Consider the following 229,664-nt stretch of genomic DNA (forward strand, 5'->3'; position numbering starts at 1 on the left):
CAACTCCTGAAAGATCGGCGACGGCCTTTCGTGCATCTTCGCCGCATTATCCACCCGTCGGGGGCGGCGCGCTTCGTTCATGATGAAATTGCGCGACTGCCTTACCCCCGCACATCGATCCGCGTCTTGAACTTGGCCCGATGCACCGAAAAAAACGTGCGCACATTGCGCACGTTGGCCTGCGCCGTGAAGGCGCGATGCACCAGCGCGTGGTAGGCCGGCATGTCCTTTACCTGCGCGATCACCACGAAATCCGGGCCGGGCGACACCCGGTAGCACTGCAGCACCGCGGGTTCGGTCACCATGCTTTGCTCGAAGGCGTCCAGGCTTTCGGCGGCCTGCACGTCCAGCGTGATCTCCACGATCGCCGTCAGCGTGCTGCCCAGCTTCTCGGCTGACAGGATCGCCACCTGGCGGTCGATCACCCCTTCTTCCACCAATCGCCGCACCCGCCTCAGGCAGGTCGGCGGCGACGCGTGCACCCGCGCAGCCAGATCCTGGTTGGTCAGCGAGCTGTCTTCTTGTAACTGTTCAAGAATGCGCCGGTCCAGATCATCGAGTTCGGGCAGGGAAATTGGGGTGTTTTGCATGATTAATTCAAATCTGTCGATTCGACGAAAGATAGTTTAATCACATTTGTGTAAGGGAATTAACTGCCAAATAAGTGAACATAAAGAAATCAAATTTCTTTATGGGTCGCGCACAATGCGTCGGTACTGAACTTACCCGGAGTCACTCCTATGTGCGGCATTGTTGGCGCCGTCGCCCAGCGCGACATCACCCCGATCCTCGTTGAAGGCCTGAAGCGCCTGGAATACCGCGGCTACGACTCCTGCGGTGTCGCCGTCTACGCCGACGGCCATCTGCGCCGCACGCGCAGCACGCAGCGCGTGGCCGAACTGGCCGATCAGGTTGCGCAGGACAAGGTCCAAGGCTTCACCGGCATCGCCCACACCCGCTGGGCCACGCACGGCGTTCCCGCCACGCACAACGCCCACCCGCACTTCTCGCACCTGGGCAACGACGAGCCGCGCATCGCGCTCGTGCACAACGGCATCATCGAAAACCACGACGAACTGCGCGCCGAGCTGCAAGCCGTCGGCTACGTCTTCGAAAGCCAGACCGACACCGAAGTCATCGCGCACCTGGTGAACCACCTGTACGCGGGCGACCTCTTTGAAGCCGTGCAGAACGCCGTGCGCCGTTTGCATGGCGCGTACGCCATCGCCGTGTTCTGCCGCGACGAACCGCACCGTGTGGTCGGTGCGCGCCAGGGCTCGCCGCTGGTGGTGGGCGTGGGCCAGAACGAGAACTTCCTGGCGTCCGACGCGCTGGCGCTGGCCGGCACGACCGACCAGATCATCTACCTGGAAGACGGCGATGTCGTCGACCTGCAACTGTCGCGCGTCTGGATCGTGGACGCCGCCGGCAAGAACGTCGACCGCGAAGTGCACACCGTGCATGTGCACACGGGCGCCGCCGAACTGGGCCCCTACCGGCACTACATGCAGAAGGAAATCTTCGAGCAGCCGCGCGCGGTCGGCGACACCCTGCAAGATATCGAATCCATCACGCCGGAGCTCTTTGGCGACGACGCCTACAAGATCTTCAAGGAAGTCGATTCCCTGCTGATCCTGGCCTGCGGCACCAGCTACTACGCGGGCCTGACCGCCAAGTACTGGATCGAATCGATCGCCAAGATCCCGGTCGCCGTCGAAATCGCCAGCGAATACCGCTACCGCGACAGCGTGCCGAACCCGCGCTCGCTGGTCGTGACGATCTCGCAGTCCGGCGAGACCGCCGACACGCTGGCCGCGCTGAAGCACGCGCGCTCGCTGGGCATGGAAAACACGCTGACCATCTGCAACGTGTCCACCAGCGCGATGGTGCGCGAGTGCAAGCTGTCGTACATCACGCGCGCCGGCGTCGAAATCGGCGTGGCTTCGACCAAGGCCTTCACTACCCAGCTCACCGCGCTGTTCCTCCTGACCCTGGCGCTGGCGCAAACGCGCGGCAAGCTCACGGAAGAGCAGGAAGCCGAGCACCTGAAGGCGCTGCGCCACCTGCCGTCCGCCATCGGCTCGGTGCTGGCGCTGGAACCGCAGATCATGGCGTGGGCCGACCGCTTCGCCTCGAAGGAAAACGCCCTGTTCCTGGGCCGCGGCATGCACTACCCGATCGCGCTGGAAGGCGCGCTCAAGCTCAAGGAAATCAGCTACATCCACGCCGAAGCCTATCCGGCCGGTGAACTGAAGCACGGCCCGCTGGCGCTGGTCACCGAGCATATGCCGGTCGTCACCATCGCGCCCAAGGACGAGCTGCTGGAAAAGCTGAAGTCCAACATGCAGGAAGTGCGCGCGCGTGGCGGCGAGCTGTATGTGTTTGCCGACGCCGACAGCAAGATCCAAAGCGCCGAAGGCATGCACGTGATCCGCATGCCGGAACACTACGGCAAGCTGTCGCCGATTCTGCACACGGTGCCGCTGCAGTTGCTGTCGTATCACACCGCCTGCGCACGCGGCACGGATGTGGATAAGCCGCGGAATCTGGCAAAGAGCGTGACGGTGGAGTGACGCGGTAGCGGCTGCATCGGTTGAGAAGGATAAATAAAGTCGGTCGCAGCGACGACTCCTATCGTTTCTTTCCATCTGCCCGCAATATCAGCTTTGTTCAAGTGCAAGGGCCGCGTAAGCGGCCCTTTTTCACATTTGCCGCGCGCCGCACGACGTGCCAGGCCTGGATGGGCGACGTGCGGGCAGTTAGGTTGCGGCGGGCGCCCTTTGGAGGCGTTTTGTAATTTCTGCTTCCGGCACGGCTTTGGAGAACAGGAATCCCTGCATTTCGTCGCATCCGGCAGCACGCAGGAAGTCGCGTTGTGCGGCCGTCTCCACCCCTTCGGCATTGACCGTCAGGCCCATCGAGCGCCCCAGCGTCACCACCGCGTTCACGATGGCGGTGGAATCGCTGCCCTCTCCGATGTTTGCGACGAAGCTCCGGTCAATCTTGATCTTGTCGACGGCAAACCGTTGCAGGTAGCTCAAGCTGGAGTAGCCCGTTCCAAAATCGTCCAGCGCGATCCGGAAGCCGGCGGCGCGCAGTTTGCCGATAGCCTTCTGCACCCGGCCGTCGTCTTCGATGAGCACGCCTTCAGTAACCTCCAGCTCGATCTGCGCCGGATCGACATCAGCGCGCCGCACCAGATCGATGACGCGTTCCGCAAAGTCGGCGCCGCGAAACTGCTTGGGGGAGAGGTTTACCGCAATGGACAGGCTTGGCCATTGCCGCGCCGCGCGGCAGGCTTGTTTCAATACCCATTCCCCGAGCGGCACGATGAGGCCGGTGGATTCAGCCACCGGCACAAAGATCTGCGGCGACACGGGGCCCTTGGCCGGGTGGTTCCATCGCACCAGCGCTTCAACGCCCACGAGCTGCTGCGTGCCGCTGTCGATCTGCGGCTGGAAGTGGACCTGAAGCTGGTCGCTGTCCGCCAGCGCGGCGCGCAAATCCTCTTCGATCACGGCCTTCGCCTTGAGCGTTTCGTCCATCTCGGGGGCGAAGAAGCAGTACTGGTTCCTGCCTAGATCCTTGGCGCGGTAGAGCGCGATGTCGGCCTTGCGCAGCAGCTCGCTGCGCGTGGTGCCGTCGCGCGGGGCCATCGATACGCCGATGCTCGCGCCCACGAAGGCGCGGCCGCCCAGCAGGTCGAAAGGCGCGCGCACATCGGCCAGGATGCGGCGGGTCAGATCGGTGGCGCCCGCTTCGGTGGCGTTCTGCATCAGGACGGCGAACTCGTCGCCGCCCAGGCGCGCGACCGAGTCTTCCGGGCCGACGGCAAGCTTGACGCGTCGGGTGAACGCCTGGATGAGCGCATCGCCCGCGGCATGGCCCCATGTGTCGTTGACCTGCTTGAAATGGTCCAGATCCAGCAGCAGCACCGCGCAGCTTGCATCGGGCCGCCGGCGGGCCAAAGCCTGATCGACACAGGTGCCGAAATACGCGCGGTTTGGCAGGCCGGTCAGCACGTCGTGAAAGGCAAGATGGTGGGCGTGCGCTTCGCTCGCCTTCAGTTCCACATGGGCCTTGCGCAGGGCGGAGAGGTGCGCCTGCTGTTGGCGCAGAAGCCGGTAGGTGCGCAGTGCCAGCAACGCCACCAGAATGAGCGTGCCGGCGAGCATGGCGGCAACGGCGGGCAGCATGGCGCGCCAGAGTTCGGAACCGGGCAGATCCGGCCGCCACATCAGGTAGCCGAGCAAGGTGCCGTCTGAGGACCGGAGGCGCTCCTCGCGCTCGTCGGCCTGCACATGGCGGGCGCGCACGGGATGGTAATGGAGCGCGTCGATCAGGTTGTCCCGGGAGAACGCGCGCAAAAAATCGCCATCGATGAACCGGACGCTGACGAGCAGATTCCGTGACGCGATTGTCGGCGTGTCCAGGTTGGGCGGAAACCGTGCGACGCGCATGACGCTCACGACGGCTGGCCGTTGGCCGATCATGGCAAGGTCGGTGGCGTGCACCGCGGCCGCTGTGGTGCGTGTGGAGGCGTCGGGCGCGGGCGGTTGGCCGGGCAGGCGTTCGTGGTCGTTGTTGGGCCGGGTGGCCTCGCCCCGCGTCAATGCGATGAACGGGCGGATGTCGGGCTCGAAGGCCGCGTAGCGTTCCGGTGGAACGCGTTCGCCGTAGACGTTTCCATAGCGCATCTGGTTGTCCGGTCCCAGCACAAACACCAGATCGTGCTTGAACAGCCGGTGCAGCCATGCGCCCACGTTGTCATCCAGCCAGGCCTGGTCGGGCGCGGGCTTGTCCAGCTCGTCAAAGAGCATGTCCCAGACGGCCACCGTTTCCTGGGCCTGCGCCACGTCGTCCAGGACGTTGCTGATCGCCAGCTGCAATTCCTTGCTCTGGCGCATCGCTGACATGTCGTCGCTTTTTTCGACGGACAAATGCAGGGAAAACAGCAACGCCGCCAGGAATACGCCAAAGGCGATCAACAGCAGGACAAGCAGGCCGCCGGCGGAACGGGGAAGCGATCCTTCTGATTGTGTCATGCCGGTACAGCTCCGTTTCGTTGAGGGCGGCAACGCAAATTACGTGCCCGCACGTTCGCGCCGTCCACCTTGCGTGCCGGCAATCCGCGCCGTGCATACCTGGGGCTTTGCGGCATGGTATTTGCTGCATGCAATGCTCCCACAACTACGATCCGCTGCGGATCGAAGATTCCGATGGTTTCCGCGCAAGCGCACAGCTGGGCCGACGATCCGTCGCTGCCCCAATCTCCCCTGGCCGTGATATCGCCTCATTTGGATGACGCCATCCTGAGTTGCGCCGGCTTGCTCGCCGCGCGCCCCGGCAGCACGGTCGTGACGGTGTACACGGCACGGGCGCCCACGCCGAACCTGCTTACGGATTGGGACCGCCGCTGCGGTTTCGCCAATGCCGCCGCCGCGATGGAATGCCGGCTGGCGGAAGACCGGGAAGCGCTGCGCAGGGTGGGCGCGACCGGAATGGGGCTGGATTTTCTGGACAGCCAATACACATCGACGGCGGACGAGGATGCGCCGCTGATCACCGAGCGTCTGTTCCACCTGCTGATGAGGCTTGCGCCCGCGACCGTGGTCATGCCACTGGGCCTGTTCCACAGCGATCACGTGCGGGTCAGCGACGCCGCCCTGATGATCCGCGATGCGTTGCCGGGCGTGGCCTGGTTCGGTTACGAGGATGTGCCATATCGCCAGCAGCAAGGTGTCGTGCAGGCACGGCTGTCGCAGTTGCAGGCGCGTGGCGTGACGGCCACGCCGGCGCACCTGGCGGTCGATGCGGCGGGCAAGGCGCGAGCCATCGGCGTCTACGCGTCGCAACTGATGGGGCTGGACAGCACGGCACTGAAACTGGCCGTGCATGAAACGTACTGGCGGCTTACGGGCAGCGCCAGGGATGCGGTCTGAGATGGCGCGTGGCGAGACGCTCGGCTATAGCGGGTGACGTCATCGAACCGCGTGCCTCAAAAAAGGACAGGCGACCGCAAGCCAACCCCGAGGACTGAGCCGCTTGGCTGCCTGATCGTTCTATATGAAGAACGCTGAGGCCAAAAATCGCCATCTACCGATAGATTGTCCTGAAGAATATAGTTCTGGTCATGGCAGCGACGCGCTGCAAGCAACACCCCAAAACCTACCTCTCCAAGGACACTGACATGACCCACACCAACGCCAAGCTCGAAGTGCTGACCCCCGAAAACAGCCAGATCATCTTCATCGATCACCAGCCGCAAATGGCCTTCGGCGTGCAGTCGATCGACCGCCAGACGCTGAAGAACAACGTCGTGGGGCTGGCCAAGGGGGCCAAGGCGTTCGACATTCCGGCCATCATCACCACCGTCGAGACCGAATCGTTCTCCGGCTACACCTATCCGGAATTGCTCGATGTCTTCCCGGAAAAGAAAGTGCTGGAACGCACCTCGATGAATTCGTGGGATGACCAGAAGGTGCGCGATCAGCTGGCCGCCAATGGCCGCAAGAAGGTGATCGTGGCGGGTCTCTGGACGGAAGTGTGCAATTCCACCTTCGCCCTGAGCGCGATGCTGGAAGGCGAGTACGAGATCTACATGGTGTCCGACGCGTCCGGCGGCACGTCCAAGGAAGCGCATGACATGGCCATGCAACGCATGATCCAGGCCGGCGTGGTGCCGGTCACCTGGCAGCAGGTGCTGCTGGAATGGCAGCGTGACTGGGCCCGCCGCGACTCGTATGATGCCGTGATGGAAATCGTCAAGGAACACTCGGGCGCTTACGGCATGGGTGTGGATTACGCCTACACGATGGTGCACAAGGCCGGTCAGCGCACGCAGACTGCACACGAGGCGATCGCGCCCGTCGCGGCGCCGGTTACCGCTCGCTGAATCCCAGGCCCGCGGCCAATGCCGCGGGCTTTTTTCCATACCGCCTGGCCGCCCGGAGCCTCCCATGACGACCGCCGACACCCGCCCCGCCGACGCCCCGCCGTCCTCGCCTTTCGCCTACTCCGCCTTTTCAGTGATCTGGATTGCCACCGTGCTGTCCAACATCGGCACCTGGATGCATGACGTGGGCGCGGGCTGGCTCATGACGTCGTTGTCGCCGTCGCCGATGTTCGTGGCGCTGGTGCAGACGGCGGGCGCGCTGCCGGTTTTTCTGCTGTCGCTCCTGGCCGGTGCGCTGGCCGACACGATGGACCGCCGCAAGCTGCTGCTGATGGTGCAGATTGCGATGGGCGTCATTGCGCTGGCGCTGGGGCTGGTGGTGTGGTTTGGCCTGACGACGCCGTGGGTACTGCTGGGCTTCACGTTGCTGATGGGCATTGGCACGGCGCTGTCGGCGCCGGCCTGGCAGGCCATCGTGCCCAGCCTGGTGCCGCGCCCGTCGCTGCAGCAGGCCATCGCGACCAACAGCGTTGGCATTAACGTCAGCCGCGCCATTGGTCCAGCGCTGGCCGGCGTGCTGATCACCAGCATCGGCGTGGCGATTCCGTTCTTCGTCAATGCGGTCAGCTTCATCGTGGTCGTGGCCGCGCTGATCTGGTGGAAGCCGCCCGCCGCCGCTGAAAAGCGCCTGCCGCGCGAGCAGCTGTTTCATGCCATGCGTGCCGGCGTGCGCTTTGCGCTGCACAGCAAGCCGCTCAAGTCCACGCTGGTCCGCGCCGTCGCGTTCTTCCTGTTTGCCAGCGCCTACTGGGCCTTGCTGCCGGTGATCGTGCGTCAGGTGCTGCAGGGCGGCGCCTTGCTCTACGGCATCATTCTGGGCTGCGTCGGGGCGGGCGCGGTGATCGGCGCGATGGTGCTGCCGCCGCTGCGCAAGAAGCTGGGGCCTGACCGCAGCGTCATGGCCGGCACGCTGGGAACCGCCTTTACGCTGGTGGTGTTTGCGGTGGTGCCGCATCCCGTGGTGGCCGGTGCGTTCAGCTTCCTGGCGGGCGCTTCGTGGATCATGGTGCTGACCTCGCTCAACGTCTCGGCGCAGGTTGCCCTGCCGGACTGGGTGCGTGCCCGTGGCCTGGCGATCTTCGTGACGGTGTTCTTTGGGTCGATGACCGCGGGCAGCATGATCTGGGGTCAGACGGCGGTGCGTGCCGGCGTGCCCGCCGCGCTGCTGATCGCCGCCGCCGGTTCGGTGGTTGCGATGCTGCTGACCCGCAAGGCCAAGCTGCAGCTGGGCGCGGACCTGGATCTTGCGCCGTCGATGCACTGGCCCGAGCCCCTGATCGATCAAGAGGTGTCGCATGATCGTGGCCCGGTCATGATCACGGTCGAATACCTGATCGACCCGGCGCGCAGCGCCGACTTCGTGCAGGCCATGCAGCACGTCGGCGCGGAGCGCCGCCGCGACGGGGCCTACGCCTGGGGGATCTTCGAGGATGCGGCGCAGCCGGGCCGCTACCAGGAATACTTCCTCGTGACCTCGTGGCTGGAACACCTGCGCCAGCATGAGCGTGTGACCCACGCCGACGCGGACCAGCAGGCCGAAGCGCGGGGTTTCCACATCGGCGACGCGCCGCCGAAGGTGTCCCACTTCGTGGCGCCGCCGCTGTCGTAATCGTGTTGTCATCGGATGCGGCTCACGCGAGCCGCATTCTTTCGTGCTTGGATGCAGCCCTGGGCTTCATCCGTCTTTGAGTGGGACGGACAGGGCCGTCCCGCGCTGATCCGATCAACGTTCCGGCGCCAGCGCCTTGAGACTTTCAAGGCGTTCAAGCTCTTTTTTCTCCCGCTCCTTTCTGGCGCCTTCGCGATGAGACTTGATGGCGAGGAACATGCATACGCCCAAAATGGCGAGCTTGAACGTACCGAAAACGACGGGGATCCAGAAATTCATCATTGCCTCAAAATGCTGCCTTCAGCAGCTTCGTGGACTCCCCGGCGATGCCCAACAAGGCCAGGAGCGCGCAGCGCGAGCGCTATAATCCATACAAGTTCGCAAATTCTACCGCCAAAATCCATACAAGAAGTTGAATCGTCCGGTCACGACTGGATTCCCTCTTGCCGGAAGCAGAAAACCCATACATAAAGAAAAGCCATGGCTCTCTCGCGTCGCCTGAAAAAAGCCAACACGTCGTGGGTGCGGCCGCTGACCGCGGGCTCGGGTTCCCGGTACCAGCAGATCGCCACGCAAATCGAGACAGCGGTGGAGGACGGTGTCCTTCGGCCCGGCGACCGGCTGCCCCCGCAGCGCGAACTGGCCCAGACCTTGGGCGTCGACCTGACGACCGTCACGCGCGCGTACACGGAAGTGCGCCAGAAGGGGATCCTGGAAGCGCAGGGAGCGGGCGGGACGTACGTGTCCTATTCGGGATTGGAGGCGGGCGGGACGATCGATCTGGGCATGAACATCCCGCCATTGCTTGGCAGTGCGGCGTTTGCAGACCTGCTCGCGCAAGGCAGCGTCGCCACCCAGGCGGCCGCAAGCGCAATGGATCTGATGAGTTATCACGTGGGCGCCGGCGCCAACCGGCATCGTGCGGTAGCCGCGACGTGGCTGCAGCCAATGACGGGCGACACGGATAGCGAGCGGATCGTGGTCTGCCCGGGCGCGCAAACCGCGATTGCGGCGCTGCTGCTGTCCAAGAGCCAATCGGGCGACGCCATTGCGTGCGATGCATTGACCTACCCGGGCTTTCTGGCCGCGGCCCGCCTGCTCCAGCGCTCGGCCGTTGGCGTGAAGTCAGATGAATTCGGCATGGACCCCGCCGACCTCGAGCGCGTGTGCGAACGGCATCGCCCCGCCATGCTGTATTTGAATCCGACCATCCAGAACCCGACGGCGATCACGCTGTCCACGGAACGTCGAACGGCATTGCTGCGCGTCGCGGCCAAACATGCGCTGCCGGTCATTGAAGATGATCCGTACTGGCTGTTGGCCGAGCATGCGCCCAGCACGATGTTTTCTCTGGCGGCCAACACGTCTTCGGCGCAGGTGTATTACGTGTCGACGCTGTCCAAATGCATCGCGCCCGGCCTTCGAACCGCTTATCTTGTCGTGCCTGCCGGCGAGCCGTTGAGTCCGGTGCTGGATGCCCTGCGTTCGCTGGCGCTGATGCCCACGCCCTGGATGACGGAGATGGCAACGACGTTGATCGAGTCGGGCGCTGCCGTTCAATGGCTGGCGCAGGTCAGGAGCGAGCTGCAGCATCGCCAAGCCGTCGCGGCGTCGATCCTGCCGGGCAAGATTGATGCCGACCCGAATGGGCTGCACCTCTGGCTTGAGTTGCCGCCTCATATCGACTGCTACCGGCTCAAGCAGACGGCGCTGGCGCAAGGGGTGAGTGTGACTGACTCGGCGTCATTTTCCACGGGGGCGTCCAGCCCCTTGGCGCTGCGTGTGTCGTTGGGGGGAGCAATTGACCGAACGCGGTTGACGCACGGTCTGACCCGGTTGGCGGAGCTGCTCAAGGGCGATGTTGCGGGGCCGGTTTCTCGGGTTTGATTTGCTTGGGTGCCGGGTCTTGCGCGTCGACGTCGAAGTGCCGGGAGACCTGGCGACGCCGAGCGCGTCAGAACGCTTCGCCCTGCCGCACTGCCAGCGCAGCCGCCGCCGCGCGCGTTTCCACGCCCAGTTTGACGTAGATGTGTTCCAGATGTTTATTCACCGTTCTTGGCGACATGCCCAGTATCTCGGCGATGTCCCGATTCGTTTTTCCCTTGGCCAGCCAGCGCAGCACATCGGCCTCTCGCGGCGTCAGGCCGTAGGCTGTGGCCAATGGCGCCGTCTCCTGCAACAGCAGCAACGTTTCGCCGCTGCGCCGTGATGCCGACAGGCTCAAGGTCAGGCGCCCTCTCGCGCTGACCAGCACCAATGGCTCGGCCGCCGGGCCGGCCGCCAGGTTGCGCGCCACCCAGTCCGCCAGGGGCGCGGGCAGCTCTGACGCATCCTCGGCGCAGCCAAAGTACGCCGTCAACCAGATCCGCGCCTTGCCCGTCTTCCAGATTGGCTGCCCGCTCGCATCCAGCGCCACCACGGCGCGTGCGGCCGCATCGATCGCGTCAAAGGCGGCCGACAGGCTGCGCGCATTGCGCAGATGCGTTCGCAGCCGGGCCACCACCACGTCCGGGTCCAGCGGCTTGGTCACATAGTCGACGCCGCCCACACGAAACGCCTTCAACACGTGCTCGGGCTCGGTCAGGCCCGTCATGAACACCACGGGCACGTCTCCCGCCGCGGGGTGCGCTTTCAAGCGTGCGCAGGTCTCGAAGCCGTCCATGCCCGGCATCACCGCATCGAGCAGCACGATATCCGGCACCACGAAATCCACCCGCTCGATCGCCGACTGGCCATCGATTGCCACCAGCACCTGATAGCCCGCCGCATCCAGTGCGGTGGACAGCATTTTCAGATTGTCTGGCGCGTCGTCGACCAGCATGACGAGGTTTTTATCGGGCGTGGGCATGGTGACGCTGCACATGGTGTTTAAGCACCTGATTGAATTCACTCAGTTGAAACTCGCCTGCCAGCGCCCGCAGATGCGCCGTCAATTCGCGCGTTTCGGCGCGGCGGCCCCGTATTTCTTCCAGCTTGGCCTGGATACCCTTGATGTAGCCCATGGCCCCCAGTTCCAGCAGCGCCTCCGCATCCTCGCGTTCCAGCGCCACCCGATGCAGGTCACCCGCCGGCAGCGCCGCTTCGACCGGCGCCACTTGCCAGTCCAGCTTGAGCAAACGGCCCAGATGGTTCAGCAAGTCCTCGACCATCACCGGCTTGGCAATGAAGGCGTTGTGCCCGCGCTGCGCCGGGTCTTTCGGATCCAGCCCCAGGATGTTGGCCGACAGCATCACGATGGGCACGGCCACGCCTTCATCGCGCAGGCGCCGCACAACTTCCCATCCGGTCATGTCTGGCATCGAGACGTCCATCAGTATCAGCGCAGGCCGCAACGTGTGCACGCAGGCAAGGCACGCGGCGCCATGCGGCGCTTCGTGAACCTCAAAGCCCAGCGGCTCGAGCAGGTCGCGAACCAGGTGCCGCTGCGAGGGCTGGTCATCCACCGTCAGGATCCGCAGGCGCTCGCCGCGGTAGCCCACCACCAGCCCGGACGGCCGGGCGTCGCTGCGCGGCGAGCGTACTTCCGGCAGGAACAGTTTCAGCGTGAACACACTGCCGCGGCCGACGACGCTGCGCACTGTCAGCTCGCCGCCCATGATGCCGGTCAGCATGCGGCAGATGGTCAGCCCCAGGCCCGTGCCGGAATCGGCCTGTTCGACCCCCGCCCAGCTGCGCTCGAAGGGCAGAAAGATGCGTTCGAGATCCTCGGCCGGTATGCCTCGGCCGGTGTCCTCCACTTCGAACAACACCATGTCCGCGGCCGACTTGACGCGCATCGACACCTGTCCTGCCGAGGTGAACTTCAGCGCGTTGCTCAACAGGTTGATCAGAATCTGCCGCAGCCGCTTTTCGTCGATATGCACGATGGCGGGAAGTTCGGCCGCCTCGTAGCAGAAGCTCAGCCCCTTGAGGGTGCTTTGCGGTCTGAACATCTGCACGATCTGCTCCAGAAACTCGGGCAGGCGCAGCTCGCTGTTCTCGAGCCTGAGCCGGCCCGCCTCGATGCGCGCGATGTCCAGCAGACCGTCGATAAGACCGATCAAATGCTTGCCGCTGCGATGAATCACGTCGATCGCCTCGCGCCGCGCTGGTGGCAAGCCGGGGTCGCGCTGCAGAATCTGTGCGTAACCCAGAATGCTGTTCAAGGGCGCGCGCAGCTCGTGGCTCATCCCGCCCATGAATCGGCTTTTGGCCAGATTGGCGCTTTCGGCCGCTTCCTTGGCCTGTTGCAACTGCGCGTCGGTCTGCTTGTGCGCCTGGATCTCGCGCAGCAGCAGATGGGTCTGGCGATCCGATTCCTCTTGCGCCACGCGCCGGCTTTCGTGCGCCAGCACCAGCCACCAGGCCGCCACGCCGCCGATCAGCAGCAACGCGGCATACAGCTTCAGGAAGGTTGGCCGCAAACCCGAGGGGTCCAGCCCGCCCCGTATGTGACTGGCGTACTCCTGGTAGTAGATCAGGCCCAGAATGCCTGCCAGCAGTGCGCCCATCCCCATCACAATCAGGAGGTAGTGGCCCAGGCGGCTATGCAAGAGCGGTGTGACCCGCGCCGGCAACACCCGGGCGAGGACCGCCTGCACCTGATCCTTCAAGCGTCCCTGCTGCTTGCATCGATCCTGGCAGCGGGCGTCCAACGTGCAGCACAAGGAACAGATGGACCCGTTGTAGGCCGGGCAATGCGCCATGTCCGGCTGTTCGAAGCGATTGGCGCAGATCACGCAGACATGATCGGAACCCGCGACATCGACCGGCGTGCGCGCCAGGTTGTAGCGGCCCCGCGTGCGCCAGGCGATGACCGGCGCGCAGACAAAGGCCGCCAGCAAGGCGACGAACGGCGACAAGGCCTGCGCCAGCGCGCCCGCCGTGCCCGGGAACACGCCGGCAAAGGCCAGCAAGCCCAGTGTCATGGCGATCAGCATGCTGCCCACACCCACCGGATTGATGTCATACAGATAGGCGCGGCGGAATTCGATCCGGGCCGGCGACAGCCCCAGCGGCTTGTTGATCACCAGATCGGCCACCAGCGCCCCTATCCAGGCCAGCGCAACGTGCGAGAACACTGCCAGCACATGCTCCAGCGCGCCGAACACGCCCATCTCCATCAAAACCACCGAGATCAGCACGTTGAACACCAGCCACACCACGCGCCCTGGATGGCTATGCGTGATGCGGGCAAAGAAGTTGGACCAGGCCAGCGAGCCGGCATACGCATTGGTCACATTGATCTTGACCTGCGAGATCACCACGAAGGCCGTTACCAGGGCCAGCGCCAGGCCCGGATTGCTGACGACATAGGTATAGGCCGCCAGATACATATGCGTGGGGTCGCCCGCCTTGTCGGGCGGCGTGCCCAGGGACAGGGCCAGCCAGGCCAGAAAGGCCCCGCCCAGGATCTTGGCCGCGCCGGGCACGATCCAGCCCGGACCCGCGCAGACAAGGGCGAGCCACCAGCGCGTGCGGTTGGCGGCCGTACGTTCGGGCAGAAAGCGCAGAAAGTCGACTTGCTCGCCGATCTGCGTGACCAGCGAGGCGGCCACCGCAACGGCCGAACCAAACATCAGCAGATTGAAATTGCCGCCCCGGCCGTCGTAGCCCGGAAACCGCAGGAACTCCTGCAATGTCCCGGGATCTCGCCAGGCGATGAACGCATAGGGCAAGAGCAGCAGCACCAGCCAGATCGGCTGCGTCCAGGATTGCAGCCGGCTGATGAAGGTAATGCCATAAGCCACCATGGGCAGGATGACGACGGCGCACAAGAGGTAGCCAATGGACAGCGGCAGGCCGGTGGCCAGCTCGATGGCCAGCGCCATGATGGCCGCCTCCAGTGCGAAAAAGATGAAGGTGAAGGAGGCGTAGATCAGCGAGGTAATGGTCGAGCCGATGTAGCCAAAGCCGGCCCCTCGCGTCAGCAGATCCATGTCCAGGCCATGCCGCGCCGCGTAATAGGCGATCGGCAACCCGGTCAGGAAGGTGACGATCGCCACGGCGATGATGGCCCAGAACGCATTGACGAAGCCGTAGTTCAGCGCCAGCGCGCCGCCGATGGCCTCCAGCGCCAGGAACGACACGGCGCCCAGCGCGGTATTGGCGACCCGTAATTCGGACCACTTGCGAAACGACACGGGCGTGAAACGCAGCGCATAGTCTTCCAGCGTCTCATTGGCGACCCAGGTGTTGTAGTCGCGACGGATCTTGACGATGCGTTGGGGCGCGCTGGCAGACAAATCGGGCTCCGCGGAAGGTGGGGATACGTCATTGAACGTAGATGCCGTTGTAACGCCCTGGGGGCGGCGGTGGCTCTACGTCAATCAACGTATGTTGCAGTGCGTCATGGGCTCCTAGTATGCCCTCACCCTCCGGGCTGCGGCATGTGCCGCGCATGCTCGGTTTCCCTGGTCGTGATCCATTGAGGAGTCATCGATGTCTGGCAAAACCCCTTTTGATAATGCCCCGGAGCTGCCCTCGCGCCGGCGCCTGGCCCTGGCTTTTGCCTCCCTGCCGCTGCTGGGCATACCGGCGCTGTCGCGGGCCGCTGCGCCGGCCACTTCGGCCATCAACACCACCGGCCTGGCCATTACCGACACCGAAGTCACGGTGGGCCAATTGCACTCGGCGACCGGCACCATGGCCATCAGCGAGACGGGGTCGATTCAATCCGAGCGCCTGGCGATCGAGCAAATCAATGCGATGGGCGGCATTCTGGGCCGCAAGATCAAGATCATCCAGGAAGACGGCGCCTCGGACTGGCCGACGTTTGCCGAAAAGGCCCGCAAACTGCTGGTCAGCGACAAGGTCGCCACGGTGTTCGGCTGCTGGACCTCGGCGTCGCGCAAGGCGGTCCTGCCGGTGTTCGAGAAAGAAAACGGCCTGCTCTACTACCCGACGTTTTATGAAGGCCTGGAGCAGTCCAAGAACGTGTTCTATACCGGGCAGGAGGCCACGCAGCAGATCCTGTCCAGCCTGGACTGGCTGGCGCGCGAGAAGAAGGCGCGTTCCTTCTACCTGATCGGCTCTGATTACATCTGGCCGCGCACGTCCAACAAGATCGCCCGCAAGCACATCGAGAACGTGCTCAAGGGCGAAGTGGTCGGCGAGGAATACTACCCGCTGGGCCACACGCAGTTCGGCTCGCTGATCAACAAGATCAAGCTGAAGAAGCCCGACGTGGTGTTCGCCGTGGTGGTGGGCGGCAGCAATGTGTCGTTCTACAAGCAGCTCAAGGCGGCGGGCGTCACGAGCGGCAAGCAAAAGCTCCTGACCATCTCGGTGACCGAGGATGAACTGCTGGGTATTGGCGGTGAAAACGCCGAGGGCTTCTGGTCCTGCATGAAGTATTTCCAGAGCCTGGACAACGCCAACAACAAGAAGTTCGTCGAAGCCTTCAAGGCCAGGTATGGCGCCGACGCCGTGATCGGCGATGTGACCCAGGCGGCCTATCTGGGACCCTGGCTGTGGAAGATGGCGGTGGAGAAGGCGGGCAGCTTCGATGTCGACAAGGTGGTCGCCGCGTCGGCCGGCCTGGAATTCAAGGAAGCGCCCGAAGGCTACGTCAAGATCGACCCCAACCACCACCTGTGGAGCAAGACCCGCATCGGCCAGATTCGCAAGGACGGCCAGTTCGACGTGATCTTCGAGACCCCGGAGCTCATCAAGCCCGATCCCTTCCCCAAGGGTTATCAGTAATCACGTCGATCCGGGCGCCGCGCGCGACGCCCTTTCCACTGCCGGGAGCCATCCATGGAATCCTTCTCCGATCTTGGGGCCATCCTGCTGATGCAGGGCTTTAATGGTTTATCGGTCTTCAGCGTGCTGTTGCTGATGGCCCTGGGCCTGGCGATCATCTTTGGCCAGATGGGCGTCATCAACATGGCCCATGGCGAGTTCCTGGCGGTGGGCGCCTATTGCACCTATCTCTGTTCCGAACTGGTCCAGCAGTACGCGCCAGGCCTGATGCCGGCCTACTTCTTTGTCGCCATTCTGCTGGCCTTTGCGGTGACCTTCAGCCTGGGCTGGCTGACGGAGTGGCTGATGATCCGTCATCTGTACCGCCGGCCGCTGGACACGCTGCTGGCGACCTGGGGCTTGTCGCTGGTGCTGCAGCAGACCTTGCGTTCGCTGTTCGGTCCGCGTGAAGTCAGCCCCACGCTGCCCGATTGGCTGATGGGCTCTTGGCAGCCGCTGGACGGGGTGGACATCCCGATCAATGGCCTGTTCGTCATGTCGATCAGCATCGTGCTGACTGGCGCGCTGCTTCTCGCGTTGTTCCGGTCGACCTGGGGCCTGCACGTGCGCGCCACGGTGCAGAACCGCGCTATGAGCGGCGCGGTGGGCATCGATACGAAGCGCGTGGACCGCGTGACGTTCTCGCTGGGTTGCGGGATTGCCGGCATTGCCGGCGCCGCTTTTACGACCATCGGTTCCACCGGCCCGACCAGCGGCTCGCTCTACATCGTCGATACGTTCCTGACGGTGGTGTTTGGCGGCGCGGCCAGCTTGTTCGGCACCATCGCGTCGGCCTTCGTCATCGCGCAGACGCAATCGATCTCGGAGTTCTTCATGACCGGTTCGATGGCCAAAGTGCTGACGCTGTCGGCCATCGTGATCATTCTGATGCTGCGCCCGCAAGGCCTGTTCAGCATCCAGGTACGCAGGTAGGGGGCGCATCATGCAGAAATTCTTTCACAACGTGATCGGCGGGCGCGAAGGGCTTGCAGGGCTGGCCATTCTGGCGCTGCTGCTGTTCGTGGTGTTTCCGCTGGCGCTGGACGTCTTCCGGCTCAATCTGATCGGCAAGTACCTGACTTATGCCTTTGTCGCACTGGGCCTGGTGCTGTGCTGGGGCTATGGCGGCATCCTGAGCCTGGGCCAGGGGGTGTTCTTCGGGCTGGGCGGATATTGCATGGCGATGTTTCTGAAGCTGGAAGCCTCGACACCGGAGGCCACCAAGATCCAGTCCACGCCCGGTATCCCGGACTTCATGGATTGGAACCAGCTGACGTCGCTGCCCTGGTTCTGGGTGCCCTTCAAGAGCTTCTGGTTCACCGTGATGGCAGTGCCGGTGCTGCCCTGCCTGCTGGCGTTGATTCTGGGCGCCGCCATGTTCAAGCGCCGCGTGGGCGACACCTATTTCGCCATCGTGACGCAGGCCGTGGCGCTGATCCTGTCGGTGCTCATCATCGGCCAGCAAGGCTGGACGGGCGGTGTCAATGGCATCACCGATCTGAAGACGTTGCTGGGCTGGGATATCCGCACGGACAGCGCCCGGCTGGTGCTGTACTTCATCAACGGCGTGCTGCTGTTCGCGTGCATCCTGTTCGGCCGATACCTGCTGTCGTCCAAACTGGGCAAGCTGCTGATGGCCATGCGCGACAAAGAGGAACGCGTGCGCTTCTCGGGCTATGACGTCGCCAGCTTCAAGGTCTTCGTGTTCTGCGTGGCCGCCGTGTTCTCGGCGATCGGCGGGGCCATGTTCACCTTGCAGGTCGGCTTCATGTCGCCTTCCTTCGTGGGGATCGTGCCATCCATTGAAATGGTCATCTTTGCCGCGGTCGGCGGCCGGCTGTCGTTGTTGGGCGCGGTCTACGGCACGCTGCTGGTCAACTTCGGCAAGAGCTATTTCTCCGAGAGTTTCCCGCAGCTCTGGCTGTTCCTGATGGGCGGGCTGTTCATTGCGGTCGTGATGGCGTTTCCCAACGGACTGGCCGGTCTGTATCACCAGTACACCCAGAAGCGCCTGGCGCGTAAAGCATCGCGCCAGCAGGCGGATGGCGCCGCGGAGGCAGCATGAACCCGTCAGAATTCGCGTTGTATATCGAAGGCCTGACCGTGTCGTTCAACGGCTTTGTAGCGGTCAACGACCTGAACCTGTATGTCGATCAAGGAGAGCTGCGCGTGGTCATCGGCCCCAATGGCGCCGGCAAGACCACGCTACTGGACCTGATCTGCGGCCGCACCAAGGCGACCGCGGGCTCGATCCGATTCAAGGATACCGAGCTGACCGGGCTGGCCGAGTACGAAATCGTGCGCGCCGGCGTGGGCCGCAAATTCCAGACGCCCTCCATCTATGAAACCCTGTCCGTCCGGGAAAACCTGGAAGTCTCGTTTCCGGCCGGGCGCAGCGTGCTGGGTGCGCTGACCTTCAGGCGCACCGCGGCCGTGATCGAGCGCGTGGAACAGGTGGCCGAAGAGATATTTCTTGCCGACCAGCTCGACCGCTCGGCGGAGCTGCTGTCGCACGGCCAAAAGCAATGGCTGGAGATCGGCATGCTGCTGATGCAGGAGCCCGAACTGATGATGCTGGACGAACCCGTGGCCGGCATGAGCGTGTCCGAGCGCGAGCGCACGGCCGAACTGCTCAATCGAATCAGCCGCAATCGTTCGCTCATCGTGATCGAGCATGACATGGAGTTCGTCAAGAACATCGCGCACAAGGTCACGGTGCTGCACCAGGGCCGTGTGCTGGCCGAGGGCAGCATGGACAAAGTGCAGTCCGATCCGCGCGTGGTTGAAGTCTATCTCGGCCACTAAGGCCAGGAGGCAATATGTTCAATATCGCTGGCCTGGTGTCGGGCTATGGGCAAAGCAAAGTCATCCACGGCGTCGACCTGGCCGTGGCCCCCGGGGAAATCGTCGCAGTGATGGGGCGAAACGGCGTGGGCAAGACCACGCTATTCAAGACCATGATGGGGATGCTGCCCACCATGCAGGGCTCGATCTCGCTCGACGGCAAGGCGCTCGAACGCCTGGAAAGCCATCAGCGCGTGCGTAGCGGCGTGGCCTATGTGCCGCAAGGCCGCATGATCTTCCCGACGCTCACTGTCGAGGAAAACATCCGTACCGGCATGCGCGGGCGGGCATTGCGCAACACCATCCCTGAGGACATCTACGCGCTGTTTCCGGTGTTGCACGAAATGCGCGGCCGGCGGGGCGGCGATCTGTCAGGCGGGCAGCAGCAGCAGCTTGCCATCGCGCGCGCCCTGGTCACCAACCCCCGCGTGCTGCTGCTGGACGAGCCCACCGAGGGCATACAGCCGTCCATCATCAAGGACATCGCCCGCAGCCTGCTGGAGATCCGCAAATTGCGCAGCCTGGCCATTGTGGTGTCCGAACAAGTCTTGAGTTTCACCATGCAGATCGCCGACCGGCTCATCGTGATCGACAAGGGCCGCTTCGTGCACGAAGACCCGCGCGGGCGCGTGGACGAAAAGACGATCAGCAAATACCTGTCTGTCTGAAGCCGTTGTCCATCCAAAAGGAGCATGACATGCCTGAAACCCTGATCAAGGTCGACCTGGCCCAATCCCCCTACGAAAACGAAGGCGTGCACAATCGCTGGCATCCCGATATCCCCATGGCGACGTGGGTCCGGCCGGGCGATGATTTCGTGCTCGAAACCTACGACTGGACCGGCGGCGCGATCAAGAACGATGACGATGCCTCCGATGTGCGCGACGTGGACCTGTCCACGGTGCACTTTCTGTCGGGCCCGGTCGGCGTCGAAGGCGCCGAGCCCGGTGACTTGCTGGTGGTGGACTTGCTGGATATCGGCGCCAAGCAGGAAAGCCTGTGGGGCTTCAATGGCTTTTTCAGCAAGAACAATGGCGGGGGCTTCCTGACCGAACACTTCCCGTCGGCGCAAAAGTCGATCTGGGATTTTGAAGGCATGTTCACGACCTCGCGCCATATCCCCGGCGTGCGTTTCGCTGGCCTGATCCATCCGGGCCTGATCGGCTGCCTGCCGGATCAGGCGCTGCTGGACAAGTGGAATGAGCGCGAACAGAAGCTGATAGACAGCGATCCCGATCGCGTGCCGCCGCTGGCCAATCCCCCCGCGCCCAAGACGGCGCACATGGGCAAGCTCAAGGGCGCCGAGCGGGATCGTGCCGCCGCCACAGGCGCGCGCACCGTGCCGCCGCGCGAGCACGGCGGCAATTGCGATATCAAGGACCTGTCGCGCGGATCCCGGGTGTTCTTTCCGGTCTACGTCAAAGGTGGCGGCCTGTCGGTGGGCGATCTGCACTTCTCGCAGGGCGATGGCGAGATCACCTTCTGCGGCGCCATCGAAATGGCGGGTTGGGTGCACATGCGGGTGTCGCTCATCAAGGGCGGCATGGCCAAGTACGGCATTCGCAACCCCATCTTCAAACCCAGCCCCATCACGCCCAACTACAAGGACTACCTGATCTTCGAAGGCATTTCGGTCGACGAAGGCGGCAAGCAGCACTATCTGGACGTGCACATCGCCTATCGCCAGGCCTGCCTGAACGCCATTGAATATCTGAAGAAGTTTGGCTACTCGGGCGCGCAGGCGTATTCGATATTGGGCACGGCGCCGGTGCAGGGCCACATCAGCGGCGTGGTGGACATTCCCAATGCGTGCGCGACGTTGTGGCTGCCGACCGAGATCTTCGATATCGACATCCAGCCCAATGCGCTGGGCGACGTGCCGCAGATCAAGCGCGGCATGGACATGCCCATCGCCGAAGACCTTTAAGGAGTTCGCATGCCGCTCTATGACTATCGTTGCCAGGACTGCGGCGAGTTCTCGGTTCTGAGGCCGTTATCGCAATGGCGTGACCTTGCGTCCTGCCCCGATTGCGGCGTCTCCTGCGAGCGCTTCGTCAGCGGCGCACCCGCGGTCTCGGCGCTGTCCTCGGCAATGAACCGCGCCCGCGCCGCCAACGAACGCGCCGCCCATGAACCCCGCAGCACGCGGGGCGGCCACGGCATGGGATGCGGTTGTTGCTCAGGCGCGAAAGCCGCGGGCCGGACGCGTCAGACCGCCGACGGCGGCAAGACCTTCGCTGGCGCCCGGCCTTGGATGATCAGTCACTGAATACGGATGGCAAGGCAAGCCGGGGCTGGCCTTGCCACGCCCCGCCCTCACAGCGTCGACATCTGCCCCGGCAACCACAGCGCCAGTTGCGGCACGGCCAGCAGCAGCACGATCATCATCAGCAGCATGGCAAGAAACGGCAGCACGCCCACCACCACGTCCATGAACTTGCCCTGGCCGCGCACGCTGTGCACCACGAACAGATTCATGCCGAAGGGCGGCGTGAGCTGGCCCATTTCGCACAGCACGATCAGCATCACGCCGAACCACACCGGGTCGTAGCCCAGCGCCATGACGATGGGCACGGTGAGCGGCGCGGTGGTGACCAGCATGGCGAGCGTGTCCATGAAGCAGCCGAGCAGCAGGTAGAAGAGGATGATGGCCAGCATCATGCCCAGCGGCGGCAGGTCCAGGCTGGTCACGGCATTGACCAGCAAGGTCGTCAGGCCGATGGAGGACAGCACGAAGTTCAGGAAGAACGCGGCCAGCGTGATCAGGATGATCATGCCCGTGGTGCGCAGCGTGGCCTCGAAGGCGCGGCCCAGCATCTCCCACGTCAGCACGCGCTTGTAGGCGCACAACAGGGTGGCGGCCACCACGCCGAGCGCGGCTGATTCGCTGGCGGTGGCGATGCCGCCATAGATCACGCCGATGACGAGCGCGAAGATGGCGAGCGGCGGGACCAGATGCGGCAGCGCCGCGATGCGTTCAGCCCAGCTTACCGTCGGGCGCTTGCCGGCCAGGCTTGGCCGCCACAGGCACAGGCCGACGATCAGTGCGATGAAAAGCGTGGTGAGCAGAATGCTGGGCAAGGTGGCGGCCAGGTAGAGCTTGGGCACCGACACGTTGGCGATCAACGCGTACACGATCATGTTGATCGACGGCGGGATCAGGATGCCGAGCGTGCCGCCCGCGGCAATCGAGCCCAGGAACAGCGGCGCGTTGTAGCCCGACTTGCGCTGCTCGGGCAGGGCCAGCGTGGCGATGGTGGCGGCGGTGGCCACGCTTGAGCCGCTGGTGGCCGAGAACATGGCGGAGGCGCCGATGTTGGCGTTCATCAGCCCGCCCGGCAGCCACGACACCCACTTGGACACGGCGCCATACATGCGCCCTGCCACGCCCGAATGCACCAGCAGCTCGCCCATCAGGACGTAGAGCGGAATGGCGACCAGCAGGAATTCGGCGCTGGTGCCCCAGGCCAGTTCGCCGATGGCGTTGGTCAGTTTCAGCGGCGAATAGACGCCGGCCAGGCTCATGCCCAGAAGGCCCACCGTTGCGGCGGCGGTCACGCTCAGCGCCAAGAGGCCGAGCAGCATGGAAATCGTCATTATCAACATGGCTCACTCCTGGGGTTGCGTGCGCGCCGGCACGGGCGCGTCGGCGGTTTCTTCTTCGATGCCCTCTTCCACCGAGTGGATGCCGATCAGCGCATTGACCGCCTGCCAGCGGCCGCGCATCACACGGCCCAGCGCGCAGGCGCCCAGGACCACGATGGTGAAGAGGAAGAAGGCATAGCCGGCAAACCAGAGCGACTGCGGGATCCATTGGGGCACCTGCAGCGGCGTGTTGGACACCGACTGGAAGGCGATGGAGTCGGCCAGCACGAACCACGCGTGCCAGGTCAGCGTGCCCACGAATACGCCCAGGCATGCCAGCGCGAACAGGTCCAGCACGACGCGCGTCTTGGCGGGCAGGTGGGTGTAGAGCACGTCGACCCGGATGTGCGAGCGGCGCAGCAACGTGATGGGAAAGGCCCAGGCGCTTGCCACGGCGAGGGTGTAACCGGCCAGCTCGTCGGCGCCGCCAAGCGAGACGCCGGCGAACTTGCGCGCGGCGAGGTCGGCCACGATGAGCCAGGATACGAGCAGCAGCCCCAGACCGCCTATCCAGGCGCCGATGCGGGCCACGCGATCAAGCAGGCGTAGCGAACCATGCGTTTCTGTCGTCATGAGAGTTCCTTGATGTTCAGCGCAGCGTGACGCCCAGCGCCTGGCCCACGGACGCGCTCCAGTTGGCGGCGCATTCGTCGCCGCAACGGCGCGCCCAGCGGCTTGCCATGTCGGTGGCCACCTCGCGCAGGGTGGCGCGCTCGGCCTCGGTGGGCGTGGTGGCCTGCATGTCGGCCTGGCTGTGGATGCGGCATTCGCCCTGTCCGGTGTTGCAGGCCAGCGCGTAGTCGCCCTCGCGGCCAGTCTCGTCCCACAGGCGTTCTTCGAGCACCTGCGCTGCCTTGAGCATGAACTGCTGCACGGCGGGATCGAGCTTTTGCCAGCGGCGTTCGGCGATGGCGTAAAAGCCGATGGACCAGTCGATCGGCAGCAGATAGAGGTTCTTGGCCACGTCGTACCACTTGGCCGCGTTGCCCGAGCCGATGCCGGTCACCGCGCAATCGACCACGCCGGTTTGCAGGGCCGGAATCACCTCGGCAAATGCAATGGTTACCGGCGAGGCGCCCAGCGCGCGCACGTATTCGGCCATGTTGCTGCCGCGCGTTCGCACCTTGCGGCCCTTCAGGTCGGCCAGGCTCTTGACCGGCGTGCGGCAGAAGAACACCTGGGCCGTGTACGGCACAGTGGCCAGCAGCCGCACGCCGTGGCGCTGGAGCATGCGCTGCTCCAGCACCGGCCGGTAGGCGGCGACCATCTTGCGCGCGGTGGCAAAGTCGGTGGCCATGCCCGGCAGGTCCACGCCTTCGAAGGTCGGGTCGTCGCCGCTCACGAAGGCGAACACGCCCATGCCCACGTCCAGCGCGCCGGCGCGCATCAGGCGCACGATCTCGGGTCCTTTCAGGCCGCTCTCGGACAGGCCGATCAGCTCGGCCGTGACCCGGCCGCCGGAGGCCTCGGGCAGGGTCTTTTCCCAGAACGGCTTTTCGACCGCGCCGAAGGTGTAGTTGTGGCTGCCGCCGCCGACCACCGCGAAGTGGGTTTCTGGCAAGGCGGCGGTCTGCGCGCTTGCGGGTCCGGCAACTGCGAGCGCGGTCACGGCAGACGCCAGTAGCGCCGCCAGGATGCTTCGTTTCATGTTTCCCCCCTGTTGTGTATGGGCACGCGCGTCGCGCGCCCCGCCGCGGCATCGGGTTATGCCGCGGTCGTTGGCGTGCACGGGTTGGCGCGCACGCGATGCCAATCGGAATGACGCTGGAAGACTTCGGCCAGGTACAACGCCAGCCGGTCTTCGCCGCCCGGGCAAAGAATCTGCAGGCCGGTGGGCAGTCCCGCGTCGTCGCGGCCGTTAGGCACCGAGACGCCGCACATCTGCAGCAGGTTGCCGATACGCGTGTATTGCACCGGCGCGTTGCCGTGATCCACCTCGTCAAGCGGCAGCGCGGTCGTGAGCGTGGTGGGCGTGAGCAGTCCGGCCACGCCCTCTAGCCGCGCTTGCATTGCGGCCTGCAGGCGGTCGCGTTCGCGCAGCGCGGCCAGGTAGCGCACCGCAGAAACTTCCAGCCCCACCAGCATGCGCGGACGTACCGAGTCGTCGACGGGCAGGTCCAGGTCGGTCATCTCGCGCTCGAACGAGGCCACGCCTTCCGTCATCATGATGTCGCCGGTCACGGCCTTGAATTCGGCCAGCGTGGCGGGCGGCGTGATCTCGAAGATCTGCGCGCCCAGGCTGTGAAAGAGTGCGATGGACGCTTCATAGGCTTGGCGCACCGCCGGCGTCACGTCGGCCAGGAACGCGTCGGGCAGACGGCCCAGCGTCGCGCCGGCGATGCCGAAGCGGGAGGCGTCGAGCGGCTCGCGCCACTCGCTGGGCGTGGCGGGCGCCAGCACGTCGAACAACAGGCGCGCGTCGGCCGCGCTGTGCGCGAACACGCCGACGCTGTCCAGGGTCTGGCTAAGCGTGACCACGCCCTGCGACGAGATGCGGCCAACGGTCGGCTTCAGGCCGGTGATGCCGCAGTAGCTGGCGGGCACGCGCACCGACCCGCCGGTATCGGTGCCGATGGCCGCCGGCGCCAGACGCCCGGCCACCGCGACCGCCGAGCCGCTGCTCGATCCGCCGGGGATGCGGTGCACGCGGTCATCCCAAGGATTGCGCGGCGTGCCCATGTGCTGGTTCGGGCCCCAGGCGCCCATGGCGAACTGCACCATGTGGGTCTTGCCCAGGATGATGGCGCCGGCGCGCTGCAACTGCTGCACCAGCTCGGCCGTGCTTGAGGCAATGGTGTCGGCGTGGATCGGCGAGCCGATGGTGGTGGGCCGGCCGGCGATGTCGATCAGGTCTTTCAACGCGATCGGCACGCCGTGCAGTGGGCCAAGCCAGATGCCCTGGTCCAGCTGCAGGTCGGCGGCGCGCGCGGCCGCCAGCGCCTCGTCGGCGTACACGGCGACATAGGCATGCAGCCAGCCGTCCAGCGCCGCGATGCGGGCCAGGTAGTCGTTTACCAGCGTTTCGGCGCGAAGCTCGCGGCGGCGCAGGCGCGGCGCGAGGTCGGTGATGGTGAGGTCGATGCTCATGCGTGTGCTCCTTGGCCCGCCGCGATGGCGCGTTCGATCAGCGCACGCGAGCCCACGATGTCGGGGAATTTCTCGCCGGCGCGCAGGCGCGCCAGCGTGGTCTGTTCCTGCGTCTGGAAGTCGATGGCCTGCTGTGCGGCGGCGCGCACGGCGCGGCGGTCCAGCACCAGCACACCGTTCTCGTCGGCCAGCACGGCCGCGCCGGGCTGCACCGCGATGCCGCCACAGTGGATCGTGCCGCAGAACTCGCCCTCGATGCCCAGCAGGCGCGTGGTGATGGGCGACGGCCCCCGCGACCACACCGGCATGCCGTGCTGTCGCAGTTCGCCCAGGTCGGTCACCAGGCCGTCCACGATGATGCCGGCCACGCCGGCCTCTTTGGCGGCGTAGGCCATCGCGCCGCCGAAGGCCGCCGTCACCGCCTCGCCGGCCCGGTCGATCACCAGCACGTCGCCGGGCCGCACGCAGCCCATCGCGTGATGCAGGATGCCGCCGTCGTTGCCGGGCATTCGCACGGTCACGGCAGTACCGGCAATGCGCACATCCGGCTGGTGCGCGCGGATGTCGCCGCGCATGAAACCGGTGGTCTGGAAGTGGCCGATGGTGGCCGGCTCGGCCTTGCGCAACAGCGCCAGATCCTCGGGGGGCAAGGCCTCGGGCAGGGGATGAATCAGATACATCGCGTCGTCTTCACTACAATGAAAAAGGCTCTGAAAGCCGGTGAAAAAAAGGTATCACGCGGGCTTTCCGGGCCAATAATCAAAGTTTCGGCGCAGTTTGAAAAAGAGTTCTTATCATGCGGATAACCCTAAGCCAGCTTGAGGCCTTCTACTGGACCGCCAAGCTGGGCAGTATCCACGCGGCCGCGCGCCATCTGCACGTGACGCAGCCGGCGGTGTCGGCCCGCCTGCGTGAACTTGAAGGCGCGCTGGAGGTGCAGCTCTTTGACCGCTCGCGCCAGCGCGTGACCCTGACCGACGTGGGCCAGTCGGCGCTGCGACATGCCGAAAGCGCGCTGCACAGCACGCGGCAGCTGGAACACTTTGGCAAGGATCGCAGCCTGGGCGGCAAACTGCGCCTGGGTGCGGACGAGTGCTCGGCCAACGTGGGCCTGACTGCCGTGATCGCGCAGCTCAAGGAGCACTATCCCACGCTGGCGTTGGAGATGACGGTGGACGTGGGTTCGGTGCTGAACAGCAAGCTCAACGCGGGCGAGCTGGACATGGCGCTGCTGACCAACCCGGCCACGGGCGACACCATCACCGACGTGTTCATCGGCTGGATGACGTTTCACTGGGTCGCTTCGCCCACGCTGCACATCACGGCCGATCCGTTTCGCGCGGAACACGCGCGCGGCCATCACATCGCCACACACTCGCCGCCCTCGACGCTGTACACCGTGGTCGAGAATTGGCTGGCCTCGGGCGGCGTGGACATGTCGGGCCCCAGCACTACCAACTCGCTGGCGCTGATCTCGCGCCTGATCGCGGCCGGCCACGCCATCGGCATTCTGCCCGTGCCGCTGCTGCAGGACATGCTGACCATGGGCGTGTTGCGCGCCCTGCCCGCCGATCCGCCGATCCCGCCGGCGCGCTTCTACATCTCGTATCTGACGGCCTCGCACGGCGCGCACATCGATTCCATCGTGGACATCACGCGCGACACGCTCACGCGCCTGAACTTCCTGGCGCCCATCGAGGCCGACCCCACGCCTGTCCGCAAGGCATAGGCATGACAAAGGGGCCGCTTGCGCGGCCCCGGACGGTTTCATGCCATCGCGTACGGCGCGGCGTCGGATTCAATCGATCCGCGCGCCCGACACCCGCACGACCTCGCCCCACTTCTGCACTTCGGCATCCACCAGCGTCACGAACTGCTTGGGGTCGGTGAGCTGCGGAATCACCAGGCCGACCGCGCCCAGCTTCTCCTGGATGGCGGACGACTGCATGGCGGTGCGCGTGGCCTCGAACAGTTTCTGGAACACCGGCGCGGGCAGGCCGGCCGGGGCGGACAGGCCAAACCAGTACTCGGAAGAGAAACCCGGGTAACCGCTTTCGGCCACAGTGGGCGTGTCGGGATAAGTGGGATTGCGTTGCGGGCTGCCAATGGCCAGCGCGCGCAGCTTGCCGGCGCGCACGTGCGGCAGCGCGGTGTCCTGATTGACGAACAGCACGTCGACGCGGCCCGCCAGCACATCGTTGATCGCGGCCGAGCCGCCGTTGTACGGCACGTGCATGATGTCCAGCTTGGCGCGTTGCTTGAGCATTTCCATGCCCAGGTGACCGGTGGTCCCGTTGCCCGACGACGCATAGGAGTACTTGCCAGGCGCCTTGTGCACCAGATCGACGAACTCGGCCAGCGTCTTGGCCGGAAAACCCGGCGCGGTCACGAGCACGTCAGAGCCAAAGGCAAGGATCGCAATCTGGTCGAGCTGATCGAGTTGATAAGGCAGCTTGCTGTAGAGCCCCTGGTTGGTGGCGATGCCCACGCCCGACACCAGCAGCGTGTGGCCGTCGGGCCGCGCCTGCGTCACATAGGCGGTCCCGATGTTGCTGTTGGCGCCGCCCTTGTTCTCGACCACGATGGTGCTCTTGAGTGCCTTGCCCATCTCCGCGGCGAGCAGGCGGCCGATGAAGTCGGTGCCACCGCCAGCCGGAAACGGCACGACCAGGCTGATGGGCTTGTCGCCCGGAAAGTCCGCAGCCTGCACCGGCGCGGCGGACACGGCGAGGGCCACGCCGGCGATCAGCGCCGGCGCCATCGACTTCAGAAACGTGCGGCGAATGGACGAAGCCATCCCTGCCTTGCGGCATGCTTTTCCCACGGCTTGCATGGTGTGATTCCCCTTGGGTGTTATGAAACGGTCTCTCGACCGAAGGGAAAATTAGCACGCAGGGTTGGGCCGTCAGTAATCACAAATGCCCGCCGAATTGAGAGATTTTTGTTATTACGGGTAATCCCGGCGTGGCTCGCGGCTTGACAGGTTAGTTGTGGTGAGCAACATTATGGTTGTGCAGTACAACTTAACGGATGCGCCATGCAGATGCCCGCCAAATCAATCGACGAAATCCGGTCCGCATCGCGCACCATCGTGCGCGAACTGGGCTTCATGCGGCCGACGCTGGCGGGCACTGCCTATTCCGCCTCGGCCGTGCACGCGTTGCTGGAAATCGATGCCCAAGGCGGGGTGGCGGCAGCCCATCTGGTCACAGCGCTTGGCCTGGAGAAATCCAGCGTGAGCCGCATGCTGGCCAAACTGATCGCGGCCGGGGACATTGCCGAGTCGGCAAGCGCAGAGGATGCGCGTCTGAAGCAGTTGACGCTGACCGGCCAAGGCAAGGCGTTGGTCAAGAAAATCCATGCATACGGCCGCAATCAGGTCACCTCGGCCATGGCGCACTTGAATCCGTCGCAACAGCAGGCGGTCGCGCAAGGGTTGTCGGAGTACGCCAGGGCGCTCAAGGCCAGCCGCGGGGCGCCATCCGCCGCGGCCCGCGATGCCGTGCAGATCGTGCCCGGCTATCGGCCCGGTCTGGTGGGACGCGTGGCCGAGATGCACGCCGCCTTCTATTCGCGGCACTCGGGCTTTGGCCAGTTCTTCGAAAGCCAGGTGGCCACGGGAATCGCCGAGTTTGCGGGGCGGCTCGGCGAGCCATGCAATGGGGTGTGGACGGCGTTTCAGAACGACCGGATTGTCGGCTCCATCGCCATAGACGGCCAGGACCTGGGCAATCGCCAGGCGCACCTGCGCTGGTTCATCCTGGATGACGGATGCCGAGGCAGCGGAACCGGCCGCAAGCTGATCGAGGCGGCGCTGGACTTCTGTGACCGGTTCGGTTTCTCGGCGTGCCAGTTGTGGACCTTCAAAGGCCTGGATGCGGCGCGCAAGTTGTATGAGTCCGTGGGATTCAAGCTCGTGCATGAGGAAGATGGCCATCAGTGGGGCAGCATCGTCACCGAGCAGCAGTTCACCCGCGTCAAGCCCACGGCCTGATACCCGCGTGGCTTACCTGTCATGCGCACCGGGCGCACCGCAATCGCCGCCGCTGCGACCGTGGGGATGCTCGTGGGCGCGGCGATGGTTTCCACAAGCGTGGTGTCCAACGCCGTCTCGCCCGCAACACTTGCATTCCTGCGCTATCTGATCGGTGCGGCGGTCCTGCTGTTGCCGTTGGGCCCGGCCGTACGCACGACCTTCTCGGTCAAGGACGCAATTGCCATCGCCACGCTGGGCGTTTTCCAGTTCGCCGTGCTGGTGCTGTTGCTCAACCAGGCGCTGTTGACGGTGCCGGCAACCGTGTGCGCGCTGGTGTTTGCCACGATGCCGCTCGTGACGATGTGCCTTGCGGTGATCACCGGCAAGGAGCCATACAGTGGCCGAGGTCTGGTTGGCGTGTGCACGGCGGTGGCGGGCGTTGCGTATCTGCTGCTGTCGCCTTCCGCGTCTGCGGCGGGCGTGGCGCACAACGGCTGGGGGATGGTGTCGCTGGTGTCCGCCACGATCGTCGGGGCCGTGACGAGCATCCTGTACGGCCCCTATCTGCGCCGCTATCCGGCGCTTGCGACCTGCCGGCTCGCGATGGTTTCCGCGGTGGTGTTTCTGCTGGGTTTCTGCGTCTTCACTTCGCAGCCGCTGCTTCCCTCGCTGAATCGGCTTCAGTGGGCCAACGTCGTGTTCATTGGCCTATCGAGCGGGGTGGGCTATTTTTGCTGGTTGTGGGCGTTGGGCAGGCTGGCTGCCAGCAAGGTCACGGCCTTCCAGGCCCTGGGTCCGGTGACCGCCGCGCTCATCGAGTCGCTGCTGTCGCAGCGGCTTGCGCCGATGACGGTGCTCGTTGCGCTGGCGATGGTTTGCGCGGGACTGGTCATGGCGACACGTCGGCCAGAGGCGCACTGAACAACCTGTTCTCTCTGACGGTGACGGCGACCAGGCCGCCGTCACCGGGAGGATTTGCAGGCGGTGCGCGTCAGCGCCGCGCACCGCCTGCAACCGGCTGCATCACGCCGACAGTTCCTGGCGCACAATCTCCGCGCCCGCGCTCAACGCCTTCAACTTGCCGTTGGCCACGGCGCGCGGCAGCGGCGCCATGCCGCAGTTGGTGCACGGGTACAGCTTGTCGGCATCCACGAACTTGAGCGCCTGGCGCAGCGTGGCGGCAACCTGCTCGGGGGTTTCGATGGCGTGGTTGGCCACGTCGATCGCGCCGACCATCACCTTCTTGCCGCGGATGAGTTCGATCAGGTCGATGGGCACATGCGAGTTCTGGCATTCCAGCGACACGATGTCGATGCTGGATTTCTGCAGCTTGGGGAACGACTCCTCGTACTGGCGCCATTCGGATCCCAGCGTCTTCTTCCAGTCGGTGTTGGCCTTGATGCCGTAGCCGTAGCAGATGTGCACGGCGGTTTCGCACTTCAGGCCTTCGATCGCGCGCTCCAGCGTGGCGACGCCCCAGTCGTTCACTTCGTCGAAGAAGACGTTGAAGGCGGGCTCGTCGAACTGGATGATGTCGACGCCGGCGGCTTCCAGTTCGCGCGCTTCCTGGTTGAGGATCTTGGCGAATTCCCAGGCCAGCTTTTCACGGCTCTTGTAGTGGGCGTCGTACAGCGTGTCGATCATGGTCATGGGACCGGGCAGCGCCCATTTGATGGGCTGCTTCGTCTGCTGGCGCAGGAATTTGGCGTCTTCGACGAACACGGGCTTCTGGCGGCTGACGGCGCCGACGACGGTGGGCACGCTGGCGTCGTAGCGGTCGCGGATCCGGACGGTCTCGCGCTTTTCGAAGTCAACGCCGTCCAGATGTTCGATGAACGTGGTGACGAAGTGCTGGCGCGTCTGCTCGCCGTCGCTGACGATATCGATGCCGGCCAGCTCCTGTTCCTTCAGAGCCAGGAGCAGCGCATCCCGTTTGCCTTCGGCCAGTTGCTCGTCTTGCAGGCTCCAGGGCGACCAGAGCTTTTCAGGCTGGGCAAGCCAGGACGGTTTGGGCAGGCTGCCGGCAGTCGAGGTGGGCAAGATTTTTTTCATGGCGAAGTGTCCGTCTGTTTTCGGTTTATTGATGGGAGTAGCTGGCAGCCCATTGATCAAGCACGTGCTTGTACGGCTTGATGAAGTGCGCCTCGGCAAATTTGCCCTGCTTGATGGCGAGCTGGCTGCGTTCGACGCGGTCGTACACGATCTGCGTCAGCGAGTAGTCCTGGTTCTTCAGGCTGGGTTGATAGCGCTTTCCAGCCGCGGAATTGGCGTTGTAGATTTCGGGCCGGTAGATGCGCTGGAACGCTTCCATCGTGCTGATCGTGCCAATGAGTTCAAGATTGGTGTAGGCGCCCAAGAGGTCTTCCTGGAAGTAGAACGCCAGCGGCGCCACGCTGTTGGGCGGCATGAAGTAGCGGACCTGCAGGCCCATCTTCTCGAAGTAATGATCGGTCGAGGAGAATTCGCTTTGTTGATATTCCACGCCCAGGATCGGGTGGTGGTTGTCGGTGCGTTGGTAGGTCTTGCTGCTGGAGACGCTGATGCAGATGACCGGCGGCTTCGCAAAGTGCGCCCGGTAGGCCGGCGATTGCACGAAGTGCTTGAAGAGCTTTCCGTGCAGGTCGCCAAAATCTTCCGGCGTGCTGAACGTGGCTTTGTTGTCGTTGAATTCGGGCAGCAGCACGCTGAAGTCGTAGTCGCGCACGTAGGAAGAAAAATTGTTCCCCACGATGCCGTCGATACGCTTGTCCGTTTGCTTGTCGACGATGTTGGTCTTGAGCATTTCGATCAGCGGAAATGAGCTTCCGTCTTCGCCCAGCGTCATCTCGGCGGTGATGATGTCCAGTTCAACGGCGTAGCGGTCGCCCGTGGAGTTGTCCCAATGCGCCAGGTCATTGAAACGGCTGTCGATCATCTTCAGCGTATTGCGCAGGTTTTCCTGGCGGCTGGCGCCTCGCGCCAGGTTCGCGAAGTTGGTCGTGATGCGCGTGCTGTCCGACGGCTGATAGTTTTCATCGAAGCGGATGCTCTTGATGCTGAAGTTGAAGTCGTGGCTCATGGGTGTCGGGTGCCAAAAATGCTGCGATAAACGTGAATTCGTTGCTGGCGCGACCAGCGTTTGCTGTCACGCTGCCTGTTCGGCGATCGGTAAGGGTGGCCCGGCGTCAGGCCGCCAGGGCGTCTTCGGCCGCGGCGGCGCGGGCATGCCGCGTCAGTTCGACCAGCGGCAGCGCGCGCTGGACGGCCAGACCGGCCCGCTGGATCAACGCGTCGTTCTGAAGCCGGTAGTCGGCAAAATCCTCGTCGGTCGCGTAGATGCCGAGCGGCAAGGTGCGCGCCTGAAAGAAGCTGAACAACGGCCGCAACTGGTGGTCGATCACCAGCGCATGGCGCTGGCTGCCGCCGGTCGCGGCCAAGAGGACGGGTTTGTCGATCAGGGCGTCCTGATGAATGAAATCGAAGAAGTGCTTGAACAGGCCCGTGTAGGAACCCCGGTAGACGGGCGTTGCCACCACCAGGACATCGGCTTGCTCGACCGCAACCAGCTCGCGCTCGACCGTGTCGGGCAACTGCGAGCGCCAGACCGCGCCGGCAAGCTGCGGGGCCAGCCGGCCCATTTCGACCAGGCGGGGTGCGCAGGGGATTTCGTTGGCGATCAGCGCCAGCAGCTGTTCTGCCAGGACGGTGGTCTTGGAGGGACGTTGCATGCCGCCGGAAACGGCGACCAGTCGCAGGGGGTGTGTCATCGTTGCTTCCATGGAGCCAATCGGCACGAAAGGGGTCGACTTGCCATGGAACGTGCGCGTTGATCAGGTCAACTTGCGGAACACAGCGGCAAACAAAGAATGCAATGCTAAAGATCAATATCCATGACGTAAAATGGTTTTATTTCACAAATCCATGAATCTGGATCATATAAATGCTTGAGCGTATCCATCTGAGCATCGTGCAGCAGGTCGAGAAACAGGGCTCCTTGACGGCCGCCGCGGGCGTGCTGAACCTGACCCAGTCGGCGCTGAGCCACAGCATGAAAAAGCTGGAGCAGCAGCTGGGCACCGATATCTGGCTGCGCGAAGGAAGACGGCTTCGCCTGACGCAGGCCGGCCAGTATCTGCTGGCGGTGGCGAACCGGGTGTTGCCGCAGCTGGACCTGGCCGAAGAGCGGCTGGGCCAGTTCGCCCAGGGCGAACGCGGCGCGCTGCGCATCGGCATGGAATGCCACCCGTGCTACCAGTGGCTGCTCAAGGTGGTGGCGCCCTATCTGGCGGCGTGGCCGGACGTGGATGTGGACGTGAAGCAGAAGTTTCAGTTTGGCGGGATCGGGGCGCTTTTCGGCTACGAAATCGATCTGCTGGTCACGCCCGACCCGCTGTTCAAGCCGGGGTTGAAGTTTGAACCGGTGTTCGATTACGAGCAGGTGCTGGTGGTTGCCAAGGGCCACCCCCTGGCATCCGTCGCTTACGTGAAGCCCGAGCAACTGACGCAGGAAGTGCTCATCAGCTATCCCGTCGATATCGAGCGGCTGGATATCTACAACCAGTTCCTCTTGAAGGCGGGTGTCACGCCCAAGCGCCACAAGGCGATCGAGACCACCGACATCATGCTGCAGATGGTGGCCAGCGGCCGCGGCGTGGCGGCGCTGCCGCGCTGGCTGGTCGAGGAGTACGCGGTCAAGATGGATCTGGCGCCGGTTCGCTTGGGCCCGCGGGGCATTGCCAAGCAGATCTTTCTGGGATCGCGCGAGGCCGATGACGCCCTGGATTACCAGCGAGCGTTCATCGAGATGGCGCGTCAATAAGAGGGACGGTTAGAAACCCTTAAAATCGCCGCATTTGCAGTGGGATGGCTGCCCCACGCGGCATGCGAGGCACGACATCATCGGAGCCTGTCCGCCTCGCAAGGAGTCATAGCGTTGAACATACACAAACTGGGCGCGCCCTCGGCGATCGTCTACATCGTCGACGACCACCCCGAGGTCAGCCAGTCGCTGTTCCGCCTGCTGTCGTCGATCGGCATCCATGCCGAGACCTTCGACTCGATCAGCGCCTTTCAGGCGGCGGCGCGTCCCCCGGTGCCTTCCTGCCTGATCCTGGATCTGCAACTGTCCGACGGCGACGGGCTGACGCTGCAGGCTCGCCTGCGCGAGCTGGGCGATCACATTCCGATCGTGGTGGTGACGGGCTTTGGGGATATCCGGCAGACGGTCAAGGCGATGAAAGCCGGTGCGATCGATTTTCTGGAAAAGCCCATCTCCGAGCAGCGGCTGCTGGACTCCGTGCATCGCGCGCTGGAATCGGACGCCGCGCGGCGCGCCAAGGTGCAGGAATTCGAGAAGATCCTGGCGCTGTACCGGTCATTGACGGCGCGCGAACAGCAGGTGATCGAGATGATTGCGTCCGGCTGCCTGAACAAGGAAGTCGCGCAGCAGTTGGGCATCAGCGAAGTGACCGTCAAGGCGCATCGGGCAAGCGCCTACCGCAAGATGCAGGCGCGCAGCTTTGCACAACTGGTGCAGATGATCATCAAGGTCAATCCGAGGGTTGCCGCGCACGCCGTGCCATTGCGCGGCGACGGCGACGGCGACGGCGACGGCGAATAGGGCCGGATGAATCAGGCCTGCGCGGGCAACGAAAAGTAGAACACCGCGCCCACCGGGCTGTTGGGCCGCGCCCACATCTGGCCATGATGCAGCTGGATGATTTCGCGGCAGATGGCCAGGCCCATCCCCAAGCCTTTGGTCTTGGTGGTGAAGAAAGGATCGAACAGTTTTTTCACCGACGCCGCATCGATGCCGCTGCCGGTATCAAACACTTCCACCAGCAGTTCGTCCGTCGAAGACGGCCGGGTGACGACGCGCAACTGCCGCGCGCCTGGCGCCTGCTTCATGGCATCGACCGCGTTGACATACAGGTTGAGCAGGACCTGCTGAAGCTGGACGCGGTCGCCGCTCGTGTGCAGGGGCGCATCGGCCAGATCCAGCATGACGTCGACGTCGCTGAAATCGAGCTCGGATCTCAGCAGCGCCAGGGTTTCCTTCACGAGTCCATTCAGTTCGACGGGGGCGAAGGCTGGCGGCGCCTTCTTGATGAGCGCTCTCACGCCGGAAATGATCGAGCCGGCGCGTTGGCCGCTTTGCACGATGCGCCGCAATGATTCCGCGACCTCTTCGGTGTTGGGCGGGGTGCGCGCGATCCAGTTCAGCGCCGCCTGCGCTTCCGTCAGCACCGCCGAGACCGGCTGGCTGACATCGTGGGCGATGGAGGCGGTCATCGAGCTGACAGTGGTCATGCGGGTGACGTGAGCCAGATCCGACTGGATCTGCTGCATCTTGGTCTCTGCGGCCTTGCGTTCGGACAGGTCGAGCACAAACGAGACGCCCTGGTTGTCGCCGGCGGCAAACCGGGCCGCGCCGAGCAGCACCGGCACGCGCCGGCCATCCTTGCGGATCAGTTCGGTTTCCACCGGTTCGGCGGTCTCGCGCAGCAGCAGCTCGTCCAGCGTCACCGGGCCGCCGCGCGACACAAGCGCGGTCCACTTCAAGCGGCCCGCGCTGACATCGTCGCGGTCGTAACCGGTCATGGACAGGAAGAGGTCGTTGGCTTCCAGCACTTGCCCCTCGATGCTCCAGAACCAGATCCCGATGATGTTGGCTTCGACCAGGCGTTGAATCCGGGCCTCGCGCTGCGCCAGGTCACGGTATAGCCGCGCGCGTTCGATCGCGATGGCGGCCTGCGAGGCCAGCAGACGCAGAACGGCGGTGCGGTGCGGCGCAAAGACGCCGCGCGCCAGGGTGTTTTCCAGGTACAGCACGCCGATGGATTTGGACTGCGTGGTCAGCGCCAGGCACAACACCGACGGCAGCCGCGCGGCGCGCACGTAGGGGTCGCCGGTGAAGGCGCCGGCGCTCCACGCATCGTCCAGCACGATGGTTTCACCCGTGCGCCAGCCGTAGTTCACGATCTGCTGCGGCAGGCCGGCCTCGTCCAGCGACTGCGCGCGCTGGCTGATCGCAACGGAATCGCCGGACGTGGTGGCAATGGCGCGCACATACAGGTCACCATCGGCATGCAGGACGAGCACGCCGCGCGTGGCGCCGGCTTGCTCCAGCGCGATCTTCATCAGCTTGTCGAGCAGCGTCTGCAAGTCCAGCGCACTGGCGAGCGCGCGGGAGATGTCGATGACGGTGGCCAGATCCAGGCTTTCAACCGGCGTTTCGATCGTGGAATCGTGGGCGGCGCTACCGCGATCCACGAACAGCGTGGGGTGCAGCGCATCGATCTGCCTGACCTTGCCGGACGCGCCCCAATGCTGATAGCAGGCGCGCGCGTGTTGCAGGTACGTATGCGCGATGCGTTGCTGGCCACGGCTTTGGAAAAACCGTGCGGCGCATTCATTGGCCAGCCCTTCGATGTGGACAAGGCCGTGATCGCTGGCGCAATGGATGGCATCGTCGTAGCGCTGCATGGCGTCCAGGATGTCGCCCTTTACCCGCGCGACTTCGGCGTCTATCAGCATCCGCTGGCTTTGGAAGTTGGACGGGCAGGACGCCGCCCACGGACGCAGCTTCGCCAGATGGACCTCTATCGCCGCAAGCGTGGCGGCTTGTCCCGCCGGACCTGCGGGCGTGGGGCACCAGGCGTGCGCCAGCGCGGAGTAGAAGTGAAACTCCATTTCCTCGACGAACGCCAGAGACGTCCAGACGAACCTTGAGGCTACCTCGCTTGCCCGCACGGCGTCCGGGAAATCGCCGCCGAACACCCTGGCCTGCAGCTTGCGCAGGTAATGCCAGCACGCCGTGACATTCCAGCCTGCCTCGGCCTGGAGCTTGCGCTCGAAATCGGCCTCGGTGAATCCGGCGTCGTCCAGCGTGCCGAAATGCGGCGTCATGCCTTGCAGCATCTTGGCCAGTTGCAGTTGCGACGTGTACCGGTCCAGGACTTCAAGCCCGGCCTTGCGCGCGAATGCCAGGCCGCGGCTGGCGTCGGCGCGGATGGTGTCCAGCGCGCCGCCGGTGGCCAGCATATGCGTGACCAGGCTGTTCAGCGCGAAGGATGCGTAGGTCCAGTCGCCCTGCTGGCTGGCCAGTTCGAAGGCGGTCTGCAGCAGGTTGCGCGCCTCGCTGATCGGCCGTGACCACGGAACGATCTGGCCACCGAACACCTGATAGACCCGCGCGGCGAAGCGGACCTGCGCGCGCTGCTGGATCAGGTCGACGCCCAGCTTGCCGAAGGCGTAGCCATCTGCGTAGTCACCGGTGCGCGCGGCCAGGATCATGCCCAGCCACGCATATCCCAGGCTGGACGCATCCGTGTTGCCGTGGCGCAGGCTCAGGTTGGCCATGCGCAGGATGACGCGCTCGCGCAGATTCGCAAAGAGCGTCCAGGCCGGCGGCAGCAGTGCGGTCAGCACGCCCATCGTCGCTTCCGTTTCCGGGTTTTCCATCGCGGGCAGGTCCAGCAGCGTCGCCGCGGGCCGGCCGGCCCGCAGCGCATTGAACTGGGCGTACTCGTCCGAGACGGCTTCCTCGGAAGGGTTGTCGGTCCAGTCGATGCCGGCGCGGCGAAGATAATGCAGCGCGGCCTGAATGGCCTCATGCCGCTCGCCCAGCGCCATGAAAACTTCCACGCGCAGCTGGGTCACGCGGGCCAGTTCCGTCAAGGGCGCGTCGCGCTCGCCCAGGCGGGCCAGCCGATGCCTGGCGCTGCCCATCGCGCCGCTGCGCAACTCGCACTCGGCGCGGGTGATCTCGATCGTGAAGGCAAGCGCGGGCTCGCGCTGTCGTCCGTCGTCGGACAGGAATGCGGAGGCCGCTTCCAGATAGCGGATGGCGGCCGAGTAATCGGCGGTGTCCGTGGCCAACGCGCCTGCCAGGGCATTCAGATGGGCAAGCCGGATGCGTTCTTCGGGGCTGTGGACAAGTTGCCATGCACGGTTGAACTGGTCGACCAGTTCAAAGGCGCGCGCCCTCAATTGTTCCGGTTCCAGGTCCTGGGCAAGACGGCGGCCGATCGACAGGTGAGTGGCCGCGCGCTGCCGTTCGGGAATCAGCCCGTAGCTGGCCGCCTGCACCCGGTCGTGCGGAAAGCGGTACACGTCGCCGCTACGAAAGACGAGGCTCTGGCGCTCGCACTCGCGCATTGCCGTGGCAACGTCGAGCCGCGGCCAGCCCAGCGCCGCCGCCAGCTTGTCCAGCGAGGCGTCGTGCCCAAGGCAGGCCATGTGTTGAATCGCTTCGCGGCTGTCGCGCGGCAAGCGCTCGACCTGCTGGAGGATGATGCCGACCACATTGTCGGTATAGGCCTGTTCGCGGATGGCATCCGCATCCCAAAGCCAGCGCTGGCGCCCCACGTCGTAGCGCAGCAACCCCTCGGCCGCAAGCGTGGACAGGAACCGGAGCACGAAGCAGGGGTTGCCGGCCGTCTTGGCCTGCACCAGGGCGACGAGCGGATCGATCCACGGCGACCTGCTTTGCAGCGCATCGGCGATCAGGTGGGCGCAGTCGCGCGCCTGCAGATTGTGGAGCGCGAGTTCGGTGAGGGGGATCGCGCTGGCGCGCAGGCCAGCGATGAACGCCGCCAGCGCGTGGCGCGCCGTCATGTCCTCGGCCCGATACACGCCCACGACCAGGATGTTCTGCAGACCGGTCTGCGCAAGCTGTTCGATCACGCGCAGGGTCGCGGCGTCGGTCGACTGCAGGTCGTCCAGGAACAGGATCAGCGGATGGCCCGGCGACGAGAACGCGCAGAACAGATGCTGAAAGGCCAGGAGCAGCCGTGCCTTGGCGTCCGCCTCGGCCAGCAGGCCCCTGGCGTCCGGCACGATCAGCGCCAGTTCGGGAATCAGCGTGAGCAGGCTGCCGCCGCCGGCCGAGACCACCACGCGCAGTTTCTCCCGCCACTCTTCCAGGTCGCTTTCGTTCTTGGCAAGCACCGCCTGAAGCAGGCCTCTTGCCGCCTCGACCAGCGCGGCGTAGGGGCCGGCGTGGCTGTGAGGATCGCCCTTGCCCTTGGCAAGCAAGGTGTATTCGCTGCCGACAACGCGATGCAGCTCTTCGATCAGGATCGACTTGCCGACGCCCGCCTCGCCTGAGATGAGCACGACCTCGGCGCGCCCGGACCCCGCCACCCGGCCCATGGCGCCCAGTAGGACGTCGAGCTCGGCGCCTCTGCCGTACAGGGTTGCAGGCACGCGCACGCGGCCAGGATGGTCGTAGCGGCCCAATGCGAAGTCCGGCGCGGCGTCGGGGTCCATCATCAGCGCGGCCAGACAGCACTGCAGGTCGGCCGCCAGCCCCTCCGCCGTCTGATACCGGTCGTCCGGCGACTTTTCCAGCAGCTTCATGACGATGGCCGACAGTGTCGCGGGTATTGCGTTGCGTCGTTCGGCAGGCGTGACCGGCACGCGCGCGGAATGGCTGTGCAGCCACGTCAGCGCCGACTCGCCTTGAAAAGGCAGCTCGCCGGTCAGGGCCTCGTAGAACACGACGCCCAGCGAATACAGGTCCGAGCGCGCGTCGGCGCGATGCCCGGCGCGGCCGGATTGTTCGGGCGCCATGTAGGCGAGGGTGCCGACGATGTCTGCTGGCTGCGAGCCCGGCGCCGCCTGATAGGCGCCGAGCGGCGTGGAGAAAGAAAAGCCGGTCAGGTGGGCGGCGTCGTCATGGGCGTTGAACAGGATGTGCGCGGGCTTGAGATTCCGATGGATCAAGCCGGCGTTGTGCATTTGCCCAAGGGCGTTCGCCGCCGCGATGGCCAAGCGCAGAAATGCCTTGGCGGGCATGGGCTGCGGACGATGCGACGCCAGGGGCTGACCGCCGGGATCCTGCAGATACAGGACGGTGGAGCCGCCCACGCGCGCCAGCGCGGTCGGTACGGCGGCCCAGCCGGGATGCAGGTAGTCGCGCAGGCCGTATTCCTGGTCCAGCAGGTGGCGCGCGCATTCCGAGCTGTCGTTCGGCCGCAGCCAGACGGCAAGGGTGGCGTCGCCGCGTCCGAAGACCCGGTCGCCGTCCACCCACAGAACCTCGAAACGGGCCCCGTTGACTGCCTCGAAACGAGGAGTACTTTCCATGTCGCACACCCAGCCGAGGCCTGTCGGCGCGCGGCAATAATCCCTGTCGGCGCAATTCTAATCAGGAATTATGCGTCTCATGTAACGGTGTGTGCAGCAGCGCCGGGTGTTGTGTTGATTCCGCCTATTGCACGATCGGCGCCACGAAGTGCGAGACCCGCGGGGGCGCGTCGCCGATGTGGAAGGCGCGCACTTCGGCTTGCTGGTCCGCGTCGGCGTGGGTGACGCGTTCGTGCTGGCGCAGATGCTCCAGCCAGGAGGTCACGAGGAAGTATTCCAGGTAGCGGCCGGGTTGGGCGGCGTCTTCGAAGATGCCCCAGGCGTATGCGCCATCGCGGCGGCGCTCGGCGCCTGCGTGCTGCATGGCGCGCACGAAGGCCGCGCCTTGCGCCGGGTCGATCAGGTATTCGACCGTGATCATGACCGGGCCACGATCGTGCGACACCTCTTGATCGATCAGCGGCTCGGGCCAGTGCATTGACGGCGCAAGGTCCAGGTCCGCGCCCAGCTGCAGCTTGGCCTTGCGGGTCAGCAGCATCGCAACCACCGATCCGGCGGCGGCGATCAGCAGCGCGGCGGGCACGCCGGCACGCACCGCCGTCTGCCCCCAGATCATGCTGCCCGCGGTCATCGACCCAAAGAATACCGTCACGAAGATCGCCAGGCCCCGGGCACGCACCCAGTCCGGCAGCGCCACCTGCGCCGAGACGTTGAGCGAGGTCAGCACCATGATCCACGAGGCGCCCGCCAGGAAGCTGAACGCACCGGCCACCACGGGATGCGGCACCACCGCAAACACCACCAGCGTGAACGCCGTGCCCAGCGTGCCGGCCATGACGCTGCGGTCAGGGCCCAGCTTCTTGCGCAGCGGCGGCAGCACCATCGCGCCGATCACCGCGCCCGCCCCGACGCAGCCCAGAATGATGCCGTAGAGCAAGGCGCCGCCCTGCAGCACCTGACGCACGATCACCGGCAGCAAGGCCCAGTAGGCGCTGGCAAACAGGAAGAACGCAACGGCGCGAACCAGCGTGGACTTGAGCGGCTTGCTGTGCAGCGCAAAGCGCACGCCGGCACGCATGGCATGAAACAGCTGCTCGCGTGGCAGGCGCTTTTCAGCGGCGGCGGGCGGCTTCCACCAGATCAGCGCGGCCACGACCACGATGAAGCTGACCGCATTGACGAAGAACGGAATCGCCACGCCGATGCTGGTAATCAGCACGCCGGCCAGCGCCGGACCAATGGCGCGGCTGACGTTGATGCCCACGCTGTTGGTGGCGATGGCCTGCTGCAGCGAAGGGCGCGGCACAAGGCTGGGGACGATGGCCTGCCAGGCCGGCGCCGACAGCGCCGTGCCGATACCCATCAGCAACGTGAAGCCCAGCAGCACCCACGGGGTCGTCAGGCCAAACCACACCACCAGCCCCAGTGCCAGCGCAATGACGCCCATCGCAATCTGCACCGTCAGCAGCAGCTTGCGGCGGTCCATGGTGTCGGCCAGCGCACCGGCCAGGAGCGACAGCAGGAAGACGGGCAAGGCGCCCGCCGTCTGCACCAGCGCCACGAACATCGGCGAGGGCGACAGCGAGGTCATGAGCCAGCCCGCGCCCACGTCGTGCATCCACGTGCCGATGTTCGACAGGACGGTGGCAATCCAGATCACCGTGAACGCGGAGTAGGCGAACGGCGAGGAAGGCGGGGCGGGGTTGGCGGGCTGGGCGTCGGCGGTCGTCATGGCGTGGCAGGCTGCGGGAGAAAGCAAAAAGGTCCGCAGCCGCTGCAAGAGCGGCTGCGGACCCCAGGGGCATCAGCGGGCGATGACGGGCGCGGCCACCGGCGCGATGGCGTCGTGGGCGGTCTGCGTGCGCTGACCGGCCTTGTGCACCATCGTGTAGGCGTAGTCCACGCCCATGCCGTAAGCGCCCGAGTGTTCCTTGACGATTTCCATCACGGCATCGTACGAGTCGCGGCGGGCCCAGTCACGCTGCCACTCCAGCAGCACCTGCTGCCAGGTGACCGGCACGACGCCGGCCTGGATCATGCGCTGCATGGCCATGTCGTGCGCTTCCTTGGACGTGCCGCCGGACGCGTCGGAGACCATGTAGATCTCGTATTCGCCTTCCAGCATGGCGCACAGCGCAAACGTGGTGTTGCAAACTTCGGTCCAGAGACCGGCCACGACGACCTTCTTGCGGCCATTGGCGGCCAGCGCGTCGCGCACCTTCTGGTCGTCCCACGAGTTCATCGAGGTGCGTTCCAGGACTTTCTGGTTCGGAAACACGTCGAGCAGTTCGGGGTAGGTGTAACCCGAGAACGACTCGGTCTCGACGGTGGTGATGGTGGTGGGAATGCCAAACACCTTGGCGGCCTTGGCCAGACCCACGGCATTGTTCTTCAGCGTCTGGCGGTCGATCGACTGCACGCCAAAGGCCATTTGCGGCTGGTGATCGATGAAGATGATCTGGCTGTTCTGCGGGGTCAGGACTTCGAGCTTTGCTTGGGACATGAAAATCACCTTGGTTTGAAATGGAGGGGCCTTAACGAGAATGTCAGGATAGGGGAAACGTTCGCGTCTCGACATTGTTCGAAGGTATGGCGCGTCCCCCCCTCAAGTAGGGTCAGCCGGGGCGCGTTTGATGCCCAGGGTGGCCAGCGCGGCGACGATGGGCGGCAGGATGAAACACCACATGAGGGACGCCCAGTACAGCAGCGCGGCAATGGCGCAGCCGGACGCAAACGCCGCCAGAGCGGGCAGCATCTTGCGCAGGCGGGCGACGGCGGCCGTGCGCGCCTCGCCGGAGACGCCCTTGCAGAGGTCGGCAAGGTCGATCATCACCTGCGTGGTGGTGCCGGTCATGAGCGTGGACGGCGGCGCGCTGCCCAGATGCATGCGCTGGATCGCATTCTGGATACCCATGGCCGCGACCAGCAGCATGCCGCCAATCACGGCAACGGGCGCATCGCTGTCGGGAAACGGTCCGTAGGCGATGAGGACGGCAGCGGCGGCGGCCAGCAGCAGCACCTTCGCGCACATGAGCTTGGACATCGCCGTGTCCGCGGCCGCGAAGCCGGACGCAAACAGGCGCGTCAGCACGACGACGGCACAAAAGAGCGGCAAGGCCAGGAGCTTGGCGAAGGCGCCGGTCGTGCCGTGGACGAAGGCGGCGCCCAGCGTGACGAAGTTGCCCGTCACGTGCGCCGTGAACAGGCCGTTCAGCGCCAGGAACCCCGCCGTATCGACGTATCCCGCGTTAAAGCCCAAGAGGCCGGTGAATCGGGGAGATACGGGGGTCTGTTCCATGATGTGCAAGGTAAGTGTTGATGGCGCGGTGCCCGCTGGACCGGCGGTGCGGCCGGCGCGACGGACACTGCGTAGGCCGATACGACGGCCGCTACCGCCGTTCGTTCAGGTCCTGCCAGATCACCAGCAGGAACCCGCCCACCAGCCCAAGGTGCTCGAAGAACGAGTTGGCGGCGAAAAAGCGCGCCTGGCCGGGCGGCATCTCCCAGAACTGCAGGGCGACGAAGGTGGCGAGCAGCGTGAAGATCGCCAGCCCCAGCGCGCCGATCCAGCGATGCCATCCGATCAGGATCATGAGCGAGGCGATGAGCTCAAGCGCGATCACGACCACGGCGAAGAACGGCGCGGGCGTAAGCCCGAAATGGGTCATTTCGGCAATGGCGCCGGGAAAGTCGGTCAGCTTGACCAGCCCGCCCTGAAGATACGCCGCGCACAAGCCCAGGTAGGCGGCAAAGCGGGCAACGCGGCCCCCGAGAATGGGGCGCGCGATGCCGGCCAGCGAGGTTGAAATGCTCGACATGGGTTCGGTTCCTTACACGGCCCAGCACGAGCAACCCAGCGCGCCGAAGAACGACTTCTGGTCCGAGGCCGGCACGCTGGAGGCCCACGCGTTGGCATGGCTGTGCCCATGCAGGCCGCACGCGCTGGCGCAACCGCAGGCCGCGGCAAAGCGTTTGTAGTCGAGCGAATTGCGTCCCGCGCCTTCCGGGTCGCCCCAGGCGGCATAGCCGCCGAACAGGCGCGTGGGCGACCAGTCGGGCATGGCGGGCGGCGGCGCGTTTTCGTCGAGCTTGGCGAAGTCGCCGGCGCCGTAGACCACGCGCCCGCCCACCACGGTCAGGTCTGACGTCAGGAACGAAATCTCTTCATCGGCCACCGCGAAGTAATCCTGGGACGGGACCATCAGATCGGCGAACTGGCCCACCTGGATGCGGCCGCGCTTGCCTTCGTCGTTGGAGAACCACGCGACGTTCTCGGTCCACATGCGCAGGGCCGTTTCGCGGTCCAGCAGGTTTTCATGCGGATACAGCGGCATGCCGCCGACGGTCTTGCCCGTGGTCATCCACGATAGCGAAATCCACGGGTTGTAGGACGCGACGCGCGTGGCGTCGGTGCCGGCGGACGTTTTCACGCCTTTTTCCAGAATGCGCTTGACCGGGGGCGTGGCTTGCGCGGCCTTCGCGCCGTAGCGCTCGACAAAGTATTCGCCCTGGTATGCCATGCGGTGCTGCACGGCAATGCCGCCGCCCAGTGCGGCGATCCGGTCGATGGACTTGTCCGAGATCGTCTCGGCGTGATCGAAGAACCAGTTGATGCCCGTGAGCGGCGTGTCGCGATGCACTTTCTCGAATACGTCCAGCGCGCGCGTGATCGTTTCGTCGTAGGTTGCGTGCAGGCGCCACGGCCACTTGTTCTGGACCAGGACGCGAACGACCTCTTCCAGTTCGCCTTCCATCTCCGGCGGCATGTCCGGGCGTTCGACCCGGAAGTCCTCGAAGTCGGCCGCCGAGAACACCAGCATCTCTCCGGCCCCGTTATGCCGGAAGTAATCGTCGCCCTGCTTGTACTTGACCGAAGACGTCCAGTTCAGGAAGTCCTCTTTCTCGTGCTTGGGCTTTTGCGTGAAGAGGTTGTACGCAAGCCGCACCGTCAGCTGGTTGTCGTCGGCCAGCTTCTGGATGACGGCATAGTCGTCCGGATAGTTCTGATAGCCGCCGCCGGCGTCGATGACGCCCGTGACGCCCAGCCGGTTCAGCTCGCGCATGAAATGGCGCGTGGAGTTCAGCTGGTAGTCGAATGGCAGCTTCGGGCCCTTGGCAAGGGTTGAATACAGGATCGTGGCGTTGGGTTTGGCCAGCAGCAGGCCGGTCGGATTGCCATTCGAGTCCCGGATGATCTGTCCACCTTCGGGGTCCGGCGTGGCGCGGGTGTAGCCCACCACGCGCAGCGCCGCAGCATTCAGCAGCGCGCGATCGTACAGATGCAGCAGGAACACCGGCGTGTCCGGTGCGACCGCGTTGATTTCCTCGATGGTCGGCAGACGCTTTTCAATGAACTGATGCTCGGTGAATCCGCCCACCACGCGCACCCATTGGGGCGCGGGTGTATTGGCAACCTGCCGGCGCAGCATCTCCATGGCATCCGCCAGCGACCGCACGCCGTCCCAGCGCAGCTCCATGTTGTAGTTCAGGCCGCCGCGCACGACGTGCGTGTGGTTGTCGTAAAGCCCGGGCAGGACGCTTTTCTTTTTCAGGTCAACCAGCCGGGTGTTCGATCCCGCCAGGCGCAGGACGTCCCGGTCGCTGCCCACCGCGACGAACTTGCCGCCCTTCACGGCGACGGCGTCCGCTTCCGGATTGGCGCGGTCCAACGTGGTGAAGCGGCCGTTGTAGAAAATCACCTCCGGGGGACCGTCTGCCAGCGGCGTGCCGGTCTGAGACTGCGACCCGGCGTTTGCCCGGCCGGCCCACATGCTGTTGAGCGCAAACGCTGAAGCCAGCGAAGACGCCGCTCCCAGGACTTGTCGACGCGAAGCCATGCCACTCTCCTCGATTAATTTCGCGGAGGGTAGGTTTTCATGGCGTCCGCCGGGGCGCAATCCGACATTAGGTTCGTCACCCTATACCTTCGACGAATGGCGTCGGCACGGCGCGCACGCGTATCGTCTTGCGGTTTGCGTGCTGCGCAAGGCACAGGAGTATGAGATGAAAGTTGGCCGCGACGCGCGCAAACGGGTTCTGGTTGGTGGATGCGCGGTGGCCGCGCTGTGTGGCGCGGTGGGCAGCGCGTCGGCGCAATCGTCCGTCACGCTATACGGCCGGCTCAACACGGCGCTGGAATACGGCTGGATCAGCGGCGCCGACAATGCCGGCTCGGGCTCACGCATGACGAACAACCGGTCGGTGTTCGGCTTTCGCGGCGAAGAGGACCTGGGCGATGGCCTGTCGGCGATCTTTCAGATCGAGAGTGGCATTGCGCCCAACACCGGGCAAGGCGAGATCGCCAGCCGGAACACGCGCCTTGGGCTGGCATCGCCCTACGGCACGTTCTTTCTGGGCAATTGGCACACGGCCTACACCGAGTCGACCATGAAAATGGATCCCTACTATCCGATGACGGCGGGATACATGGCGTTGATGGGCAACGGCTCGGCGTCCAGCTCGGGCAACGTCGAGAACACGAGTTCGTTTGATCGACGCCAGAAAAATTCGCTGCATTTCCGGTCCGCGGACTGGCATGGCTTGAGCGCTGGATTCACGTGGGGCCTGCCGCAGGAACGCATGACGACGCCGCGCAATCCCCAACTGTTCTCCTGGTCCGCCGCCTACAAGGACGGACCGCTGGCGCTGGTGGCGGCCTATGAGCTGCACAAGAACTATCAGATGGCCGACTCGCACGACGATGCCATCAAGCTGGGCGCCACATATTCGTTTCCGTCCACCACGATCAACTTCGTCGTCGAGCAGCTGCGCTACCAGACCGCATCCGGCGATCTGCGCCGCAAGGGTTACTACGTGTCCGTGGTGCAGAAGCTGGGCACCGGCAGCCTGAACGCGTCCGTCGGGTACGCCGCCAACGGCACCGGGCCGTCTACCCAGCGGGTGGGCTACGTCCGTAGCGGCCAGGACACCGGCGCGGTCCAGTACACGCTGGGCTATGAGCAGCCCTTTTCCAAGCGCACTTCTGTGTATGCGTACTACTCGAAGATCAAGAACCGCTCGAATGCGGCGTACGACTTCGCCATCAATGCGCTGGGCGTGACCGCTGGCGCCAGCCCGCAGACCATCGCGTTGGGACTGCGGCACAGCTTTTAGAATTGGTGAGAATTAACGATTCATTAATTCTTCGCCCTCTATAGTCGCGCTCGTCAGCCGGCGCGGGCCCGTTCAGGGTCCAAGCGCTTGTCCAGCGCGAATTGTCATGAGCCGGCTGCCAACAACAACAAAAGGCGAATGATGAATCTGGCAGCCATGAAAGTGAGTTCGCGTCTTGCGATCGGTTTTCTCTTGCTTGTTCTTGCGTTGATGGTGCTTGGGGGCCTGTCCCTGTACGCCGTGAGGACGCTGGACAAGTCGATGTACGACATCGTGAACGTGAACAACCAGCAGTTGAAGCTGGCGCTGCAGATGCGCGAGCTGGTGCAGGGCCGGGCGATCGTGGTGCGCAACATCGTGCTCTACACGGACCCGCAAGCCGTGGCCAATGAGATCGCCCGGGCCGAAGACATGGCGGCGCGCTATCGCCAAGCCAATGAACGTCTTGCGCAGATGTTTGCGAGCGATGCCAATACCCTTGCCGCGGAAAGGGATCTGCTGGCCGCCGCCCGCCGCGCGGAACAGGACGCGACGCCCATCTACCTGCGTGCGCTGGAAGCCGGGCGCCAGAACAACACCCAGGAAGCCGCCCGCATTCTGCGGGAAGAACTGCGCGCCAAGCAGGACGCGTGGCTCGACCAGTTGCTGTCGCTCGCCAACCTTGAATCCCAGCTCAACGATGAATCGGCGCGGCAGGCGGCGGCGACGTCGGCGCGTCTGCAGAGCACGATCATCGTGATCATGTCGATCGCCGTGCTGGTGGGCGTCCTGTCGGCGTGGCTGGTCACGCGCAGCATCCTGCGGCAGCTGGGCGGAGAACCCGCCGACGCGCAGAAGCTGGCCGGCGCCATTGCCAGCGGCGATCTCACGACGGCGCTCAAGCTCGATGAGCGGGATCATTCGAGCCTGATGTATTCGCTGGAAACGATGCGCAGGCAGCTTGCGTCGACGGTCGGCACGATCGTCAGCGCGGCGGAATCCATCTCGACGGCGTCGGCGCAGATTGCCGAAGGCAATGCCGACCTGTCGCAACGCACCGAGGAGCAGGCCGCATCGCTTGAGGAAACGGCCGCGAGCATCGAAGAGATGACCTCGACGGTGCGGATGAACCAGGACAATGCGGCCAGCGGCAGCAGCCTTGCCGTCGATTGCAGCCAGCTCACGGTTGAAGCGGGCCGCGTGGTGGGCCAGGTGGTCGATGCGATCGGGGCGATCTCGGCCGATGCGCAGCGCATGGGCGAGATTGTGTCGGTGATCGATAGCATCGCCTTCCAGACGAACATTCTTGCGCTCAATGCGGCCGTGGAAGCGGCGCGCGCCGGCGAACAGGGCCGCGGCTTCGCCGTGGTGGCGACGGAAGTGCGCGCGCTGGCGCAGCGCAGCGCCACGGCCGCCAAGGAGATCAAGGGCTTGATCGAGAACTCCCAGCGTGCGGTGGAGGGCGGCGAGTCGATGGCGGCCACGGCGGGTGGGCAGATGGAGAAGGTGCTCGACGCCGTGGCAAGGCTCAAGGAGGTGACCGTTGAGATCGCCTCGGCCTCGGCCGAGCAGACTGCCGGCATCGAGCAGGTGAACGTGGCGGTGTCGCAAATGGACACGATGACGCAACAGAATGCGGCGTTGGTCGAAGAGTCCGCTGCGGCGGCCGGCGCAATGGCCACGCAGGCGAAAGAGCTCTTGCAGGCGGTGGCGCGCTTCAAGACGGAACGGCAGCCTGGCGCGGCGCAGCCCGGCCCGCGTTACGAGCGGTTGGCGCTGGCAGCACCTGCGCACGCCTGAGGCCGCAACCTGACCGTATGATGCGGCCTGGGGCGGCGAGCGCGCGGCCCCATGCAGCAGCTGTCAACGCACACGGAAGGGGAATACTGACATGCGAGTTCTGTTGGTTGAGGACGACGCGATGTTCGCGGACGCGTTGACGCTGGCGCTCGAGGAATTGGACTTCGCGGTGACGCTCGTGCAGGACGTCGAAGCCGCCAAGGTGCTGCTGCTGCAGCACGCCTTCGCGCTCGTGCTGCTGGATATCGGGCTACATCGCGGTTCGGGATTGGATGTGCTGCGTTTTGTGCGCCGGCGCGGCGATGACGTGCCGGTGATCCTGATTACCGCGCGGGACGCGTTGAGCGATCGCATCAGGGGGCTTGATATTGGCGCCGATGATTACGTCATCAAGCCGTTCGAGCCCGCGGAGCTGTTTGCCCGCATGCGCGCCCTGCTCAGGCGCAGCGGCGTTCCGGGCGACAAGATCCTGGCCTGGCGTCATGTGAAGCTGGATCCGGGCCGGCGCGAAGCCTTCGTCGACGAGGCGCCGACACGGTTGTCGGAGCACGAGTTCCGCACGCTGGAGATGCTTCTCAGGCACGCGGACCGGCTGGTGTCCACGGAAGAGCTGCGCGTGCACCTGTATGGCGCGGGCCGGCCTGGCGAGAGCAACACGATCGCCGTGTTCGTTCATTCGCTGAGAAAGAAGCTGGGCAAGGACATCATCGAAAATGTTCATGGTCAAGGCTACCGGCTGGCCCGGGATAGCGGCTGATGCGGCGGGTCACGAATTCGTTGCGCGCACAGGTCCTGTTGGGCATCTTCAGCGCGCTGCTCGTGTCGTGGCTGGTGCAGTTTGGCTTGTATTGGAACAGCGTGACCCGGGCCGAATCCGGGTTGCGCGATCATGAATTGAGTGCCGTGGTCGACAGCATGGCCTTCTTTTTGGCGATGGTGCCCGCCACACAAGACATCACCCGCGAACTGCCGGTGCCCGCCTTCCTGGTGCGTCAGGCCGTCGGCAAGACCGAGATCCAGGTCTGGGACCGCGTGACGAATCGCCTGGTGCTGGCGTCCAAGGACGCGCCGCGCAAGCGGATGGGGCAGGGAAACACGGTTGGATTTTCGTGCGTCGTCCAGGATGGGGATACGTGGCGGGTGTACACGGGGCTGGACGAGTCCGCGCGCTTCGAAATCGTCGCGGGCACGCCGACGCGAGCGTTCTATGCCGGCCTTGCCGCCCGGTTCGAGCTGGGCTCGATCATCACGTTGCTGATGTTTGCCGGGATCGGGGGCGTCACGATGCTGGTTGTCTGCCGTTCCGTGCGCAAGCTTGGCTGCGTGGCCAGGGAGATTGCCGAGGCTAGCGTGACCGACGGCGTGACCGTTGATGAGCGGGCCGTCCCCGCCGAGCTGGTGCCGTTGATACGCGCGATCAATGAGCGCCAGCGCCGGGTGGCGGCGTTGATCGAGAACGAGCGCCGGTTCATCGGCGATGCCGCCCACGAGCTTCGCACGCCGCTGGCGGTGCTGGCCGTGTATGCGGACACGGCGTATCGCGTCAACGATCCCGTGAAGGCCAGGATGCTGATGCAGAAGATCGCGCAGACCACGCGCCGCAGTTCCCGCATCGTCGAACAGCTGCTGGACCTGGCGCGCACGGACCGCAACGACATCCGGCTTGAGCCGGTGAACCTTGCGTCCGTGGTGGCCTTCGTGCTGCGGGACATGCAGGCCTCGTTCATCCATCGCGGCCAGCAGGTCACCGTGGATGCCGCGCCGGTCCTGATCATGGGCCAGGTGGATGCGCTGGGCATTCTGGTGCGCAATCTGGTGGACAACGCGGGCCGGTACAGCGGCGAGAACAGTGCGATCAGCGTTGCGCTGCATTGGGAGCCGGAGGGCGTCACGCTGGCGGTCGCGGACAACGGGCCCGGCATCGCGCGGCCATTGCGCGAGCGGATCTTCGATCCGTTCTATCGCGGACCGGGTGCGCCAAGCCATGGGAGCGGGCTGGGGCTGGCCCTGGTCGCCAGAATTGCCCGCTCGCACGAAGCGCGCGTGACCGTTGATGAAGGGCCCCAGGGGCGCGGCGTCTGCTTCAACGTGGTGTTCCCGCTGCCCGGCGCAGCGGCCGCCGGGCTTGCGTGACGAGGCCAAAGCAGAACGGTTTCCCGTGTCATTTTGTGACTGAATGCGGCGTTGCCAAGTGCGCTGTCCGCGCGCACATACGGCCAAAAGATGGTATCCGAAAACGGCTGATAATCGCGGGCGGATGGTATCCAATCTGCGGAAATAAATACTTTGGATAATATCTTCGCGGGTATGCCTAGCATTATCAGACGTATGCCGTAGACCTATTTTGATAATTAACGGGATATAACCCCGATTATTAACGGGGACGCAAAAAAAACCGTTATACAGTGCCTCCTTTTTTCGAGAGCTGACCCTAAATTCACGCCGGCTGCATTATTACTTGCCGATACTTTTTAAACATATCGGCAATAGGTGAAAGGAAGCTCGATTAATCCGGAGGATTGAAGTTTTGGCACACGGCACAAAGAAGTGGCTGACGGCGACGCTCGCCTTGAGCGCGTCCTATGTGGGCAGCGTCACCGCTGCGGACCTGACCATCGGGGCGGGCAATACGCAGGTGTTTGACGGGTCGGCCAACTTTCCCGGCGGAATCGATGTCAATGGCGGGACGGCGGTAATCGGCGGCAATGGGGGCGGCGCGGGCGTGACGATCGGCGGCAACGTCAACGCCATGTCCGGCGGCACCGTGGCGGGGTTTGGCGCGATCAACGGCGACCTGAACGTGACGGGCAATGCCCGCGTCGCGCCGGGATACTGGGTGGACACGCCCACCGGCGTTTCCAACGGCAATCTCGTTGTGAATGGCAACCTGGGCATCAACAACGGCGTCTTCGATTTCGAGACCGGCTATGCCGGACTGCCCATCACGCAACCCGGCACGGGCGACAACATCACGGTGGGCGGCAACGTGGCCCTGAACAACGCGACGTTGAACGTGAAGGTCAGCACGCACGGCGTCAACGCGGGCTTCTACCGCATCATGTCGTACGGCGGCACGTTGAGCGGCAGTGGCCTGACGCTGGGCACGGTCTCCGGCGACTCGGTGCCGGCCGCCACCATCCAGACGCTGACGGGTGACAAGCACATCAACCTGGTTCTGGGTCCCAGCACGACCAACTTGTGGAACGGCAATGGCGTGGCCTCCGCGGCCAACGCCGGCGGCGGCAACGGCACCTGGAGCGCCGCAAGCACGAACTGGAACAGCCCGACCAACGCCACCGGCGCGCTGCCCAGCGGCGGCTATGCGATCTTCACGGGCGCGGCGGGCACGGTCACCGTCGATGGCAGCGCGGGCCCGGTGCGCGTGTCGGGACTGCAATTCGCGACGGACCGGTATCGCCTGCAGGGCGCGCCGATCACGCTGGCCGGCACCGGCGGCAACCCGCCCGTCATCGTCGTCGGCGACGGCACGTATGCGGCGGGCAGGTTCGTGGACGTCATCGACAACCCGCTGCATGGCACCGAAGGCTTTGTGAAAACCGGCGTGGGCTCGATCATCCTGAACGGCGACAGCAGCAACCTGACCGGTCCGATCTTCATCGCCGACGGCGCGCTGGAGATCAACGGCAAGCTGAATGGCCCGATGGACATCGGCCGCGAAGTGGTGCTGGCCGGTGTCGGCCAAGTGGGCAGCACGACGCTGTACCCCACGGCCGTCATCTCGCCGGGCAACGACGGCACGCCGATGGGCACGCTGACGGTCAACGGCAACCTGAATTTCGGCCAGGACACGGTTTACCGCGTGCATGCCGATCCGGCCAGCACCCTGAGCGACCGCATCCACGTGACTGGCGTCGCCACGCTGGACGGCACCGTGGCACATGTGGGCCCGAACGGCAACTACGCGCCGCGCGCGACGTACAACATCCTGACGGCCGACGGCGGCATTCAGGGCCGTTTCACGGGCGTGTCTAGCGCATACGCGTTCCTGACGCCGTCGCTCAGCTATGACGCGAAGAATGCGTTCATGACGCTCGCGCGCAACGACGTGCCGATCGGCAGCGTCGGCGGTTCGGAAAACGAAACCAACGTGGGCGGTGCGCTGGACCAGCAGGCGCCGCCTTCGAGCGGCAATGGTTCGGCGCCGGCAGGCAACGGCGCCGCGCCGTCGGGTAGCGGTTCCAGCCAGGCTGGCAGCGGCTCGGCCCCGGCGGAAAATGGCGCGCCTTCGACCGGCAATGGTTCTGCGCCGACGGGCAATGGTTCCGCGCCGACGGGTACCGGCTCGGCCACCACCGGCACGGGTACGGCCTCGGCCGGCAGCGACGCTGCACCGGTCGTCACCCAACCCGTTGCGCCCGGCGCCGATTCGTCGCTGATTGCCAGCGCCAATGGCGCGGGCAAGGCGACGGGCGCCAGCCAGGTCACGGATGCCGTGCTGGCCATGACGCCGGGGCAGGCGCGCGCGGCGTTGAAGCAGTTGTCCGGCGAAGCGTACGCGAGCACGGGCAGCGTGCTGCAAACCCAGGGCGACGCCGTCACCACCTTGCCGCTGTCGCATCTGCGCGGCAATCTGGACGCGCCGATGCGCGCCGGCCGGCCGACGGCGCAGTTGGGCGCGACGTCCTCCGACGCCCTGCCGCAAAGCGGCGCATCGCCGATCTGGGCGCAGGCGTTCGGCAACTGGAGCACCTTCAACGGCGACGGCAATGCGTCCACCGTGCGTCAGTCCTCGGGCGGCCTGTTCGTGGGCGGCGATGGCGACGTGGGCGGCGGCTGGCGTCTGGGTGGCGCGGTCGGTTATACCGGCAGCCACAACTCGATCTCCGACGTGTCCTCGCGCATGAGCGTGGACAGCTACACGGCGACGGTCTTCGGCGGCAAGAACTTCGAAGCCGGTCCGGGACACGTGCGCTTCATGGCGGGCGCGGCCTACACCTGGCACGAGATCGACGCCAAGCGCAACGTCGCGGCGGGCAGCCTGAACCAGCGTCTGGAATCGTCCTACAACGCGTCGTCGACGCAGCTGTTCACGGAGCTTGGCTACAAGCTGCCGCTTTCGGACGCCTATGCGATCGAGCCCTTCGCCGGCGTGGCCTGGAACCAGATCCGCACGCGCGGCTTCCAGGAGACAGGCGGCTCTGCGGCCCTGCGCGGCCAGAGCAACACGGACGATGTGACGAGCACCACCCTGGGCCTGCGCGGCGCCATGCTGATCGGCACGGACAGCGCGCCTGGCCGCTTGACGGCGACGTTGGGCTGGCGCCACGCGATGGGCGATGTGAAGCCCACGCAGAAACTGGCCTTTGAAGGCGGCAGCACCTTCACGGTGTCGGGTGTGCCCATCGCGAAGAACGCGGCGGTGCTGGGCCTGGGCGCCGAAGTGGCGATCACGCGCAGCACGACCGCGGGCGTGGCCTACGACGCGCAGTTCGGCAGCGGCAACCGCCAGCAGTCGGGCATGTTCAAGCTGATGACGCGCTTCTGAGGCGCATGGGCGTGGCCGCATGACTGCCCGTAACGGCAGGATTGCGCGCCGGCCCCGCACGCCTGCAACGCGCTGAGTGCGGGGTCCACGGGCCCGGCCCTCAGCGCGTTTTATTTTCGGGGTCTGCTTTGGAAATGGGAGGCGGCAGGGGCAGGCCCTCTGCCCGGGCCAGTCTTTCCATCGCGACTTCCAGAATGGCGCGCGCCTGCCCCGCGGCGCGGCCCAGGTCGCTGTGCAACTGCGCGTCGTCATCGTTGCGGGACGCGCATTGCACGCTGTAGCGTTCGAAGCTGCCCACCATCAGTAGCAGGTCGGCCAGGTGCTTCGGGCATTCGCAGGCCAGGCCGCTGCCCGAGGCCATGATGGTGAATAGCGCATGCTCGTCAAAGCGCAGATCCAGCGTGGGCTGGGCAGGCGCGGTCGGCAGCCGTTCGCCGGCTAGCGCCGAGCGGCACAGCAGCAGCAATTCGCCGATGTCCGCCGGAACGCGGGCCGCCAGAAAACCGTGGGCGCGCAAGGCGCGGATGGTCGCGCTGGCGCAGAACCGGTAAAGCACCAGCACGGCGACGTCGCCGCACGCCTTTGCGGCCGCCACGATCAGCGGCAGCGCGCTTTCATGCAGCTCGGATAGTTCGATCACCAGAACCTCGAGGTCCGCCTCTTGCGGCGTGAGGGCGACCTGTTCAAGGTGCGGCCAGCTCTGTTGAACGATCACGTCCAGGCCGTCGCGTCCGCTGCCGGCGATGCGGCGGGCCAGGTTGGCGCCGGCCACGCCCAGGCGCAGCGGCCCCTGCGCCGCGGGTTGGCGCGCGGCGGCGCCAGCCAGTTCCTGCAGCTGTTCGATGGACATGGGCGCAAGCACGCCGATGGCATGCCCCTGATCGACCAGTTGCTTGAGCAGGCTGAGACGGCGCACCTGTTCGGCGGAATACAAGCGCTGGCCGCGCGCCGAGCGTTCGACATCGGACAGGTTGTAGCGGCGCTCCCAGACGCGCAGCGTCTCCGGGGAGAGCCCCGCCAGGCGCGCCGCCACGCCGCTGCGGTACGTGATGCGGCCGTCGTCGGATTGCTTGGATTCCATTGTTTTCCTTGACCCGGTATTGAACCGATATGTTTGCATAATAGCGGTTCAAATCGTGGACGAGAAGACGGTAGACGCGTAAATTCCTTCATCAAGCGGTTCAATTTCCCCCCTATTCGAGGCCGCTTTCGGAACCCGCGCTCGCGGGAGGTCCCTGGACAAGGAGTCAATCATGAAACGTCTTTTGGCAGGTATTTCGCTCACCCTGGCGCTGGGCACCGCGCACGCCGCCGACATCGTGGACACCGCCAAGTCGGCCGGTTCGTTCAATACGCTGGTCACCGCTGTGCAAGCAGCCGGACTGGTCGACACGCTGAAGGGTCCGGGCCCGTACACCGTGTTCGCGCCGACCGATGAAGCCTTCGCCAAGGTGCCGAAGGACAAGCTGGACGCGCTGCTGAAAGACAAGGCCGCGCTGACCAAGGTGCTCACCTATCACGTCGTGCCGGGCAAGGTCATGGCCAAGGACGTCAAGCCGGGCAAGGTGAAGACGGTTGAAGGCAGCTCGTTGACCATCGCGGTCAATGGCGGCAACGTCACCGTGGACAACGCCAAGGTCGTGAAGACCGATGTCGCGGCGGACAACGGCGTCATCCACGTCATCGACACGGTGCTGATGCCGAAGTAGGGGTTTGTGCAGGTAGCAGGCCGTACCGATGTCCGGCCTTGATAGGCCACCTTGACGGTGCGTGGCCTATCTTTTTTCTTCATGACCGGCAAGCCGCCTCACCGGCTTGCCGGTCCCGGCCTCAGTTCAGTCCGGGATGATATTCAAGACCGCCGCGCCGCCGCTGCCCGTTTAGCGGGAAACGTGCCGGCCAGGCGATGCGTCCGCCTCGCGCTTGCGATGCGCGAAATTCAGCGTCACCATCAGCCCCGCCGCCATCGAGAACAGGTGCTTGAGCGTGTGGCCGCTCATGAACGCGAACGTCTGGTATATCTGATAGTCCAGCAGTTCGGCGGCCTTGGCCAGCACGTAGAACCCGATGGCCGCGCCGAAGTACAGCCGTTCGCGCAGCGGGGTGCCGTTTCTCCATTGCAGCAGCGGCACCAGCACCAGCGGCATGAACTGCACGAAGAGGTACGGACGCAGATCGCCCGTGGACGTGTGGTCGGTGTACCACCACCACGCCACGCTGCCCACGGCAAGCGCGGTCCACAGCACATCGACCCAGCGGCCGTCGCCGACGGTTTCGCGCCAGACGGCCGACAGGATGCCGGCGCACAGCAGCGCGATGGGCAGGCGGTCCCAGATCAGACGCGCGTTGTCGGGCAAGAGGTGGTACCACCCGGAGCCGAAGGCGGTCAGCATGAGCGCAAGGAAGAACACCGTGTAGCCGGGCCGGATGGCGTCCAGCGCACGCAGGTGGCGCGAGTGCATGACCAGCGCCAAGCCATACCAGCCGACCACCGCGAAGCCCAGGTTGGAGAGCACATCGCCCGCGTTGGGAATGCCCAGCCACGCGCGCTTGTCGGCAAAGTCGTGATAGTGCTCGAGCTGGGCGATCGGCCCGTGCAGCGCGAGGCCCACGGCGACCAGGATCACCACTGTCCACGGAAGCAAGCGGCGCGTGTTCAGGCCGGGGGGCGTTGCAGCAGGTAGTGTGCTCATGCGGTTCTTCCCCGGCAGGGGGTGTGCCGGCTAATGCTGATAGTAAAGGCGGCGCCTGCCCGTCTCCAGCCCCGGCGCTGCGGGATTCGCAGGATTTTTATGTCGTTGTGTATCGGCGCGCGCGGCGCGTACATACCGACACCCAACGCCCCGCGCCCCGGGCCACAGTGACGTCCAGCAGTCACGTCCCCTTCAACAAGACTTTCTGGAGCATCACCATGCCGGAACCGGTAAACGTCCAGCGGCGCCGCCTGCTGGGTACGACTTCTTCGCTGGCGGGCGCCAGCCTGCTGGGCCTCGGGCTCGGCGGCAACGCGATCGCCAAATCCGTGGCGAAGGCCCCGCAAGGCCCCGTCCCCCCGTTCAACAGCATCCGGCAGATCCGCGCCGGCACGCTGGACGTGGGCTACGTGGACGCCGGCCCGGCCGATGGCCCCGTCGCCATCCTGCTGCACGGCTGGCCCTATGACATCCACAGTTTCATCGACGTCGTGCCGCGCCTGACGGCCGCCGGTTACCGCGTGATCGTGCCCCATTTGCGCGGCTACGGCACCACGCGGATCGTATCGCCGGACACCCCGCGCAATGGCGAACAGGCCGTCGTGGCCGTGGACATGATTGCGCTGATGGACGCGTTGAAGATTCGCAAGGCGGTCGTCGCCGGCTTCGATTGGGGCGCACGCACCGCGTGCATCATGGCGGCGCTGTGGCCGCAGCGCTGCGAGGCGCTGGTGTCGGTCAGCGGCTACCTGATCGGCAGCCTGGAAGGCAACCGCAAGCCGCTGCCGCCGCAGGCCGAGCTGCAATGGTGGTATCAGTTCTACTTCGCCACGGAGCGCGGCGCGGCCGGCTACGCTGCCAACGTGAACAGCTTCAACAAGCTGATCTGGCAACTGGCCTCGCCGCAATGGCGCTTTGACGACGCAACGTTTGCGCGATCGGCGCGCGCCTTCGACAACCCCGACCATGTCGAGATCGTGGTGCACAACTACCGCTGGCGGCTGGGACTGGCGCAGGGCGAGTCGCAGTACGACGCGCTGGAGGCGCGGCTGGCGCAATTGCCCAGGATCGGCATTCCGTCGATCACGATGGAAGGCGACGCCAATGGCGCGCCGCATCCGCCACCCGCGGCCTACGCCGGCCAGTTCACCGGCAAATATCAGCACATCGACGTGGGTGTCGGCATCGGCCACAATCTGCCGCAAGAGGCGCCGAAGGCGTTTGCCGACGCGGTGCTTCGCGTCACCCGCCTGTAGCGCGCAAACGCGTCAGGCCGCGACGCAACGCGCCGTTCAGCCGGCGCGCGGCAGCCAATCCCAGACGGTCGCAAGGACCTGCTCGGGCATCTCGCGGTGCGGCACGTGGCCGCAATTCTCGAAGATGACGGGCTGCGCGCCTGCCAGCTGCGCAATGCGCTCGGCGTGCACCGTGGAGCCGTATTCGTCGTTGTCGCCGTGCAGCGCCAGCGCGGGGCATTTCACTTGCGCCAGCTGCGGGTCCAGCGTCCAGTCCGCGAAGTCCGGCGACAGCCAGGTGTCGATCCAGGCGCTCAGCACCCAGGCCGCCTTGTCGCCGTGGTACTTCTTCAGGCGGTCAAGCTGTCCGGGCTGCGCGAAAGCCTCGCGCGCCTGGCGGATGCCTTCCAGGGTGCGTTCCTCTGCGTAGACCTGCGCGGATTCGGTGATGAGCGCGCGGCACGACTGCGGATACGCCGCGGCGCTGGCAATGGCCATGCCGCCGCCGACGCTGTGGCCAAACGCCGCGAACTGGTCCAGCTCCAGCGCTTCGCGCACGGCGCGAAATCCCTCGATGGCTTCGCGCACCACGAAGTCCACACCGAGCGTGCCCTTGTACGGGTCGGACCGGCCAAATCCCAGGCGGTCGTAGGCGATGACCTCGCGCCCCGTCGCGCCGGCCAGCCGTTCCGGAAAGTCGCGCCACAGCTCCACGCATCCCAGCGAATCGTGCATCAGCACGATGGGCGCGCCGCTGCCGGCAGACGTGGCGGATGCGGCGGGCGTCCAGCGCCGCACGAAAAGCTGGCCGCTGGCGGCGGGGACGAATACATCTTGGAATTCGACGGACGACATCACGGGTTCTCACGGATTAGATGGCACGGGACGCCTCTGGGGCGCGGCAGCACGCCAGCCGCCTCCCGGGGACAGTCCGAAATAGTAGCGTAGGCGCGCGCAGGCGCCTGCTGGCGTTGCGCGCCGGTATCAAAGGCGTGACGTTACGAATGCAATTGCTACTGCACCACGGCGGACCGTGGCCGCACGCACATCATTTGTCGCATTACATGCCCTGCCCGCGCGCCGCTTTTCCCCAGCGCGCCACTACGATGGCCGCAGTTATTTACCGCACCAGGAGCAAGTCATGAAGATCCCTTTCCGCCACCTCGCCGGCGCCGCCGCCCTCATCGCGGCGCAGTGCTACGCAGGCACCGCTACCGCGCAGTGGCTCGATGCTGTAAAGGGACAGATGGAAGGCGCGGGCCAAGGCAGTGCAACCCAAGGCGGCGGCGCCCCAAGCAATGCCGGGCAAGGCGGCATCCTGCAGGGCCTGGGTAATAGCCTGCCGCTGTCTTCGCTTACCCCGGCCTCGGCCGGCAACGCGGCCGGCGTGCTGGAGTTCTGCATGAAGAACAATTACCTTGCCGGCGGCGACGCGCAGGCCTTGAAAGACAAGCTGATGGGCAAGATCGGCGGCGGCTCGACGCAGAAGGCCAAAACGGATTCCGGCTATCTCGCCGGACTGCAGGGCCTGCTCAACGGCAGCGACGGCAAGTCGGTGGACCTGAGCGGCGGCGGGCTGAAAGAGGAACTGACCCGCAAGGCGTGCGATCAGGTGCTCAAGCACGCCAAGTCGTTCCTGTAGCGGCGCCCCATCGCTACTTCGCCGCCCCGAAAATATCCTCCCGCGCCGCGCGGCTTAGCGCCACCACCGCCGGGTGCTCCAGCCGCTGGTCGGTGGTGATGGCGTAGAACTGTTCCTTCACCGCCGGTGCGTGTCCGATGGCGCGCACACGGTACTGCTTGCACAGGTACGCGGCGGTCGCCGTGGGCGCGACGAAGAGGCCTGTCCCGGTCTGCCCAAAGGAGTTCATCAGCGCGCTGTCGTCGAACTCGCCCACGATGCGCGGGCGGATGTCCTGTTCGTCGAACCAGCGCAGCAGCCGCGGCCGGATGGCGGCGTCTTCGCCCGGCAGCAGGAACGGCGCCTGGTCCAGCAGCGCCGGAAACGTGCCCGGCAGGGTGTCCAGCAGTTGCGGCGATCCAAAGAAGGTCAGTCCGCACTCGCCCAGCAGATGGCTGAAGCCGCGCACGTTCAGGTTGCCGGGCATCGGGCGGTCGGCGATCACCATGTCGAATCGATGCACCGCCAGATCAGCTAGAAGGAAGGGAAGACGCCCTTCGCGGCAGATAAGCCGCACGTCCTCGGCCAGCTGCAATGCGGGTTCGATCATCCGGTACACCATCGCCTTGGGCATGCCTTCGGCCACCCCCACCTTGAACTCCAGCGCGCGCCGCGCGGGACGCTCACGCAGGTCATCCAGCAATTCGTCGCCCAAGGTGAAGATGCGGTCCGCGTAAAGCAGCGCATGGCGCCCCACGTCGGTCAGTTCAAGGCCTCGGCCGGCGCGCCGGAAAAGCTCGGTGCCCAGCGCGGATTCCAGATCCTGGATCTGGCCGCTGATGGATTGGGGCGTGCGCTGCAATTGCTGCGCCGCGCGGGCGATGCTGCCCGCCTTGGCCACCGTCCAGAAATAGCGCAGATGCTTGTAGTTGAGCGTGACCATGGCTGATCGCTCCAAAAAATCTGACTATCGGGTCATCTTAATGCGAATTGTTGGAGCAATCGCGCCGCACTAGACTGGCCTCGTGCGAATGCAGTCCCTGTGCGCCCCTTGCGCGGCTCGCGTGGCGCGAGGGAAGGAGGCGCCTTTCATGAACCGGGTCGAAACCTTTGCGACGCTGCCGATGTGGGCGGGATTCGTGGGTTTTGTGCTGCTCGTGTTGGCGCTGGACCTGTATGCGTTCGGCGGGCGCCGCGCGCACCGCGTGTCCTCGCGCGAAGCGCTGTGCTGGGTGCTGGCGTGGATGACGCTTGCCACGCTGTTCGGCGGCCTGATGTGGTGGTATCTGGACGCTGCGCTGGGGCGGGCGGTGGCACATCAGAAGACGCTGGAGTTCTTTACCGGCTACCTCATTGAACTGTCCCTGTCTGTGGACAACATGTTCGTCTTCTCGCTGATCTTCACGTACTTCGCGGTGCCGCTGGAGCTGCAGCGGCGCGTGCTTCTGTACGGGGTGCTGGGCGCCATCGTCATGCGGGTCAGCATGATCCTGGCCGGCGTGTGGCTGCTGTCGCAATTTACGTGGCTGTTTTACGTGCTGGGCGCGTTCCTGGTCTTCACGGGGCTCAAGATGCTGTTTACCGCAGGTCGACAGCCGGATATCTCGCGCAATCCGCTGGTGCGCTTCCTGCGGTCGGCGATGCGGATCACCAAGGACTATCACGGGCAGTCATTCTTTGTGCGCATCGACGGGTTGCGCTATGCGACGCCGATGTTCGTGGTGCTGGTGATGATCGAGGCGACCGACGTCGTGTTTGCCGTGGATAGCATCCCCGCCATCTTTGCCGTGACGACCGATCCGTTCATCGTCTTCACGTCCAACATTTTCGCCATCATGGGGCTGCGGGCGCTGTATTTTCTGCTGGCGGACATGGTGGCGCGGTTTCACTATCTCAAGTATGGCCTGGCAACGGTGCTGGTCGTCATCGGCGGCAAGATGCTTGCCGAACAATGGGTCCACGTGCCGGTGCACTGGTCGCTTGGGGTGGTTGGCGTGATCCTGCTGGCGTCGGTGGGCGCAAGCTGGGTGATGCCGGGAAGGGACGCGCAAAAGCCCGCGCGCTCCGAAACCAGGAAGTCATGACCCGGAGGTCTGCCATGAACACGATCATTCTTGCTACCGATGGGTCGCTGCACAGCGACGCGGCGGCCCGATTTCTGGTGGATAGTCCCTTGCTGAACCGGGATTTCGTCGTGCATGTGGTGCACTGCGAACCCGACGTGGGCGGGGACGTGAAGTCCTTCATCGGCAAGGCGGACATCGAAGCCTGGCACCACGAGGAAAGCGGCAAGGCGATGCAATCGGTGGTTGGCATTCTGACCGCCGCCAATGTCAGCCACGAATGCCACGAGCTCGTGGGTTTCACGCCAGAGAAGATCGTCGAGTATGCGAAGCAGGTCGACGCGGCGGCCATCGTGCTGGGGTCGCACCATCACAGCCCGCTGCTCAACGCCATTCGCGGCTCGGTGTGCGGGCGGATTCTGGCGCATTCGCCCTGTCCGGTGATGCTCGTCTGACGTGGCGGCGGCGCCGTTCGGGCCGCGTGGGCGCGGGCAGTGGTATCTTCTGCGGATCTTTCGCCCCAAACCCGCGCCCATGTCCGACGTTCCCGCTCCCGCCGATTCGCCCGTTACCGATGCGCCGGCAGCGCCGCACCGGCCTTTCATCCAGAATGCCGGCACCCGGCGCACCCTGCATTTCACGCAGCAGGAGATCCAGAGCAGCATGTCGCTGCTCAATCCGGACGCGCTGGAGATCGAATACACGCGGATGATGATGGGCTTCGTGCTGTTCAAGCCGGAACCGGCGGACATCCTGATGGTGGGCTTGGGGGGCGGATCGCTGCCCAAGTTCTGCCATCGCTATCTGACGGGGGCGCGCATCACGGTGGTGGAGATCGATCCGGCCGTCATCGCACTGCGCGACGCGTTCTTGGTGCCGCCGGACGGCGAGCGCTTTCAGGTGATCGAGGCCGACGCGGCCCGGCACCTCGCGGGTCTGACCGAACAGGCCGATGTGATCTTCCTGGATGGATTCGTGGCCGGGGGCATCCCGGACCCGCTGTGCAGCGCCGCCTTCTACGCCGACTGCCATCGCGCCTTGCGCGACGACGGCATCCTGGTGATCAATTTCCACGTCAACCACCCCATGCATCACGAGTACCTGGACCGCGTGCGCGCGTCGTTCGGCTCGTCGATGTTCGAGGTGGTGGACGACGACATGACCAACAGCATCGTGTTCGCCTGCAAGGGCGATCTGCTGAACGACCCCGCCGCGGCGCAGCTCAAGCGGCCGGCCACGATGCCCAAGGACGCGTGGCGCCAGCTCATGCCGACGATGCGCGTGATCGGGGCGACGCTGGAATTGCGGTAGCCGGGGCGGCCGCTACGCCGGATCGCTCAGCATGATCGACAGCAGTTCGCGGGTGGCGCGCGACAGGTCGCGGGACGCCGGCGCCTCGCCCTTTTCTCCCAGCGTTGTCGTCAGCCTGGACACCGTCTGCGCGATGGCTTGGTCGTCCAGCATCGTGGGCGCAGGGCCGGCGTCCGCGGCCGGCACGGGCGGCGGCGTGATGTGTTTTCTGGCCGCTTTTAGCAGGTCCGCCACCGGATCGGTCTTGCCGCGCGCGTTGACGCGGTCGGTCATGGCGGTGGCCAGGCTCTTGCCGCCGCCCCGGGTCCGCAGCCCGGACCGCTCGCTGGCGGCCTCCCAGGCGCCGCGCTGCGCAGCGTAGGCGGTAAGCAGCGCGAAGCGGTCCGCGTCGATGAGCAGCGGCGATTCGGCCACCGCGATCAGCAGGGACTGGTAGGCGGCGCTTGCGGCCGTGGCGTCGTTGCCGATCAGGGCCGTGGAGACGTCTTTCCACAGATGATGGAACGGCAGCGTGGTGGCCGCGGCGAACATGTCGGTGCCCAGCGTCGCGCGCTGCTCGAAGGCCAGGACCAGATAATCGACGTCGTTCACGGGCTCGGGCTTGCCTGCGCCCTGCTGGCGGTGCAGCACGCCGTCCACCAGTTGCAAGCCCGCCAGCTTGTCCTGCGAGTCCGCGCCCGCCAGGACGCGATAGCCGCTGCGCCGCAGCGCATCGCCGTCGTAGACGCCAAAGCGCACGCTGACGCCATCGGTGCCGAACAGCTTGGCAAGCGGGGTGAGCAGGCTTTCGCCCGTCTTGACGATGGCGCCGCCCACAGGGCCGCCCAGCATCGTGACCGCCGTGGAGACGAAATCCAGGATGCCGCGCGAAAGGCTGCTGTCGGCGAAACGGCACAGCGCCGCATACATCTCCAGCCCGTCGCTGGCGTAAGGAACGTTGCGCGCCACATAGACGTCGCGAAACGCCACGCGGCGGGCGCCGGCGTCCGGCGCGGCCGCGCCCAGCGCCTGCTGGATGAGGTCGTAGCCGACGATGTACGGAATCTCGCGCCGGACGCCGTCCGCGCCGTATCGCAGGAAGAACGTGCAGAGCGGCAGGAACTGGCTGAGGTAATTGCCCGCCTCGCACAGGCGCATTTCGACCAGCCGGACGCTGAAGTAACACTGGCCGGGCACGAAGGCGGCGCCGTCCAGTCCCGCGGCCACCGCGGTGTTGCCGGCGGGCGGCTCGATCTGCGCATAGAAGTTGCGTCCCGCGGGGACGGTGGGCAGGAGGGCGCCCGCGCCGTCGCCGCCTGCCGTCTTGCCGCCGATGCCGCGCAGCATGCCGAATAACCCGTCCATGTCAGCTCCTTGTTCTGGGCCGCGCGTAGCGGCGTTGCGCTCAGTCGCGCACGATGGCCACGGCCGACGCCCAGGTCGGCAGGTCGCCCGCGTCGCCCTGCGCGGCCTTGCATGCATAGCGGTAGGCTTCCGCCAGGTCCTTGGGCTGCGCCGCGTCCAGGTACACGTCGTAGAAGCGCTGGATGTAGCGGGCGCAGGATTCCTCTTCGACCTGCCAGCGAAACGCCAGCACGCCGGCCGCGCCAGCGCGCATGACTTCCAGCGCCGTGCGCACCGACGCGCCGCTGCACGAGGACAGCACCAGCAGCTTGCATTTGCCCGCTTCCATCCACTGGCCGATCAGCCGGATCGACAGCTGCCACGCTTCGCCGTCCTCCCCGGGCAGCACCAGCATCGTGCTTTCGCCCTCGGACACGGAGTGGCCGGCGAAATGGAAGATGTCGTAGTTGCCCGTGCGCAGCCGTTCCTCGATGCGGCGTTGCAGGTCCGCGCCCACCAGGCCCGTTTCGTCGGCGGCGCGAACGTGATCGATGATGAGGTGACCGGGTGCGCGCGCCGCCAGCTCGGCCAGGTGCTCGCGTTCCTTCGCCACGGACTGCAGCGGTCCGAACTCCATGGCGGGCAGCGGCGGGCCGCCGTCCTCGCACCGGAAGGTGACGGTGCCGAACACCGAACTGGCGTCCATGAACAGCATCCGCACCGGCTGGCCGGGCGCGCGGGCGTCCGGCTCCCAGCGCGGCGCGGGCGCCGTGCCTTCCAGATGGAGGCGCCGCGCCATCGGCAGCTCCAGGCACAGGTAGCGGCCGCTGTCGGCGCCGAACTCGCGGCCCATCTCGAAGGGCAGGTTGAACAGGCGCGAGACCTCCTGGCTGGCCAGGTTGAATTCAAAGCGCAGGTCCAGCCCCGCAAAGGCGCCCGCCCCTGGCGATACTTCTTCGTCGCGCGCCCGCTGGATCAGCTTGGCGACGGGCGCGCCCAGGCTGTGCGTGACCATGGCGCTGAAGACGTCTTCGCCCACCCCGCTCAGGTCCTTGAGCCATTGCGGCGCCTTGGTTTCGCCCAGATACGGGCTGAAGGTCTCGATGCGGCCCACCAGCGCGGAGATCCGGTCGCGCTCCTTGTAGGGCATGTCCTGCGAGGAATATTCGTGCCGCCCCATCTGGATGCGGTAGGTGATCGAATGCTCGCCCACGCGGATGATGAGCCGCCGCCGGCGCTTGGGCGCCAGCGGCGTCAGGCATGTGAGCACGGTGGCGACCTCCGCGCCGCTGTTGACGGCGGTCTTCGCGTCGTTGGTCCACATGAAGACTTCCGGGCGCTCCAGCACGTAGCGCTGCACGAGCTCGGGCGGGTCCACCGCCAGGACCAGCAAGGGCACCGAAGACCGCCGCGCTATCCATTCCAGCAGTTCCACCGCCGCCGCGCCGGGCTTGCCGCGCTTGCTGGCGGTCGAGCCCAGCCGGGCGTCGATGATGACGAGCCGCGGTTCGATGCGGGGCGTCGACAGATCCCAGGATTCGATCTGCGTCTTGGCGCTTTCCAGCGAGGTGCGGCGGCGCAGTTCCGCGCCCACGAACGGCGCGATCGCCGGGTACTGCTGGACGTGGCGGTGCAGTTGGGCGAGGTTGTTGGCCCAGTCGTCCTCGTGCTCGTCGTTCATGCTGGCCAGCAGGATGAAGTTGGGTCCGGCGGGGTCGTGTTCCATGATGGCTGTCCCAGGTTCCCGATGCCCTAGCCCGCCCGCAGCGGCAGGATCAGCGTGAACGCGCGCCACGGCGGCGTGACCGTCGCGTAGGCTTTGTCCGGGTGCAGCGGCGCAGCCGACAGCGGCGGGTCGGTGACCAGCGCGCCGCCGTGGTCGATCACGGTTTCCTGTATCTGGGTGATGGCGATGCTGGCGCCGTCGTGCGCGGCGCGTTCGGCGCTGAGCAAGGCGTCGTCGGGCACGGCGTGGGCGGGCGGATCGGCCTCCCACCGTTGCTCCTTGCTCAGGCCAAAGCGGATCGTGCAGCCGTCCGGGCCGGCATCCAGGTCGATCGTCACGCGGGCGTCGTCCGCATTGCGGCAGCGCAGGAGGTAATCGGTCATCGACCGGAACGCCGCCGAGAGCGCCTGCGCATCGCCGGACACGGTCGGGCCGTCCCGCGAGGCTGTGTGATTCGTCAGCGCAATCCGGCGCTGGTCGCGCGCGGGCAAGGCGGCCACCACGTCCTGCAGGCGCGCGCCCAGTTCGACATCGCTGTGCATGACGCGGGCGCGCCGCCGCGATTCGCTTGCGCCCGCCAGGCGCTCGAAGGTGATGTCGGCCTTGCCGATCTCGGCCACGATGCGCTGGCTCAGGTCCTGCGCCTGGGCCGCGACCTCCTCGGCGGGCATGCCCTGGCGGGCGTCCTCGTGCAGCAGCACGGTCTGCGATGTCAGGCTGCACGCCAGCGACAACGAGGTGCGCGTCTGCCGCGCCACCTCGGCCACGGTCTCGCGCAGGTAGCGCAGGTCGCGCGCCCACCCCAGGTCCGCGATGTCGGTGAAGAACCAGATCGACATGTCCAGGCTGGGATCCAGGTCGGTGCGCGTGGCCAGGACGGAGCGGGGCTGGCCGGTGCTGTCCAGCAGTTCGATGCGTTCGCGCTTGACGGTGAAGGGAGCGGTCAGGATGCCCAGCGTGGCTTCGTCGCCCGCAATCGCGTAGTCCGTGATCGCCGGGGCCTCGTCCAGGCTGCGCCCGCGCCGGGGCTCAGCGCCCAGCATGTCCGTTGCCACGCGGTTCATCTCGATGACGGCGCCCTCGCGGCCCACGAACACCACCGCCTGTTCGGTTTCCGCCATCAGGCTTTGCTTGGTCTGGTTGAGCAGATGCTGCGCCAGGCCTTCTTCCAGCGACGCGATGATCTGGAGCAGGTCGTCGATGTCCGGCCCCTTGAAGGCGTGCGAGACCGACGATTCCACGTCAAGCAGCCACCGTATCCGGCCGTTCAGGTGAATGGGCACGGTCATGGCCGAGCGCAGCGGACGCTTCGGTCCTCCGTAGCCGTGTTGCGCATAGGCCGGGTTGCCGATGTCGTCCACCGCCAGCAGGCAGCCCTGCGCCAGCGTGGCGCCCAGCATGCCTTGCGAGGTGGGCTGCTGGTATGCGGGCGGCAGCGCGTAGGCCGGCGCCAGGCTGTGCTGGGTGACGACCTCGAAGCGCTTGTCCTGGCGGTTGACGCGATACAGCGCCACGTGGTCCCACGAAAAATGCTGCGCAAGCTGGACGATGATCTCTTCGGCGGCCTGGCGCAACGACGCGGCGGCCATCACCTTGCGCCGCAGCGAATCGGCAAATTCGGCGCGCTCGTCGTCGCGCTCTTTTTCAAAGCGCATCAGCACGGGTTCCAGGTCCAGGGCGCGCAGCATTTCCAGGTGCCGCTCGCCGTAAGCGCCCGGCTGGCGCGAGCACAGGCTGAGCGCCGAGCTGTAGCCGTCCGGGCGTGTGACGGGCAGCGTGACGGAGGCCTCGATGCCCAGGTCCTGATAGCACCGCACGACCTCGTTGCCGGGCTGCGGCATGTTCTTCTGGACGAAGGCGCCGATCTCGTCGACCCAGGTCCGGCCGGAATCCAGGAACGCGCGGATCGTGGGCGGCAGGTCCATCCAGCGCGCGGGCCATAGCTCCACGCCCTCCGGGCGCACGGCGATCGCGCGAAACAGCGACACGTCGTTGCCATAGATGCCGAAGACCGCGTGCTCGAACGGGATGAGGCGCCGTATCTGCTCCAGGATGCGGTCCAGCTTCAGCCGCCAGCCGGCGATCGCGGGATCCAGGGCAATGCGCCGGATTTCATCGCGGGCGGACTCCAGCGTGCGCGACTGGATGACGGCAATAACGCCAAGCAGTTCGCCGTTGGGGGCGGGATCGGGCGTCATGACCAGCTCGAACTGCCGGTCGGCGTCGTCGGGAACCGGGATGGCGATAGTCACCGCGACCATCGCATCGCCTTCCGTGTCTTGCACGCAGCGCAGGATGGCGCGCTGCACGGGGCCGCCGTCGGACGGCCGGAAGCGCGCCGCGAGCCGGGTGCCGCACAGGGCCTCGCGCGGCAGGCCCAGCGTGCGCGCCGCCTCGGGGTTGGCAAAGCGGATCACGCCCTGCATGTCCAGCCGGAACACGGCGTACGGCGTGCGCTCGAAACGATGCGATTCGGCCTCGCGAAACGGCGCGCCGTCGTTGACCAGCACGATGAGTTCGCCGCTGTCCAATGTGCACAGCGGGATGAGCTGCGCGGGCACGCGGGCCCCGCCCGGGCTCCGGTACACGACATCGACGGCGCCATCGCCCATGCGCAGCGGCTTGGCAAGCCCGTAGACCTGGCTCACGTGCCGGTTGACGAGCGCCTCGCGCGCCAGCGGCAGGACGGCGCTGGCCGCGACGATCTCGCCGGATCGGGCCAGCACCAGACAGGGCACGCCGACTTGGGACAGCACGCGCGCCACCTCGGCGGGCTCGCCAAAAAGGGAAAATTCGGGCAGCGCCGCGCCCTGGGCAAGCGCCGGCGCGTCGCGATAGGGTTTCGGCTCCATCTCTGTCATGACAAGCCCTCTTCACCCGCGGTCACCGCTTGATGAATGCGATGACCTGCTGTTGCGTGCCCTTGTCGTTGTCGAATCCGCCGTGCGTGCTGGACGCCACGGGCAGGACACGGGCGTTGGCCGGCGCGCTGCCCTCGGGCGATACGTGGAGCGCGTCACAGGCAATGCCGGCATCCCGGAAATAGCGCTCCATGCCCAGCAGCGGTGTCGTGGTGCCGCCCTCGAACGATTCGCTGACCAGATACAGCAGCGAGCGCCGGTACGGGCCGCAGGTGGGATCGTCCTCTTCGGCGCGGTCCGACAGATGGAACTGCTGGTAGCGCTTCACGCGGCTGCCCAGGTGCGGCACGACCAGGTCCTTGAAGGTCTGCAGCCTGACGGCGGGCGCCATCAGGCTCAGCGACTCCAGCTCTCCGCCGTCGGCGGTCAGGCGCTTGACGAAGTGGCTGGCGACGATCGCGCCGGCCGAATGCCCCACGATGTGCAGGCGCACGCGGCCGCGCGCGACGTGCGCCTTGAAGTGCTTGTACAGCAGGATCATCGCCGCCTCTTCGCCGCCGTCGCGGACCGGTTCGCTCATGGCTTCGGCGTTCTGCTTCATCTCGCCCCAGATCACCGTGCCGGGCCGCGCCAGCCACCGTTCAAGCCGCTGGTTCCACCAGCGCTCCAGCCGCTCGCCGATGCCGCCGGTGGTGCGCGGCACGTCGCTCGCGGCGTCCCGGATGATGTTCCTGACGGTGGTGATGAAATCCGTTTCCCACATCAGGAAGACGGGAAAGATCTGGCTGTCGTAGAGCAGCGGGATCCATTCGGCGGCGGCTTCGGCCGCGTCGTTCTCGCCGACCAGCCCGCCGTGCGCGTACACGCACACGTCCATCGGCTTGTCCTTCAGGTTCCAGCGCTCGCGCGCGGCGCTCATGTGCACGTCCACGATGGCGCGCAGGTCGTCGGGCGTGGTGCGAAACGCGCCGCTGTTGCTGAGCTTGCCGTTGTTGCCCACGTTGACGATGAACGGCGTGAGTTCCCGGTCGCGCAGCACCTTGCCGGCGGCCAGCGTCACCTTCTGCCCTTCGGTGCGCAGGCTGATGCTGTTCGAGATCCGCTCGTGCTCGTGCGTGACCACGCCCAGTTGCACGACCCAGCAGTCCATCGCATTGCGCAGCCAATCGTCGTAGGTCAGCACGGCCATGCCGTGCGTGCCCCATTCCTCGCCCCAGGAGTTCTGGATCAGGAAACCGTCCTGCGTGTAGCCCACGATGACGAAGGCGTGGCCCTGCATCGCTGTTTCCTGGCCGGTGGCCGGAATCACCCAGAACGGCCGCGTGACGGGCGTGGGCTCATCGTCATGCGGCGTGACGCCGTGACCGTCGTCCCAGCCGTCGTGGCAGCCCGCGCTGGCGTACAGGATGCCGACCTCGTTCAGCGCGGCGTGCATCTCGACGATGCTGCGCGTGTCGATGCGGTAGTAGGCCCCGAGCGGGCGTTTGACCGCGTCCAGCCACCAGTCGTCTTCGGGGCGCTTGGCCGCCGGCGGCATGTCGAGCGTGGGGAATAACGCCTGCGCGCAGGCGCCGTGCCGGAACCAGCCTTTCAAGGCGCCGCGCAGGCTGGAACCGCTGTCGTCGACGGACCCGGGGAATTCGTCATAGCGCCGGGCCATGGAATACAGCATGAAGGGCGAGATCGCGGGGCGCGTGTCGCGCTCGGATTTGCGCAGCAGGTATTCGACCACCGTGGACAGCGCAAATCCCGTGCAGGCCGACGTTTCGCCTTGGTGCTTCACGGTCAGCCCCATCACGGGGATCATCTCTGCCTTGGGCGTGACGGAAATGTTGGGCCGGAACAGGATGTCGCGCGCGTCGAAGGCATCGGGCTTGGCGGACCGCTCGAAGCGCCGCGCGGCCGGGGCGTCATCCTGCTTGCGGCGCTTGCGGGCCTTCGGGGCCGGATCTTCCGGCGCCGCGGCGGACGCTTGCGCCACGCGCTTGCCCTTCTTCTTGGCCGCGGGCTTGGCCGCCGTGCGCGCTGCCGCCTTTCGGGTCGCCATGTCGTTCTCCCAATGCCGGCCGCCGGCTAGGACGCCAGCTTCAAGCTGGCGATGTAGCGCGGCGCGTCGGCGGCCAGCTTGGCCTGCACGTCGTCGCGCAGCTGTTCATACAGGGCGGCGTTCAGCGTCAGGCGCTGCGCGCAGGCCCAAAAGTTCACCTGCCTCGCGCCCCACTGCGCAAACAGGAAACGCTTGCGGCTGTCCACGGCGCGAAAGTAGTAGGCGCCCAGCGCCATCGACAGCCCGCCGCCGCGATCGCGCTGCACCGCGCCCAGCTGGAAGTTGCCGCCCGACTGCGACGACGCGTGAAAGTCGAAGAGCTTTACGGTGTCGTCGTCTTCGGCCAGTTGGCCCAGCGCGGACACCGCCTGGTCCAGCACCGCCAGCTGATCGCGCCGCGCGACGGCCAGCAGCAGGTCGACGGCCACCTGGTCCATGCGGAACTCGCGCTCGTCTTCCTCGTGATGGGTAAAGTGCATTTGCCCGCTGGTCCACCCCAGGTTCTCCAGCACTTCCACGTAGGTCTGATACCAGACCTGCGATTGGGTGAATCGGTCGTGGGCGGCGCTGGCTGCGCGCTGCGCCAGCTGCAGCGAATACAGCACGTCGCCGCGTTCCTGTTCCTGCAGGCCCGCTGCAAACGACAGCACGCTGCCGGCGTTGATGCTGGCCTGCGGCGCCTGCCGCGCGGTCTTGCCCGAGGCGCCGGCACGCAGCACGGCGCCCGAACGTTTGGCGGGCGTGCGCCGCCGCGCGACGGGCATGCCGGGCGGCTCCAGCGTCTGCACCGCCAGGTCGTTCAGATAACCGTGGATACCAACCGCGTTGACGCCGTGGTCCGGCATGGTGGACGTGGGCGCGGCGCGCTTGGACGCGCGGCCCGCGGGGCGCGGGGGCGGATCCGGCGACACCAGCGCGCCGTCCTCGGAAAACGTGGCCGCCAGGACGAAGTCGGCTTCCGCGGCGGAGTAGGCCGGGTCCCAATGCGTGTTTTCAGGGACATGGCAATGGCCGTAGTGCCCGCTTTGCGCGTCCCAGATGGCGGCGTCGCGGTTATGTCCGCCGGGGTCCTTGCCGTTCTTGGCCGGCAACGGACGGCCCGAGGGCCACTTGCGGGGAATCCCGTGCTGCGCTTCGATCCAGCGGCACAGGCGCGCCAGATTGGTCAGCGCGCGGCTGTCCTTGGGCAGATGCGCAAAGCCCACCAGTTCGATCTGCACGGCGGAATCGCGGTTGGTCTGGACGCCGCCCGCGTCGTTGCGCAGCGCGCGCGCGCCTTCGTCGGTGTCGACGTGCTGGAAGATCGTGGTGGCGTCGACCGTGAAGTGGGGGTCGGATCGGTTGCGGCGGAACGCGTCCATCGCGCCCTGCGCGGTGCTGCCTTCCGTGGTGTGATGGACGATCTTGAACGGTCCGCCCAGATGAGGCCCGGACGATCCCGATATGGGCCGCCACGTCGCGAATGGACATCGTGCCATCGATGGTCTCCTCGGAACGGGCGCGGGTGTTCTTGGCAAGACGACATGACGACGATGATGCGGCGCCCATTGCAGGGATATATATGCGGACCTCATCCGCCTTGCTAGTAGCCGAAAGTATTAATCCTTGAATTTGCAATGGTGCTTATGCATCATCTGGCCCCGGTTGTGCTCGTCCAGATGGATGAGGCGCGGTATTCACGCCGCCTTGCGGATGCGCACCGGAATCGATTTGTAGCTGGGCGTGCCGCTCGCGGTGTCCTGATAATCCAGCGGGCAGAGGTTGTTCGCCTCCGGGTAGTACGCGCCCACCGAGCCGGCCGCAATGTCGTGCTTGATGGCTGTCAGCCGCAGGCGCCGGTGCGTCTGCCCCGGCAGGCTGGTGACGATTTCAACCTCGTCGCCGTGCGCGATGCCATGGCGCGCCAGATCGGCCGCGTTCATGAACAGCACGTCGCGCCGGCCAAACACACCGCGATAGCGGTCGTCCAGGCCGTAGATGGTGGTGTTGTACTGGTCGTGGCTGCGTAGCGTGGTGAGCCTGAGGATATTGCCTTCGACGATGTCGGGATCTTCGCGCAGGCCGGCGAACGGAATGAATTCGGCCTTGCCCGAGGCCGTTTTCCAGATGCGCTCGGTGGGGGGCAGCGGCAGGCGAAAGCCGCCGGGGATGCGGATGCGCGCGTTGTAATCGCGGAAGTCTGGGTAGATTTTTTCGATCAGGTCGCGGATGCGGTCGTAGTCCTCGATCAGATGCGCCCAGTTGACGCGGCTGCGCGGAAGTGTCGCCTGCGCCATGCCGGCAATGATGGCCGGTTCCGACCGCAGGTGCGTCGATGCCGGCAGCAGCTTGCCGCGCGAGGCATGCACCATCGACATCGAGTCCTCCACCGTGACCGATTGCGCGCCGCCCGCCTGCACGTCGCTTTCCGTGCGGCCCAGCACCGGCAGGATGATCGACTGCTTGCCGATCAACAGGTGCGAGCGGTTCAGCTTGGTGTTCAGATGCACCGCCAGGTCCAGCTGCCGCATGCCGCGCTCGCAGGCGTCGGTGTCGGGCAGCGCGATCGCGAAATTGCCGCCCAGGCAGATCAGCGCCTTGGCGCGGCCCGCGGCCATGGCCTTCATGGCCTCCACGGCATCGTGGCCATGCCGCTCCGGCGGCCGGAAGCCAAAGGTCTGTTCGACGTGGTCGAACATGGTGTGGTCGATTTTTTCGGTGATGCCGACCGTGCGGTTGCCCTGCACGTTCGAGTGCCCGCGCAAGGGGCAGATGCCCGCGCCCGGCTTGCCGAAGTTGCCGCGCATCAAGAGCAGCGCGGCAATCTGCTGCACGTTGCTCGTGCCCTTTTCGTGCTGCGTGATGCCCATGCCATACGTGACGATGGTGGCGTTGGATCGCGCATAGGCGTCGGCCACCTGCTCCAGGTCGCGCTGACGCAGGCCGCTTGCCTGTTCGATGTCGGCCCAGCTCGTGGCGTCCAGGTCCTCGGCGAAGGCTTCGTAGCCGTTGGTGTGCCGGGAAATGAATTCGTGGTCCAGCGTGTTGCGCCCGTCGCGGTCCGCGTTCATCAGCGCCTTCATGATGCCTTTGAGCGCGGCGGCGTCACCGCCGACCTTGACCTGGAAGTACGTGGATGCGATGGGCGTGGAGCCCATCGTGCCCATTTCAATGGGATCCTGCGGATCGGCAAAGCGCTCCAGGGAGCGTTCGCGCAGCGGGTTGAAAACAATGATGGGCACGCCGCGGCGCGCGCATTCGTGCAGCGTTCCCATCATGCGCGGATGGTTCGTGCCGGGGTTGTGTCCCATCGAGATGATGAGGTCGCACACATCGAAGTCGTCCAGCGAGACCGTGCCCTTGCCGATGCCGATGGCCTGGGGCAGCCCGACGCTGGTGGCCTCGTGGCACATGTTGGAGCAGTCGGGAAAATTGTTGGTGCCGAATTCGCGGGCGTACAGGCTGAACAGGAACGCCGCTTCGTTGGAGGCGCGGCCCGAGGTATAGAACTCGGCCATGTCCGGGTCGGGCAGGCTGGCCAGCGTCTGGCCGATGCGCGCGAACGCGTCGTCCCATTCGATGGGCTGGTAGGTGTCGCTGGCCGCATCGTAGGCCAGCGGATGCGTCAGGCGGCCCGCGTTCTCCAGGTCGTGGTCGCTCCAGGTCAGCAGCTCGGCCACCGGATGCGCGGCGAAGAACTCGGGCGTCACGCGCTTGCGGGTGGCTTCCCACGTCACGGCCTTCGCGCCGTTTTCACAGAACTGGAACGTCGACGTATGCGCCTTGTCGGGCCATGCGCAGCCGGGGCAATCGAAGCCGTCCGGCTTGTTGGTGCGCAACAGCAGCGCGGGCGCCTCGGCGATGCGCATCTGGTTGGCCACCGCCTGCGCGGTCGCCTTCAGGGCGCCCCAGCCGCCTGCGGGGGCGTCGTAGGGGCGGATGCCAGCGGGTTTGCCTTGGGTCATGCGAATCTCCGGAACTCAGGGTGCGTTGCGCGCGGCGGCGTCGGGGGCGGGGGCTAGCCGGGCGCCGCGAGCGTCGCAGTAACGGCTTGCCAGCACCGAGCCGGCCACGGCCACGATGACGGGAACGAGAAAGGCTTGGTCGACCCGGGTGAAATCCAGGATCAGCACCACCGCGGTGAGCGGCATGCGCATCGACGAGGCCAGAAAGGCGGCGGCGCCCACGACGGCAAACGCGCCGGGCGGCGAGTCGGGCCAGGCCATGCTCCACAGGCCGCCCAGCACGACCGCCATCGACGCGCCCACGGCAACGGCGGGGGTGAGCAGACCGCCCGCCGCGCCGGCGCGCAGCGTGCAGACGACGACGGCCACTTTCATCAGCGCCAGCGTGGCCGCCAGGGCGAGGGTCAGGTCATTGTCAAAGCTCAGTTGCGCCGGCCCTTTGCCGTTGCCCAGCAGCGCGGGCAGGTAGATCGCAAGCAGCCCGAGCAGGGTGAAATTGATCAGGCACGCCACGGGCAGCCGCCAGCCCCGTGCCGCATTGCGGCGCGCGGCTTCGGTCAGCCGCTGCCAGACGTGGGCCGCGCAGCCGAAGACAGGCCCGGCGACGATGGCCCAGACGACCAGGCTGAAACTGATCTGCATGGGGGGAACGGCGTACTGGATCACGTTGCCCAAGCCCGCCCAGGCCACCACCGCGCCGATGCAGCAGGCCGCCAGCGCCGCGGCCACTGCGGGCCAGGCGAACGACCCTACCAGTACTTCCAGCACAAAGAGCGTCGCGCCGAGCGGCACGTTATACACGGCGGCCAGCCCCGCGCCCGCGCCGCAGGCAATGACGAGACTGTGCTGCGCGGGCGGCAGGCGCAGCAGCGCGGCCAATCGGCCGCCTGCCAACGCGCCGACTTCGCGCGGCGCCACCTCGCGCCCCAGCGGCGAGCCCAGCCCCACCGTCACGATCTGCAGGATGGCATGCGCCATCGTCGTCAGCGCAGGCATCCCGCGCGTGGCGTCGGACACCGCCGCCTTCACGCTGACCAGAGGACGGCCATAGCGTTGGATCAGCCACCATCCGCCACCGGCCGCCACGCCGCACAGCACCAGCGCCATCACGCGGCGCGCGCTGCTGGCGGCTTGCACGCCTTCCAGGAAGGTCTCGTGGCTGACCACCTGGCCCTCGGCATAGCCATATGCCAGATGCTGCACGGCATGGAGCAGCATCCCGAGCAACATGCCACCCAGCCCCGCGAACAGGCCGGTCAGGATCACCGCGAGCAGAAAACGCGGGCGCAGCCAGGACGGATCATCGGGCTTCAGGTCGTTCATACCAGGATGGGCTCCTGTCGTTTGGCGCGCCGACGCATCGAGGCGCGCATTGCGATGAGGCAGTGTAGGGGCCGTTCCTTTCAAAGCGGCCATTACCAGCCGGAAACCCATACCTATTGGTTAGGCATTAATCCCGAATTCTCTTGCTTGCCGTCAAATACCGCCCAAACTTCGGCTTTATTTCAAATAGTATCCAAGTGATTCAGTACTTATACTTCCCGTTCCATTCGATGGACGGGCGCCACGCAGAGCAACGCGGAGCATTTGGTCCCAGTCCGATTTCAACCGATTCGAGGCATTGCTACCGTCGCGTCCTCGATGACCCACGCGTAACGGGAGTGAAGAAGTGGCGCTTTACCAGAGAACGATGTTGAACAAGGCGATGAAGATCGGCGCGCTGGCGCTGTTGTCGGGTGTGATGGCCGGCTGCGCGACCGAGCGTTCGCAAGCCTTGGCCGTGCCGGCCGTCGCCGCCGCCAGCAAGCCCTACGCGGGCGTGCGCAGCCCCATTTCGGTCGGCAAGTTCGACAACCGCACCAACTACCTGCGCGGCGTGTTCTCGGATGGCGTGGACCGGCTGGGCGGCCAAGCCAAGACGATCCTGGTCAGCCACCTGCAGCGCAGCGGCCGATTCCAGGTGATGGACCGCGACAACCTGTCCGAAATCGCCCAGGAAGCCGCGTTCAACAAGAAGGCCGCGCAGATCAAGGGCGCGCGCTACGTCGTCACGGGCGATGTGACGGCCTTCGGCCGCAAGGTCACCGGCGACCAGCAACTGTTCGGCATCCTGGGCCGCGGCAAGGAGCAGGTGGCTTACGCCAAGGTCGACCTGAACGTGGTGGATGCGACGACCTCGGAAGTGGTCTATTCCGCCTCGGGCGCCGGCGAATACAGCCTGTCCAACCGCGAAGTCGTCGGTTTTGGCGGCACGGCCGGCTACGACTCCACCCTGAACGGCAAGGTGCTGGACCTGGCCATCCGTGAAGCCGTGGACCGTCTGGTCGACGGCATCGAGCAGGGCGCCTGGCAGCCCGCACGCAACTGACGGAGGCGCGCATGGCAAAAAATTTCAATCCCCGCGGCGGCGCCACATGCGCGCGCGTCGTCCGCGCACTGGCCATCGTGGGCCTGGCCGGCGTGCTGTCGGCCTGCGTGCAGCAGCCCAAGTCCCTGTATAGCTGGCAGTCCTACGAGGGCTCGGTCTACGCGTACCTGAAGGACGACGGCGGCGATTACGCGACGCAGACGCTCGCCATGGAGAAGAACATCGAGACGGCGCGCGCGGCCAACGCCGAGCTGCCGCCCGGCTTTCGCGCGCATCTGGGCATGCTCTACCTGAAGATGGGCGACGGCGACAAGGGCGTCGAGCAAATGCAGGGCGAGAAGGCCGCCTTCCCGGAAGCCGCGCCGTTCATGGACTTCCTGCTGCGCAACGCGGGCAAGCCGCAGACCGTCGCCGCAACGGGCGAGGGCTTGCCAGCGGGGGCGCCCGCCGCGGGATCGCCCGCCGCCGGGTCGCCCACTACCGCCAGCCCCGCCGCCGCCAATCCCGCCGCGCCCGCCGAAGCTGGCACGTTGAAGAAAGGATCGTGATGATGCACACACTCATGCGCGCCGGCCTCGTGGCCCTCGCGGCGCTGTTGACGGGTTGCGTGGCGCCGCCGCAGAAGCATGTCGACTACACCGCGTTTCGCGAAAGCAAGCCGGCGTCGATCCTGGTGTTGCCGCCGCTGAACACGTCGGTGGACGTGGCGGCCACCTCGGCCGTGCTCTCGCAGGCCACGCGCCCGCTCGCTGAATCCGGCTATTACGTGATTCCGGTCGGCGTCATGGAAGAGACGTTCAAACAGAACGGCCTGACTTCGCCCGACGACATCCATGAACTGCCGGCCGTCAAGCTGCGCGAGATCTTCGGCGCCGATGCGGCGCTGTACATGACCGTCAAGCAGTACGGGTCCAGCTACGCGGTCCTGTCCAGCACGGTCACGGTCTCGATCGACGCGGAACTGCTCGACCTGCGCAACGGCGCCAAGCTGTGGAGCGGCACGAAGCAGGTGGTGCACGCCAACAACAACAGCAACGGCGGCCTGATCGGCATGCTGGTGCAGGCCGTGGTGGATCAGGTGATCAACAATCTGACGGACCGCAGCTACAGCGTGGCCGGCATGACGAACAACCTGCTGCTCAGCGCCGGCACCCCCGGCGGCATCCTGTACGGACCGCGCTCGCCGCGTTACGAAGCACAGTAAACCCGCCGGATGACGGCTTACGCCCGCGCGCCAATTCCGGCGCGCGGGCGATTTTGTTTTGACGCCCGGGAGATCAAGTGCGCTGCACGAGCGGGTGCAGTTTCCGGGCCCAGCCAAGCAGGGCCTGATCCTCGTCGGTTCGCGCCACCCACTGCACGCCCACCGGCAAACCGTTGTCCGCATGCGCGGTGGGCAGGTGCAACGCCGGCCAGCCCAACAGCGACCATACGCGGTTGAACAGCGACGAGCCTGTCGATCGCGTGCCTTCGGGCGCCTCGGACGGGGCGCTGGGGGTAACGATGAAGTCCACGGCGCCAAAGCGCTCGAGCCACTCGCCGCCCAGCCGCGCGCGGCGTCGCTGCAGCGCTGCGTACTCGGCATGGGTAATGGCCAATCCCCGGTCTATCGCCGTGCGCAGTGCCGGCGACAGCAGTTGGCCGTGCGGCCCGCGAACCACCGGCAGCAGGCCGCGCGCCAGTTCAGCGAGCATGGTTTGCGCGTGGATATCCAGGAGCGCCTGCAGGTCCGCGTCCACGTCCGGCGCGTCGATATGGGCGCCGTGCTCGCGCAGCGTGGCCGCGCAGTCGTTGAGCGCTCGCCGCGCGGCGCCGCTCAGGTCGCCGATCGCGCTGCAGGTCAGCAACGCAACTCGGGGCGGGCGGTCCGGGCGATGCGCGGCCAACCCGGGAAGCAGCACGGACGCCACCGCTTGCGACTGTTTCACGTCGCGCGTAAACCAGCCGATGGTGTCCAGCGAATCGCATAGCACGTGCATGCCCTGCCGATGCACCCTCCCGAAGGTCGGCTTGAACCCCACCACGCCGCAGAACGCGGCGGGGCGGATCATGGACCCGCCCGTCTGCGTGCCCAGCGCCAGGTCGACCATGCCCGCCGCGACGGCCGCCGCCGAGCCACTTGAGGATCCGCCCGGTGTATGCGCCAGGTGGCGCGGATTGCGGGTCGGGCCCGGCGTGACGTAGGCGTATTCGGCGGTGACCGTCTTGCCGATGGGCACCCCGCCGGCATCGCGCAACTGCGAGACGCAGCTTGCGTCGCGCCGCGCCGGTTCCGCCGATTCCGCAGCGGAGCCCGAGCGGGTCGGCAGGCCGGCGACGTCGATCACATCCTTGACCCCGAAGGCAGCGCCGGCCAGCGGACCCTGGCAGGCTGGCGCCGCGACCGAGGCCTCGTCGGCCAGGCAGACCCAGGCCTGGACCTGCGCATCCCCCGCCTTGCTGCGCGCAAGGGCTTCGTGCGCTGCCTGCATCATTGAACCTTGATCTGCTTTTGCTGGATCAGCTGCGTCCACCGCGCGTTTTCGCTGGCAATGAAGTCGCGGAACTGCTCCGGCGTGCCGCCGGCAACCTCGCCACCCTGCGACTCCACCACGGCGCGGTACTGCTTGTCCTGCAGGGCGCGGTTGATGTGCTCGTTCAGCGTCTTGATGACGTCCGGCGGCGTGCCGGCGGGCGCGATCACGCCGAACCAGTTCGAGACCACCATGTCCGGTATTCCCAGTTCCTTGAAGGTGGGAACGTCCGGCAGGCCGGGGGCGCGCTTGTCCGCGGCGACGGCCAGCATCCTGATGCGGGCGTCGGCGCCCGCCGCGTGCGGCAGGAACAGGCTGGGCAGTTCGATGTAGAAATCCACGTTACCGGCGATCAGGTCGTTCACGGCCGGCGCGCCGCCGCGGTACGGCACGTGGGTCGCGTTGGCGCCCGCCTGCTCCTTGAACAGTTCCGTGCTCAAGTGCGAGGCGCTGCCCGCGCCGGTGGAGGCGTAGTTGAGCTTTTCCGGATTGGCCTTGGCATCGCGGATGAGCGCGGCGGGGTCGGCATAAGGCGATTTGCTGCTGACGCCCAGCGCCATCGGGCCCCGCTCGATCAGGGCCACGGGCGCGATGTCCTTGGCCGGATCGAAAGGCATCGTGTAGAGCGCTTTGTTCACTGACATGGGCGCGAAGTTGCCCAGGCCGATCGTGTAGCCGTCCGGCTTGGCCGACGCGATCTGCGCGGTGCCGATGTTGCCGCTGGCGCCGGGCTTGTTGTCGACCACGACGGGCACGCCCAGCGAATCGCTGAGCTTCTGCGCCAACTGGCGCGAGCGCGTGTCGGAACTGCCGCCGGCCGCGTACGGCACGATGAACTTGATTGCCTGCGCCGGATAGGCGGCTTGCGCCAGCGCGCCGGGCGAGGCGAGGCAGAGACCGGCCGCGAAGGCGCCGGCCAGAAGCTTGAGGGTGAAGGACGCAGCAGGCATGGCATTTCCCTTGTCATGAGGGCCGCAGTATGGGCCCGTGGATTGTGCCTGCATGGTAGGAAGCTGCCATTAGGATGTCTAATACCTTATTCTCCCGCTATTGATTCGCCAGGAAAATAAATGCTGATCGACAGCCGTCTGCTTCAGGTGTTTGCCGTGGTGGCCGAAGAGCTGCATTTCGGCCGCGCGGCGCAGCGTCTGCATCTGAGCCAGCCTCCGCTGAGCCAAAGCGTGCGCAAGCTTGAAGAGGAATTGGGCGTGCAGCTTCTGGAACGCACCACGCGCACGGTCAAACTAACGGCGGCCGGCGCCGAGCTGCAGCGCCGCGTGCGGCAGATGGCCGCCGAACACGACGCCACGGTGCGGCACGTGCGGCAGGCGGCCAGCGGCGAAGCCGGACAGCTCACGATTGGTCTCACGCCCAGCGCCGCCTATTCGAACGTGCCGCAGGCGCTGTTCGTGTTCCGCCAGCGCTATCCGGGTGTGGTGCTGGATCTGCAGGAAATGAATTCGAGCGAGATGCCCGAGGCGCTGCATCAGCGGCGGCTGGACCTGGCTCTCTTGCGTCCGCCTTTTGCGGATGCGGACCTGTCGCCCGTGCCCCTGTACTCCGAGCCCATGGTGCTGGCGCTGCGCCGCGGCCATCCGCTAGCGGCGAAACGCTGGGTGACCATGGAGCAGGTGCTGGATCTGCCGATCGTGGGGTATGCGCGCGACCGGTCGCGTTACTTCAGCCAGGTGCTGCGGCAGATGATCGAAGCCGCCGGCAAGCCCGCGAACATCGTGCAGGAAAGCATGATTCCGACGATCCTGACGCTGGTGGAAGCGGGATTTGGCGCGGCCGTGGTGCCGGCGTCGCTGGCGCGGATGCGCATGGACATCCTTGCCTACGTCGGCATCCGGGGGCGCGGCGCGTTCCGCGCCGAACTGGCTGCCGCGCGCCACCCGGATCACCGCAATCCCGCGGTGGATGCTTTCGTGGCGATCATGCGGGACACCAAGCAGCAGCCGCGCCAGAAGGCGCTGTCGTGACGCCGGCGCATGGCGCGCGCTGCATGCGCCTTTGCCGGTGCTGATGGTTCAGTCCCAGTCCGCCGCCAGACCGTCCGGGCTGACTTCGCGGCCGTTGCGCTCCAGCGCGGCGATCTGCGCCATGTCTTCGTCCGTCAGGCGCAGGTCCTGGGCGAGCAGGTTGCTGGCCAGGTTTTCGCGCTTGGTGGAGGACGGGATCACGGCATAACCCAGTTGCAAGGCCCAGGCCAGCGCGACCTGCGCGGGCGTGGCCGCGTGGCGCTGCGCGATCTTGCCGATGACCGGATCCTTGAGCACCTTGCCGTAGGCCAGCGTCATGTACGAGGTCACCGGGATGTCCGCTTCCTTCAGGAACGCGGTGAGCTTGCGATTCTGCAGGTAGGGGCTGAGCTCGATCTGGTTGGTGGCGATCTGGTCGCGGCCCACGGCGGCGATGGCGGCCCGCGTCTCGGCGATGGGAAAGTTGGAAATCCCGATCTGGCGCGTCAGGCCCTGCGCCTTGGCCTCGGCCAGCGCCGTCATGAATTCGTCGACGGACACACCGTTGTCCGGCGCGGGCCAATGGATCAGCGTCAGGTCCACATAGTCGGTCCGCAGCTTGGCCAGGCTGTCCTTCAGGCTGGGGACCAGCTTGTCCTTGGCGTAGTTGGGCACCCAGATCTTGGTGGTGATGTAGAGGTCCGCGCGGGCCACGTTCGATTCCGCGATGGCCTGGCCGACGTCGGCCTCGTTCTCGTAGATCTGCGCCGTGTCGATCGCGCGGTAGCCGACGTCCAGCGCGTTGCGCACGGAATCGATGACGGTCTGGCCTTGCAGGCGGAAGGTGCCGACGCCAAAGGCGGGAATGGGCATGGAAAACTCCTGGGGGGATGTACGGGGCCGGACCGGCGAGGTCCGGGGATGGCGGTAGTGTGCCTGCCGGACCCTTGCAAAAAAATACCGGTATCGGCGAAAGACTTTTGATAAAACGTCAACTATGAAAACCACCCTCGACGAAATGCAGGTCTTCATCGCCATCGTGGACAGCGGCTCGATCACCGCTGCCGCCGAGGTGCTGGGCCAGACCGTTTCCGCCACCAGCCGCACGATGAGCCGCCTGGAGGAAAAGCTGCAGACCACGCTGATGCGGCGCACGACCCGGCGTCTGGCGCTGACCGAAGAAGGCAAGGCCTACCTGGAGCAGGCGCGCCGCATCATTGCGTCGGTCGAGGAGGCCGAAGAGCTGATGAACCTGCGGCGCAACCAGCCCGCGGGCCTCTTGCGCGTGGATGCGGCCTCGCCCTTCATGCTGCATGTCATCGCGCCGCTGGCGCCGGCCTATCGCACGCGCTATCCGCAGGTGGAACTGGAACTGACCAGCAACGAAGGCAATATCGACCTCCTGGAGCGGCGCACCGACCTGGCGTTCCGGATCGGGCGATTGAAGGACTCGTCGCTGCACGCGGTGGCCTTGGGCACGAGCCGGGTGCGCGTGCTGGCCAGTCCGGGTTATCTGGCGCGGCACGGCACGCCCCGCCGCGCGGCGGACCTGGCCTCGCACGTGTTGCTGGGCTTTGCGCAACTGGAAGCGTTGAACGAATGGCCGCTGCTCGATGCCGACGGGCAGCCAGTGCACGTCAAACCGCAGGTGCGCGCCTACAGCGGCGAGACGCTGCGCCAGCTGGCGCTGAACGACGGCGGCATCGTGTGCCTGTCCGACTTCATGACGCGCGCGGACCGCAAAAGCGGCGCGCTGCAGCCGCTCTTCGTGAAGCAGCTGCTTGAAGTCCGGCAGCCGATCAACGCGGTGTACTACCGGAACACGGCGATCTCCTCGCGCATCAAGTCCTTCATCGACTTTGTGGTCGAAACGGTGGGTACGCGCGGCTTAGAGGAATAGCGGACCAACGAAGATGTATCCAATGGCGACCCCGGCGGCAGAGGCGTGGGTCGCGTCCTTATACTGTCCCCGTTTTGTGTTGAACCCTGGATACGTATGAGCATCTTCTCCCGCTTCTTCGGCCGCAACGAGGAATCCGCCGATTCCGCCGCCCTGTTGGCCAACCCGGACATTGCGCAGCCGTTGAGCCTGCAGGTCCTGTTCGCCGAACCGCTCGCGATCACCGAGGCGGCGCTGGCCGATGCGCTGCGCGCCTACCATCCGACGATGGCCAAGGGGCGCGCGGAAATCGCGCCCGACATGCCGGAATTCCTGGGCATGGCCGGCTGGGACAAGCACGTCGTGCGGCTGGTGGGCTTCAATGCGCCCTATCCCAAGGATGCGCTCGAGACCTGCGTCGCGCCATCGCACTATCCTGCCGCGATGAAGGACGAGGTCCGCGCCCACGCCAGCCACATCATCTTGTATTACGCGGGATTCGAAACCGATCCCTTGGAGCAGTACGTGGCGCTGGCGGCGGTGGCCGGCGCATTGACCGGTTTCAAGGCGCTGGCGGTCCTGAACGAGCATGCGCACACATCGCTTCCGGCCGGCGTGTTCGCCGCCGAGTCGCTGGGCGAGGAAAGCATGGACCTCTTGCGCACGCTGCCGCTGAACATGCTGTATTGCGGTTTCGTGAAGTATGAAGTCGAAGGCGTGCAGGGCGTATGGATGCGCACGTATGGCGGCGATGCCTTCGGCCTGCCGGACTTCGCCGCGCTGGCGGCAGGGCACGACGAAGGCGAGGTCTACTCGACGACGTTCAACAACATCATGAGCTACATGCTGGAAAGCGGCGCCGAACTGGCCGCGGGCCACACCATGCAGATTGGCGAGGACGCCTACATGAAGCTGCGCGAGCCGGCCAAGGAAGAATATTTCCTGGACGGCCCGGGGCAGGTGCTGGTGGCCGAGATCATCTCGGCCGACCAGATCAATACGCCGGGTTAAGCACCGCGAAGCGGCGCCAGCCCGTGATCCTTACGCCGCGTAGCGGCTGGCCTCGCCGTTGCGGTTATTGGCGGGCCACAGGCGCAGGGCCAGGGCGGCGGCTGCGGCGCCGGCGGCGGTCAGCGTCACGCCGGTCCAGCCCCAGTGGGCCAGCGCCAGGCTGCCCAGTGCGCCGCCGGCGGCCATGCCGATGAAGACGCCCGTCATCAGGATGGCATTCAGGCGGCTGCGGGCGGCCGGGTCGATGCCGTAGACGATGCTCTGATGCGCGATCAGCGAGGTCTGGATGCCCAGGTCGAAGCCGACGGCGGCGCCGCCGATCAGCCACAGCGCGGCGTGCGGGGGCAGGAAGGGCAGGAAGATCATGGCGGCAAACGACACCATCGTCAGGCCGGCGCCCAGGCTGGCCACGGCCAGCGGGCCCCGCGTGTCGGCCACGCGGCCCGCCAGCGGCGCGGCCAGGGCGCCCGCGGCGCCAGCCAGGCCGAACGCGCCGGCGGCGCCCGCGCCCAGGTGGAACGGCGCGTCATGCAGCATCACGGCCAGCGTCGACCAGAAGGCGCTGAACCCCAGCGACAAGAGGCCCTGCGCGGTTGCGGCGCGGCGCAGGCCGGGATGCTGGCGCCACAGCGTCAGCAGCGAGCCCAGCAACGCGCTGTAGGCCAGCCGCGTCGACGGTTCGAAACGCGGCAGGCCGCGCCACAGGGCTGCGCCCAGCGCCACGATGCTGACGGCGGCGGCCGCGAACATCATGCGCCAGCCGAACTGCTCGGCCACGAAACCGCTGACCACCCGCGACAGCAGGATGCCCAGCAAGAGGCCCGTCATGACGGTGCCGACGATCTTGCCGCGCTGCTCGGCCGGCGCCAGGTGGGCGGCGGCCGGCACGATGTCCTGGGCCAGCGTGGCAGACAGGCCGATGGCGAAGCTGGCGGCCAGCAGCAGGCCGATCGTGGGCGACGCGCCGGCCAGAAGCAGCGCCAGGCTCAGCACGGCGGCCTTGACCAGGATGATGCGCTTGCGGTCATACCGGTCGCCCAACGGCGCCAGCATCAGGATGCCGAACGCGTAGCCCAGCTGCGTCAGCGTCGGAATCCAGCCCAGCGTCTCGGCGCTGGCGTGGATGTCCGCGCCCAGCACGCCGAGCATCGGCTGGCTGTAGTAAAGGGAAGCGACGCCCAGGCCGGCGCCCACGGCCAGCAGGAAAACCAGGCCGCGCGATAGGGAGGGGTGGGAAATGGGGGATGACATGGTCGTGTCCGGTGGCATTGGTACGGGGCAAATTCTGGGCTTTCACCCCTGGTTTTGGTAGCCGACCTTCGGGTACATCCGTTATACGATAGGCGTATGACCACCCCCGCTCTCCCCGTTGCCGCCGGCACCGACCGCATGCTGCTCATCGAAACCTTCGTGCGCATCGTCGAGGCCGGCAGCTTGTCGGCGGCCGCCGCCCAGATGGGCGGCACGCAACCCACCGTCAGCCGCCGGCTGCAATTGCTGGAACGCACGATGGGCGTGCGGCTGCTCAAGCGCTCCACCCACGCCATCCGCCTGACCGAAGACGGGCAGCGCTGCTATGAACGCGGCAAGGAGCTGCTCGCCACCTTTCAATCATTCGAAAGCGAGGTGCGCGGCGCGGGCGACGAGCCCGCCGGCATGCTGCGCGTGGTGGCGCCGCACGTGTTCGGCCAGGATCAGTTCATCGAACCGCTGGCCAAGTACCTGAAGCGCTATCCGAACATGCGGGTGGAATGGCTGCTGCACGACCGCATGCCGGACCTGATCGCCGAAAACGTCGATTGCGCGATCCGGGTCGGGGCCGTGACGGATCCGTCGGTGGTCGCCGTGAAGCTGGGCGAGGTGCCGCGCATCGTCGTGGCCTCGCCGGACCTGCTTGCCGGCGGGCCCGTGCCGCAGGATCCGCCGGAACTGGCGCGACTGCCGTGGCTGGCGCTGCGCACCTTCTATCGCACCGAGGTGACCCTGACGCATTGCGGCAGCGGCGACAGGCAAAGCTTCGATATCCAGCCGCGCCTGTCCACCGACGGCCTGCACGCGCTGCGTAATTCGGCCATTCAGGGGCTGGGCGTCGCCTTGGGATCCGCGTGGGCCATGCAGGACGATCTGGCTGCCGGCCGCCTCGTGCACCTGGCGCCGCAATGGCGCGCCGATGCCCTGCCCGTGTTTCTGGTCTATGCACCGTCGCGCTTTCAGCCGGCGCGGCTGCGGCGCTTCATCGAGATCATGCGCGAGCATCTGCCGATGGAGCTGGCCGGACACTGACGCCGGCCCTCGCGCCTGCCGGTCAGGGCGTGATGACGATGGCGCCGGTGACGGCGCGGCGCTCGGCGGCGCGATGCGCGTCCTGGATCTGCGTCAGGTCGTAGCGGGCACCGATGGCCGCGCGGACCGCGCCGCTTCGCATGGCGTCAAAGACGTCCGCCGCATTGGCGCGGAATGTCTGCGTATCCGCGTTGTGCGGAAACACGGACGGACGCGTCAGGAACAGGCACCCTTTCTTGTTCAGCAGTTCGGGGTCGATGGCCGGCGCCGGGCCGGAGGCCGCGCCGAACAGCACGACCATGCCGAACGGCGCCGCGCAGTCCAGCGATCCCATGAACGTGTGGCGGGCCACCGAGTCATAGACGACGCGCGCCTTCCTGCCGCCTGTGGCCGCGATCACCTGCTGGACCCAGTCGTCCTGCGAGTAGTCGACGGCGGCATCGCAGCCGGCCGCGCGGGCCACGTCGCATTTGGCGGCGGAGCCGGCCGTGCCGATGACGGTGGCGCCCAGCGCATGCGCCCAGCCGCTCAGGATCTGACCCACCCCGCCGGCGGCGGCATGCACCAGCACGATGTCGCCGGGCTGGACCGCGCAGGTCTTCTTGACCAGGTATTGCGCCGTCATGGCCTTGAAGAAGACGGCCGCGGCGTCCTCGTCGGAGATGCCCGCCGGGATCTTCACCAGTTTCGCGGCCGGCACGTTGCGCCGGTCGGCGTACGCGCCCACGCCGGCGTTCATGTAGATCACATGGTCGCCCACGCGCAGGTCCGTCACGCCTTCGCCCACCGCCTCGATCACGCCGGCCGCTTCATGGCCCAGCCCCGTGGGCGTGGGCAGCGGATACTTGCCCGCGCGCTGGTAGATGTCGATGTAGTTGAAACCGATGGCCGTCTGGCGCAGCTGCGCTTCGCCGGGCCCAGGGGGCGGCAGCGCGGTGTCGACGAGCCGCATGACTTCCGGGCCGCCAAATTCGGTCAACTGGATGGAACGTGCCTGCGTCATGCGTTGTCTCCTTGGGGGTTTTGGCGGGCCGGCGGGCCCGGCTTTCAGTCCTTCACGGCTTCGTACACCAGCGTCGCCAGCGTCAGGTCTTCCAGCGCGCTGCCCACGGCCTTGAACACCGTGATTTCCTGATCGTTGCTTCGGCCCGGACGTTCGCCGGCGGCCAGCTGGTGCAGATTGCCGGCGATGCCCTCGCGCGTCAGCACGCCGGCCTCGAACGCCGACAGCAGGTCGCCGGACTTGGTGGGCGCTTCGTCGGTGTCCACGTAGACCGTGGTGCCGTCAAAGCAGGCCGGGTCGGTCTCGCGCATCTCGGGCTTGAAGCTGCCGATCAGGTCCAGGTGCGTGCCGGGCCGCAGCCACGCGCCTCGGATGAGCGGTTCGGTGGACAGCGTGGCGCAGCTGACGATGTCGGCCTGGCCGGTGGCGGCCTGAAGGTCTGTCATGGCTTGCGCATCGAAGCCCTCGCCGCGCAGGCGGGCCGCCAGCGCCTCGGCCCCCGCCGCCCGCACGTTCCAGACCAGCACGCGTTCGATCGGGCGTACCGTGCGCATGGCCTGCGCCACCAGTCCCGCAATGCGTCCGGAACCCACGATGAGCAGCGTGCGGGCATTGGCGCGGGCAAGGTAGTCCGCGCCCAGCGCGGCGGCGCCGGCGGTGCGGTACACCGTGACGATGTCGCCGTCCACGTGCGCGACCGGCACGCCCGTCCTGGCGCTGTACAGGTTGTAGGTGGCGTGCAGGCCGGGCAGGCCATGATGCGTGTTGTCAGGGAAGATGTTGATGATCTTCACGCCGAAATATCCGCGTTCGCTCCACGCGGGCATGATGAGCGAGGTGCCGTGCGCATTGCCGGACTGGATGGCGTGGACGTGGCGGGCGGGCACCGTGGCGCCTTCGCGGAAGGCGTCCCGCAGGGCGGGAATGACGGTGTCGAAGGACAGGGCGTTGCGGGTCTGCTCGGTGTCGATTAAGCGCATCGGATCGTTGCCTGCATGGTCGGTCAATCAAGGGGCCACCGGGCAGTCTAGCAGCGCGAAGGCGGCGGCATCCAAAAGAAATTGCCCGCGGTGGCGCGGGCAATCTCGGGTAGGGCAAGCCGCTCTCGGCCTCAGTCGGCGTCGGGCCGCGGCAGCGGGTCGCCCGCGCCGGTGCGCTCGACGATGAGCTTGTAGTGATGCGGGCTGCGATGCTTGGCGAAATTGAAGACGTGGTCGCGGAACGTCTGGCCCAGCGCGAGATCGATGCGGGCGGTGATCACCTCGTCTTCCTCGCCGCTTGCGCGGGCCACGATCTCGCCGGACGGCGCCACGATCATCGAGCTGCCGATCATGTGATGACCGTCTTCGAAGCCGCACTTGGCGGCCGCGCCGATCCACACCGCGTTCTGGTAGGCGCTGGCCTGCAGCACGATCTCGTGCGTGGTGGTGCGCAGGTGCGCGGGCTCGTTCCAGTGAATGTTCAACGACGGCGTGTTGTAGCCCAGCACGATCAGCTCGGCGCTTTGCAGCGACATGACGCGGTAGGTCTCGGGCCAGCGCCGGTCATTGCACAGGCACATGCCGATCTTCACGTCGTTGGTTTCCCAAACGCCAAAGCCCAGGTCGCCGACTTCGAAGAACTTCTTTTCCAGATGCTGGAAGGGGGCGTCGGGTTTGTGGTCCGAGTGGCCCGGCAGGTGGATCTTGCGGTACTTGCCGATGATTTTGGCGCTGCGGTCCACGAGGATCGCGGTGTTGAACTGGCGGCCTTGCGGCGTCAGTTCGGCATAGCCCAGGTAAAAGCCGATGCCCAGCTCGCGCGCCGTGTCGAACAGCGGCTGCACGTCGGCGTTGGGCATGCTCTTCTCGAAGTAGCGCTCCACCGCCTCGGCGTCGTCCATCCAGTAGCGGGGAAAGAACGTCGTCAGCGCCAGCTCGGGAAACACGACGAATTCCGCCTGGCGGGCGGCAGCTTCGCGCATCATCTCGACGAGACGGCGCACGACCGCCGCGCGGGAATCGGCAAGATTGACGGCGCCCATCTGAGCGACGGCCAGGCCCATTTTGCGGGACGGGGAAGAGGGGGTCACAGAAATCTCCAGAAGAAAGGCCGAAGGCGGCAAGCATGCCCGGGTCCGAGCCGATCCGATACCGCGCCCGAGCGCGCGCGGGGCGCGCGCAGCCGGCCGCGGGCGCCGATGCAACCCGTTGATCTGCCTGGAAAATTTCGGCATGGCCGCGGGCAGGTCCGTACCTGTGCATAACGCGGGATCATGGGCGTCGCGCAAATTCTGATATCGGGTTTCCCCGTAGAAGGGGCCGCCAAGCCACGCAGACCGGGATTCTGGCGAGGGCGGCGTGTGGGGCGGGGGCCGTTTCGAAAGCCACAATTGACGGGTCCGCAGGGGTGAATTTCCCGTTTAAGGATGTGAATCTTCGGTTACATTGCCTTACGCGCAGAATGACTCACCACGCGCCGCCCATGTGTCACCGGTCCCCATGTCACGTCCCAGAATTGCGGCTTTCGTGTTGTTGTTGTCGGCGCTTGGATTCCTCGCGGGGGTGCTGGCTGGACGCCAGATCGAGCTGAACCAGGCCGACGACAGGCTTGCCGGGCATAACGCCCGGTTGCTGGCGCACGCGCTGCGCGTGGCGCAGGAAAGCCATCGCCTCATGGCCGCGGCCACGCAGGGCGGCGCCCTGTGTTCGGAGTCGGACGTGGCGACCCTGCGCGTGCTGCTCTTTAATTCCACCTACATCCGCGACATCGGCCGCACGCTGGGCGGCATGCTGCGTTGCTCGGCCGCCTGGGGCAAGCTGCCCGAGCCGCTGGCCCTGCCGCCGCCGGCGTTCACGGTGTCCAGCGGACTGCAGCTCTGGGTGGGCGCGGCCAATATCGTCGACCGCCGCATCATCGGCGACATGGCTTCACTGCGCGACGTCATCGTGTTCACGGCGCCGGGCGCGTTCGACGGTTTTCCCGAACCGGGCTCGGGCATCGACGCCAAAATCGTGACGCGTGACGGCAGCCACGTGTACCGGCGCTTCGGCCGCGCGCACGATCTGGACGTGCCCGCCGATGGGGATGCCGGCGACGGTCTCGGCTTCGCGCCCGAGCGCCGCGCCTGGCTGTGCGCGCCGGATGGCGGCCCGGATATCTGCGTCGTGTCCCGGCTGCGGTCCGACGCCTGGTTCCAGCTTCCCGCGATGGTGATGTCGGTCGTCGGCGCCCTGGCGCTTGCCTTTCTGGCCGGCCTTTGCGTCATGTGGCGCCTGCACGCGGGCAGCGCCCGGACCGAGCTGCGCAAGGCCATCCTGGCCGGCGACATCCAGGTCCACTACCAGCCGCTGCGCCAGCTCGCCACGCGGCAACTGGCCGGCTTCGAGGCGCTTGCCCGTTGGCGCGCCCGCGGCCGCGACGTCTCGCCGATCCTGTTCGTGCCGCTGGCCGAGGCGATGGGACTGGGCCGCGCGCTGTCGCGGCTGGTGACGTCACAGGCGCTGCGCGATCTGCACGAACGCCTGCGGGACAACCCCGCGCTCTACGTCAGCATCAACGTGTCGGCGGCGGACCTGAAGGACGCGGGCTACCGCAACTTCCTGATGGACGCGGTCAGCGAGCGCGGTCTGATGCCCGCCAATGTGGCGCTGGAAATTACCGAGGGCACGCCGTTGTCCGACGGCCATGTGCTGGCGATGGTCAAGGCATTGCGCGGCAAGGGCTTCAAGGTATTCATCGACGATTTCGGCACGGGTCATTCAAACCTGAACTACCTGGCCGAACTGCAGGCCGACGCGATCAAGCTGGACCGCAGCTTCACCAGCGCCATCGGCGAGGAGGAAGCGGGCACCCTGATCGTGGACCACGTGATTGCCATCTCGCGCGAGCTGGGCATCAACCTCATCATTGAGGGCATCGAAACCGAAGCGCAGGCCAGCTATCTGCTTGCGCGCCAGCCCGCGGCGGTGGGCCAAGGCTGGCTGTTCGGCCGGCCGGTGCCCTTGAGCGACATCGTCGCCGAGTGACAGGCTGGCGGCAGGTTGTCGAATGTCTATTTTATTTTGCGCACAGCCGGCATAATCCGAAGCCCGTCCTAGCGCGCCACCGGCATTATCTTTACCGCACAAAATTATTAACGGGCGGTTTTACAGATAGAATGCCTGCGTTGTTTAACGGGTTAATTTGTTGTATCTGCCATGGGACTGGACCATACGCTTGTCGATAACCTGCTGCGCATCCTGCCGTATGTCGAGGATGAAGAGGCCGAAGCGATGGAGAGGGGCATGGGCATGGCGGAAATCCGAAACCGGCTCGCGACGCTGCTGAACCCCGCGCCGGGCGACAAGCAGATCCGCCGCACGCTGCTCAAGCTCGATTGCGTCGGCAGTGCGGGCGCCACCCGCGGCAAGCTCTGGTACCGCACCCTGCGGCGCACCGATTTCCACATCCAGAACATGAACGCCAACATGGCGATGGCCATGTGCGCGCTCAAGCAAGTGGCCGACCGCCACCTGCCGGCCGTCGTGCTGGACGACCTGGAAGGCACCTTCGACAGCGCGTGGCGATATCTGTAAACGCATCGCTCCCAGCCCGCGATCGGACCGGCGCATGATTGGGCGCGCAAGATCCTGCGTATCGACGGCACGCATCCCATCGTGCTGCCCACGGTGTCCGCCGAGGTCTACCGCCAGGTCAGCGGCGCGCTGTACTACAACCGCAAACTGTCATTTCGCAACACCCCCTTTGGCGAGAAGACGCCAGCCGAGCGCCTTTACGTGATGACGCCGCTGGCGATGGTCGACCGCGCGGGCGTGCTGTACATGGTGGCGTGGGGGCCGAGCCAGCCTGGCAGGCGATTCCTGTTCCGCATGGACAGGCTGTCCGAGGTGCGGCTGCTGGACGAGCCGGCCGATCCGGACCCCACGTTCGACCTGCAGGACTTCGTGCGCCGCGAGGAAGCCTTGAACTTCGATCCGGGCGAGGAAACCCGGATCCGCCTGCACGCCGCCGAACCCATGATGGACGACGGCCGCCGGCGCCGCCATTCTCTGCGCGAGTTCTGGCTGTCGGGCGATCAGCAGATCGAAGAGGACGAGCACGGTTTCATGCTGACGGCCACCGTGCGCCCATCCGTCATGCTGTGGCAATTGCTGCACGGCCACGCGTCCTCGATCGAGGTGCTGGAACCCGAAGCCATTCGCAACCGCTTTGCCCACGAGGCGCGCGAACTGGCGCGCCGTTACCTCTAGCCCGCTTCGCATCATCCGGGCCAGGCGCGCGCCAGCAGCAGCGGCAGCACCGTTTCGGCCGGACCCCTGATGCTGTGACTGGCCACGCGATCGAGCATCGTGGGGTTGGGATTGACTTGCACAAGCTGCGCGCCGTATCCCATCGCCTCGTAGCAGAGTTCGGCCGCCGCGGACGTCTGGCATGACGTGCCCGCCGTCAGGACCAGATCGGCGTTGGCTGCCAGTCCCTTGGCCACCCGCCACACCGCGGGCGCGGGGGCCTCGCCGTGCCACAGCCGGCCCGGGCGCACCAGGCCGCCGCAGATGCGGCAGGCGGGCGCGGGGGGATACGGCCCATGCCGCGCGGGCGCATCCGGCGGCGCCGTCAGCGTATGGGGCATGGCGCAGGCCGAACATCGCGGCTGGTCGAACCGGCCTTGCAGGTGCAGGATGCGCGGGCTGCCCGCGCGTTCGTGCAACGTGTCGCCGTTCTGCGTGACCACGAATGTGCCGGGCACGCGCTCGGCCAGCGCGGCAATCGCGCGGTGCGCCGCGTTGGGCGTGGCGGCCAGCGCCCGGCGCCGCCGTTCCTCGTGCCAGGCCCACACCAGCGCCGGATCCCTGCGGAATCCCTCGTCGGTGGCGAGCGCCGCGGCGTCGTAGCGGGCCCACAGCCCGCGCATGCCATCCCGGCTTTGCGGCAGACGGCTGGCGGGGTTCAGGCCCGATCCCGTCAGCACGACGACAAGGCGCGCGTCGCGCAACCGTTGCACGAGCGAATCGGGAATATCGAGTGTGCGAAGTTTCATGCGAGCCGCCCGTCAAATACCGTGCGATCAAGGCTGAAGATAATCGTATCGAACAAACCAGGCATGTCGCTTCCATTCTCTGAAACACAACGGATTATGAGAGCGTATTTGGACAAAAAGGGGTTGAATCACTCGGGACGGTATTTCAGCCGATTACTTGATTATGCGGCCGCATAATGGCCGCAGCTTCATTTGCTATTCTTGGCCTCCGCCATCGCACCGGCTCCTTCCCGCACCATGCAAAAAAACGGCGACCGCCTTTTGTTTTCCGCTTCCGACCTGGTGGCGTTCCTGGAATGCGAGCACCTCACCACGCTGGATCTGATCAATCTGGACGACCCGTTGCCGCAAGCAGAAGAGGACGAACAGCTCGAACTGATCCAGCAAAAAGGGTTGGACCACGAACGCGCGTATCTGGAACGCCTGCGCGCCAGCGGACGGCGGATCGTCGATGTGAGCGAGGCGGGCGACGGACTGGCCGCGCGTCTGGCCCGCACGCGCGAGGCAATGGCCGAGGGCGCCGACGTCATCTACCAGGCGGCGTTTCGTCACGGCCGGTATATCGGCCATGCCGACTTCCTGCAAAAGACCGGGCTCCCGTCGCGGCTGGGCGCCCACAGCTACGAGGCCAGCGACACCAAGCTGGCACGTTCGGCGCGCGCCAAATTCGCCATTCAGCTGTCGTTCTATTCGTGGCTGCTGGGCCTGGAGCAGGGCGCGGCGCCGCTGTACATGCATGTGGTGCTGGGCAGCGGCCGCGAGGTATCCCTGCGCGTGGCCGACTATGCGCATTATTTTCGCCAGGTCATGCGCCGTTTCGAGGCGCACGTGGACAAGCGTGGCGATGCGGCCACCTATCCCGACCCTTGCGAGAAATGCGCCCAGTGCCGCTGGGACCCGCTGTGCAGGGCGCGCCGCGTGCAGGACGATCATCTGTCGCTGGTCGCCAACATCACGCGGCAGCAGATCCGCAAGCTGAACGCCCAGGGCATCCGCACGCTGGCGCAGCTGGGCACGCTGGCGCCGGACGCCGCCGTGGCGCGCATGGAGCCCGCCATCCTGCACAAGCTGCGGGCGCAGGCGGCGCTGCAGTTGCGCGCCCGGATCGACGGGGGGCGTCACTGGGACCGCATCGCCAAAGACCCGGATGACGCCGCGCCGCGCGGTTTCGAACGCATGTCGCAGCCGGACCCGGGAGACATGTTCTTCGACATGGAAGGCGATCCGCTTGAGGAAGGCGGGCTGGAATATCTGTTTGGCCTGTACGTCATCGACGACGGGCAGGAGCGCTTCGTTCCTTTCTGGGCGCACAACCGCAGCGAAGAAAAGCAGGCGTTCGAAGCCTTCATCGACTTCGTGGTGGCGCGCCTGCACCGCCATCCCGAGGCGCACATCTACCACTACGCGCCCTACGAGGCGACGGCAATCAAGCGGCTGATGTCGGTTCACGCCACCCGCGAGGCCGAAGTCGACAACCTGCTGCGCATGAACAAGCTGGTGGACCTGTACCAGGTCGTGCGCGAAGGCGTGCGCGTGTCCGAGCCGGGCTATTCGATCAAGAATATCGAACACTTCTACCTGCCGCAGCGCGAGGGCGGCGTGACCAACGCCGGCGCCAGCATCGTCTATTACGAACGCTGGAAGCGCACGGGCGAGGCGCAATTGCTGCAGGACATTGCGGACTACAACCGCGACGATGTGCTGTCCACGTACAAGCTGCGCGACTGGCTGTGCGCGCTGCGTCCTGACGGCATGCCTTGGGCGAACCGCCGCGATGCGCAGGAAGCGATCGATGCCGCCAGGTTCCAGGTCGGCGAAAAGACTCAGGCCGAACTGCGTCTGGAGCCGTATCGCGCCGCGCTGCTCGGGCCCTTGCCGGCCGACGAAGCGGACTGGTCCGGCCGCGATCGCTATCGCGCGCTGGTCTACCAGTTGCTGGACTTTCACCGCCGCGAGCAGAAGCCCGAGTGGTGGGCGATGTTCGCCCGCATGCAGGCGACCGAGGCCGAGCTGGTGGAAGACAACGAATGCCTGGGCGGGCTGGTGCGCGACGACAGCGTGGCCCCCGAGCCCGTGGCGCAATCGCTGCGCTACACCTATCGCTTCCCCGCGCAGCAGACCAAGCTGCGCACCGGATCGGCCTGTACGGACGTGCGCGGCGGACCGGCCATCAGCCGGTTGACGGTCGACATGGGGGCCGGCGTGGCCACCTTCACTCTGTCGCGCAAGGCCGCGCCGCCGCAGCGCCTGTCGCTTGGGCCGGGCAGGCCGGTCAGCATCGACGAACTGGCCAATGCCATGTTCCGCTATGGCGATGCGCTGCTGGCGTCGGCCGATGGCGCCAGCACGCCGTTCCGGGCGGTGGACGCGCTGCTGCGGCATGAACCGCCGCGCATCGCCGGCGTGGCGCCCGGCGCCCCGCTGGCCGATCCGGGCACGAACCTGGTTGACCAGGTCGTGGACATCGTCGGCCGCATGGACGAGACCACGCTGTTCCTGCAGGGGCCGCCGGGGGCGGGCAAGACCTACACCGGGTCGCGCGTGCTGGTGCACTTGCTGCGCCAGGGCAAGCGCATCGCTGTCACGTCCAACAGCCACCATGCCATCAACAACCTGCTCGCCGGCCTGGAAAAGGCGGCGCGCGAGGCGGGGCTGGCGTTCACGGGCGCGAAGAAGTCGGGCAAGGAAGGCGACGATTCCTGTTTCAACGGCGAATTCATCGAAGACGTCTTTGCCAACGACAAGATCGACCTGTCGCGCCACCAGCTGGTGGCAGGCACGGCGTGGCTCTTTAGCCGGGCCGATTTTCAGCAGCAGTTCGATTACCTGTTCGTGGACGAGGCAGGCCAGGTCAGCCTGGCGAACCTGGTGGCGCTGGGCCAATGCGCGCGCAACATCGTGCTGCTGGGCGACCAGATGCAGCTGGGCCAGCCGACCAAGGGCACGCATCCCGGCCGCTCGGGCGAATCCACGCTGGAATACCTGCTGAACGGCCATGCCACCATCGCGGCCGATCGCGGCATCTTCCTGGACACCTCGTACCGCATGCACCCGGCGATCTGCGGTTTCATTTCGGACGCCATCTACGACGGCCGGCTGCGCGCCGCGGAATCGGCGGCCGGGCAGGGCCTGGTGCTGGGCGCGGACGCCGCGGACGCACTGGCCGCCAGCGGCATCCGGTACGTGCCGGTCGTGCACGAGGGCAATGCGCAGTCCAGCGACGAGGAAGCGCGCGAAGTCGCCGCGCTGTATGGCAGCCTGATGCGCCAGCGTTATCTGGACAAGACGGGCCGCGCGGTGCCCATCACGCCCGACGACGTGCTGGTGGTGGCGCCGTACAACGTGCAGGTCAATACGTTGCGGCAGGCGCTGCCCGAGGGCGCGCGGGTGGGCACCGTCGACAAGTTCCAGGGCCAGGAGGCGCAGGTGGTGATCATTTCCATGGCCACCTCCAGCGGCGAGACCATGCCGCGCGACATGGAATTCCTGTTCAGCAGGAACCGGCTGAATGTGGCGGTATCGCGGGCCAAGTCGCTGGCGATCCTGGTCGCCAGCCCCGCCTTGCTGTCCGTGCGATGCCAGACGCCCGAGCAGATGGCGCTGGTCAACACGCTGTGCTGGGTCGCCGAGGCCGGTCAGGCGGGGTAACGCGCCGGTCCAAGTGTCGGGGCTTGCCTGGGAAGGGCGGGCCTTGACGGCAGGGCAAACCGCCCAGCCGGCAGGGCCCGAACAGCGCGCGACGTCAGCCCCGGCGGGGCGCTTCGACAGGCGGCGTGCCGTGGTGGAAAAGAGACTTGAGCTGCGTGCGCAGTTCAGGCGAGTCAGCGTGCTTGTGCACCGTGGTGGCGTGCTGCACCGCGGCTTCGAGCAGTTCCTCGTCCGAGTCCGCAGACAAGGCCACCGAGCAGTTCATCTCGCTCGGATACTCGCGGCAATCGATGTACTTGCGTGTCATGAGGCTCTCCTTCTCGCATGTCCCGCAAAGGGGCTGCGTGTTGGAACAGCAGACGCGCCAGGCGCACTGCGCCGGCGCGATGGCGCGTCGCATCGCGGCCGGTGTCTAGGAAGTATAGGTCTGTGCCGGGCCGGTGTGCGTGTCGCCGTGCGACACGGGACGGCCCAGCAGATATCCCTGAAAGTGCGAGCAGCCTTCCGCCGTCAGCCGTTGCAACTGCTCCGGTGTTTCCACACCCTCGGCCGTCGTGGGGATGTCCAGGCTGCGGCCGATGCCATTGATGGCGCGGATGATGGCCAGCGCCTCGCGGCTGGATTCGACATCCTGCGTGAACGACTTGTCGATCTTGATCTTGTCGAACTCGAAGGTGCGCAGGTAGCCCAGCGACGAATAGCCGGTTCCAAAGTCGTCCAGCGCCACCTTGACGCCCAGCTCCTTCAGGCGGTGCAACGTATCCAGGTTGCCGGAAGAATTGGTGAGCAGCACCGATTCGGTGATCTCCAGTTCCAGGCGGCGGGCGGGCAAGCCGGATTTGGCGAGCGCCGATTCCACCAGCGACACCAGCGCGCCGTTGGTGAACTGGCTGGCAGACAAATTGACCGCCACGGTTTCGTGGTCGTCCCAGCGCGTGGCCTCCAGACACGCCTCGTGCAACGTGAACGCGCCCAGTTCGTGGATGAGCCCGGTTTCTTCCGCGATGGGAATGAAGTCCTGCGGCATGATGAGGCCCTTTTCCGGGTGCTGCCAGCGCATCAGCGCCTCGCGGCCCACGATGCGCACGTGGCTCACGTCCATGATGGGCTGGTAATACAACTGCAGCTGTTGCGAGATGATCGCCTGGCGCAGGTCCATCTCGACCTCGTGGCGCCGCAGCGCGGCCGCCTCCATGGCGGGCTCGAAGAACGCAAGGCAGTTGCGGCCATTGCGCTTGGCCTCGTACAGCGCCATGTCCGCATAGCGCAGCAGGTGGTCGGCCGACAGCGACTGCGACTCGGAGATCGCGATGCCGATGCTCACGCTGACGGGAACCGTGTGGCCGGCGATCTCGAAGGGTTGGCGCACGGCCTCGATCAGGCGCTCGGCCAGCTTGCGCACGTCGTCCTGTTCCGCGATGTTGGGCAGCACGATGGCGAATTCGTCGCCGCCCAGGCGCGCCAGCGTGTCCTGTTCGCGCAGGTGCCGCGGCAGGCGCTTGGCCAGCAGGCGCAGCAGTTCGTCGCCGGATTGATGGCCCAGCGTGTCGTTCACGCTCTTGAAGTTGTCCAGGTCCAGGCACAGCACGGCGGTCGACCGGTCGCGGCTCGACCCCAGCGCGCTCAGCAGCCGGTCGCGGAACAGCCGGCGGTTGGGCATGCCCGTCAGCGTGTCGTGGTGCGCCATGTAGCGCACCTGTGCGTGGGCGGCGTTCTCGTCGGTGACGTCGTCCGCGATGAGCAGGACATAGCGGGAACGCGGGTCCGTGCTGTGAAAGGCCAGGGTCTTGGTGTGCAACGTGCGCGGCCCGCGCGCCGTGGCCAACTCCTCTTCCTCTTCGCGCATGGCGCCGTCCGAACGCAGCGCGTCGTTGGTCAGGCGGTCGAAGAACGCGCACACCAGCTCGGGCAGGCATTGCTGCGCGGTCTTGCCTTTCAGGCCGCCAGGGCTGCCGCCAAAGGTCTCTTCGGCCTGCCGGTTCGCCAGCAGGAACTGGCGCGACACCGCATCCAGCACCAGCACGCAGGAGGGGATGTGCGACACCACCGCCTGCAGGAACGTCGACATGGACGTGAGCTCGCTGTTGTAGTGCTCGGCCAGTTGCTTGGCTTTGAGCAGCTGCTGTTCGCGTTCGCGCCGCTCGGTGTTGTCGCGCGTGACCTTGGCAAAGCCGATCAGCGTGCCCGTATCGTCATGGATGGCATCGATGACGACGTGCGCCCAGAACAGCGTGCCGTCCTTGCGCACGCGCCAGCCCTCGGCTTCGAACTTGCCGGATTCCCGCGCGGTGGCCAGGCCGCGCTGCGGCACGCCACGCGTCCGGTCTTCCTCGGTATAGAAGCAGGAAAAGTGCCGGCCGACGATTTCGTCGGCGGTGTAGCCCTTGGCGCGTTGCGCGCCGGCGTTCCAGTTGGCGACCGTGCCATCCGGGTTGAGCATGTAGATGGCGTAGTCGACGACGCCTTGCACCAGATGGCGGTACATGACGTCGGAATTGGCGAAGTTCATGGGATGCGGCGGGCTTTGCGCACACGGGCCGCGTTGCGGCAACGCGCGTGGGCGGATCTGCCCTGAAAGAATGGGAGTGGTGACTAGATTTACGTCGTGAGGGCGCCAGTATTAACCGCGCTGTCACCAAAAAGAACAATCAATCGAATTTTGGCGCTCAATCTCATTTCATTGCATCGCCGCGCGATCAGAATTTGACGCGTTGCTTGAGCGCCTGCGCGATCATCGGAACGTCGATGTCCTTGCCTGGGTGCTTCAGGCAGAAGTCGTGCAGCACCGCGATGTAGGCATTGCCCAGCAGCTTGGTGATGGCGCCGGCCGTGGTGGCCGCGATGGTGCCGCCCACCGCGCTGCCTGCGCCCGGGATGAACTTCAGCATGCCCGACACCACCGAGCGCCCGATGAGCGTGGCGGCCGAGGCGCCCAGCGTGGACGTGACCAGCGTGGTGATCGCGGTGGTGTTCAGTTCCATGCCGAAGGTGATGCCGATCTTGGCGATCATGCCGACCTGGATCGGCACCAGCGCAAAGGCGTCCGAGAACGGAATGGGCGCGGCGGCGGCCGATGCGGCCAGGCCCGCGGCCACGTTCACCTCGATCTCAGCCCGCTTTTTTTTTACTTCCAGGGCCTTCTTGTTGCGCGTGGATAGCGCGTTGGCATAGGCGCGCTGCTGGGCCTCGGGCACGTGCTCGGCCGTCACCTCGATCAGCCGGTCCAGCCCCATGGGTGGCAATTCGGCGTCCAGTTCCTCGATCCATTCGGGCAGTGCGCGGACCGCTACAACCTGCCGGGCGCGGGGCAGCAGTTTGCGGGCCTCTTCCAGGAAGGGACTGTTCTTGCGCGCCTTGGTCAGCACGGCAACGACAGGGATGCCGGCCTTGTCCAGCATGTCGCACAGTTCGATTTCCGCGTCCTCGACGCGGTGGCTGCTGTCCTGGATGCAGAGCCAGGCCACATGCAGGTGCCGGTCCTGGTCGTCCGACGCCGACCGCTCTTCGATCAGTTCGGCAAGCTGTTCGCGCGAGCGCGCGTAGTCGGCGACTTCCAGCCCGCGGGTATCGATGATGGTGAGCGGATGCCCCGGCCGGGTGAATTCCTGAATGGTCTGGGTGACCGGCTTGCCCGCGCCCGTCCTGGCCAGATCGCCGCGGAACACGGCGTTGATCAGTGTGCTCTTGCCGACGCCCGTCTTGCCGGCGACCAGGATGTTGACACGCCCGGCGCCGCGCGTGGCAGTGCTGATCGCATCGGCGATGGCGTCTTGCAGGTCGGGGTGGTCGGGGCGGATGGCGCTCATCAAAGGGGGCGTGGCAGGCTAGGGAAGATGCCGGAACGATATCAGAGGATGACTTCTTTGGCGCAAAACGTAATCGGGTGAAAACGCCTCGTCTGTCTGGGGGACACCGTTGGCAGGACGCCGCGAGAGGCGCCGGAGGGCGTGTCCTCACGGACGGACGGGCGGTTTTCCATATGATGAAAGTCAGGCGCCGGTCCCCGAAGGATCACGCAAATTCGGGGGCGGATTGTTCGCCTCATCAAAGGGTTACATCTCACATAATCCCCTCGCGATTTTGGGCAGTGCGCTTCGTAGAATCAGGCCGTTGTCAGGCTACGCCGCGGTACCCGCGCAATCCACATGCCCCGTCTTGCGCTCGTTCCCCGCTTGCTGCGCTCTCGACCCCTTACCAAGGGCCTGCGCTACCTGTATCGCGTCACGCGGTCCAAGGCGCATCGCCACAACGAGACGCTCTGGCCGTTTGTCACGGTGCGGCGCGATGGCCCCGACCGCCTGACCGGCTGCAACCTGCATGGGGTGCGCGGGCCGGCAACTGTTTCACTGGACCAATTGCCACGCGGCCTCGGCGGCGATGCCCATCTGATTCTCAGCGGCCCATCGGTCGCGCAGATCGATTACGCGCAATGCCGTATGCGGACCGTCATGGGCGTGAACGGCTCGATCGCCTTGCGCGCCCGGCATCCGGCGCTGCGCTTTCATTACTACGCCATGCTGGACGCTGGATTCGTCAAGAAGCGCCGCGACCTCGTGGCGCAGGTGCTGGACCAGGATCTGGTGCTTTTCGTGACGCCGGAGGTGTACCGCTGGATCGCATTGCTGTTCGACCATCGGGCTGTTCGCTGCCGCATCGCGCTTTTCGAGGAAGTGCATCAGCGCGCCCAGCAGCCGCGCGCATCGCCGCAGGCGCTGCAGGCGCAGTTGGCCGGCGACCCGGAACTGGTGCTGTTCGATGCGCATCATCCGATGCACGCCCATGGCTTCAGCCTGAACGCGGCACGCGGCCTGTTCGGCGGCGGCACGGTGGCCTACACGTCCCTGCAATTGCTGGCGTGGCTGGGCGCCCGGACGGTGTTTCTGCATGGGCTGGACCTGACGGCCACCGCAGGCCCGCGCTTCTACGAACAAGCCGGCGCACAACTGCCCACCGCGCTGGACCGCCAGTTTGCCGGCCACATCGAGCCGGCGTTCCGGCAGGCCGCCAAGCTGCTGCGCGCGCGCGGCATCCAGGTCTACAACCTGTCGCTGCTCAGCCGGCTGGGCGACGACATTTTTGAAAAGCGGCATTGGAGCTGTCTGCTCGACCCCGCCACGCAACCGCCGACGAGACCCGAATCATGAAGATCCTCTATACCAATTTCCACCAGGGCGATGGCGGCGGGCACACGACCTACGTCATGTCGCTGGCGCGCATCCTGTGTCAGAAATCGCAGGTCATGGTCGGTGCGCCGCGCAAGAGCCGGCTGCTGGCCGAGGCCGAGGCCCTGCCGGGCCTGCGCACCATCGATCTCGAATTCAAGGGCACGCTGGCCGAACAGCTGTCTGCGCTGCGCCGCCTGCGCAACCTGGTGCGCCAGGAACAGTTCGACGTCATCCACGTCAATGGCTCGGCCGATCACCGCTTGTGCATGCTGGCGACATTGGGGATGGGAAACAAGCGCCCCTTCATCGTCTACACGCAGCACAACGACCGCAGCGCCAGCAGCCTGGGCGCGCGCCTGCGCGCCAAGTGGGCCACCAATCGCGTCATCTGCGTGTGCAGCCACACGTTCCGGCGCATGAAGCAGTCGGTGTTTCGCGATGAAGATCTGCGCGTGGTGCACAACGGGGTCGATACCGAGAAGTACCGCCCGGCCTGCCGCACCGAAAAGGCCGAGGCGCGCGCGCGCTTCCTGCCGCCGGCCTTGCGCAACCGGCTGGTCGTCGGCAGCAACGCCGGCACTGCGGACTACAAGAGCTGGATCGACATGGTGGCCGCCGTGTCCTTGCTGCCCGCCGCGCAGCGCGAGCAGGTCGCCATCCTGATTGCCGGCGCGATGCCGGGCGACGACATGCTCGACCAGGTGGCCGCGCTGGGTATGCAGGATCAGGTGGTCTTCACCGGGTTGCTCGACAATGTGGAGCCGGTGCTGGCGGCGCTGGACGTGGGCTTTGTGCTGTCGTCCCGGCTGGAGACGATTTCGTTCGCCTGCCGCGAGATGATGGCCGCGGGCAAGCCGGTCATTGTGACCCGCGTGGGCGGCCTGCCGGAGAACGTGACCGAGGGCCGCAACGGCTGGGTGGTGCCGCCCGGGTCCCCGGAGTCGGTGGCCCGGACGCTGTCGGACATCATGGCCAACCGCGGCGTGCTGCACGCCATGGGCGTGGATGCGCGCAGCACGGCGCTCAAGGAGTTTTCGCTGGCGACCTTCGTCGGCAATACCGAACGCGTCTACCGCGAGAACGCCTACGTCAGTAGTGGATCACCGTCCGGATCGACTTTCCTTCGTGCATCAGATCGAACGCTTCGTTGATCCGGTCCAGGGGCAGCGTGTGGGTGACGAACGGGTCGAGATCGATCTTGCCGCTCATGGCGTCTTCCACCATTCCGGGCAGTTGCGTGCGGCCCTTGACGCCGCCGAACGCTGAACCGCGCCACACGCGGCCCGTCACCAGCTGGAACGGGCGGGTGCTGATTTCCTGGCCCGCGCCCGCCACGCCGATGATGATGCTTTCGCCCCAGCCCTTGTGGCAGCATTCCAGCGCGGCGCGCATCACGTGCACGTTGCCGATGCACTCGAACGAGAAGTCCACGCCGCCGTCGGTCAGTTCGACGATGACTTCCTGGATGGGCTTGTCGTAGTCCTTGGGGTTGATGCAGTCGGTGGCGCCCATGGCGCTGGCCAGCACGAACTTGTTCGGGTTGGTGTCCACCGCGATGATGCGGCCGGCCTTGGCCTGGACCGCGCCCTGGATGACCGCCAGGCCGATGCCGCCCAGTCCGAACACGGCGACCGTGTCGCCTTCCTTGACCTTGGCGGTGTTGTGCACCGCACCGATGCCGGTCGTCACGCCGCAGCCCAGCAGGCAGACCTTTTCATGCGGCGCGGCCGGGTTGATCTTGGCCAGCGAGATCTCATTGACGACGGTGTATTCGCTGAACGTCGAGCAGCCCATGTAGTGATAAAGCGGCTTGCCTTCGTAGCTGAAGCGCGAGGTGCCGTCCGGCATGACGCCCTTGCCCTGCGTGGCGCGCACCTTCTGGCACAGGTTGGTCTTGCCCGACAGGCAGAATTTGCATTCGCGGCATTCGGCCGTGTAGAGCGGAATGACGTGGTCGCCGGGTTTCAGCGAGGTCACGCCTTCGCCCACTTCCACCACCACGCCCGCGCCTTCATGGCCCAGCACGGCGGGGAACAGGCCTTCGGGATCGTCGCCGCTCAGCGTGAAGGCGTCGGTATGGCAGACGCCGGTGTGCGTGATCTGGACCAGCACCTCGCCGCGCTGCGGGGGCGCGACATCGATCTCAACGATTTCCAGCGGCTTGCCGGGGCCGAATGCGACTGCTGCGCGTGATTTCATAACGATGCTCCACGTAGAGGGGGTTATTTCAGATAGGAACGGACGATGCGCATAAGGTCATCGATCTGCGATTCGGTCTCGGGCCTGGGGTCCGTTGGACTTCCCTGAGCAGACTGCAGGAACGTTTCCCGCAGATGACTCTCCAGCACTTCGGCCATCAGGCCGTTCGTGGCGCCGCGCAGCGCCGCCAGCTGCTGCAGCAGCGCGCCGCATTCCGTGCCTTCGTTCACCGCGCGTTCCAATGCTAACGCCTGCCCCTGGATGCGGCGCAGGCGGGTGACAACGCGTTTCTTTTCTTCTGGGGAGTGCGGCACGGCAAGCTCCGATTCGATACAGGGGGGGAGTATACGGATTCCGGCGGCGCGCGTCCAGGCCCGCGCAGCCGGGCGGGCAGCCGGCGGGGGCGTGCGACCTATAATTTCGCGTGATTCATTTCGCGTGTTTCATTTCGCGTGTTTCCACCGGACCCCTACAGGACTTATCCAAGGCCATGAATTTCCCTGATGTGCGGCTGTACCGGGCCGAGGACCATCCCCGCATGCCGTGGCGCAATGGCGGGGGCACAACCCAGGAGGTCGCCTGCAACCCCGGGGGCCATACGGCGTCGTTCGACTGGCGGCTGTCGCTGGCCGACGTGGCGCAGGACGGCGGCTTTTCCGCCTTTGGCGGTTTCCAGCGCATCATCACCGTACTGGAAGGGCGCGGCATTGAACTGACGGTGGACGGCAATCGCCAGGCGCCGCTGGGCCCGCGCACGGCGTATGCGTTTTCGGGCGATGCGCAGGTGGACTGCCGCCTGCTGGACGGCCCGATCCGCGACTTCAACCTGATCTATGCGCCCGACCGGTGGCACGCCCGCCTGCAATGGGTGCGGGGCGCGGATCCGTGGGTATTTCACAGCAGCGCGCGCAGCGTGCTGATCCTGAATGCCGGCGGCGTCATGGCGGTCGAGCTGGACGGTGCGCAGCACCGGCTGGCGTCGCGCTATGACTGCCTGCACGTCGAAGGGCAGGCGGGGCTGGCACGGTATTGCCTGACCGCGCAGGCGGACCTTGACGCCTGCGTGATCGAACTGTCGCCGCGCGCGGGCGGACGTTGAGGCTTTCCGCGCGGGCTTCCCGAGGCCCCGCGCGCCGCAGGCGCCGTCTCCCCGCGATGTGAGGGATCAGGGCCTACCGGCGGTCAGGCGGGACACTACGCCGGCAACAGCGCCGGCTGGGCGTAGGAATGGGCCGGGGCCTGGACGGCGCCCTGTTCCTGCGCGGGCAGGCGGAATGTGCTGACCGCCGCCTGCAACCGCTGCGCCTGCGTCTCCAGCGACGAGGCCGCAGCCGCAGCTTGCTCGACCAACGCGGCGTTCTGCTGCGTCACCTGGTCCATCTGCGTGACGGCGGTGTTGACCTGGTCGATGCCCGTCACCTGCTCGTTGGATGCGGTGGCGATGTCGTTCACCAGCATCGTCAGCTGTTCGATGGTCTCCAGGATTTCCGTCATCGTCAGGCCCGCCGCCTCGACCTGCGCCGAGCCGGCCTGCACGGTCGCGCCCGAGGCGTCCAGCAATTGCTTGATCTCCTTGGCGGCGCCGGCGCTGCGCTGCGCCAGCGACCGGACCTCGGCAGCCACCACGGCAAAGCCCTTGCCTTCCTCGCCGGCTCGGGCCGCTTCCACTGCCGCGTTCAGGGCCAGGATGTTGGTCTGGAACGCAATGCCGTCGATCACGCCGACGATGTCCTCGATGCGGCTCGAATCCTGCGCGATCTTGCGCATCGTGCTGACCGCGGCCTGCACGGCGTCGCCGCCGCGCTGCACCACGTCTGAGGCGGTGGCGGCCATCTCGTTGGCCATGCGGGCATTTTCGGCATTGCTGGTCACGGTGGACAGCAACTGCTCCATGCTGGCCGCGGTTTCCTCCAGCGACGCCGCCTGCTGCTCGGTGCGGCTGGACAGGTCATGGTTGCCGGCGGCGATCTCGCTGGAGCCCGTGTTGATCCCGACCACGCCATCGCGCACGGTATGCACGGTGCGCACCAGGCTTGCCTGCATCTCCTGAAGGAAAGGAATAATCTGGCCCACGCAGTTCTTGCCGAACGACGGAATCGGCGTGGTCAGGTCGCCGCCCGCGATGCGCTGGAAATGACCCTTGAGCGAATCCAGAGGACGCTTCACGAAATGTACGACATAGCGGTCGCCCAGGATCAGCAGCAGCAGACAGATGCCAAGGACCACGCCCATGCCGATATAGGCCTGGCGGCGATTGGCGTCGGCGTCCGCCCACAGCTGGACTTCACGGGCCTTGGCGTAGGCCTCGTAATCCTCCATGCTCTTGCCGAAGCTGCGGCTGGCGGTCACGACCGGTCCGGCCGCATGCGCGCGCGCCTTGTCCACGGCGCCGGCGTCCAGATGCTGGCGTTGCACGTCAATGCCGTTGACCAGGGCGTCAAAGCCCGAGCGCATGGCGTCCAGCAGCGCCGTGGGCGCGTCCCGGCGGGCCAGTTCGATGAACTGCGCCTGATGCTTTTTCGCTTCGGTCAGCGCGGTGTCGATGCTGCGGCCTTCCGCCGCCACCAGGTCCTTCTGGCCGCCGGCAACATACTCCAGCTGGCGCGACAGCCGCAGCCGGGCGCGCATGACCTGGTCGTTGACGCGCGAAAGCGCGGATACCTCTTGCAGTAGTTCGTTGCTGGCTGCGAGCGCTTCGCCCGCGCTACGCAGCCCATTGACGCTGATGGCCGACAGGCCGGCAATGAAAAGGCTGATCACGAGCAAGGTGCCCAGGATCATGCGGCGGATGGTGATGTCTTTCAGAAACTGTGTCATACGCGTCGTCCCAAAGGTGCAGCAAGCCTGCTTAAGGACAACGACGTGGCCAGGTCCTTATTTAGCCGGATGTTGCACATCTTACGAATATGTCGATGCGATGGGCGAATATATCGACACGAACGGCAACAATGTTGCGTTTTGGAGCAGGCGCGGGCGCGGGACGTCCCCTGTGGACCCGTCAGCGCGAGGCAGGCGTCTGCGCCGGTTCGCTTGCGTCGAACCGCAGCCGGGCAAAGCTGGCGATGCAAGCCAACCCGGCGCACAAGGCGCCCAGCCACAACGCCGCGATGGCGCCGTGCGTGGTGGACACGTTGAAACACGCGGCCACCATCGCCGCGCCGGATGCCTGGCCCAGCAGGCGCACGGTTCCGATCATGCCGCTGGCGCCGCCGGCGCGCGACGCGGGTGCGGAGGTCATGATGGCCCGCAGGTTGGGCGACTGAAAAAAGCCAAAGCCCGCGCCGCAGATTGCCATGCGCCACGAGATGTCCAGCACGGACGGGTCGGCCGGCATCAGCGCCAGCAACGCCATGCCCAGCGCCAGCATCGCCAGTCCCACGCCACCCAGCATGCCGGCCGGGTAGCTATCCGAAAGCCGGCCCGCGATGGGCGCCATGAAAGCCACCACGACGGGCCACGGCGTGATCAGAAAGCCGGTCTGGACCTGGCTGTAGCCCAGCACCGTCTGGAACAGGAACGGCAACGACACGAAGGCCAGCGCCTGCGCGGCAAACGCGCACACGGCCGTGGCGGCGGACAGGGCAAAAAGGGGACGGCGCAGCAGGTCCACGGCCAGGATGGGCGCGGGATGGCCGGCCTGACGCCGCATCAGCAGCCACAAACTGGCCGCCGCCACGGCGCCTTCAAGCGCCACGCGCGGCCACGGCGCGCCGTGGGCAAGTTCATTCGTGGCCAGGACAAGCAGGCCCAGCGTCAGGGCGCACAGCACCGCGGCCATGCCGTCGAACCCGTGATCGGATCGCGTGGTGTCCGGCAGCCCGCGCAGGGCCAGCGCACCGGCCAGGATGCCGATGGGGAAATTGACCAGAAACAGCCAGTGCCATGAGCCGAGCAGCAGGATGGCCGACGCCACGGTCGGCCCGCCCGCAAACGACAGGCCGACGACCATGGCGTTCAGGCCCAGTCCGCGGCCCAGCATGTGCGAGGGGTAGATAAAGCGCAGCAGCGCGCCGTTCACGCTCATCACCCCCGCCGCGCCCAGGCCTTGCAGGATGCGGGTGGCCACCAGCACGGGCAGCGATGGCGCCAGGCCGCTTGCCAAAGATGCCAGCGTGAAGACCGCGAGGCCGACGATGTAGACGCGCCGGTGACCCAGGATCTCGCCCAGCGCGGCCGCCGGCAGCAGGCCGGCCACCATCGCAAGCTGGTAGCCGCTGATGACCCAGATGGAACCCGCCTCGCTGGCCTGCAGGTCTCGCGCGATGGTGGGCAACGCGGTATTGGCGATGGCCGTGTCCAGACTGGCCATGCAGACCGCCAGCATGACGGCCACGAGGGCGCCCAGGCGTTCGGCGGCGGGCAGGCCGACGCCGGCCGGATAGACGGTGCTGCGGGAGAACGAGAGCATGGATGGGCTGCGCTGCGAGGGCCTCCGGGCGGAGCGCCTGGAGTCGTAGGGACAGATTCTAATGCGGGGTGCGTTTTGACCGGGGGGCGCACCCGCCGCGCCGCCGTCAGGACTCCACCGGCGCCGGGCGCGGCTTGACCGGCCAGAACAGCGCCGCGGGCCGCCGCAGGATGCGGCGTCGCACGCCGGCCGTGAGGGAGGTGCGATCGTCGCGGCGCATGTCGCGCGAGGCCATCGCCACGTTGAAGGCCAGCGCAAAGCTGACGATGACGTTCAGGGCGCCGGTCGCCACCGTGCCGGCCACGGCCATCCAGAACACCTGCGTATGCACCACATCCCAGCCCAGCGTGGCGAGCGCGGCGGCGATCTGGCCGGCGCTGAGCGACACGTGGCGCACCTCCAGTGTCGATCCCAGCGCACTGACGAAGACTGGCAGCAGGCCCAGCATCAGCCCCAGCGAGACGTTGGCGGCGATCAGGGACACGTTGCGCTGCCAGAAGCCGGCCCAGCGCACTGCGCCCCGCGCGCCAAGCAACTGCCGGGTGCGGCGGCCATACGCCATCACGTCGTGCACGCGGTGCAGCGCAAACCAGTTGTCGGCCCATCCGGCGATCAGGCTGGACAGCCAGATCAGCGCGCCGGTCACCGCGGCGTAAAGCGGCGTCGGTCCCCAGAAAGACAGAGACTGCAGCGTGTCCTGCGCCTTGTCGGCGTCGATGAGCGGCTGTTCCAGCATCCGCATGGCCAGCCATTGGATTGCCCAGGCAAGCGGAAACACCACGGCCAGGTTGCCCGCAATCGCGGCCGCGTTCGAACGCACCATCGCCAGCGTGTCGTCGACGAAGGCGTCGCGGCCGTCGGGCGTGTAGGCCGCGTCCAGCCGGCGGGCCAGCGCCGGTCCCGTCATGGCTGGCTGTTTGGTCGCCAGCGTGAAATGCGCGAACTGGATCACCAGAAAGCTGCCCGCGTAGTTCAACGCGTTCAACAGGCCTTCCAGCCACTTCTCCAGATGCGCCGACGTGATGATGAACTTGACGTAGACGGTGAACGCGACGACAAAGCCGCCGCCCATGGCGGCCTTGAGCATATCCATGTATTCCAGCGTGTCGCGGGCGATGTAGTGTTCACCGGTTTCCGCGCTGCGGTCCATCACGCGGCGCGCCAGCTGGGCGAGCGATGAGGCCGCCAGATGGCGGATGCTGCTGCGCGCCAGCGTGCAACGGATCAGCTCGGCCATCAGGTGCACGTAGCGATGGCGCTGCGTGGGGTCGATCCAGACGCTCAGCAGCAGCTCGATACGCGCCAGGCGCAGCTTCATGCACTCGATCTGGTAGACCACGTCCACCGCCACGCCATTGCGCTTGAGTTCTTCGTAGACCGCATCTCCCGCCGCGCGGCATTCGTCCAGCAGCGCGCGCAGCACATTAAGGCGCTGGCCCACGGCCTCGCGCGGCGTGTCCGGCGTGCTGGCAAAGAGATCGGCGGCCGCATCCGACAGCGCAAAGAACGGGGTGTCTTCCACGCGGCCCGGCAGGCGCGAGCGGATGTCCTGGCTGAGACCGGCCGCGCGGACCTGACTGATGAGCACCTGCATGCTGCTGGTCAGTGCATGCGTCAGGCGCCGGGCAAGCGCGTCGGGCGTGGGGGCGGCGGGCGCGTCCGAGTCGTGCGCAGCGGCGCCTTCGTCCCGGTGCATCAGCGTGCGCACGCGGGCCAGTGTCGCGTCGTCCAGCGACTCGATCCATTGCGCGTCGCCGGCGCGGCGAAACAGCAGGGTGAACAACCCGTCCATGTCGCCGCGGTTGGCGGGCGGGGGCAGCATCCAGTCCACGATGCGGCGCCACAATTCGCCCCAGAAGCCCGGCTGCGATGCGACGCCCGTGTCACACAGCAGTGTGGTGGGATCGTTGTCCACCAGCACCGACCGCAACGTGGCTGCCGTGCGCGCGGCCACGGCGGGATTGTTTTCCAGCACCTGCAGCAGGTAGCGCAGCCGCGCGTGGCGGGGATCCCCCCCATCCTGCCGCGCTGGTGCGCCGCCCGGCCGGTTCAGCCAGCGGCCCAGGTCGATGAGCCACAGATTGCGCTCGGCCAGCGGCGACTGCGGATCGGCATTGGCCAGGATGACGTCGAGCTGCGCCCCGCCCCGCGAAGCCCGCCAATTGCGCCACAAAGAAGTCAGCATGATCGAGCCTCGCGCGTCATCGTGAATGGGGGTCGCGGCGCAACGAGAATCCTTGCGCCGCGTTCATGGCCAGGTAGCTGACGTTGCGCGACACCGTCGGGGGCTTGTCGCCCGCGTGCAAGGCGCGCACCTCGTCCAGCACCATCTTGTCGGCCAGTGTCATGCGGTCGATCATCCGCAGATATTGCATCCAGCTTTCCACCAGGAAGACCTCGCGCCAGACGCCCTCGCGCTCCAGGTCGCGAAACAGCTGCCATTGCTGCGCGCCATTGCGCAGCCGCAACAGGCGCAGCGGCTGGGCGGCATGCAGCAGCGGCGCCAGCTTGTCCGCGTTGATCAGGTATTCCACCGCGACGAGCACCGCGCCGCGCTGCGTGTTGAAGCCGGCGGCGGCCATGGCCGGTTCCGCGTCGTCGGCGCGGGTCAGCGACCGGGCATCCACCTGTTCGGGCAGGCGCGACCGGTACAGCAAGGCCACGGTGACGCCCAGCACGATGCCGGCGGTGGACAGCGCGCCCGACACGCCCATCGTGCCCGCGAAGTGGCCCCACATGAACGATCCCGCCGCCAGGCCGCCGAAGATCGCGGTCTGGTACAGCGCCAGCGCGCGGGCCTTGACCCAGTCGGGCACCAGGAGTTGCACGGTCGTGTTGTAGGTGGCCAGCACGCCGATCCAGCAGCCGCCCGACAGCAGCAGCGCGGGAAACGCGACCCACAAGGTGTTGGTCAGGCCCAGCGCCAGCAGGCAGGCGGCAAGCAGGGCGGCGGCCACGCTGATCAGGCCGCTGGATCCCCAGGCCGCGCGGGCCCGGCGCACCACCACGCTGCCCAGGATGGCGCCCACGCCCAGCGCGCCGAGCATGTAGCCATACAGCAGCGCGCTGCCGCTTTCATGCTCGTGCGCCAAGAGGGGCAGCAGCGCCCAGAGCGCGCTGGCCGACAGGCCAAAAGCGAACGAGCGCAGCATCACCACGCGCGTCACCGTCGAATGCTGCGTGTAGCGCACCGCCGCCACCACGCCTTCGAACAGCCCCTCGGGCGGCAGGCGCCGCACGGGCAGGTCGCGCTTCCAACGCCAGATCGCCCAGATCAGGCTGCCGTAGCAAAAGCAGTTCAAGAGAAAGACCCAGGATGCGCCCATTGCGCCCAGCAGCAGGCCGCCGATGGCGGGGCCCACCGCCCGCGCCACGTTGAAGTTCACGCTGTTCAGCAGCACGGCGCTGCCGACGTGCTCGCGCGGCACCTGTTCGCCCACGGCCGCCTGCCAGGCCGGCGTGACGATGGCGCTGCCGATGGCAATGCAGAACACCGACGCGATCAGCGTGATCGGGTGCAGTAGCCCCGCAAAGGCCAGGATGGTGATGAAGACGCCGCCCGCCAGTTCCAGCAGCATGCCGGCAAGCATGACTTTGCGTCGGTCGTGGTTGTCGGCCAGAACCCCCGTCAGGATCGACAGCGCGACCAGCGGGAAGGCGGCCGCCACCTGGATCATGGCGACCATCAGCGGGCTGCTCTGCTCCGTCGTGATCACCCATGCGGCGGCGACGGATTGCGCCCAGGTGCCCAGGTTGGCAAACAGATTGGCGATCCAGATGACGCGAAAGGCGGGAAAGGAAAAAGGGGAAAGCGTGCTGACCTGCAGGACAGGCGCGGGCGCGGCCGGAGGGGCCGCTGGCAGGTCGGTCGACGCCGAAACGGGCTGCAGCATGGGAGCGTGGCCGGACGCGAGGATCGCGCCCGTTCTGGGCTGGGTCAGGGTCGCTCCATGGTACGCCCAAGCCATGCGTCGGGGGAGGTGGCATGCCCGTTTCCGGTAACCTCCCGGCTGCCCCTGTTTCACTCTTTACGTTTGCTGATTCAATGACCCTGACTTTCAATGGGCGCGCGTTCGCCGCCCTGCTTGCCGTGACCGCCGTGCTGGCGCTGATCGCCACTTTCGGCACGCCCTATCCCTTCCTGCGGGGTTTCGTGGGCGACGTGGTGGCGGTGGGCTGGGCCTACCTGCTGTACCGCAGCTTTATCCGCGCGCGCGTGTTGCCGCTGGCCCTGGCGGCGCTGTTCACCGGGTATGCGGTGGAGTTCGCGCAGTACCTGGGCCGCCAATTCGGATGGCGCATCGAGCAGCCGGTGCTGCGCGTCGTGTTCGGCAGTGTGCCGGACTGGTGGGACGTGCTGGCCTATACCGTGGGCTTTGTCGTGGTGCTGGCGCTTGCCGGCGGCCTTGCGCGACGGGAGCGGCGCGCCGTGCTGCAAAATGCCCGGATGCAGGCCAGCCTGCGCGCAAGACGCTGAACGGGGCGGGGCCGGCTGGACGCCGGCCCCACGGGCACGACCTGATTCTTAACCGGCTTGGCAGACCGTGTCGTCGCGTTGCGCGCGCACGGCGGGCGCGGCTGCGCGCAGCGGTTGCAGGCGGGCATTGCGGAACGGTGCCAGCAACTCCGACCAGGAAGAAGGAAACAGCGGCGTCGCGTGGCGCACGGCATCGCGGCGGGCGTAATGGGTGAGCAACTGCTGGCCGATCGGGGCGTCTCCCAGGGGATGGCGGGTATTCATGGTATTTCCGTATTGCGTTGATATTGTATTCATTGTACGGCGTTCGTGCCTCGGGGTCCAGTTGGCCTCGATCAGCACAAATGCTTGATATGCATGAAACTGTCCCTGATTAAGGGTGTGACTTCGGGATTGCCCTAGCAGCCCAAAAGAGTAGACGGTATACAATGTTCATCATGCCCGGGCTTCGATAGGCCTGGAATTTCTCCCACTGGACCTGGAGCGAGTCATGGCAGAACTGATGAACCGAGATGAATTCCGCACGGCGCTGGAAAACGCAATCAAGGGCAAGAGCGCAAACGCGTCGCCCTTTTCCATCGCCTGGGCCGAAGGTAAGCTGAGCCGCGAGCACCTTTCGCGCTGGGCCGAAAACCACTATCACTACGTCGGCCCCTTCGCCGATTACCTGGGCTACCTGTACGCCCGCACGCCGGACACCTACACCGAGGCCAAGGATTTCCTCTTGGCCAACATGTATGAAGAGGAAATCGGCGGCGACCGCCACACCGACCTGCTGATCCGCTTTGCCGAAGCCTGCGGCACCACGCGCGAACGGGTCACCAATCCGGACAACATGTCGCCCACGACCCGCGCGCTGCAGAGCTGGTGTTATGCCGTGGCCATGCGCGAGGATCCGATCGTGGCGGTGGCCGGCCTGGTGGTGGGACTGGAATCGCAGGTGCCGTCCATCTACCGCAAGCAGACGCCGACCCTGCGCGAGAAGTACGGCTTCACGGACGAGGAAGTCGAATTCTTCGACCTGCACATCGTCTCCGACGAGATCCACGGCGAACGCGGCTACCAGATCGTGCTCGAGCACGCCAACACGGTGGACCTGCAACAGCGCTGCCTGAAGATCTGCGAGATCGGGGCGCAGATGCGGTTGCTCTACACCACGGCGCTCTATACCGACTACGTGCAGGACGAGATCAAGCTGCCCGAACTGGGCCTTGCCGCCTGATCGTGCATGCCCGCCCGGCACGCCCGGGCGGGGGCCGTACCGCAGAACCTGGACGAAGACCTCATGCCTACCGTTGTGTTTCATAAAGGCGGCCAGACCTACACCGATGTGGTGAAGGACAACACCAACCTGGTGGTGCGGGCCGGCATCAAGCAGTTTCCGTTTCCGCATCTGCGCTACGAATGCGGCATGGGCAAGTGCGCCAAGTGCGCCTGCCGCATCATCGCCGGGGCCGAACATCTGCCGCCAGTGAACTGGAAAGAAAAGAAGCAGCTGGGCGAACGCGTCGAGCAGGGCTACCGGCTGGCGTGCCAGCTCTGGCTGAACAGCGACATCGAGTTGACCCAGGACGTGGAGGCATGATGGCGCAGGATTCGACCTATGTGATCCTGACCTCCAAGCCCGGCATCTTCCGCACCGAGGCGGGCGAGGGCGCGGACATCATCGAGACCTATGACTACGTGTTCTACGGGCGCGCGCTGGCCGTTTTCAGCATCGCCCGCCTGGACCGCGAGATCAAGCTGGTCGTCACCGAGGAAACGCCGCCCTACGTGGTCAACCACGTGCCGTCCAAGTTTCTGGAGAAGTTCTCGTCGGTGGACGCGGCCCGCAAGGAGCTCGCGCACCTGACGCGTTTTGGCAGCATGGCGTCGACGCTGACGCTGCGGTCCGGCGTGCGCGCCACGGAGCACTGACGACATGGTTCAGATCACGTTCATATCCAACGGCGGCAAGGTCGCCACCGCGCCGGAGAACAGCAACCTGCTGCGCGTGTCGCTCAAGGAGAAGGGCGGCATCCCGTTCAAGTGCGGGGGCGGCCTGTGCGGCACCTGCAAGTGCCGGATCGAGGAAGGGCTGGAAAACACCGACGCCATCAAGCCCAAGGAGCGCAAGCACCTGCGGCCCGAGGACTTCGAGGCCGGCTACCGCATGGCCTGCCAGACCTTCGTGAATGGCGACGTCAAGGTGTCGTGGGTGGTGCAGAACGGCAAGGGCATCGTAGTGGACGCGGCGTCCGGCCCGGTGGAAGCGTCCCCGGCATGAATGAGGCCGGCGCCTGAGTGCGCCGGCGCTCGGCAATCAGGCCACGGAGGCCTGCTGCGGCGGCTGCTGGGCCTCGGCGTAAGCCTTGGCGGCATTGTGCACATGCTGGCTGGCCAAGAGCGCTGCCAGATCGCCATTGCCGGCGATGACGGCGTTCAGGATCTGCGAATGGTCGTCCCAGTTCTGTTTGGCCCGGCGCATGTTGCTGGGCGCGAACAGCAGCGCGGTGCGGTCGCGCAGCGAACGCATCAGGTCGGTCAGCACCACGTTGCCGCCGATCGTGGCCAGCATTTCATGAAACTGCGAGTTCAGCGCCAGGAACTTGTCCAGCTTCTCTTCGCGCGCGGCCTCGGTGCCCTCGCGCAGGAAGGCCTGCAGGCGCTCGACCGTTTTCTCGTCGCGGCGCTGCGCGGCCAGCTTGGCGTTCAAGCCTTCCAGTGTGGCGCGCACTTCCACCATGTCGTAGGCCACGGCATCCGACAGCACCGACACGGACGCGCCGCGGCGCGGCTCGATCGTGACCAGGCCTTCGGCGGCCAGCGCGCGCAGCGCCTCGCGCACCGGGATGCGGGACACGCCCATTTCCTCGGACAGGCGGCCTTCGACCAGGCGGTCGCCGGGGGTGAATTCGCCGCTCAGGATGCGTTCGCGCAGCTTGTCGCGGATGACGGCAAACAACTGCGGATGCTGCTCGCCGATCTTCAGCGGGGAGGAGTGCTGCGTCTCTGCGGCTTGCGGACTGACGGGGGAGGTTGTCATGGCGAGCAGGTTTGGCGTAATGGATACAGTCTCCATTGTATTACCGGGTGTCGCCGGCCGTCGCCGGTGGCGTGCCGCATCAGTGCACCCAGAATGTCTTGACCAGCACCCCCACCGCGCCCATGGCGCAGGCCGCGAGCAGCACGCCGCGCACGGCGCGGGGTGGCAGCAGGGTGCGCAGCCGGTTGGAGACCGCAAAACCGGCCAGCAGAAATGGCGCCAGGCTAAGCGCCAGGCCCACGTGATAACCCGTGTAGCGCTTGGCCAACGCCAGCATGGCCAGCGAAAAAATGGATCCCAGAAAAAGCACCATCCCCAGGGTGGCGCGCAGCCGCGGCGGGGCGGCATGCTGCAGCACGATGGCAATGGGCGGCGCGCCCACCGAGGTCATCGTGCCCATGATGCCGGAGGCGACGCCCGCGCCGGACACCCGGCCGGGCGTCGCGGAAAACCGCAGGCCCGCCACGCTCAGCCCCACGGCGGCCAGGATCATGCAGGCAAAGAGGACGCCCAGCGCCTGCGGGGCGAAGCGCGCCATGGCGTAGATGGCGATCAGGGTGCCGACGGCCCGGCCGGCCAACGCGTACGAGACGGCCGGCCAATCGATGGCGGCGCGCTCGCGCAGGGCGGTCAACAGCGAGATGAAGCCGCCCAGTGTCAAAAGCGGTCCGGGCGCGAGCTGCGGAAAGAACATCGCCGCAACGGGCGCGGCGAACATCGCAAATCCCACCCCGCCGACGCCCTGCGCCACGGCGGCGCCAAACACCACGGCAGCCATGGCGGCGTAATGCCACGCATCCGGGAAAGACAGGGAAGACAGCATGCGTCGGACTTTGTAATTTATGTATACGATAGTCTATCCAGGAAATCGCACTCGGCCAGGCAAATCCTGAAAATTAAGGGTAATCCCTTGATTTTTCGCCCAAAAGGTGTCCGAAAACGGCACTATCGATTTCCCTAGGCGGCGCATATTTCGATTGGTATGGCCTTCAACGAAATATAGTATACCGAGTGTGGCGACCCAACAGCCACGCATACAAGGGGAATAGCGCATGCAATCCGACGTCGTGCTCACTGCGGCTCATTGGATTTACCTGATCAGCGTGGCCGCCATCATCCTGACGATGATCCTGCGCGCCAATGTCGTGGTGCCATCGGTCATCGGCACGTTTCTGGTGGTGCTGGCGATCACGGGCAATCCGATCAGCGCGCTGATCGGCATCTTTTCGGCCAGCTTTGTCGCCGCCAAGGAGCTCTTCAACATCTTTCTGGTCATCACGTTCATGACGGCGCTGCTCAACGCGCTCAAGACGCTTCAGGCGGACGTGCGCATGGTGCAGCCGTTCCGGCGGGTCATGCGGGGCGGGCATTCGTCCTTCGTGATCATCGCCCTCTGTACCTACGTGATCTCGCTGTTCTTCTGGCCCACGCCCGCCGTGCCGCTGGTGTCCGCCATCCTGCTGCCCGCGGCCATTGCCGCCGGGTTGCCGCCGCTGGCCGGCGCCATGGCCATCGCCATCGCGGGCCAGGGCATGGCCCTGTCTTCCGACTACGTCATCGGCGTGGCGCCCAGCATCAGCGCCAAGGCGGCGGGGGCGGCCGTCAGCGCGGCGGTGGTGGCAGACCGCGCGCTCGTGCTGTCGCTGATCACCGGCGGGATCGCGCTGGTGGCTGCCTATCTGCTGGTGCGCCGCCAGATCGTGCCGGCCGATCCGGCCCTGTTGTCGGCCTGGCAGGCCCGCGCGCAGGACGGCAGCCTGGCGAAGATCGAACAGGCCGGCTCGTTCGACAAGGCGGAACTCGCGCGTGGCACGATGGGCGCCGATCCGGCCTTGCCCAGCGGCCCGGTGCTGAGTGAAGAAGAGCGCCGCCGCGTGCGCTGGTCCAAGGTGTTCGCCGTGGTGACGCCGCTGGCGTTCCTGGCCGTGATCGGGGTGATGGTGCTGCCGCGTCTCTTTCCGTCGCTGCCTGCGCTGCGCGGCGGCGATGCGGCGGCGCTGGTGGGCGGCGTGGCGTTCGTGGTCATGATGCTGGTGACCCTGGCGGCCGAGGGCCCGCGCAAGATGCTGGACGTCTGCCCCGAGCACGTGACCGACGGCTTCGTGTTCGCCTTCAAGGCAATGGGCTCGGTCCTGCCGATTGCCGGCTTCTTCTTCGTGGGCGCCCACGAGACGGCCGCCCAGATCCTGGGCGTGCCGCCGGCGCAGGCCCCCGGCCTGCTGTTCGAAGTCATTTCGGCAGCCCAGCACCTGATCCCCGAGAACCACTTCCTGGTCGCCTTCGGCGTGCTCCTGGTCGGCATGATCACCGGCATCGACGGCTCGGGCTTTGCCGGGCTGCCGCTCACCGGCACGCTGTCCGGCGCGCTGGGCCCGGTGGTGGGCGTGGACCCCGCCACGTTGGCGGCGGTGGGGCAGATGGGCGCGGTGTGGACGGGCGGGGGCACGCTGATTGCCTGGTCGTCGTTGATCGCCGTGGCGGGGTTCGCGCGGGTCAACGTGTTGTCGCTCGTTCGCGCGCTGTTGCTACCGGTGCTGCTTGCGCTGTTCGTTTCGACCACCTGCGCGGTGCTGATCTGGCGTTGATGTTCAGCGCGCGCATGGGGAAAGGCTCCCGCGAGGGAGCCTTTTTGCTGCCGGATCGGGTGGGGTTTCCACTGATCGTCGCGCAGTGATTAAAGTATACAATGTTCTGAACTTAGCCCGACCGCCTCACGCCCGGCCACGCCGGACCCAACTCAAGGAAGCGCTCCCGTGGACGATCTCTCGCAGCAAGCCTTTTTGAACTACATCGGCGGCCAGTGGACGCCCAGCGGCACGGGCAAGACCGCGCCCAACCGTAATCCGGCCGACACCGACGACGTCGTGGGCCACTTTCAGGTGTCCGGCGCCGACGACGCCCGGCAGGCCGTGCACGCCGCCGAGGCCGCCTTTGCCGCGTGGCGCGACACGCCGATCTCCAAGCGCGCGGCCATCCTGTTCCGGGCCGCGCAGCATCTGGAAGACAACGCCGATTCCATTGCGCGCGAACTGACCCGCGAAGAGGGCAAGGGCGTGAACCTGGCCAAGGACGAGGTGCTGCGCTCGGCGCAGACGATCCGCTTCTACGCCGTCGAGGGACAGTCCTTCACGGGCGAGACCTTCGTCAACGACGACCCGGACATGATCGTCTACAGCCAGCGCGAGCCGCTGGGCGTGGTGACCGTGATCTCGCCGTGGAATTTCCCCATCTCGATCCCGGCGCGCAAGATTGCGCCCGCGCTCATCATGGGCAACACGGTGGTGTTCAAGCCGTCTTCCGACGCGCCGATGTCGGGCTATCGCCTGACCGAAGCGTTCGTGCGCGCCGGTCTGCCGGCCGGGGTGCTGAACTTCCTGACCGGCCCGGCGGGCGCGGTGGGCGAAGCCATCACGGGGGCGCCCCAGGTCCGCGCCATTTCGTTCACCGGCTCGACTGCCGCCGGCGAGCAGATTCACCGGACCGCTGGGCTGACCACCCGCACGCAGATGGAACTGGGCGGCAAGAATCCGTTGATCGTGCTGGCCGATGCCGACCTGGACCGGGCCGTGGACCTGGCGGTCAAGGGAGGCTTCTCGCTGAGCGGCCAGGCCTGCACGGGCACCAGCCGCGTGCTGGTCGATCGCAAGGTCAGCCAGGCCTACACGGAAAAGCTGCTGGCCAAGATCCGCACGCTGACCATCGGCAACGGCCTTGAAGGCAACTTCGACCTGGGCCCGCTGGCCACCGCCCGGCAGCTGGACAACGTGCTGGGCTACATCGAATTGGGCAAGGAGGAAGCCACACACCTGCATGGCGGCGACCGCCTGACCGGTCCCGGCTTTGACCGCGGGTACTACGTGACGCCCGCGCTCTTTGCCGGCGTGACCCAACAGATGCGCATCGCCCGCGAGGAAATCTTCGGGCCCGTGATCGCGCTGATCGAGGTCGGCGGCTATGAAGACGCCATCGCCCAGGCCAACGACACGGAATATGGCCTGTCGGCCGCCATCGCCACCACCGACGCGCGCTACGCGCACCGCTTCGCCCGGGACATCCAGGCGGGCACCGTCAAGATCAACCGCACCACCACCGGCAATCTGATCAACGCGCCGTTCGGCGGCCTGAAGCATTCCAGCACGTCCACGTTCCGCGAGTCGGGCCGCGTGGGCCTGGAGTTCTACACCCAGATCAAGACCGTCTACCGCGCCGGCTGACGGCCCATCCCCCACCCGAGGTTTTGCACATGAAACAGATCTATCGCCTGGAACTCGAAGAAGCGCGCGTCATGGTGCGCGCCGCCATCGCCAAGTCGCAGGAGATCGGCGTCCTGGAATCGATCTGCATTGTGGACGATGGCGGCTATCCGATCGCGCTGGAGCGCATGGACGGCGCGCGCATCACCGGTCCGCAGATCGCCTGGAACAAGGCCTTCACCGCCGCCGGCCACAAGCGCTCGACCCACCTGTTCAACACCCCGCCGAATGGCCCGGCGCTGCCCGGCAACGAAGCCTTCGGCATCCAGTGGAGCTTTGACGGCAAGTTCGCGGTGTTCGTCGGCGGTTTCCCCATCGTCGTGAACGGCGAGGTGATCGGCGGCGTGGGCCTGAGCGGCGGCAACGGCGAGCAGGACACCAAAGCCGGCCTGGCGGCGCTGGCCGCGCTGGGCGAACTGCTGGAGCCGCGCGGCATGAAGGTGCTGGTCGAGGCGGACATCAAGAAATAGGCGAGGGCGCCATGGCATACCGCGTGCACATTCTGGAAACCGAGACCGCCTTCGAGGTCGAAGAAGGCGAAACCGTGCTGCAGGCCGCCGAGCGGTCATCGGTGAAGCTGCCGCATGAATGCACGTTCGGCGGCTGCGGCACCTGCCGCATCAAGCTGGAATCGGGCGCGGTGCGCTACGACGAATTCCCCATGGCGCTGACCCCTGAAGAGGCCGAACAGGGTTTTGCCCTGGCCTGCCAGGCGCGTCCGGCCGGCGACTTGTGCATCAGCGTGGCCAGCAGCCGGCAGGTTTTTCCCGATCCCCGCCGCATCCCCGCCACGATCCACCGCATCCATCGCTTCTGCGACGATGTCGTGCACCTGACGCTGGCGCTGCCTGAGGCGCTGGACTACGTGCCCGGCCAGTACATGAACGTGGTGCTGCCCGACGGCGAGACGCGCAGTTTCTCCATGGCCTCGGCGCCCGCGGGCAACCTGATCGACTTTCACGTGCGGCGCATTCCCGGCGGCCGCTACACGGACCAGTGGCTGGGGCAGGCGGCAGCGGGCGCGCCCGTGGAGATCGAGGCGCCGCTGGGCGTCTTCAGCTACCACGAGGAAGATTGGCGCCCGCTCATCATGATGGCCACGGGAACCGGCATTGCGCCGATCAAGGCGATCCTCGAATCGCTGCTGGACAACGAGGACTGCCCGCCCGTGACGCTGTATTGGGGCATGCGCACCGAAGCCGACCTGTACCTGCGCGACGAGATCGAAAGCTGGGCGTCCCGCCTGTACGAATTCAACTTCGTGCCCGTGCTGTCGCGCGCGGGGGCCGATTGGCAGGGGCGTCGCGGCTATGTGCAGGAGGCCGTCCTGGCCGATCATGACGACCTGTCCGAGCACGCCTTCTATCTATGCGGCGCGCCCGAAATGATCCGCCAGGCCCAAAGCCTGCTGGCCGAACGGGGCGCCAGCCTGGATCACCTGTACGCCGACAGCTTCACCTTCCAGCACGCGTTGGCCGCCGCCTGAGCGGCGGGCTAGCGATACACCAGCACCGGCAGCCGCGTGCGCGCCAGCACGCGCTGCGTCTCGCTGCCCAGCAGAAAGCCCGTCATCCCGTGCCGCCCGTGCGAGCCCATTACGATGAGGTCGCACCCGGTCTTCTGCGCGGTCTCGACAATGGCCTCGTGCGGATGGTCGTTCACCATGACGATCGCTTCACAAGGCACGAGCGCGTGCCGCGCCTCGGTCTCAAGTCCGTCCAGATACGCTTGCGCATTCCGGCGCGCCTGGTCGGTGTGGTGCCCTTCGGTTGTGCCCAGCATCTCGGCCTGATAGACCAGCAGATGGTCTTCCGGAATGGCGCGCAGCAGGGTGATGGTGGCGCCCATTTCCTTGGCGAAAACGAGCGCGCGCTTGAATGCCGACTCGGACAGCAGCGAACCGTCCACGGCGATGAGCAAGTGCCTGTACATGTTGCCTCTCCTTTAGGAAAAGGAATGTCCAGCAACGGCGAATCCAGTATAGGCCCCTGGGCGAACGCAAACCAGCGTGCAAAAGGACGAGCCGCGAGCGCGCCGGTGTCTGACACCGTTCATCTTCCGGCAGTGCTTCCAAACCGCCGGCGTTAGGCATATATTGACCGGGCGATATCCGGCGGTTCCCTCCTGGCTTGTGGCGTCTTGCTGTGTGCGGAGAACGGAAATGCGGCGACTGCAAAAGTGGTTCATCGGCCTGATGTGCCTGGGGCTGTCCCTCTGTTTTCCCGCCTTGGCGCAGACCAAGCTCAGCAACGCGCAGCTCGATCAGCTCATGGCGCCCGTGGCGCTGTACCCGGACGCGCTGCTGTCGCAAATCCTAATGGGGTCCACGTACCCGGACGACATCGCGGCCGCCGCCAAATGGTCGGCCGCGCACACCGATCAGTCCGGCGACGACGCCGTGCGCGCCGTGGACGCCGAAACCTGGGATCCCAGCGTCAAGTCGTTGGTCGCCTTTCCCTCGGTCATGGACATGATGGGCCGCGAGCCTGGCTGGGTGAAGTCCGTGGGCGACGCTTTCCTGGCGCAACCCGAGGCCGTGATGGACGCCGTCCAGCGGCTGCGCACGCAGGCGCAAAAGGCAGGCAATCTGAAAAGCACGCCGCAGCAGACGGTCAAGAACACCACCGCCAACGAGAAGACCGTGGTGGTGATCGAACCGGCCGATCCGCAGGTGGTCTATGTGCCCAGTTACAACCCCACGGTCGTCTACGGCACGTGGGCTTATCCGTCATACCCCCCTTATTACTATCCGCCGCCGCCGGGCTCGGTGTTCGGGAGCGCGCTTGTGGCCGGCATTGGCTTCGGCGTGGGCGTGGCGGCGATCAATTCGTTGTGGGGCGACGCCAACTGGGGGCACGGCGACGTTGATATCGATGTGGACCGCTACAACAACATCAACGTCAACAATCGCATCGACCGCAACAACGTGAACAGCAACCGGGCCACCTGGCAGCACAACGCCGCCAACCGGGGCAACGCGCCGTATGCGGACTCGGCCAGCCGCCAGCGGTTTGACAGCCAGCGGCAGGCGGGGCTGCAGAGCCGGGCCCAGTCGGGCGGCGCAGGGGCCCGGACGACGGGCACGGCGCCCGCCGCGGGGTCTCGCGACGCCGCGCGGCAGCGGGCGGCGCAGTCCTTCGAGGGCCGCACCGGGCAGCCCATTGCGGGGCATGGCGGGGCGGATGGTTCGCGCGGCCAGGGCGCGGCGCGGGGCGACGGCGCGGCGGGCCGGGGGCAGGGACCGCAAGCGGGGCAGGGCGCGCGGGATCGCAGTTCCAGCGTGTCGACCCAGAACCGTCCGCAGGATCGCGGCGCCAGCGTCTCCACCCAGAACCGTCCGCAGGATCGCGGCGCCAGCATATCGACCGGCAGCGTCTCCACGCAGGACCGCCAGGCGGCGGCACAGCGCCAGCGCGCCGACGAAGCGGCCGCGCGCGACCGGGCGCGGGCATCGAACAGCCAGAACGCCCTCTCCGGGGCGGGCGACGGCGACCGCATGCGGCAGCAGAACCAGCGCGGCGAGATGAGCCGCGGCGGCGGCGGACAACGCAGCACTGGCGCCAGCGCACCTCACCGCAGCGGTGGCGCAGGCGCCCCGCGCGGCGGCGGGGGCGGCCGTGGCGGTGGCGGCGGCCGGAGATAAGCATCATGGACAAGGGACTACCTATGACGATCGCCCGTTTGCGCGCGCTGTGTCTTGCCTTGGCCCTTGCGCTCGGCGCATCGGCGCCCGCCATGTCGCAGGCCGTGTATCCCAGCGCGCAGGCCGCCGCGCAGGCGTTCACCGATTCGCTGGCTCTGAACGACGTCGATGCCCTGAGAAAAGTGCTGGGCCCGAACCACCGGCAGCTCGTGCCGGGCGGCGTCGACCAGGAGAACATCTATCGCTACCTGGCGGCGTGGGCGCGTAAGCACGACATCGTTGCCGACGGCGGCCGGGCGTGGGTGGCGGTGGGTGAGTCGGGCTGGACGCTGCCGGTGCCGCTGGTGCGCGCCGGCCAGGGATGGCGCTTCGACCCGGTGGCGGGCAAGGCGGAGATCCAGCGCCGCGCCATCGACCGCAACGAGCTGACCGCCATCGAAACACTGCAGGAACTGCAGGCCGCGCAGACGCGCTACGCCCAAGGAGTGGGGCAGGGCCGGTACGCCATGCGGCTGGTCAGCCGCGCCGGCGAGCGCGACGGTCTTTACTGGCCGGACGTGCCGGGCGCGCCCCAGCAGGCGCTCGGACCGGACGCGCTGGCGATGGGCCCCGACGTGCCCGTGGACGACGCCTATTTCGGCTATCGCTACAAGGTGCTGCCGGGCGGACCGGACAACGCGTATCGCATCGTCGCATGGCCCGCGCGGTACGGGCAGACCGGGATCGGCACGTTCGTCGTCGGCCCGGAAGGCGGCGTCCTGGAAAGCGATCTGGGGCCGTCGTCGGCGGCGCGCGCGGCCGCCTTGCGGGAGGCCGATATCCGCACCGGAAACTGGGTCGACGCGAACGGCCAGGCCGTGCCCGTCAGATAGGTTTTTCGGGGCCATATGACGCCCATTTCACGGGCCTGTTGCGGGGTCGCAACAGGCGTGCGGGTTTGCCCCTCACGCCCTTGCTGCGCCGCATTCACAAGCCTGCCTGTGGCCCTTTTGTCAGGCGGCTGTGCCTACAATGGCGAGCACCGGGTGACTGCCCGATTTCCCTTTGCCGGATCTCCAAATTGAACCCCATGTCTTTCCTCCGCTACGCCGTTTTCGGCGTGGGGATGGCGCTTAGCGCCGCGGCGGCTTCGGCCCCGATCTTTGTCCTGAACTCCCTGGACGCCAACGTCAGCATCATCGACCCGGCCACCTACAAGGAACTGCGCCGCGTGCCCACGGGCAAAGAGCCGCATCACCTGTATCTGACGCCCGATGAAAAGTCGCTCATGGTGGCCAACGCCACGGGCGACACCATCACGTTGATGGATCCCAAGACGGGCGACGTGCAGCGCACGCTGACCGGCATCGTCGATCCCTACCAGTTGCAGTTCTCGCCGGACATGAAGTGGTTCGTCACGGCGGCCAACCGCCTGGACCACATCGACATCTATGCCTGGAAGCCGCTGGAGAAGGGCTTTGACCTGACGCTGGTCAAGCGCATCCAGGCGGGCAAGACGCCCAGCCACATCATGATCGACAAGCACAGCACGACGGCCTACGTCACGCTGCAGGACAGCGATCAGCTCATCGCCATCGACCTGGCCACGCAGACCCCCAAGTGGACGGTGTCCGTCGGCAAGACGCCCGCCGACGTGTTCCTGACGCCCGACCAGAAGACGCTGCTGGTGGCGCTGACCGGCGACTCGTACGTGGAAGCCTATGACGTCAGCAATGGCCCGGCCAAGCTGGTCAAGCGCATCCAGACCGCACCGGGCGCGCACGCCTTCCGGGCGCAGGGCGACCACCGCCACCTGTTCGTCAGCAACCGCACTGCCAACTCCATCAGCCGCATCGACATGCAGACGCTGACGGTCGTGGACACCTTCCCGGTGCCGGGCGGCCCGGACTGCATGGACGTGCTGGCCGACGGCAAGACGCTGCTGGTCACCTCGCGCTGGGCGCGCAAGCTCACGGTGGTGGACCTGGAACAGAAGAAGGTCGTCAATCAGGTGCCCGTGGGCAAGTCGCCGCACGGCGTCTGGACGTTGAACCATGCGCCGACCCGCTAAGGGAGCGGTCCGCTTCGCGGCCCTGTTTCTGGCGCTGACGACCGCGGCGGCCGGCGCGGCGCCGCAGGCCACCTGCGACAAGCCCGTGTACCTGACGTTCGACACCGGTCACATGGGCGTTGCCCCGCTGGTGGCCGACGTGCTGGCCCACCATCAGGTCAAGGTCACCTTCTTTCTGGCCAACGAGCGCACGCTGACCGACGGCGCCAGCCTGGACGACGTCTGGGCGCCCTGGTGGAAGGCGCGCGCCGCCGAAGGCCATGCGTTCGGCTCGCACACTTACGACCACGTCTATTGGCAGGGCGACCTGCCGGGCGGCAAGTTCCGCGTCAAACCCAGCGCCGGTCCCGACGCGGGCAAGCGCGCCGAGTGGACGGCCGAGCAGTATTGCGCCGAGATCCGCCGCCCCGCCGAGCGGTTCCGCCAGATGACGGGCAAGGCCATGCTGCCGCTGTACCGCGCGCCCGGCGGCAAGACCTCGCCCGCGCTGCTCAAGGCGGCCAAGGCCTGCGGTTTCGAGCACGTGGGCTGGTCGCCGGCGGGCTTCCTGGGCGACGAGCTGCCCAGCGACAAATACCCCAACGCCAAGCTGCTGGACCAGGCGCTGCGCACCATCAAGCCCGGCGACATCCTGCTGGCGCACCTGGGCATCTGGTCGCGTCAGGATCCCTGGGCGCCCGCCGTGCTGGAACCGCTGATTGAAGGTTTGCAGCGCAAGGGCTATTGTTTCGCTACCTTGAACACCCATCCGGCCTATCGCGACTGGATCGCCACGCATCACTGATCATGGATACGCTTAGCCAACTCTTCGGGGAATGCCAGCAATGGCTCTTCGAGACGGCGATTCAGCCCGCGCTGTTCCACCTGGGCCTGAGCAACTTCATCGAAGACGGCTACGATGCCACCATGTGGCTGCTGGTGGGCCTGCTTCAAATTGCGGTGCTGGTGCTGGTCTTCGGGCCCCTGCAGCGCCTGCGTCCCGTCGAACCGGTCACCGACCGCCGCCAGATCGGCATCGACGTGCTGTACACGCTGATTCACCGCCTGGGCGCATTCCGGCTCGTGCTGTTCTTCACCATCGATCCCTTCTGGGACAGCGTCTTCGGGCAGCTTCACGTGTGGGGCTTCGCGCCCTTCCAGCTGGATCAGTACTGGCCCGGCGTGACGGACAAGGCGTGGGTCAGCCTCATCATCTACCTGCTGCTGTTCGATGCGGTGGATTACTTCTACCATCGCGCCCAGCACCGCTTCGGCTGGCTGTGGGCGCTGCATGCCGTGCATCACAGCCAGCGCCAGATGACCATCTGGAGCGACGACCGCAACCACCTGCTGGACGACATGCTGCGCGACGTGCTCATCGTGTTCGTGTCGCAACTGGTGGGTGTGCCGCCCGCGCAGTTCGTGATGGTGGTGGCCATCACCCAGCTTGCGCAGAGTTTTTCGCACGCCAACCTGCGCATGCATTTCGGCGCGCTGGGCGAACGCCTTCTGGTCAGCCCGCGCTTTCATCGCCATCACCATTCCATCGCCTACGACGCCTCCTCGCCAGGGCCGGCCGGCGGCTACAACTTTGCCGCGCTGTTTCCGATCTGGGATGTGCTGTTTCGCACCGCGCGCTTTGGCGTCGGGTACGGCCCCACCGGCATCCACGACCAGCAGGCCGAACTGGGCGGGCGCGATTACGGCCGGAGCTTCTGGTCTCAGCAATGGCTGGGCATCAAGCGCATGATCGGCCGCGACCGCGAACCGGCCGCCGCGCCGCCGGTGCCGCCCGCCGGCGCCGAACGCGCATGAAAAACCCCCGCAGCTGGCTGTCCAGCGGCGGGGGCGAATCGGGTAGCGGCCGGACAACTGCCAGGCCGCCACGCGGCAATCAGGCGCCCGGCGTGTCGTGCGTGGTCTCGCGCTTGATCTCGCCGTGGCGGCGTTCCATTTCCTGACGCAGTTCGCGGCGCAGGCCGGCCGCCTTGAAGCGCTGCTTTTCCTCGTGCGTGCGCGGCTCCAGCGGCGGCACCGCCGTCGGGGCGCCCTTGTCGTCCACCGCAACCATCGTGAAATAGCAGCTGTTGGTGTGACGCACCAGCTTCTTGCGGATGTCCTCGGTGACGACCTTGATGCCGATCTCCATCGAGGTGCGGCCCGTGTAGTTCACGGCGGCCAGGAACGTCACCAGCTCGCCCACGTGGATCGGTTCGCGGAATACCACCTGGTCCACGGACAGCGTCACTACGTATTGGCCGGCGTACCGGCTGGCACAGGCGTAGGCCACCTGGTCCAGATACTTGAGGATGGTTCCGCCGTGTACGTTTCCTGAGAAATTCGCCATGTCTGGCGTCATCAGGATGGTCATCGACAATTGGTGGCTAAAGGCGTCGTCCATGGCGGGCGGCTCATTCATGAATAAAAGGCTAATGGTAGCGGCAGGCGCATGACATCGCGCCGTATTTCCGCGGCGGATCAGGGTTTCTTGGGGGTCGGCGCGGCCGGCGTCTCTGCGGCGGCCGCCGGATGGCCGGCCCCCGGTTGGCCGGCCCCCGGTTGGCCGGCCCCCGGTTCGCCGGCCGCCGGATCGCCGGCCGCCGGATCGCCGGCCGCCGGATCGCCGGCCGCACCTTCCTCACCTTCCGTTGCGATCCGGCTCACGGCCGGGGCCGTCCACAGCCCATCGCGCACCGCCGGACCCGGGGTGTAGACGCGCAGCAGCATGCCGACCGGACCGGCCGCGGGGATCGGCAGCCAGTTGGACTGGTCCTCGGGCGCCGGCGCGGTGTTGCTGAAAATCAGGTCCAGCGAGCCGTCCGCGTTGTAGCGCAGCGGATCGCGGCTGCCGAGCGCGTGGCGGTTGACCGGGTTGGGTACGGGCATGCCCTGGCCGTCGTAGGCGGCCAGCGACCAGAACGCGCCCGTGTCGGGCAACTGGTCGCTGGCGATGTGCAGCGTATATGCGTGGGCGCCGTCCAGCAGCGCGCCTTCGCTGTCGGTGGCCAGCACTTGCACGGTCAGGTCCTCGGGCAACCCGCTGCCCGGCTGCGCCTGCGCGGCCAGCGCGCGGCGCAGCCAGTCGTTGCCGTACACGCCGATGCTGGCGGTTTCCTGCAGCCAGCCGTTCGTGGCGCGCAGCGAGTGGCCTGCCGCCGCCGCCATGCGGTCGCGCGCCGCGCGCACGCCGCGGCGCATGCCCTGCTTGGCGGAATGGTCAAGCTTGTCGAAGTCGAACGGACGGCCCGGCGCCAGGCCCACGCGCCGCAGCAGGACGAGGACCGGCTGGTCCGTCGCGTGCGGCGGATGCTTGCGCAGCAACTCGGCCGCATAGGTGAAGAACGCGTCGGTCGGCATGGCGTCCACCTGTTCGCTTGCCGGAATCTTCAGATCGAGGGACGGGTCCGGCTTCGGGCGCGGCGCCTGCGCGGGCAGGTTCCATTGCGCCAGCGGCGTCACGATAAAGCCGTCCTGCAAGGCGTTGACCGTTGCCTGGTCGGCGCCGCCGCGCGTGTCGATCAGCACCTTCGCCCAGACGTGGGCGGTGGGCGCGTCGATGCGGGCCATGCCGGAGGGCAGCGTGCCGGTCCAGCCGGGTGGCACGATGGCGGTGTTGCCCTTCGCCGTGCCGGTGGTGCGCGTGCCCAGCGTGGCGAAGACGTCGGTCCACATGTCCAGCAGCGTCAGCGTGTACCGGCGGCCCGCCGTGTCGGGCGCGGACAGCACGACGGGTCCGTCGGTCAGGTCCAGCCAAGCGGTGCTGCGCAGCACATCGAAGTTCGACCACGGCGTGGCCTCGCCCGCGCGGGGCAGGGTGCGCACGTGCGCGAAGGTGTTGGGCGCAGCGCCTTGCGACCCTTGCGCCGGATGGGTGAACTGGCGGCGCGTCAGGTCCATGACGACCAGCGGATAGAAATACAGATAGCCTTCCATCGCCGCCTGTTGCGCCGCCTCGGTGGCGGCGGCAGCGGGCGACTGGGATGCGGGCGCCGCGTGGACGGACGCCTGCGGCGCCAGCACGCAGGGCGCGATGGCCAGCGACAGGGCAAGGGTTCGGGCCAAGGGGGCAAGGCGGCGCATCGGCGCTCCAAGTCATGCAATGCCGGGCATCGTAGCAGTGCTGCACTGCGACAAAATCTGCGAAGTAAGCGCCTTTTGCCGTCAAATTCAGACCAGAGCGCCGGTCTGACGCGCCGGCTGGCATGGCGTACCCCATATTGAAGGCCTATACTTCCTCACATTCCCTTGGAAGTTGTAGGGCTTTTTGTCCTAGTCGTTTTCGCTTCCTTCATTCACCAGGAGAGGAGTGCTTCATGGTCAACATGAATCGCCGCCAGTTCTTCAAGGTGACCGGTGCGACGCTGGCGGGCTCCAGCCTGGCCATGCTGGGGGCTGCCCCCGGCACGGCCATGGCTGAGGTGCGCCAGTTCAAGCTTGCGCGCATGACCGAAACGCGCAACACCTGTCCCTACTGTTCGGTCGCCTGCGGTTTGCTGATGTACGGCCTGGGCGATGGCTCGAAGAACGCCCGCGCCAGCATCATGCACATCGAAGGCGACCCCGACCATCCCGTCAATCGCGGCACCCTCTGTCCGAAGGGCGCGGCCCTGATCGACTTCATCCATAGCCCGAACCGCCTGAAGTACCCGGAATACCGGGCGCCCGGCTCGGACAAATGGGTCCGGATGTCGTGGGACGAAGCCCTGACCCGCATCACCAAGCTCATGAAGGCCGACCGCGACGCGAACTTCGTCGAGAAGACCGCGGACGGCAAGACGGTAAACCGGTGGCTGACCACCGGCATGCTGGCCGCCTCGGCAAGCAGCAACGAGGTCGGTTACATCACGCACAAGACTGTGCGCAGCATGGGGATGCTGGCGTTCGACAATCAAGCCCGTGTCTGACATGGCCCGACGGTGGCAGGTCTTGCCCCGACGTTTGGCCGTGGAGCGATGACGAACCATTGGGTCGACATCAAGAACGCGGACATAGTTTTGATCATGGGCGGCAATGCCGCCGAGGCCCACCCTTGCGGGTTCAAATGGGTCACTGAAGCCAAGGCCCACAACAAGGCCAAGTTGATCGTCGTGGATCCGCGCTTTACGCGTTCGGCATCCGTGGCGGACTTCTACGCGCCCATACGTACCGGCACCGACATCATCTTCCTGGGTGGCGTCATCAAGTACCTGTTGGATAACGACAAGATCCAGCATGAATACGTGCGCAACTACACCGACTTTTCGTTCATCGTGCGCGAGGACTTCGCGTTCGACGCGGGCCTGTACTCGGGCTACAACGCCGAAAAGCGTACCTACGACAAGCAAAGCTGGGACTACGAGCGCGGCGACGACGGCTACGTCAAGACCGATCCCACGCTGCAGCATCCGCGTTCGGTGTACCAGCTGCTCAAGAAACACTATTCACGCTACACGCCCGAAATGGTCGAGCGGGTCTGCGGCACGCCCAAGGACAAGTTCCTGAAAGTGTGCGACATGCTCGCGTCCACGGCCACCACCAACCGGGCCGCCACGATCCTGTACGCGCTGGGCTGGACGCAGCACTCCATCGGCTCGCAGATCATCCGCACCGGCGCGATGGTGCAGCTGCTGCTGGGCAACATCGGCATCGCCGGCGGCGGCATGAACGCGCTGCGCGGGCACTCGAACATCCAGGGCCTGACCGACCTGGGCCTGATGTCGAACCTGCTGCCGGGCTACATGACGCTGCCCAACGAGCCGGAGCAGGACTACGCCAAGTACATCGACACGCGCACGCTCAAGCCGCTGCGTCCCAACCAGCTGAGCTACTGGCAGAACTATCCCAAGTTCCACGTCAGCCTCATGAAGGCCTGGTGGGGCGGCGCGGCCACTGCCGAGAACAACTGGGCGTTCGACTACCTGCCCAAGCTGGACAAGCTGTACGACATGCTGCAAGTCTACGAGCTCATGGTCCAGGGCAAGATGAACGGCTACATCGCCCAGGGCTTCAACCCGCTGGCCGCGGCGCCCAACAAGGCCAAGCTGAACGACGGCTTTGCCAAGCTCAAGTTCCTGGTCATCATGGACCCGCTGGTCACGGAAACGTCCGAGTTCTGGCGCAACGCCGGCGAGGCCAACGACGTGGATCCGTCCAAGATCCAGACCGAGGTCTTCCGCCTGCCCACCACCTGTTTTGCCGAGGAAGACGGCGCGCTGGTCAACTCCGGCCGCTGGCTGCAATGGCACTGGAAGGGCGCCGAACCCCCGGGCGAGGCCAAGAGCGACATCGAGATCATGGCGCTCATCTTCACGCGCCTGCGCAAGCTGTACCAGGACGAGGGCGGCAAGTACCCCGATCCCATCGTCAACCTGTCGTGGCCGTATTCCAATCCGCAGAACCCGACGGCCGAGGAACTGGCCAAGGAATACACGGGCCGCGCGCTGGTTGATCTTGCGGATCCCAAGGATCCGGCGAAGATCATGCGTCGCGGCGGCGAGCAGCTTGCAGGCTTTGCCGAGCTGCGCGACGACGGGTCCACCGCCAGCGGCTGCTGGATCTTCGCGGGCGCCTGGAGTCCCAGCGGCAACCTGATGGCCCGCCGCGACAACAGCGATCCCACCGGCATCGGCCAGACCCTGAACTGGGCCTGGGCGTGGCCAGCCAACCGCCGCATCCTGTACAACCGCGCCTCGTGCGACCTCGAAGGCAAGCCGTTCGATCCGCGGCGCAGCGTCGTGTCCTGGAACGGCCGCGCCTGGGTGGGCGCCGACATCCCCGACTTCAAGGGCGACGAGAACCCCGCAGGCGGCATGGGGCCGTTCATCATGAACCCGGAAGGCGTGGCGCGCTTCTTTGCGCGGGCGGGCCTGGCCGAAGGGCCGTTCCCGGAACACTACGAGCCCTTTGAAAACCCGCTGGGCTACAACCCGCTGCATCCGAAGGCCAAGGGCGTCACCAGCAACCCGGCCGCGCGCATCTTCAAGGATGACCTGGCGGCGATGGGCACGGTGGAGAACTTCCCGTATGTGGCCACCACGTATCGGCTGACGGAACACTTCCACTACTGGACCAAGAACGTCCGCATCAACGCGATTCTGCAGCCCGAGCAGTTCGTGGAGATCGGCGAGGCGCTGGCCAAGGAGCTGGGCATTCCCAACGGCTCGCGCGTGAAGGTGTCGTCCAACCGTGGCTACATCAAGGCGGTGGCGCTCGTCACCAAGCGCATCCGTCCGCTCGTCATCGAGGGCAAGACGGTGCACCAGGTCGGGATTCCGATCCACTGGGGTTTCGTGGGCATCGCCAGGCCGGGCTTCCTCACCAACACCCTGACGCCATTCGTGGGCGACGGCAACTCCCAGACACCGGAGTTCAAGTCGTTCCTGGTGAAGGTCGAAAAGGTATAGGAGAACCGACATGTCAATGCAATCCCTGGACATCAAGCGGCGCTCCGCCACCACCACGCCGCCGCCGGGCATCCGTGAACCCGTCACGGGCTCGGTCGCCAAGCTGATCGACGTCTCCAAGTGCATCGGCTGCAAGGCCTGCCAGAGCGCCTGCATGGAATGGAACGACCTGCGCGACGAGATTGGCGTCAACGTGGGCGTCTACGACAATCCGGCCGACCTCACCGAGCATTCCTGGACCGTCATGCGCTTCTCGGAATTCGAGAACCCCGCCGGCGACCTGGAATGGCTGATCCGCAAGGACGGCTGCATGCACTGCGAGGATCCGGGCTGCCTGAAAGCCTGTCCCTCGCCGGGCGCCATCATCCAGTACAACAACGGCATCGTGGATTTCCACGAGGAAAACTGCATCGGCTGCGGCTACTGCATCACCGGCTGTCCGTTCAACGTTCCGCGCATCTCCAAGAAGGATCACAAGGCGTACAAGTGCACGCTGTGTTCCGATCGCGTGGCCGTCGGCATGGAGCCCGCGTGCGTCAAGGCCTGTCCCACCGGCGCCATCGTCTTCGGCACCAAGGACGACATGCACCAGCATGCGGCCGAACGCGTCGAGGACCTGAAATCGCGGGGCTTCGCGCAGGCCGGCGTCTACGATCCGCCGGGCGTGAGCGGCACGCACGTCATGTACGTGCTGCACCATGCCGACCAGCCCGGGCTGTACCACGGGTTGCCGGCAGATCCGCAGATCAGTCCGATGGTGTCCCTGTGGAAGGGGCTGGCCAAGCCGCTTGGCCTGGCCACGATGGCGCTGACCGCGCTGGCGGGCTTCTTCCACTATGCGCGCGTCGGCCGCAACGAAGTGACCGAGGAAGACGAACGCCGAGCCGAAGAGGAGGTGCGCCATGAGTGAAGAACACCACTATCGCCGCATCAAGCGCTACACCCCGGGCGAGCGCACCAACCACTGGATCATCGCGCTCACGTTCATCCTGCTCGCGCTGTCCGGGCTGGCGCTCTTTCATCCGTCGATGTACTGGCTGACCAATCTGTTTGGGGGCGGGCCCTGGACGCGCATCCTGCATCCGTTCATCGGGGTCGTGATGTTCGTGTGCTTTGCCGTGTTCGCGGGACACATGTGGCGGCACAACCTGCTGACCCGCGCGGACCGCCAGTGGCTCAGGCAGCTCAATGACGTGGTCGAGAACCGCGAGGAAAAGCTGCCCGAGGTCGGCAAGTACAACGCCGGCCAGAAGCTGCTGTTCTTCGTGCTGATCCTGTGCATGCTGGGGCTGATGGTCAGCGGCATCGTGATCTGGCGCGAATATTTCGCGTTCTACTTCCCGATCTGGGTGGTCCGCGCCGCATCGGTGCTGCACGCGGTTTGTGCGCTGGTGCTGATTTGCGCGATCATTGTGCATATTTACGCGGCGATCTGGGTAAAGGGGTCGCTCACGGCAATGCTGCGCGGCTATGTCACCGCCGGCTGGGCGTGGAAACACCATCGCGCCTGGTTCCGGGAGCAGGTGAAGAAATAGTTTTTTGGCCCGGCATGTCGTGATCGCACGGCTGTTATCCTCTTCGCAGGCTGGCAGCCGTGTTTGTTTTTCTGGAGACGAGAATTGCAGCGAATCCTTCCGCGCGGCGAGATCGAAGCGCTAGACCATAACGCCATTCCCCGCATCACCCTGCCGGAGCGGCAAACCGTCTTTGCCGCGCGGGCCGCGCGCCTGCGCCAGCTGGCCGAGGGCAATCCGGTCGGCGACTACCTGCTGCTGATGGCGCATCTGGTCGATGCCCAGCACCGCGCGCTGCAGGACTGCGCCGCGCCGCCCGCCACCGAAGACCGCATTTCGCTGGCGCAGACGCACGGCATGCCGCCGCTGCAGGCTGTGGGCTGGCCCCGCGACCCGCTGTGGCGCCGCATCCTGGGCCAATTGCTGGACGACGTGTCGCGCGCGCCCGGTGTGCCTGCCGAGGCGATCGACGTCTGCGCCGCGCTGCGCCGCGCGCTGGACGACGATCCCGAATCGCTCGAAGACCTGGCCCAGGCCGTGCTGTCCGAGCAGGACGAGGGCGTGGACAGTGCCGCCGCGCCCTTCGTCATGGCCGCGCTGCAGGTCTACTGGACGGACCTTGCCAACCGCTTCGATCCCAAGCAGCTGCCTGTCGCCAGCCCGTTTGGGGTCTGTCCGGTCTGCGCCAGCCTGCCCGTGGCCAGCATCGTCCGCGTGGGCGGCCAGTACGAAGGCTACCGCTACCTGTGCTGCAGCCTGTGCGCCACGCAATGGCACATGGTGCGCGTGAAGTGCTCGCATTGCGAGGACGTCGAGAAGGTCGCCTACCAGGCCATCGAGGGCCGCACGCCCGCCATCAAGGCCGAAACCTGCGACAACTGCCACACGTATCGCAAGATCTTCTATCAGGACAAGGACCTGTACGTGGAGCCGGTGGCCGACGACCTTGCCAGCCTGATGCTGGACGTGCTGGTGGGCGAGGCAGGGTATTCGCGGTCCAGCGGCAATCCGCTGCTGTGGCATGGCGCGCAGGACTAGCGCCTCTCGATGACGGAGTCTCGCATGGCCGATCAACTGTCCGGGGCCGGCTTGGCCGCGGCATCCGACATTCCTTCGCTGGACCGCCTGTTGAACGCCGAGGCGCTGCGGCCGGCGCTGGCCACCCACGGCCGCACGCAGGTGGTGGCCGCCTTGCGCCGCGACCTGGAGGCGCTGCGCAAACGCGCGCTGGACGGCGGCGTGCCGCGCCACGAGCTTGACGCGGCCGCCGTGGCGGCCCGCACGTCGGCGGCGCTGGACCAGGCCGCGCAGCCGCGCTTGCGCGCGGTCTACAACCTGACCGGCACCGTGCTGCACACCAACCTGGGCCGCGCGCTGCTGCCCGACGAAGCGGTGGCCTCGGTGCTGCGCGCGCTGACTTCGCCGGCCAACCTGGAGTTCGACCTGGACACGGGCGGGCGCGGCGATCGCGACGACCTCATCGACGACCTGCTGTGCGAGCTGACCGGGGCCGAGGCGGCCACGGTGGTCAACAACAATGCGGCCGCGGTGCTGCTGATGCTGAACGCGCTGGCGGACCGCCGCGACGTGGTGGTGTCGCGCGGCGAACTGGTCGAGATCGGGGGCGCGTTCCGCATCCCGGACATCATGAAGCGCGCGGGCGCCAAGCTGGTCGAAGTGGGCACCACCAACCGCACGCACGCGGCCGACTACGAGAACGCCATCGGCCCGCGGACCGCGATGCTGATGAAGGTGCATTGCAGCAACTACGCGGTGACGGGGTTTACGAAAAGCGTGGGCGTGGCCGACGTGGCCGCGCTGGCGCACGCGCGCGGGCTGCCCGCCACGGTGGACCTGGGCAGCGGCACGCTGGTGGACCTGACGCAGTTCGGATTGCCCAAGGAAGACACCGTGCGCGAGACCATCGCGGCGGGCGCCGACCTGGTCACGTTCAGCGGCGACAAGCTGCTGGGCGGGCCGCAGGCGGGCCTCCTGGTAGGCCGCGCCGACCTGATCCGCAAGATCAAGAAGAATCCGCTCAAGCGCGCGCTGCGCGTGGGCAAGCTGACGCTGGCCGCGCTGGAACCGGTGCTGCAGCTGTACCGCGCGCCCGAGTTCCTGGCGCAGCGGCTGACGACGCTGCGCCTCCTGACCCGCCCCATGCGCGATATCCAGCCGCAGGCCGAACGGCTGCGCGGCGTGCTGGCGCATGCGGCAGGGTCCAGCTATGCGGTGGAAGCGGTGCCGATGTTCAGCCAGATCGGCAGCGGTGCGCTGCCGATCGACCAGCTTCCCAGTTATGGTCTGGCCGTGCGCTACGCCGGCAGCGGTCGTCCCGGGCGGCATCTGGACCGGCTTGAGACGCTGCTGCGCCGGCTGCCGGTGCCCGTCATCGGCCGCATCGCGGATGACGCGTTGTGGCTGGACTTGCGCTGCCTGGAAGACCGCGACGAAGCCGCTTTCGCGGCGCAACTGGCGGAGCCGCTGGCATGATCGTCGGCACCGCGGGGCATATCGACCACGGCAAGACGACGCTTGTGCGGGCGTTGACGGGCGTGGACACGGACCGGCTGAAGGAAGAGAAGGCGCGGGGCATCTCCATTGAACTGGGCTATGCGTACACGCCGCTCGCCAATGGCGACGTGCTGGGTTTCATCGACGTGCCGGGCCACGAAAAGCTCGTGCACACGATGGCGGCCGGCGCCAGCGGGATCGATTTCGGGCTGCTGGTGGTGGCGGCGGACGACGGTGTCATGCCGCAGACGCGCGAGCATCTGGCGATTCTTGCGATGCTGGGCGTGGGGCGCGGCGCGGTGGCGCTAACCAAGACGGATCGCGCGGACGCCGCGCAACGGGACCGCGTGCGCGGCGAGATCGAGGCGCTGGTGCAAGGCACGTTCCTGCAAGGCGCGCCGGTGTTTGGCACGAGCGCGGTCCAGGCGGGCCAGACGACGCAGGCGGCTCGGCCGGCGCAAGCGGTGCATTCGGCTCAAGCGGATTTTGCGGCGCAGTCGGGTGACCCGGGGGTAGCGGCGCTTAAAGATTATCTGCACACGCAGGCCGAGGCGGTGGCGCGGCGCGAAGCCACCGGTCTCTTCCGGCTGGCGGTGGATCGCGTGTTCACCTTGTCCGGCCACGGCACGGTGGTGACCGGCACGGCGCATGCCGGCCAGGTCCGGGCGGACGACGACACTGTCGATCTGCGGCTGATGCCGGCCGGCACGCGGGTGCGGGTGCGCGGCATCCATGCGCAGAATCAGCCCAGCGAGACGGGCTCGGCCGGGCAGCGGTGCGCCTTGAACCTGGCGGGCATCGACAAGAGCGCCATCTCACGCGGCGACTGGATTGCGGACGCGCGCGGTTTCCTGCCCTCGAAGCACGTGGATGTGGCGCTGACGCTACTGCCGTCGGCGGATGCGCCGGTGCGGGCCTGGGCGCCGCTGCACGTGCATATGGGCGCGGCGCGCCACGTGGCGCATGTGGTGCCGATCAGTGCGGAGTCGCTGCAGCCGGGGCAGTCGGGGTGGGTGCAACTGGTGTTTGACGAGCCGGTATGCGCGATGCCGGGTGATCGCTTCATCGTGCGCAATGCGCAGGCGACGCGCACGGTGGGCGGCGGCCGGGTGCTGGATCCGAATGCGCCGGACCGAAAGCGCCGCGCGGCGTCGCGGCTGGCGGGGTTGCAGGCGTTGTCCGAGATGCTGGATGGCGGCGGTTTGCAGCCGGTGCTGGCGCACGCGCCGCAGGGCCTGGATGAGGCCGCGCTGCAGCGGCTGACGGGCCGGCCGGTCAACGAGATCACGACCCCGGCGGGCGCGCGGTGGATCGAGCCTCGCCATGCGCAGGGATCCCGCACGCTGATCCTGGCGCCGCATTGGGCGGCGCTGCGCGAGCGGGCCGAAACGGCGCTGGCGGCGTTTCACCAGGGCGCGCCGGACGAACCGGGTCCGGACAGCGCGCGGCTGCGGCGCATGGCGATGCCGGCGATGCCGGACACGCTCTGGACGTCGCTGCTGGAAGAACTGCAAGGCGATGGCCGCATCGCGCGCAATGGTCCGTGGCTGCATCTGCCATCGCATACGGCGACGCTGGGACAGGCCGAATCGGCGCTGGCGGCGCGGCTGTTGCCGCTGCTGGATGAGGGCGCATTCGATCCGCCGTGGGTGCGCGATCTGGCCCGGATGCAGAACGTATCCGAGGATGCGGTGCGCCAGTTGTTGCGCAAGCTGTTGCGGCGAGGGGAAGTGGCGCAGGTGGTGAAGGATCTTTTCTATCACCGCGATCAGGTGCGCAAGCTGGCGGCGCTGGCGGCGGACCTGGCGGGGCAGCCGCAAGGACTGAATGCGGCGGTGTTCCGGGACGCGACAGGGCTGGGGCGCAAGCGGGCGATCCAGATCCTGGAGTTCTTCAATCGGGTGGGCTATACGCGGCGCGTGCGGGATACGCATGTGCTGCGGGGCGAAAGCGCCTATGCAGCCATGCAGCAGCGCGCCGAGCCGGTATCATAGGCGGTCCGCGACGGAAGGCATTCGTGCCCGGCGGCACGGCCGGGCTTCAAACCCGGTTGGGGGCGTCAGACGTTCCCAGGTAGGTTCGACTCCTGCTGCCTTCCGCCAGTTTTTTTGTGGGGCGTTGGCGTGCTTCTGCGGATGCGGATTCCAAGGTTTCCTTCTCCGGGTGTCTGCTCCGGGTCTCTGACACTCCCGGATAATCGCCCTGCCGTGTTTGTTCTTGTCTGCGTCGGGGTGGTTCTTCTGCCGCCCGCGGCGTCGCGGGGTCCGCGTTGCGGGCCTCCGATGGCGGTCCGGAGCCTTCGCTCCGGACTCCCCCGTGCTCATCCTCGTCCGCCTTCGGCTCCCTTCGGATTCCGCCGGGCGCCATCTAAACGGCCCGCAACACGGACCCCGCGCCACCACGTGCTGGGTCGGTGAGTGATCGGGAGGTCGCTGCACTCTCCATCAACTGCGCAGCATGCGCGTCACCACGCCGCTTACGCTGTGCGACGTCCAGTCCAGTTCGCCCAGATGCCAGTAGCGGATCGTGCCGCCGCGGTCGACCAGGTAGTTGGCGGGCAGGCCGGCGGCGTCCCATTTTTTGGAGGCGGTGCTGTTGCGGTCGTGCAGGACCGCGCCGGCGACGGGCCATTTTTTCAGGAAGGCGGTGATCTTGGCGGGGGACTCGCCCACGTTGACCGCGATGAGGCGCAGGCCTTCTTCGCGGTGGCGTTTGGCCATGGTGGACATGATGGGAATCTCGTCGCGGCAGGGGTCGCACCAGGTGGCCCAGAAGCTGACGATGACCACGTTGCCGCGCCAGGAAGAGAGCTTTCGTTCGCGGCCGGACAGGTCCGGCAGGACAAGGGGCGGGGTGGGAGCGGTCCACGGGGCCCAATCGGGACCGGTGGCGGTTTTCAAGGCGGAGTCGCTGGCGGCGCGGGCCCAGGCGGGCAGGGCCGCCAGCGACAGGCTGGTTTGCAGGAGACGGCGGCGGCTGATCAAGGCGGACTCCCGCAAGGAAGTGGCGGTCAGATGGCGATGGGTCTGGCGGTGATGCGGTAGCTGAAGCTGTCGGGATCGAGACTGTCCAGGCGGCCGGCGGCGGTTTCGCCGTTGGGATACATGAGGAACGGGATGGGGCCGTGCGCGGTGCCGGGCAGGACGACGTCGTGGCCGTGGTTGTAGGCGACCCAGTTCATTTCCCATGCGCCGAACAGCATGACGCGCGCGGCGCGGACCTTGGCGTCGGTAAGCGGGAGTTCACCGGGCGGTTCCTCGAGCATGACCTTGCGCACGTCGGCCGGGTCGACGGGAATCCAGCCGTAGCCGGCGGCGTAGAACTCGGCGCGGCAGTGCTGGGCGCGGGTGACGTCGCCGGCCTTGCCGAGGCTCTTGTAGCCGAGTTGCGAGTTGTCCACGCGCAGGCCGTAGGCGTCGCGCGCAGGGATGCCGGCGGCGCGCGCCAGTGCGACGAAGAGCGCGTTGATGTCGGCGCATTTGCCGTTCAGGTCGTTGGCGGTGAGCATGTAGCGCACGTCGCCGGTGCCGCAGCCGCGCGTGGACGCAGTGCGGCAGGTGTTTTCGACCACCCAGTCGTAGATGGCGCGGGCGCGCGCCAGGTCGCCCTGGTGGCCTTGGGTGATGCGCTCGGCGGTGGTTTTGACGATGCCGTCGGTGGGCAAGAGGGCGGTCGGTTGAAGGTATTCGCGCAGCGCGGCTGCGCTCTCGCGCGCGGCGTCGGCGGGAGGGGGCTGGGTCAGGTCGACGCGGCGGTTGCGCGTCTGGAAGCGGCTGGTCAGCGTGACGGTGCGGGGCGACTGCGCGTCGGGCCATTGGACGGCGAGCATCTGGACGTCGTAGCCGGGCGCGCGGGTCAGCGTGGCGACGCCGCCGCCGCTGGCCTGCCAGGTGTTCTGCACGCCGCGCTGGTAGGACGTGTCGGTGGCATAGGGCACGGGCAGCCAGATTCGGGTGTGGGCGGCGGGGTCGGTGATGCTGACGGCGGTGGTCAGTTCGTAGGTGCGCCACGCGGTGGCGACCGGGGTCTGCTGGGCGCGCGCGGCGTGCGGCAGCACGGCGGTGGCGGCCGTGGCGGTGCACGCGGCGCCCGAGAAACGGAGAAAGTGTCGGCGATCCATGAAGCCCCCACGCACGGTGAAGATTGGCTATCGGTGCGCCCGTGGCCGGGCGGCCGTCCGTTGCTGCATGCGATCGATCATAGGGCCAATCGCGGGGGCGGTGCTATCCTTTTTCGATTGTTTCCACGGAGATAGAGATGACCCAGGATGTTGCGTCCTCGAACGTGCCGCGCCTGACCTCGTTGTCGCATGGCGGCGGCTGTGGCTGCAAGATCGCGCCGGGCGTGCTGTCGGCGCTGCTGGCGCGGTTCGGTCCCGCGGCCAGTTATCCGAACCTGCTGGTGGGCACCGAAACCGCCGACGATGCGGCGGTGTATCGGCTGAACGATGCGCAGGCGCTTATCGCCACGACGGACTTCTTCATGCCCATCGTGGACGACCCCTTCGACTTTGGCCGCATCGCCGCCACCAACGCCCTGTCGGATGTGTACGCGATGGGCGGTACGCCGATCATGGCGCTGGCGATCGTGGGCATGCCGATCAACGTGCTGCCGCACAGCGTCATCGCTGAAATCCTGAAGGGCGGCGAATCGGTGTGCGCGGATGCGGGCATTCCGGTGGCCGGGGGGCACAGCATCGATTCGGTCGAACCCATCTATGGCCTGGCCGCGATGGGATTGGTGCACCCGGACAAGATCAAGCGCAACGCCGACGCGCGCGCGGGCGATGTGCTGATCCTGGGCAAGGGCCTGGGCGTGGGCATCCTGTCGGCGGCACTGAAGAAGAACCGGCTCGACGTGGACGGCTATCGGGTGATGATCGACACGACGACGCGGCTCAATCGCCCCGGCCCCGCGCTCGCCGCGCTGGACGGTGTGCACGCAATCACCGACGTGACGGGTTTTGGGTTGTTGGGCCATGCGCTGGAGATGGCGCGCGGCGCCAAGCTGACGGCCCGCGTGCGGCTGGCGGCGCTGCCGTGGCTGCCGGGCGTGCAGGAATTTGCCGCCGACGGCGTGATCACGGGGGCCTCGGGCCGGAACTGGGCGTCGTATGGCGAATCCGTGCGTATGGGGACAGGGGTTTCGGACACGCAGCGGGCGTTGCTGACCGATCCACAGACCTCGGGCGGCCTGCTGGTGTCGTGCGCGCCGGACGCGGCCGATGCGGTGCTCAAGATCTTCCATGAGCAGGGCTTCGATCAGGCTGCCGTGATCGGCGAGATGACCGCTGGCGAACCGCAGGTCGTGGTGGACTGACCGGCGAATCGCGCGGCCGCCTCGCATGCGCGGCCGCGCCGCTTGGTTTGCTGCAACGCGCGGCCGTGGCGGCGCGTGATTTCAATCGGGCAGATCGCGCGCGGTCGCGGCTGCCTGTTCCACCAGCCATTGCGTGACGACGTCCGCGTCGGGCGTGCTGCGGCGCGCATTGCGCACCAGCCAGTAGGCGTGTTCGGTGGCGCAGGCCTTCGGGCTGCCCACGACCTCCAGCCGCCTGTCCGCCAGCATGGGCGCGATCAACGCCAGCCGTCCCAGCGCGATGCCGTGTCCCGCCAGCGCCGCGTGCACGATCTGATCGTACTGATTGAAGCGCAGCATGCCCTTGGCGCGCACGCGCCCCAGCCCGCGCGCGCTCAGCCATTCCGGCCATTGCAGCCACGGACGCGTGGGATCGTCGAACTCCAGCAGGACGTGGCGCGCCAGTTCGCGGGCGTCCAGTTCGCGGGCCTTGAGCGAAGGATGCGCCACGGGCACCACCGATTCCCCAAAGAGCCACAGGGCGCCGTCGGGCACCGTATTGCGCTCGCTGTAGCGGATGGCGATGTCGACGGCTTCGCGGTCGATATCGATCAGCCGGTTGTCGGCGGCCACGCGCACATCGATGTCCGGATGCGCCGCCTGAAAGTCGCCCAGCCGGGGCAGCAGCCACAACGAGGCCACGCCGATGGTGGTGGTGACCGTGACGGGCGTGCGCCGCTCGGGCGCGCGCAGTTGCTCGGTCAGATCGCCCAGCTGGCTCAGCCAGACGTCCGCCATGCGAAAGAGCTGCGCGCCCTCGGCGGTGAAGGTGACGCTGCGAAACCCCCGCACCAGCAGCGGCACGCCCAGGTGCGCTTCCAGCGCGCGGATCTGGCGGCTGACGGCCGACTGCGTGACGTGCAGGTCTTGGGCGGCGAGCGTGATGCTCATGCGCCGGCCGACGGCGACGAAGCCGCGGACGAGATCAAGCGGAGGCAGTTTCGCTAAGGGGTATGGCATTCGTAAAACTCATGCGTATCGGGCGGAAATGTCGCTTGAGCAATAGTACGCCGGGGCGTCCAATATGACTCAGACGTTGGGTGACCGGGACAAAATCCCGGCCGCCCACCGCGATAGCCGCTGCCGCGGCCAGGAGGTACGCCATGATCCAGTTATGTTGCACTGCGGGAATGTCATTCCGTTTGGCCGGCGGCTCGACTATGCTGCTCAAGCGCGCCTCGGGCGTTCGCATCGTGTGTCACGCCGGCGCCTTGTGGATATCCGAATACCGCCGCTTCGACGACAGCGTGCTTCAAGCGGGCCAGACCCTGACCGTGGATAGCGATCGCGACGTCGTCATCAGCGGCCTGCCGGATGCGCAGGTCGCGCTACTTTCCCTGGGGGGGCGGCAGGTGCAGTGTGCCGCCGCTTCGCCTTGCCATGCAGGCCAACTGGAGTTCCTGTGATGACCGCGTCCTTGCCCGATACGCCCCGGATCGAAATGTGGTTCGATTTCGCCAGCCCCTACAGCTATCTGGCAATCGAGCGCATTGATGCGCTGGCCCAGGAAGCGGGCGTCGAGGTCGATCTGCGGCCTTTCCTCTTGGGGCCGATCTTTCAGGCGCAGGGCTGGAACGACACGCCGTTCCGGTTGTTCCCCGGCAAGGGCGCGTACATGATGCGCGACATTGCGCGGCTGGCCGACAAGTACGGCGTGGTCTACAACCGGCCGCGCATGTTCCCGCGCATGAGCGTGCTGCCGGCGCGCATCGCGCTCTTGGGCGAGGACGAGCCGTGGGGCCGCGATTTCTGCGTGGCGGTGTTCCGGGCGAACTTCCAGCACGACCTGGATATCCAGGCCGAGGACGTGGTGCACGAGCTGCTCTCGGGCCTGTCGCTGGATGCCGACGCGCTCATCGCCCGCGCCAAGACCGAAGGCGCCAAGGAGGCGCTGCGCAAGCGCGTGGACCGCGCGCGCAACCTGGGACTGTTCGGCGCGCCCACCTTCTTCGTGGAGGGCGAAATGTTCTGGGGCAACGACCGTCTGGAAGATGCGCTGGAATGGACCCGCCGCACCGCGCCCGCCAGCGCCTGGTCGCCGCGGCAGCCTCGCTAGGGCAGGCGCTCCGTTCCGCCACGGCCGTCATCCACGCACCGCAAGATTTCTCGTCAACGCTTCATCAGCAATGAAAAACGCAAGCAGCGCCTATCGCGGCGCGCCCATGCCGGGCGGCCGCTCGTTCACGCAATTTCGCGCCGCCCGCATCCGGCGGGTGTCCTTTCAGTGGAAACAGGCCGACCGGGCCGCGGTGCAGGACGACACCCTGCCCAGCGGCAGCGGCCGCGGCCGTGGCAACCTGCGCTAGCCCTTGGTCACCGGTCCGACGTTCGCCCACTCTTCATCGGAATAGAGCCGTGAGCGCAAGAGAAAGCGCTTGCCCTCGGCGCTGTCCAGCGAAAAGGCGCCGCCGCGTCCCGGCACGGCATCGATGACCAGCTGGGTGTGCTCCCAGTACGCGAACTGGTCCTCGCCGATCCAGAACGGGCAGCCTTCCAGGTCGCCCAACAGGACGTCCGAGCCGCCGACCATGAACTCGCCTTGCGGATAGCACATGGGCGAGCTGCCGTCGCAGCAGCCGCCGGACTGGTGGAACATCAGCGGACCGTGCTTGGCCCGCAGGGTGTCGATCAGGTGGCGCGCCTCGTCGGTCGCCACCACGCGTGGCGTGTGCTCTGCCATGGCTGGATTCCTTGCAGGCGCGCCGGGGCAGGCCCGGCGCGCAGGACAGGCCGCGGCAAGCGGCCCGGGGTTGGTGAATCAAGCTTGGCGGATCAGAAGAACCCCAGCTTCTTGGGCGAATAGCTCACCAGCAGGTTCTTCGTCTGCTGGTAGTGGTTGAGCATCATCTTGTGGTTCTCGCGTCCGATGCCCGATTGCTTGTAGCCGCCAAATGCCGCGTGCGCCGGATAGGCGTGATAGCAGTTGGTCCACACCCGGCCCGCCTTGATCGCGCGGCCCATGCGGTAGCACGTGTTGGCGTCGCGCGACCACACGCCGGCGCCCAGGCCATAGAGCGTGTCGTTCGCCAGCGCCAGCGCGTCGTCCGCATCCTTGAACGTGGTGACCGCCACGACCGGCCCGAAGATTTCTTCCTGGAACACGCGCATCTTGTTGTGGCCCTTGAACACCGTGGGCTGCACGTAGTAGCCGCTTTCCAGCGCGCCTTGCATCTGCGCCCGCGAGCCCCCGGCCAGCACGTCCGCGCCTTCCTGCTTGCCGATGTCCAGGTACGAAAGGATCTTCTCGAGCTGTTCGGTGGAGGCCTGCGCGCCGATCATGGTGTCGGCGTCCAGCGGGTTGCCCTGCTTGATCTCGGCCACGCGCTTCAGCGCGCGTTCCATGAACTTGTCGTAGAGCGATTCCTGGATCAGCGCGCGGCTGGGGCACGTGCACACTTCGCCCTGGTTCAGCGCGAACATGACGAAGCCCTCGATCGCCTTGTCCAGAAAGTCATCGTCCTGCGCGGCCACGTCGGCAAAGAAGATGTTGGGGGACTTGCCGCCCAGTTCCAGCGTGACCGGAATGATGTTCTGCGACGCGTACTGCATGATGAGGCGGCCGGTGGTGGTTTCGCCGGTGAAGGCGATCTTGGCGATGCGCTTGTTTGAGGCAAGCGGTTTGCCGGCTTCCAGGCCGAAGCCGGTCACCACGTTCACGACGCCCGGGGGCAGGATGTCGCCGACCAGTTCCATCAGCAGCAGGATGCCCAGCGGCGTCTGTTCGGCGGGTTTCAACACCACGCAATTGCCCGCCGCCAGCGCGGGTGCAAGCTTCCAGGCGGCCATCAGGATGGGGAAGTTCCACGGGATGATCTGTCCGACCACGCCCAGCGGTTCGTTGAAGTGGTAGGCCACCGTGTCTTGATCGATCTCGGATAGCCCGCCTTCCTGGCTGCGGATGCACGAGGCAAAGTAGCGGAAGTGGTCGATGGCCAGGGGAATGTCGGCCGCGCGGGCCTCGCGGATGGGCTTGCCGTTGTCCCAGGTTTCCGCCGTGGCCAGACGTTCCAGATTGGCTTCCATCACGTCCGCAATTTTCATGAGCATGCGGGCGCGCTCGGCGGCCGGGGTCGCACCCCATTTGGGCGCGGCGCGGTGCGCGGCATCCAGCGCCAGTTCGATGTCGCGCTCTTTCGAGCGCGCGTGGCGGGTCAGGGTCTGGCCCGTGACCGGGGTGACGTTGTCGAAGTATTCGCCATCCGCGGGCGACTGCCATTTGCCGTCGATGAAGTTGTCGTACTGCGTCCTGAGGTCCAGGCGGGTGCCATAGGTCTGCGGGGTAACGCGGGTCGCGATGTCCATGCTTGTCTCCGTATCGTTGGGATGGCGGCAGTGGGCTGCCTGTCCTGCATCAAGCAAAACGCATGCCAGTCGGGGCATCCCGGCTGGACAGCCCGTCCCACGCGTGCGAAAGTAGTTTTTCCGCCTTCAGTGTCGCAATCTGCGACGTTGTCGCGAAACAGGTGTCGCAGCACAGGCGTCGCAGAACGCCGCTCCCAGGAGACATACATGGCCTCTTACTCCCGTCGGCAGACGCTGACGCAGGCACGGCTGCTTTTTAACCAGCAGGGCGCGGTGCCGGGCGGCATGGTTGCCGAACCGATCCTGCGTTCCTGGCGCCGCTGCGCCGACCTGGGCTTTGACATGCGCGGCGTGCGCCGCGCCGAACTCATGACGCAGGGCGAACTGCGCGAAGCGCAGCAGCGAAACGAAGCGCTGCGCCGCATGTCCGAACCCGCCATCGCCTATCTGCGCCACCAGGCGGGCGGCAGCGGCAACCTGGTCATCCTGTCGGACGCGCAGGGCCTGGTGCTGGACTCGGACGGCGACACGGGCTTCGCGCATCGCGCCTCGCGCGTGGCCCTGATGCCGGGCGCGCCCTGGGACGAGGCCGCCGCCGGCACCAACGCCATCGGCACCGCGCTCGTCGAAGGCCGTCCCATTGCCGTGCATGGCGCGGAACACTATTTCGAACCCAATCGCATCCTGACCTGCGCGGCCGTGCCCATCACGGACAGCGAAGGCCGCACCGTGGGCGTGCTGGATCTGTCCAGCCAGGCCCGCGACGTGCGTCCGGATGTGCTGGCGCTGGTGCGCGGGGCGGTGGACCGCATCGAACACCAACTGTTCGAAGGCGCCTATGAACAATGCACGGTGCTGCGCCTGCATGCCGACCTGGCGGGGCTGGGTCAGCCTGGCGAAGCGCTGCTCGCATTCCAGGGCGACCTGCTGGTCGGCGCCAACCGCCGTGCGCTGCACGCGCTGGGGCTGGCGGCCACCGCGCTGGGCGTGTACCGCTACGCGGATGTGTTCGACGGCGATATCGGACGTGGCCCGGATGCCGCGGGCCGCGTGCACACGCGGACTGGCGCGGTCTATCACGCGCGCCTGCGCATGCCGCGCACGCGCCCGCCGCAACCCCCCGCCACCCCGGCGCTGCGTGCCCCCGGCGCCGCCGCCAAGACGCCCGCGCCCAGCTTTGACGCCGCCACGCTAGGGGCCCTGGCGCGCGCCGTGCACCTGGCGGACGCGGGCGTGTCGATTCTGCTGCAGGGCGAAACCGGCGTGGGCAAGGAAGTGTTCGCGCGGCAGATCCATGCGCGCGGCCAGCGGGCCGCCGGTCCCTTCGTGGCGGTGAACTGCGCCGCCCTGCCCGAGAGCCTGATCGAATCGGAACTCTTCGGCTACGAAGAAGGCGCCTTCACCGGTGCGCGCCGCCAGGGCAGCAAGGGCCTGTTGCGGCAGGCGCATGGCGGCGTGCTGTTCCTGGACGAGATCGGCGACATGCCGCTCCTTCTGCAATCGCGCCTGTTGCGCGTGCTGCAGACGCGCGAGGTCTCGCCCTTGGGCGCGGCGCGGCCCATCCCGGTGGATTTCACGCTGGTGTGCGCGACGCATCGGCCGCTTGCGCATGAAGGTCCGGACGCGCCGGTGCGGCCCGACCTGTACTTTCGCATCGCCGAATACACCGTCACGCTGGAGCCCTTGCGCGCGCGGGCGGACCGCCTGGAATTGCTGCGCGACCTGTGGGCGGCGCAGGGCGCCGGTCCAGCGCTGCCGCCCGCCATCGAAGCCGTCCTCGCGGCGTATTCGTGGCCGGGCAACTACCGTCAACTGGCGTCGGTGCTGCGCACCCTGCATGTGCTGGCCGGGCCGGCGGGCAGGGTGGACGCCGACATGCTGCCAGCGGAATTGCGCGGTGCAGCGAGCGCGGCGAAGCGGGAGATACCCGCGCCGGGCGCCGCAACGTCAACGCCCGCGCCGGCCGGTGCGGCCGCCGACCTGCACGCCATGACCGATGCCGCCATCCGCAGCGCCCTTGAGGCGCACGGCGGCAGCGTCAGCCGTGCGGCGCGCGCGCTGGGCGTGCACCGCAGCACGGTGTACCGGCGCGCTTCCGCATTGGGGCTGGCGCGGCCGAAATAACCGCTGCCAGCGCCCTGCCTTTACCCGATCAGACGCGCCAGCTCGGCGCCCGGGTCCTTGGCGCGCATGAACGCTTCGCCCACCAAAAAGGCATCGACCTTGTGGTCGCGCATCAGCTTCACGTCTTCCGGCTTGAGGATGCCGCTTTCGGTCACGACGCGCTTGCCGGCGGGGATGCGCGGCAGCAGGTCCAGCGTGGTCTGCAGGCTGGTCTCGAACGTGCGCAGGTTGCGGTTGTTGATGCCCAGGAGCGGCGTCTTGAGCGTGAGCGCAACGTCCAGTTCCTGCGCGTCGTGCACTTCAACCAGCACGTCCATGCCCAGCTCGATGGCCAGCGTTTCGTAATCGCGCAATTGCGAGGGCGTAAGGGCGGCCACGATCAGCAGCACGCAGTCGGCGCCCATCGCGCGCGCGGCGACGATCTGGTAGGGGTCGATCACGAAGTCCTTGCGCAGCACCGGCAGCGCGCACGCGGCCCGCGCCTGGCGCAGGTGGTCGTGCGAACCCTGGAAGAACTGCACGTCCGTCAGCACGGACAGGCAGGCCGCGCCATGCACGGCGTAGGTGGCCGCGATCTCGGCGGGCGCGAAGCCCTCGCGGATGACGCCCTTGGAGGGCGAGGCTTTCTTGATTTCAGCGATGACGCCGGCCTTGCCCTGCGAAATCTTGTCTTCGATGGCTTGGGCGAAACCGCGCACGTCCTGGCGCGCCTGCGCTTCGCGCAGGACTTCGGCTTCGCTGCGCATCTGGCGGGCGGCGGCGACTTCCTCGGCCTTGACGGCGAGGATCTTCGCAAGAATATCGTTCATTTCTGGAATGTCCGGGTGTATGCGCAGAATTCTTCCAGCTTGGCTCGCGCCGCGCCGGTGGAAATTAGTTCAAATGCTAGCGCTAAGGCTTCGGGAATGGAATCGGCTTTGTTGCCGGCATAGATGGCGAGGCCGGCGTTCAGGGCCACGATGTCACGGGCCGCGCCCTCGACATTTTCCAGCGCCTCTATGACAAGCTCGCGCGACTGCTCGCGATTGGACACCTTGATGCTCCGGTTGGACATCATGGATAGCCCGTAGTCCTCGGGGTGGATCTCGTATTCACGGACCACGCCGTCCTTCAGTTCGCCGACCATCGTGGCCCCGCCCAGCGAGGCCTCATCCATGCCGTCCTTGCCGTGCACGACCAGCACATGACGCGAGCCCAGGCGTTCCAGCACGCGGACCTGGATACCCACGAGGTCAGGGTGGAACACGCCCATCAGCTGATTGGCGGCGCCGGCCGGGTTGGTCAGCGGGCCCAGGATGTTGAAGATCGTGCGCACGCCCAGTTCCTTGCGGACGGCGGCCACGTTCTTCATCGCACCGTGGTGGGCGGGGGCAAACATGAAGCCAATGCCGGTTTCCTGGATGCACTCGGCCACCTGTTCCGGGGTCAGTACCAGGTTGGCGCCCAGGGCCTCCAGCACGTCGGCGCTGCCGCTGGACGACGAGGCGCTGCGGTTGCCGTGCTTGGCAATCGGCACGCCGGCCGCGGCCGCGACGAACATCGCGGTCGTGGAAATGTTGAACGTGTGGCTGCCGTCGCCGCCGGTGCCGCACATGTCCAGCAGGTCGTTCGGATTGGGCGTGACCACGGGCGTGGCAAATTCGCGCATGACCTGCGCCGCCGCGGTGATCTCGCCAATGGTTTCCTTCTTGACGCGCAGGCCCATCAGGAGCGCGCTGGCGATCTGCGGCGACATCTCGCCGCGCATCAGCATGCGCATCAGATGCAGCATTTCGTCGTGGAAAATTTCGCGGTGTTCGATGCAGCGCGTCAGCGCTTCGGTGGGGGAAATCGTCACGGTGCGTCCTTCTTAGGCGAGGTTCAGGAAATTGCGCAGCAGGGCGTGGCCGTGCTCGCTCAGTACGGATTCGGGGTGGAACTGTACCCCGTACAGCGGCAGCGTCTTGTGCCGCACGCCCATGATGTCGCCGTCCGGCGCCGTGGCGGTGACAGCCAGGCAGTCCGGCAGCGTGGCCGGGTCAATCGTCAGCGAGTTGTAGCGGATGACAGTGTACGGCGTCGGCAGGCCTTCAAAGATGTCAGTGCCCGTGTGCGAAAGCTGAATCGTCTTGCCGTGCATGATCTGCTGCGCGCGCACGATGTTGCCGCCAAAGGCCGCGCCGATGGCCTGGTGGCCCAGGCACACGCCCAGAATGGGCTTCTTGCCGGCATAGGCCTGGATCAGCGGCACCGAGATACCCGCCTCGGCCGGCGAGCAGGGGCCGGGCGACACGCAGATCTGGTCGGGGTTCAGCGCGGCAACCTCTTCCAGTGTGATCTGGTCGTTGCGCGCCACGCGCACGTCCACGCCGAGTTCGCCAAAGTACTGCACCAGGTTGTAGGTAAAGGAATCGTAGTTGTCGATCATCAACAGCATTTTTTTCTCCTCGGGGCCGCCTTGCGGCCCGGGCGGTAAATCGGTTCGGCCGGGAGGGCTCAGATGGGTTCGTCCAGGCCGTGCTGCACCTGCTCGGCGGCGCGCAGCACGGCGCGCGCCTTGGCTTCCGTCTCGGCCCATTCGGCTTCGGGGTTCGAATCGGCCACGATGCCGGCGGCGGCCTGCACGTACAGCGTGCCGTCCTTGATGACGCCGGTGCGGATGGCAATCGCCACGTCCATCTCGCCGCCGTAGCTCAGGTAGCCGGCCGCGCCGCCGTAGATGCCGCGGCGCACGGGTTCCAGTTCGTCGATGATCTTCATGGCCTCGACCTTCGGCGCGCCGGTCAGGGTGCCGGCCGGGAACGAAGCGCGCAGCACGTCCATGCTGCTCATGCCAGGATTAAGGGTGCCGGTCACGTTGGACACCAGGTGCATTACGTGCGAGTAACGCTCGATCACCATGGTGTCGCTGACCTTCACCGAGCCCACCTGCGCGACGCGGCCCACGTCGTTGCGCGCCAGGTCGATCAGCATGACGTGTTCGGCGATCTCCTTCGGGTCGGCGCGCAGTTCGGCCGCCAGCGCCGCATCTTCTTCCGGGGTGCCGCCGCGCTTGCGCGTGCCCGCCAGCGGACGAATCGTGATCTGCGACTTCGGTTCGCCGTTTTCCACCGTGCGCTCCTGACGCACCAGGATCTCGGGCGACGCGCCCACGACCTGGAAGTCGCCGAAGTTCCAGAAGTACATGTAGGGGGAGGGGTTGAGCGACCGCAAGGCGCGGTAGAGGGAAAGCGGGGAGTCGCGGAAGGGCTTGGCGATGACCTGGCCGATCTGGACCTGCATCAGGTCGCCGGCGGCGATATGTTCCTTGGCGCGCAGGACGGCCGCCAGGTAGTCCTCTTTCTTGAAATCGCGCCGTTCCTCGGTCTGCATGCTGGCGTGGCTGTACGGAATTTCCACGGGACGTCGCAGGCGCGCGCGCAGGTCGGTCAGGCGCTGCTGCGCGCGGCTGTAGGCCTCGGGCTGGCTCGGGTCGGCGTAGACCATCAGGTAGATGCGGCCGGCCAGGTTGTCGACGATGACCAGTTCGTCCACGTGCATCAGCATCAGGTCGGGCGTGCCGCCTTCCATGCCCGCCGGGAACGGCTTGACCGCGGGGCCCAGGCAGGGCTCGATGTGACGCACGGTGTCGTAGCCGAAGTAACCGGCCAGGCCGCCGCAAAAGCGCGGCATGCCGGGACGCAGCGCGACCTTGAAGCGGCTCTGGTATTGCTCGATGAACGCCAGCGGATCGCCGTCGTGGGTTTCGGCGACCTTGCCGTCGTGCAGCACTTCGGTGCGCGTGCCGCTGGCACGGATCACGGTGCGCGCCGGCAGGCCGATGAACGAATAGCGGCCGAAGCGCTCGCCGCCCACCACGGATTCCATCAGGCAGGTCATGCGGCCGGCCAGGGGGCCGGCGTGCGCCAGCTTCAGGTAGATGCCCAGCGGCGTGTCCAGGTCGGCGTAGGTCTCGGCCACCAGCGGAATGCGGTTGTAGCCTTGTGCCGCAAGGGCCTTGAATTCGATTTCGGTCATGTCGGGTCTCGTAAGCGGTGTCTGCTTTCGGACCGGGCACGCAACAAAAAACCCGGTCCAGTTGACTGGTTCCGGGTTGGGCTCTGTTTACACAGTGTCGGCGCTAGGCGGCAAGGTCGCGTCTAGGGCCGGGAAGGGAATCATCGCCACCCGGAAGACAAACGCCACCAACGCCACGAGGCGCCGAGCATTTGGTTCTGGATGGAAACGTTCATTTAGCGGTTCGGTATGAGTACGCGGTAGTGAATTCGTGCTTGGGTTGCGACGCGCTTCAGGCGGGGACTTTAGCTGCGTTCTGGTTCTGATTCCAGAGCGCGACCCACTGGGCGGCGTCAACAAGCGTGTCAACTATACCATCGACATCCAACTCGCGCACGTCACGTCCTTCGTTGTAGCCGTACGGCACCACCAGCACCTGCGTGCCCGCGCTACGGCCGGCCTGCGCGTCGTTGATCGAATCGCCGATCGTCACGGCCTCGTTCACGCCCACGCCCATCAGGTCGCACGCATGGTGGATCTGGTCGGGGTCGGGCTTGCGGCGCTCGCAGGTGTCGCCGCACACCACTGCCTCGAAAAAGCCCGCCAGCCCCGTGCGCTGCAGCAGCGGCAGGGTGAATTCCGTGGGCTTGTTGGTGACCACGGCCAGCTTCAGGCCCTGATCGCGCATCAGTTTCAACCCGTCGATGACGCCCGGGTAGACCTGCGCCCGCTCGCCGTTGACCAGGTGGTAATGGCGGTAGAAGGCCTCGCGGGCGCGCTGGAATTCGTCGGGCGCCGGGTCGGCGGCATCGAGCGAACCGGCCAGGCTGCGCCGCACCAGGTTGTCCACGCCCTTGCCGACGAACGTGGCCACCACGTCCTCGCGCAGCGCGATCATGCCAAGTTCGACGCGCATGGCGTTGGCGGCGAACGCAAGATCGGGAATGGAGTCGAGCAGGGTGCCGTCCAGGTCCAGCAGCGCGGCGCGAAAAGCGGTCATGTCGATTTCCTTAGACGGCGGTGGTTTCGCCGATGGCGATCTGCTCGCGCATGGCCTTGATGATGCCGGCGTAATCCGGCTTGCCGAAGATGGCCGAGCCCGCCACGAAGGTGTCGGCGCCCGCGGCGCGGATCTCGGCGATGTTGTCGATCTTGACGCCGCCGTCCACCTGCAGAACGATCTCCTGGCCGCCGGCCTGCATCCAGGCGTCAATGCGGGCGCGGGCCTCGCGCAGCTTGGTCAGCGCCGCCGGAATGAAGCTCTGGCCGCCAAAGCCCGGGTTCACCGACATGATCAGGACCAGGTCGATCTTGTCCATCACGTAGTCCATGTAGGACAGCGGCGTGGCCGGGTTGAAGACCAGGCCCGCCTTGCAGCCGCTTTCGCGGATCAGCGACAGCGTGCGGTCCACGTGGGCGCTCGCGTCGGGGTGAAAGCTGATGTAGTCGGCGCCGGCCTTGGCAAATTGCGGCACCAGCGCGTCCACCGGTTCGACCATGAGGTGCACGTCGATCGGCACCTGGACATGGGGGCGGATGGCCGCACAGACCATCGGGCCGATGGTCAGGTTGGGGACATAGTGGTTGTCCATCACGTCCACGTGGATCCAGTCGGCGCCGGCGGCGACGACGTTGCGGACTTCTTCGCCCAGCCGGGCGAAGTCAGCCGACAGGATGCTGGGAGTAATGCGGGTGCAGGCCGTTTGCTTGGACATGATGTTCGGGGTCGGGGAGGGCATAATGTGCCATTATTGCAGTTTGAGGCGCCGCAGCGGGTATGCCCCGGTCCGGCGCGTCTGAAATTCCGTCTTTCAAGCGTGGGCGCCGACGTTGCGCCGCCCGCGTGCAGCCACACAGGGAAGGACTGTGAAACCTTACGACCTGAGCGTCTCTGTCTCTCCGCGCTTCGTGCCCGAACAGTCCGACCCCGGCGAACAGCAATTCGTGTTTGCCTACACCGTCCGCATCACCAATACCGGCGAACACCCCGCGCAGGTGATCAGCCGCCACTGGATCATCACCGACGGCAACCAGCGCGTGCAGGAAGTGCGCGGCCTGGGCATCGTGGGGCAGCAGCCCCTCCTGGCCCCGGGCGAGACCTTCGAGTACACCAGCGGCTGTCCCCTGCCCACGCCGGTGGGCACGATGCGCGGCATCTACCACTGCGTCGGCGAGAACGGCATCCCGTTCGAAGTGCCGATCTCCGAATTCGTCCTGGCCATGCCGCGCACCTTGCACTGAGCATGGTCCGGCCATCCGTTGCACGTCTTTCCATTAGCTCATGAAGCGCATTCTTAGCCTGTCCGTGCTGTCGGTCCTTCTGGCGGCATGTTCCACCCCCTCGGATATCCCCCCTGAATCCGGCCAGCCCGCCACCCCCGGCGCGCGCGTCCCGGCGGTGACCGACGGCCCGCTCGTGGTGCCGCCGCTGGCCTCGCTGCCCGATTCCCCGCCGCGCGCGCTGGCCGGCAAGCTCAAACCGGCCAACTGGTCCGAGCTGCCCGGCTGGAGCGCCGACGACCTGAACCAGTTCTGGCCCCTTTTCCTGCGCAACTGCAAGGGCCTGATGCGGCCCACCAGCGGCAACCTGGCCGCGCCTGCGCGCGCCACGCCGCGCGCCTGGCAGCCGGTTTGCGCCGCCGCCATCGATCCGGCCCGCGCGCCCGCTGCGGGCGACGGTGAAGGCGTGCGCCGCTTTCTGCAGACCTACCTGCAACCCTGGCGCCTGAACGCCGCCGACGGCAAGCCCGCCACGAACACGGTGACGGGTTACTACGAGCCGCTGGTGCGCGGATCGCGCCGTCAGGGCGGCGTCTACCAGTGGCCGCTGTACGCGGTGCCCGCCGACCTGCTGACGATCGACCTGGGGTCGGTCTATCCGGACCTGGCCGGCAAGCGCGTGCGCGGCAAGCTCGACGGCAAGCGCGTCGTGCCCTACGACACCCGCGCCGCCATCGAATCGTCTTCCGGCCGCCGCCCACCGGTGGTGGTGTGGGTCGACGACCCCGTGGACAACTTCTTCCTGCAGGTCCAGGGCTCCGGCCGCGTGCAGCTGACGGACGGCCCGGATGCCGGCAAGACCATCCGCGTCGCCTACGCCGACCACAATGGCCAGCCCTACGTGTCCATCGGCCGCTGGCTGATCGAACGCGGCGAACTGACCGCCGACCAGGCGTCGATGCAGAACATCCGGGCGTGGGCGCAGCGTAATCCCAAGCGCGTGCCTGAAATGCTTAACGCCAACCCGGCGGTGGTGTTCTTCCGCGAAGAGGCGGTGATCGATCCCGAGCAAGGGCCCAAGGGCGCCTACGCCATTCCGCTGGCGCCGCGGCGCTCGGTGGCGGTGGACGCCACCTTCGTGCCGCTGGGTACGCCGCTCTTTCTGTCCACCACCTATCCCGCCTCGGACCGGCCCCTGCAGCGCCTGGTGTTCGCGCAGGACACCGGCACCGCCATCCGCGGCGCGGCGCGCGCCGACTTCTACTGGGGTTACGGCGAAGAAGCCGGGCAGCAGGCCGGCCGCATGAAGCAACGCGGCCAGATGTGGCTGCTGTGGCCCAAACAGGCCGGGGAGCCTTCCGCACGATGAGCCATCAGATCGTAGTTTGCGGGGCCGGCATCGTCGGCCTGTCCACCGCCCTGGCGCTGGCCCGCCGCGGCCAGCGCGTGGCCGTGCTGGCGCCGCGCGCCGCCGTGCCGCCGGCCGATCCCAACCACTATCACCCGCGCGTCTACGCCATCTCGCCCGCCAGCCAGCGTTTTCTGGCCGACATCGGCGTGTGGGACGCCATGCCCGCGTCCCGCCTGATGCCCGTGCAGGCCATGGAGATCCACGGCGACGCGGACGGCCAGGTGAACCTGAACGCCTGGCAGGCGGCGCTGCCGCAGCTGGCCTGGATTGTCGAATCCGGCGAGATCGAGCGCGTCCTGATCCAGGCCGTGCGCATGTTCGGCATCTCCTGGCTGGAAGACCGCTGCACCGGCTACCAGGATGGCGCGGTCCAGACTGAGAGCGGCGCGCGCATTCAGGCCGAGCTCTTCGTCGGCGCCGACGGGGCGGCCTCGCCGCTGCGCGAGGCTGCCGGGCTGAAGCACGAAGCCCAGTCCTACGACGACACCGGACTCGTCGTGCATCTGGACGCCGAACTGCCGCACCAGGGCACCGCGTTCCAATGGTTCCGCGACGACGGCGTGCTGGCCCTGCTGCCGTTGCCCGATACCGCGGACGGTCCGCAGGTGTCCATGGTCTGGTCCATGCGCAGCGAATTGGCGCAGCAATTACTGGAACTGCCGCAGGAAGCGCAAACCGCCCGCCTGGAAGCCTTGCTGGCCGAGGCCGCCGAAGGGCGGCTCGGCCGCCTGAAAGTCCGCAGCAAGCTGCACGGTTTTCCGCTGACGCTGGAGCGCGCCCAGATGGTCGCGCCCGGCATCGCACTGGCCGGAGACGCGGCGCACCGCCTGCACCCGCTGGCGGGGCAGGGCCTGAACCTGGGGCTGGGCGACGTCGAGGCGCTGGCCCGCATCGTCGCCGGACGTGAACCCTACCGCCAGGCCGGCGACCTGCGCGTGTTGCACCGCTACCAGCGGGCGCGCGCCGAGCCGGTACTGGCCATGCGGCTGGCCACGGACGGGTTGCACAAGCTCTTCGGATCGAAGGCGACGCCGCTTGTCTGGCTGCGCAACGCCGGCATGCATTGGGTCGAGCGCGCACCGCTGATCAAGCGCCGCCTGATCGCGGGGGCGTCCGCCAACTAGGGCGGCGCCTCGTCCAGCGGAACCTGCGCGGCCCGGCGGCCGTCTGAGGGTCATGGTCGCGCCACTACCTGGCGTGGCCGCCCGCCCCGGATCGGTTACGCTTTCCGGCTGAGCACACGACTGACAAGTACTGGAGCACCGATGAAATTCCGCATTCCCGCCACGCTGGCGGCCTGTTTCCTCGCCGCGGGCATCGGCCTGTCCGCCACGGCCCATGCGCAGGGCGCGAAGTCTGTCTCCACGCAATCGGTGGGGCAGGCGGCCAAGGGCGAAACCAGCGTCGCCACCACTGAGCTCGATCCGCAGTCGGCCGCCGTCAAGGAGCGCTTTCAGCAGCGTTTCTCGGGCATGAATGTCACGACCGTGCGCCGCACGCCCTATGGCCTGTTCGAAGTGCAGCTCGGCATGGACCTGATCTACACCGACGAAGGCGTCACCTGGGTCATGGAAGGACCGCTGATCGACGCCGCCACGCGCCGCGACGTCACCCGCGAATCGCAGGAAAAGCTCAGCGCCGTCACCTTCGACCAACTGCCGCTGGATCTGGCGATCAAGCAGGTCAAGGGCGATGGCTCGCGCAAGGTCGCGATCTTTGAAGATCCCAACTGCGGTTACTGCAAGCAGCTGCGCAAGACGCTCGAAGACGTGGACAACCTGACCGTCTACACCTTCCTCTATCCCATCCTGTCGCCCGACTCCAAGGTCAAGGTGCGCAACGTCTGGTGCGCCAAGGACCAGGGCAAGACCTGGGACGACTGGATGCTGCGCGGCAAGACGCCGGCCACCGCCAACTGCGACGTGCCCGAAGACAAGCTGCTGGCGCTTGGCCAGCAACTGATGGTGCGCGGCACGCCGACGCTGTTCTTTGCCGACGGCTCTCGCATCAGCGGCGCGCTGCCGCTGGACCAGCTCAAGGCCCGTTTGAACTGACCGGCGCGCGTCGCGCCGGCCCGGGAAAGGGGGGCGCGGCAAGCGCCATCCCTCCCGGAGACAAGACTTGAAAATCGCAATTCTCGACGATTACCACGACGTAGCCCGGCGCTATGCGGATTGGACCTCGCTGGGCGGCGACGCCGAGGTGCAGATCTTCAACAACTTCATCCCCGACGACCAGGTCGAAACCGCGCTCGCGCCCTTCGACGTGATCGTCGCCATGCGCGAACGCACGCCGTTCCCCGCCGAGCGCATTCGCGCGCTGTCCAAGCTTCGGCTTCTGGTCACCACCGGCATGCGCAACAACGCCATCGACATGCAGGCCTGCGCCGAGCAGGGCATCGTCGTGTCCGGCGCGCCCGGCAGCGCCGATGCCAACACCGCCACCGCGGAACTCGCGTGGGCGCACATCCTGGGTCTCTTCAAGCACCTTCCCGCCGAAGATGCCGCCATGCGCCGCGGCATGTGGCAGACCGGCATGCCCGAGCCGCTGGCCGGCAAGCGCCTGGGCGTGGTGGGCCTGGGCAAGCTGGGCGCCGCAGTCGCCAAGGTGGGACTGGCCTTTGGCATGGACGTCGTGGCCTGGAGCCCCAACCTGACCGATGAGCGCGCCCAGGCCGCCGGCGTCACGCGCGTGGACAAGCACGCGCTCTTTTCCACGTCCGACGTGGTCAGCCTGCACCTGATCCTGTCCGAGCGCAGCCGACACATCGTGGACGCCACCGCGCTGGCCGCCATGAAGCCCACCGCGTACCTCGTGAACACGTCGCGCGCGGGTCTTGTCGACCAGGAAGCGCTGATGGACGCCCTGGTGAAATTCCGCATCGCCGGCGCGGGCCTGGACGTCTTTCCCGAGGAGCCCCTGTCGCCCACTGACTCCGTGCGCGACCTGGACAACGTGATCCTCACGCCGCACCTGGGCTATGTCAGCCGCGAAAACTTCGAGGCGTTCTACCAGAACTGCCTGGAAGCCGTGAAGGCGTGGGCGGCGGGCGCGCCGATCCGCGTGCTGAACGCCTGATTCTGCAGCGCAAGCGCAAGGCTGCAAAAAAAAGGGGCTGCAATCGCAGCCCCTTGTTTGTTTGTCCTGCGCCGCATCACCCGCGCGAGAACATCACCTTCTTTTCGATGATCGCGCCCGGCTCCAACGCCGTCGGCGTATCGCCGCACGCTTCGTCCGCGTCTTCCGTGGGGTCGACCGTATCGAACGCCGTGTCGCCGTTGGCGTCCGGCACGCCCGTGGGCTTCAGGCCCACGAAGTCGAACAGGTCCCGGTCCATCAGGTGCGAGGGCACGACGCGCGACAGCGCGTTGAACACGTTCCACGACCGGCCCGGGTGCTGCTTGTCCCATTCCTTGATCATGCGGCCCACTTCCTTGCGCTTCAGGTTCTCTTGCGAACCGCAAAGATTGCACGGAATGATCGGGAATTGCTTGAGCTCGGCGTAGGCGATCAGGTCGGACTCGACCACGTAGGCCAGCGGGCGGATCACCGTGTGGCGGCCGTCGTCGGACACCAGCTTGGGCGGCATGCCCTTGGCCTTGCCGCCATAGAACAGGTTCAGGAAGAACGTGGCCAGGATGTCGTCGCGGTGATGGCCCAGCGCGATCTTGGTGGCGCCCAGTTCCGAGGCGACGCGGTACAGGATGCCGCGACGCAGCCGCGAACAGAGCGAGCACATCGTCTTGCCCTCTTCCAGCACGCGCGTGACGATGGAATACGTATCCTGCGTCTCGATGTGGAAGGGAACGCCCAGTTCCTTCAGGTACTGCGGCAGGATGTGATCGGGAAAGCCCGGCTGCTTCTGGTCCAGGTTCACGGCGATCAGTTCAAACTTGAACGGCGCGCGCTTCTGGAGCTGCAGCAGGATGTCCAGCATGGCATAGGAGTCCTTGCCGCCGGACAGGCAGACCATCACGCGGTCGCCTTCCTCGATCATGTTGTAGTCGGACAGGGCGCGCGTGGTCTCGCGCGCCAGCCGCTTGGTCAGCTTGTTGCCTTCGTGCCGGGCTTTTTCGTCGGCGGGCGTGCGAAATTGCACGTCGGGGGGAGCGATATCGTTCATGTCAGCGGTTGATCTGGATTTCCACGCCCACCGCCGCGCAGTCGGAGAAGGCCATGGGCTTGCTGATGCGCAGGCGCAGCGCGCGGATTTCCTGGAAGTCGGCAAGCAGGCGCGCCGCGACCTGTTCGGACAGGGTTTCGATCAGGTTCACGTGCGCCTGCGTGCATTCCTCGACGATGGCCTCGCGCAGCCGGCGGTAGTCCAGCACGCTGTGGATATCGTGGTCGTCCACCGAGCGCTGGATGTCGACGTCGAATTCGGCATCGACGTGCAGGGGCTGGGTGGCGCGGCGCTCGTGCTCGAGGATGCCGATGCGGGCGTCGAGCGCAAGCCCGGAAAGAATGATGCGGCGAGTGGGCATGATGAAAACCTGGGTGGAATAGCCCGAATTGTAAGGCGACGACGGATGGGGGTGACGCGCTGGCTACAATCCGGCCATGTCCGGGCGCCCGCGAGGCGCCGGCGCAGTCAATAAGGGGTGAAATGCAACAGATGCACGATTCGGTCATTGTAGGCGGCGGCCCGGCCGGCGCCTCCTGCGCCCTCTGGCTGGCCCGCCTGGGCCTGTCGCCGTTGCTGGTCGAGGCCAGCGCCCGCCTGGGCGGCCTGGGCAATGACAACCCGTTTGCCGACGACTGGATCGCTGTCCTGCCCGGCGTCACCGGCCAGCAGGTCGCGGCCAATATCGACGCCAGCGTGCGCGCCGCCAACGTGCCCCTGCGGCTGGAAACCCGCGTCGCCGGCGTGCGGCCGTGCAAGGGCGGCATCGAGGCCACGCTCTCTGGTCCGGACGGCGAGCAGACCCTGGCCCGCGCCCGCACCCTGGTCATTGCCTCGGGCGTGCGCGCCAAGGGCCTGCCCGGCCATCCGCCGGGCGCGTCCTGGCCGGGCGTGCTGATCGGCCCCGGCTCGCCCATCGTGGCGCAGGACTATTCGGGTTTGTCGGTCGCCGTGCTGGGCGGGGGCGACAACGCCTTTGAAAACTTCGTCTACGTGCGCAACCGCGGCGCGCGAACGGTTCATCTGTATGCCCGCAGCGTGCGCGCCCAGCAGCAGTGGGTCACGCGCGCGGGGTCCGAAGGCGTGCACATCGGCCCCTACCAGGTCGATCCCGCCGCGCGCAGCGTGGACGGCCGCCAGCACGACCTGATCCTGGTCTTCTACGGCTGGGAACCGCAGGCCGCGTTTGCCGACACGCTGCACCTGGCGCGCGACGAGCGCGGCTACATCCGCACCGACTTCGCCACCGCCGAGACCAGCGTGCCGGACATCTACGCCATTGGCGAAGTCGCGCACCGCATGCATCCATGCGTGGTGACCTCGATGGCCGACGGCGTGGTGGCCGCCAAGGCCATCCAGCGGCGCTGGGAGCGCGCGGGGGCGTGAACGGGCCGCGGGCCGCAATGCGCTCTTCAGCCCAGGCGAACCCACACCTCCGGATTCCAGAATAGGCATTTGACCGCGCCGCGCCCGGCGGCACCATCGACATCTCGGCGCGCCACATCGCCGACAAGCTGTCGGCCAGGCTGGGGCAGGGTCATCGTGGAGAATCGGGCCGGCGCCGCGATGGACCTGACCGTCGGCGCCAAGCAGGTGCACGCCATGAAGGCGGGCGTCAGCGAATCCTTCCTGCGCACCGTCACCGGCGCGCCGCTGCACTTCACGCAAGCGCCGTGCACGATCGTCCTGGACGGTGAGGGCGTGCCGCGCTACGCGTAAACGTCGAGCGCCCGGCAAAGAAGCTACGTTTCACAACCCTGGCCGTCGGATCGGCCGCTGCGCTGTGCCTGGACGTGACCGCCGTCGCCCAACCTATTAGCGCTGTCGGCGTTCGTCACGTGCTGTCGCTCAGGATACTGCGGCAGATAAATCGGATCGTTTCAAGCATCTGCTAACACCAGATCAATTCGGTTCACTAATAAGACTCCTTTGATTTACACGCAGTATCGACAGCTTCTAAAAGCGGTAGTGCCGCTTGGCACCAAGGACAACCCGTGCGCGCTTTAAAAACTACGACGACTTTGCGTGGCAGCGCATCGTTGCGTCATTACCTCCGGCCGCGAGCTACACATGAGCATCAGCAAGACCCTGACCCAGGCACGGCGCCAGGCGGCGCCCAATCCCACCGGCACGTGCAGCGCGTGTGAACGTACCGGCTTACCGATCCTGCCGCTACGGCTTGCAGTCATGCCGCTCACAGACGGACTCAAGCAACATGGCGCACTGAGTCACGAATCCATTCAGACCGCATTGCGTGTATTGCGGCAGGGGTATGTCTATGTGCTGCTGGACAAAGAAATCTGGCATGCCTATCAGGTCACCCCGGAAGGCTATCTGCGCCAGTTCAATCCATTCTCCCTGCCACGGGCGGCGCCCGAGCCCCTAGCCAAAGCTTGCCTGGACGCCGGACACGATCTGCGCTCGGCATTCATCAACATCGACACCGCAGCGCACAAGCAGGCCTGGATCGCGTTTTCACAGGACCCTTGGCCGAAGGCAACACTCGATGCCTACCGCACCGGCAAGCACGCTGATGGAAAGGCACTGCCCGCTGATTATCGGGATCGGTTCAGGGGGATCAATCTGATCACGCTCAAGCAGGATCCGACAGGTGGCAACCAGGCGCTTGGCCTTGAGCACGGTGATGATCTTGCCCAGCATGTCGCCGAGTACGCCATCGGCACGCGCGACTTCGGTAGCGTTCATGACTGGCATCCCCGTCATGCCCGCCTGGAAGCCATGCAGGCGCAATTGCGCATGCTAGAAAAGCAGCATGGGCTTGCGAAGGGGGTTGCAGGGCTCATCCTGCCCGACCCCGTAGGCATGGCGACAGAGCTCAACAGCCTTCGGCTGTCTGTCAACACGATGCGCCAGCGGTGGCGTGAAGAGCCAACGAGGCGGTACGCCTACCTCACCTCGCAATGCCTGCTCGGCTTCAAGGCTTACATCGCCCAGCAGGTAGCGGCTGCACACCCGCCGCCGCCGCCACCTAGCGACTACTGGACGTCCAGCGAATCCGGCGTCCCGCCCGTATTCCATGACCCCGCACAACAACGTGCTGGCGTGGTCAATCGCGAGACCGGGCGTCGCATGGCCCGGCTAGAAGATCGTTACTGGGAAACCGGCCCAGCAGGGCGAAAGACTTTTCAGGATGCGTACGACAAGGAAGACGACCGCTTTCAAAAGCAGATCGACGCTTATGCAACCGACTGGGCCGACCTGGTGGCTGGCGCCAGTTGGCGCCGGATCATGGCTTTGGACTATGCGGACGCCGATGCGCGTTCGCAGCAATGCCGCCTGAGCACCACCGCGGCTTGTCTCGCGGGCGGCATCACGGATGCCCCGCCGCAAGAGATCAACAGAGAAGCCAAGTCTGCGCTACGCCAGGTCAACGCCGGCCTGAAGAATCTGGAACCCGCTGCCGCCGCGGTGCTCGAGGGCCTGCAAGTTGGCGCGGCGGGGGCTCGTCGTGTCGCCGGCAGCACCTTTGCGAGCTTGAAGAACTTGGCCGTGGGTAGCGTGGATGGTGGCTTGTCTTTCATCGGCCTGTATTTTCTGCAGGACAGCTTGAAAAGCACGTTAGCTGACCTGGATGCGAAAGTCGGCGCGCGCCATCCGGAGGCTGTTGTGGCGTTTTATAGCGTGGCGCTGGGCTTCATGGGAGCGAGTGTTGAAGCCGCCGGTCTGGCGATCAAGGTACCGGCGGACGCTGCCCGAGGGTTCGTGCTGCGCTGGGGTGTGGAGAAAACTCCCGTGCTCACGCGCGTCGTCGGGTTGGGTTCGAAGATGGTGATGGTGGGGGGAGCGATTTCGGCTTTGGCGGGGATTGCGGATGCCGGTGCTAGTTTTCGGGCCGGCATCCGTGTAATAAAGGCTGGCGAAGCTGTTGTCGCAATTCCCTACGCATTTTCCGGCTTTCTATCGATCATCGGAGCCGGGCTCACTTATTTTGGAGTTACGGGGTCGCTTGCGCTGTTCGGAGCGTTGGGAGCGGGCGTTGTTGTCGGACTGGTCGCCTACGCGATGTTGCAGATCGCAAAAATCCTAGAGTCCGATACTTTGGAAAAATGGGCTCGGCGGTGCTACTTCGGCCGAACAGAAGGTAGTGAACACTGGCGCGACCCGGAGAATATGGACGTCGCCATCGCTGCACTCAACGCCGCAGTCCTCGGCATGGATGTCGACCTCCGTTTCTCTGATGAAGGCAGAGCAAGACCGATAGATGAGCTTTATAGCGAAGACATTGAAGTGCTCAAGAACCGCGGCGCGGTAATACAGACAAAAGCGCTTGTTTATAGGGCGATCCTACCTGGCTTCGATACCGTACGATCCCGCTACCGCTTCACCCTCACTATCGAGCGCTTTGGCCTCGCACAAGATGGCAAACGAAGTCCTACTCTGTCTTCGCACGTCATGGCATCTGGGCAAGTTAACGATACCGCCCACGGCGTGCAAACTTCGGACTTCAATCATCCCGACTACACGCTGGTCGGCGAGACGAAACCAACATCGGAACGGCCGATTCTCAGCGGCCGATACTGGCTGGATCCGATCAACACGATTAAATCGGCAACATTTGCTGTGGCATTCTGGCCGGATAAGGACGACAGCACCGGCTTCGCAGCTATCGAGATCACGGAGGAAATTTGATGGCGAGACCACAGCTAAGTCCCCCGTGCGCCGGATGGCAGTGTGATCTGCCGGGCCCCAATGACCCTCTCATTGAGCCCCCTCTGCTGCTATGGCGAGCTCCGACGCATATGGACGAAACGTATGTCGAGTTCGCTCGGAGTACATCTATATTTCGCGGAACGCTCCTTTTCTTTTCGCTGCTGATTGCATGGACATGTCTCGAACAGACAATTCTGATCACTAGAAATCTCAGGGCCATCACGACGACGGGTGTGGGGGCTTTTGAAATAGGAATGTTCTTGCTGTTTGCAATTGCCATCGCAGTATGCGTTTGGGCAGCATGTGTGTTCTATCGCGCGGACGTCTCCCAGCCACGCGATCTCCCGCTTCGCTTCAATCGCCTACGTCGCAAGGTCTACGTTTATGGCTTCCATTCAGTCTGGTGGAATCCCTTCGAGCGCGGGTATGTGACGACGGCGAGTTATTACTGGGACGACCTGCGCGCAGAGAAGTGGAAAGTCCGCGGCGCGACTCCGGGCGGTGGGCTCATCATCAAGGAAGGCGTCTCCATCGCGGTGGTGGAACCAGGCACCAACAACGTCGTGACGCGCTTCCAATTGAACACCGACGCTGCGAACACCTCCAACTTCTGGGCGTATGTGTGCGCCTATATGCAGAACGGCATCAACGGCCTCGACCCCGATCGTGCCGAACCTCGCGATGCCAATGACGTCGCTCCCTACAACATCGCCTTGCGCCTGGCCCCAAAGGTTCAGTGGCCGGCGGATATGGATCTTGAATCACGAACGGCACCATGAAGCCGGTTGAGGCCGAAGACTGGATTCGCTTTCCAGAAGGGACCGTTCGCCACCCAGCTACTGCAGCTCCACAGCCCCGGTACATTCGATTGGCGAACGCCCACTTCGCCGCCATCGACATTTCTAGGGAACGCTGATGGCGAAACCTCAACTGAATCCCCCCTGCGTCGGCTGGCAACGGGATCTTCCCGGCGCCAACGACCCGCTCGACGAGCCCCCAATGCTGCTATGGCAGGCACCGACGCATATGGATGGAACGTATGTCCAGTTCGCCCGGAACACGTCGAGCCTTCGCGGAGGGATTTTTTACTTCTCACTGGTTATGGCATGGGTGGGTCTCAAGTATGTAATTTTTTCCGCAGCGCATTCTTATGCGACTGCGGCGGCTTTCAGCTCCGTCGGTGAGATTGTTGGAATTGTCTTTCTAGACGTAATGACACTTGCCCTGTGCGCTTACGCAGCATGCATTTTCTATCGTGCCGACGTTTCCCCACCCCGCGATCTTCCGCTCCGCTTCAATCGCCTACGTCGTAAGGTATACGTCTACGACTTCCAATCAGTTTGGTGGAATCCCTTCGATCGCGGATGCGTCACCACGGCGAGTTACGACTGGGACGACTTGCGAGCAGAGAAGTGGAAAGTCCGTGGTGCGACGCCTGGCGGCGGGCTCATCATCAAAGAAGGCGTCTCCATCGCGGTGGTGAAACCCGGCACGAACAACGTCGTGGCGCGCTTCCAATTGAACACCGACGCTGCGAACACCTCCAGTTTCTGGGCCTACGTGTGCGCCTACATGCAGAACGGCATTAAAGGCCTCGACCCTGATCGTGCCGAACCACGTGATACCAACGACGTCGCTCTCTACAACATCGCCTTGCGTCTAGCCCCTAGGGTCCAGTGGCCCGCGGATATGGATCTTGAATCACGAACTGCACCGTGAAGGCGGTCGAGGCCGAGGACTGGATCGCTTGCCAAAAGGGCCCGCTTGCCACCTACTGCAGCGCCACAGCCCAGGTACATTCGATTGGCGAACGCCCACTTCTGCCGGTGTCTGACACCCTAGGGAGACGCACTGGGTATGACGGAAATCTCACCAGGGTGTCAGACACCTTGAGAGGAAGCAGCCACACGCGAAGCGTCAAAGCGACGACGCAAGACGCCGCGTAAGTCCACGAAGGCCGCCCGCGCGGCCGCCCGGGGACGGGCACCGCAAGACGCTTCTCTCCCAAAAGACTGCGTGCAAGAACCTCAAGAACCCGACTCGCCCCGCCCGCCCCAGGCCCACGACGCGCCGGGCGCCTTAAGAACCCTGCCGGACGAACCATGCCGGACGCCTTAAGAACTCAATCCATCAGGCCGGTACCACCACCCCTAAACCAACACACACTCCGTAGCCTCAGGCCCACTCAACTTCACCCGAAATTCCCGCAGCTCATCCCGCCGAAACACATGCACGGTCACCCGATCCCCAACCCGGTACTGCGCCAGCAGCAGATCCAACCCCGCCGGCGCATCCACCCGTAGTCCATCGATAGCCACCAGCACATCACCCGCCGACAAGCCCCCCTTGTGCCCCGCCCCGCCTTCAAGAACCGTCGCCAGCGTCAGCGAGTCGCCTTGCTTGCGCGTGCGCACATCCAATGACGGAATATTGGCCGACGTCTTCCATTGCAGCTTCACGCCGTGTGTTTCAAGCAATGAAGCCAGCGGCACATCCGCCGTCCCGTACGCATGACGAGCGATAAAGCGCCGCGTGTCCACCCCCGTCGCTTCCTCGATCAGCGCCGGCAGTCCGTCTTCCGGCAAACCGTGCGGCTTGCCTCGATAGAAGTCCCGGCCATAGCGATCCCACAGCAACCGCATCACATCGTCCAGCGAATGCGCGCCCGACGATTCCTCGCGGATCAGCAGATCCAGCCCAAGCGCCACCAGCGCGCCCTTCGTGTAATAGCTCACCAGCGCATTCGGCGAATTCTCATCCTGCTTGTAATAGCGCGTCCACGCATCGAAAGAACTCTCTGCCACCGACTGCTTGTGGCGGCCCGGCGTGCGGGCCACGCTGGTGATCGTCTTGGCCAGCAGGCGCAGGTAATCCGCGCGCGTGATCGCGCCCGAGCGCAGCAGCAGCAGATCGTCGTAGTAGGACGTAAAGCCCTCGAACACCCACAACAGGCGCGTCAGGTCCGGTTGCGACAGATCGTACGGCGCGAAGACATCCGGCTTGATGCGCTTGACGTTCCAGGTGTGGAAATACTCGTGGCTCACCAGCCCCAGGAATCCCCGGTAGCCTTCGCCCTGGCCTTGCTGGCCCAGCACCGGCAGGTCCTTGCGCGCCGTCATCAGCGCCGTGCTGGCGCGATGCTCCAGGCCGCCGTAGCCGTCGCCCGTGACCATCGTCATGAAGACATAGCGGTCCGCGCTGTCCAGGAACGGCGCGCGCTTCGTGCGGGGTTCGAAGAAAGCGATCTGCGTCTCGCAGATCTTCTTCACGTCGTCCGTGATGCGCGCCAGATCCAGATTCGGCGCCACGCCCGTGAACACCAGTTCGTGTTCCGCGCCATGCGCCACAAAGCGCGACACCTGCGGCGTGCCCATCTCGACCGGGTGATCGATCAACGCGTCATAGTCCGGCGCCAGGTATAGCCCGAAACCGTGACGGCGCGCCGCGCCCTTGTGGCCTGCGGCTTCGGGCAGGCTCGTGTAGACCTTCCAGCCGTCGATGCCGCGCGGCGGCGCCAGGTCCACCAGGCAGGGCTCGTGGTCCTGGCCGTGCACGCGCAGGAACACGCTGGTGCCATTGAAGAAACCGTGCGTCTCGTCCAGATGCGCGCCGCGCACCGACAGGTCCCAGGCGTAGACCGTGTACTCGACCAGCAACGGGCCCTCGCACGGCGCGGCCTGCCAAGTGTGGTTGTCGATCTTGTCGACGGTCACGCGCCGCGTGCCGGCGCGGGCCGACACGGTTTCGATCTGGCGCGAGAAATCGCGGATCAGGTAGCTGCCCGGGATCCAGGCGGGCAGCGACAGGCGCTGCCCGGCGGGCGAGGGCGATGCGATCGTAAGGGTTATCCGGTAGCGGTGGCCGGCGGGATCGTGCGGCGCAAGGCGGTAAAGTATGGGAGGTACGTCATCATTTTTTTTCATGCTCATATCTTATTACCGGAGACATTCATGAGCGAGTCGTTTGTACTGGTCGAAACCCGGGGCCGAGTCGGCCTGCTGACGCTGAATCGTCCCAAGGCGCTCAACGCGCTGAACGATCAGCTCATGGACGAACTGGGCGCCGCGCTGCTGGCATTCGAGGCCGATCCCGATATCGGCTGCGTCGTCATCACCGGTAGCGAAAAGGCCTTCGCGGCGGGGGCTGACATCGGCGCCATGAAAGACTGGTCGTACATGGACGTGTACGGCAGCGAATACATCACGCGCAACTGGGAAACGCTCAAGCGCATCCGCAAGCCCGTGATCGCCGCCGTGTCCGGCTACGCGCTGGGCGGCGGCTGCGAGCTTGCCATGATGTGCGACATCATCATCGCGGCCGACACGGCCAAGTTCGGCCAGCCTGAAATCAAGCTGGGCGTGATCCCCGGCGCGGGCGGCACGCAGCGTCTGCCGCGCGCCGTCGGCAAGGCCAAGGCCATGGACCTGGCGCTGACCGCCCGCATGATGGGCGCCGAGGAAGCCGAGCGCGCCGGCCTCGTGTCGCGCGTGGTTGCCGCGGACAAGCTGCTTGAAGAAGCCATGGACGCCGCCACCGTCATCGCCTCCATGTCGCTGCCGTCGGTCATGATGGCCAAGGAATGCGTCAACCGCGCCTTCGAAGGTTCGCTCAACGAAGGGCTGTTGTTCGAACGCCGCGTGTTCCATTCGCTCTTTGCCACCGAAGACCAGAAGGAAGGCATGGCCGCGTTCACCGAAAAGCGCAAACCCGACTTCAAACACCGTTAATCCTTGTTACGACTGCGCCTGCACGAATCGCAGGCCACGCATTGCCAGGCGCGCCCTATGAAGGCGCGCTTTTTCATGGCCATCTGCGCGCAAAGTGCAGGTTTCGCCTTGAAACGTCTGGCTAGCACCTTGTTGCAGACTTCGGCCCTATCCTGAATGAGCGTCATCCCGAGGTGCCGCGCCAGAGCGGTTTGCTGTCACTGGCAAATCCCGCGCGGCGGCTCGATTGCAAACAAAATCAAGAAGGAGCCTTGCATGCGTAAACCAATCGCTACCCGCCGGCTGACCACGGCTGCGCTCGCCGGCGCGCTCAGCGTCTGCTTCATCAATGTCGCCCAGGCTCAATCGCCGCAATCCACGCTGCGCCTGGTTTCCGAGACGCCGTACGCCGCCCCGCAGGCCGCCCCGCGGATGAGCGAGGCGGAATTGCGCGATACGGCCATCGATGCCTACGTCTACGCGTATCCCATGGTGCTCATGGAACTGGCGCGCCGCCAGGCCACGGCGGTGCAAAGCCCGCTGGACGGCAAGGCGCCGATGAACCAGTTCGGCCACAAGGCCGCCTTCCCGGATCCGCGCGCGGCCGACACGCCCTGGCCCAGCGCCGACGCGCTGTACTCCAGCCTGTGGTTTGACGTCTCGCGCGCGCCGCTCATCATCAATCTGCCCGACACCGGCGGCCGCTACACCGTGCTGTCGGCGCTGGACATGTGGAGCGACGTCTTTGCCTCGCGCGGCACGCGCACCAATGGCAACGGCGCGCAGTCCTTCGCCATCGTCGGCCCGAATTGGAACGGCACCGTGCCGGCCGGCGTCGACGTGATCCGCAGCCCGACCTCGATGGGCTGGCTGATCGGCTGGACGCAGGCGGGCGGTCCGCAGGACTACGCCGCGGTCAACCAGATCCAGTCCGGCATGACCGCGCGTCCGCTGCTGGTCCCCGTGACGCCCGCCACCGCGCCGCGCGGCCGCAACGCCGGCAACGCGTACCCGCAAACCGGCTCGGGCATCGGCACTGCGCCCATCGGCAGCAACCTGCCCATGCCGGCCCCCGCCGTCACGGTGCCCGACGGCACCCCGGCCGAGCAGGTCGCGGGCATGGATGCCGCCTCGTACTTTGCCGTGTTCTTCGACGCGCTGCGCAACAACCCGCCGCACGCCAACGACACGCCCATGCTGGACCGCATGCGTCGCATCGGCCTGGATGACCGCCAGCCGTTCTCGTATGGCCGCTTGAGCCCGGCTGTGCAGCAGGCGTTGACCGACGCGCAACCCCTGGCCGGCCGCCGCATCGCCGACAACGTCTCGCGCCTGGCCACCCCGATCAACGGCTGGAACACGGTGCTGACGGGCATCGGCACCTACGGCACCGACTACACGCGCCGTGCGGCCATCGCCTATGCCGGTCTGGGCGCGCCCACGCCGGAAGACGTGCTGTACCCGGTGACCGTGTCCGATTCCAAGGGCCGTCCGCTGGATTCCAGCGAAGACTACGTCCTGCATTTCGACAAGGGCCAGCTGCCGCCGGCCCAGCTCTGGTCGCTGCACGTCTACAACAGCAAGTACGGCTTTGCCGAGAATCCGGCCAACCGCTACGTGATCCGCAGCACCGACGGCCTGAAGTACAACGCCGACGGTTCGCTGGACATCTACGTGCAGCGCCGCGATCCGGGCGAATCCAAGCGCGCCAACTGGGTGAGCACACCTGCCGCCGACGGTCCGTTCGTCCTCAGCATGCGCCTGTACTCGCCGCAGAACACCGCCCTGGACGGGCAGTGGGCGCCGCCGCCGGTCAAGGAAGACTAAGCTCGGGCAAGCGCGAATCTGCTGAACGCATCGCTGCCGACGCGCATCTGCCAGAACGCACAAGGCGCGCGGTCTCCGACAAGGGGCCGCGCGCCTTTTCTTGCAGAGGCGGGACCGGCGGCCACGCCCCGGCAGAGCGCTCGCTCGTCCCCAATTTTTCCGCCGCAAGCAGGCGTTGTTGCCACCTTACAAACGGCCGAAAGTTCATTTGCTAGGGTGCAAAAAACCAAGCTATACTCTGCGGGTTTGACGCTTGCGGGATAAGAAACATGCGCTTCATAAAGCGCGTCGGTTCCCACAGGGCCAGGTTAAGCGGGGAAGTTTGATGCGGCAGAACTCCATGCAGCAACAGCAGGGTTTAGGGCAGGGTCCTGGACAAGGTCCGGGGGCTGAAAGCCTAAGACCCGAAGGTCTGAGACCCCACGGTCTGAGGCCCAGTCTGGATCAGGATTCGATCGATCCGGACGTGGTGGAAGTTCTGGTGCTCAGTGACGCGGATCGCGCGGCGCTGAACGCTCAAGCCAGCCGTGGGCTCTTGTTGGCATTGGCGGCGCAAGGCGCCATGGGGCTCGCAGCAGCAGTAATAGCGGGGGTTGTAGGAGGGGCGGCGGCAGGTTGGTCGGCGCTGGCGGGGGCAGGAGCGTATTTCATACCCAATGCGTTGTTCGCATTGCGCCTGGCTGTCAGCGTTCGGGCCGGCAAGGCCAGTCCCTTTACCTTTCTCTCTGGTGAGTTGATCAAGTTGTTCGCAACGGCATTGCTGTTGTGGCTGCTTTCGCGTGTGACGCATGACTGGCTTGTGTGGCCTGCCGCGTTGCTCGGCCTGATACTCACCCTGAAAGGCTATCTCCTGCTTCTGATGTTCCGCAGGCTGTCTTAGCGCCGAGTAAGTTGCGGCAAACGAAATCGTGGAATCGTCCGGTTCGCAAGGACCGGGCATACAGCAAATAGGATAGGTTCAAATGGCTGCTGCCAGCGACGTGTCGCCTCAATCCGCGTATATTCAGCATCACTTGGTGCATCTGAACAATACCGGTGAGAAACAGAGCGCTATTGCTCAGTTCGACATCATCAATTACGACTCGTTGTTCTGGTCCGGCCTGATGGGCCTGATCGTCATTTTCTTCCTGTGGCGCGCTGCCCGCCGTGCGACCAGCGGTGTTCCTTCCCGCTTCCAGGCCTTCGTGGAAATGATCGTCGACATGGTCGACGACCAGGCCAAGGGCATCGTCCACAACGCCAAGAGCCGTCTTTTCATCGCCCCGCTGGCCCTGACCGTGTTCCTCTGGATCATCCTGATGAACGCGCTGGACCTGCTGCCCGTCGACCTGCTGCCCTCCATCTGGCGCCTGACCGGCCTGGGTGCTGAGCACGGCGATCCCCTCTATTACCACCGCATTCTCCCGACCGCCGACCTGAACGTGCCGATGGGCATGTCGCTGGGCGTGCTGCTCCTGATGTTCTACTACGGCATCAAGATCAAGAAGCCGGGCGGTTTCGTCAAAGAACTGTTCACCGCGCCGTTCCATGCGCATGGCCTGGGCGCCATCGTGCTGGCCCCGTTCAACCTGCTGCTGAACCTGATCGAATACGCCGCCAAGTCCGTGTCGCTGGGCATGCGGTTGTTCGGCAACATGTTCGCCGGCGAACTGATCTTCATGCTGATCGCCCTCCTGGGCGGCGCCTGGACCGGCTTCAACGGCGCCAGCATCGGCTTGGGCATCGGCCACATCCTGGCCGGCTCGATCTGGGCAATCTTCCACATCCTGATCGTTCTGCTCCAGGCCTTCATCTTCATGATGCTGACGCTGGTGTATCTCGGCCAGGCTCACGAAGGCCACTGATCCCCCGAATTTCCGGCGTCGGCCACCCGGCCGGCACCGGATAGCAAGATTATCTTGCATTGAGCTGTACCTCTTATTTTTCAATTTTTGACTTCAGATTTCTAACCAAGGAGTTGTCATGACCAACGTCGCTTTCGTTGCCCTCGCTTGCGGTCTTATCATCGGTCTGGGCGCTATCGGCGCTTGCATCGGCATCGCACTGATGGGCGGCAAGTATCTGGAAGCTTCGGCTCGTCAGCCTGAACTGATGAACGCTCTGCAAACGAAGATGTTCCTGCTGGCTGGCCTGATCGACGCGGCATTCCTGATCGGCGTGGGTATCGCCATGCTGTTCGCCTTCGCCAACCCGTTCGTCGGCTAAGGCACCGCCCGCCGGCAAATAGGTGGGTCATGACGCTGGCGGCGATGAGAGCAACGGCTCCATCGCCGGTCAGCAAAGTATCGAGTGCTCCGCGACGCCCCTTTCCGGGTGCGGTCGGAGCCGAAAGGTGTTAAAGGAACGACCGTGAATCTGAACGCGACGATCATTTTCCAGATGCTCGTGTTCTTCGTTCTGGGCTGGTTCACGATGAAATTCGTGTGGCCTCCCCTGACGAAGGCGATGGACGAGCGCCGCCAAAAAATCGCCGACGGCCTGGCCGCCGCCGAGAAGGGCAAAGCCGACCTGGCTCAAGCCCAGGCGCGCGTCAGTCTGATCGAGGCTTCTGCCAAGTCCGAAAACCACGCACGCATCATCGAGGCCGAGAAGCAAGCCGCCTCCCTGATCGAGCAGGCCCGCCGCGAAGCGGAAGCCGAACGTGCCCGCATCGTGGCGCAGGCTGCCCAGGATGCCGCGCAGGAAGTCCAGCGCGCCCGCGAAGCGTTGCGCGACGACGTCGCCGCGCTGGCCGTCAAGGGTGCTGAACAGATCCTCAAGCGCGAGGTTGACGCCCGCGCACACGCCGAGCTGCTGAACCAGCTCCGCGCGCAGCTCTAATCCGGGACCGTCATGGCTGAACTTTCCACTGTTGCCCGGCCCTACGCTGAAGCGCTCTTCAGCGCAGCGCGCGACGACAAGGCCGGTTTGCCGGCGTGGGCCGACCTGGTCAGCGAAATGTCGCAGGTCGCCTCCAACCCCGACGTGCGCGAGGCCATGGCCGATCCGCGTCTGGGCGACAAGCAGCGCGTCGAACTGTTTACCGGCCTGATCAAGGCCGATTTGCCGCAAGCCGCCCGTAATTTCATCGAGCTGCTGGTCGAAAACGACCGGCTGCTGCTGCTGCCCGAGATCGCCTCGCAATTCGTCGCGCTGCGGAATCGTCACGAAGGCACGGCGCAGGCGGAAATCACCAGCGCGTTCGAGCTGAGCGATGCCCAGGTCAAGGATCTGGTCGCCGCGCTCGAACAAAAATTCGGCCTCAAGCTCAAGCCCAGCGTTACCGTCGACCCGTCGTTGATCGGCGGCGTGCGCGTGGCCGTCGGCGACCAGGTGCTCGATACTTCCGTACAAGCCCAATTGGTCCGCATGCGCGATCAGCTCGCCGCTTAAGGCTACTAACAGGATTCCAGGAGTCAATATGCAACTCAATCCCTCCGAGATCAGCGAACTGCTCAAGAGCCGCATCGAGGGCCTGGGCGCTTCGGCTGATGTCCGTACTCAGGGCACCGTCGTGTCCGTGACCGACGGTATTACCCGCATCCACGGCCTGTCGGACGTGATGCAGGGCGAAATGCTCGAATTCCCCAACAACGTTTTCGGTCTGGCGCTCAACCTCGAGCGTGATTCCGTCGGCGCCGTTATTCTCGGCGACTACACCGGCGTTTCCGAAGGCGACCAGGTCAAGACGACCGGCCGCATTCTGGAAGTTCCGGTTGGTCCGGAATTGAAAGGCCGCGTGGTCAACACGCTGGGCGAGCCGATCGACGGCAAGGGTCCGGTCAACGCCAAGGCCACCGACATCATCGAAAAAGTGGCGCCTGGCGTTATCGCCCGCCGCTCGGTGTCGCAGCCGCTGCAAACCGGCATCAAGGCTATCGACTCGATGGTTCCCATCGGCCGTGGCCAGCGCGAACTGATCATTGGCGACCGCCAGACCGGCAAGACCGCCGTGGCCGTCGACACGATCATCAGCCAGAAGGGCAAGGGCGTCACCTGCGTGTACGTCGCTATCGGCCAGAAGGCGTCGACGATCAACAACGTGGTCCGCAAGCTCGAAGAACACGGCGCGATGGAATACACCATCGTCGTGGCCGCCTCGGCTTCCGACTCCGCCGCCATGCAGTACCTGGCCGCCTACGCCGGCTGCACGATGGGCGAATACTTCCGCGATCGCGGCGAAGACGCCCTGATCGTCTATGACGACCTGACCAAGCAAGCCTGGGCCTACCGCCAGGTCTCGCTGCTGCTGCGCCGTCCGCCGGGCCGTGAAGCCTACCCGGGCGACGTGTTCTACCTGCACTCGCGTCTGCTCGAGCGTGCCGCTCGCGTCAACGAAGAGTACGTCGAGAAGTTCACCGAAGGCGCCGTCAAGGGCAAGACCGGCTCGCTGACCGCGCTGCCGATCATCGAAACCCAGGCAGGCGACGTGTCGGCCTTCGTTCCGACCAACGTGATCTCGATCACCGACGGCCAGATCTTCCTGGAAACCGACCTGTTCAACGCCGGTGTCCGCCCCGCAATCAACGCCGGTATCTCGGTGTCCCGCGTCGGTGGCGCTGCCCAGACCAAGGTCGTCAAGAAGCTGTCCGGCGGTATCCGTACCGACCTGGCGCAGTACCGTGAACTGGCCGCTTTCGCGCAGTTCGCCTCCGACCTGGACGACGCGACCCGCCGCCAGCTCGAGCGCGGCAAGCGCGTCGTCGAACTGCTCAAGCAGCCGCAATACCAGCCGCTGCAGGTGTGGGAACTGGCCGTTACGCTGTACACGGTCAACAACGGCTACCTGGATGACGTGGACGTGGCCCAAGTGCTGTCGTTCGAGAAGTCGCTGAAGGATCAGCTCAAGGCCAAGCACGCGGCCCTGATCCAGCGCATCGAAGACACCAAGGAACTGTCCAAGGACGACGAGGCCGAACTGGCCGCCGCCGTTCAGGAATTCAAGAAGCACGGTGCTTTTTAAGAAAGTGATGGGTTAGGCGTCCAAGGCGCCTCACCCATCCTTCCCGGATGGTTGAGGCGCGAGCGGAACCCATCGGCCAGTCTTCACAGGAAAGCGCAATGCCCGGAATTAAGGAAATCCGAACCAAGATCAAGAGCGTGCAAAACACGCGCAAGATCACCAAGGCGATGGAAATGGTCGCCGCATCCAAGATGCGCAAGGCGCAGGAACGGATGCGTGCTGGCCGTCCGTACGCCACCAAGGTGCGCGAGATTGCTGCGCACCTGATGCAGGCCAATCCCGAGTACAGCCACCCGTACCTGGTCGAACGCGAAATCAAGGCGGTCGGCGTGGTCATGGTGACGACCGACAAGGGTTTGTGCGGCGGCTTGAACACCAACATCACTCGCGTGACGTTGGCCAAGCTGAAAGAGTTCGAGAAAAACGGCATCGCCGTGCAAGCGACCGCTTTCGGCAACAAGGGCGTGGGTGTGCTGACCCGTATCGGCGCCAAACTGGTTTCCCAGGAAGTGCAACTGGGCGACAAGCCGCAACTGGACCGCCTGCTGGGCGCGATCAAGGTGCAGCTGGACGCCTACCTGGAAGGCCGTATCGACGCGCTGTACGTGGCCTCGACCCGCTTCGTCAACACGATGAAGCAAGAGCCCCTGTTCCTGCGTCTGCTGCCGCTGGCCAGCGGTTTGGAAGATCCGTACCAGACGGGCGCCGAAAGCCTGGCCAAGACCTCGGAAGTGAAGTCGGAATACAGCTGGGATTACATCTACGAACCCGACGCCCGTAGCGTGATCGACGACCTGCTGCAGCGTTACGTTGAAGGCCTGCTGTACCAAGCCGTGGCCGAGAACATGGCTTCGGAGCAGTCGGCCCGGATGGTCGCCATGAAGGCGGCGTCGGACAACGCCAAGAAGGTCATCGGCGATCTGCAACTGGTCTACAACAAGACCCGTCAGGCCGCGATCACCAAAGAAATTTCGGAAATCGTAGGGGGCGCTGCCGCCGTTTGAGGCAGGCAGCATCCCGTCAAAAGCTATCAAGCAAGGAATCGACATGAGCAACGGAACCATCGTTCAGTGCATCGGCGCCGTGGTGGATATTCAGTTCCCCCGCGATCAAATGCCCAAGATCTATGAAGCGCTTACTCTGGCCGACGAGGGTTCCTCGTTCGCCGAAAAGGGTCTGACGCTGGAAGTGCAGCAACAGCTGGGCGACGGCGTGGTGCGTACCATTGCGCTGGGCTCCAGCGACGGCCTGCGCCGCGGCATGAAGGTCACCGGCACGGGCGCCCCGATCTCGGTGCCCGTCGGCACCGGCACGCTGGGCCGCATCATGGACGTGCTGGGTCGTCCCATCGACGAAGCCGGCCCGATCCAGCACGACGAAAAGCGTGGTATCCACCAAGCCGCTCCCCGTTTCGACGAACTGTCGCCGTCGGTGGAACTGCTGGAAACCGGCATCAAGGTTATTGACTTGGTGTGCCCGTTCGCCAAGGGCGGCAAGGTCGGCCTGTTCGGCGGCGCCGGCGTGGGCAAGACCGTGAACATGATGGAACTCATCAACAACATCGCCAAGCAGCACAGCGGTTTGTCGGTGTTTGCCGGCGTGGGTGAGCGTACCCGTGAAGGCAACGACTTCTACCACGAAATGGAAGAGTCGAACGTTCTGGACAAGGTCGCGATGGTGTTCGGTCAGATGAACGAACCCCCCGGCAACCGTCTGCGCGTGGCGCTGACCGGCCTGACGATGGCCGAGAAGTTCCGTGACGAAGGCCGCGACATCCTGTTCTTCGTGGACAACATCTACCGCTACACGCTGGCCGGTACCGAAGTGTCCGCACTGCTGGGCCGTATGCCGTCCGCCGTGGGTTACCAGCCCACGCTGGCCGAGGAAATGGGCAAGCTGCAAGAGCGCATCACCTCGACCAAGACCGGCTCGATCACCTCGATCCAGGCCGTGTACGTCCCTGCGGACGACTTGACCGACCCGTCGCCTGCCACGACCTTCCAGCATTTGGACTCGACCGTCGTGCTGTCGCGTGACATCGCCGCACTGGGTATCTACCCGGCCGTGGACCCGCTGGACTCGTCCAGCCGTCAGCTCGACCCGCAAGTCGTCGGCGAAGAGCACTACGCCGTGGCCCGTGGCGTGCAGCAGACGCTGCAGCGCTACAAGGAACTGCGCGACATCATCGCGATTCTGGGCATGGACGAACTGTCGCCGGAAGACAAGCAGGCCGTGGCCCGCGCGCGTAAGATCCAGCGCTTCCTGTCGCAGCCGTTCCACGTCGCCGAAGTGTTCACCGGTTCGCCCGGCAAGTACGTTCCGCTGGCCGAAACCATCCGTGGTTTCAAGATGATCGTCAACGGCGAGTGCGATGCCCTGCCGGAACAGGCGTTCTACATGGTCGGTTCGATCGACGAGGCCTTCGAGAAGGCCAAGAAACTGCAATAAGGAACCGATATGGCTACCCTGCATGTGGATGTGGTCAGCGCAGAGGAAGCGATCTTCACCGGTGAGGCGAAGTTCGTGGTTCTGCCTGGCGAGTCGGGTGAACTGGGCATTCTGCCCGGCCACACCCCGCTGATCTCGCGCATACGCCCCGGAACGGTCAAGATCGTTCGTGCCGACCAAGGCGAGGAAAACATCTTCGTCGCCGGGGGTATCCTGGAAGTTCAGCCGGGCAGCGTGACGGTTCTGGCCGACACGGCTATCCGTGCCGCCGACCTCGACGAAGCCCGCGCCCTGGAAGCGCGCCAGAAGGCCGAACTGGCCCTGGCCAACGCCAAGGACAAGGCTGACATCGCTGTCGTCGAAGCCGAGCTCGCCATGCTGGCTGCACAAGCCATCGCGGCGCGCAAGCTGCGCCAAGGCGGCCGCTCGCACTAAGCGGCAACGCGGTTCTCCGGGCTTGCCCCGGACACGAAAGAAGCGGCCCCCGGGCCGCTTTTTTCATGGGGGTGCGAAACTGCGAAACCCATGCGGACGCCCCGTCACGGCCAGCCGCAATGCGTTCACTACGAATAGTCGCGGCGGTGTTGCAACAGTAGCCTTCAGTTTTGCGATGCAAACGAGGAAGGCATGCGAGACGTGCTGGATTGCGGGGTGCTGATGGCGCCCGATCATGAAACGACGATGGGCGCCTGGGTCGCAGGCCATCAGGGCAGGGTGACGCGCGTGCGGCTGCATGCGGTGTCCCTGGCGCCGCCGCCGGACTCCCTCGCCCGGCAGTCGCTGTCGCTGCGGCGTTACGACGCCTGCATCCTGCCCGTGGCGCCGGGGTCGCTGGCGTGGGCCCGCATGGCCCTGCAGCAAGCCCGCAGCACGCTCTCCACCCCCATTCTGCTGCTGATCCACGACGTGAAGGCGCCAGCGATTCTCGATCTGCTCAGCTTGGGCGCGGCCGATTTCATCGGCCAGCCGGTGTGCCTGGAAAGCCTGCGCGTAAGGCTGGTTCGCCTTGCCCGCCGCAGCGCCTGGCCGGGCGCCGGCGCGACGGGCGGGGTCCATGAGCGCCAGGCCAGCTATCTGAGCGCTGACGCGCCGACGGGCGGCGCGTCAGCGCTCGCCGGGCAACGCTTCTCCGACGCCGGCGAGCTTGAGCGCGCGCCGCTCTCGCATCACGCTTCCCACGCATTGCTCGGGCGTCATGCGCCTCATGCGCACCACCCGTCTGTCGGGCACCACGCGGCGTCCGCGCGGCCCAGGGTGGCCGTCGATGTCATCGAACACGCCTTGAGCAGCATGCGCCACCAATACCGCCGGGGCGCGCCAGAGACCTTTCGCGCGGCAAAGGCGCAGGTTGTGAACGGATTCGAGCGCGAATACATCCGCCATGCGCTGTCGCGCCACGGGGGCAACGTGGCCCAGGCAGCGCGCGCGTGCGCCAAGCACCGGCGGGCCTTCTGGGCGCTGATGCGCAAACACGGGATAGAAGCCGCGCCGTACCGCCAGGCCGCGCAGGCGGCCGCGCGGCTGCACGAATGCGCCTGAGGCGGCATCGGCGCCAACCCGTCCCCCGGCCGCCGCCCATTGCGCGCGCGCAACCCCGCTGAACAGGGCGCGGCGCGCCTTGTCAGCCAGGGGAAGTAAACTCACGGCTTCCGATCATCGAGGTTAGCCGTGTCCGCTCCCCGTTTGAAGAACGATGTGTTCTTGCGCGCCCTGATGCGCGAACCAGTGCCATATACCCCCATCTGGCTGATGCGCCAGGCGGGCCGCTATCTGCCCGAGTACCGTGAGACGCGCGCGCGTGCGGGCTCGTTCATGGGCCTGGCGCAGAATCCGGACTTTGCCTCGGAAGTCACGCTGCAGCCGTTGGAACGCTATGACCTGGACGCGGCCATCCTGTTCTCGGACATCCTGACCGTGCCGCACGCGATGGGTCTGGGGCTGGACTTCGCCGAAGGCGAAGGCCCGCGGTTTGCGCATCCCATCCGCACCGAAGAGGACGTCGCGCGCCTGGCGGTGCCCGACATGGACAAGCTGCGCTACGTGTTCGACGCGGTCAGCACCATCCGGCGCGATCTTGACGGCAAGGTGCCGCTGATCGGTTTTGCCGGCAGCCCCTGGACCATCGCCTGCTACATGGTTGAAGGCAAGGGCAGCGACGACTACCGCCTCATCAAGACCCTGCTGTACTCGCGCCCGGATCTGCTTCATCGCATCCTCGAGATCAACGCCGAAGCCACCCTGCAATACCTGAATGGCCAGATCGCCGCGGGCGCTCAGGCCGTCATGCTGTTCGACAGCTGGGGCGGTGTGCTGGCCGATGGCCTCTTTCAGCAGTTCTCGCTGGCCTACACGAAGAAGGTCGTGGCGGGACTGACCCGCGAGCACGAAGGCCGGCGCGTGCCCGTCATCGTGTTCACGAAGGGCGGCGGCCAATGGCTTGAAGATATCGCGGCCTGTGGCAGCGATGCCGTGGGCCTGGACTGGACGGTGGACCTGGCGGCGGCCCGCCGGCGCACCGGGGATTCGGTTGCGTTCCAGGGCAACCTGGATCCGATGGCGCTCTTTGGTGGCGCCAGCGCCATCCGCAAAGAGGCGCGCCGGGTGCTGGACGCGTTTGGACCGGTGGGCAAGGGCGGCCATGTGTTCAATCTGGGGCATGGCATTTCCCGCTTCACTCCGCCAGAAGCGGTAGCTGAATTGGTCGATGAAGTCCACCAACACAGCCGCGCCCTGCACGCGTAAGTAAGTGAACGCTTCGGCCCCAAGGGCCGAAGCAAGCAGGCCGCGAAGGCGACTTGTGCACAATAAATTCGGCCTCGGGGAAAACCCTTCCCAAGCTGGCTTACATTCTTGAAACCGGCCTCAAGTGCCTGTTTTATATCGGAAAATGTCGCTTATCAACAGGGATGCAATAGTTTGTGCATTCTTGCCATATTCCATTTTCCGATGTTGCTCTTGCCTTTTCCCCAAAGTTATCCACAGGCGTCGGTGGATCAATGACGTCCGGGCAGGCGACAATCGTCCCATGCCGCGCCTGGCGCTTCTCATCCTTTCGGCTAATCCTATTTCAGTAGATGAATGTCCCCCGATTCCCTGCCTGACGCGCAAGTAAAGCCCGACTCCTCAGCGGTGTGCTGGGTTCGCGTCGCGCTGGACGTGCCGTTGCCCGGCCCGTTTGATTACCGCAGCGATGCGCCGATCGCCGTGGGCCTGCGGGTGATCGTTCCGTTCGGCCGGCGCAAGATGATTGGGGTGGTCGTCGACAATCCCGCCGAACCTTCTTTCGAGCCCAAACAGATCCGGCCCATCGAGGCGGTGCTGGACGATCTGCCGCCGTTCGACGAGGCGTGGTTGCGCATGGCGCGCTTTGCCGCCGACTACTATCAGCGGCCCCTGGGTGAGGTGATGCTGCCCACGCTGCCGCCGCCGCTGCGCAAGCCCACGTCCTATCAGGGCAAGCGGTCCGGGGAAGGGCCCGTGGCGCGCATGGATGCGCGCAAGCGCAAGACCGTGCGCGCGCCGGCCACGCCCGACCAGCCGCCCGCGCTGAATGACGCGCAGGAAGCCGCGGTGCAAGCCATTGCCGCGCTGGACGGATTCAAGCCGGTGCTGCTGCATGGCGTGACGGGAAGCGGCAAGACCGAGGTCTACCTGCGTGCCGCCGAACAGGTCCTGGCGGCGGGGCGGCAGGTGCTGTTGCTTGTCCCGGAAATCAACCTGACGCCGCAGCTTGAGGCCGCGCTGCGGGCGCGCCTGGAGTCGCTGGTCGGATCCGAGGGGCTGGCGGTCATGCACAGCGGCCTGTCCGACGGCGAGCGGCTGCAGGCCTGGACCCGCGCCCATCGCGGACAAGCCCGCATGCTGCTGGGCACGCGCATGTCGATCTTCGCGCCGCTGACGCAGCTGGGGCTGATCGTGGTCGACGAAGAACACGATGCGTCCTACAAGCAGCAGGACGGACTGCGTTATTCGGCGCGCGACCTGGCCGTGTGGCGCGCTCATGATCTGAACATCCCGGTCGTGCTGGGCTCGGCCACGCCGTCGCTGGAGACCTGGCAGCACGCCGAGCGCGGCCGCTACCTGCGCCTGACGCTGCCGGGCCGCGCCCGATCCAGCGAACTGCCCAAGATCCGGCTGGTGGACACGCGCCGCCTGCAAATGAAGCAAGGCCTGTCGCCGCAGCTCGTCGAGGCCATCGGCCAGCGGCTCGAGCGCAAGGAACAGGTGCTGATCTTCCTGAACCGGCGCGGCTATTCGCCCGTCCTGCACTGCCAGTCCTGCGCCTGGGTCAGCAACTGCCCGCGCTGCACGGCCTTTACCGTGCTGCATCGCACCGATGGCCGCGGCCATCGCCTGCAGTGCCATCACTGCGGTTACCAGGCTCCCGTGCCGCGCGCCTGCCCCGAATGCGGCGACCAGGACTTGGCGCCGATGGGCCGCGGCACCCAGCGTGTCGAGGAACACCTGGCCGAACTCTTTCCCGAGGCGCGCATCCTGCGCATCGACGCCGACAGCACACGCAAGAAGGGCAGTGCCGAGGCGCTGTTCGCGTCCGTGCACGCCGGCGAGGTCGACATTCTGGTGGGCACGCAGATGGTGGCCAAGGGCCACGACTTTGCGCGGCTGGGACTGGTGGGCGTGCTGAACGCGGATTCGATGCTGTTCGCCCATGATTTCCGCGCGCCCGAGCGCCTCTTTGCGCAACTGATGCAGGTGGCTGGCCGCGCGGGCCGCCACCAGGGCAACGGAGAAGTCCTGATTCAGACCGGCTACCCCGAGCAGCCGGTGTACCAGGCCCTGCTGCGCCACGATTACGCCGGATTCGCGCGCCACGCGCTGCACGAGCGCGAAAGCACCGGGCTTCCGCCCTTCGTTTATCAGGCGCTGCTGACCGCCGAAGCGCGCGAGCTCAAGGTGGCCCAGGCGTTCCTGGAGCAGGCGCGCGTGCTGCCCGAGGGCGAGTGGGCCGTTGATTTTCCGGGCATGGACGCGATCATGCTGTATGACCCCGTGCCGCTGCGCGTGGTCCGCGTGGCCAACATCGAGCGGGCCCAACTGCTGGCTGAAAGCAGCAGCCGGCCGGCCCTGCAGGCGTTTCTGGCTTCGTGGTCGCACCACCTGCCTTATCTGGCCAACGAGGCGCGCGTGCGCTGGCAACTGGAAGTCGATCCGCTGGAAATCTGATCGGCGGTGAAGCGGGACGCTCGGGCGATAGGGCGCTGCGGCAACAGTTCGCCGCTGCGACGATGCTCCGGTGTTGGCGCACCTGCGGCCACGCGGGGCGCTTCTACGGCCACCCGCCGATGCGCCATCGACCCGATTGTTCTATGATCGTCTTCCTCTATCGCACCGGCGCGGCAGACCCGCTGCGGCGGCTGCGCCCGTCCCCTTTTTCTCGCGTTTTTCCGGCCCATTGACGGGCAGCGGCAGGCCCCTTGCTTGCCGGCTGTCCTGGCATGGCCGCCGCGACGCATGACGATCTGAATCTCCAATGTCCGCAAGCGAACCGATTGGCCACGGCATGAATCCCGCGCAGCGGGAGGCGACGCTTTACCTGGACGGCCCCTGCCTGGTCCTGGCGGGCGCCGGCAGCGGCAAGACGCGCGTCATCACGCAGAAGATCGCGTATCTGCTGCGCGAATGCGGCTACATGGGCCGCAACGTGGTGGCGCTGACCTTCACCAACAAGGCCGCGCGCGAAATGGACGAGCGCGTGAAGACGCTGGTGGACCGCAAGCTGTCCAAGGGCCTGATCATCAGCACCTTTCACTCGCTGGGCGTGAAGATGCTGCGCGAAGAAGCGCGCAACGCCGGCCTGAAGCCCACGTTCTCCATCCTGGATGCCGACGACGCCATGTCGATCATCCAGGAACTGCTGGCGACCACCGACAAGGCCCGCCTGCGCCACGTGCAGGGCATCATCTCGCTGTGGAAGAACGCGCTGATGGAGCCGGACGACGCCGCGCGTGAAGCCATCACCCCGGGCGACGTCGAAGCCGCCAACGTCTATCGCAGCTATGCCGCCACGCTGGCCGCCTATCAGGCCGTCGACTTCGACGACCTGATCCGCATTCCCGCGCAGCTGCTGGCCAGCAACGAAGAAGTGCGCACCCGCTGGCAGAACCGCGTGCGCTACCTGCTGGTCGATGAGTACCAGGACACCAACGTGTGCCAGTACCGGCTGGTGCAATTGCTGACGGGCCCGCGCGCCATGTTCACCGCGGTGGGCGACGATGACCAGGCCATCTATGCCTGGCGCGGCGCCACCATCGAGAACCTGGCCAAGCTGACTACCGACTACCCCAACATCAAGCTCATCAAGCTTGAGCAGAACTACCGCTCGGTGCAGCGCATCCTGGCGGCGGCCAACCAGGTCATCGAAAAGAACCCCAAGCTCTTCGAGAAAAAACTGTGGTCCGAGCTGGGCGTGGGCGAACCCATCACGGTGGCGGCCATGGATGGCGAGGAACAGGAGGCCGAGTCCATCGCCATGAAGGTGTCGGCGGCACGCTTTGAACGCCAGGCCCAGTGGAAGGATTTCGCCATCCTGTACCGCAGCAATCATCAGTCGCGCATCCTGGAACAGGCGCTGCGCAACCTGAAGATCCCGTACACGATTTCCGGGGGCCAGAGCTTTTTCGACAAGGCGGAAGTGCGCGACATCCTGGCGTATCTGCGCGTGCTGGCCAACGACGACGACGATCCTGCCTTCATCCGCGCGGCAACCACGCCCAAGCGCGGCATCGGCCAGGCCACGCTGCAGGCGCTGGGCCAGTACGCGGCCAGCCGGGAACTGTCGCTGCTTGCCGCCGTGGCCGAGACCGGCCTCGAAAGCGTGCTCGGGCCCCGCCAGCTTGAACAGCTGCGCACGTTTGCCGAATTCATCCGCCGCATGCAGTGGCGCGCCGGCCGCGGCGCGGCCTCGGGCAAGGACGCGGCGCCCGCGGAACCGGCCGGCGCGATTCTCGACGACCTGCTCGAAGCCATTCAGTACGAGCGCCACCTGTTCGAGCTCTTCGAGGAACGGCCCGCGCAGACGCGCTGGCAGAACGTGCTCGAGCTGACCGGCTGGCTCAAGCGCAAGGCCGAGGAAGACAACATGACGCTCTTTGACCTGGTGCAGCATGTCGCCTTGGTCACCATGCTGGAGCGTGGCGAGGAAGAAGAACCCGACGCCGTGAAGATGTCGACGCTGCACGCCTCCAAGGGCCTGGAGTATCCGCACGTGTACCTGGCGGGCGTCGAAGAAGGCCTGCTGCCTCACCTGGGCAAGGACGACGAAGTCGGCGACCCGGCGCGTGCCGCCGAAAACCTGGCCACCCGCATCCAGGAAGAACGGCGACTGATGTATGTCGGCATCACGCGCGCGCAGCGCAGCCTGCACCTGAGCTGGTGCAAGCGCCGCCGCCGTGCGCGCGAAGACCTGGTGCGCGAGCCCTCCCGCTTCATCGAGGAGATGGGACTGGGCGACGTGCGCATCCAGGAAGACGACGCGACGGCCGCCATGAGCCCCAAGGAGCGCATGGCCATGCTGAAGGCGCTGCTGAACAAATAGGGCCGGCGGCGCGGGCTTGAAGAAAGCCCTGCCTCGCTCCTACACTGGCCTGTCCGGATCGAAGGAGCGCATCATGTGCCGTTGGCTGGCTTATACCGGTAGTCCCCTGCAGATGGAGAGCGTGCTGTTCAAGGCCAAGCACTCGCTCATCGAGCAGAGCCTGCATTCGCGCCTGGGCGCCACCACCACGAACGGGGACGGGTTCGGGCTGGGGTGGTACAGCCGCGCCATCGAAGGCCGGCCCGCCGAGCCACCCTTTCGCTACCGCAGCGTGCATCCCGCCTGGAACGACCGCAACCTGCGCGAGGCGGCGCGCGCCATCCATGCGCCGCTTTTCGTCGCGCACATCCGCGCCGCCACCGATACCCCCGCGCAGGAAACCAACTGCCACCCCTTCCGCCACGGGCACTGGCTGTTCGTGCACAACGGCCTCATCCGCGACTATCCGCTGTTGCGGCGCGATCTGATGCTGATGATCGCGCCCGGCTATTTCGGGTCGCTGGAAGGCTCCACGGATTCCGAGGTGATGTTTCTCTTGGCCCTTACGTTCGGCCTGGACGACGATCCCATCGCGGCCATCGCCCGCATGGTGGGCGCCGTCGAGGAAGCCGGCCGGCGTCACGGCGTGGCGCATCCCATCAACATGACGGTGTGCGCGTTGGACGGCGAACGTCTCATCGCCGTGCGCTATTCCAGCGAAAGCGACTCGCGCACGCTGTTTCACAACACCTGCGTGCGCCACCTGCGCGAACTCTATCCCGACAACGCGCAGATCGCCGCCATGGACGACGACGCCTTCCTGCTGCTGTCCGAGCCCCTGTCGGACATGGCGGGCGTCTGGGAAGAGGTGCCCGAGTCCACGGCGATCATCGCGGGACGCGGCAACGTGCAGCACTTCCGGTTTGCGCCGATTCCGCCGGGCGAGTGATCTGCGTCGAAAGTGCGGGAATTGGGGTCATCAAGCACGTATTTCGCATATGGGCGAGAATACGGCTCGCAAGACATTGCGACGTCCTGGGCCGCGAGAGCACCCCAATCCAATCAGGAAGTTGCATGACAGATAGCCAAACCCCGCAGGCCATAGACGCATTCGCGGTGTTTACGCGCACGGGGCGCGCCCCGGATTGCTTTGAATTGCACGAAAAAGGCGTAGTCGCCCAGGAAGGCGGCGCCCGCTGCTACACCGCGTTCGCGGACATCCACGACCTCTGCCTGTACGCCAGCCGCCCGGACGCGGCCGCGGCTCCCGCCGACAGCCTGGCGTTTCGCAGCGCCCCGCAAGGCGCTTGGACCACCGCCGACGGCGTCGACGATTTCCCCGCCTTCATGGACGCCTTCCGCGCGCAGTACGTGGCGCAGCGCCTGCCGGTGCTGGAAGCGCTGCAGGCGCAAGGCGCGCGCGTCGCGTTCCGCTATATCGCGGGCGGCGCCTTCCCCGACCTTAAAACGCGCGAGCTGTCCCTGTCCGCGCAAGGCCTGCATATCGACGGCGCCACGTGGCCCTACGAGTCGCTGCAGCCCATCGATCTGGACGATTGGACCGACACGGTCACCCTGCAGGACGACAACGGCGAGACGGTCTTCACGTGCCGTGTCGCGAACATCCTGAGTTCCGACCTCTTTGTAAACCTGGTCTACGACCGGTTGGGGCAGACGGCGCAATACGCCTGACGCCGGGCGCCGGCCCGGCAAGCCGATCGCGCCACGCTTCGCAAGATATGGCCGCCGGGGGGCGGCCATGATTCATTCAATGCCCCGAATGCAGGGCAGGATTCAACGTGCCCCAGGCCGCGGTGCGCACCAGCGCCTCCACCGCGCCCGTCTGCGAGTTGCGGCGGAACAGCAGCCCATGCTGGCCCGCCAGCGACACCGCCTTCACGACGGCCCCTTCCGGCGTCAGCACCCGCGTGCCGGCCGTGACATAGCAGCCGGCTTCGACCACGCAGTCATCGCCCAGCGAAATGCCCAGGCCGGAATTGGCGCCCAGCAGGCAACGCTTGCCAATCGACACCACCTGCTTGCCGCCGCCCGACATGGTGCCCATGATCGACGCGCCGCCGCCGATGTCAGTGCCATCGTCCACGATCACGCCCGCGCTGATGCGGCCTTCGACCATGGACGCACCCAGCGTGCCAGCGTTGAAATTGCAAAACCCTTCATGCAGCACGGTGGTGCCCGGCGACAGGTGCGCGCCCAGCCGCACACGCGCCGTGTCCGCGATGCGCACGCCGCTCGCCACGACGTAATCGGTCATGCGCGGGATCTTGTCCACGCCGCGAATTTCCAGCACCTGCCCGGTGGCGCGCAGGTGCCAGCGCAACGCGTCCACCTGTTCCACCGCACAAGGCCCCGCCGAGGTCCACGCGACGTTGGCCAGCACCCCAAACAACCCATCCAGATTGGCGCCGTGCGGCCGGATGAGCCGATGGCTGAGCAGATGCAGCCGCAGATAGGCATCGTGCGCATCGACGGGCGGCTCATCCAGCGACGCAATCGCGGTCCGCACGGCGACGATATCCACCTTGCGGCGGGTGTCCCGGACGAGCGCGGTGGCAACGTGCTCGCCGAGGGCGGCGCGCGCTTCTTCCGGCGTTAAGTGACGCGTTCCCGTGGGCGGGGCGTTATCGGCGAGCGAGGGCCGCGGATACCAGGTGTCTAGGATGGTGCCGTCGGCGGCTAACGTTGCCAGGCCGTAGGCGATGGCGCTTGTGGGGGGGGCGGACATGACGGGTGACGATTGATGGCGATTTTGGTGGGCGACATTCTAGGCGAATGGGGGTGGATGCTGGTGGTATTTGGTTGGTGGCGCTTTTGTCTACGGATGTGGGTTGCGACGGTCTTCGTAGGTCGCCCGACGCCGCGGTCACCGTGGGCACGATCGCCCACGATTGCGGTCCGGAGCCTTCGCTTCGGACTGCCCCTTCGTCATCTTCGTCCAGGCCTTCGGCCTTCCCTTCAGATTCCCTCGGGCGCATCGACGGCGCTCGCACCCACGGTGCCCGCGACGCCGTGCTGCGAGGGTCTTTGGTATGTGGCGCTGTAAGACCTGTGGTCAGGGAAGGGGATTTGCGGGGCCGCCGAATTGCTGCCGCCCGGGCGGCGGCAATCGGCATCGGGTCGGTGGGACGTCGTGGCGGTGTGCGCTTGCGCGCTGGCAGAGGGTTGTTAGCTAATGGGCCGCCGTCACGGGGGGAGGGGCGGTGATGGGCGGCGCGGCGACGGGTCGCCACAGCTTGCCGACCCGTACGCGCCGCCCATCGGGCACTGGGGTTCAAGTGACGGTTATTGGCGTCTCTGCCTGAACGTGCCCAGCGCGTTTGCTGCTGCCGGTGTCTGACACCCTAGGGAGACGCACTTGGTATGACGGGAATCTCGCCAGGGTGTCAGACACCAGGGGCAGGCGCAGCCACGCGCGAAGCGTCATCGCTACGACGCAAGACGCCGCGTAAGTCCCCGGAGGCCGCCCGCGCGGCCGAACGGGGACGGGCACCGCAAGACGCTTCTCTTCCAAACGACTGCGTGCAAGAACCTCAAGAACCCGACTCGCCCCGCCGCCCGTAAAGATTCAACCGCAGAGCCCGGTGTGGCGTGGGCCTGGGGTGGGCGGGGCGTTTAGATGCGCCCGGCGGAAACCGAAGGGAGCCGAAGGCGGACGAGGTTGAGCACGGGGAAGTCCGGAGCGAAGGCTCCGGACCGCAATCGGAGCCCCGCCCACCCCAGGCCCACGCCGCGCCGGGCGTCAAAAGAACTCCCCCCCCCGCGCGACATCAACCCCCATCAACCCCACCAACAACATCCAAAAAACCAAACCTTCAAGCCAAATCCCGCAGCAGCAATTCCCAAAACTTCAACCGCTGCTCCAACGTAGACACCAGCACATACTCGTTCAGCGTATGCGCCCCATCTCCATCCGCGCCGAGACCATCCAGCGTCGGAATACCCATTGCCGACGTGAAGTTGGCGTCGCTGCCGCCACCCGTCATCGGCGCGTCTTCAAGCAGGAAGCCCGCGCGGTCCGCGAAACCTTGCACCAATGCCAGCAATGCAGCGGCTTCTTCCGTCTTGACCATCGGGGGCCGGTTCAGTTCGACGTCGATGTCCAGTTCAACGTCCGGACCCACCGCGCACAGTTCGCGCATGCGGCGCAGCACGTCTTCGGCGGCGCCCATGTCGGGCACGCGGAAGTCGACGACGCAGCGGCACAGGGCCGGCACCGTGTTGGTGACGGTGCCGCCGGCGATCGTGCCCACGCTGACGGTGATGCCGCGGTCGTAGTCGGTCATGGCTTCCAGCGCCAGCACCTGGTGGGCCATTTCGCGAATCGCGCTGCGGCCCTTCTCGTGCTGCATGCCTGCGTGGGCGGGGCGGCCCTTGACGTTCAGGTTCAGCATGCCCGTGCCCTTGCGCGCCGTCACGCACTTGCCGCCGTTGGGGCGGGCAGGTTCGCAGACCAGCGCGTACTTCGCGTTCGCGGCGAAGCGTTCGATGTGCGGGCGCGAGGCGTGGCTGCCCGTTTCTTCGTCGGGAACCACCAGGAAGTCCACCGGCAGTTGCGTAGCGCCCGGACGCGCCACGCCGGCCAGGGCCGTCAGCGCCAGGTAGATGCCCGCCTTCATGTCATAGCTGCCCGGGCCGTAGAGACGGTCGCCGTCGATGCGCACGGGGTTTTCCAGCAGCGTGCCCACCGGATGCACCGTGTCCATGTGCGCCAGGATCAGGATGCCCGGACGCGTGTCGCCGGGGGCGCGGTTGGTCGCGTACAGCAGCGGCCCCGTCGTGGGGCCCAGCGACGACAGCTCAACGGTCAGGCCGGCTGCGGCCGCGTAGTCGGCGATGATGCGCGCCATCGCGGCAATGCCGTCGGGGAAGTTCGACGGCGACTCGCATTGCAGCCAGCTCTGGATGCCGGCGACGATCTGTTCAGTGCTCTGGGTGTTGGACATGGCGATATCGGGGTTCAGCGATGGGAAAGGGGTTCAGGCGACCTGCTGGCCGGCCAGGCGGGCGAGTTCGGCGTCGTCGGGCATCTTGCCGTCGAACCAGAGGCTCGCGCAGACGGCCGACATGGCGCGGCCGTCGTGGCCGATGCCGGGCACCACCTGCAGCTTCCAGCCGAACGGCACGCCGCGGCGCTCGGCTTCCTTGCGGCCGAACTCGAAGTAGTTCTGCGCGCGTGCGAAGCGGTGCGGGCCTTGGCGCATGGCGGCGGGTTCGGACGGCAGGTTCGGGTCGTTGGTCTCGATGTCCTTGTCGCCTGCCAGGATGGTCATCGGGTAGGCCAGCAGCTTGACCAGGTGGTCTTCGGTCAGACCCACGCCGTCCATGCCCTCGGGATAGGGATAGTCGAACGTCGGCAGTGTGTACCAGCCGGGATTGCCCGCCGTCACCGCCTTGAAGGGCGCATGCGGCTGGCTGCTCATCAGGCGGTGGACGAACTGGCCGCCCGCGCTGTGGCCGAACAGGTAGACGTTCTGTCCGTCGGTGATCTCGCCGGCAATCATGTCCCTGATGACGTTGCCCACCAGCGCATACGTCCAGCCATCGATGTGGCGCGGATTGCCGCCCGCCGAAAATACGCGGCCGTTGTTGTAGCTTTCAACGCCCGGCCAGATCTCGTTCGAGAATGTCAGCGCCACGATCAGCAGCTTGTGCTTGTCGGCGGCTTCGACCCAGAAGTCGCGGTATTCGTCGCCGTTGCGCAGCACGCCGTGCTGCACGATCACCACCGGGCGGTCCGGCGTGTAGCCGTAGGGGCGGTAGGTCTGCAGCTTGAACGGACGGTCGTAGTTGCGGTCCTCATCCACGTACAGGATGGCGTTGCGGCCCGCATGGCCCATTTCGATGGCGATGCGGTCCACGTTGGACATGTCGGAAGGTTTCATCAGGCGCTCGCTTCGTTCAGGTGGCAGGCCGACCAGTGGCCAGCCGAGATTTCTTTCAGGGCCGGCGCGACTTCGCGGCAGCGCGGCATCGCGTGGGGACAACGGGGATTGAACGTGCAGCCGGAAGGCGGATTCAGCGGCGACGGAATCTCGCCCTTGATCGGCGTGAACTTGCGGCCGCGGCGGGCCACGTCCGGCACCTCGGCCATCAACGCCTGCGTGTACGGATGGTTGGCGCGGGCGAAGATCTCGGCCGACGTCGAGATCTCGACGATCTTGCCCAGGTACATGATCGCGACGCGGTCCGAGATGTGCTTGACCACGCCCAGATCGTGACTGATGAACAGGTACGTGAAGCCGTGCTGTTCGCGCAGGTCCATGAACAGGTTGATCACCTGCGCCTGGATCGACACGTCCAAGGCGGCAACGGGCTCGTCGCAGACCAGGAACTTGGGGGCCACCATCAGCGCGCGGGCGATGCCGATGCGCTGGCGCTGACCGCCCGAGATCTGATGCGGGAAGCGGTCGCGGTATTCCGTGGCGAGGCCCACTTCGGTCAGCGCCTGGTCGATGCGGGCGGGGATCTCGTCGGGAGGCGCCAGCTTGTGCACCTTCAGCGACTCGCCCAGGATCTGGCGCAGCCGCTGGCGCGGGTTCAGCGACGCCTGCGGGTCCTGGAAGATCATCTGTACGCCCAGCGTGTACGCCAGCTTGTCGGCGCCGCGCAGACGGTTTGCGTCCATGCCCTGGTACAGCAGCTCGCCTTCGGTCTGGCGGTGCAGGCCGGCCACGACGCGGCCCAGCGTGGACTTGCCGCAACCGGACTCGCCCACCAGGCCCACGACTTCGCCGCGCTTGATGGACAGGTCCACGCCGTTGACCGCGTACACGGTGCGGCGGTCGATGGGACGGCCGGTCAGGGCGAGAATGCGTTGGGCCAGGTCAGGCCGCTGCTCGAAGCGCTTGTGGACGTTCTTGAGCTCGATGACGGGGGTATCGGCTTGGCTCATTGCTTACTGTGCCTCGCGGGCGATCGGCACGTAACAGCGATAGCTGCGCGAACCTTCGGTGGTGACGGAGGGGGCTTGCTCGGTGCAGCGCGTGACCGCGTGGGTGCAGCGCGGCCGGAACGCACAGCCCGCCGGACGGGCGGCAAGGCTGGGCGCCATGCCATTGATCTGGTGCAGGCGCGCGCCCGGTTGCGTGGCGCCGGGCATCGAGTCCAACAGGCCGCGGGTGTAGGGGTGGCGCGGCGCATCCAGCACCTGCTCGACCGGGCCGCTTTCGACGATGCGGCCGGCATACATCACGGCCACGCGGTCGGCCAGCTCGGCCACCACGCCCAGATCGTGGGTGATCCAGATCAGCGCCGTGTTGTGCTCGCGGCAGATCTGCTGCATGCGGTAGAGGATCTGGCCCTGGATGGTCACGTCCAGCGCCGTGGTGGGCTCGTCGCAGATGATGAGGTCGGGCTTGTTCAGCATCGCGATGGCGATCGCCACGCGCTGGCGCATGCCGCCCGAGAACTCGTGCGGGTAGCTCTTCAGGCGCTTTTCCGGCGACGGGATGCCGACCATCGCCAGCGCTTCGCGGCAGCGCTCCTCGGCCTGGGCGCGCGGCACGTCCTCGTGGGTCAGGATCGCTTCCATCATCTGCTCGCCGATGCGCAGCACCGGGTTCAGCGTCATCAGCGGGTCCTGGAAGATCATGGCGATGCGGTTGCCGCGCAACTGGCGCATCTGCTCTTCGGACAGCTTGCGCAGGTCCGTGCCCTTGAACTTCACCTCGCCGTCGACGACTTCGCCCGGCGGGTCGATAAGCCCCAGTAGCGAAAAGCCCGTCACGGACTTGCCGGAACCGGATTCACCCACCAGACCCACGATCTCGCCACGGCGCACGGTCAGGTCGACACCGTCGACCGCCAGCCACGCGCCGGCCTCGGTATGGAATGCAGTGCGCAGGCCGCGCACATCAAGAAGAATGTCGCTCATGCTCGGCGGGGGTCCAGGGCTTCACGCAGGCGGTCGCCCACGATGTTGATGGAAAGGATCAGCACCAGGAGCGCAATGCCCGGGAACAGGCTGATCCAGTAGTCGCCCGACAGCAGGTACTGGAAGCCGTTGGAGATCAACAGGCCCAGCGACGGTTCGGTGATCGGCACGCCCACGCCCAGGAACGACAGCGTCGCTTCCAGCGCGATCGCGGTGGCGATCTGGATGGTGGCGAACACCATCACCGGCCCCAGGCAGTTGGGCAGCAGGTGATACAGCATGATGCGCCAGGCCGGAAAGCCCAGGTTGGCGGCCGCCTCGACATATTCCTTGCGGCGTTCCTGCAGGGCGCGGCTGCGCATGATGCGCGCGTAGTGCCCCCATTGCACAAGGACCAGCGCAAGAATCACCTTGTCGACCCCGCGGCCCAGCACCACCAACAGCACCAGCGCCACCAGAATGGTCGGAAAGCCCAGGATGAAGTCGACGATGCGCATGAGCACGGTGTCGACCCAGCCGCCCACGTAGGCGGCAACCAGGCCGATCGCGCCGCCGATGGCGGTGGCGAGCACGACGGCGGTCAGGCCCACCATCAGGCTGATGCGCAAGCCATACAAAATGGCGCTGAGCATGTCGCGGCCCTGGTCGTCGGTGCCCAGCCAGGCGATGCTGCCGTCCATCAGCGCCTGGCGCGGCGCAAGCCGGCCGTCCATGAGCGACAGGTTGGCAAGGTCGTAAGGGTTCTGCGGCGCGAAGAACGGCGCGAAGACCACCAGGATCACCAGGACGGCCAGCGCGATGACGGAGCCGCGCACCGTCGGGCGCGCATGCAGTTTTTTCAGGATGGCGGCGCGCCGCGGCGTCTCGGCCAGGGGCTGGACGGTGCGGGTGCGGCCAGGATTCGGAGTATTAGCCATGGCGGTTTATTGAGCGGGGGCCACGAGCTGCACGCGCGGGTCGAGCGCCGCGTACAGGATGTCCACAACCAGGTTGATGACGACGAAGATCAGCGTGACCAGCATCACGTAGGCAACGACCACGGGACGGTCGAGCTGGTAGACGCTGTCGATCAGCAGCTTGCCCATGCCGGGCCACGCAAACACGGTTTCGGTGATGGTGGAGTAGGCGATGAGCGTGCCGAATTCCATGCCGATCACCGTGACCACGGGGATCAGGATGTTGCGCAGGATGTGGCGGCGCACGATGCGGCCCGGCTTGACGCCCTTGGCGCGCGCGAACTTCACGTAGTCCTGGCTGCGGGCCTCGACGACGCCCGACGCGGTCATGCGCAGCACCAGCGCGATGTTGGCCAGCGCCAGGTTGATCGCCGGCATGATCAGGTGCGACCAGCCGTCGGCGGTCAGGATGGACAGGCGCACGCCCAGCACGTCGACCGTGTCGCCGCGGCCCGTGGCGGGCAGCCAACCCAGCCAGACGGCGAACAGCAGGATCAGCATCATGCCCTGCCAGAAGTTCGGCAGCGAAAAGCCCAGCACCGACGAGGCCATGATGCCGCGGCCCACGTACTCGTCGCGGTACAGGCCCGCGACCAGGCCCAGCGGAATGCCGATCACACAGGTCAGCATGATCGCGACGAACACCAGTTCGAACGTGGCCGGAATGCGCTGCACGATCAGTTCGATCGCGGGAATGCCGTGCACGAAGGAGGTGCCCAGGTCGCCATGCAGCGCGCGCCACAGGAACCCGGTGTACTGCTGCCACACGGGCAGGTCCAGGCCCAGGCGGGCGATCATCGCCTCGCGCGCGGCCTGGCTGGCTTCGGGGCTGACCAGCAGCTCGATCGGGTCGCCCACGGCATACACCGCGAAGAAGACCACGACCGAAACGGCCAGCAGCACGAACAGACTCTGTATCAGTCTGCGTAGGATGAACAAGGCCACGTGTTGATTTCCTTGGTGGGCTCGGGGTTGGGGAAAAGCCGGGGTTATCGGGCGGGCCTGGCGGACAGGGCCCGGATATTCAAGTCAGGCCAGCCTGCACGCTAGGTGATCGGCTGCGCCAGGCGCACGACGGTCACGCCGGGCCGCAGGTTGGCGGTGGACGGCATGATGAGCACGCAGTTGTCGTAGGGCGTGGTGACGGGCTCGCCTTCCGACCAGCCGATGACGGTGCCGGCGCGCGGCAGCGTTTCCAGCCCCTTCCAGGGCTCGGCGAAACGGAAGTCGGCGCTCTTGGCGGCGACGGCGTGCGTGACGCGCAGCGCGCGCTGCAGCGGCGCGCCGGGGGCGAACCAGGCGGCGGGGATGTCGCCGCGGTCCACCGTGCCGGCCTGCACCAGAAAGCGCGCCATCTGGTCGGCGGCCACGCCGCGCGCCTCGGGGGCGCCGTGAAAGCCGCATTCGATCAGGAGAGACCGCGTGCCGTTGTCGCCGGCTTCGCCGAAGCGGCCGAAATCGCGCATGCGCACGCCGGCGGCGTGGCCCGCGTCGGCAATGATGGTGGCGGGATTGCCCAGGGCGAGGGCCAGATCGATGTTGCGCTGTTCCAGGCCGGTCAACTGCAGCGGCACGTCGGAATTGCTCATCGAGTGAAAGTCCAGCAGCCAGTCGGCCTGTTCCACCCACGGGCGCAGGGCCGCGGCGCGGCGGCGCTCCTGCGAGGTCGGTACGGAAAGCTTGTCGTCGCTCCAGACGCGGTTCATGTCTTCGTCCACGAAACGCGCGGGGGCGTAGTTGCGCGCGTCGAACCGGTCGAACGCGGCCAGGTTGCAGAACGCCAGCGTCAGCGTGCCGCGGCGCGGACGCAGGCCGGCGGCAAGCAGGTCCTTCAGCGCCCAGGCGCCACAGAGCTCGTTGCCGTGGATCAGCGCGCTCAGCAGCACGCGTTTGCCGGGCGCGCCGGAATCGAAATGCCAGACGCCGGGCGTGTCGGTATTGCCCAAGCGCTCGGCCGACAGGTCCGGACAGGCCAGCAGGAAAGGACGCAGGGGAGACGGGGGCGCGGACGAAGACGGGGGCAAAGACGTGGGCATGGCAGTTCCGATGAAGCGAGACGATTGTATAGGGGATGAGGCGGCGGGCTGCGGGCCTTGGTGCGGCAACTGCGCCGCCCCAAGGCAAAACGGCTGCACGAGGCAGCCGTTTCTTCTTTACTCAGCCCTGCCTGCTCACTTCGCGTCGGGCTTGACCGACGTGGCCAGGGTGTACTGGTCGCGGCGGCCTTCGTACGAGATGCCCTTGCGGTACGCCCAGATGCTGCTCTCGAAGTGCAGCGGGATCAGCGGCACGTTGTCCAGGGCGATCTGGGTGGATTCCTGCAGCAGCTTTTCGCGCTTGGCGGGATCGACCGTCACGATGGCCTGCTTGTAGACCTTGTCGAAGTCCGCATTCGAGAAGCCGCCGTAGTTGCTGGTGCCCAGGCTGACGGGCGAATCCAGCGTGGCGACCCACAGCTGGAACAGCGCCGAGGCCTCACCCGTTTCCGCCGGCCAGCCGCCCATCGAGAAGCTGAACTCGCGCTTGGCGCGCTTGGGGAAGTAGATGGAGGCGGTCATCGCGTCCACGTTGGTCTTGATGCCGACGCGCGACAGGTACTGGGCCACGGCCTGGGCAATCTGGCCGTCGTTGACGTAACGGTCGTTGGTGGACGACAGCGTCAGTTCAAAGCCGTTCGGATAGCCGGCTTCGGCCAGCAGCTTCTTGGCGCCTTCCGGGTCGTACTTGATTTCCGGGGCCTTGGGCAGCGCGCCGAACATGCCGTCGGGCATGTACTGGAAGGCCGGGGTGGCCATGCCGTCCATGATGCGGGCGGTGATGGTCTTGCGGTCGATGGCCATGTTGATGGCTTTGCGCACGCGCAGGTCCTGCAGCGGGTTCTTGCCGTCGGCGCTCTTGACGAACGGGCTCGGGTTGCGGCCCACGTCCGGCTGGAAGAACACCAGGCGGGTGGACGGCGTGGCCACGAAGCCGAACTTCGGATTGTCCTTCAAGCGCGGCAGGTCACGCGCGGCGGGGTTTTCGATCATGTCGAAGTCGCCGGACAGCAGGCCGGTCAGGCGCGGGCCGGCCGAGGGCACCGGCACGAACTTCACTTCCTTCCAGTGCGGCTTCTCGCCCCAGTAGTTTTCGTTGCGCACCAGCTCGATGCCGGTGCCCTTGACGTAGGACTTCAGCATGTAAGGGCCGGTGCCGATGGCGTCCTTGCCGTTGTTGAAGTCGACCACCGTGGGCCAGGCGCCCGTCACGCCGCAACCCTTCTTGGGGTCGTACGTGAGCTTGCCGTGCTCGACGATGCCGTTCCAGATGATCGGCAGCGAGCGGGCCAGTTCGGCCGGCATCAGGGGGAACGGTTCACCTGTCTTGATGATGACGGTGTGCGCGTCCGGCGTCTGGACGTCGGTGATGCGCTTGGTCATGTCCATGTAGGACTGCGACACGTTGGTTTCGTTGTTCAGCGTCCGGCAGATCGTGAACAGCACGTCTTCAGAGGTGAACGGCTTGCCGTTGGAGAACTTGACGTCGTCGCGCAGCTTGAATTCCCAGGTCAGGTCGTCCAGGTTCTTCCAGGAAGTCGCAAGCTGGGGAATCAGCTTCATGTCGGCGCTGCGGCCCACCAGTGAGTTGTAGACGTGCGCGGAGAACGCGTCGTTCTGCGTCATCTTGTGATAGTGGGGGTCCGCCGAGGTGGGTTCGGCCGACAGGCCGATCTTCAGCGTCTGGGCTTGGGCGGCTGCCAGGGGGATGGCGGCGGCCACCAGGGCCAGGGTAGTGCGCAACTTCATGGTGACAACTCCGGATGGGGAACGAACCGGATCGTGCGGGCGGCCTCGCGTGCCAGGGGACGACTGCGTCGGCCGGGGGCGTGCGGAGAAATTGTCGCCAGGGCACGACGGCAAGGGGCCGATTATCGGTAGGGGGTTCGCGCGCTGTCAATGCGCAGCGGCGATCGAGGCGCTAGGGAAAACGCCGAGAGGGAGAGGGGGAGGGCGTCGCGGGGCCCATCTTGGGGCCTCCCGCGGCGCGATGGCGCCGGTGAGGGAACGGGCGCCGAAGCGTTGCGGCGGGCGCCGGGGCTTACCCGGCGGGGCGCTGCAACGTCAGCGCGCCAAGCTGATTCGCGGGAGATCTGTCGCGAATCAGCCTGGCGCGGCTGTTATTACCACTGCGATCCGGAGAAGCGCGAGCTGGCGGCGCGAGCCTTGTTCATCGATTCGTTCACTTCGTCGATGAAGGCAAAGACGGCGGCAACAGCGGCTGCTATGGATTGGCCAGCCTTCTTCAGGCTGGTCAGCGGGTGAGAATTCGGTTGGTTTTCGAGAGCGCCGCGGAGCAGGTCACGCTCCAGCGCGTCGGTCAGGCGGGCAGTGTTGTTCAGGGTCAGTTCGCTCATGGTTTGGCTCCAGTCCGTTTCGTCATGGGGTAAACCATTATAGGGATAACCCTAGGCAAATAGCAATGCCATTTTTAGGGAAAACCCTAGTATGTTGTAAAAATGTTTGCGGGGCATGGACTTAGCGCCCGTTGCGCAGGGCGCGGGCCGCGTCCGCGAGTTCTCCGGACGTCAGGCCGATCGGGCCGACACCCTGGGCGACCAGCGCGTCGGCGGCGGCGCCGTGCAGCCAGACCGCCCCGTGCACGGCCTGGTCCAGCGGCAGTTTCTGGGCAATGAGGGAACCCAGCATGCCGGCCAATACGTCCCCGGTTCCGGCGGTGGCCAGTCCAGGGTTGCCGCTGGTGTTGACGTGGAGGGCGCCGTCGGGGGCGCACACGACGGTGCCGGCGCCCTTGAGGACGATCCAGGCCCGGAAGCGCTGCGCCAACTGCCGGGCGGCGGCGGGGCGGTCGCGCTGGACATCGGGTGTGCTGCCGCCCAGCAGGCGGGCGGCTTCGGCGGGGTGGGGGGTCAGCACGACCGGGCCGGCGCCCCAGTTGGGATGGATGTCGCCCCGGGCCAGCAGGTTCAGGCCGTCGGCGTCCAGCACCAGCGGGGCCTCGCGCCGCAGGACGAACAACTCCGACAACGCATTTGCGGCCAGCTGGCTTGTGCCGATTCCGCAGCCGGCGACCCAGGCGGTCACACCCCAGTCTTCTTCCAGCAGCGAGCGGAAGTCGCGCAGCATCAGTTCGGGTTGCAGGGGGTCGCAGGGCAAGGGCAGCGTGTCCTGGACAAAGCCCACCAGCACCTTGCCGGCGCCGGTCTTCAAGGCGGCGCGGCCGGCGAGCAGCGCCGCGCCCGTCATACCGGCGCCGCCGCCCACCACCCCCACGGTGCCGAAGCTGCCCTTGTGCGTATCCTGCGCGCGGGGGGCGAACAGGGCAGGCAGCGCGGCGCGGTCGATGGGGATGGCGGGGGTGTTCATGGGGTGAGGCTCCGGGGGGAAATCGTCATGGCGGGTCGGCCGTATCCACTATAGTGCGCAAAAACGCGGCCGCCTCGGGCGGGGCGCGAACCACCAAGAGACGACCCGGAGCAGACAATGACCGACATTACGCTGGAACACTATTCGGCCTACGAATCCCTGAAGCTGCGCCGCCACCCCGGCGGCGTGCTGGAATTGATCATGGGGACCAAGGGCGGCGTGCCGGGCAAGTTGTCCACGGCCGACGACCGCATGCACCGCGAACTGGCCGACATCTGGCGCGACATCGACACCGATCCGGACACGCGGGTGGTGGTGATCCGCGGCGAGGGCAAGGGGTTCTCGGGCGGCGGCGACCTGGAGCTGGTGCAGCAGATGGCCGACGACTTCCACGTGCGCACCCGCGTCTGGCGCGAGGCGCGCGACCTGGTCTACAACATCATCAATTGCAGCAAGCCGATCGTGTCCGCCATGCACGGCGCGGCGGTGGGGGCGGGTCTGGTGGCCGGGCTGTTGGCCGACATTTCCATCGCGGCGCGAGACGCCCGCATCATCGACGGCCATACCCGCCTGGGGGTGACGGCGGGCGACCACGCCGCCATTGTCTGGCCGCTGCTGTGCGGCATGGCCAAGGCCAAGTACTACCTGATGCTGTGCGAGACGGTGTCGGGCGAGGAAGCCGAGCGCATCGGTCTGGTGTCGCTCTGCGTGGACGAGGCCGAGCTCATCGGCAAGGCGTTCGAGGTGGCCAACAAGCTGGCGGCCGGGTCGCAGACGGCGATCCGCTGGACCAAATATTCGCTGAACAACTGGCTGCGGATGGCGGGGCCGACCTTCGACACCTCGCTGGCACTGGAATTCATGGGCTTTGGCGGCCCGGACGTGCGCGAGGGCATCAATTCCCTGCGCGAGCGCCGGGCGCCGAATTTCCGGCCCGATTCGCCGTTCTGACCTACTTCTTGAAGAACTTCGCGAACGCCGCCTGCGCTTCTTCGGTCTGCAGGCGCGCGCGAAACTGCTGGGCTTCGTAGTCCAGCGTCTCCTGGATGGCCTGCCGGTCCGCCCGCTTCATCATCGCCTTGGTGAGCCGTAGCGCGGCGGGCGGCTGGCGCGCCAGATCCGCGGCGGTGGCCTGGGCCTCGGCCAGCGCCTGGCCCTTGGGCGTGGCCGACGTGGCCAGCCCGGCCTGCACCGCGTCGTCCGCCGTGAAGGCCTTGCCCTGCATCAGCCATTGCGCTGCCCGGCGGCCGGCCAGGCGCGGCATCAACAGGCTGGACGCGCCTTCCGGGCACAAACCCAGGGCGACGAACGGCATGCGCAGGGTGGCGCCTTCGCCGATGTGGACAAAGTCGCAATGCTGCAGCAGCGTCACGCCGATGCCGATGGCGTAGCCCTCGACGGCGGCGATGACCGGCACGTCGGCCGTGGTCAGCGCGCGCAGGAAGGTCAGACCCGCGCTGTCGCCCGCGCCACGCTCGGCCTGGAAGTCGCGCAAGTCGTTACCCGCCGTGAAGTGATCGCCCGCGCCGGTCAGGATGACCGCAGACAGCGTCACGTCGGCGCTTGCCAGCGAGAGTTGCTCGGTCAGCGCCGCGTAGGTGGCGGTGTCGAGCGCGTTGCGGCGGTCCTGCCGGTCGATCGTCAGCGTCAGGACGGCACCGTCGCGCTGGACCTTCAGGCCGGCGCTCATGCGTGCGGGGCCACGGCCAGGCGGGCTTTCGCCTCGGCGTATTCGCGCCGCAGCGTGTCGACGATCTTGCGCGTGGGTTCGACGCTGGCGATGCCGCCCACGCCCTGGCCGGCGCCCCAGATGTCCTTCCAGGGCTTGACGCGCGTCGAGCCGAAATTGGACGCGCCGCTATCGGGCGCGGGCAGGTTGGCAGGGTCCAGGCCGGCGGCCGCAATGCTGGCCTTCAGGTAGTTGCCCGGGATGCCCGTGAAGAACGGCGTGTACAGGATGTCCGACGCGCTGGCCTCGACGATGGCGGCCTTGTAGCCCTCGCTGGCGTTGGCTTCCTCGCTGGCGATGAAGCGCGTGCCCATGTAGGCAAAGTCCGCGCCCATGGCCTGCGCGGCGAGCACATGCGCGCCCGAGGTGATGGCGCCCGACAGGATCAGCGGGCCGTCGTAAAAGCGGCGAACCTCGGAGATCAGCGCGAAGGGGCTCAGCGTGCCGGCGTGGCCGCCCGCGCCCGCGCACACCAGGATCAGCCCATCCACCCCCGCTTCCAGCGCCTTTTCGGCGTGGCGGATGGTGGTGACGTCATGGAAAACCTTGCCGCCCCAATCGTGAACGCCCTTCACCAGGTCGCCCGGGGCGCGCAGGCTGGTGATGATGAGGGGCACGCGGTGGCTGGCGCATACAGCCAGATCCGCTTCCAGGCGGTCATTGGACTGGTGGATGATCTGGTTGACGGCAAACGGCGCGACGCGGTCGCCGGGGTGGGCTTCGCGGTGGGACGCGAGCCCCGCCTGGACTTCGTCGAGCCAGTCGGTCAAGAGCGTCTGCGGCCGCGCGTTCAGCGCGGGAAACGACCCCACGATGCCGCTCGTGCACTGGGCGATGACCAGCTTGGGGTTGGAGACGATGAACATCGGGGCGCTGATGACCGGCAGGGACATCTGGCCATACAAATCAGTCACGAGGGGGTGGGGCATGGGCGTCGTCTCGTTGTTGGTTTTGGAGTATATTAATTACCTACCGACCGTCCGGTAATTAATTAATCTTTATTTAACGGCATGCGCGGAAGGGCTGTCAATGGAGGTTCGCCAGAACCTTTTCGGCCCCGCGCGGCCCCTGTCAAAGGCCGACATGGCGCTTACCGCCCCACCCGTACAGAAACGCGCCCGCGCCGGCAGGCCGCCCACGCTGGCCGCCCCGCGCGAACGCATCCTGGAAGAAGCCGCCAAGCTGTTTGCCCGCAGCGGCTATGACGGCAGCTCCATCTCCGACCTGGCCGCCGCCATCGGCGTGTCCAAGGCGGCCATCTATCACTATTACCCCACCAAGCAGGACATCTACGACGCCATCATCCTTGAGGTGCTGGAAGGCCTGACGCAGACCGTCGGCCGCGACGTGGCTGGCGCCATGGGCGGCGTGGCCCGCCTGCGCGCGTTCATGGTGGGACATGCCCGTTATTTCGAGCAGCACCACGCCCAATTCGTGACCATGCTGATCGGCTATTCGGGCATGGCGCTGTCCGAACGCGAAGATGCCGCCCGCCTGCGAGACAGCTACGAAAAGCTGTTGCGCGACGTGATCGCGCAAGGCGTGGCCGACGGCGCGTTCCGCGCGCTGGACGTGGCGGCCACGGGCCGCGCCGTGCTGTCGATGCTGAACTGGATGGTGCGCTGGTACAAGCCCGGGCAGGGTGACAGCGCCGAAACCATCGCCGACGGCTATTTCGATCTGCTGGTGGGCGGCATGCGTCCCTGAACGCGCCGCCATACCAAACCCCTGACCTGCATTCGCTCTAAGAGACTTTCCTCATGGCCCTGGACACCGAAACCCTGAACCTTTTGATCGACGCCGTCCGCCGCTTCGTGCACGAACGGCTGATTCCCGCCGAGGACGAACTGGCCGCCAGCGGCGAAGTGCCGCCGGACATCGTCAATGAAATGCGCGACCTGGGCCTGTTCGGCCTGTCCATCTCGCCGGACTTCGGCGGACTGGGCCTGACGATGGAAGAAGAGGTCCGCGTCGTGTTCGAACTGGGCCAGACCTCGCCCGCGTTCCGGTCGCTGGCCGGCACCAACATCGGCATCGGCTCGCAGGCCATCGTCCTGGCCGGCACCGACGAGCAGCGCGCCCGATACCTGCCCAAGCTGGCCAGCGGCGAACTGATCGGGTCGTTTGCGCTGACCGAGCCCGATGCGGGCTCCGACGCCATGTCGCTGCGCGTGTCCGCCGAGCGTGACGGCGATTGCTACGTGCTGAACGGCACCAAGCGCTACATCACCAATGCGCCCATCGCCGGCCTGTTTTCGGTCATGGCGCGCACGGCGCCCGAGCGCCGGGCCAACTCCATCTCGTGCTTCCTCGTCGAGGCCGGCACGCCGGGACTCATCATCGGCAAGCCGGACAAGAAGATGGGCCAGGCCGGCGCGCTGACCAGCGACGTCGTGTTCGACAACTGCCGCGTGCCGGCCAGCGCCTTGCTTGGCGGCGAGGAAGGCAATGGCTTCCGGACCTCCATGCGCGTGCTGGACAAGGGCCGCCTGCACATTTCCGCGTTGTGCGTGGGCATTGCCGACCGCCTGCTGCGCGACGCCGTGAAGTACGCCACCGAGCGCAAGCAGTTCGGCCAGCCCATCGCCGAATTCCAGCTCATCCAGGCGATGATCGCCGACAGCCAGGCCGAACTCTACGCGGCCCGCTGCATGGTGCTGGATGCCGCCCGCATGCGTGACCGCGGCGAGAACACCACCATGCAGGCCGCCTGCTGCAAGCTCTTCTCCACGGAAATGGTGGGCCGCGTGGCCGACCGCGCGGTGCAGATCCACGGGGGTGCGGGCTACATGTCCGAGTACGCGGTGGAGCGCTTCTACCGCGACGTGCGCCTGTTCCGCATCTTTGAAGGCACGTCGCAGATCCAGCAGCTGGTCATTGCGCGCGAGACCATCAAGGCCCATTCCTGATCTTTCCGCCGCCAGCGGTCCGGCCAACGCGTTCGAGAGGCTAATATCCAGTCTGACGAATGTTGATCGGAAGGCGGCCCCCGGCGGGCCGCCTTCTGGCATGACGGAATCCCAGTCCGCCTTGCGCCCCGGCGCGGGCGGGAAGTTCTCATTTCCCTTCTAGCGAAAAGATTACCGATGTCGCAACGTCCCGCTCCCCTAACCGGCATACGTGTGCTGGATCTGACCCGCGTGCTGGCGGGTCCCTGGTGCACCCAGAACCTCGCTGACCTTGGCGCCGAGGTCATCAAGATCGAACGGCCCGGCTCGGGCGACGACACGCGCGCCTGGGGCCCTCCGTACCTGAAGGACGAAGCGGGCCACGACACCACCGAGGCCGCGTATTACCTGTCGGCCAACCGCAACAAGATGTCGGTGGCGCTGGACATCGCCTCGCCGCGCGGCGCCGAACTCGTGCGCGAACTGGCCTTGCAGAGCGACATCCTGGTGGAAAACTTCAAGGTCGGCGGGCTTTCCAAATATGGCCTGGACTACGAGAGCCTGAAGGAACTGAATCCGCGCCTGATCTACTGCTCGATCACGGGCTTCGGCCAGACCGGCCCCTACGCCAGCCGTCCCGGCTATGACTTCATGATCCAGGGCATGGGCGGCCTGATGAGCATCACCGGCGAGCGCGACGACCTGCCCGGCGGCGGTCCGCAGAAGGCAGGCGTTGCCGTGGCCGACCTGATGACCGGCATGTATTCCACCGTGGGCATCCTGGCGGCGCTGCACGAACGGGCCCGCAGCGGCCTGGGCCAGCACATCGACATGGCGCTGCTGGACTGCCAGGTCGCCATGCTGGCCAACCAGAACCTGAACTTCATGACCTCCGGCGTGGCGCCGCGCCGCGCCGGCAACGCGCACCAGAACCTGGTGCCCTACCAGGTGTTCGCGGCCAGCGACGGCCACCTCATCGTGGCGGTGGGCAATGACAGCCAGTTCCGCAACTATTGCGGCGCGATCGGCCTGCCCGAACTGTCGGCCGACCCGCGTTTTGCCACCAACCCGCAGCGCGTGAAGAACCGCGAGGAACTGGTGCCGCTGCTGGCCGAGCGCATGGCCACTGGCGAGCGCGACCACTGGCTCGCCGCGCTGGAAGGCGTGGGCGTGCCGGCCGGTCCCATCAACACGCTGGACCAGGTGTATGAAGACCCGCACGTGCTGGCCCGCAACATGAAGCGTGAGCTGCCCCATCCGGCCGCCGGCACCGTGCCCGTGGCGGCCAGCCCGCTGAAGTTCTCCGGTAGTCCGGTCGAGTACCGCCGCGCCCCGCCCATGCTGGGCGAGCACACCGAGCAGGTCCTGTCTGAAAAGCTGGGACTGTCGGCCGAAGAAATCCAGGCGCTGGCGCAGAGCCGCACCTGACGCGCGCGAGAAGGCGGCCTGGCCGCCTTTTGCGCATGCCGCGCCGCGCCAGGCGCACGATCCATTCCAATACAGGCAGGAGATAGTTGATGACGGACATTCAAACCATCGGCGTCGTGGGCGCCGGGGCCATGGGGCGCGGCATCGCGCAGATCGCGGCGCAGGCCGGCTTGCGTGTGCGCCTGTACGACACCAGCGCCGACGCCATCGCGGCCGCGCGCGAGTCCTTGCGCCAGACCTGGGAGAAGCTGGCCCAGAAGGGCAAGCTGACCGCCGCCGACGCGCAAGCCGCGCTGGAACGCGTCGAATCGGCCACCGCGCTGACCGACATGGCGAACTGCCAGCTCGTGGTCGAGGCCATCGTCGAGCGCCTGGACGTCAAGCGCGATCTGTTCGCGGCGCTGGAAGGCGTGGTGTCCGACGACTGCATCCTGGCGTCCAACACCTCGTCGCTGTCCATCACGGCGATTGCCGCCGCCTGCAAGCGGCCGCAGCGCGTGGCGGGCTATCACTTCTTCAACCCGGTCGCGCTGATGAAGGTGGTCGAGGTCATTGACGGCCTGCGCAGCGCGCCGGAAGTGGGCGACGCCCTGGCCGACCTGGCCCGCCGCATGGGGCACACGCCCGTGCGCGCCAAGGACATGCCCGGCTTCATCGTCAACCACGCCGGCCGCGGCATGAATACCGAAGGCCTGCGCGTGGCGCAGGAGGCAGTGGCCACCTTCGCCCAGGTCGACGCCGTCATGCGCGAGCAGGCGGGCTTTCGCATGGGCCCGTTCGAGCTGCTGGACCTGACCGCGCTCGACGTCTCGCATCCGGTGATGGAATCCATCTACCGCCAGTTCTTCGACGAGCCGCGCTTCCGCCCGTCGCCCATCACGACGGTGCGCCTGGCCGGTGGCCTGATCGGCCGCAAGGCCGGCGAAGGCTTCTACGTCTACGCCGACGGCCAGAAGCAGGTGCCCGCCGAAGCCGCCGCGCCCGCGCTGCCCGACGGCCTGAAGGTCTGGGTCAGCCCCAAGCATGGCGAAGGCTACGCCCGCGCGTCCGCGCTGGTGGAAAAGCTGGGCGGCACGCTGGTCACGGGTTCCACGCCCGACGCCGATGCGCTGATTCTGGTCACGCCCTTCGGTGAAGACGTGTCCACCACTGTCTCCGCGCAAGGCCTGAATGCGGGCCGTACCGTCGGCCTGGACACGCTATATGCGTTCGACGGCGCCAAGCGCCGCACGATCATGGTGTCGCCGGCCACCGAAGCCAAGTGGCGCGACGCCGCGCATGCGCTGCTGGCCGCGGATGGCGTGCCCGTCACGGTGATCGAGGATTCGCCGGGTTTCATCGCCCAGCGCATCGTGGCGCACATCGTGAACATCGCCTGCGACATCGCGCAGCAAAAGATCGCCACGCCGGAAGACATCGACCTGGCCGTGACGCTGGGTCTGGGCTATCCCGTGGGCCCGCTGGCGCTGGGCGACAAGCTGGGCGCCGACCGCATCCTGGAAATCTTGAAGAGCATGCAGCGCGTCACGGGCGACACCCGTTACCGTCCGAGCCTGTGGCTGCAACGCCGCGTGCAACTGGGCATGTCGCTGCTGAAGTCGACGGCGGAGTGAGCGCTGCGCGGCGAGGTGTCTGACACCTCTTCAACGCATGAAGACGTTGCGGCCATGAAAAAAGCCCCTTGAATCATCAAGGGGCTTTTTGTTGCCTGTCGTGCCGGCGGGGTATTACTTGGCGGCGTCGACCATGTATTGGACGGCGGCGCGGATGTCTTCTTCGGAGGCGTTGGCGGCGCCGCCCTTGGGAGGCATTGCGCCCTTGCCCGTTATGGCGACCTTCACCATGGTGTCCATGCCGGTCTTGATGTAGGGCTCCCAGGCGGCCTTGTCGCCGAACTTGGGCGCATTGGCGACACCCGTGGCGTGGCACGCGAAACAGGCCGTCTTGTAGAGCTTTTCGCCGGCCGGATTGACGGCGGCAGCCTGTTGGGCGGGGGCCGGGGCCGCAGCGGGTGCGGCTGCGGCTGGTGCTGCGGCAGCCGGTGCTGCGGCAGCCGGTGCTGCGGCAGCCGGTGCGGCAGCAGCCGGAGCAGCAGCCTGTGCAGCCGGCGCGGCTGCGGCCTCGCCTTCCTTCTTGACGCCTTCTTCAGCGGGAGCGGCGGGTTCTTCCAGCGAGGCGCCGGACTTGTTGGCCATGTACACCACGGCGCGCGCGACTTCGTAGTCGGACAGGGCCGGGTTGCCGCCCTTGGCGGGCATGCCGCCCTTGCCGTGCAGCGCGACCTTCAGCATCTCGTCGTAGCCTGCCTTGATGAACGGCGCCCACGCGGCGTTGTCGCCCATCTTGGGAGCGCCCGCCACGCCAGCGGTGTGACAGGCCGTACAGACAGCGGCAAAGACCTGCTCGCCGGTCTTGAAGACCTTGGGCGCGTTGGCATCAACCAGTTCGAAACCTGCCACGGGGGCGATCCGCCGGGCGACCGCTTCGCCGGACAGGGCGTCTGACCCGGCGCCGGTCTTGGTGCCCGTGACCACCATGTTCACCAGAAGGATGATGATGGCGATGGGAACCACGAAAGCCAGGACGACCGTGACGATCAGTTGCTTCGGGGTCTTGATGGGGGAGGAGTGCTCTTCTATGTGTTCCTGCTCGTTGCTCATGACCAAATCCTGCTAACGGGTACCGGGGGCGCCTTGGCGGCGGCAACAGAAAATCAGTACTGCACAAGTCGGCGGCAACCCATGCCCGCCTGCAAGCAAACGCTGGATTATATAACGGTGTCAGGGACGATCGTCCAATGTGTCAGGACGGGTTTTCGATGAGTTTGCCGGAAGATTTGATCCAGTTCATGCAGATCGCGCAAAACTGGGTACAATACCGCCTCCTTGCGCTGCGCCCGTAGTTCAATGGATAGAATGAGAGTTTCCGAAGCTCTTGATACAGGTTCGATTCCTGTCGGGCGCGCCAATCCAGACAAGCTGTGCGTTTTCCAGGGCCCCTTCATAGGGGCCTTTTGTTTATGCGCCCTTCGGTTATACGGATTCGGTTATGAGGATTCGGTTATGCGGATTCGGTTATGCGCATTCTCTGTGCTTAAGCGCTTTTCACGGCGTTAAGCATCCTTTCCGTTCAGCGCTTTGATTTGACGCCTGCGATGGGCGCTTACGTTTTACGCTTACGTCTCACGCCCACGTAAGAACATCTGCCGATCATGGCGCCGCCAAAACCTGCCGAAGCCCTCCCCGCGTCCGCGACCAGCCTCGCCCTGGACAACGCCGCCGCGCCGAACACGTTGTCATGGGATGACCTGCGCATCGTCAAAGTGTTGAGCGATTGCGGCAATCGGTCCTTGGCGGCCGAAAAGCTCGGCATCAATGCCTCGACGGTATCGCGCCGCGTGGCGCAGGCCGAGGCTGCGCTGGGCGTTGCCTTGTTTGACCGGCGGCGCGCAGGCTACAAGCTGACCGCCGAAGGGATGGAGCTTCGCGCGCTGAGCGAGCGTGTCGAACTCGATGTTGTCAGTGTGGCTCGCCGCATTTCCGGTTCCACGCATGACCCGCAAGGCACGCTTCGGGTTGCCACCAGCGACTCGCTGCTGCTGTATTTCCTGACGCCCATCATTGCCGAATTCAGGGCAGCCCACCCCTCGCTGTCGATTGAGGTCCTGGTCGGGAACGACACGCTGGACCTTGCCCGGGACGAGTCGGATATCGCGCTACGAGCCACCCAACGGCCGCCGCAGAGCTGGGTCGGGCGCAAGCTGGCAGGCATCGCGTGGGCGCCTTACGGAAGCGCGCAACAGTTTCGGCGCAAGGCGCCTGCGGCGGACCGCATTCACGACCTGAGTTGGGTGTCCTACGCGGGCGGATTGGCTGGATTGAAGGCCGCTCGCGTTATTGAAGGCCGGGTTGCGCCGGCGAATATCGCGTACCGATCCGATTCGGTCGCCGCCGTCGGCGCGGGCATCGCCGCGGGGCTTGGGGTGGGCTATCTGCCCTGCATGCTGGGAGACACGATGGCCGACCTGGTGCGCGTGGGTCCTGTCGTGCCCGAGCTTGCGGATGAACTCTGGCTGCTCACCCATCCCGACATCCGGCGCTCACGGCGCGTTCAGATCTTCATGCGTTTTTGCGCCGCGGCCGTGGCAAAGCACAAGGCCTTGATCGAGGGCCGCCAGGCGCGGCCCCCGTCAAAGACCTGATGGTTCCTCAATCGGCAGTGCGAGGGCGCAGCACCGCCTTGCAGGCGATCTCGATCAACTGCGCGGGCATCGCCAACCGGGAGACACCGATCAGGTTGCTGGCGACCTGGGGACGATCGGTGCCGTAGGCGGCCTTGCGCACCTTGCCCGCCGCCGCAAAGGCGGCATCGACGTCCAAGACGTACAGCGTCTCTTCCACGACGTTATCCAGCGTGGCGCCGAACTTGCCCAGCAAGGCCGCCAGGTTCTCGTAGGTCGCGCGCATCTGCGCTTCCATGGTGGAAAAATTACGCGGCTTGCCTTGGTCGTCCAGTTCGGCCGGCGCGATCAGGTTGCCGTCCTTGTCGTGATTGAGCTGGCCCGACACGTAGATGTCGTTGCCCACCTGCACCGCCTGCGCATAACCATAAGCGTCTTCCCACGGCACGCCCCAATAGGCGGTTTTCTTTTCGAGTGGATTCGATTGCGTCGTCATGGTTTTCTCCTGGGAGGTTGGGGAAACGAAGTTCGGTATCAGAAGGCTCCAGCGTAACTGCGCAATGAAAACGCGTGAGCGCATTATCGCGCCGACACGGTGCAAATTTGCACTCCGTCCCGCGCCCGGATGATGCCTGATCGGTCGATGGCCTCCTGTCCGGATGGCTGGCACGGCAACGATTCGAACGCAATGGCGATCTGTCGGATTTCGATGCGTCCGTTGATGTTTGAAAAAGCGGTCACGCCATCGGAGTAATAGTGCTCTCGGTAAATGCGGACTGTCTGAACACAATCGAACACACCGACGAAGTGGGCTCCAGCGATCTGTGGCCCAGCTCCGTCGTTCAACGTGAACAAACGGATATTCACGCGCAAGCGGTCAACTGCCCGGGCAGCGTCACTTGCATTCCAGGCGGAACGAAAAGTCCCTGCGCGTGAATCCGACCCCCCAGGATGATCTGATCGATGAACGTGGATTCCCGCGCGGCGCTGCGACGTGCCGATTCAACGCCGTTTCTCAAAACCCGAACAAACACGATCAAGCTTTGCGTTGGCCTGCTGCTGCTCTCCGTCGACGTGCCGCACCCTGCCGTTGCCGCTGGCGGGATCGTTGGCGTGTCGGGGGCTGGGGGCCAGGGAGGCGCATCCAATGGGGGGCGTGGCGGCGACGGCGGAGATGGCCATGCCGCCTTGGACCTTACGACCTCGTACACCACGGCCGGCGACGTGGAAGGCGGGGCCGGCGGCGGCGGCGGTGGTGGTGGTGGCGGCGGGCACGGCCATTCCATGGGCGGCGCTGGCGGCGCCGGGGGGAACGGCGGGGCCGGCATCGTCATCTCAGGCGACGCGGTGGTATTGCACAACGACGGCTGGTCGATCCGCGGCGGCAAGGGCGGTGGCGGCGGCGGAGGCGGCGGCTCCACCTTCCATTTCTCTGTGGAAGCAGATGGTGGTCGCGGTGGCGACGGCTCGACGGGCGCAGGCGGCGCCGCCGGCGGGGGCGGGGGAGGCGGGGCGTATATCCGGACGGGCTTCGGAGGAGACGGCGGCCACGGCGGAGAAGATGGCCTCGTGGGGGGCGGTGGTCCCCTCGGTGTCTCCTGGGCGGGCGGCGGTGGCGGTGGCGGCGGCTCATCCATCAACGGCGGGAGTGCAGGCCAGGACGTGTGGCCAGTGCTGAGTGAAGGGGTGGGCGGACCGGGCGGTACTGCTGGCGGGGCGTCTGGCGTCAACGGAGATGATGCCCAGCCGTACGAAGGTTTTGCGCCCGGCGGAGGGGGCGGAGGCGCGCCAGGCGGCGCGGGGGGCGACGGCGGACAGTACACGCGTCTCGATTTGAACGGCGGTGGTGGTGCCGGCAGCAGCAATCATGCCGTCTACGTCACGGGAGCCGATTCCGTCATCATCAACTCGGGCGCCATCATGGCGGGGCCCGTCAATCAGGACACCGCCATCAAGTATGCGGGGATCGCCAGCAACGCGACCTTGATGCTCCGGGAGGGTAGCGTGATTCAAGGCCTCGTCGACGCCACCGAATCGGCCGGCACGAACACGCTGGTCCTGGATGGCGGGGCCGCGCTGGCGTTTGACGTGGGCAAGATTGGCAACGGCGCGCAGGGTCAGTATCTGGGCTTCAACGCATTCGAGAAGACGTCTGACGGCATGTGGGCGCTGACGGGGTCGCCCTCCCTGGCGCTTACGCCCTGGACGCTTCTCGGGGGATGGCTTGCGATCACGGACGACGCCGCGCTGGGGGATGTGGCTGGCGGCCTTGTCTTTGACGGCGGCGGGTTGCAACTGAACGCCAGCATGTCGTCGCAGCGCGATTTTCAATTGCGCGGTGATGGCGCGGTCCACACGGCCGCCGGCACGGTGTCCGTGATGCAGGGCACGATCAGCGGCGCGGGCAGCCTCACCAAGTCAGGGCCCGGCACATGGATCATCCTGGGTAGCGATAGCGGATCGGGCAACACCGCGCCGGCGGGGCCGCTCACCCATACCGGCGTTACGCGTGTCGACGAGGGCATGCTGGTCATCCATGGCACGGCCCTGGGCCAGGCCGATCACGCGGCCGCCAGCGTTGCAGGCGCCAGCAATGCGACATTGAGCCTTGCGAACGGCGCCAGGCTTGACGGCCAGATGGACGGACCGAACCTCATCATCGATGCGACGAGCCGATGGAACGTCCTGACCGATGCCGCTACCGCCGCGCAGGACATCAACCTCAGCAGCGTCAACGCACTTCAGCTTGCTGGCAGCATTGCCTTTTCGCCGCCCTCCGATGCGGCGAACAATCAGGCCGGCCGCACATTCACCGCCAACAACCTGGTGGGCGCCGGTGGCGAAGTGCAGCTGCACGTGAACCCGACCGGCGCCGCGGATCACCTGACGCTGACCCAGGGCGCCACGGGGTTGACCTACCTGAAGCTCATCACGCCGGGCGGCTTCGGAGATCCGTTGGCCGGCGACGGGTTACTGGTGGTCAAGGCCGGCGCCAGCACCGACCACGCGTTTGTACAAACCCCCGGACAACCCACCCAGGCGGGCGCATTCAATTACGGGCTCGTGCAAGGCGCGAGAAACGGCGCAGCGGATCTGGCCAACAACTGGTACCTGTTCAGCGATATCCGTCCCGAGGTGTCCATCTACTCGCAGTTGGGCAATCAGGCCTTGCGGCAGTCCGAGGTGGCGGTGGGTTCGTTCAACGAACGGATGGGAGCGACCGAAACGCTGGCGCGAACGGTCTACCCGTATGTCTGGGCGCGGTCGTTGGGCGTCCTGGAACGCCGGGATGGCGCGCCCCTGGGGATCCGGCAAGCGAATGTCGCCGTGGATTCGCGGCTGGGCGGGCTGCAGGTGGGAACGGACCTGTTCGTGGCCAGCAAAGGTATCGGCCGCCAGAGCGTGGGCGTGTTTGGTACGGCAATGGTTTCCCGTAACGACGTGTCGCACTATCAGGCATCCACGCGATCGACGGTGGATGCCGGCCGCAGCGATCAAACCCTGTATGGCCTGGGCGCTTACTACACGTTGATGGACGGCAAGGGCGGTTACGCCGATTTCGTCGGACAGGTCAGCCGGTATGGCGTGAAGACGCAATCGCGTGGTGCGCATGGCACGTCCCTGCAGACATCCGGATGGGGCGCCGCGCTTTCCGCCGAAGCCGGAAAGGCCTTCGATATTCGCGACGGCCGCGGTCTGCGCGTTGAGCCGCAAGCCCAGGTGATGGTCCAGCACGTCAAATTGCGTGACGCTGAAGACAGCGTGGGCCGGGTTGCCCTGCCGGGACTGAACGCGCTGCATTCGCGTGTGAGTCTGAAGCTATCGAAAGTCTGGGGCGAGCAAGCCCAGACGCAAAGCCACGGCTGGCTGATGCTGAGCTACCGCCACACGCTGGGAAGCTCCTCCAGTTCGTATCCCACCGCCACGCAGGGCAATATCGCATTCGACAACGATCTGGATGGATCGCGCGTCGGTCTGGCGGCGGGATATGACCGGCGCGCGGGCAGAAACACCTTCGTCAACGTGCGGGTGCAGGCCGAACAGGGCTTGGGCAGCTCGTCAGGATTGCGGGCGGTGGCCGGTTCGGTGGGGGTGAAGTATCTGTTCTAACAAACGTGCATGAAGCGGCCCGCCGGATCGCTGGCACGGTCTTGGAACATGCGCCATAGCGATCGTCTGATTTTCCACGGCAACTGATTCTTATGAAGACTGTCGCGCATTCCGAGTAATCCTACTCTGGGTAAAGCCGGGACGCATAAAGAGAATCAGACACACCGACGAGACGGGCTTTAACGCTTTTTAGCTCGAAGCCGTCGCTCGATGTGATTAACCGGATTACTCAAACGCGCAACCGGCAGCCCCGGTGTTCCACGTTCTTGCGATATCAAGAAAATGATTCTGCCTGGAGCTGCCCCTGTGCTCCCGGTGCAATTGAATTCGTGAAGCCGCGCGTGAATCCACTACCCAGGATGAACCAACGATGCATACGGATTCTTGCTTGGCGTTGCGACATGCGGACTCGATCTCGAACCGAATCGACAAGGCGCGCGGTATGGCGCTGAAGCTTTGTTTTGGCCTGTCTTTGATCTCTCTGGGCATGTCCCCGCATCCCGCGGCGCGTGCCTTGATCGTCGGCGAGGCGGGGGTGGGCGGCGCAGGCGGGGCCGCCAATGGGGGCAACGGCGGCGATGGCGGGGATGGTTTTGCCGCCTTGGATCTCACCACTTCTTACACGACCTCTGACGACATTGAAGGCGCGCCCGGCGGTGGCGGGGGCGGGGGGGGCGGAGGCGGGCAAGGGGGCTATGTGGGCGGCGCAGGTGGCGCGGGCGGCAATGGCGGGCACGGCATCGTTATCTCGGGTGATGGCGTGGTTTTGCATAACGACGGCTACTCTATTAGCGGCGGCAAGGGGGGGGGCGGTGGAGGCGGGGGCGGCGGTAGTTTCAGTCAGAGCATTGTCAGCGACGGCGGCCGCGGTGGTGACGGCGCGGGGGGCACTGGTGGCGGCGGTGGGGGCGGCGGCGGCGGCGCGGCGGATATCAACCCCGGCGGGATCGATGGAACGGGCTACGGCGGCAATGGCGGCAATGGGGGAGAAGATGGTATGCCGGGTGGCGGCCAGTCGAATTATGCAGGTGGTGGTGGTGGTGGCGGCGGCACCTACACCAACGGCGGGTCGCAGGGCGATGGATTATCCAGCCCAATTCCGGGTGTAGGCGGATCAGGCGGTATCGCTGGCGGTGAGGCCGGCGTCGGTGGTGGCATAGCGAACATAGCAATTTGGGCCGGGGGCGGCGGAGGCGGCGGGGCGGCTGGCGGATCGGGCGGCGCCGGCGGGGCGGGCACCTCATTCTCCGGCGGCCCCCCGGGCGGTGCCGGCGGCAACAGCGGTCACGGTGTCCACGTCACCGGCGCCAACTCCGTGATCATCAATTCGGGCACGATCTCGCAGGGACCGGCGAACCAGAACATCGCCATCAAGTATGCGGCGACCGCCCATGATTCCACGCTGGTCCTGCAAAACGGCAGTGAAATCATCGGCCTGGTCGACGCCACGGAGTCGGGCGGCAAGAACACGTTCAGGCTGGATGGCGGCTCGGCGCTGGCCTTCGATGTCAGCCTGATTGGAAGCGGCCCGCAGGCCCAGTACCTGGGCTTCAATGCCTTCGAAAAAACGTCGGCGGGAACCTGGACGCTGACGGGCACGCCCAGTCAGGCCATCATGCCCTGGACCCTGTCGGGCGGGTGGCTCGCGATCGCCGACGACGCTAGCCTGGGCGACGCCTCCGTTGCCCTCACGGTTGATGGCGGCGGGCTGCAACTGGATGCCAATGTCCTGTCGCAGCGCGACATGCAGTTTGCGGGAGATGGCGCCATTCGCACCGTGGACGGCACGGTGTCCGTGATGCAGGGCGCGATCACCGGATCGGGCTCGCTGACCAAGACCGGTGGGGGTACGTGGATCATCGACAGCGACAATGCCTTCGCCGGCGCAACGCGGATTGACGACGGTGTGCTGCAGCTGGGCTCGGGCCAGGCCGTCGGCTCGTTGGGGGCGGGCCAGGTCGAGAACAACGCCCTTCTGGCCATCGACCGCGCCGACGCAGTCATCCTGTCCCACGCCATATCTGGCACGGGCGATCTGCTGCAGGCCGGTTCGGGAACGACCACGCTTACCGGGTCGCTTACGTACACCGGCTTCACGCGGGTGGACAACGGCACGCTGGTCATCGATGGCACGTCCTTGGGTCAGCCAGATCACGCTGTTGCCCGGGTCGTTGGGGCGGGCAGTGCCGACCTGGGCTTGGCCAACGGCGGCACACTTCACGGTTGGGTGGATGGACCGAATCTCTCCATCGACGCGGCCAGCAAATGGAACATCCTGACGGATGCTTCCAACCCCGCACCGAACGCCGCGCAAGCAAACAATCTCAGCACCGTCAACGAACTTCGGCTTGCCGGCAGCGTCGCCTTCGCCCCGCCCGCAGCATGGACCAACGATGAAATCGGCCGTACGTTCACCGCCAACAATCTGGTGGGCGGCGGCGGTGAAGTGCAGTTGCACATGATTCCGACCACGGCTGGCACCGTGGATTACCTGACCTTGAACGCGGGGGCGACGGGGTTGACCTACCTGACGCTGAATACCGACGGGGATTTTGGCGATCCCTTCAGCGGCAATGGCTTTCTGGTGGTCAAGGCGGGCGCCAGCACGGACAACGCGTTCCAGCAAACACCCGGCCAGGCCCTGCGGGGCGGCGCGTTCCGCTATGTGCTGACGCACGGCGCGCTGGATGGCTCGCCGGACCTTTCCAACAATTGGTACTTGATCAGCGAAGTCCGCCCCGAGGTCTCGATCTACTCGCAGTTGGGCGGCCAGGCCTTGCGGCAGTCCGAGCTGGCGGTGGGCACCTTCAACGAGCGCATGGGCGCGACAGAAACGCTGGCCCGCAAGGTGTACCCGTATGCCTGGGCCAGAACGCTGGGTGCCTGGGAGAACCGCGACGGCGCTTCGCGCGGCATCCTGCAGTCTCAAGTGGGAAGCCGCACGACGCTGGGCGGTCTGCAGGTCGGCACGGACCTGTTCGTGACCAACAAGGGTATCCGTCGCAACAGCATGGGCATGTTTGGCACGGCCATGGTGTCCCGCGCGCAGGTAGACCACTATCAGGCATCCACGCGTTCAATAATCGACGCCGGTCGCAGCGATCAGACCATGTACGGCCTGGGCGCGTACTACACGATGTTGGACGGCAAGGGCGGGTATGCCGATTTCGTCACGCAGATCAGCCGGTATGGGGTAAAGACCCAATCGCGCGGCGCGGACGGCATGTCAATGCGCACGTCGGGCTGGGGTGCGGCGCTGTCGGCTGAAGCCGGCAAGGCGTTCGACATTGGCGATGCGTCCTCCGGACTTCGACTCGAACCGCAGGCGCAGGTAATGGTTCAACACCTGGCGCTGCGCGACAGCGATGACGATCTGGGCCGGGTGACACTGCCGAAGTCGCATGCGCTGCATTCACGGGTGAGCGTGAAGCTGTCGAAAGCCTGGGGCGAGCAGGACGACGCGCAAAACCATGGCTGGCTGATGCTGAGTTACCGGCACACGTTGGGGGAATCGTCCAGCGAATACCAGACGCTCACTCAAGGTGACATCGCCTTTGAAAATAAGCTGGACGGGTCGCGCGTGGCGCTGTCGGCGGGTTACGACCGGCGGGCGGGCAAGAACACATTCGTCAATGTGCAGTTGAACGCCGAGCAGGGATTGGGCGGCGCGTCGGGATTGCGCGCGATCGGCGGCTCGATGGGGATCAAGCATCTGTTCTAGCGTCCGCGTCGCAGGATTCTGCGGATGACTGATCCCACGGAAATACTGGCTAAGCGCTGGCAAGGCGCGCCAAGCCATTGAATCGCCCGCCCCGCGTGCACGCGGGGCGGGCGATTTGCGTTGGCTAGTCGTCCAGTGAAGGCACGGTGCCGATCTGCATCAGGATGCGCGGCGATTCCATGTCGCCGGTTTCCTTGTCGATCATCACTTCGTAGGCGGCAACGCCTGCAAATTTGGAAGCCATGGAATTCGCGATGCGGATGGCTCCGAATTCGCTGCTGGCCGGACGGATTTCCCCGGGGGCGACGCCATTGGCGGCGGCGCGATAGGGAACGACGATGTACTGAACGAGATGAGCAGCTTCTGACACAGGAATTCTCCCCTGGACGACAGTTTTTCGGGCGAGCGAAATGTATCACGTCGCACTGTGTTTTTGTACAGTATTTTTGCGCAGGTCGTCCAGATATTTTCGCGGCGTGGCGTTGCCAGCCTTTCCGGCATTGCAGGAAAACCCCTAGCGCTTGCCCATTGCCCACCCTTCCTGGCGCGCGTAGTATTTTCGAAAATCCTCGGCGTTTTATAAAACCAGGGGCACGACATGGAAGCGAACCGCTACGACGCTTACCGCGAGGACACCGCGGGCCGCGCCAATGTGGCCGACTCGCCGGAGCGGGTGGCCTACTACCAGGAACTGGCGCGGCTTGAGACGGGCGCGTTGTGGACGGTGGCGAACAAGATCGAGCCGTGGGCGCCGCGGTCGGCGTCGGTGCCCGTGGTCTGGCGTTACCGGGACCTGCGCGGTCATGTGTTGCGATCCGCCGAGCTGGTGTCCCCCGAAGAGGCGGGCCGGCGCGTCATCTACCTGAACAACCCGGGCCGGCAGGACGTTGCCGCGGCGGTGGGCTGGCTGTATTCCGGGCTGCAGGTGATGAAGCCGGGCGAGCTGGCCAGCGCGCACGCGCACACGCATTCAGCGCTGCGCTTCATCATGGAAGGGCAAGGCGCGTACACGGTGGTGGACGGCCACAAGATGACGTTGGGCGCGAACGATTTCGTGCTGACGCCCAACGGCACTTGGCACGAGCATGGCGTGGCCGAGGACGGCACGACCTGTATCTGGCAGGACGGCCTGGATATACCGCTGGTCAATGCGCTGGAAGCCGGTTTCTATGCCGTGCATCCCGACCTGAACCAGACCATCACGCACCCGGTGGACGACACCAGCGGCGCGTGGGGCGGCGTGGCGCTGCGGCCGCAGGTGTCCGGGTGGACCAAGCCGTATTCTCCGCTCTTCAAGTACGAATGGGAGCCTACGTATGAGGCCCTGCGCCGCTATGCGCGCACCGCGCCGGGCAGCCCCTACGATGGCATCCTGCTGGAATACGTGAATCCGGCAACGGGCGGCGCGGTCATGCCCACCATCGGCGCCAGCATGCAGTTGCTGCGCCCGGGCGAACACACCCAGGCGCACCGGCACACCGGCAGCTTCATTTATCAGGTGGCCAAGGGCAGCGGGTTTTCCGTGATCGACGGCAAGCGTTACGACTGGACCGAGCGCGACATTTTCTGCGTGCCGTCGTGGGCTATTCACGAACACGCGAACCTGTCGTTCAACGACGACGCGTGCCTCTTCTGTTTCAACGACCTGCCCGTCATGCGCGCGCTTGCGCTGTACCGCGAGGAAGCGGTACAGGACAACGGCGGCCATCAACCGCTGATTTAGTTTCTGAATGCATGACGCCGCGCCGCGCCGGCCGGTTCCACCCCCCTTTGACCTTCTGGAGTTTCCGATGCGCCTCGTGACCTTTCGCGCTCATCCCACCGCCGCCGCCCGCCTGGGCGCGCTCGTGGACGGCTATGTGATCGACCTGTTCCTGCTGGGCCAGGAAGGCGGGGTGGACCTGCCCGGCGACATGCTGGAATTCATCGACCTGGGGCCGGTGGCGGTCGCGCAGGCGACGCGCCTGCTGGACACGTTTCGCGGCAACTGGCCGGTGGGCACGGCCCTGCCGCAGGAGAACGTGAAGTTGCTGGCGCCCATCCCGCGTCCGCGCAAGAACATTTTTGGCATCGGGCTGAACTATGTGGAGCACGTGGCCGAATCCAGCCGCACGCTGGACACGTCGGCCGACCTGCCCAAGCAGCCGGTGATCTTTTCCAAGCCGCCCACCACGGTGATCGGGCCGGGCGATGCCATCGAGCACAACGCCAGGATCACGCAGCAACTGGATTGGGAAGTGGAACTGGCCGTCATCATCGGGCGGCGCGCGTCGCGCGTGGCCGAGGCCGACGCGCTGTCTTACGTGTTTGGCTATAGCGTGATGCTGGACATGAGCGCGCGCGATTGCCGCCGGGCAGGCCAGTGGATCTATTCCAAGGGACAGGACACGTACGCGCCGTTCGGCCCATGCATCGTGACCGCCGACGAAATCCCCGATCCGCAGGTGCTGGACCTGTGGCTGACGGTCAATGGCGAAAAGAAGCAGGGCTCGAACACGCGCCACATGCTGTTCAAGGTGCCGTTTTTGATTTCCGATATCAGCGCCGGCATCACGCTGGAACCGGGCGACATCATCGCCACCGGCACGCCGGAGGGCGTGGGGGCCGGGCGCAAGCCGCAGGAATTCCTGTGGCCGGGCGACGTGGTCGTGGCCTGCGTGGAAGGCATCGGCACGCTGCGCCATCCGGTGGTGGCCGTCTAGGAGCACAACGCTTGAAACCCAGAATCAAGGCCCCGCGCGAGGATGCGGCCGCTGACGGCGGCGCCGGGGTCGAAGACATCACGCTGTCCGAACACATTTACCGGCAGTTGCGCCGCGACATCATGCGCGGCGCGTTTGCGCCGGGCCAGTCGCTGCGGCTGGAACTGCTGCGCCAGCGCTACGGCGGCAGCTTTTCGCCGATCCGCGAGGCGCTGAACCGGTTGCGCAGCGAACGCATGGTGCTTACCACCACGTCGCGCGGCTTTCGGATCGCGCCGCTGTCCGTGGAAGAAATGCGCGATGCTTGCGAGACCCGCATCCTGATCGATTGCGATGCGCTGCGGCGGTCGCTGGCCAACGCCGACGACGCCTGGGAGGCGCGGCTGGTGGGGGCGTTTCATGCGCTGTCGCTGGCGGCCCGCCGGGCGGACGCCGCGCCCGGCCTCGACCCGGATCGCGAGGACGCGCTGGAGGCCCGGCACCAGGAGTTTCATCAGGCGCTCATCGGCGCCTGCCGCTCGCCCTGGCTGCTGGACCTGTCCGCGCAGCTATACGCGCAGACGGAACGCTATCGCCGGCCGGCGCGCGCCCAAGCGGTGGCGTACGGCCATGAACGCGACGTCGACGATGAGCACCGCGCGCTGCTGGATGCCGCGGTCGCGCGCGATGCCGGCCGCGCGGCCGCGCTGCTAGCCACGCACTACCGCGAGACGGCGCAGGTCATCGAGCGCATCCTTGCCCTGCCCGAGGGCCAAGCCGCGGCCTAGCGTCGTGATGCCGTAAGCTTGTCGTCCATGGCAGACCTGAAACTCCTGGAAGACCTGATCGCGCTGGCGCAGACCGGCAGCTTCGTGCGCGCCGCGGAACTGCGCCACGTCACGCATCCCGCCTTCGGCCGGCGCATCCGCGCCCTGGAAGCGTGGGCAGGCACCCCGCTGGTGGAGCGCCAGCGCCTGCCGGTGACGCTGACGCCCGAAGGCGAGACGCTGCTGAAAACCGCCACGCAGGTGGTCGAGCAGATGGGGCTGGTCCGCCATCGCATCCGCAGTTCCGGTGCGGGCGGCGAGGCCGTGCTGCGGATCGCCACGGGGCGCAGCCTAGCGCGCACGCTGGTGGCCGACTGGATTGCGCGGCTGCGGCACCGCGCGCCCCGGGTGCTGACCGACGGCACGCAGGTGGAGCTGTCCACCGGCAAGGCGCAGGACCTGGTGGTCCGGCTGGAGCAGGGCAAGGTGGACCTCTTGTGCTGCTACGAGCACCCGGCGCTGTCCGTGCCGCTCAGCCCCTCGCGCTACCGCTTTATGACGCTGGCGACCGACAAGCTGGTGCCGGTCAGCCAGATGGACGCCCGTGGCCGGCCACGCTATCAGTTGCAGGTGGGCGGCGCGCCCGTGCCGCTGATCACCTATACCGGCGGGCTGGCGATGGAGCGCATCGTGGGAGACCGGCTGGAGGCCACGCCGTACGCGCTGACGCCCTTCGTGCGCAGCGATTCGCTGGACGCGGCGCATGGCGCGGTCGCCAAGGGCGTGGGCGTGGCGTGGCTGCCCTGGTCCATGGTGGCGGCGGATTGCCGCCGCGGCGCATTGGCCGAGCTGGGCGGGCGTAGCGACGAGATCGCCTTCGAGGTCCGCCTGTACCGCCCGCGCGCCCGGCTGACCGACCTGGCCGAAGCTGCCTGGGAAGCGACGGCCAGCCGCAAGGCCTGATTGCCAGGCATCAAACCGGATTAGCACAACGATGTGCCGCTTTGGCACGGTATGCCCCTGGGCCGCGCTTGAAAATAGCCCCCGAAACTCAAAAGAGGCGGCTCCGCCGTCCACCCACAGCACCCCAGGGAGAAATTCATGAAGTCCATCTTGCATCCGCTGCGCGCAGCGCTAGTCTCGTTGTGCGCCGCTTCGGCCCTTGCCGTGGCACCCGTTGCCAGCGCGGCCGACTATCCGGCCCGCAGCATTTCGCTGATCGTCGGTTATCCCGCAGGCGGCAGCCTGGACCTGACCGCGCGCCTGCTGGGCGAAGAACTGGGCAAGCGCCTGGGCCAGACGGTCGTGGTCGAGAACGTCGGCGGCGCCGGCGGCACCATCGGCGCGCAGCGCGTGGCCCGTGCCGCGCCGGACGGCTACACCATCTTTTTGGGCTCCACCAACGAAATGGTGATCGCCCGCATGATCAACACCGCGGTCAAGTACGACAGCGCCAAGGACTTCACGGCGCTGGGCATCGTGGCCTCGCAGCCGATGCTGCTGGCCGCCAGCAAGAACTCCGGCGTGAAGACCGCCGCCGAGTACCTGGAAAAGCTCAAGGGCGCCGCGCCCGGCACGTTCAACTACGGGTCTTCGGGCGTGGGCACGACGCTGCACCTGGCGGGCGAGATGATCAACCAGGCCACCGGCACCCGCGCCGAACACGTGCCTTACCGCGGCGTGTCGCCGCTGGTCACGGACCTGATGAGCGGCCAGCTGGACTTCGGCATGCTCGTGCTGTCCTCGGGTCTGCCGCAGGTCCGCAGCGGCAACATCGTCGCGCTGGGCCTGACCGAGAACAAGCGTTCGCCCGCCGCGCCCGAGATCGCGCCGTTGGCCGCCACCAAGGGTTTCGAGTCCGTCGACATCAACCTGTGGTTCGCGCTGTACGGCCCGGCGGGCCTGCCCGAGCCGGTGGTGACCAAGCTGCGCGCTGCGCTGGATGAATCGCTGAAGTCCGACACCTTCCGCGCCAAGATGCAGGACGCGGGCGGCGAAGTCGCCAAGCCGGGCGTGGATCCGGTGGCCTTCCAGGCGGAAGAGACCAAGAAGTACGCCGCGCTGGTCAAGGCCGCCAAGATCGAGGCGCAATAAGGCCGCGCGGCACATCACGACATCGAAAGACCCTCGCAGCACACGGATATCACCATGCAATTCAAGCTTCCCGTTCCCGACATCGCCGCCGAGCGCGCAGGCAATACCGACACGCCCGGCGTGTGGCACTTTGATTCGGGCGTTCCGGGACGGGCGCTCATGGTGAGCGCGCTGGTGCATGGCAACGAGCTGTGCGGCGCCTGGGCGCTGAAGGACTTGCTGGCGTCGGGCCTGCGGCCGCGCCGCGGCAGCCTGACGCTGGCCTTCTGCAATCTGGATGCGTTCGACCGCTTCGACGCGGCGAATCACGATGCCTCGCGATTCGTGCAGGAAGACATGAACCGCGTCTGGAGCGCCGAACGCCTGGACAATCCCACCACGCCCGACCGCCAGCGCGGCGCGGCGTTGCGTCCGTGGGTGCGGCGCGCCGACTGGCTGCTGGATCTGCATTCGATGCACGAGCCGGGCGCGCCGCTGCTGTTGACGGGCGTGTTGCCGCGCAATGTCGCGCTGGCCCGCCGCCTGAAGGCGCCGCAGCACGTCATCGTGGATGCCGGCCACAAGGACGGCGTGCGCATGCGCGACTTCGAGCATTTCGGCGATCCGGCCCGGGAAGACGCCTGCGCGCTGCTGATCGAATGCGGCTTTCATGGCGACCTGTCTTCGCGCGAGGTGGCGCGCGACATGGTGGCGCGGATGCTGGTGGAGTCGGGCGTGGCGGATCGGTCCGACCTGCCCGAAGACTGGCTGCTGCCGGACCCGGCGCAGCAGCGCGTGCTGGAGGTGACGGACGCCGTGGTGGCGCCGTCCATGAACGTGCGTTTTGCGGGCCCCTGGTCGGGACTGGAGACGTTCGAGAAGGCCGGATCGCCCATCGGCTGGGCTGACGAGCAGCCGATTGTCACGCCGTACGACAACTGCACGCTGATCATGCCGTCGCTGCGGCAGTTGAAGCCCGGCGTGACGGTGGTCAGGCTGGCCCGCGATTACGCGGGCTGAGCGGACCGCAGACTTCCGCGGTCTTTAACTTTCAGGTTGTTTACTTCTGCGGCGTGTAGCGCAGCTCGTCGAGCTGGTAGCCTTGCGCCGTGGCGGCAGCCAACGCCTTGTCCAGTTCTTCCTTGGGCAGTTGCGGCGAGCGAGACAGGATCCACAGGTACTTGCGGTCGGGCGTGCCGACGACAGCCCAGCGGTACTCCGGATCCAGGCCGATCACCCAGTAGTCGCCCTTGAACGGCTTGAAGAACGTGACTTCGAGCTTGGCGTTGTTGCTGCCTTCAACGACGGTGGCCGTGCCCGAGGCAGAATCGATATCCCCGTCCTTGGTGCGGCAGCGGTTGTTCACGCCGATCGTGCCGTCCGGATGCGCGGTGTATTCCGCCGTGGTGTCTCCCACGCAATTGCGTTGGAAGAACATGGGGAAGTTGGCGATTTCGTACCACATCCCGACGTAGCGTTTCAGGTCTACGGATTCCACGGTCTGCATGGGGGGCGGCGCGGCGTGGGCAATGCCCGCCACACTGGCCGCCAGGGCCAGCAGGAATGTTGCGGTGCGGCGCATGAAGAAAACCTCCTGATGTGACTGGTAAGGCTGGCGCCGGCCGCCGTATGGCGCGCGGCGCAACCCGAGCCCTAACGATACGCTTTATTTGCGCGGCGCTTTCAGCGCGGCGTGATAGCGCGCGACGTAGGTGTCGAAATCTTCAGTGTCCGACTGCTCCAGCCTTAGCTGTTCGGCGGTGGACTGCGCCGCCGCTTGCTCGTAGGCCGCGGCCACGTCGGCCGGCAGCGGTTCGGCGCGCAGGGCATTGGCCTGCTTGCGGCTCAGCGCCAGCGAGTAATCGTGGAACGAAAGACCGCTGTCCTTCAGGTCGGCCAGCAGGCGCGCGGACGGCGTCGCGTCCGGCTGGTCGAGCTTGGCGCGTTGTGCGACCAGCGCGTCGGCGTAGGCGGTGCCGCCCAGCGCGCTGTCGTATAGCGCGGCATACGGCGCGATCTGGTCGAGCAGTTCGTGGCCCCATTGCGCAAGGCCGATCGACTGGCCTTCGCGGTCCAGCATGAGGCCGGGCTTGCGGCCTTCCTTGACGACCACCGAGAAGTTGTCAGCGCTGCGCTGACAGTAGCCATTGGCAGGAAAGAAGGGGCTGTCCGAGGCGGTGCAGAACAGGAGAAAGGCGTCGACGAAGCGCGCGGTGGCCGCGTCGATGCCCACCGGCGAATACGGGTCGATGTCCAGGCAGCGCACTTCGACGTATTGCACGCCGCGCTCGGCCAGCGCGGTGATGGGGCGCTCGCAGCGGCCGGTGGCGCGCTTGGGACGGATGCTGGAGTAGTACTCGTTTTCGATCTGCAGCACGTTGGTGTTGAGCTGGATCCATTCGCCGTTGCGATGCGTGCCGATCTTCTGGTATTCGGGCCAGGGCTGCGTCACGGCGCCGTACAGGCGGCCAAGGAAGGTGTCCAGGTCGTTGTAGCAGAGCTTGAGCTGCGACTGCGCCTTGTTCTGGTAACCCAGGTCGCTCATGCGCAGGCTGGTGGCATAGGGCAGGTACAGCGTGTGGTCGCCCAGCTTTTCCAGCTGATGGTCCTGGCCTTGCAGGAAATCGCTGGCCAGCGCCGGGGCCGAGCCGAACAGGTACATCAGCAGCCACGAGTAGCGCGTGAAGTTGCGGATCAGGCCGATGTAGCCGCGCGAGCGGCGGTCCTGCGCGGAGCCGGGCTGCGTGTCCAGCACGGACCACAGGTCTTCGGGCAGCGAGAAGTTGTAGTGCACGCCGGCGATGCACTG

Annotated in this window: 195 protein-coding genes and 2 tRNA genes (2 of these 197 only partly in view); 110 read left to right on the top strand and 87 right to left on the bottom strand. The window is 66.2% G+C overall.

The features are described from left to right. Both H4P35_RS01080 and H4P35_RS01085 read right to left on the bottom strand, forming a co-directional pair. Nucleotides 1-81, bottom strand: partial view of a hypothetical protein gene (locus H4P35_RS01080; RefSeq protein ID WP_226847721.1) — the start only. 318 nt of this gene lie to the left of the window's left edge; the window shows 81 of its 399 coding nt (coding positions 1-81); it begins with the start codon at nt 79-81; the stop codon falls past the left edge of the window. Nucleotides 82-101: 20 nt separating this feature from the next. Beyond that, entirely contained in the window at nt 102-590 is a 489-nt protein-coding gene (locus H4P35_RS01085; protein WP_226847722.1) for an Lrp/AsnC family transcriptional regulator, read from the bottom strand. Between the two features lie 150 nt (nt 591-740). On the opposite strand from H4P35_RS01085, the gene glmS reads away from it, so the two are divergent. Then, the gene (glmS, locus tag H4P35_RS01090; protein WP_056320281.1) at nt 741-2,573 is read left to right on the top strand and encodes a glutamine--fructose-6-phosphate transaminase (isomerizing); all 1,833 of its coding nucleotides are present in this window, start codon (nt 741-743) and stop codon (nt 2,571-2,573) included. A 186-nt stretch (nt 2,574-2,759) separates the two neighbouring features. Here glmS and H4P35_RS01095 read toward each other — a convergent pair whose 3' ends face one another. Continuing rightward, the gene (locus H4P35_RS01095) at nt 2,760-5,045 is read right to left on the bottom strand and encodes a bifunctional diguanylate cyclase/phosphodiesterase (protein ID WP_226847723.1); all 2,286 of its coding nucleotides are present in this window, start codon (nt 5,043-5,045) and stop codon (nt 2,760-2,762) included. A gap of 174 nt (nt 5,046-5,219) precedes the next feature. On the opposite strand from H4P35_RS01095, the gene H4P35_RS01100 reads away from it, so the two are divergent. The 3 genes from H4P35_RS01100 to H4P35_RS01110 all read left to right on the top strand — a co-directional run bounded on the left by H4P35_RS01100 (nt 5,220) and on the right by H4P35_RS01110 (nt 8,564). Beyond that, nucleotides 5,220-5,942 (top strand): PIG-L family deacetylase, encoded by a 723-nt coding sequence (locus tag H4P35_RS01100; RefSeq protein WP_226847724.1) that lies wholly within the window; start codon nt 5,220-5,222, stop codon nt 5,940-5,942. Between the two features lie 248 nt (nt 5,943-6,190). Continuing rightward, entirely contained in the window at nt 6,191-6,895 is a 705-nt protein-coding gene (locus H4P35_RS01105) for a hydrolase (protein WP_226847725.1), read from the top strand. Between the two features lie 64 nt (nt 6,896-6,959). Continuing rightward, a complete protein-coding gene (locus H4P35_RS01110) occupies nt 6,960-8,564 on the top strand; it encodes an MFS transporter (protein ID WP_226847726.1) in 1,605 nt (534 codons plus the stop codon). A 114-nt stretch (nt 8,565-8,678) separates the two neighbouring features. Here the strand turns inward: H4P35_RS01110 and H4P35_RS01115 are convergent, their stop codons facing one another. After that, nucleotides 8,679-8,846: a hypothetical protein gene (locus tag H4P35_RS01115; protein WP_155721921.1), complete on the bottom strand. Its 168-nt coding sequence runs from the start codon at nt 8,844-8,846 to the stop codon at nt 8,679-8,681. A 198-nt stretch (nt 8,847-9,044) separates the two neighbouring features. On the opposite strand from H4P35_RS01115, the gene H4P35_RS01120 reads away from it, so the two are divergent. Continuing rightward, the gene (locus tag H4P35_RS01120; RefSeq protein ID WP_226847727.1) at nt 9,045-10,451 is read left to right on the top strand and encodes a PLP-dependent aminotransferase family protein; all 1,407 of its coding nucleotides are present in this window, start codon (nt 9,045-9,047) and stop codon (nt 10,449-10,451) included. Nucleotides 10,452-10,518: 67 nt separating this feature from the next. Here H4P35_RS01120 and H4P35_RS01125 read toward each other — a convergent pair whose 3' ends face one another. Then, nucleotides 10,519-11,412, bottom strand: a complete 894-nt coding sequence (locus H4P35_RS01125) for a response regulator (protein ID WP_226847728.1) — start codon at nt 11,410-11,412, stop codon at nt 10,519-10,521. Then, a complete protein-coding gene (locus H4P35_RS01130) occupies nt 11,396-14,788 on the bottom strand; it encodes an ATP-binding protein (RefSeq protein WP_226847729.1) in 3,393 nt (1,130 codons plus the stop codon). Before H4P35_RS01130 ends, H4P35_RS01125 begins: the two co-directional genes overlap by 17 nt. Before the next feature lie 196 nt (nt 14,789-14,984). On the opposite strand from H4P35_RS01130, the gene urtA reads away from it, so the two are divergent. The 7 genes from urtA to H4P35_RS01165 are packed head-to-tail and all read left to right on the top strand — an operon-like array spanning nt 14,985 to nt 21,399. Continuing rightward, complete coding sequence (urtA, locus tag H4P35_RS01135; RefSeq protein WP_056320636.1) at nt 14,985-16,247, top strand: urea ABC transporter substrate-binding protein; 1,263 nt, start codon at nt 14,985-14,987, stop codon at nt 16,245-16,247. 54 nt (nt 16,248-16,301) lie between these two features. Next, nucleotides 16,302-17,219 carry an urea ABC transporter permease subunit UrtB gene (gene urtB, locus H4P35_RS01140; RefSeq protein WP_226847730.1) on the top strand — a complete coding sequence of 306 codons (918 nt, stop codon included), beginning with the start codon at nt 16,302-16,304 and terminating at the stop codon, nt 17,217-17,219. A gap of 10 nt (nt 17,220-17,229) precedes the next feature. Beyond that, the gene (gene urtC, locus H4P35_RS01145) at nt 17,230-18,351 is read left to right on the top strand and encodes an urea ABC transporter permease subunit UrtC (protein WP_226847731.1); all 1,122 of its coding nucleotides are present in this window, start codon (nt 17,230-17,232) and stop codon (nt 18,349-18,351) included. Next, nucleotides 18,348-19,091: an urea ABC transporter ATP-binding protein UrtD gene (gene urtD / locus H4P35_RS01150; protein ID WP_056320646.1), complete on the top strand. Its 744-nt coding sequence runs from the start codon at nt 18,348-18,350 to the stop codon at nt 19,089-19,091. Before urtC ends, urtD begins: the two co-directional genes overlap by 4 nt. 14 nt (nt 19,092-19,105) lie before the next feature. Then, a complete protein-coding gene (urtE, locus tag H4P35_RS01155) occupies nt 19,106-19,798 on the top strand; it encodes an urea ABC transporter ATP-binding subunit UrtE (protein WP_226847732.1) in 693 nt (230 codons plus the stop codon). A 29-nt stretch (nt 19,799-19,827) separates the two neighbouring features. Then, the gene (gene fmdA, locus H4P35_RS01160; RefSeq protein ID WP_062841626.1) at nt 19,828-21,057 is read left to right on the top strand and encodes a formamidase; all 1,230 of its coding nucleotides are present in this window, start codon (nt 19,828-19,830) and stop codon (nt 21,055-21,057) included. Between the two features lie 9 nt (nt 21,058-21,066). Next, nucleotides 21,067-21,399, top strand: coding sequence for a zinc ribbon domain-containing protein (locus tag H4P35_RS01165; protein ID WP_226847733.1), 333 nt, complete (start codon nt 21,067-21,069; stop codon nt 21,397-21,399). Between the two features lie 47 nt (nt 21,400-21,446). Here the strand turns inward: H4P35_RS01165 and H4P35_RS01170 are convergent, their stop codons facing one another. From H4P35_RS01170 to H4P35_RS01190, 5 genes are read right to left on the bottom strand one after another with little or no spacing between them, the layout of a single operon-like run. Beyond that, nucleotides 21,447-22,736, bottom strand: a complete 1,290-nt coding sequence (locus H4P35_RS01170) for a TRAP transporter large permease (protein ID WP_226847734.1) — start codon at nt 22,734-22,736, stop codon at nt 21,447-21,449. A gap of 3 nt (nt 22,737-22,739) precedes the next feature. Continuing rightward, nucleotides 22,740-23,348 carry a TRAP transporter small permease subunit gene (locus H4P35_RS01175; RefSeq protein WP_226847735.1) on the bottom strand — a complete coding sequence of 203 codons (609 nt, stop codon included), beginning with the start codon at nt 23,346-23,348 and terminating at the stop codon, nt 22,740-22,742. Nucleotides 23,349-23,364: 16 nt separating this feature from the next. Further along, nucleotides 23,365-24,423: a TRAP transporter substrate-binding protein gene (locus H4P35_RS01180; RefSeq protein WP_226847736.1), complete on the bottom strand. Its 1,059-nt coding sequence runs from the start codon at nt 24,421-24,423 to the stop codon at nt 23,365-23,367. Nucleotides 24,424-24,479: 56 nt separating this feature from the next. Continuing rightward, nucleotides 24,480-25,862, bottom strand: coding sequence for an amidase (locus tag H4P35_RS01185; protein ID WP_226847737.1), 1,383 nt, complete (start codon nt 25,860-25,862; stop codon nt 24,480-24,482). Further along, on the bottom strand, nt 25,859-26,542 hold the full coding sequence (locus H4P35_RS01190) for an RraA family protein (protein WP_226847738.1): 684 nt from the start codon (nt 26,540-26,542) through the stop codon (nt 25,859-25,861). Before H4P35_RS01190 ends, H4P35_RS01185 begins: the two co-directional genes overlap by 4 nt. Before the next feature lie 116 nt (nt 26,543-26,658). Here H4P35_RS01190 and H4P35_RS01195 point away from each other — a divergent pair, with 116 nt between their 5' ends. After that, on the top strand, nt 26,659-27,591 hold the full coding sequence (locus H4P35_RS01195) for a LysR family transcriptional regulator (RefSeq protein WP_056320668.1): 933 nt from the start codon (nt 26,659-26,661) through the stop codon (nt 27,589-27,591). 69 nt (nt 27,592-27,660) lie between these two features. On the opposite strand, the gene H4P35_RS01200 is transcribed toward H4P35_RS01195, so the two are convergent. Continuing rightward, nucleotides 27,661-28,659 (bottom strand): tripartite tricarboxylate transporter substrate binding protein, encoded by a 999-nt coding sequence (locus tag H4P35_RS01200; protein ID WP_226847739.1) that lies wholly within the window; start codon nt 28,657-28,659, stop codon nt 27,661-27,663. 240 nt (nt 28,660-28,899) lie between these two features. Between H4P35_RS01200 and H4P35_RS01205 the strand changes: the two genes are divergently transcribed. Further along, a complete protein-coding gene (locus tag H4P35_RS01205; RefSeq protein ID WP_370638948.1) occupies nt 28,900-29,856 on the top strand; it encodes a GNAT family N-acetyltransferase in 957 nt (318 codons plus the stop codon). A gap of 21 nt (nt 29,857-29,877) precedes the next feature. Beyond that, complete coding sequence (locus H4P35_RS01210; protein WP_226847741.1) at nt 29,878-30,759, top strand: DMT family transporter; 882 nt, start codon at nt 29,878-29,880, stop codon at nt 30,757-30,759. A gap of 102 nt (nt 30,760-30,861) precedes the next feature. Here H4P35_RS01210 and H4P35_RS01215 read toward each other — a convergent pair whose 3' ends face one another. The 3 genes from H4P35_RS01215 to msuE all read right to left on the bottom strand — a co-directional run bounded on the left by H4P35_RS01215 (nt 30,862) and on the right by msuE (nt 33,584). Next, entirely contained in the window at nt 30,862-31,890 is a 1,029-nt protein-coding gene (locus H4P35_RS01215; protein ID WP_226847742.1) for a methionine synthase, read from the bottom strand. A 25-nt stretch (nt 31,891-31,915) separates the two neighbouring features. Next, nucleotides 31,916-32,896 carry a DUF1852 domain-containing protein gene (locus H4P35_RS01220; RefSeq protein WP_226847743.1) on the bottom strand — a complete coding sequence of 327 codons (981 nt, stop codon included), beginning with the start codon at nt 32,894-32,896 and terminating at the stop codon, nt 31,916-31,918. A 106-nt stretch (nt 32,897-33,002) separates the two neighbouring features. Continuing rightward, nucleotides 33,003-33,584 carry an FMN reductase gene (msuE, locus tag H4P35_RS01225; RefSeq protein WP_226847744.1) on the bottom strand — a complete coding sequence of 194 codons (582 nt, stop codon included), beginning with the start codon at nt 33,582-33,584 and terminating at the stop codon, nt 33,003-33,005. 173 nt (nt 33,585-33,757) lie between these two features. Here msuE and H4P35_RS01230 point away from each other — a divergent pair, with 173 nt between their 5' ends. Together H4P35_RS01230 and H4P35_RS01235 are read left to right on the top strand one after the other, a co-directional pair. Next, complete coding sequence (locus tag H4P35_RS01230; protein WP_056320681.1) at nt 33,758-34,636, top strand: LysR family transcriptional regulator; 879 nt, start codon at nt 33,758-33,760, stop codon at nt 34,634-34,636. Between the two features lie 114 nt (nt 34,637-34,750). After that, a complete protein-coding gene (locus H4P35_RS01235) occupies nt 34,751-35,437 on the top strand; it encodes a response regulator transcription factor (protein WP_226847745.1) in 687 nt (228 codons plus the stop codon). A gap of 11 nt (nt 35,438-35,448) precedes the next feature. Here H4P35_RS01235 and H4P35_RS01240 read toward each other — a convergent pair whose 3' ends face one another. The 6 genes from H4P35_RS01240 to H4P35_RS01265 form a co-directional block, all read right to left on the bottom strand. Then, nucleotides 35,449-40,908 carry an AAA family ATPase gene (locus tag H4P35_RS01240; RefSeq protein ID WP_226847746.1) on the bottom strand — a complete coding sequence of 1,820 codons (5,460 nt, stop codon included), beginning with the start codon at nt 40,906-40,908 and terminating at the stop codon, nt 35,449-35,451. Between the two features lie 124 nt (nt 40,909-41,032). Next, nucleotides 41,033-42,640 carry an MFS transporter gene (locus H4P35_RS01245; protein ID WP_226847747.1) on the bottom strand — a complete coding sequence of 536 codons (1,608 nt, stop codon included), beginning with the start codon at nt 42,638-42,640 and terminating at the stop codon, nt 41,033-41,035. Between the two features lie 72 nt (nt 42,641-42,712). After that, a complete protein-coding gene (locus H4P35_RS01250; RefSeq protein WP_056319499.1) occupies nt 42,713-43,411 on the bottom strand; it encodes a hydrolase in 699 nt (232 codons plus the stop codon). Between the two features lie 102 nt (nt 43,412-43,513). After that, nucleotides 43,514-44,206 (bottom strand): YoaK family protein, encoded by a 693-nt coding sequence (locus H4P35_RS01255; RefSeq protein WP_226847748.1) that lies wholly within the window; start codon nt 44,204-44,206, stop codon nt 43,514-43,516. A 91-nt stretch (nt 44,207-44,297) separates the two neighbouring features. Next, a complete protein-coding gene (locus tag H4P35_RS01260; protein ID WP_226847749.1) occupies nt 44,298-44,726 on the bottom strand; it encodes a DoxX family protein in 429 nt (142 codons plus the stop codon). A gap of 12 nt (nt 44,727-44,738) precedes the next feature. Continuing rightward, entirely contained in the window at nt 44,739-46,628 is a 1,890-nt protein-coding gene (locus H4P35_RS01265; RefSeq protein WP_226849422.1) for an amidohydrolase, read from the bottom strand. Between the two features lie 283 nt (nt 46,629-46,911). Here H4P35_RS01265 and H4P35_RS01270 point away from each other — a divergent pair, with 283 nt between their 5' ends. The 5 genes from H4P35_RS01270 to H4P35_RS01290 all read left to right on the top strand — a co-directional run bounded on the left by H4P35_RS01270 (nt 46,912) and on the right by H4P35_RS01290 (nt 55,306). Further along, nucleotides 46,912-48,021, top strand: coding sequence for a porin (locus H4P35_RS01270; RefSeq protein WP_226847750.1), 1,110 nt, complete (start codon nt 46,912-46,914; stop codon nt 48,019-48,021). Nucleotides 48,022-48,177: 156 nt separating this feature from the next. Continuing rightward, nucleotides 48,178-49,800 carry a methyl-accepting chemotaxis protein gene (locus H4P35_RS01275; RefSeq protein ID WP_226847751.1) on the top strand — a complete coding sequence of 541 codons (1,623 nt, stop codon included), beginning with the start codon at nt 48,178-48,180 and terminating at the stop codon, nt 49,798-49,800. Nucleotides 49,801-49,891: 91 nt separating this feature from the next. Next, nucleotides 49,892-50,557: a response regulator transcription factor gene (locus H4P35_RS01280; RefSeq protein WP_152383175.1), complete on the top strand. Its 666-nt coding sequence runs from the start codon at nt 49,892-49,894 to the stop codon at nt 50,555-50,557. Beyond that, nucleotides 50,557-51,933, top strand: coding sequence for a sensor histidine kinase KdpD (locus tag H4P35_RS01285; RefSeq protein WP_226847752.1), 1,377 nt, complete (start codon nt 50,557-50,559; stop codon nt 51,931-51,933). The genes H4P35_RS01280 and H4P35_RS01285 overlap by 1 nt, the downstream gene beginning before the upstream one ends. A 394-nt stretch (nt 51,934-52,327) precedes the next feature. Continuing rightward, a complete protein-coding gene (locus H4P35_RS01290; protein WP_226847753.1) occupies nt 52,328-55,306 on the top strand; it encodes an autotransporter outer membrane beta-barrel domain-containing protein in 2,979 nt (992 codons plus the stop codon). 100 nt (nt 55,307-55,406) lie between these two features. Here H4P35_RS01290 and H4P35_RS01295 read toward each other — a convergent pair whose 3' ends face one another. Further along, nucleotides 55,407-56,387: a MerR family transcriptional regulator gene (locus H4P35_RS01295; RefSeq protein WP_152383178.1), complete on the bottom strand. Its 981-nt coding sequence runs from the start codon at nt 56,385-56,387 to the stop codon at nt 55,407-55,409. A 172-nt stretch (nt 56,388-56,559) separates the two neighbouring features. Here H4P35_RS01295 and H4P35_RS01300 point away from each other — a divergent pair, with 172 nt between their 5' ends. After that, a complete protein-coding gene (locus H4P35_RS01300) occupies nt 56,560-57,015 on the top strand; it encodes a fasciclin domain-containing protein (RefSeq protein ID WP_062840036.1) in 456 nt (151 codons plus the stop codon). Nucleotides 57,016-57,186: 171 nt separating this feature from the next. Here H4P35_RS01300 and H4P35_RS01305 read toward each other — a convergent pair whose 3' ends face one another. Further along, nucleotides 57,187-57,999 carry a hypothetical protein gene (locus H4P35_RS01305; protein ID WP_226847754.1) on the bottom strand — a complete coding sequence of 271 codons (813 nt, stop codon included), beginning with the start codon at nt 57,997-57,999 and terminating at the stop codon, nt 57,187-57,189. 218 nt (nt 58,000-58,217) lie between these two features. Here H4P35_RS01305 and H4P35_RS01310 point away from each other — a divergent pair, with 218 nt between their 5' ends. Then, nucleotides 58,218-59,255: an alpha/beta fold hydrolase gene (locus H4P35_RS01310; RefSeq protein WP_226847755.1), complete on the top strand. Its 1,038-nt coding sequence runs from the start codon at nt 58,218-58,220 to the stop codon at nt 59,253-59,255. Nucleotides 59,256-59,291: 36 nt separating this feature from the next. Here H4P35_RS01310 and H4P35_RS01315 read toward each other — a convergent pair whose 3' ends face one another. Further along, nucleotides 59,292-60,089 (bottom strand): alpha/beta fold hydrolase, encoded by a 798-nt coding sequence (locus tag H4P35_RS01315; RefSeq protein ID WP_226847756.1) that lies wholly within the window; start codon nt 60,087-60,089, stop codon nt 59,292-59,294. 286 nt (nt 60,090-60,375) lie between these two features. Here H4P35_RS01315 and H4P35_RS01320 point away from each other — a divergent pair, with 286 nt between their 5' ends. Continuing rightward, nucleotides 60,376-60,876, top strand: a complete 501-nt coding sequence (locus H4P35_RS01320) for a DUF2501 domain-containing protein (protein ID WP_226847757.1) — start codon at nt 60,376-60,378, stop codon at nt 60,874-60,876. 13 nt (nt 60,877-60,889) lie between these two features. Here H4P35_RS01320 and nhaR read toward each other — a convergent pair whose 3' ends face one another. Continuing rightward, nucleotides 60,890-61,798 (bottom strand): transcriptional activator NhaR, encoded by a 909-nt coding sequence (nhaR, locus tag H4P35_RS01325; RefSeq protein WP_062840040.1) that lies wholly within the window; start codon nt 61,796-61,798, stop codon nt 60,890-60,892. Nucleotides 61,799-61,946: 148 nt separating this feature from the next. Here nhaR and H4P35_RS01330 point away from each other — a divergent pair, with 148 nt between their 5' ends. From H4P35_RS01330 to H4P35_RS01340, 3 genes are all read left to right on the top strand, one after another. After that, complete coding sequence (locus H4P35_RS01330; RefSeq protein ID WP_226847758.1) at nt 61,947-62,939, top strand: TerC family protein; 993 nt, start codon at nt 61,947-61,949, stop codon at nt 62,937-62,939. A gap of 14 nt (nt 62,940-62,953) precedes the next feature. Continuing rightward, the gene (locus H4P35_RS01335; protein ID WP_056319443.1) at nt 62,954-63,373 is read left to right on the top strand and encodes a universal stress protein; all 420 of its coding nucleotides are present in this window, start codon (nt 62,954-62,956) and stop codon (nt 63,371-63,373) included. Nucleotides 63,374-63,452: 79 nt separating this feature from the next. Then, the gene (locus H4P35_RS01340; protein WP_226847759.1) at nt 63,453-64,229 is read left to right on the top strand and encodes a fused MFS/spermidine synthase; all 777 of its coding nucleotides are present in this window, start codon (nt 63,453-63,455) and stop codon (nt 64,227-64,229) included. Between the two features lie 12 nt (nt 64,230-64,241). Here the strand turns inward: H4P35_RS01340 and H4P35_RS01345 are convergent, their stop codons facing one another. From H4P35_RS01345 to H4P35_RS01375, 7 genes are all read right to left on the bottom strand, one after another. Further along, on the bottom strand, nt 64,242-65,573 hold the full coding sequence (locus H4P35_RS01345) for a hypothetical protein (protein ID WP_226847760.1): 1,332 nt from the start codon (nt 65,571-65,573) through the stop codon (nt 64,242-64,244). A gap of 40 nt (nt 65,574-65,613) precedes the next feature. Continuing rightward, nucleotides 65,614-67,278, bottom strand: a complete 1,665-nt coding sequence (locus H4P35_RS01350; RefSeq protein WP_226847761.1) for a CHAT domain-containing protein — start codon at nt 67,276-67,278, stop codon at nt 65,614-65,616. Nucleotides 67,279-67,304: 26 nt separating this feature from the next. Next, nucleotides 67,305-70,139, bottom strand: a complete 2,835-nt coding sequence (locus H4P35_RS01355; RefSeq protein ID WP_226847762.1) for a PAS domain-containing protein — start codon at nt 70,137-70,139, stop codon at nt 67,305-67,307. 22 nt (nt 70,140-70,161) lie between these two features. Continuing rightward, the gene (locus H4P35_RS01360; protein ID WP_226847763.1) at nt 70,162-72,186 is read right to left on the bottom strand and encodes a C1 family peptidase; all 2,025 of its coding nucleotides are present in this window, start codon (nt 72,184-72,186) and stop codon (nt 70,162-70,164) included. Nucleotides 72,187-72,212: 26 nt separating this feature from the next. Then, on the bottom strand, nt 72,213-73,664 hold the full coding sequence (locus H4P35_RS01365) for a peptidoglycan recognition family protein (RefSeq protein ID WP_226847764.1): 1,452 nt from the start codon (nt 73,662-73,664) through the stop codon (nt 72,213-72,215). A gap of 198 nt (nt 73,665-73,862) precedes the next feature. Beyond that, a complete protein-coding gene (locus tag H4P35_RS01370; protein ID WP_226847765.1) occupies nt 73,863-76,130 on the bottom strand; it encodes an FdhF/YdeP family oxidoreductase in 2,268 nt (755 codons plus the stop codon). A gap of 15 nt (nt 76,131-76,145) precedes the next feature. After that, nucleotides 76,146-77,453 carry a chloride channel protein gene (locus tag H4P35_RS01375; RefSeq protein ID WP_226847766.1) on the bottom strand — a complete coding sequence of 436 codons (1,308 nt, stop codon included), beginning with the start codon at nt 77,451-77,453 and terminating at the stop codon, nt 76,146-76,148. 367 nt (nt 77,454-77,820) lie between these two features. Between H4P35_RS01375 and H4P35_RS01380 the strand changes: the two genes are divergently transcribed. Genes H4P35_RS01380 through H4P35_RS01390 form a run of 3 tightly spaced genes read left to right on the top strand, consistent with a single transcriptional unit; the run spans nt 77,821 to nt 79,702 of the window. Continuing rightward, entirely contained in the window at nt 77,821-78,498 is a 678-nt protein-coding gene (locus tag H4P35_RS01380) for a CsgG/HfaB family protein (RefSeq protein WP_142051699.1), read from the top strand. Between the two features lie 11 nt (nt 78,499-78,509). After that, nucleotides 78,510-79,046, top strand: a complete 537-nt coding sequence (locus H4P35_RS01385; RefSeq protein ID WP_226847767.1) for a DUF4810 domain-containing protein — start codon at nt 78,510-78,512, stop codon at nt 79,044-79,046. After that, nucleotides 79,046-79,702 (top strand): DUF799 domain-containing protein, encoded by a 657-nt coding sequence (locus H4P35_RS01390; protein ID WP_062840052.1) that lies wholly within the window; start codon nt 79,046-79,048, stop codon nt 79,700-79,702. The genes H4P35_RS01385 and H4P35_RS01390 overlap by 1 nt, the downstream gene beginning before the upstream one ends. Before the next feature lie 73 nt (nt 79,703-79,775). Here H4P35_RS01390 and H4P35_RS01395 read toward each other — a convergent pair whose 3' ends face one another. Continuing rightward, nucleotides 79,776-80,972 (bottom strand): amidase, encoded by a 1,197-nt coding sequence (locus H4P35_RS01395; protein ID WP_226847768.1) that lies wholly within the window; start codon nt 80,970-80,972, stop codon nt 79,776-79,778. Next, nucleotides 80,969-81,961 carry a tripartite tricarboxylate transporter substrate binding protein gene (locus tag H4P35_RS01400; protein ID WP_226847769.1) on the bottom strand — a complete coding sequence of 331 codons (993 nt, stop codon included), beginning with the start codon at nt 81,959-81,961 and terminating at the stop codon, nt 80,969-80,971. The genes H4P35_RS01395 and H4P35_RS01400 overlap by 4 nt, the downstream gene beginning before the upstream one ends. 120 nt (nt 81,962-82,081) lie before the next feature. Between H4P35_RS01400 and H4P35_RS01405 the strand changes: the two genes are divergently transcribed. Then, entirely contained in the window at nt 82,082-82,993 is a 912-nt protein-coding gene (locus H4P35_RS01405; RefSeq protein WP_180099614.1) for a LysR family transcriptional regulator, read from the top strand. Nucleotides 82,994-83,041: 48 nt separating this feature from the next. Here the strand turns inward: H4P35_RS01405 and dkgB are convergent, their stop codons facing one another. After that, entirely contained in the window at nt 83,042-83,845 is an 804-nt protein-coding gene (gene dkgB, locus H4P35_RS01410; protein ID WP_152383192.1) for a 2,5-didehydrogluconate reductase DkgB, read from the bottom strand. A 124-nt stretch (nt 83,846-83,969) separates the two neighbouring features. Here dkgB and H4P35_RS01415 point away from each other — a divergent pair, with 124 nt between their 5' ends. Both H4P35_RS01415 and H4P35_RS01420 read left to right on the top strand, forming a co-directional pair. Then, a complete protein-coding gene (locus H4P35_RS01415; protein WP_226847770.1) occupies nt 83,970-84,872 on the top strand; it encodes a LysR substrate-binding domain-containing protein in 903 nt (300 codons plus the stop codon). 96 nt (nt 84,873-84,968) lie between these two features. Beyond that, nucleotides 84,969-85,862, top strand: a complete 894-nt coding sequence (locus tag H4P35_RS01420) for a DUF4261 domain-containing protein (RefSeq protein WP_226847771.1) — start codon at nt 84,969-84,971, stop codon at nt 85,860-85,862. 30 nt (nt 85,863-85,892) lie between these two features. On the opposite strand, the gene H4P35_RS01425 is transcribed toward H4P35_RS01420, so the two are convergent. Then, nucleotides 85,893-87,113 carry an MFS transporter gene (locus tag H4P35_RS01425; protein WP_152383194.1) on the bottom strand — a complete coding sequence of 407 codons (1,221 nt, stop codon included), beginning with the start codon at nt 87,111-87,113 and terminating at the stop codon, nt 85,893-85,895. 96 nt (nt 87,114-87,209) lie between these two features. Here H4P35_RS01425 and H4P35_RS01430 point away from each other — a divergent pair, with 96 nt between their 5' ends. Continuing rightward, nucleotides 87,210-88,145, top strand: a complete 936-nt coding sequence (locus tag H4P35_RS01430; RefSeq protein WP_226847772.1) for a LysR family transcriptional regulator — start codon at nt 87,210-87,212, stop codon at nt 88,143-88,145. A gap of 22 nt (nt 88,146-88,167) precedes the next feature. Here H4P35_RS01430 and H4P35_RS01435 read toward each other — a convergent pair whose 3' ends face one another. The 3 genes from H4P35_RS01435 to H4P35_RS01445 form a co-directional block, all read right to left on the bottom strand. Then, nucleotides 88,168-89,148 (bottom strand): quinone oxidoreductase, encoded by a 981-nt coding sequence (locus H4P35_RS01435; protein ID WP_226847773.1) that lies wholly within the window; start codon nt 89,146-89,148, stop codon nt 88,168-88,170. Nucleotides 89,149-89,192: 44 nt separating this feature from the next. Continuing rightward, the gene (locus tag H4P35_RS01440) at nt 89,193-90,128 is read right to left on the bottom strand and encodes an ornithine cyclodeaminase family protein (protein WP_226847774.1); all 936 of its coding nucleotides are present in this window, start codon (nt 90,126-90,128) and stop codon (nt 89,193-89,195) included. Nucleotides 90,129-90,259: 131 nt separating this feature from the next. Then, nucleotides 90,260-91,192 carry an N-carbamoyl-D-amino-acid hydrolase gene (locus H4P35_RS01445; protein WP_152385403.1) on the bottom strand — a complete coding sequence of 311 codons (933 nt, stop codon included), beginning with the start codon at nt 91,190-91,192 and terminating at the stop codon, nt 90,260-90,262. 436 nt (nt 91,193-91,628) lie between these two features. Here H4P35_RS01445 and H4P35_RS01450 point away from each other — a divergent pair, with 436 nt between their 5' ends. From H4P35_RS01450 to H4P35_RS01460, 3 genes are all read left to right on the top strand, one after another. After that, complete coding sequence (locus H4P35_RS01450; protein ID WP_226847775.1) at nt 91,629-93,155, top strand: EAL domain-containing protein; 1,527 nt, start codon at nt 91,629-91,631, stop codon at nt 93,153-93,155. A gap of 171 nt (nt 93,156-93,326) precedes the next feature. Next, a complete protein-coding gene (locus tag H4P35_RS01455; protein ID WP_226847776.1) occupies nt 93,327-93,704 on the top strand; it encodes a hypothetical protein in 378 nt (125 codons plus the stop codon). A gap of 81 nt (nt 93,705-93,785) precedes the next feature. Further along, nucleotides 93,786-94,379 (top strand): YafY family protein, encoded by a 594-nt coding sequence (locus tag H4P35_RS01460; protein ID WP_226847777.1) that lies wholly within the window; start codon nt 93,786-93,788, stop codon nt 94,377-94,379. 11 nt (nt 94,380-94,390) lie between these two features. On the opposite strand, the gene H4P35_RS01465 is transcribed toward H4P35_RS01460, so the two are convergent. Continuing rightward, on the bottom strand, nt 94,391-95,167 hold the full coding sequence (locus tag H4P35_RS01465; protein ID WP_226847778.1) for a Sir2 family NAD-dependent protein deacetylase: 777 nt from the start codon (nt 95,165-95,167) through the stop codon (nt 94,391-94,393). Between the two features lie 261 nt (nt 95,168-95,428). Here H4P35_RS01465 and H4P35_RS01470 point away from each other — a divergent pair, with 261 nt between their 5' ends. Beyond that, nucleotides 95,429-98,815 (top strand): TM0106 family RecB-like putative nuclease, encoded by a 3,387-nt coding sequence (locus tag H4P35_RS01470; RefSeq protein ID WP_226847779.1) that lies wholly within the window; start codon nt 95,429-95,431, stop codon nt 98,813-98,815. A 94-nt stretch (nt 98,816-98,909) separates the two neighbouring features. On the opposite strand, the gene H4P35_RS01475 is transcribed toward H4P35_RS01470, so the two are convergent. The 3 genes from H4P35_RS01475 to H4P35_RS01485 form a co-directional block, all read right to left on the bottom strand. Continuing rightward, the gene (locus H4P35_RS01475) at nt 98,910-99,122 is read right to left on the bottom strand and encodes a DUF1059 domain-containing protein (protein WP_056319388.1); all 213 of its coding nucleotides are present in this window, start codon (nt 99,120-99,122) and stop codon (nt 98,910-98,912) included. A gap of 105 nt (nt 99,123-99,227) precedes the next feature. Beyond that, nucleotides 99,228-101,324, bottom strand: coding sequence for a bifunctional diguanylate cyclase/phosphodiesterase (locus H4P35_RS01480; RefSeq protein WP_226847780.1), 2,097 nt, complete (start codon nt 101,322-101,324; stop codon nt 99,228-99,230). Between the two features lie 187 nt (nt 101,325-101,511). Further along, the gene (locus H4P35_RS01485; RefSeq protein WP_056319383.1) at nt 101,512-102,621 is read right to left on the bottom strand and encodes a YcjF family protein; all 1,110 of its coding nucleotides are present in this window, start codon (nt 102,619-102,621) and stop codon (nt 101,512-101,514) included. A gap of 339 nt (nt 102,622-102,960) precedes the next feature. Between H4P35_RS01485 and H4P35_RS01490 the strand changes: the two genes are divergently transcribed. Next, entirely contained in the window at nt 102,961-103,959 is a 999-nt protein-coding gene (locus H4P35_RS01490; RefSeq protein ID WP_226847781.1) for a hypothetical protein, read from the top strand. Beyond that, complete coding sequence (locus H4P35_RS01495) at nt 103,956-105,131, top strand: glycosyltransferase (protein ID WP_226847782.1); 1,176 nt, start codon at nt 103,956-103,958, stop codon at nt 105,129-105,131. Before H4P35_RS01490 ends, H4P35_RS01495 begins: the two co-directional genes overlap by 4 nt. Here H4P35_RS01495 and H4P35_RS01500 read toward each other — a convergent pair. Together H4P35_RS01500 and H4P35_RS01505 are read right to left on the bottom strand one after the other, a co-directional pair. Further along, complete coding sequence (locus tag H4P35_RS01500; RefSeq protein WP_056319378.1) at nt 105,070-106,179, bottom strand: S-(hydroxymethyl)glutathione dehydrogenase/class III alcohol dehydrogenase; 1,110 nt, start codon at nt 106,177-106,179, stop codon at nt 105,070-105,072. The two genes, H4P35_RS01495 and H4P35_RS01500, sit on opposite strands and share 62 nt — an antisense overlap. 23 nt (nt 106,180-106,202) lie before the next feature. Continuing rightward, nucleotides 106,203-106,493: a metal-sensing transcriptional repressor gene (locus H4P35_RS01505; protein WP_056319375.1), complete on the bottom strand. Its 291-nt coding sequence runs from the start codon at nt 106,491-106,493 to the stop codon at nt 106,203-106,205. Between the two features lie 176 nt (nt 106,494-106,669). Between H4P35_RS01505 and H4P35_RS01510 the strand changes: the two genes are divergently transcribed. Next, nucleotides 106,670-107,278 carry a HutD family protein gene (locus H4P35_RS01510; RefSeq protein WP_175156420.1) on the top strand — a complete coding sequence of 203 codons (609 nt, stop codon included), beginning with the start codon at nt 106,670-106,672 and terminating at the stop codon, nt 107,276-107,278. Between the two features lie 95 nt (nt 107,279-107,373). Here the strand turns inward: H4P35_RS01510 and H4P35_RS01515 are convergent, their stop codons facing one another. The 4 genes from H4P35_RS01515 to H4P35_RS01530 form a co-directional block, all read right to left on the bottom strand. Continuing rightward, entirely contained in the window at nt 107,374-108,996 is a 1,623-nt protein-coding gene (locus H4P35_RS01515; RefSeq protein WP_226847783.1) for a methyl-accepting chemotaxis protein, read from the bottom strand. A gap of 181 nt (nt 108,997-109,177) precedes the next feature. Then, the gene (locus tag H4P35_RS01520; RefSeq protein WP_226847784.1) at nt 109,178-110,587 is read right to left on the bottom strand and encodes an MFS transporter; all 1,410 of its coding nucleotides are present in this window, start codon (nt 110,585-110,587) and stop codon (nt 109,178-109,180) included. 106 nt (nt 110,588-110,693) lie between these two features. Next, the gene (locus H4P35_RS01525) at nt 110,694-112,772 is read right to left on the bottom strand and encodes a site-specific recombinase (protein ID WP_226847785.1); all 2,079 of its coding nucleotides are present in this window, start codon (nt 112,770-112,772) and stop codon (nt 110,694-110,696) included. 16 nt (nt 112,773-112,788) lie between these two features. Beyond that, nucleotides 112,789-114,480 carry an MFS transporter gene (locus H4P35_RS01530; RefSeq protein ID WP_226847786.1) on the bottom strand — a complete coding sequence of 564 codons (1,692 nt, stop codon included), beginning with the start codon at nt 114,478-114,480 and terminating at the stop codon, nt 112,789-112,791. A 152-nt stretch (nt 114,481-114,632) separates the two neighbouring features. On the opposite strand from H4P35_RS01530, the gene H4P35_RS01535 reads away from it, so the two are divergent. Further along, nucleotides 114,633-115,064, top strand: coding sequence for a DUF2809 domain-containing protein (locus H4P35_RS01535; RefSeq protein ID WP_226847787.1), 432 nt, complete (start codon nt 114,633-114,635; stop codon nt 115,062-115,064). A 48-nt stretch (nt 115,065-115,112) separates the two neighbouring features. On the opposite strand, the gene H4P35_RS01540 is transcribed toward H4P35_RS01535, so the two are convergent. After that, on the bottom strand, nt 115,113-115,328 hold the full coding sequence (locus tag H4P35_RS01540) for a hypothetical protein (RefSeq protein ID WP_063953026.1): 216 nt from the start codon (nt 115,326-115,328) through the stop codon (nt 115,113-115,115). 226 nt (nt 115,329-115,554) lie between these two features. Here H4P35_RS01540 and H4P35_RS01545 point away from each other — a divergent pair, with 226 nt between their 5' ends. From H4P35_RS01545 to H4P35_RS01560, 4 genes are all read left to right on the top strand, one after another. Further along, a complete protein-coding gene (locus H4P35_RS01545; RefSeq protein WP_056319353.1) occupies nt 115,555-116,286 on the top strand; it encodes a TenA family transcriptional regulator in 732 nt (243 codons plus the stop codon). A 63-nt stretch (nt 116,287-116,349) separates the two neighbouring features. Continuing rightward, the gene (locus tag H4P35_RS01550; protein ID WP_056319481.1) at nt 116,350-116,649 is read left to right on the top strand and encodes a 2Fe-2S iron-sulfur cluster-binding protein; all 300 of its coding nucleotides are present in this window, start codon (nt 116,350-116,352) and stop codon (nt 116,647-116,649) included. Continuing rightward, a complete protein-coding gene (locus H4P35_RS01555) occupies nt 116,646-116,981 on the top strand; it encodes a hypothetical protein (protein ID WP_063953027.1) in 336 nt (111 codons plus the stop codon). Before H4P35_RS01550 ends, H4P35_RS01555 begins: the two co-directional genes overlap by 4 nt. A gap of 4 nt (nt 116,982-116,985) precedes the next feature. Beyond that, nucleotides 116,986-117,330, top strand: coding sequence for a 2Fe-2S iron-sulfur cluster-binding protein (locus H4P35_RS01560; protein WP_056319348.1), 345 nt, complete (start codon nt 116,986-116,988; stop codon nt 117,328-117,330). Nucleotides 117,331-117,366: 36 nt separating this feature from the next. Here H4P35_RS01560 and H4P35_RS01565 read toward each other — a convergent pair whose 3' ends face one another. Beyond that, nucleotides 117,367-118,089 carry a GntR family transcriptional regulator gene (locus H4P35_RS01565; RefSeq protein ID WP_056319346.1) on the bottom strand — a complete coding sequence of 241 codons (723 nt, stop codon included), beginning with the start codon at nt 118,087-118,089 and terminating at the stop codon, nt 117,367-117,369. Nucleotides 118,090-118,168: 79 nt separating this feature from the next. Further along, nucleotides 118,169-118,912, bottom strand: a complete 744-nt coding sequence (locus tag H4P35_RS01570) for a sulfite exporter TauE/SafE family protein (protein WP_226847788.1) — start codon at nt 118,910-118,912, stop codon at nt 118,169-118,171. 229 nt (nt 118,913-119,141) lie between these two features. Here H4P35_RS01570 and H4P35_RS01575 point away from each other — a divergent pair, with 229 nt between their 5' ends. The 4 genes from H4P35_RS01575 (at nt 119,142) to H4P35_RS01590 (ending at nt 123,828) form a co-directional block, all read left to right on the top strand. Then, nucleotides 119,142-120,674, top strand: a complete 1,533-nt coding sequence (locus tag H4P35_RS01575) for a hypothetical protein (protein ID WP_056319341.1) — start codon at nt 119,142-119,144, stop codon at nt 120,672-120,674. A gap of 168 nt (nt 120,675-120,842) precedes the next feature. After that, a complete protein-coding gene (locus H4P35_RS01580) occupies nt 120,843-122,303 on the top strand; it encodes an aldehyde dehydrogenase family protein (protein WP_226847789.1) in 1,461 nt (486 codons plus the stop codon). A 29-nt stretch (nt 122,304-122,332) separates the two neighbouring features. Beyond that, complete coding sequence (locus H4P35_RS01585; RefSeq protein ID WP_056319338.1) at nt 122,333-122,812, top strand: heme-binding protein; 480 nt, start codon at nt 122,333-122,335, stop codon at nt 122,810-122,812. A gap of 11 nt (nt 122,813-122,823) precedes the next feature. Beyond that, a complete protein-coding gene (locus H4P35_RS01590) occupies nt 122,824-123,828 on the top strand; it encodes a 2Fe-2S iron-sulfur cluster-binding protein (RefSeq protein ID WP_226847790.1) in 1,005 nt (334 codons plus the stop codon). Between the two features lie 8 nt (nt 123,829-123,836). On the opposite strand, the gene H4P35_RS01595 is transcribed toward H4P35_RS01590, so the two are convergent. Continuing rightward, on the bottom strand, nt 123,837-124,274 hold the full coding sequence (locus H4P35_RS01595; protein WP_056319334.1) for a universal stress protein: 438 nt from the start codon (nt 124,272-124,274) through the stop codon (nt 123,837-123,839). Nucleotides 124,275-124,503: 229 nt separating this feature from the next. Between H4P35_RS01595 and H4P35_RS01600 the strand changes: the two genes are divergently transcribed. The 5 genes from H4P35_RS01600 (at nt 124,504) to H4P35_RS01620 (ending at nt 129,829) form a co-directional block, all read left to right on the top strand. Beyond that, on the top strand, nt 124,504-125,985 hold the full coding sequence (locus tag H4P35_RS01600) for a DUF3300 domain-containing protein (protein WP_226847791.1): 1,482 nt from the start codon (nt 124,504-124,506) through the stop codon (nt 125,983-125,985). 23 nt (nt 125,986-126,008) lie between these two features. Beyond that, nucleotides 126,009-126,857, top strand: a complete 849-nt coding sequence (locus tag H4P35_RS01605) for a DUF2950 family protein (protein WP_226847792.1) — start codon at nt 126,009-126,011, stop codon at nt 126,855-126,857. A gap of 197 nt (nt 126,858-127,054) precedes the next feature. Then, nucleotides 127,055-128,035, top strand: coding sequence for a YncE family protein (locus tag H4P35_RS01610; RefSeq protein ID WP_175211425.1), 981 nt, complete (start codon nt 127,055-127,057; stop codon nt 128,033-128,035). Continuing rightward, nucleotides 128,019-128,819 carry a polysaccharide deacetylase family protein gene (locus H4P35_RS01615; protein ID WP_226847793.1) on the top strand — a complete coding sequence of 267 codons (801 nt, stop codon included), beginning with the start codon at nt 128,019-128,021 and terminating at the stop codon, nt 128,817-128,819. The genes H4P35_RS01610 and H4P35_RS01615 overlap by 17 nt, the downstream gene beginning before the upstream one ends. 2 nt (nt 128,820-128,821) lie before the next feature. Next, nucleotides 128,822-129,829, top strand: a complete 1,008-nt coding sequence (locus tag H4P35_RS01620; protein WP_226847794.1) for a sterol desaturase family protein — start codon at nt 128,822-128,824, stop codon at nt 129,827-129,829. Between the two features lie 79 nt (nt 129,830-129,908). Here the strand turns inward: H4P35_RS01620 and H4P35_RS01625 are convergent, their stop codons facing one another. Both H4P35_RS01625 and H4P35_RS01630 read right to left on the bottom strand, forming a co-directional pair. Next, a complete protein-coding gene (locus H4P35_RS01625) occupies nt 129,909-130,415 on the bottom strand; it encodes an acyl-CoA thioesterase (protein ID WP_056319320.1) in 507 nt (168 codons plus the stop codon). 77 nt (nt 130,416-130,492) lie between these two features. Further along, the gene (locus H4P35_RS01630; protein WP_226847795.1) at nt 130,493-132,094 is read right to left on the bottom strand and encodes a DUF1254 domain-containing protein; all 1,602 of its coding nucleotides are present in this window, start codon (nt 132,092-132,094) and stop codon (nt 130,493-130,495) included. A 233-nt stretch (nt 132,095-132,327) separates the two neighbouring features. Between H4P35_RS01630 and fdnG the strand changes: the two genes are divergently transcribed. The 7 genes from fdnG to H4P35_RS01665 all read left to right on the top strand — a co-directional run bounded on the left by fdnG (nt 132,328) and on the right by H4P35_RS01665 (nt 141,526). Further along, entirely contained in the window at nt 132,328-135,396 is a 3,069-nt protein-coding gene (gene fdnG, locus H4P35_RS01635) for a formate dehydrogenase-N subunit alpha (RefSeq protein ID WP_175156437.1), read from the top strand. A 10-nt stretch (nt 135,397-135,406) separates the two neighbouring features. Further along, entirely contained in the window at nt 135,407-136,306 is a 900-nt protein-coding gene (fdxH, locus tag H4P35_RS01640; protein ID WP_226847796.1) for a formate dehydrogenase subunit beta, read from the top strand. Continuing rightward, nucleotides 136,299-136,931 (top strand): formate dehydrogenase subunit gamma, encoded by a 633-nt coding sequence (locus H4P35_RS01645; RefSeq protein WP_062840087.1) that lies wholly within the window; start codon nt 136,299-136,301, stop codon nt 136,929-136,931. The genes fdxH and H4P35_RS01645 overlap by 8 nt, the downstream gene beginning before the upstream one ends. 84 nt (nt 136,932-137,015) lie before the next feature. Then, complete coding sequence (gene fdhE, locus H4P35_RS01650; protein ID WP_063953043.1) at nt 137,016-137,948, top strand: formate dehydrogenase accessory protein FdhE; 933 nt, start codon at nt 137,016-137,018, stop codon at nt 137,946-137,948. A 24-nt stretch (nt 137,949-137,972) separates the two neighbouring features. After that, nucleotides 137,973-139,403 carry an L-seryl-tRNA(Sec) selenium transferase gene (gene selA, locus H4P35_RS01655; RefSeq protein ID WP_226847797.1) on the top strand — a complete coding sequence of 477 codons (1,431 nt, stop codon included), beginning with the start codon at nt 137,973-137,975 and terminating at the stop codon, nt 139,401-139,403. After that, nucleotides 139,400-141,418, top strand: coding sequence for a SelB C-terminal domain-containing protein (locus H4P35_RS01660; RefSeq protein ID WP_226847798.1), 2,019 nt, complete (start codon nt 139,400-139,402; stop codon nt 141,416-141,418). The genes selA and H4P35_RS01660 overlap by 4 nt, the downstream gene beginning before the upstream one ends. Nucleotides 141,419-141,430: 12 nt before the next feature. Next, a tRNA-Sec gene (locus tag H4P35_RS01665) sits at nt 141,431-141,526 on the top strand. Between the two features lie 342 nt (nt 141,527-141,868). Here the strand turns inward: H4P35_RS01665 and H4P35_RS01670 are convergent. Next, nucleotides 141,869-142,408 (bottom strand): TlpA disulfide reductase family protein, encoded by a 540-nt coding sequence (locus tag H4P35_RS01670; protein WP_226847799.1) that lies wholly within the window; start codon nt 142,406-142,408, stop codon nt 141,869-141,871. A gap of 26 nt (nt 142,409-142,434) precedes the next feature. Then, complete coding sequence (locus H4P35_RS01675; RefSeq protein ID WP_226847800.1) at nt 142,435-143,544, bottom strand: transglutaminase-like domain-containing protein; 1,110 nt, start codon at nt 143,542-143,544, stop codon at nt 142,435-142,437. A 137-nt stretch (nt 143,545-143,681) separates the two neighbouring features. Between H4P35_RS01675 and selD the strand changes: the two genes are divergently transcribed. Then, nucleotides 143,682-144,743, top strand: a complete 1,062-nt coding sequence (selD, locus tag H4P35_RS01680; protein WP_226847801.1) for a selenide, water dikinase SelD — start codon at nt 143,682-143,684, stop codon at nt 144,741-144,743. 81 nt (nt 144,744-144,824) lie between these two features. On the opposite strand, the gene H4P35_RS01685 is transcribed toward selD, so the two are convergent. Then, nucleotides 144,825-145,742: a LysR substrate-binding domain-containing protein gene (locus tag H4P35_RS01685; protein WP_056319294.1), complete on the bottom strand. Its 918-nt coding sequence runs from the start codon at nt 145,740-145,742 to the stop codon at nt 144,825-144,827. A gap of 170 nt (nt 145,743-145,912) precedes the next feature. Between H4P35_RS01685 and H4P35_RS01690 the strand changes: the two genes are divergently transcribed. The 3 genes from H4P35_RS01690 to H4P35_RS01700 all read left to right on the top strand — a co-directional run bounded on the left by H4P35_RS01690 (nt 145,913) and on the right by H4P35_RS01700 (nt 147,088). Next, entirely contained in the window at nt 145,913-146,188 is a 276-nt protein-coding gene (locus H4P35_RS01690) for a DUF2917 domain-containing protein (protein ID WP_056319478.1), read from the top strand. Further along, the gene (locus tag H4P35_RS01695) at nt 146,188-146,838 is read left to right on the top strand and encodes a 2-hydroxychromene-2-carboxylate isomerase (RefSeq protein ID WP_226847802.1); all 651 of its coding nucleotides are present in this window, start codon (nt 146,188-146,190) and stop codon (nt 146,836-146,838) included. Before H4P35_RS01690 ends, H4P35_RS01695 begins: the two co-directional genes overlap by 1 nt. Nucleotides 146,839-146,908: 70 nt before the next feature. After that, entirely contained in the window at nt 146,909-147,088 is a 180-nt protein-coding gene (locus H4P35_RS01700) for a hypothetical protein (protein WP_179690848.1), read from the top strand. On the opposite strand, the gene H4P35_RS01705 is transcribed toward H4P35_RS01700, so the two are convergent. Together H4P35_RS01705 and adh are read right to left on the bottom strand one after the other, a co-directional pair. Then, nucleotides 147,085-147,462, bottom strand: a complete 378-nt coding sequence (locus H4P35_RS01705; protein ID WP_056319287.1) for a DUF779 domain-containing protein — start codon at nt 147,460-147,462, stop codon at nt 147,085-147,087. The two genes, H4P35_RS01700 and H4P35_RS01705, sit on opposite strands and share 4 nt — an antisense overlap. A 92-nt stretch (nt 147,463-147,554) precedes the next feature. After that, nucleotides 147,555-149,084, bottom strand: coding sequence for an aldehyde dehydrogenase (gene adh, locus H4P35_RS01710; RefSeq protein ID WP_180099537.1), 1,530 nt, complete (start codon nt 149,082-149,084; stop codon nt 147,555-147,557). 207 nt (nt 149,085-149,291) lie between these two features. Between adh and H4P35_RS01715 the strand changes: the two genes are divergently transcribed. Next, nucleotides 149,292-151,208: a sigma-54-dependent Fis family transcriptional regulator gene (locus tag H4P35_RS01715; RefSeq protein ID WP_226847803.1), complete on the top strand. Its 1,917-nt coding sequence runs from the start codon at nt 149,292-149,294 to the stop codon at nt 151,206-151,208. Nucleotides 151,209-151,228: 20 nt separating this feature from the next. Here the strand turns inward: H4P35_RS01715 and trpC are convergent, their stop codons facing one another. The 6 genes from trpC to rpe all read right to left on the bottom strand — a co-directional run bounded on the left by trpC (nt 151,229) and on the right by rpe (nt 156,922). Beyond that, nucleotides 151,229-152,017 (bottom strand): indole-3-glycerol phosphate synthase TrpC, encoded by a 789-nt coding sequence (gene trpC, locus H4P35_RS01720; protein WP_062840097.1) that lies wholly within the window; start codon nt 152,015-152,017, stop codon nt 151,229-151,231. Further along, nucleotides 152,014-153,045, bottom strand: coding sequence for an anthranilate phosphoribosyltransferase (gene trpD, locus H4P35_RS01725; protein ID WP_152383227.1), 1,032 nt, complete (start codon nt 153,043-153,045; stop codon nt 152,014-152,016). Before trpD ends, trpC begins: the two co-directional genes overlap by 4 nt. Before the next feature lie 12 nt (nt 153,046-153,057). Next, nucleotides 153,058-153,624 carry an aminodeoxychorismate/anthranilate synthase component II gene (locus H4P35_RS01730; RefSeq protein ID WP_152383228.1) on the bottom strand — a complete coding sequence of 189 codons (567 nt, stop codon included), beginning with the start codon at nt 153,622-153,624 and terminating at the stop codon, nt 153,058-153,060. Nucleotides 153,625-153,683: 59 nt separating this feature from the next. Next, nucleotides 153,684-155,204, bottom strand: a complete 1,521-nt coding sequence (gene trpE / locus H4P35_RS01735; protein WP_056319273.1) for an anthranilate synthase component I — start codon at nt 155,202-155,204, stop codon at nt 153,684-153,686. 271 nt (nt 155,205-155,475) lie between these two features. Next, a complete protein-coding gene (locus tag H4P35_RS01740; RefSeq protein WP_063956000.1) occupies nt 155,476-156,183 on the bottom strand; it encodes a phosphoglycolate phosphatase in 708 nt (235 codons plus the stop codon). A gap of 10 nt (nt 156,184-156,193) precedes the next feature. Then, nucleotides 156,194-156,922, bottom strand: a complete 729-nt coding sequence (gene rpe / locus H4P35_RS01745; RefSeq protein ID WP_056319268.1) for a ribulose-phosphate 3-epimerase — start codon at nt 156,920-156,922, stop codon at nt 156,194-156,196. Nucleotides 156,923-157,049: 127 nt separating this feature from the next. Between rpe and apaG the strand changes: the two genes are divergently transcribed. The 5 genes from apaG (at nt 157,050) to H4P35_RS01770 (ending at nt 161,892) form a co-directional block, all read left to right on the top strand. Further along, on the top strand, nt 157,050-157,424 hold the full coding sequence (gene apaG, locus H4P35_RS01750; RefSeq protein WP_056319266.1) for a Co2+/Mg2+ efflux protein ApaG: 375 nt from the start codon (nt 157,050-157,052) through the stop codon (nt 157,422-157,424). Between the two features lie 40 nt (nt 157,425-157,464). Beyond that, on the top strand, nt 157,465-158,772 hold the full coding sequence (locus H4P35_RS01755; protein ID WP_063955998.1) for a murein transglycosylase A: 1,308 nt from the start codon (nt 157,465-157,467) through the stop codon (nt 158,770-158,772). Continuing rightward, complete coding sequence (locus H4P35_RS01760) at nt 158,769-159,938, top strand: UbiH/UbiF family hydroxylase (RefSeq protein ID WP_226847804.1); 1,170 nt, start codon at nt 158,769-158,771, stop codon at nt 159,936-159,938. The genes H4P35_RS01755 and H4P35_RS01760 overlap by 4 nt, the downstream gene beginning before the upstream one ends. Before the next feature lie 141 nt (nt 159,939-160,079). Continuing rightward, complete coding sequence (locus tag H4P35_RS01765) at nt 160,080-160,868, top strand: DsbC family protein (RefSeq protein WP_226847808.1); 789 nt, start codon at nt 160,080-160,082, stop codon at nt 160,866-160,868. A 67-nt stretch (nt 160,869-160,935) separates the two neighbouring features. Continuing rightward, the gene (locus tag H4P35_RS01770) at nt 160,936-161,892 is read left to right on the top strand and encodes a D-2-hydroxyacid dehydrogenase family protein (RefSeq protein WP_180099529.1); all 957 of its coding nucleotides are present in this window, start codon (nt 160,936-160,938) and stop codon (nt 161,890-161,892) included. A 76-nt stretch (nt 161,893-161,968) separates the two neighbouring features. Here H4P35_RS01770 and ttcA read toward each other — a convergent pair whose 3' ends face one another. After that, nucleotides 161,969-162,937: a tRNA 2-thiocytidine(32) synthetase TtcA gene (gene ttcA / locus H4P35_RS01775; protein ID WP_226847810.1), complete on the bottom strand. Its 969-nt coding sequence runs from the start codon at nt 162,935-162,937 to the stop codon at nt 161,969-161,971. 1 nt (nt 162,938) lies between these two features. Further along, the gene (folB, locus tag H4P35_RS01780; RefSeq protein ID WP_056565007.1) at nt 162,939-163,298 is read right to left on the bottom strand and encodes a dihydroneopterin aldolase; all 360 of its coding nucleotides are present in this window, start codon (nt 163,296-163,298) and stop codon (nt 162,939-162,941) included. 122 nt (nt 163,299-163,420) lie between these two features. Between folB and H4P35_RS01785 the strand changes: the two genes are divergently transcribed. From H4P35_RS01785 to H4P35_RS01805, 5 genes are all read left to right on the top strand, one after another. After that, on the top strand, nt 163,421-164,323 hold the full coding sequence (locus tag H4P35_RS01785; RefSeq protein ID WP_226847811.1) for an NAD(P)/FAD-dependent oxidoreductase: 903 nt from the start codon (nt 163,421-163,423) through the stop codon (nt 164,321-164,323). A 180-nt stretch (nt 164,324-164,503) separates the two neighbouring features. Further along, nucleotides 164,504-164,656, top strand: coding sequence for a hypothetical protein (locus tag H4P35_RS01790; RefSeq protein WP_175156449.1), 153 nt, complete (start codon nt 164,504-164,506; stop codon nt 164,654-164,656). 351 nt (nt 164,657-165,007) lie between these two features. Then, complete coding sequence (locus H4P35_RS01795) at nt 165,008-167,587, top strand: T6SS effector BTH_I2691 family protein (protein WP_226847813.1); 2,580 nt, start codon at nt 165,008-165,010, stop codon at nt 167,585-167,587. Between the two features lie 275 nt (nt 167,588-167,862). Next, complete coding sequence (locus H4P35_RS01800; protein WP_081100983.1) at nt 167,863-168,387, top strand: DUF6708 domain-containing protein; 525 nt, start codon at nt 167,863-167,865, stop codon at nt 168,385-168,387. 136 nt (nt 168,388-168,523) lie between these two features. Then, nucleotides 168,524-169,327 (top strand): DUF6708 domain-containing protein, encoded by an 804-nt coding sequence (locus tag H4P35_RS01805; RefSeq protein ID WP_226847815.1) that lies wholly within the window; start codon nt 168,524-168,526, stop codon nt 169,325-169,327. A gap of 431 nt (nt 169,328-169,758) precedes the next feature. Here the strand turns inward: H4P35_RS01805 and H4P35_RS01810 are convergent, their stop codons facing one another. Next, nucleotides 169,759-171,531 carry a M61 family metallopeptidase gene (locus H4P35_RS01810; protein ID WP_226847817.1) on the bottom strand — a complete coding sequence of 591 codons (1,773 nt, stop codon included), beginning with the start codon at nt 171,529-171,531 and terminating at the stop codon, nt 169,759-169,761. Between the two features lie 27 nt (nt 171,532-171,558). Here H4P35_RS01810 and H4P35_RS01815 point away from each other — a divergent pair, with 27 nt between their 5' ends. The 17 genes from H4P35_RS01815 to H4P35_RS01895 all read left to right on the top strand — a co-directional run bounded on the left by H4P35_RS01815 (nt 171,559) and on the right by H4P35_RS01895 (nt 190,757). Continuing rightward, a complete protein-coding gene (locus H4P35_RS01815; protein ID WP_226847819.1) occupies nt 171,559-172,335 on the top strand; it encodes an enoyl-CoA hydratase in 777 nt (258 codons plus the stop codon). Between the two features lie 255 nt (nt 172,336-172,590). Continuing rightward, on the top strand, nt 172,591-174,141 hold the full coding sequence (locus tag H4P35_RS01820; protein ID WP_056327614.1) for a DUF1254 domain-containing protein: 1,551 nt from the start codon (nt 172,591-172,593) through the stop codon (nt 174,139-174,141). A gap of 466 nt (nt 174,142-174,607) precedes the next feature. Continuing rightward, a complete protein-coding gene (locus H4P35_RS01825; RefSeq protein WP_063955419.1) occupies nt 174,608-175,021 on the top strand; it encodes an ATP synthase subunit I in 414 nt (137 codons plus the stop codon). An 82-nt stretch (nt 175,022-175,103) separates the two neighbouring features. Then, a complete protein-coding gene (atpB, locus tag H4P35_RS01830) occupies nt 175,104-175,985 on the top strand; it encodes a F0F1 ATP synthase subunit A (protein WP_056327613.1) in 882 nt (293 codons plus the stop codon). A 118-nt stretch (nt 175,986-176,103) separates the two neighbouring features. Continuing rightward, nucleotides 176,104-176,346: a F0F1 ATP synthase subunit C gene (gene atpE / locus H4P35_RS01835; RefSeq protein ID WP_003815363.1), complete on the top strand. Its 243-nt coding sequence runs from the start codon at nt 176,104-176,106 to the stop codon at nt 176,344-176,346. 144 nt (nt 176,347-176,490) lie between these two features. After that, nucleotides 176,491-176,961, top strand: coding sequence for a F0F1 ATP synthase subunit B (locus H4P35_RS01840; protein WP_008167494.1), 471 nt, complete (start codon nt 176,491-176,493; stop codon nt 176,959-176,961). Between the two features lie 12 nt (nt 176,962-176,973). Then, nucleotides 176,974-177,513: a F0F1 ATP synthase subunit delta gene (locus H4P35_RS01845; protein WP_056327612.1), complete on the top strand. Its 540-nt coding sequence runs from the start codon at nt 176,974-176,976 to the stop codon at nt 177,511-177,513. Nucleotides 177,514-177,541: 28 nt separating this feature from the next. Beyond that, a complete protein-coding gene (gene atpA / locus H4P35_RS01850; protein ID WP_056327611.1) occupies nt 177,542-179,083 on the top strand; it encodes a F0F1 ATP synthase subunit alpha in 1,542 nt (513 codons plus the stop codon). Nucleotides 179,084-179,181: 98 nt separating this feature from the next. Further along, nucleotides 179,182-180,087 carry a F0F1 ATP synthase subunit gamma gene (gene atpG / locus H4P35_RS01855; RefSeq protein ID WP_008167500.1) on the top strand — a complete coding sequence of 302 codons (906 nt, stop codon included), beginning with the start codon at nt 179,182-179,184 and terminating at the stop codon, nt 180,085-180,087. Between the two features lie 43 nt (nt 180,088-180,130). Continuing rightward, complete coding sequence (gene atpD, locus H4P35_RS01860) at nt 180,131-181,531, top strand: F0F1 ATP synthase subunit beta (RefSeq protein WP_054455184.1); 1,401 nt, start codon at nt 180,131-180,133, stop codon at nt 181,529-181,531. A 9-nt stretch (nt 181,532-181,540) separates the two neighbouring features. Next, entirely contained in the window at nt 181,541-181,966 is a 426-nt protein-coding gene (locus tag H4P35_RS01865; protein WP_056327609.1) for a F0F1 ATP synthase subunit epsilon, read from the top strand. A 192-nt stretch (nt 181,967-182,158) separates the two neighbouring features. After that, complete coding sequence (locus H4P35_RS01870; protein WP_226847821.1) at nt 182,159-183,070, top strand: helix-turn-helix domain-containing protein; 912 nt, start codon at nt 182,159-182,161, stop codon at nt 183,068-183,070. A gap of 129 nt (nt 183,071-183,199) precedes the next feature. Continuing rightward, complete coding sequence (gene hemE, locus H4P35_RS01875; RefSeq protein WP_108697056.1) at nt 183,200-184,273, top strand: uroporphyrinogen decarboxylase; 1,074 nt, start codon at nt 183,200-183,202, stop codon at nt 184,271-184,273. A 336-nt stretch (nt 184,274-184,609) separates the two neighbouring features. After that, nucleotides 184,610-186,715, top strand: coding sequence for a primosomal protein N' (locus H4P35_RS01880; protein WP_226847823.1), 2,106 nt, complete (start codon nt 184,610-184,612; stop codon nt 186,713-186,715). 307 nt (nt 186,716-187,022) lie between these two features. After that, complete coding sequence (locus tag H4P35_RS01885; RefSeq protein ID WP_226847825.1) at nt 187,023-189,086, top strand: UvrD-helicase domain-containing protein; 2,064 nt, start codon at nt 187,023-187,025, stop codon at nt 189,084-189,086. Between the two features lie 73 nt (nt 189,087-189,159). Next, nucleotides 189,160-190,014, top strand: coding sequence for a class II glutamine amidotransferase (locus tag H4P35_RS01890; RefSeq protein WP_063955405.1), 855 nt, complete (start codon nt 189,160-189,162; stop codon nt 190,012-190,014). Nucleotides 190,015-190,139: 125 nt separating this feature from the next. Beyond that, nucleotides 190,140-190,757: a hypothetical protein gene (locus H4P35_RS01895; protein WP_062840111.1), complete on the top strand. Its 618-nt coding sequence runs from the start codon at nt 190,140-190,142 to the stop codon at nt 190,755-190,757. Between the two features lie 76 nt (nt 190,758-190,833). Here H4P35_RS01895 and dapD read toward each other — a convergent pair whose 3' ends face one another. The 11 genes from dapD to H4P35_RS01950 form a co-directional block, all read right to left on the bottom strand. Continuing rightward, nucleotides 190,834-191,811: a 2,3,4,5-tetrahydropyridine-2,6-dicarboxylate N-succinyltransferase gene (dapD, locus tag H4P35_RS01900; protein WP_226847827.1), complete on the bottom strand. Its 978-nt coding sequence runs from the start codon at nt 191,809-191,811 to the stop codon at nt 190,834-190,836. A gap of 1,087 nt (nt 191,812-192,898) precedes the next feature. Beyond that, on the bottom strand, nt 192,899-194,029 hold the full coding sequence (locus tag H4P35_RS01905) for a M20 family metallopeptidase (RefSeq protein WP_175157398.1): 1,131 nt from the start codon (nt 194,027-194,029) through the stop codon (nt 192,899-192,901). A 33-nt stretch (nt 194,030-194,062) separates the two neighbouring features. After that, the gene (locus tag H4P35_RS01910) at nt 194,063-194,968 is read right to left on the bottom strand and encodes a hydrolase (RefSeq protein ID WP_056327601.1); all 906 of its coding nucleotides are present in this window, start codon (nt 194,966-194,968) and stop codon (nt 194,063-194,065) included. Then, nucleotides 194,968-195,978, bottom strand: a complete 1,011-nt coding sequence (locus tag H4P35_RS01915; RefSeq protein WP_180100442.1) for an ABC transporter ATP-binding protein — start codon at nt 195,976-195,978, stop codon at nt 194,968-194,970. Before H4P35_RS01915 ends, H4P35_RS01910 begins: the two co-directional genes overlap by 1 nt. 3 nt (nt 195,979-195,981) lie before the next feature. Beyond that, nucleotides 195,982-196,959: an ABC transporter ATP-binding protein gene (locus tag H4P35_RS01920; RefSeq protein ID WP_056327599.1), complete on the bottom strand. Its 978-nt coding sequence runs from the start codon at nt 196,957-196,959 to the stop codon at nt 195,982-195,984. Beyond that, a complete protein-coding gene (locus H4P35_RS01925; protein WP_056327598.1) occupies nt 196,956-197,876 on the bottom strand; it encodes an ABC transporter permease in 921 nt (306 codons plus the stop codon). Before H4P35_RS01925 ends, H4P35_RS01920 begins: the two co-directional genes overlap by 4 nt. A gap of 6 nt (nt 197,877-197,882) precedes the next feature. Beyond that, nucleotides 197,883-198,860 (bottom strand): ABC transporter permease, encoded by a 978-nt coding sequence (locus H4P35_RS01930; protein WP_062839574.1) that lies wholly within the window; start codon nt 198,858-198,860, stop codon nt 197,883-197,885. Between the two features lie 101 nt (nt 198,861-198,961). Then, complete coding sequence (locus H4P35_RS01935) at nt 198,962-199,951, bottom strand: succinylglutamate desuccinylase/aspartoacylase family protein (RefSeq protein WP_226847829.1); 990 nt, start codon at nt 199,949-199,951, stop codon at nt 198,962-198,964. A gap of 135 nt (nt 199,952-200,086) precedes the next feature. Beyond that, nucleotides 200,087-201,700, bottom strand: coding sequence for an ABC transporter substrate-binding protein (locus H4P35_RS01940; protein ID WP_056327595.1), 1,614 nt, complete (start codon nt 201,698-201,700; stop codon nt 200,087-200,089). 374 nt (nt 201,701-202,074) lie between these two features. Then, nucleotides 202,075-202,308: a hypothetical protein gene (locus H4P35_RS01945; protein ID WP_226847835.1), complete on the bottom strand. Its 234-nt coding sequence runs from the start codon at nt 202,306-202,308 to the stop codon at nt 202,075-202,077. A 121-nt stretch (nt 202,309-202,429) separates the two neighbouring features. Beyond that, nucleotides 202,430-203,278 (bottom strand): NAD(P)H-hydrate dehydratase, encoded by an 849-nt coding sequence (locus H4P35_RS01950; protein ID WP_226847837.1) that lies wholly within the window; start codon nt 203,276-203,278, stop codon nt 202,430-202,432. Nucleotides 203,279-203,395: 117 nt separating this feature from the next. Between H4P35_RS01950 and H4P35_RS01955 the strand changes: the two genes are divergently transcribed. Then, nucleotides 203,396-204,229, top strand: coding sequence for an enoyl-CoA hydratase/isomerase family protein (locus tag H4P35_RS01955; protein WP_056327593.1), 834 nt, complete (start codon nt 203,396-203,398; stop codon nt 204,227-204,229). A gap of 1 nt (nt 204,230) precedes the next feature. On the opposite strand, the gene H4P35_RS01960 is transcribed toward H4P35_RS01955, so the two are convergent. Together H4P35_RS01960 and H4P35_RS01965 are read right to left on the bottom strand one after the other, a co-directional pair. After that, complete coding sequence (locus tag H4P35_RS01960) at nt 204,231-204,968, bottom strand: enoyl-CoA hydratase-related protein (protein ID WP_180100438.1); 738 nt, start codon at nt 204,966-204,968, stop codon at nt 204,231-204,233. Continuing rightward, nucleotides 204,965-205,936, bottom strand: coding sequence for a nitronate monooxygenase family protein (locus tag H4P35_RS01965; RefSeq protein ID WP_226847839.1), 972 nt, complete (start codon nt 205,934-205,936; stop codon nt 204,965-204,967). Before H4P35_RS01965 ends, H4P35_RS01960 begins: the two co-directional genes overlap by 4 nt. A 154-nt stretch (nt 205,937-206,090) precedes the next feature. Between H4P35_RS01965 and H4P35_RS01970 the strand changes: the two genes are divergently transcribed. The 4 genes from H4P35_RS01970 (at nt 206,091) to H4P35_RS01985 (ending at nt 210,936) form a co-directional block, all read left to right on the top strand. Continuing rightward, complete coding sequence (locus H4P35_RS01970) at nt 206,091-206,714, top strand: TetR/AcrR family transcriptional regulator (protein ID WP_226849423.1); 624 nt, start codon at nt 206,091-206,093, stop codon at nt 206,712-206,714. A 53-nt stretch (nt 206,715-206,767) separates the two neighbouring features. Beyond that, nucleotides 206,768-207,916: an acyl-CoA dehydrogenase family protein gene (locus H4P35_RS01975; protein ID WP_063956629.1), complete on the top strand. Its 1,149-nt coding sequence runs from the start codon at nt 206,768-206,770 to the stop codon at nt 207,914-207,916. A 177-nt stretch (nt 207,917-208,093) separates the two neighbouring features. Then, the gene (locus H4P35_RS01980) at nt 208,094-209,323 is read left to right on the top strand and encodes a CaiB/BaiF CoA-transferase family protein (protein ID WP_063956631.1); all 1,230 of its coding nucleotides are present in this window, start codon (nt 208,094-208,096) and stop codon (nt 209,321-209,323) included. Nucleotides 209,324-209,412: 89 nt separating this feature from the next. After that, nucleotides 209,413-210,936 (top strand): 3-hydroxyacyl-CoA dehydrogenase, encoded by a 1,524-nt coding sequence (locus tag H4P35_RS01985; protein ID WP_226847841.1) that lies wholly within the window; start codon nt 209,413-209,415, stop codon nt 210,934-210,936. Nucleotides 210,937-211,050: 114 nt separating this feature from the next. Here the strand turns inward: H4P35_RS01985 and H4P35_RS01990 are convergent, their stop codons facing one another. Beyond that, nucleotides 211,051-211,983, bottom strand: coding sequence for a cytochrome c5 family protein (locus H4P35_RS01990; RefSeq protein ID WP_226847843.1), 933 nt, complete (start codon nt 211,981-211,983; stop codon nt 211,051-211,053). A gap of 232 nt (nt 211,984-212,215) precedes the next feature. Here H4P35_RS01990 and H4P35_RS01995 point away from each other — a divergent pair. Both H4P35_RS01995 and H4P35_RS02000 read left to right on the top strand, forming a co-directional pair. Further along, nucleotides 212,216-212,290 (top strand) — tRNA-Arg (locus H4P35_RS01995). A 244-nt stretch (nt 212,291-212,534) separates the two neighbouring features. Next, nucleotides 212,535-213,524, top strand: a complete 990-nt coding sequence (locus tag H4P35_RS02000; protein ID WP_226847845.1) for a LysR family transcriptional regulator — start codon at nt 212,535-212,537, stop codon at nt 213,522-213,524. Nucleotides 213,525-213,531: 7 nt separating this feature from the next. Here the strand turns inward: H4P35_RS02000 and H4P35_RS02005 are convergent, their stop codons facing one another. Continuing rightward, nucleotides 213,532-213,999, bottom strand: a complete 468-nt coding sequence (locus H4P35_RS02005; protein WP_226847847.1) for a Rid family hydrolase — start codon at nt 213,997-213,999, stop codon at nt 213,532-213,534. A 692-nt stretch (nt 214,000-214,691) separates the two neighbouring features. Between H4P35_RS02005 and H4P35_RS27220 the strand changes: the two genes are divergently transcribed. Further along, nucleotides 214,692-217,613: an autotransporter outer membrane beta-barrel domain-containing protein gene (locus H4P35_RS27220; protein WP_304518374.1), complete on the top strand. Its 2,922-nt coding sequence runs from the start codon at nt 214,692-214,694 to the stop codon at nt 217,611-217,613. Nucleotides 217,614-218,055: 442 nt separating this feature from the next. Next, entirely contained in the window at nt 218,056-221,334 is a 3,279-nt protein-coding gene (locus H4P35_RS27145) for an autotransporter outer membrane beta-barrel domain-containing protein (RefSeq protein ID WP_255616257.1), read from the top strand. Between the two features lie 124 nt (nt 221,335-221,458). On the opposite strand, the gene H4P35_RS02030 is transcribed toward H4P35_RS27145, so the two are convergent. Further along, nucleotides 221,459-221,704, bottom strand: coding sequence for a hypothetical protein (locus tag H4P35_RS02030; RefSeq protein ID WP_056327580.1), 246 nt, complete (start codon nt 221,702-221,704; stop codon nt 221,459-221,461). Between the two features lie 228 nt (nt 221,705-221,932). Here H4P35_RS02030 and H4P35_RS02035 point away from each other — a divergent pair, with 228 nt between their 5' ends. From H4P35_RS02035 to H4P35_RS02060, 6 genes are all read left to right on the top strand, one after another. Then, nucleotides 221,933-223,057, top strand: a complete 1,125-nt coding sequence (locus tag H4P35_RS02035; RefSeq protein ID WP_226847849.1) for a cupin domain-containing protein — start codon at nt 221,933-221,935, stop codon at nt 223,055-223,057. 67 nt (nt 223,058-223,124) lie between these two features. Next, nucleotides 223,125-224,036 (top strand): fumarylacetoacetate hydrolase family protein, encoded by a 912-nt coding sequence (locus H4P35_RS02040; protein WP_108006446.1) that lies wholly within the window; start codon nt 223,125-223,127, stop codon nt 224,034-224,036. A gap of 11 nt (nt 224,037-224,047) precedes the next feature. Then, nucleotides 224,048-224,803, top strand: a complete 756-nt coding sequence (locus tag H4P35_RS02045) for a GntR family transcriptional regulator (RefSeq protein ID WP_226847852.1) — start codon at nt 224,048-224,050, stop codon at nt 224,801-224,803. A gap of 27 nt (nt 224,804-224,830) precedes the next feature. After that, complete coding sequence (locus tag H4P35_RS02050; protein ID WP_063953504.1) at nt 224,831-225,745, top strand: LysR family transcriptional regulator; 915 nt, start codon at nt 224,831-224,833, stop codon at nt 225,743-225,745. Between the two features lie 138 nt (nt 225,746-225,883). After that, entirely contained in the window at nt 225,884-226,876 is a 993-nt protein-coding gene (locus H4P35_RS02055) for a tripartite tricarboxylate transporter substrate binding protein (RefSeq protein ID WP_056327575.1), read from the top strand. A gap of 54 nt (nt 226,877-226,930) precedes the next feature. Continuing rightward, on the top strand, nt 226,931-227,875 hold the full coding sequence (locus tag H4P35_RS02060) for a succinylglutamate desuccinylase/aspartoacylase family protein (protein ID WP_226847854.1): 945 nt from the start codon (nt 226,931-226,933) through the stop codon (nt 227,873-227,875). Between the two features lie 40 nt (nt 227,876-227,915). Here the strand turns inward: H4P35_RS02060 and H4P35_RS02065 are convergent, their stop codons facing one another. Both H4P35_RS02065 and gshA read right to left on the bottom strand, forming a co-directional pair. Next, the gene (locus H4P35_RS02065) at nt 227,916-228,437 is read right to left on the bottom strand and encodes a lipocalin family protein (protein ID WP_056327573.1); all 522 of its coding nucleotides are present in this window, start codon (nt 228,435-228,437) and stop codon (nt 227,916-227,918) included. Nucleotides 228,438-228,521: 84 nt separating this feature from the next. After that, on the bottom strand, nt 228,522-229,664 hold the 3' portion of the coding sequence (gene gshA / locus H4P35_RS02070; RefSeq protein ID WP_226847855.1) for a glutamate--cysteine ligase. It continues 429 nt past the right edge of the window; 1,143 of the gene's 1,572 nt are visible here — the last part of the coding sequence; its start codon lies off the right edge, out of view; its stop codon occupies nt 228,522-228,524.

Origin of the sequence: Achromobacter sp. 77, assembly GCF_020541125.1 — a bacterium.
Lineage (GTDB): Bacteria > Pseudomonadota > Gammaproteobacteria > Burkholderiales > Burkholderiaceae_B > Achromobacter > Achromobacter mucicolens.

Excerpts from the sequence above, each read along its gene's own strand:
- H4P35_RS01085 (WP_226847722.1), bottom strand. The coding sequence starts at position 590 with ATGCAAAACACCCCAATTTCCCTGCCCGAACTCGATGATCTGGACCGG.
- glmS (WP_056320281.1), top strand. The coding sequence starts at position 741 with ATGTGCGGCATTGTTGGCGCCGTCGCCCAGCGCGACATCACCCCGATC.
- H4P35_RS01095 (WP_226847723.1), bottom strand. The coding sequence starts at position 5,045 with ATGACACAATCAGAAGGATCGCTTCCCCGTTCCGCCGGCGGCCTGCTT.
- H4P35_RS01100 (WP_226847724.1), top strand. The coding sequence starts at position 5,220 with ATGGTTTCCGCGCAAGCGCACAGCTGGGCCGACGATCCGTCGCTGCCC.
- H4P35_RS01105 (WP_226847725.1), top strand. The coding sequence starts at position 6,191 with ATGACCCACACCAACGCCAAGCTCGAAGTGCTGACCCCCGAAAACAGC.
- H4P35_RS01110 (WP_226847726.1), top strand. The coding sequence starts at position 6,960 with ATGACGACCGCCGACACCCGCCCCGCCGACGCCCCGCCGTCCTCGCCT.
- H4P35_RS01115 (WP_155721921.1), bottom strand. The coding sequence starts at position 8,846 with ATGATGAATTTCTGGATCCCCGTCGTTTTCGGTACGTTCAAGCTCGCC.
- H4P35_RS01120 (WP_226847727.1), top strand. The coding sequence starts at position 9,045 with ATGGCTCTCTCGCGTCGCCTGAAAAAAGCCAACACGTCGTGGGTGCGG.
- H4P35_RS01125 (WP_226847728.1), bottom strand. The coding sequence starts at position 11,412 with ATGCCCACGCCCGATAAAAACCTCGTCATGCTGGTCGACGACGCGCCA.
- urtA (WP_056320636.1), top strand. The coding sequence starts at position 14,985 with ATGTCTGGCAAAACCCCTTTTGATAATGCCCCGGAGCTGCCCTCGCGC.
- urtB (WP_226847730.1), top strand. The coding sequence starts at position 16,302 with ATGGAATCCTTCTCCGATCTTGGGGCCATCCTGCTGATGCAGGGCTTT.
- urtC (WP_226847731.1), top strand. The coding sequence starts at position 17,230 with ATGCAGAAATTCTTTCACAACGTGATCGGCGGGCGCGAAGGGCTTGCA.
- urtD (WP_056320646.1), top strand. The coding sequence starts at position 18,348 with ATGAACCCGTCAGAATTCGCGTTGTATATCGAAGGCCTGACCGTGTCG.
- urtE (WP_226847732.1), top strand. The coding sequence starts at position 19,106 with ATGTTCAATATCGCTGGCCTGGTGTCGGGCTATGGGCAAAGCAAAGTC.
- fmdA (WP_062841626.1), top strand. The coding sequence starts at position 19,828 with ATGCCTGAAACCCTGATCAAGGTCGACCTGGCCCAATCCCCCTACGAA.
- H4P35_RS01165 (WP_226847733.1), top strand. The coding sequence starts at position 21,067 with ATGCCGCTCTATGACTATCGTTGCCAGGACTGCGGCGAGTTCTCGGTT.
- H4P35_RS01170 (WP_226847734.1), bottom strand. The coding sequence starts at position 22,736 with ATGTTGATAATGACGATTTCCATGCTGCTCGGCCTCTTGGCGCTGAGC.
- H4P35_RS01175 (WP_226847735.1), bottom strand. The coding sequence starts at position 23,348 with ATGACGACAGAAACGCATGGTTCGCTACGCCTGCTTGATCGCGTGGCC.
- H4P35_RS01180 (WP_226847736.1), bottom strand. The coding sequence starts at position 24,423 with ATGAAACGAAGCATCCTGGCGGCGCTACTGGCGTCTGCCGTGACCGCG.
- H4P35_RS01185 (WP_226847737.1), bottom strand. The coding sequence starts at position 25,862 with ATGAGCATCGACCTCACCATCACCGACCTCGCGCCGCGCCTGCGCCGC.
- H4P35_RS01190 (WP_226847738.1), bottom strand. The coding sequence starts at position 26,542 with ATGTATCTGATTCATCCCCTGCCCGAGGCCTTGCCCCCCGAGGATCTG.
- H4P35_RS01195 (WP_056320668.1), top strand. The coding sequence starts at position 26,659 with ATGCGGATAACCCTAAGCCAGCTTGAGGCCTTCTACTGGACCGCCAAG.
- H4P35_RS01200 (WP_226847739.1), bottom strand. The coding sequence starts at position 28,659 with ATGGCTTCGTCCATTCGCCGCACGTTTCTGAAGTCGATGGCGCCGGCG.
- H4P35_RS01205 (WP_370638948.1), top strand. The coding sequence starts at position 28,900 with ATGCAGATGCCCGCCAAATCAATCGACGAAATCCGGTCCGCATCGCGC.
- H4P35_RS01210 (WP_226847741.1), top strand. The coding sequence starts at position 29,878 with ATGCGCACCGGGCGCACCGCAATCGCCGCCGCTGCGACCGTGGGGATG.
- H4P35_RS01215 (WP_226847742.1), bottom strand. The coding sequence starts at position 31,890 with ATGAAAAAAATCTTGCCCACCTCGACTGCCGGCAGCCTGCCCAAACCG.
- H4P35_RS01220 (WP_226847743.1), bottom strand. The coding sequence starts at position 32,896 with ATGAGCCACGACTTCAACTTCAGCATCAAGAGCATCCGCTTCGATGAA.
- msuE (WP_226847744.1), bottom strand. The coding sequence starts at position 33,584 with ATGACACACCCCCTGCGACTGGTCGCCGTTTCCGGCGGCATGCAACGT.
- H4P35_RS01230 (WP_056320681.1), top strand. The coding sequence starts at position 33,758 with ATGCTTGAGCGTATCCATCTGAGCATCGTGCAGCAGGTCGAGAAACAG.
- H4P35_RS01240 (WP_226847746.1), bottom strand. The coding sequence starts at position 40,908 with ATGGAAAGTACTCCTCGTTTCGAGGCAGTCAACGGGGCCCGTTTCGAG.
- H4P35_RS01245 (WP_226847747.1), bottom strand. The coding sequence starts at position 42,640 with ATGACGACCGCCGACGCCCAGCCCGCCAACCCCGCCCCGCCTTCCTCG.
- H4P35_RS01250 (WP_056319499.1), bottom strand. The coding sequence starts at position 43,411 with ATGTCCCAAGCAAAGCTCGAAGTCCTGACCCCGCAGAACAGCCAGATC.
- H4P35_RS01255 (WP_226847748.1), bottom strand. The coding sequence starts at position 44,206 with ATGGAACAGACCCCCGTATCTCCCCGATTCACCGGCCTCTTGGGCTTT.
- H4P35_RS01260 (WP_226847749.1), bottom strand. The coding sequence starts at position 44,726 with ATGTCGAGCATTTCAACCTCGCTGGCCGGCATCGCGCGCCCCATTCTC.
- H4P35_RS01270 (WP_226847750.1), top strand. The coding sequence starts at position 46,912 with ATGAAAGTTGGCCGCGACGCGCGCAAACGGGTTCTGGTTGGTGGATGC.
- H4P35_RS01275 (WP_226847751.1), top strand. The coding sequence starts at position 48,178 with ATGAAAGTGAGTTCGCGTCTTGCGATCGGTTTTCTCTTGCTTGTTCTT.
- H4P35_RS01280 (WP_152383175.1), top strand. The coding sequence starts at position 49,892 with ATGCGAGTTCTGTTGGTTGAGGACGACGCGATGTTCGCGGACGCGTTG.
- H4P35_RS01285 (WP_226847752.1), top strand. The coding sequence starts at position 50,557 with ATGCGGCGGGTCACGAATTCGTTGCGCGCACAGGTCCTGTTGGGCATC.
- H4P35_RS01295 (WP_152383178.1), bottom strand. The coding sequence starts at position 56,387 with ATGGAATCCAAGCAATCCGACGACGGCCGCATCACGTACCGCAGCGGC.
- H4P35_RS01300 (WP_062840036.1), top strand. The coding sequence starts at position 56,560 with ATGAAACGTCTTTTGGCAGGTATTTCGCTCACCCTGGCGCTGGGCACC.
- H4P35_RS01305 (WP_226847754.1), bottom strand. The coding sequence starts at position 57,999 with ATGAGCACACTACCTGCTGCAACGCCCCCCGGCCTGAACACGCGCCGC.
- H4P35_RS01310 (WP_226847755.1), top strand. The coding sequence starts at position 58,218 with ATGCCGGAACCGGTAAACGTCCAGCGGCGCCGCCTGCTGGGTACGACT.
- H4P35_RS01315 (WP_226847756.1), bottom strand. The coding sequence starts at position 60,089 with ATGTCGTCCGTCGAATTCCAAGATGTATTCGTCCCCGCCGCCAGCGGC.
- H4P35_RS01320 (WP_226847757.1), top strand. The coding sequence starts at position 60,376 with ATGAAGATCCCTTTCCGCCACCTCGCCGGCGCCGCCGCCCTCATCGCG.
- nhaR (WP_062840040.1), bottom strand. The coding sequence starts at position 61,798 with ATGGTCACGCTCAACTACAAGCATCTGCGCTATTTCTGGACGGTGGCC.
- H4P35_RS01330 (WP_226847758.1), top strand. The coding sequence starts at position 61,947 with ATGAACCGGGTCGAAACCTTTGCGACGCTGCCGATGTGGGCGGGATTC.
- H4P35_RS01335 (WP_056319443.1), top strand. The coding sequence starts at position 62,954 with ATGAACACGATCATTCTTGCTACCGATGGGTCGCTGCACAGCGACGCG.
- H4P35_RS01340 (WP_226847759.1), top strand. The coding sequence starts at position 63,453 with ATGTCCGACGTTCCCGCTCCCGCCGATTCGCCCGTTACCGATGCGCCG.
- H4P35_RS01345 (WP_226847760.1), bottom strand. The coding sequence starts at position 65,573 with ATGGACGGGTTATTCGGCATGCTGCGCGGCATCGGCGGCAAGACGGCA.
- H4P35_RS01350 (WP_226847761.1), bottom strand. The coding sequence starts at position 67,278 with ATGGAACACGACCCCGCCGGACCCAACTTCATCCTGCTGGCCAGCATG.
- H4P35_RS01355 (WP_226847762.1), bottom strand. The coding sequence starts at position 70,139 with ATGACAGAGATGGAGCCGAAACCCTATCGCGACGCGCCGGCGCTTGCC.
- H4P35_RS01360 (WP_226847763.1), bottom strand. The coding sequence starts at position 72,186 with ATGGCGACCCGAAAGGCGGCAGCGCGCACGGCGGCCAAGCCCGCGGCC.
- H4P35_RS01365 (WP_226847764.1), bottom strand. The coding sequence starts at position 73,664 with ATGGCACGATGTCCATTCGCGACGTGGCGGCCCATATCGGGATCGTCC.
- H4P35_RS01370 (WP_226847765.1), bottom strand. The coding sequence starts at position 76,130 with ATGACCCAAGGCAAACCCGCTGGCATCCGCCCCTACGACGCCCCCGCA.
- H4P35_RS01375 (WP_226847766.1), bottom strand. The coding sequence starts at position 77,453 with ATGAACGACCTGAAGCCCGATGATCCGTCCTGGCTGCGCCCGCGTTTT.
- H4P35_RS01380 (WP_142051699.1), top strand. The coding sequence starts at position 77,821 with ATGTTGAACAAGGCGATGAAGATCGGCGCGCTGGCGCTGTTGTCGGGT.
- H4P35_RS01385 (WP_226847767.1), top strand. The coding sequence starts at position 78,510 with ATGGCAAAAAATTTCAATCCCCGCGGCGGCGCCACATGCGCGCGCGTC.
- H4P35_RS01390 (WP_062840052.1), top strand. The coding sequence starts at position 79,046 with ATGATGCACACACTCATGCGCGCCGGCCTCGTGGCCCTCGCGGCGCTG.
- H4P35_RS01395 (WP_226847768.1), bottom strand. The coding sequence starts at position 80,972 with ATGATGCAGGCAGCGCACGAAGCCCTTGCGCGCAGCAAGGCGGGGGAT.
- H4P35_RS01400 (WP_226847769.1), bottom strand. The coding sequence starts at position 81,961 with ATGCCTGCTGCGTCCTTCACCCTCAAGCTTCTGGCCGGCGCCTTCGCG.
- H4P35_RS01405 (WP_180099614.1), top strand. The coding sequence starts at position 82,082 with ATGCTGATCGACAGCCGTCTGCTTCAGGTGTTTGCCGTGGTGGCCGAA.
- dkgB (WP_152383192.1), bottom strand. The coding sequence starts at position 83,845 with ATGCCCATTCCCGCCTTTGGCGTCGGCACCTTCCGCCTGCAAGGCCAG.
- H4P35_RS01415 (WP_226847770.1), top strand. The coding sequence starts at position 83,970 with ATGAAAACCACCCTCGACGAAATGCAGGTCTTCATCGCCATCGTGGAC.
- H4P35_RS01420 (WP_226847771.1), top strand. The coding sequence starts at position 84,969 with ATGAGCATCTTCTCCCGCTTCTTCGGCCGCAACGAGGAATCCGCCGAT.
- H4P35_RS01425 (WP_152383194.1), bottom strand. The coding sequence starts at position 87,113 with ATGTCATCCCCCATTTCCCACCCCTCCCTATCGCGCGGCCTGGTTTTC.
- H4P35_RS01430 (WP_226847772.1), top strand. The coding sequence starts at position 87,210 with ATGACCACCCCCGCTCTCCCCGTTGCCGCCGGCACCGACCGCATGCTG.
- H4P35_RS01435 (WP_226847773.1), bottom strand. The coding sequence starts at position 89,148 with ATGACGCAGGCACGTTCCATCCAGTTGACCGAATTTGGCGGCCCGGAA.
- H4P35_RS01440 (WP_226847774.1), bottom strand. The coding sequence starts at position 90,128 with ATGCGCTTAATCGACACCGAGCAGACCCGCAACGCCCTGTCCTTCGAC.
- H4P35_RS01445 (WP_152385403.1), bottom strand. The coding sequence starts at position 91,192 with ATGGGCCTGGCCGTCGCTCAGATGGGCGCCGTCAATCTTGCCGATTCC.
- H4P35_RS01450 (WP_226847775.1), top strand. The coding sequence starts at position 91,629 with ATGTCACGTCCCAGAATTGCGGCTTTCGTGTTGTTGTTGTCGGCGCTT.
- H4P35_RS01455 (WP_226847776.1), top strand. The coding sequence starts at position 93,327 with ATGGGACTGGACCATACGCTTGTCGATAACCTGCTGCGCATCCTGCCG.
- H4P35_RS01465 (WP_226847778.1), bottom strand. The coding sequence starts at position 95,167 with ATGAAACTTCGCACACTCGATATTCCCGATTCGCTCGTGCAACGGTTG.
- H4P35_RS01475 (WP_056319388.1), bottom strand. The coding sequence starts at position 99,122 with ATGACACGCAAGTACATCGATTGCCGCGAGTATCCGAGCGAGATGAAC.
- H4P35_RS01480 (WP_226847780.1), bottom strand. The coding sequence starts at position 101,324 with ATGAACTTCGCCAATTCCGACGTCATGTACCGCCATCTGGTGCAAGGC.
- H4P35_RS01485 (WP_056319383.1), bottom strand. The coding sequence starts at position 102,621 with ATGAGCGCCATCCGCCCCGACCACCCCGACCTGCAAGACGCCATCGCC.
- H4P35_RS01490 (WP_226847781.1), top strand. The coding sequence starts at position 102,961 with ATGCCCCGTCTTGCGCTCGTTCCCCGCTTGCTGCGCTCTCGACCCCTT.
- H4P35_RS01495 (WP_226847782.1), top strand. The coding sequence starts at position 103,956 with ATGAAGATCCTCTATACCAATTTCCACCAGGGCGATGGCGGCGGGCAC.
- H4P35_RS01500 (WP_056319378.1), bottom strand. The coding sequence starts at position 106,179 with ATGAAATCACGCGCAGCAGTCGCATTCGGCCCCGGCAAGCCGCTGGAA.
- H4P35_RS01510 (WP_175156420.1), top strand. The coding sequence starts at position 106,670 with ATGAATTTCCCTGATGTGCGGCTGTACCGGGCCGAGGACCATCCCCGC.
- H4P35_RS01515 (WP_226847783.1), bottom strand. The coding sequence starts at position 108,996 with ATGACACAGTTTCTGAAAGACATCACCATCCGCCGCATGATCCTGGGC.
- H4P35_RS01520 (WP_226847784.1), bottom strand. The coding sequence starts at position 110,587 with ATGCTCTCGTTCTCCCGCAGCACCGTCTATCCGGCCGGCGTCGGCCTG.
- H4P35_RS01525 (WP_226847785.1), bottom strand. The coding sequence starts at position 112,772 with ATGCTGACTTCTTTGTGGCGCAATTGGCGGGCTTCGCGGGGCGGGGCG.
- H4P35_RS01530 (WP_226847786.1), bottom strand. The coding sequence starts at position 114,480 with ATGCTGCAGCCCGTTTCGGCGTCGACCGACCTGCCAGCGGCCCCTCCG.
- H4P35_RS01535 (WP_226847787.1), top strand. The coding sequence starts at position 114,633 with ATGACCCTGACTTTCAATGGGCGCGCGTTCGCCGCCCTGCTTGCCGTG.
- H4P35_RS01540 (WP_063953026.1), bottom strand. The coding sequence starts at position 115,328 with ATGAATACCCGCCATCCCCTGGGAGACGCCCCGATCGGCCAGCAGTTG.
- H4P35_RS01545 (WP_056319353.1), top strand. The coding sequence starts at position 115,555 with ATGGCAGAACTGATGAACCGAGATGAATTCCGCACGGCGCTGGAAAAC.
- H4P35_RS01550 (WP_056319481.1), top strand. The coding sequence starts at position 116,350 with ATGCCTACCGTTGTGTTTCATAAAGGCGGCCAGACCTACACCGATGTG.
- H4P35_RS01555 (WP_063953027.1), top strand. The coding sequence starts at position 116,646 with ATGATGGCGCAGGATTCGACCTATGTGATCCTGACCTCCAAGCCCGGC.
- H4P35_RS01560 (WP_056319348.1), top strand. The coding sequence starts at position 116,986 with ATGGTTCAGATCACGTTCATATCCAACGGCGGCAAGGTCGCCACCGCG.
- H4P35_RS01565 (WP_056319346.1), bottom strand. The coding sequence starts at position 118,089 with ATGACAACCTCCCCCGTCAGTCCGCAAGCCGCAGAGACGCAGCACTCC.
- H4P35_RS01570 (WP_226847788.1), bottom strand. The coding sequence starts at position 118,912 with ATGCTGTCTTCCCTGTCTTTCCCGGATGCGTGGCATTACGCCGCCATG.
- H4P35_RS01575 (WP_056319341.1), top strand. The coding sequence starts at position 119,142 with ATGCAATCCGACGTCGTGCTCACTGCGGCTCATTGGATTTACCTGATC.
- H4P35_RS01585 (WP_056319338.1), top strand. The coding sequence starts at position 122,333 with ATGAAACAGATCTATCGCCTGGAACTCGAAGAAGCGCGCGTCATGGTG.
- H4P35_RS01590 (WP_226847790.1), top strand. The coding sequence starts at position 122,824 with ATGGCATACCGCGTGCACATTCTGGAAACCGAGACCGCCTTCGAGGTC.
- H4P35_RS01595 (WP_056319334.1), bottom strand. The coding sequence starts at position 124,274 with ATGTACAGGCACTTGCTCATCGCCGTGGACGGTTCGCTGCTGTCCGAG.
- H4P35_RS01600 (WP_226847791.1), top strand. The coding sequence starts at position 124,504 with ATGCGGCGACTGCAAAAGTGGTTCATCGGCCTGATGTGCCTGGGGCTG.
- H4P35_RS01605 (WP_226847792.1), top strand. The coding sequence starts at position 126,009 with ATGACGATCGCCCGTTTGCGCGCGCTGTGTCTTGCCTTGGCCCTTGCG.
- H4P35_RS01610 (WP_175211425.1), top strand. The coding sequence starts at position 127,055 with ATGTCTTTCCTCCGCTACGCCGTTTTCGGCGTGGGGATGGCGCTTAGC.
- H4P35_RS01615 (WP_226847793.1), top strand. The coding sequence starts at position 128,019 with ATGCGCCGACCCGCTAAGGGAGCGGTCCGCTTCGCGGCCCTGTTTCTG.
- H4P35_RS01620 (WP_226847794.1), top strand. The coding sequence starts at position 128,822 with ATGGATACGCTTAGCCAACTCTTCGGGGAATGCCAGCAATGGCTCTTC.
- H4P35_RS01625 (WP_056319320.1), bottom strand. The coding sequence starts at position 130,415 with ATGGACGACGCCTTTAGCCACCAATTGTCGATGACCATCCTGATGACG.
- H4P35_RS01630 (WP_226847795.1), bottom strand. The coding sequence starts at position 132,094 with ATGCGCCGCCTTGCCCCCTTGGCCCGAACCCTTGCCCTGTCGCTGGCC.
- fdxH (WP_226847796.1), top strand. The coding sequence starts at position 135,407 with ATGTCAATGCAATCCCTGGACATCAAGCGGCGCTCCGCCACCACCACG.
- H4P35_RS01645 (WP_062840087.1), top strand. The coding sequence starts at position 136,299 with ATGAGTGAAGAACACCACTATCGCCGCATCAAGCGCTACACCCCGGGC.
- selA (WP_226847797.1), top strand. The coding sequence starts at position 137,973 with ATGGCCGATCAACTGTCCGGGGCCGGCTTGGCCGCGGCATCCGACATT.
- H4P35_RS01660 (WP_226847798.1), top strand. The coding sequence starts at position 139,400 with ATGATCGTCGGCACCGCGGGGCATATCGACCACGGCAAGACGACGCTT.
- H4P35_RS01675 (WP_226847800.1), bottom strand. The coding sequence starts at position 143,544 with ATGGATCGCCGACACTTTCTCCGTTTCTCGGGCGCCGCGTGCACCGCC.
- selD (WP_226847801.1), top strand. The coding sequence starts at position 143,682 with ATGACCCAGGATGTTGCGTCCTCGAACGTGCCGCGCCTGACCTCGTTG.
- H4P35_RS01685 (WP_056319294.1), bottom strand. The coding sequence starts at position 145,742 with ATGCCATACCCCTTAGCGAAACTGCCTCCGCTTGATCTCGTCCGCGGC.
- H4P35_RS01690 (WP_056319478.1), top strand. The coding sequence starts at position 145,913 with ATGTCATTCCGTTTGGCCGGCGGCTCGACTATGCTGCTCAAGCGCGCC.
- H4P35_RS01695 (WP_226847802.1), top strand. The coding sequence starts at position 146,188 with ATGACCGCGTCCTTGCCCGATACGCCCCGGATCGAAATGTGGTTCGAT.
- H4P35_RS01700 (WP_179690848.1), top strand. The coding sequence starts at position 146,909 with ATGAAAAACGCAAGCAGCGCCTATCGCGGCGCGCCCATGCCGGGCGGC.
- H4P35_RS01705 (WP_056319287.1), bottom strand. The coding sequence starts at position 147,462 with ATGGCAGAGCACACGCCACGCGTGGTGGCGACCGACGAGGCGCGCCAC.
- adh (WP_180099537.1), bottom strand. The coding sequence starts at position 149,084 with ATGGACATCGCGACCCGCGTTACCCCGCAGACCTATGGCACCCGCCTG.
- H4P35_RS01715 (WP_226847803.1), top strand. The coding sequence starts at position 149,292 with ATGGCCTCTTACTCCCGTCGGCAGACGCTGACGCAGGCACGGCTGCTT.
- trpC (WP_062840097.1), bottom strand. The coding sequence starts at position 152,017 with ATGAACGATATTCTTGCGAAGATCCTCGCCGTCAAGGCCGAGGAAGTC.
- H4P35_RS01730 (WP_152383228.1), bottom strand. The coding sequence starts at position 153,624 with ATGCTGTTGATGATCGACAACTACGATTCCTTTACCTACAACCTGGTG.
- trpE (WP_056319273.1), bottom strand. The coding sequence starts at position 155,204 with ATGACCGAAATCGAATTCAAGGCCCTTGCGGCACAAGGCTACAACCGC.
- H4P35_RS01740 (WP_063956000.1), bottom strand. The coding sequence starts at position 156,183 with ATGACCGCTTTTCGCGCCGCGCTGCTGGACCTGGACGGCACCCTGCTC.
- rpe (WP_056319268.1), bottom strand. The coding sequence starts at position 156,922 with ATGCCCTCCCCGACCCCGAACATCATGTCCAAGCAAACGGCCTGCACC.
- H4P35_RS01755 (WP_063955998.1), top strand. The coding sequence starts at position 157,465 with ATGAAGCGCATTCTTAGCCTGTCCGTGCTGTCGGTCCTTCTGGCGGCA.
- H4P35_RS01760 (WP_226847804.1), top strand. The coding sequence starts at position 158,769 with ATGAGCCATCAGATCGTAGTTTGCGGGGCCGGCATCGTCGGCCTGTCC.
- H4P35_RS01765 (WP_226847808.1), top strand. The coding sequence starts at position 160,080 with ATGAAATTCCGCATTCCCGCCACGCTGGCGGCCTGTTTCCTCGCCGCG.
- ttcA (WP_226847810.1), bottom strand. The coding sequence starts at position 162,937 with ATGAACGATATCGCTCCCCCCGACGTGCAATTTCGCACGCCCGCCGAC.
- folB (WP_056565007.1), bottom strand. The coding sequence starts at position 163,298 with ATGCCCACTCGCCGCATCATTCTTTCCGGGCTTGCGCTCGACGCCCGC.
- H4P35_RS01785 (WP_226847811.1), top strand. The coding sequence starts at position 163,421 with ATGCAACAGATGCACGATTCGGTCATTGTAGGCGGCGGCCCGGCCGGC.
- H4P35_RS01790 (WP_175156449.1), top strand. The coding sequence starts at position 164,504 with ATGGACCTGACCGTCGGCGCCAAGCAGGTGCACGCCATGAAGGCGGGC.
- H4P35_RS01795 (WP_226847813.1), top strand. The coding sequence starts at position 165,008 with ATGAGCATCAGCAAGACCCTGACCCAGGCACGGCGCCAGGCGGCGCCC.
- H4P35_RS01800 (WP_081100983.1), top strand. The coding sequence starts at position 167,863 with ATGTTCTTGCTGTTTGCAATTGCCATCGCAGTATGCGTTTGGGCAGCA.
- H4P35_RS01805 (WP_226847815.1), top strand. The coding sequence starts at position 168,524 with ATGGCGAAACCTCAACTGAATCCCCCCTGCGTCGGCTGGCAACGGGAT.
- H4P35_RS01810 (WP_226847817.1), bottom strand. The coding sequence starts at position 171,531 with ATGAAAAAAAATGATGACGTACCTCCCATACTTTACCGCCTTGCGCCG.
- H4P35_RS01815 (WP_226847819.1), top strand. The coding sequence starts at position 171,559 with ATGAGCGAGTCGTTTGTACTGGTCGAAACCCGGGGCCGAGTCGGCCTG.
- H4P35_RS01820 (WP_056327614.1), top strand. The coding sequence starts at position 172,591 with ATGCGTAAACCAATCGCTACCCGCCGGCTGACCACGGCTGCGCTCGCC.
- atpB (WP_056327613.1), top strand. The coding sequence starts at position 175,104 with ATGGCTGCTGCCAGCGACGTGTCGCCTCAATCCGCGTATATTCAGCAT.
- atpE (WP_003815363.1), top strand. The coding sequence starts at position 176,104 with ATGACCAACGTCGCTTTCGTTGCCCTCGCTTGCGGTCTTATCATCGGT.
- H4P35_RS01845 (WP_056327612.1), top strand. The coding sequence starts at position 176,974 with ATGGCTGAACTTTCCACTGTTGCCCGGCCCTACGCTGAAGCGCTCTTC.
- atpA (WP_056327611.1), top strand. The coding sequence starts at position 177,542 with ATGCAACTCAATCCCTCCGAGATCAGCGAACTGCTCAAGAGCCGCATC.
- atpG (WP_008167500.1), top strand. The coding sequence starts at position 179,182 with ATGCCCGGAATTAAGGAAATCCGAACCAAGATCAAGAGCGTGCAAAAC.
- atpD (WP_054455184.1), top strand. The coding sequence starts at position 180,131 with ATGAGCAACGGAACCATCGTTCAGTGCATCGGCGCCGTGGTGGATATT.
- H4P35_RS01865 (WP_056327609.1), top strand. The coding sequence starts at position 181,541 with ATGGCTACCCTGCATGTGGATGTGGTCAGCGCAGAGGAAGCGATCTTC.
- H4P35_RS01870 (WP_226847821.1), top strand. The coding sequence starts at position 182,159 with ATGCGAGACGTGCTGGATTGCGGGGTGCTGATGGCGCCCGATCATGAA.
- H4P35_RS01880 (WP_226847823.1), top strand. The coding sequence starts at position 184,610 with ATGTCCCCCGATTCCCTGCCTGACGCGCAAGTAAAGCCCGACTCCTCA.
- H4P35_RS01885 (WP_226847825.1), top strand. The coding sequence starts at position 187,023 with ATGTCCGCAAGCGAACCGATTGGCCACGGCATGAATCCCGCGCAGCGG.
- H4P35_RS01890 (WP_063955405.1), top strand. The coding sequence starts at position 189,160 with ATGTGCCGTTGGCTGGCTTATACCGGTAGTCCCCTGCAGATGGAGAGC.
- H4P35_RS01895 (WP_062840111.1), top strand. The coding sequence starts at position 190,140 with ATGACAGATAGCCAAACCCCGCAGGCCATAGACGCATTCGCGGTGTTT.
- dapD (WP_226847827.1), bottom strand. The coding sequence starts at position 191,811 with ATGTCCGCCCCCCCCACAAGCGCCATCGCCTACGGCCTGGCAACGTTA.
- H4P35_RS01905 (WP_175157398.1), bottom strand. The coding sequence starts at position 194,029 with ATGTCCAACACCCAGAGCACTGAACAGATCGTCGCCGGCATCCAGAGC.
- H4P35_RS01910 (WP_056327601.1), bottom strand. The coding sequence starts at position 194,968 with ATGAAACCTTCCGACATGTCCAACGTGGACCGCATCGCCATCGAAATG.
- H4P35_RS01915 (WP_180100442.1), bottom strand. The coding sequence starts at position 195,978 with ATGAGCCAAGCCGATACCCCCGTCATCGAGCTCAAGAACGTCCACAAG.
- H4P35_RS01920 (WP_056327599.1), bottom strand. The coding sequence starts at position 196,959 with ATGAGCGACATTCTTCTTGATGTGCGCGGCCTGCGCACTGCATTCCAT.
- H4P35_RS01925 (WP_056327598.1), bottom strand. The coding sequence starts at position 197,876 with ATGGCTAATACTCCGAATCCTGGCCGCACCCGCACCGTCCAGCCCCTG.
- H4P35_RS01935 (WP_226847829.1), bottom strand. The coding sequence starts at position 199,951 with ATGCCCACGTCTTTGCCCCCGTCTTCGTCCGCGCCCCCGTCTCCCCTG.
- H4P35_RS01940 (WP_056327595.1), bottom strand. The coding sequence starts at position 201,700 with ATGAAGTTGCGCACTACCCTGGCCCTGGTGGCCGCCGCCATCCCCCTG.
- H4P35_RS01945 (WP_226847835.1), bottom strand. The coding sequence starts at position 202,308 with ATGAGCGAACTGACCCTGAACAACACTGCCCGCCTGACCGACGCGCTG.
- H4P35_RS01950 (WP_226847837.1), bottom strand. The coding sequence starts at position 203,278 with ATGAACACCCCCGCCATCCCCATCGACCGCGCCGCGCTGCCTGCCCTG.
- H4P35_RS01955 (WP_056327593.1), top strand. The coding sequence starts at position 203,396 with ATGACCGACATTACGCTGGAACACTATTCGGCCTACGAATCCCTGAAG.
- H4P35_RS01960 (WP_180100438.1), bottom strand. The coding sequence starts at position 204,968 with ATGAGCGCCGGCCTGAAGGTCCAGCGCGACGGTGCCGTCCTGACGCTG.
- H4P35_RS01965 (WP_226847839.1), bottom strand. The coding sequence starts at position 205,936 with ATGCCCCACCCCCTCGTGACTGATTTGTATGGCCAGATGTCCCTGCCG.
- H4P35_RS01970 (WP_226849423.1), top strand. The coding sequence starts at position 206,091 with ATGGCGCTTACCGCCCCACCCGTACAGAAACGCGCCCGCGCCGGCAGG.
- H4P35_RS01975 (WP_063956629.1), top strand. The coding sequence starts at position 206,768 with ATGGCCCTGGACACCGAAACCCTGAACCTTTTGATCGACGCCGTCCGC.
- H4P35_RS01980 (WP_063956631.1), top strand. The coding sequence starts at position 208,094 with ATGTCGCAACGTCCCGCTCCCCTAACCGGCATACGTGTGCTGGATCTG.
- H4P35_RS01985 (WP_226847841.1), top strand. The coding sequence starts at position 209,413 with ATGACGGACATTCAAACCATCGGCGTCGTGGGCGCCGGGGCCATGGGG.
- H4P35_RS01990 (WP_226847843.1), bottom strand. The coding sequence starts at position 211,983 with ATGAGCAACGAGCAGGAACACATAGAAGAGCACTCCTCCCCCATCAAG.
- H4P35_RS02000 (WP_226847845.1), top strand. The coding sequence starts at position 212,535 with ATGGCGCCGCCAAAACCTGCCGAAGCCCTCCCCGCGTCCGCGACCAGC.
- H4P35_RS02005 (WP_226847847.1), bottom strand. The coding sequence starts at position 213,999 with ATGACGACGCAATCGAATCCACTCGAAAAGAAAACCGCCTATTGGGGC.
- H4P35_RS27145 (WP_255616257.1), top strand. The coding sequence starts at position 218,056 with ATGGCGCTGAAGCTTTGTTTTGGCCTGTCTTTGATCTCTCTGGGCATG.
- H4P35_RS02035 (WP_226847849.1), top strand. The coding sequence starts at position 221,933 with ATGGAAGCGAACCGCTACGACGCTTACCGCGAGGACACCGCGGGCCGC.
- H4P35_RS02040 (WP_108006446.1), top strand. The coding sequence starts at position 223,125 with ATGCGCCTCGTGACCTTTCGCGCTCATCCCACCGCCGCCGCCCGCCTG.
- H4P35_RS02050 (WP_063953504.1), top strand. The coding sequence starts at position 224,831 with ATGGCAGACCTGAAACTCCTGGAAGACCTGATCGCGCTGGCGCAGACC.
- H4P35_RS02055 (WP_056327575.1), top strand. The coding sequence starts at position 225,884 with ATGAAGTCCATCTTGCATCCGCTGCGCGCAGCGCTAGTCTCGTTGTGC.
- H4P35_RS02060 (WP_226847854.1), top strand. The coding sequence starts at position 226,931 with ATGCAATTCAAGCTTCCCGTTCCCGACATCGCCGCCGAGCGCGCAGGC.
- H4P35_RS02065 (WP_056327573.1), bottom strand. The coding sequence starts at position 228,437 with ATGCGCCGCACCGCAACATTCCTGCTGGCCCTGGCGGCCAGTGTGGCG.